Annotated in this window: 205 protein-coding genes, 3 tRNA genes and 1 pseudogene (1 of these 209 running past the window's edge); 124 read left to right on the forward strand and 85 right to left on the reverse strand. The window is 66.0% G+C overall.

The window, feature by feature from the left end:
* On the forward strand, positions 1-96 hold the final stretch of the coding sequence (locus HV786_RS02565) for a DUF4212 domain-containing protein (protein WP_056321343.1). Its footprint begins 183 nt before the window's first position; only the last 96 of its 279 coding nucleotides appear in the window; the start codon falls outside the window, past its left edge; the stop codon is at positions 94-96.
* A complete protein-coding gene (locus tag HV786_RS02570; RefSeq protein ID WP_128827579.1) occupies positions 96-2,186 on the forward strand; it encodes a sodium:solute symporter family protein in 2,091 nt (696 codons plus the stop codon). The genes HV786_RS02565 and HV786_RS02570 overlap by 1 nt, the downstream gene beginning before the upstream one ends.
* Before the next feature lie 34 nt (positions 2,187-2,220).
* On the opposite strand, the gene HV786_RS02575 is transcribed toward HV786_RS02570, so the two are convergent.
* The 3 genes from HV786_RS02575 to trxB are packed head-to-tail and all read right to left on the reverse strand — an operon-like array spanning position 2,221 to position 4,167.
* Positions 2,221-2,550, reverse strand: a complete 330-nt coding sequence (locus tag HV786_RS02575; protein ID WP_056321352.1) for a DMT family transporter — start codon at positions 2,548-2,550, stop codon at positions 2,221-2,223.
* A complete protein-coding gene (locus HV786_RS02580) occupies positions 2,547-3,221 on the reverse strand; it encodes a Smr/MutS family protein (protein WP_175209922.1) in 675 nt (224 codons plus the stop codon). Before HV786_RS02580 ends, HV786_RS02575 begins: the two co-directional genes overlap by 4 nt.
* Entirely contained in the window at positions 3,208-4,167 is a 960-nt protein-coding gene (gene trxB, locus HV786_RS02585; protein WP_128827580.1) for a thioredoxin-disulfide reductase, read from the reverse strand. The genes HV786_RS02580 and trxB overlap by 14 nt, the downstream gene beginning before the upstream one ends.
* A gap of 42 nt (positions 4,168-4,209) precedes the next feature.
* On the opposite strand from trxB, the gene HV786_RS02590 reads away from it, so the two are divergent.
* On the forward strand, positions 4,210-6,591 hold the full coding sequence (locus tag HV786_RS02590; protein WP_128827581.1) for a DNA translocase FtsK: 2,382 nt from the start codon (positions 4,210-4,212) through the stop codon (positions 6,589-6,591).
* Entirely contained in the window at positions 6,591-7,226 is a 636-nt protein-coding gene (gene lolA / locus HV786_RS02595) for an outer membrane lipoprotein chaperone LolA (protein ID WP_175209998.1), read from the forward strand. Before HV786_RS02590 ends, lolA begins: the two co-directional genes overlap by 1 nt.
* Before the next feature lie 219 nt (positions 7,227-7,445).
* Here lolA and HV786_RS02600 read toward each other — a convergent pair whose 3' ends face one another.
* From HV786_RS02600 to HV786_RS02640, 9 genes are all read right to left on the reverse strand, one after another.
* A complete protein-coding gene (locus HV786_RS02600) occupies positions 7,446-7,883 on the reverse strand; it encodes a RidA family protein (protein WP_175209924.1) in 438 nt (145 codons plus the stop codon).
* Between the two features lie 35 nt (positions 7,884-7,918).
* A complete protein-coding gene (locus tag HV786_RS02605) occupies positions 7,919-9,391 on the reverse strand; it encodes an N-acyl-D-amino-acid deacylase family protein (protein WP_175209926.1) in 1,473 nt (490 codons plus the stop codon).
* A gap of 13 nt (positions 9,392-9,404) precedes the next feature.
* Positions 9,405-10,277, reverse strand: a complete 873-nt coding sequence (locus HV786_RS02610; RefSeq protein WP_056321370.1) for a MurR/RpiR family transcriptional regulator — start codon at positions 10,275-10,277, stop codon at positions 9,405-9,407.
* Between the two features lie 29 nt (positions 10,278-10,306).
* On the reverse strand, positions 10,307-11,305 hold the full coding sequence (locus tag HV786_RS02615) for an ABC transporter ATP-binding protein (protein WP_128827584.1): 999 nt from the start codon (positions 11,303-11,305) through the stop codon (positions 10,307-10,309).
* Positions 11,302-12,309 carry an ABC transporter ATP-binding protein gene (locus tag HV786_RS02620; RefSeq protein WP_063954866.1) on the reverse strand — a complete coding sequence of 336 codons (1,008 nt, stop codon included), beginning with the start codon at positions 12,307-12,309 and terminating at the stop codon, positions 11,302-11,304. The genes HV786_RS02615 and HV786_RS02620 overlap by 4 nt, the downstream gene beginning before the upstream one ends.
* 2 nt (positions 12,310-12,311) lie before the next feature.
* On the reverse strand, positions 12,312-13,181 hold the full coding sequence (locus HV786_RS02625; RefSeq protein ID WP_128827585.1) for an ABC transporter permease: 870 nt from the start codon (positions 13,179-13,181) through the stop codon (positions 12,312-12,314).
* A gap of 9 nt (positions 13,182-13,190) precedes the next feature.
* The gene (locus tag HV786_RS02630; protein WP_056321384.1) at positions 13,191-14,132 is read right to left on the reverse strand and encodes an ABC transporter permease; all 942 of its coding nucleotides are present in this window, start codon (positions 14,130-14,132) and stop codon (positions 13,191-13,193) included.
* A 93-nt stretch (positions 14,133-14,225) separates the two neighbouring features.
* The gene (locus HV786_RS02635; protein ID WP_128827586.1) at positions 14,226-15,785 is read right to left on the reverse strand and encodes an ABC transporter substrate-binding protein; all 1,560 of its coding nucleotides are present in this window, start codon (positions 15,783-15,785) and stop codon (positions 14,226-14,228) included.
* Positions 15,786-15,896: 111 nt separating this feature from the next.
* On the reverse strand, positions 15,897-17,165 hold the full coding sequence (locus HV786_RS02640) for an amino acid deaminase (RefSeq protein ID WP_175209928.1): 1,269 nt from the start codon (positions 17,163-17,165) through the stop codon (positions 15,897-15,899).
* Between the two features lie 177 nt (positions 17,166-17,342).
* On the opposite strand from HV786_RS02640, the gene HV786_RS02645 reads away from it, so the two are divergent.
* The 5 genes from HV786_RS02645 (at position 17,343) to HV786_RS02665 (ending at position 21,598) form a co-directional block, all read left to right on the forward strand.
* Positions 17,343-18,134, forward strand: a complete 792-nt coding sequence (locus HV786_RS02645) for a deaminated glutathione amidase (protein ID WP_062840408.1) — start codon at positions 17,343-17,345, stop codon at positions 18,132-18,134.
* A 103-nt stretch (positions 18,135-18,237) separates the two neighbouring features.
* On the forward strand, positions 18,238-19,578 hold the full coding sequence (locus tag HV786_RS02650; protein ID WP_128827589.1) for a replication-associated recombination protein A: 1,341 nt from the start codon (positions 18,238-18,240) through the stop codon (positions 19,576-19,578).
* A 45-nt stretch (positions 19,579-19,623) separates the two neighbouring features.
* A complete protein-coding gene (gene serS, locus HV786_RS02655; RefSeq protein WP_056321392.1) occupies positions 19,624-20,970 on the forward strand; it encodes a serine--tRNA ligase in 1,347 nt (448 codons plus the stop codon).
* A 234-nt stretch (positions 20,971-21,204) separates the two neighbouring features.
* The gene (locus tag HV786_RS02660; protein ID WP_128827590.1) at positions 21,205-21,453 is read left to right on the forward strand and encodes a hypothetical protein; all 249 of its coding nucleotides are present in this window, start codon (positions 21,205-21,207) and stop codon (positions 21,451-21,453) included.
* Positions 21,440-21,598: a hypothetical protein gene (locus HV786_RS02665; protein ID WP_155721871.1), complete on the forward strand. Its 159-nt coding sequence runs from the start codon at positions 21,440-21,442 to the stop codon at positions 21,596-21,598. The genes HV786_RS02660 and HV786_RS02665 overlap by 14 nt, the downstream gene beginning before the upstream one ends.
* An 85-nt stretch (positions 21,599-21,683) precedes the next feature.
* Here the strand turns inward: HV786_RS02665 and HV786_RS02670 are convergent, their stop codons facing one another.
* Together HV786_RS02670 and HV786_RS02675 are read right to left on the reverse strand one after the other, a co-directional pair.
* Positions 21,684-22,010 carry a virulence factor gene (locus HV786_RS02670; RefSeq protein WP_056321394.1) on the reverse strand — a complete coding sequence of 109 codons (327 nt, stop codon included), beginning with the start codon at positions 22,008-22,010 and terminating at the stop codon, positions 21,684-21,686.
* Positions 22,011-22,305: 295 nt separating this feature from the next.
* Positions 22,306-22,818, reverse strand: coding sequence for an ASCH domain-containing protein (locus tag HV786_RS02675; protein WP_128827591.1), 513 nt, complete (start codon positions 22,816-22,818; stop codon positions 22,306-22,308).
* Positions 22,819-23,014: 196 nt separating this feature from the next.
* On the opposite strand from HV786_RS02675, the gene HV786_RS02680 reads away from it, so the two are divergent.
* A complete protein-coding gene (locus HV786_RS02680; RefSeq protein WP_056568607.1) occupies positions 23,015-23,212 on the forward strand; it encodes a hypothetical protein in 198 nt (65 codons plus the stop codon).
* 1 nt (position 23,213) lies between these two features.
* Entirely contained in the window at positions 23,214-24,404 is a 1,191-nt protein-coding gene (locus HV786_RS02685; protein ID WP_175209930.1) for an amidohydrolase family protein, read from the forward strand.
* On the opposite strand, the gene HV786_RS02690 is transcribed toward HV786_RS02685, so the two are convergent.
* The gene (locus HV786_RS02690; protein ID WP_175209932.1) at positions 24,401-25,303 is read right to left on the reverse strand and encodes a LysR family transcriptional regulator; all 903 of its coding nucleotides are present in this window, start codon (positions 25,301-25,303) and stop codon (positions 24,401-24,403) included. The two genes, HV786_RS02685 and HV786_RS02690, sit on opposite strands and share 4 nt — an antisense overlap.
* 160 nt (positions 25,304-25,463) lie before the next feature.
* Between HV786_RS02690 and HV786_RS02695 the strand changes: the two genes are divergently transcribed.
* Both HV786_RS02695 and HV786_RS02700 read left to right on the forward strand, forming a co-directional pair.
* Entirely contained in the window at positions 25,464-26,591 is a 1,128-nt protein-coding gene (locus HV786_RS02695; protein WP_063954856.1) for a mandelate racemase/muconate lactonizing enzyme family protein, read from the forward strand.
* 183 nt (positions 26,592-26,774) lie between these two features.
* Entirely contained in the window at positions 26,775-27,755 is a 981-nt protein-coding gene (locus tag HV786_RS02700) for a Bug family tripartite tricarboxylate transporter substrate binding protein (protein ID WP_128827593.1), read from the forward strand.
* Positions 27,756-27,921: 166 nt separating this feature from the next.
* Here HV786_RS02700 and HV786_RS02705 read toward each other — a convergent pair whose 3' ends face one another.
* Positions 27,922-28,776: an IclR family transcriptional regulator gene (locus tag HV786_RS02705; RefSeq protein WP_175209934.1), complete on the reverse strand. Its 855-nt coding sequence runs from the start codon at positions 28,774-28,776 to the stop codon at positions 27,922-27,924.
* Between the two features lie 161 nt (positions 28,777-28,937).
* Between HV786_RS02705 and HV786_RS02710 the strand changes: the two genes are divergently transcribed.
* The 4 genes from HV786_RS02710 (at position 28,938) to HV786_RS02725 (ending at position 34,182) form a co-directional block, all read left to right on the forward strand.
* Positions 28,938-30,590: an MFS transporter gene (locus tag HV786_RS02710; protein ID WP_128827594.1), complete on the forward strand. Its 1,653-nt coding sequence runs from the start codon at positions 28,938-28,940 to the stop codon at positions 30,588-30,590.
* A gap of 30 nt (positions 30,591-30,620) precedes the next feature.
* Positions 30,621-31,583, forward strand: a complete 963-nt coding sequence (locus HV786_RS02715) for a carbon-nitrogen hydrolase family protein (protein ID WP_128827595.1) — start codon at positions 30,621-30,623, stop codon at positions 31,581-31,583.
* Positions 31,584-31,586: 3 nt separating this feature from the next.
* Complete coding sequence (locus tag HV786_RS02720) at positions 31,587-32,204, forward strand: flavin reductase family protein (protein WP_056321417.1); 618 nt, start codon at positions 31,587-31,589, stop codon at positions 32,202-32,204.
* A gap of 361 nt (positions 32,205-32,565) precedes the next feature.
* On the forward strand, positions 32,566-34,182 hold the full coding sequence (locus HV786_RS02725; RefSeq protein ID WP_276529697.1) for a methyl-accepting chemotaxis protein: 1,617 nt from the start codon (positions 32,566-32,568) through the stop codon (positions 34,180-34,182).
* Between the two features lie 78 nt (positions 34,183-34,260).
* Here the strand turns inward: HV786_RS02725 and HV786_RS02730 are convergent.
* Positions 34,261-34,351 (reverse strand) — tRNA-Ser (locus HV786_RS02730).
* A 234-nt stretch (positions 34,352-34,585) separates the two neighbouring features.
* Between HV786_RS02730 and HV786_RS02735 the strand changes: the two genes are divergently transcribed.
* From HV786_RS02735 to yaaA, 3 genes are all read left to right on the forward strand, one after another.
* Positions 34,586-35,803: a cation:proton antiporter domain-containing protein gene (locus tag HV786_RS02735; protein ID WP_175209936.1), complete on the forward strand. Its 1,218-nt coding sequence runs from the start codon at positions 34,586-34,588 to the stop codon at positions 35,801-35,803.
* Between the two features lie 121 nt (positions 35,804-35,924).
* On the forward strand, positions 35,925-36,707 hold the full coding sequence (locus HV786_RS02740) for a 3-hydroxybutyrate dehydrogenase (protein ID WP_062840421.1): 783 nt from the start codon (positions 35,925-35,927) through the stop codon (positions 36,705-36,707).
* 16 nt (positions 36,708-36,723) lie between these two features.
* On the forward strand, positions 36,724-37,497 hold the full coding sequence (gene yaaA, locus HV786_RS02745; RefSeq protein WP_128827598.1) for a peroxide stress protein YaaA: 774 nt from the start codon (positions 36,724-36,726) through the stop codon (positions 37,495-37,497).
* Positions 37,498-37,673: 176 nt separating this feature from the next.
* Here the strand turns inward: yaaA and HV786_RS02750 are convergent, their stop codons facing one another.
* A complete protein-coding gene (locus HV786_RS02750; RefSeq protein ID WP_128827599.1) occupies positions 37,674-39,899 on the reverse strand; it encodes an FUSC family protein in 2,226 nt (741 codons plus the stop codon).
* 417 nt (positions 39,900-40,316) lie between these two features.
* On the opposite strand from HV786_RS02750, the gene HV786_RS02755 reads away from it, so the two are divergent.
* The 4 genes from HV786_RS02755 (at position 40,317) to pssA (ending at position 44,654) form a co-directional block, all read left to right on the forward strand.
* Positions 40,317-42,086: an acetolactate synthase 3 catalytic subunit gene (locus HV786_RS02755; RefSeq protein ID WP_223576600.1), complete on the forward strand. Its 1,770-nt coding sequence runs from the start codon at positions 40,317-40,319 to the stop codon at positions 42,084-42,086.
* A 12-nt stretch (positions 42,087-42,098) separates the two neighbouring features.
* Entirely contained in the window at positions 42,099-42,590 is a 492-nt protein-coding gene (gene ilvN / locus HV786_RS02760) for an acetolactate synthase small subunit (RefSeq protein WP_006223608.1), read from the forward strand.
* A gap of 73 nt (positions 42,591-42,663) precedes the next feature.
* Positions 42,664-43,680 (forward strand): ketol-acid reductoisomerase, encoded by a 1,017-nt coding sequence (ilvC, locus tag HV786_RS02765; protein ID WP_062840423.1) that lies wholly within the window; start codon positions 42,664-42,666, stop codon positions 43,678-43,680.
* A 200-nt stretch (positions 43,681-43,880) separates the two neighbouring features.
* Positions 43,881-44,654, forward strand: a complete 774-nt coding sequence (gene pssA, locus HV786_RS02770) for a CDP-diacylglycerol--serine O-phosphatidyltransferase (protein WP_056321436.1) — start codon at positions 43,881-43,883, stop codon at positions 44,652-44,654.
* 96 nt (positions 44,655-44,750) lie between these two features.
* Here pssA and HV786_RS02775 read toward each other — a convergent pair whose 3' ends face one another.
* Positions 44,751-45,269, reverse strand: a complete 519-nt coding sequence (locus HV786_RS02775; protein ID WP_128827600.1) for a hypothetical protein — start codon at positions 45,267-45,269, stop codon at positions 44,751-44,753.
* Between the two features lie 315 nt (positions 45,270-45,584).
* Here HV786_RS02775 and rpsO point away from each other — a divergent pair, with 315 nt between their 5' ends.
* The 6 genes from rpsO to HV786_RS02805 all read left to right on the forward strand — a co-directional run bounded on the left by rpsO (position 45,585) and on the right by HV786_RS02805 (position 52,750).
* Complete coding sequence (gene rpsO / locus HV786_RS02780; RefSeq protein WP_006223612.1) at positions 45,585-45,854, forward strand: 30S ribosomal protein S15; 270 nt, start codon at positions 45,585-45,587, stop codon at positions 45,852-45,854.
* A gap of 90 nt (positions 45,855-45,944) precedes the next feature.
* Positions 45,945-48,107, forward strand: a complete 2,163-nt coding sequence (pnp, locus tag HV786_RS02785; RefSeq protein ID WP_062840426.1) for a polyribonucleotide nucleotidyltransferase — start codon at positions 45,945-45,947, stop codon at positions 48,105-48,107.
* A 190-nt stretch (positions 48,108-48,297) separates the two neighbouring features.
* On the forward strand, positions 48,298-49,023 hold the full coding sequence (locus HV786_RS02790; RefSeq protein ID WP_128827601.1) for a hypothetical protein: 726 nt from the start codon (positions 48,298-48,300) through the stop codon (positions 49,021-49,023).
* A 13-nt stretch (positions 49,024-49,036) separates the two neighbouring features.
* Positions 49,037-50,254 carry a threonine ammonia-lyase gene (locus tag HV786_RS02795; protein WP_175209938.1) on the forward strand — a complete coding sequence of 406 codons (1,218 nt, stop codon included), beginning with the start codon at positions 49,037-49,039 and terminating at the stop codon, positions 50,252-50,254.
* A 557-nt stretch (positions 50,255-50,811) separates the two neighbouring features.
* Positions 50,812-51,234 (forward strand): tripartite tricarboxylate transporter TctB family protein, encoded by a 423-nt coding sequence (locus HV786_RS02800; RefSeq protein WP_056321452.1) that lies wholly within the window; start codon positions 50,812-50,814, stop codon positions 51,232-51,234.
* A 10-nt stretch (positions 51,235-51,244) separates the two neighbouring features.
* Positions 51,245-52,750: a tripartite tricarboxylate transporter permease gene (locus HV786_RS02805; protein WP_056568544.1), complete on the forward strand. Its 1,506-nt coding sequence runs from the start codon at positions 51,245-51,247 to the stop codon at positions 52,748-52,750.
* 60 nt (positions 52,751-52,810) lie between these two features.
* On the opposite strand, the gene HV786_RS02810 is transcribed toward HV786_RS02805, so the two are convergent.
* The gene (locus HV786_RS02810; protein WP_252870132.1) at positions 52,811-53,353 is read right to left on the reverse strand and encodes a PIN domain-containing protein; all 543 of its coding nucleotides are present in this window, start codon (positions 53,351-53,353) and stop codon (positions 52,811-52,813) included.
* A 191-nt stretch (positions 53,354-53,544) separates the two neighbouring features.
* On the reverse strand, positions 53,545-54,210 hold the full coding sequence (locus HV786_RS02815; protein WP_128827603.1) for an SOS response-associated peptidase: 666 nt from the start codon (positions 54,208-54,210) through the stop codon (positions 53,545-53,547).
* Between the two features lie 563 nt (positions 54,211-54,773).
* On the opposite strand from HV786_RS02815, the gene HV786_RS02820 reads away from it, so the two are divergent.
* From HV786_RS02820 to HV786_RS02835, 4 genes are all read left to right on the forward strand, one after another.
* Complete coding sequence (locus tag HV786_RS02820) at positions 54,774-55,688, forward strand: LysR family transcriptional regulator (protein WP_128827604.1); 915 nt, start codon at positions 54,774-54,776, stop codon at positions 55,686-55,688.
* A gap of 173 nt (positions 55,689-55,861) precedes the next feature.
* A complete protein-coding gene (locus HV786_RS02825) occupies positions 55,862-57,070 on the forward strand; it encodes a CaiB/BaiF CoA transferase family protein (protein WP_128827605.1) in 1,209 nt (402 codons plus the stop codon).
* A 75-nt stretch (positions 57,071-57,145) separates the two neighbouring features.
* A complete protein-coding gene (locus HV786_RS02830) occupies positions 57,146-58,105 on the forward strand; it encodes a Bug family tripartite tricarboxylate transporter substrate binding protein (RefSeq protein ID WP_062840444.1) in 960 nt (319 codons plus the stop codon).
* A 16-nt stretch (positions 58,106-58,121) separates the two neighbouring features.
* On the forward strand, positions 58,122-59,039 hold the full coding sequence (locus HV786_RS02835; protein ID WP_128827606.1) for a hydroxymethylglutaryl-CoA lyase: 918 nt from the start codon (positions 58,122-58,124) through the stop codon (positions 59,037-59,039).
* A 1-nt stretch (position 59,040) separates the two neighbouring features.
* Here the strand turns inward: HV786_RS02835 and HV786_RS02840 are convergent, their stop codons facing one another.
* Both HV786_RS02840 and HV786_RS02845 read right to left on the reverse strand, forming a co-directional pair.
* Positions 59,041-59,478, reverse strand: a complete 438-nt coding sequence (locus tag HV786_RS02840) for a universal stress protein (RefSeq protein ID WP_128827607.1) — start codon at positions 59,476-59,478, stop codon at positions 59,041-59,043.
* A gap of 63 nt (positions 59,479-59,541) precedes the next feature.
* Positions 59,542-59,629 (reverse strand) — tRNA-Ser (locus HV786_RS02845).
* A gap of 123 nt (positions 59,630-59,752) precedes the next feature.
* On the opposite strand from HV786_RS02845, the gene HV786_RS02850 reads away from it, so the two are divergent.
* From HV786_RS02850 to HV786_RS02915, 14 genes are all read left to right on the forward strand, one after another.
* Entirely contained in the window at positions 59,753-60,730 is a 978-nt protein-coding gene (locus tag HV786_RS02850; protein WP_128827608.1) for an NAD(P)H-quinone oxidoreductase, read from the forward strand.
* 152 nt (positions 60,731-60,882) lie between these two features.
* Complete coding sequence (gene tpiA, locus HV786_RS02855; protein WP_056321524.1) at positions 60,883-61,629, forward strand: triose-phosphate isomerase; 747 nt, start codon at positions 60,883-60,885, stop codon at positions 61,627-61,629.
* 21 nt (positions 61,630-61,650) lie between these two features.
* Positions 61,651-62,133: a preprotein translocase subunit SecG gene (gene secG, locus HV786_RS02860; RefSeq protein WP_108006533.1), complete on the forward strand. Its 483-nt coding sequence runs from the start codon at positions 61,651-61,653 to the stop codon at positions 62,131-62,133.
* Between the two features lie 77 nt (positions 62,134-62,210).
* On the forward strand, positions 62,211-63,152 hold the full coding sequence (locus HV786_RS02865) for a LysR substrate-binding domain-containing protein (protein ID WP_128829225.1): 942 nt from the start codon (positions 62,211-62,213) through the stop codon (positions 63,150-63,152).
* A gap of 82 nt (positions 63,153-63,234) precedes the next feature.
* Positions 63,235-64,620 carry a 2-oxoadipate dioxygenase/decarboxylase HglS gene (hglS, locus tag HV786_RS02870; RefSeq protein WP_128829224.1) on the forward strand — a complete coding sequence of 462 codons (1,386 nt, stop codon included), beginning with the start codon at positions 63,235-63,237 and terminating at the stop codon, positions 64,618-64,620.
* Positions 64,621-64,676: 56 nt separating this feature from the next.
* Positions 64,677-65,810 carry an alpha-hydroxy acid oxidase gene (locus HV786_RS02875; protein ID WP_254599434.1) on the forward strand — a complete coding sequence of 378 codons (1,134 nt, stop codon included), beginning with the start codon at positions 64,677-64,679 and terminating at the stop codon, positions 65,808-65,810.
* Positions 65,811-65,894: 84 nt separating this feature from the next.
* Positions 65,895-66,884 carry a Bug family tripartite tricarboxylate transporter substrate binding protein gene (locus HV786_RS02880; RefSeq protein WP_128829223.1) on the forward strand — a complete coding sequence of 330 codons (990 nt, stop codon included), beginning with the start codon at positions 65,895-65,897 and terminating at the stop codon, positions 66,882-66,884.
* Positions 66,885-67,023: 139 nt separating this feature from the next.
* Positions 67,024-67,108: transfer RNA gene (locus HV786_RS02885), tRNA-Leu, on the forward strand.
* 407 nt (positions 67,109-67,515) lie between these two features.
* On the forward strand, positions 67,516-69,006 hold the full coding sequence (locus tag HV786_RS02890) for a COG3014 family protein (protein WP_128829222.1): 1,491 nt from the start codon (positions 67,516-67,518) through the stop codon (positions 69,004-69,006).
* Position 69,007: 1 nt separating this feature from the next.
* Positions 69,008-69,451 carry a putative periplasmic lipoprotein gene (locus HV786_RS02895; RefSeq protein WP_158216718.1) on the forward strand — a complete coding sequence of 148 codons (444 nt, stop codon included), beginning with the start codon at positions 69,008-69,010 and terminating at the stop codon, positions 69,449-69,451.
* Positions 69,452-69,464: 13 nt separating this feature from the next.
* The gene (locus HV786_RS02900) at positions 69,465-70,085 is read left to right on the forward strand and encodes a penicillin-binding protein activator LpoB (protein WP_056321546.1); all 621 of its coding nucleotides are present in this window, start codon (positions 69,465-69,467) and stop codon (positions 70,083-70,085) included.
* 11 nt (positions 70,086-70,096) lie between these two features.
* Positions 70,097-71,572, forward strand: a complete 1,476-nt coding sequence (locus HV786_RS02905; protein ID WP_128829220.1) for a DUF6844 domain-containing protein — start codon at positions 70,097-70,099, stop codon at positions 71,570-71,572.
* 31 nt (positions 71,573-71,603) lie between these two features.
* Positions 71,604-72,863, forward strand: a complete 1,260-nt coding sequence (locus tag HV786_RS02910; protein WP_128829219.1) for a hypothetical protein — start codon at positions 71,604-71,606, stop codon at positions 72,861-72,863.
* A gap of 293 nt (positions 72,864-73,156) precedes the next feature.
* Positions 73,157-73,900 carry a YrbL family protein gene (locus HV786_RS02915; protein ID WP_252870285.1) on the forward strand — a complete coding sequence of 248 codons (744 nt, stop codon included), beginning with the start codon at positions 73,157-73,159 and terminating at the stop codon, positions 73,898-73,900.
* Positions 73,901-73,920: 20 nt separating this feature from the next.
* Here HV786_RS02915 and HV786_RS02920 read toward each other — a convergent pair whose 3' ends face one another.
* The 12 genes from HV786_RS02920 to HV786_RS02975 all read right to left on the reverse strand — a co-directional run bounded on the left by HV786_RS02920 (position 73,921) and on the right by HV786_RS02975 (position 86,399).
* Complete coding sequence (locus HV786_RS02920) at positions 73,921-74,550, reverse strand: helix-turn-helix domain-containing protein (RefSeq protein ID WP_056321556.1); 630 nt, start codon at positions 74,548-74,550, stop codon at positions 73,921-73,923.
* A gap of 86 nt (positions 74,551-74,636) precedes the next feature.
* Entirely contained in the window at positions 74,637-75,563 is a 927-nt protein-coding gene (locus tag HV786_RS02925) for an N-carbamoyl-D-amino-acid hydrolase (RefSeq protein ID WP_128829218.1), read from the reverse strand.
* Positions 75,560-77,032, reverse strand: coding sequence for an N-acyl-D-amino-acid deacylase family protein (locus HV786_RS02930; RefSeq protein ID WP_175209943.1), 1,473 nt, complete (start codon positions 77,030-77,032; stop codon positions 75,560-75,562). Before HV786_RS02930 ends, HV786_RS02925 begins: the two co-directional genes overlap by 4 nt.
* A 37-nt stretch (positions 77,033-77,069) precedes the next feature.
* Positions 77,070-78,068, reverse strand: a complete 999-nt coding sequence (locus HV786_RS02935) for an ABC transporter ATP-binding protein (protein WP_128829217.1) — start codon at positions 78,066-78,068, stop codon at positions 77,070-77,072.
* A gap of 17 nt (positions 78,069-78,085) precedes the next feature.
* Entirely contained in the window at positions 78,086-79,093 is a 1,008-nt protein-coding gene (locus HV786_RS02940; RefSeq protein ID WP_152383625.1) for an ABC transporter ATP-binding protein, read from the reverse strand.
* 8 nt (positions 79,094-79,101) lie between these two features.
* Positions 79,102-79,977 carry an ABC transporter permease gene (locus HV786_RS02945; RefSeq protein WP_142050488.1) on the reverse strand — a complete coding sequence of 292 codons (876 nt, stop codon included), beginning with the start codon at positions 79,975-79,977 and terminating at the stop codon, positions 79,102-79,104.
* Positions 79,978-79,990: 13 nt separating this feature from the next.
* Positions 79,991-80,926 (reverse strand): ABC transporter permease, encoded by a 936-nt coding sequence (locus tag HV786_RS02950; protein ID WP_128829214.1) that lies wholly within the window; start codon positions 80,924-80,926, stop codon positions 79,991-79,993.
* 52 nt (positions 80,927-80,978) lie between these two features.
* The gene (locus HV786_RS02955; RefSeq protein WP_128829213.1) at positions 80,979-82,550 is read right to left on the reverse strand and encodes an ABC transporter substrate-binding protein; all 1,572 of its coding nucleotides are present in this window, start codon (positions 82,548-82,550) and stop codon (positions 80,979-80,981) included.
* Positions 82,551-82,620: 70 nt separating this feature from the next.
* On the reverse strand, positions 82,621-84,066 hold the full coding sequence (locus HV786_RS02960; protein WP_128829212.1) for a M81 family metallopeptidase: 1,446 nt from the start codon (positions 84,064-84,066) through the stop codon (positions 82,621-82,623).
* Positions 84,067-84,184: 118 nt separating this feature from the next.
* Positions 84,185-84,580, reverse strand: coding sequence for a RidA family protein (locus HV786_RS02965; protein ID WP_128829211.1), 396 nt, complete (start codon positions 84,578-84,580; stop codon positions 84,185-84,187).
* Between the two features lie 31 nt (positions 84,581-84,611).
* Positions 84,612-85,748: an NAD(P)/FAD-dependent oxidoreductase gene (locus HV786_RS02970; protein WP_175209945.1), complete on the reverse strand. Its 1,137-nt coding sequence runs from the start codon at positions 85,746-85,748 to the stop codon at positions 84,612-84,614.
* A gap of 159 nt (positions 85,749-85,907) precedes the next feature.
* Positions 85,908-86,399: a MarR family winged helix-turn-helix transcriptional regulator gene (locus HV786_RS02975; protein WP_056321583.1), complete on the reverse strand. Its 492-nt coding sequence runs from the start codon at positions 86,397-86,399 to the stop codon at positions 85,908-85,910.
* A 135-nt stretch (positions 86,400-86,534) separates the two neighbouring features.
* Between HV786_RS02975 and HV786_RS02980 the strand changes: the two genes are divergently transcribed.
* The 9 genes from HV786_RS02980 to HV786_RS03020 all read left to right on the forward strand — a co-directional run bounded on the left by HV786_RS02980 (position 86,535) and on the right by HV786_RS03020 (position 93,806).
* Complete coding sequence (locus HV786_RS02980) at positions 86,535-87,800, forward strand: flavin-dependent oxidoreductase (protein ID WP_128829210.1); 1,266 nt, start codon at positions 86,535-86,537, stop codon at positions 87,798-87,800.
* On the forward strand, positions 87,797-88,282 hold the full coding sequence (locus HV786_RS02985; RefSeq protein WP_128829209.1) for a DUF3237 domain-containing protein: 486 nt from the start codon (positions 87,797-87,799) through the stop codon (positions 88,280-88,282). The genes HV786_RS02980 and HV786_RS02985 overlap by 4 nt, the downstream gene beginning before the upstream one ends.
* A gap of 44 nt (positions 88,283-88,326) precedes the next feature.
* The gene (locus HV786_RS02990; RefSeq protein ID WP_062840466.1) at positions 88,327-89,292 is read left to right on the forward strand and encodes a Bug family tripartite tricarboxylate transporter substrate binding protein; all 966 of its coding nucleotides are present in this window, start codon (positions 88,327-88,329) and stop codon (positions 89,290-89,292) included.
* A 181-nt stretch (positions 89,293-89,473) separates the two neighbouring features.
* Positions 89,474-90,073, forward strand: coding sequence for a nitroreductase family protein (locus tag HV786_RS02995; protein ID WP_128827301.1), 600 nt, complete (start codon positions 89,474-89,476; stop codon positions 90,071-90,073).
* 142 nt (positions 90,074-90,215) lie between these two features.
* Entirely contained in the window at positions 90,216-90,644 is a 429-nt protein-coding gene (locus HV786_RS03000) for a VOC family protein (protein ID WP_128827300.1), read from the forward strand.
* A 13-nt stretch (positions 90,645-90,657) separates the two neighbouring features.
* On the forward strand, positions 90,658-91,584 hold the full coding sequence (locus tag HV786_RS03005; RefSeq protein WP_128827299.1) for a LysR substrate-binding domain-containing protein: 927 nt from the start codon (positions 90,658-90,660) through the stop codon (positions 91,582-91,584).
* Between the two features lie 144 nt (positions 91,585-91,728).
* Positions 91,729-92,454: a hypothetical protein gene (locus tag HV786_RS03010; protein WP_175209947.1), complete on the forward strand. Its 726-nt coding sequence runs from the start codon at positions 91,729-91,731 to the stop codon at positions 92,452-92,454.
* 8 nt (positions 92,455-92,462) lie between these two features.
* A complete protein-coding gene (locus HV786_RS03015; protein ID WP_175209949.1) occupies positions 92,463-92,837 on the forward strand; it encodes a DUF4387 family protein in 375 nt (124 codons plus the stop codon).
* 129 nt (positions 92,838-92,966) lie between these two features.
* Entirely contained in the window at positions 92,967-93,806 is an 840-nt protein-coding gene (locus HV786_RS03020) for a lysozyme inhibitor LprI family protein (RefSeq protein ID WP_128827609.1), read from the forward strand.
* Between the two features lie 43 nt (positions 93,807-93,849).
* Here HV786_RS03020 and HV786_RS03025 read toward each other — a convergent pair whose 3' ends face one another.
* Positions 93,850-94,071, reverse strand: a complete 222-nt coding sequence (locus HV786_RS03025) for a hypothetical protein (protein WP_175156759.1) — start codon at positions 94,069-94,071, stop codon at positions 93,850-93,852.
* On the opposite strand from HV786_RS03025, the gene HV786_RS03030 reads away from it, so the two are divergent.
* Complete coding sequence (locus HV786_RS03030) at positions 94,070-94,804, forward strand: META and DUF4377 domain-containing protein (protein WP_217284645.1); 735 nt, start codon at positions 94,070-94,072, stop codon at positions 94,802-94,804. The genes HV786_RS03025 and HV786_RS03030 overlap by 2 nt on opposite strands.
* A gap of 14 nt (positions 94,805-94,818) precedes the next feature.
* On the opposite strand, the gene HV786_RS03035 is transcribed toward HV786_RS03030, so the two are convergent.
* From HV786_RS03035 to HV786_RS03060, 6 genes are all read right to left on the reverse strand, one after another.
* Positions 94,819-95,262 carry a CopD family copper resistance protein gene (locus tag HV786_RS03035; protein ID WP_128827611.1) on the reverse strand — a complete coding sequence of 148 codons (444 nt, stop codon included), beginning with the start codon at positions 95,260-95,262 and terminating at the stop codon, positions 94,819-94,821.
* 183 nt (positions 95,263-95,445) lie between these two features.
* Positions 95,446-97,908 (reverse strand): penicillin acylase family protein, encoded by a 2,463-nt coding sequence (locus HV786_RS03040; RefSeq protein WP_128827612.1) that lies wholly within the window; start codon positions 97,906-97,908, stop codon positions 95,446-95,448.
* Between the two features lie 287 nt (positions 97,909-98,195).
* On the reverse strand, positions 98,196-98,525 hold the full coding sequence (locus HV786_RS03045) for a DUF4148 domain-containing protein (RefSeq protein WP_128827613.1): 330 nt from the start codon (positions 98,523-98,525) through the stop codon (positions 98,196-98,198).
* 204 nt (positions 98,526-98,729) lie between these two features.
* Complete coding sequence (locus HV786_RS03050; RefSeq protein ID WP_128827614.1) at positions 98,730-99,815, reverse strand: LuxR C-terminal-related transcriptional regulator; 1,086 nt, start codon at positions 99,813-99,815, stop codon at positions 98,730-98,732.
* Positions 99,816-100,100: 285 nt separating this feature from the next.
* Complete coding sequence (locus HV786_RS03055; protein ID WP_128827615.1) at positions 100,101-101,789, reverse strand: DUF6138 family protein; 1,689 nt, start codon at positions 101,787-101,789, stop codon at positions 100,101-100,103.
* A gap of 62 nt (positions 101,790-101,851) precedes the next feature.
* Positions 101,852-102,811, reverse strand: coding sequence for an AraC family transcriptional regulator (locus tag HV786_RS03060; protein ID WP_175209951.1), 960 nt, complete (start codon positions 102,809-102,811; stop codon positions 101,852-101,854).
* A 176-nt stretch (positions 102,812-102,987) separates the two neighbouring features.
* Here HV786_RS03060 and HV786_RS03065 point away from each other — a divergent pair, with 176 nt between their 5' ends.
* Together HV786_RS03065 and HV786_RS03070 are read left to right on the forward strand one after the other, a co-directional pair.
* On the forward strand, positions 102,988-103,722 hold the full coding sequence (locus tag HV786_RS03065) for an SDR family oxidoreductase (RefSeq protein WP_128830133.1): 735 nt from the start codon (positions 102,988-102,990) through the stop codon (positions 103,720-103,722).
* Positions 103,723-103,744: 22 nt separating this feature from the next.
* On the forward strand, positions 103,745-104,506 hold the full coding sequence (locus tag HV786_RS03070; protein ID WP_128830132.1) for an SDR family NAD(P)-dependent oxidoreductase: 762 nt from the start codon (positions 103,745-103,747) through the stop codon (positions 104,504-104,506).
* 19 nt (positions 104,507-104,525) lie between these two features.
* On the opposite strand, the gene HV786_RS03075 is transcribed toward HV786_RS03070, so the two are convergent.
* From HV786_RS03075 to HV786_RS03085, 3 genes are read right to left on the reverse strand one after another with little or no spacing between them, the layout of a single operon-like run.
* Positions 104,526-105,596 carry an ABC transporter substrate-binding protein gene (locus tag HV786_RS03075; protein WP_175209953.1) on the reverse strand — a complete coding sequence of 357 codons (1,071 nt, stop codon included), beginning with the start codon at positions 105,594-105,596 and terminating at the stop codon, positions 104,526-104,528.
* Positions 105,589-107,010: a sensor histidine kinase gene (locus tag HV786_RS03080; RefSeq protein WP_128827616.1), complete on the reverse strand. Its 1,422-nt coding sequence runs from the start codon at positions 107,008-107,010 to the stop codon at positions 105,589-105,591. The genes HV786_RS03075 and HV786_RS03080 overlap by 8 nt, the downstream gene beginning before the upstream one ends.
* 15 nt (positions 107,011-107,025) lie before the next feature.
* Positions 107,026-107,730 carry a response regulator transcription factor gene (locus tag HV786_RS03085; RefSeq protein ID WP_128827617.1) on the reverse strand — a complete coding sequence of 235 codons (705 nt, stop codon included), beginning with the start codon at positions 107,728-107,730 and terminating at the stop codon, positions 107,026-107,028.
* A 119-nt stretch (positions 107,731-107,849) separates the two neighbouring features.
* Between HV786_RS03085 and HV786_RS03090 the strand changes: the two genes are divergently transcribed.
* Positions 107,850-109,190 (forward strand): CitMHS family transporter, encoded by a 1,341-nt coding sequence (locus HV786_RS03090; protein WP_108005373.1) that lies wholly within the window; start codon positions 107,850-107,852, stop codon positions 109,188-109,190.
* A 41-nt stretch (positions 109,191-109,231) separates the two neighbouring features.
* Positions 109,232-109,972: an SDR family oxidoreductase gene (locus tag HV786_RS03095; RefSeq protein ID WP_056321629.1), complete on the forward strand. Its 741-nt coding sequence runs from the start codon at positions 109,232-109,234 to the stop codon at positions 109,970-109,972.
* Positions 109,973-109,999: 27 nt separating this feature from the next.
* Here HV786_RS03095 and HV786_RS03100 read toward each other — a convergent pair whose 3' ends face one another.
* Complete coding sequence (locus tag HV786_RS03100) at positions 110,000-110,968, reverse strand: tripartite tricarboxylate transporter substrate binding protein (RefSeq protein ID WP_128827618.1); 969 nt, start codon at positions 110,966-110,968, stop codon at positions 110,000-110,002.
* Between the two features lie 41 nt (positions 110,969-111,009).
* The gene (locus HV786_RS03105; protein ID WP_128827619.1) at positions 111,010-112,341 is read right to left on the reverse strand and encodes an arylsulfatase; all 1,332 of its coding nucleotides are present in this window, start codon (positions 112,339-112,341) and stop codon (positions 111,010-111,012) included.
* Positions 112,342-112,442: 101 nt separating this feature from the next.
* Between HV786_RS03105 and HV786_RS03110 the strand changes: the two genes are divergently transcribed.
* A complete protein-coding gene (locus HV786_RS03110; protein WP_128827620.1) occupies positions 112,443-113,345 on the forward strand; it encodes a LysR family transcriptional regulator in 903 nt (300 codons plus the stop codon).
* Between the two features lie 79 nt (positions 113,346-113,424).
* Positions 113,425-113,778 carry a hypothetical protein gene (locus HV786_RS03115; RefSeq protein WP_226848373.1) on the forward strand — a complete coding sequence of 118 codons (354 nt, stop codon included), beginning with the start codon at positions 113,425-113,427 and terminating at the stop codon, positions 113,776-113,778.
* A 76-nt stretch (positions 113,779-113,854) separates the two neighbouring features.
* Here HV786_RS03115 and HV786_RS03120 read toward each other — a convergent pair whose 3' ends face one another.
* On the reverse strand, positions 113,855-114,454 hold the full coding sequence (locus tag HV786_RS03120; protein ID WP_128827621.1) for a LysE family translocator: 600 nt from the start codon (positions 114,452-114,454) through the stop codon (positions 113,855-113,857).
* A gap of 228 nt (positions 114,455-114,682) precedes the next feature.
* On the reverse strand, positions 114,683-115,123 hold the full coding sequence (locus tag HV786_RS03125; RefSeq protein WP_128827622.1) for a hypothetical protein: 441 nt from the start codon (positions 115,121-115,123) through the stop codon (positions 114,683-114,685).
* A 357-nt stretch (positions 115,124-115,480) separates the two neighbouring features.
* On the opposite strand from HV786_RS03125, the gene HV786_RS03130 reads away from it, so the two are divergent.
* Entirely contained in the window at positions 115,481-115,684 is a 204-nt protein-coding gene (locus tag HV786_RS03130; protein WP_006223700.1) for a cold-shock protein, read from the forward strand.
* A 41-nt stretch (positions 115,685-115,725) separates the two neighbouring features.
* A complete protein-coding gene (locus HV786_RS03135; RefSeq protein WP_128827623.1) occupies positions 115,726-115,983 on the forward strand; it encodes a hypothetical protein in 258 nt (85 codons plus the stop codon).
* A 35-nt stretch (positions 115,984-116,018) separates the two neighbouring features.
* On the opposite strand, the gene norR is transcribed toward HV786_RS03135, so the two are convergent.
* Positions 116,019-117,548 carry a nitric oxide reductase transcriptional regulator NorR gene (gene norR, locus HV786_RS03140; protein ID WP_175209955.1) on the reverse strand — a complete coding sequence of 510 codons (1,530 nt, stop codon included), beginning with the start codon at positions 117,546-117,548 and terminating at the stop codon, positions 116,019-116,021.
* Between the two features lie 151 nt (positions 117,549-117,699).
* On the opposite strand from norR, the gene ytfE reads away from it, so the two are divergent.
* From ytfE to HV786_RS03155, 3 genes are all read left to right on the forward strand, one after another.
* Positions 117,700-118,371, forward strand: coding sequence for an iron-sulfur cluster repair protein YtfE (ytfE, locus tag HV786_RS03145; protein WP_128827624.1), 672 nt, complete (start codon positions 117,700-117,702; stop codon positions 118,369-118,371).
* A 61-nt stretch (positions 118,372-118,432) separates the two neighbouring features.
* On the forward strand, positions 118,433-118,843 hold the full coding sequence (locus HV786_RS03150; protein WP_128827625.1) for a hemerythrin domain-containing protein: 411 nt from the start codon (positions 118,433-118,435) through the stop codon (positions 118,841-118,843).
* Positions 118,844-119,002: 159 nt separating this feature from the next.
* Complete coding sequence (locus tag HV786_RS03155) at positions 119,003-119,920, forward strand: DUF808 domain-containing protein (RefSeq protein ID WP_128827626.1); 918 nt, start codon at positions 119,003-119,005, stop codon at positions 119,918-119,920.
* Positions 119,921-119,967: 47 nt separating this feature from the next.
* Here HV786_RS03155 and HV786_RS03160 read toward each other — a convergent pair whose 3' ends face one another.
* From HV786_RS03160 to HV786_RS03170, 3 genes are read right to left on the reverse strand one after another with little or no spacing between them, the layout of a single operon-like run.
* Complete coding sequence (locus tag HV786_RS03160; RefSeq protein ID WP_175209957.1) at positions 119,968-121,428, reverse strand: efflux transporter outer membrane subunit; 1,461 nt, start codon at positions 121,426-121,428, stop codon at positions 119,968-119,970.
* Between the two features lie 2 nt (positions 121,429-121,430).
* Complete coding sequence (locus HV786_RS03165; RefSeq protein ID WP_128827627.1) at positions 121,431-124,616, reverse strand: efflux RND transporter permease subunit; 3,186 nt, start codon at positions 124,614-124,616, stop codon at positions 121,431-121,433.
* Complete coding sequence (locus HV786_RS03170) at positions 124,613-125,704, reverse strand: efflux RND transporter periplasmic adaptor subunit (RefSeq protein ID WP_420809622.1); 1,092 nt, start codon at positions 125,702-125,704, stop codon at positions 124,613-124,615. Before HV786_RS03170 ends, HV786_RS03165 begins: the two co-directional genes overlap by 4 nt.
* A gap of 233 nt (positions 125,705-125,937) precedes the next feature.
* Between HV786_RS03170 and HV786_RS03175 the strand changes: the two genes are divergently transcribed.
* The 12 genes from HV786_RS03175 to HV786_RS03230 all read left to right on the forward strand — a co-directional run bounded on the left by HV786_RS03175 (position 125,938) and on the right by HV786_RS03230 (position 142,571).
* The gene (locus tag HV786_RS03175) at positions 125,938-126,561 is read left to right on the forward strand and encodes a TetR/AcrR family transcriptional regulator (protein ID WP_062840493.1); all 624 of its coding nucleotides are present in this window, start codon (positions 125,938-125,940) and stop codon (positions 126,559-126,561) included.
* Between the two features lie 149 nt (positions 126,562-126,710).
* Positions 126,711-128,684: a BCCT family transporter gene (locus HV786_RS03180; RefSeq protein ID WP_056321672.1), complete on the forward strand. Its 1,974-nt coding sequence runs from the start codon at positions 126,711-126,713 to the stop codon at positions 128,682-128,684.
* Positions 128,685-128,856: 172 nt separating this feature from the next.
* On the forward strand, positions 128,857-129,984 hold the full coding sequence (locus HV786_RS03185) for an efflux RND transporter periplasmic adaptor subunit (protein WP_128827628.1): 1,128 nt from the start codon (positions 128,857-128,859) through the stop codon (positions 129,982-129,984).
* A 15-nt stretch (positions 129,985-129,999) separates the two neighbouring features.
* On the forward strand, positions 130,000-133,101 hold the full coding sequence (locus HV786_RS03190; protein WP_128827629.1) for a MexW/MexI family multidrug efflux RND transporter permease subunit: 3,102 nt from the start codon (positions 130,000-130,002) through the stop codon (positions 133,099-133,101).
* 10 nt (positions 133,102-133,111) lie between these two features.
* On the forward strand, positions 133,112-134,563 hold the full coding sequence (locus HV786_RS03195; RefSeq protein WP_175209959.1) for an efflux transporter outer membrane subunit: 1,452 nt from the start codon (positions 133,112-133,114) through the stop codon (positions 134,561-134,563).
* Positions 134,564-134,593: 30 nt separating this feature from the next.
* Complete coding sequence (locus HV786_RS03200; RefSeq protein WP_128829866.1) at positions 134,594-135,253, forward strand: helix-turn-helix transcriptional regulator; 660 nt, start codon at positions 134,594-134,596, stop codon at positions 135,251-135,253.
* Positions 135,250-136,149 (forward strand): LysR family transcriptional regulator, encoded by a 900-nt coding sequence (locus tag HV786_RS03205; RefSeq protein WP_128829865.1) that lies wholly within the window; start codon positions 135,250-135,252, stop codon positions 136,147-136,149. The genes HV786_RS03200 and HV786_RS03205 overlap by 4 nt, the downstream gene beginning before the upstream one ends.
* A gap of 220 nt (positions 136,150-136,369) precedes the next feature.
* Complete coding sequence (locus HV786_RS03210; protein ID WP_128829864.1) at positions 136,370-137,866, forward strand: ABC transporter substrate-binding protein; 1,497 nt, start codon at positions 136,370-136,372, stop codon at positions 137,864-137,866.
* 238 nt (positions 137,867-138,104) lie between these two features.
* On the forward strand, positions 138,105-139,904 hold the full coding sequence (locus tag HV786_RS03215; RefSeq protein WP_128829863.1) for a gamma-glutamyltransferase family protein: 1,800 nt from the start codon (positions 138,105-138,107) through the stop codon (positions 139,902-139,904).
* A 90-nt stretch (positions 139,905-139,994) separates the two neighbouring features.
* Positions 139,995-140,969: a diacylglycerol/lipid kinase family protein gene (locus HV786_RS03220; RefSeq protein WP_128829862.1), complete on the forward strand. Its 975-nt coding sequence runs from the start codon at positions 139,995-139,997 to the stop codon at positions 140,967-140,969.
* Positions 140,966-141,757, forward strand: coding sequence for a metallophosphoesterase family protein (locus HV786_RS03225; protein WP_128829861.1), 792 nt, complete (start codon positions 140,966-140,968; stop codon positions 141,755-141,757). The genes HV786_RS03220 and HV786_RS03225 overlap by 4 nt, the downstream gene beginning before the upstream one ends.
* A gap of 46 nt (positions 141,758-141,803) precedes the next feature.
* Entirely contained in the window at positions 141,804-142,571 is a 768-nt protein-coding gene (locus tag HV786_RS03230; protein WP_175209961.1) for a phosphatase PAP2 family protein, read from the forward strand.
* Here HV786_RS03230 and HV786_RS03235 read toward each other — a convergent pair.
* The 3 genes from HV786_RS03235 to HV786_RS03245 are packed head-to-tail and all read right to left on the reverse strand — an operon-like array spanning position 142,542 to position 144,027.
* Positions 142,542-142,976, reverse strand: a complete 435-nt coding sequence (locus HV786_RS03235) for an NAD(P)-binding domain-containing protein (RefSeq protein ID WP_128827631.1) — start codon at positions 142,974-142,976, stop codon at positions 142,542-142,544. The genes HV786_RS03230 and HV786_RS03235 overlap by 30 nt on opposite strands.
* Complete coding sequence (locus HV786_RS03240) at positions 142,973-143,416, reverse strand: PaaI family thioesterase (RefSeq protein ID WP_175209963.1); 444 nt, start codon at positions 143,414-143,416, stop codon at positions 142,973-142,975. The genes HV786_RS03235 and HV786_RS03240 overlap by 4 nt, the downstream gene beginning before the upstream one ends.
* The gene (locus tag HV786_RS03245) at positions 143,413-144,027 is read right to left on the reverse strand and encodes a TetR/AcrR family transcriptional regulator (protein ID WP_128827632.1); all 615 of its coding nucleotides are present in this window, start codon (positions 144,025-144,027) and stop codon (positions 143,413-143,415) included. The genes HV786_RS03240 and HV786_RS03245 overlap by 4 nt, the downstream gene beginning before the upstream one ends.
* 456 nt (positions 144,028-144,483) lie before the next feature.
* On the opposite strand from HV786_RS03245, the gene HV786_RS03250 reads away from it, so the two are divergent.
* From HV786_RS03250 to HV786_RS03330, 17 genes are all read left to right on the forward strand, one after another.
* Entirely contained in the window at positions 144,484-145,611 is a 1,128-nt protein-coding gene (locus tag HV786_RS03250; RefSeq protein ID WP_056321709.1) for a porin, read from the forward strand.
* Positions 145,612-145,905: 294 nt separating this feature from the next.
* The gene (locus tag HV786_RS03255) at positions 145,906-146,265 is read left to right on the forward strand and encodes an NADH-quinone oxidoreductase subunit A (protein WP_006217959.1); all 360 of its coding nucleotides are present in this window, start codon (positions 145,906-145,908) and stop codon (positions 146,263-146,265) included.
* Positions 146,266-146,304: 39 nt separating this feature from the next.
* The gene (locus tag HV786_RS03260; protein ID WP_006217960.1) at positions 146,305-146,781 is read left to right on the forward strand and encodes a NuoB/complex I 20 kDa subunit family protein; all 477 of its coding nucleotides are present in this window, start codon (positions 146,305-146,307) and stop codon (positions 146,779-146,781) included.
* Positions 146,782-146,862: 81 nt separating this feature from the next.
* A complete protein-coding gene (locus HV786_RS03265; RefSeq protein WP_128827633.1) occupies positions 146,863-147,489 on the forward strand; it encodes an NADH-quinone oxidoreductase subunit C in 627 nt (208 codons plus the stop codon).
* A 3-nt stretch (positions 147,490-147,492) separates the two neighbouring features.
* Positions 147,493-148,749, forward strand: a complete 1,257-nt coding sequence (locus HV786_RS03270) for an NADH-quinone oxidoreductase subunit D (protein ID WP_128827634.1) — start codon at positions 147,493-147,495, stop codon at positions 148,747-148,749.
* A 51-nt stretch (positions 148,750-148,800) separates the two neighbouring features.
* A complete protein-coding gene (gene nuoE, locus HV786_RS03275) occupies positions 148,801-149,295 on the forward strand; it encodes an NADH-quinone oxidoreductase subunit NuoE (protein ID WP_056321718.1) in 495 nt (164 codons plus the stop codon).
* Positions 149,292-150,659, forward strand: coding sequence for an NADH-quinone oxidoreductase subunit NuoF (nuoF, locus tag HV786_RS03280; protein ID WP_056321720.1), 1,368 nt, complete (start codon positions 149,292-149,294; stop codon positions 150,657-150,659). Before nuoE ends, nuoF begins: the two co-directional genes overlap by 4 nt.
* A 15-nt stretch (positions 150,660-150,674) precedes the next feature.
* Positions 150,675-153,002 carry an NADH-quinone oxidoreductase subunit NuoG gene (nuoG, locus tag HV786_RS03285; RefSeq protein WP_175209965.1) on the forward strand — a complete coding sequence of 776 codons (2,328 nt, stop codon included), beginning with the start codon at positions 150,675-150,677 and terminating at the stop codon, positions 153,000-153,002.
* Complete coding sequence (gene nuoH / locus HV786_RS03290; RefSeq protein WP_056321725.1) at positions 153,002-154,075, forward strand: NADH-quinone oxidoreductase subunit NuoH; 1,074 nt, start codon at positions 153,002-153,004, stop codon at positions 154,073-154,075. The genes nuoG and nuoH overlap by 1 nt, the downstream gene beginning before the upstream one ends.
* A 20-nt stretch (positions 154,076-154,095) precedes the next feature.
* Entirely contained in the window at positions 154,096-154,584 is a 489-nt protein-coding gene (gene nuoI, locus HV786_RS03295; RefSeq protein WP_008161196.1) for an NADH-quinone oxidoreductase subunit NuoI, read from the forward strand.
* A gap of 17 nt (positions 154,585-154,601) precedes the next feature.
* Positions 154,602-155,252, forward strand: coding sequence for an NADH-quinone oxidoreductase subunit J (locus HV786_RS03300; protein WP_062840512.1), 651 nt, complete (start codon positions 154,602-154,604; stop codon positions 155,250-155,252).
* Positions 155,249-155,557 (forward strand): NADH-quinone oxidoreductase subunit NuoK, encoded by a 309-nt coding sequence (nuoK, locus tag HV786_RS03305; protein WP_006217969.1) that lies wholly within the window; start codon positions 155,249-155,251, stop codon positions 155,555-155,557. The genes HV786_RS03300 and nuoK overlap by 4 nt, the downstream gene beginning before the upstream one ends.
* A gap of 17 nt (positions 155,558-155,574) precedes the next feature.
* On the forward strand, positions 155,575-157,614 hold the full coding sequence (gene nuoL, locus HV786_RS03310) for an NADH-quinone oxidoreductase subunit L (protein ID WP_128827638.1): 2,040 nt from the start codon (positions 155,575-155,577) through the stop codon (positions 157,612-157,614).
* Positions 157,611-159,113, forward strand: a complete 1,503-nt coding sequence (locus HV786_RS03315; RefSeq protein ID WP_056321733.1) for an NADH-quinone oxidoreductase subunit M — start codon at positions 157,611-157,613, stop codon at positions 159,111-159,113. Before nuoL ends, HV786_RS03315 begins: the two co-directional genes overlap by 4 nt.
* Before the next feature lie 9 nt (positions 159,114-159,122).
* Entirely contained in the window at positions 159,123-160,607 is a 1,485-nt protein-coding gene (gene nuoN / locus HV786_RS03320) for an NADH-quinone oxidoreductase subunit NuoN (RefSeq protein ID WP_056321736.1), read from the forward strand.
* A 16-nt stretch (positions 160,608-160,623) separates the two neighbouring features.
* Positions 160,624-160,953: a DUF2818 family protein gene (locus tag HV786_RS03325; RefSeq protein WP_056321739.1), complete on the forward strand. Its 330-nt coding sequence runs from the start codon at positions 160,624-160,626 to the stop codon at positions 160,951-160,953.
* Positions 160,954-161,228: 275 nt separating this feature from the next.
* Entirely contained in the window at positions 161,229-163,490 is a 2,262-nt protein-coding gene (locus HV786_RS03330; RefSeq protein WP_175209967.1) for a TonB-dependent receptor, read from the forward strand.
* 128 nt (positions 163,491-163,618) lie between these two features.
* On the opposite strand, the gene serB is transcribed toward HV786_RS03330, so the two are convergent.
* The gene (gene serB, locus HV786_RS03335) at positions 163,619-164,476 is read right to left on the reverse strand and encodes a phosphoserine phosphatase SerB (protein ID WP_128827639.1); all 858 of its coding nucleotides are present in this window, start codon (positions 164,474-164,476) and stop codon (positions 163,619-163,621) included.
* Positions 164,477-164,500: 24 nt separating this feature from the next.
* Complete coding sequence (gene mfd / locus HV786_RS03340) at positions 164,501-167,983, reverse strand: transcription-repair coupling factor (protein WP_175209969.1); 3,483 nt, start codon at positions 167,981-167,983, stop codon at positions 164,501-164,503.
* Positions 167,984-168,012: 29 nt separating this feature from the next.
* Here mfd and ispD point away from each other — a divergent pair, with 29 nt between their 5' ends.
* From ispD to HV786_RS03355, 3 genes are all read left to right on the forward strand, one after another.
* Entirely contained in the window at positions 168,013-168,696 is a 684-nt protein-coding gene (gene ispD, locus HV786_RS03345) for a 2-C-methyl-D-erythritol 4-phosphate cytidylyltransferase (RefSeq protein ID WP_175209971.1), read from the forward strand.
* Complete coding sequence (gene ispF, locus HV786_RS03350; RefSeq protein WP_128827640.1) at positions 168,693-169,184, forward strand: 2-C-methyl-D-erythritol 2,4-cyclodiphosphate synthase; 492 nt, start codon at positions 168,693-168,695, stop codon at positions 169,182-169,184. The genes ispD and ispF overlap by 4 nt, the downstream gene beginning before the upstream one ends.
* A gap of 175 nt (positions 169,185-169,359) precedes the next feature.
* A complete protein-coding gene (locus tag HV786_RS03355; RefSeq protein WP_175209973.1) occupies positions 169,360-171,471 on the forward strand; it encodes a DUF4344 domain-containing metallopeptidase in 2,112 nt (703 codons plus the stop codon).
* A gap of 75 nt (positions 171,472-171,546) precedes the next feature.
* Here HV786_RS03355 and HV786_RS03360 read toward each other — a convergent pair whose 3' ends face one another.
* From HV786_RS03360 to risA, 4 genes are all read right to left on the reverse strand, one after another.
* Entirely contained in the window at positions 171,547-172,065 is a 519-nt protein-coding gene (locus HV786_RS03360; RefSeq protein WP_042796792.1) for a carboxymuconolactone decarboxylase family protein, read from the reverse strand.
* 74 nt (positions 172,066-172,139) lie between these two features.
* Positions 172,140-172,688: a peroxiredoxin gene (locus HV786_RS03365; RefSeq protein ID WP_006217982.1), complete on the reverse strand. Its 549-nt coding sequence runs from the start codon at positions 172,686-172,688 to the stop codon at positions 172,140-172,142.
* A 59-nt stretch (positions 172,689-172,747) separates the two neighbouring features.
* Positions 172,748-174,145, reverse strand: a complete 1,398-nt coding sequence (gene risS, locus HV786_RS03370; RefSeq protein WP_056321757.1) for a sensor histidine kinase RisS — start codon at positions 174,143-174,145, stop codon at positions 172,748-172,750.
* 34 nt (positions 174,146-174,179) lie between these two features.
* Positions 174,180-174,914 (reverse strand): response regulator transcription factor RisA, encoded by a 735-nt coding sequence (gene risA, locus HV786_RS03375; protein ID WP_003813882.1) that lies wholly within the window; start codon positions 174,912-174,914, stop codon positions 174,180-174,182.
* Between the two features lie 131 nt (positions 174,915-175,045).
* Between risA and tsaB the strand changes: the two genes are divergently transcribed.
* Positions 175,046-176,302 carry a tRNA (adenosine(37)-N6)-threonylcarbamoyltransferase complex dimerization subunit type 1 TsaB gene (gene tsaB, locus HV786_RS03380; protein ID WP_175209975.1) on the forward strand — a complete coding sequence of 419 codons (1,257 nt, stop codon included), beginning with the start codon at positions 175,046-175,048 and terminating at the stop codon, positions 176,300-176,302.
* On the forward strand, positions 176,299-177,333 hold the full coding sequence (locus HV786_RS03385; protein ID WP_175209977.1) for a uracil-DNA glycosylase: 1,035 nt from the start codon (positions 176,299-176,301) through the stop codon (positions 177,331-177,333). Before tsaB ends, HV786_RS03385 begins: the two co-directional genes overlap by 4 nt.
* 75 nt (positions 177,334-177,408) lie before the next feature.
* On the opposite strand, the gene lplT is transcribed toward HV786_RS03385, so the two are convergent.
* A complete protein-coding gene (gene lplT / locus HV786_RS03390; RefSeq protein WP_062840523.1) occupies positions 177,409-178,722 on the reverse strand; it encodes a lysophospholipid transporter LplT in 1,314 nt (437 codons plus the stop codon).
* 264 nt (positions 178,723-178,986) lie between these two features.
* Between lplT and smc the strand changes: the two genes are divergently transcribed.
* The 3 genes from smc to ligA are packed head-to-tail and all read left to right on the forward strand — an operon-like array spanning position 178,987 to position 185,733.
* Positions 178,987-182,520 carry a chromosome segregation protein SMC gene (gene smc / locus HV786_RS03395; protein ID WP_056321768.1) on the forward strand — a complete coding sequence of 1,178 codons (3,534 nt, stop codon included), beginning with the start codon at positions 178,987-178,989 and terminating at the stop codon, positions 182,518-182,520.
* A gap of 46 nt (positions 182,521-182,566) precedes the next feature.
* Positions 182,567-183,634 carry a cell division protein ZipA C-terminal FtsZ-binding domain-containing protein gene (locus HV786_RS03400; protein WP_175209979.1) on the forward strand — a complete coding sequence of 356 codons (1,068 nt, stop codon included), beginning with the start codon at positions 182,567-182,569 and terminating at the stop codon, positions 183,632-183,634.
* Complete coding sequence (gene ligA / locus HV786_RS03405; RefSeq protein WP_128827642.1) at positions 183,634-185,733, forward strand: NAD-dependent DNA ligase LigA; 2,100 nt, start codon at positions 183,634-183,636, stop codon at positions 185,731-185,733. The genes HV786_RS03400 and ligA overlap by 1 nt, the downstream gene beginning before the upstream one ends.
* Positions 185,734-185,941: 208 nt before the next feature.
* Here the strand turns inward: ligA and HV786_RS03410 are convergent, their stop codons facing one another.
* Genes HV786_RS03410 through msrB form a run of 4 tightly spaced genes read right to left on the reverse strand, consistent with a single transcriptional unit; the run spans position 185,942 to position 187,995 of the window.
* On the reverse strand, positions 185,942-186,718 hold the full coding sequence (locus HV786_RS03410; RefSeq protein WP_056321777.1) for a peptidylprolyl isomerase: 777 nt from the start codon (positions 186,716-186,718) through the stop codon (positions 185,942-185,944).
* Between the two features lie 17 nt (positions 186,719-186,735).
* Entirely contained in the window at positions 186,736-187,005 is a 270-nt protein-coding gene (locus HV786_RS03415; RefSeq protein WP_056321779.1) for a BolA family protein, read from the reverse strand.
* A gap of 7 nt (positions 187,006-187,012) precedes the next feature.
* Positions 187,013-187,597, reverse strand: a complete 585-nt coding sequence (locus HV786_RS03420) for a septation protein A (RefSeq protein ID WP_056321782.1) — start codon at positions 187,595-187,597, stop codon at positions 187,013-187,015.
* A complete protein-coding gene (gene msrB / locus HV786_RS03425; protein WP_056321785.1) occupies positions 187,597-187,995 on the reverse strand; it encodes a peptide-methionine (R)-S-oxide reductase MsrB in 399 nt (132 codons plus the stop codon). The genes HV786_RS03420 and msrB overlap by 1 nt, the downstream gene beginning before the upstream one ends.
* A 52-nt stretch (positions 187,996-188,047) precedes the next feature.
* Here msrB and HV786_RS03430 point away from each other — a divergent pair, with 52 nt between their 5' ends.
* The 7 genes from HV786_RS03430 (at position 188,048) to HV786_RS03460 (ending at position 195,142) form a co-directional block, all read left to right on the forward strand.
* The gene (locus HV786_RS03430) at positions 188,048-188,725 is read left to right on the forward strand and encodes an energy-coupling factor ABC transporter ATP-binding protein (protein ID WP_128827643.1); all 678 of its coding nucleotides are present in this window, start codon (positions 188,048-188,050) and stop codon (positions 188,723-188,725) included.
* Positions 188,722-189,318 carry an energy-coupling factor transporter transmembrane component T family protein gene (locus tag HV786_RS03435; protein WP_175209981.1) on the forward strand — a complete coding sequence of 199 codons (597 nt, stop codon included), beginning with the start codon at positions 188,722-188,724 and terminating at the stop codon, positions 189,316-189,318. The genes HV786_RS03430 and HV786_RS03435 overlap by 4 nt, the downstream gene beginning before the upstream one ends.
* 37 nt (positions 189,319-189,355) lie before the next feature.
* Complete coding sequence (locus tag HV786_RS03440) at positions 189,356-189,913, forward strand: biotin transporter BioY (protein ID WP_062840531.1); 558 nt, start codon at positions 189,356-189,358, stop codon at positions 189,911-189,913.
* 252 nt (positions 189,914-190,165) lie between these two features.
* On the forward strand, positions 190,166-191,329 hold the full coding sequence (locus HV786_RS03445) for an ABC transporter substrate-binding protein (protein ID WP_128827644.1): 1,164 nt from the start codon (positions 190,166-190,168) through the stop codon (positions 191,327-191,329).
* A 175-nt stretch (positions 191,330-191,504) separates the two neighbouring features.
* Positions 191,505-192,542, forward strand: a complete 1,038-nt coding sequence (locus HV786_RS03450) for a branched-chain amino acid ABC transporter permease (protein ID WP_128827645.1) — start codon at positions 191,505-191,507, stop codon at positions 192,540-192,542.
* A gap of 3 nt (positions 192,543-192,545) precedes the next feature.
* Complete coding sequence (locus HV786_RS03455; RefSeq protein WP_175209983.1) at positions 192,546-194,381, forward strand: branched-chain amino acid ABC transporter ATP-binding protein/permease; 1,836 nt, start codon at positions 192,546-192,548, stop codon at positions 194,379-194,381.
* Complete coding sequence (locus HV786_RS03460; protein ID WP_056321805.1) at positions 194,381-195,142, forward strand: ABC transporter ATP-binding protein; 762 nt, start codon at positions 194,381-194,383, stop codon at positions 195,140-195,142. Before HV786_RS03455 ends, HV786_RS03460 begins: the two co-directional genes overlap by 1 nt.
* Positions 195,143-195,251: 109 nt before the next feature.
* On the opposite strand, the gene HV786_RS03465 is transcribed toward HV786_RS03460, so the two are convergent.
* The 13 genes from HV786_RS03465 to fdxA all read right to left on the reverse strand — a co-directional run bounded on the left by HV786_RS03465 (position 195,252) and on the right by fdxA (position 208,636).
* Positions 195,252-197,393, reverse strand: a complete 2,142-nt coding sequence (locus HV786_RS03465; RefSeq protein WP_175209985.1) for a phosphocholine-specific phospholipase C — start codon at positions 197,391-197,393, stop codon at positions 195,252-195,254.
* Positions 197,394-197,490: 97 nt separating this feature from the next.
* Positions 197,491-198,333: a branched-chain amino acid aminotransferase gene (locus tag HV786_RS03470; protein WP_128827646.1), complete on the reverse strand. Its 843-nt coding sequence runs from the start codon at positions 198,331-198,333 to the stop codon at positions 197,491-197,493.
* Between the two features lie 88 nt (positions 198,334-198,421).
* Positions 198,422-199,444 (reverse strand): ABC transporter substrate-binding protein, encoded by a 1,023-nt coding sequence (locus HV786_RS03475; protein ID WP_128827647.1) that lies wholly within the window; start codon positions 199,442-199,444, stop codon positions 198,422-198,424.
* Between the two features lie 112 nt (positions 199,445-199,556).
* The gene (locus HV786_RS03480) at positions 199,557-200,540 is read right to left on the reverse strand and encodes a branched-chain amino acid ABC transporter permease (protein ID WP_128827648.1); all 984 of its coding nucleotides are present in this window, start codon (positions 200,538-200,540) and stop codon (positions 199,557-199,559) included.
* Positions 200,537-201,424, reverse strand: a complete 888-nt coding sequence (locus tag HV786_RS03485; protein WP_128827649.1) for a branched-chain amino acid ABC transporter permease — start codon at positions 201,422-201,424, stop codon at positions 200,537-200,539. The genes HV786_RS03480 and HV786_RS03485 overlap by 4 nt, the downstream gene beginning before the upstream one ends.
* 99 nt (positions 201,425-201,523) lie before the next feature.
* Positions 201,524-202,738 carry an ABC transporter substrate-binding protein gene (locus tag HV786_RS03490; protein WP_062840537.1) on the reverse strand — a complete coding sequence of 405 codons (1,215 nt, stop codon included), beginning with the start codon at positions 202,736-202,738 and terminating at the stop codon, positions 201,524-201,526.
* 64 nt (positions 202,739-202,802) lie between these two features.
* A complete protein-coding gene (locus HV786_RS03495; protein ID WP_062840538.1) occupies positions 202,803-203,513 on the reverse strand; it encodes an ABC transporter ATP-binding protein in 711 nt (236 codons plus the stop codon).
* Positions 203,510-204,283: an ABC transporter ATP-binding protein gene (locus HV786_RS03500; RefSeq protein WP_056321825.1), complete on the reverse strand. Its 774-nt coding sequence runs from the start codon at positions 204,281-204,283 to the stop codon at positions 203,510-203,512. Before HV786_RS03500 ends, HV786_RS03495 begins: the two co-directional genes overlap by 4 nt.
* A gap of 350 nt (positions 204,284-204,633) precedes the next feature.
* On the reverse strand, positions 204,634-205,269 hold the full coding sequence (nth, locus tag HV786_RS03505) for an endonuclease III (protein WP_128827650.1): 636 nt from the start codon (positions 205,267-205,269) through the stop codon (positions 204,634-204,636).
* Positions 205,266-205,910: an electron transport complex subunit RsxB gene (gene rsxB / locus HV786_RS03510; RefSeq protein ID WP_175209987.1), complete on the reverse strand. Its 645-nt coding sequence runs from the start codon at positions 205,908-205,910 to the stop codon at positions 205,266-205,268. The genes nth and rsxB overlap by 4 nt, the downstream gene beginning before the upstream one ends.
* Positions 205,911-206,021: 111 nt before the next feature.
* Positions 206,022-207,248 carry a polyhydroxyalkanoate depolymerase gene (locus HV786_RS03515; protein WP_128827651.1) on the reverse strand — a complete coding sequence of 409 codons (1,227 nt, stop codon included), beginning with the start codon at positions 207,246-207,248 and terminating at the stop codon, positions 206,022-206,024.
* A gap of 212 nt (positions 207,249-207,460) precedes the next feature.
* Complete coding sequence (locus HV786_RS03520; RefSeq protein WP_128827652.1) at positions 207,461-208,261, reverse strand: ferredoxin--NADP reductase; 801 nt, start codon at positions 208,259-208,261, stop codon at positions 207,461-207,463.
* A 51-nt stretch (positions 208,262-208,312) separates the two neighbouring features.
* Positions 208,313-208,636: a ferredoxin FdxA gene (gene fdxA / locus HV786_RS03525; protein ID WP_006389264.1), complete on the reverse strand. Its 324-nt coding sequence runs from the start codon at positions 208,634-208,636 to the stop codon at positions 208,313-208,315.
* A 157-nt stretch (positions 208,637-208,793) separates the two neighbouring features.
* Here fdxA and pncB point away from each other — a divergent pair, with 157 nt between their 5' ends.
* Together pncB and HV786_RS03535 are read left to right on the forward strand one after the other, a co-directional pair.
* On the forward strand, positions 208,794-209,969 hold the full coding sequence (gene pncB, locus HV786_RS03530; protein WP_128827653.1) for a nicotinate phosphoribosyltransferase: 1,176 nt from the start codon (positions 208,794-208,796) through the stop codon (positions 209,967-209,969).
* A 72-nt stretch (positions 209,970-210,041) separates the two neighbouring features.
* Positions 210,042-210,392, forward strand: coding sequence for a RidA family protein (locus HV786_RS03535; RefSeq protein WP_056321843.1), 351 nt, complete (start codon positions 210,042-210,044; stop codon positions 210,390-210,392).
* A 101-nt stretch (positions 210,393-210,493) separates the two neighbouring features.
* Here the strand turns inward: HV786_RS03535 and HV786_RS03540 are convergent, their stop codons facing one another.
* On the reverse strand, positions 210,494-211,003 hold the full coding sequence (locus tag HV786_RS03540; protein WP_175209990.1) for a flavodoxin family protein: 510 nt from the start codon (positions 211,001-211,003) through the stop codon (positions 210,494-210,496).
* Positions 211,000-211,833 carry a M90 family metallopeptidase gene (locus HV786_RS03545; protein WP_128827654.1) on the reverse strand — a complete coding sequence of 278 codons (834 nt, stop codon included), beginning with the start codon at positions 211,831-211,833 and terminating at the stop codon, positions 211,000-211,002. Before HV786_RS03545 ends, HV786_RS03540 begins: the two co-directional genes overlap by 4 nt.
* Positions 211,834-211,940: 107 nt before the next feature.
* On the opposite strand from HV786_RS03545, the gene HV786_RS03550 reads away from it, so the two are divergent.
* Entirely contained in the window at positions 211,941-214,220 is a 2,280-nt protein-coding gene (locus HV786_RS03550; protein ID WP_175209992.1) for a RelA/SpoT family protein, read from the forward strand.
* 77 nt (positions 214,221-214,297) lie between these two features.
* On the opposite strand, the gene HV786_RS03555 is transcribed toward HV786_RS03550, so the two are convergent.
* Complete coding sequence (locus HV786_RS03555; protein WP_056321854.1) at positions 214,298-215,611, reverse strand: MFS transporter; 1,314 nt, start codon at positions 215,609-215,611, stop codon at positions 214,298-214,300.
* 143 nt (positions 215,612-215,754) lie between these two features.
* Here HV786_RS03555 and argE point away from each other — a divergent pair, with 143 nt between their 5' ends.
* From argE to HV786_RS03590, 7 genes are all read left to right on the forward strand, one after another.
* Entirely contained in the window at positions 215,755-216,906 is a 1,152-nt protein-coding gene (gene argE, locus HV786_RS03560) for an acetylornithine deacetylase (protein ID WP_062840548.1), read from the forward strand.
* 120 nt (positions 216,907-217,026) lie between these two features.
* Positions 217,027-218,226 (forward strand): tryptophan synthase subunit beta, encoded by a 1,200-nt coding sequence (gene trpB / locus HV786_RS03565; protein WP_128827657.1) that lies wholly within the window; start codon positions 217,027-217,029, stop codon positions 218,224-218,226.
* 2 nt (positions 218,227-218,228) lie between these two features.
* Positions 218,229-219,092, forward strand: a complete 864-nt coding sequence (trpA, locus tag HV786_RS03570) for a tryptophan synthase subunit alpha (RefSeq protein ID WP_056321859.1) — start codon at positions 218,229-218,231, stop codon at positions 219,090-219,092.
* Between the two features lie 37 nt (positions 219,093-219,129).
* Positions 219,130-220,005 carry an acetyl-CoA carboxylase, carboxyltransferase subunit beta gene (accD, locus tag HV786_RS03575; protein ID WP_056321862.1) on the forward strand — a complete coding sequence of 292 codons (876 nt, stop codon included), beginning with the start codon at positions 219,130-219,132 and terminating at the stop codon, positions 220,003-220,005.
* A 286-nt stretch (positions 220,006-220,291) separates the two neighbouring features.
* Positions 220,292-220,840: an acyloxyacyl hydrolase gene (locus tag HV786_RS03580; RefSeq protein ID WP_056321866.1), complete on the forward strand. Its 549-nt coding sequence runs from the start codon at positions 220,292-220,294 to the stop codon at positions 220,838-220,840.
* A gap of 302 nt (positions 220,841-221,142) precedes the next feature.
* On the forward strand, positions 221,143-222,150 hold the full coding sequence (locus tag HV786_RS03585; RefSeq protein WP_128827658.1) for a Bug family tripartite tricarboxylate transporter substrate binding protein: 1,008 nt from the start codon (positions 221,143-221,145) through the stop codon (positions 222,148-222,150).
* Positions 222,151-222,237: 87 nt separating this feature from the next.
* Positions 222,238-223,785 carry a UxaA family hydrolase gene (locus HV786_RS03590; RefSeq protein ID WP_128827659.1) on the forward strand — a complete coding sequence of 516 codons (1,548 nt, stop codon included), beginning with the start codon at positions 222,238-222,240 and terminating at the stop codon, positions 223,783-223,785.
* 97 nt (positions 223,786-223,882) lie between these two features.
* Here HV786_RS03590 and HV786_RS03595 read toward each other — a convergent pair whose 3' ends face one another.
* Positions 223,883-224,818, reverse strand: coding sequence for a dihydrodipicolinate synthase family protein (locus tag HV786_RS03595; RefSeq protein ID WP_128827660.1), 936 nt, complete (start codon positions 224,816-224,818; stop codon positions 223,883-223,885).
* Between the two features lie 159 nt (positions 224,819-224,977).
* Here HV786_RS03595 and HV786_RS03600 point away from each other — a divergent pair, with 159 nt between their 5' ends.
* Complete coding sequence (locus tag HV786_RS03600) at positions 224,978-225,874, forward strand: LysR family transcriptional regulator (protein WP_056322728.1); 897 nt, start codon at positions 224,978-224,980, stop codon at positions 225,872-225,874.
* Between the two features lie 98 nt (positions 225,875-225,972).
* Here HV786_RS03600 and HV786_RS03605 read toward each other — a convergent pair.
* Positions 225,973-226,355: pseudogene (locus tag HV786_RS03605) on the reverse strand (ribonuclease E/G); the annotation flags it as partial.

Raw genomic sequence — 226,355 nt, forward strand, 5'->3', positions numbered from 1 at the left:
GGCGCCCCGCTGGCCTACCTGATCATCATCGCCGTCTACGCCCGGGTCATGAATCGCGCCGATGAGCGCGCCGACGAAACCGGGGAGCCGCGCTGATGCCGTTTTTCACGGGAGACACCCCCCAGGAGTTCCGCATCCGCCTGCGGCGCATCTATGTGCTGTACACGGCAGGCTTTGCGCTGATGATCCTGCTGATGGCGCTGGCCGAAATCCTGGGCATGCCGCGCAACTGGATCGGCTATGTGTTCCTGCTGGTCACCGTCAGCCTGTACGCCGGCATCGGCATTGTCTGCCGCACGTCCGATCAGGTGGAGTACTACGTCGCCGGCAGGCGCGTGCCGGCCATCTACAACGGCATGGCGACCGCGGCGGACTGGATGTCGGTGGCGTCCTTCATCGGTGTGGCGGGCACGCTGTATCTGACCGGCTATGGCGGCCTGGCCTACATCATGGGCTGGACGGGCGGGTACGTGCTGGTGGCGATGCTGCTGGCGCCGTACCTGCGCCGCTTCGGCCAGTACACCATTCCCGATTTCATGGGCGCGCGTTATGGCGGCAACCTTCCGCGCCTGGCCGGGGTCTTCTGCGCCGTTCTCTGCTCGTTCACGTATCTGGTCGCCCAGATCTACGGGGTGGGCATCATCACCACGCGGATGACGGGCATTTCATTCGAGCTGGGCATCTTCGTTGCGCTGGGCGGCATGCTGGTGTGTTCGTTTCTGGGGGGCATGCGCGCGGTCACGTGGACGCAGGTCGGGCAATACATCATCCTGGTCATTGCGTACCTCGTGCCGGTGATCTGGCTGTCGGTCAAGCACACCAACATGCCGTTGCCGCAACTGTCGGGCGGGGCCGTGCTGCAGCAGGTGACCGAAAAAGAGGTCTACCTGCAGAACGATCCGTCCGAGATCGAGGTGCGCACGATCTGGCAGCAGCGCGCCGACGAGATGGCGCGCCGCCTGCAGACGCTGCCCGAATCGTGGACGCTGGAAAAGGACAAGCTGCGCAGCCGGCTGGCCCAGTTGAACGCGGGCGACGCGCCCATGGTAGAGATCCGCTCGGCCGAACGCGAACTGGCCGCCTACCCGCCGACTGTCGACGATGCGCGCACCACGTGGTCGCAGGCCAAGGCGACCTTCGAGGCCCGCGCCGCGCCGCCCACGCCGCATGCGGAACCGTTCCCGGCCAAGGACCCCGAGGAACGCAGCAACATGCGCATCAACTTCCTGGCGATGGTGCTGTGCCTGATGCTGGGCACCGCCGGCATGCCGCACATCCTGATGCGCTCATACACCACGCCGTCCGTCATCGAGGCGCGCAAGTCGGTGTGCTGGTCGCTGCTGTTCATCCTGCTGCTGTACTTCATGGCGCCCGCGCTGGCGCTGCTGGTCAAGTTCGAGATCTATACCCAGGTCGTGGGCTCGAACTTCCTCAGCCTGCCCAACTGGGTGCACGCCTGGAGCGCGGTCGACACCAACCTGCTCGACGTCACCGACATCAACCGCGACGGCGTCGTGCAGCTGAGCGAAATCAGCATGGGCGCGGATGTGGTGGTGCTGGCCATGCCCGAAATCGGCGGCTTGCCCTACGTGATCTCCGGGCTGGTCGCGGCCGGCGGGCTGGCGGCCGCGCTGTCCACGGCCGACGGGTTGCTGCTGACGCTGTCCAACTCGCTTTCTCACGACATGTGGTACCGGGTCGTGTCGCCGCGCATGTCGGCCGCGCGCAGGGTGATGGTGTCCAAGATCCTGCTGCTGGTGGTCGCGTTTGGCGCGGCCTGGGTCGCGGCCCGCAAGCCCGCGGACATCCTGTTCATGGTGTCGGCCGCGTTTTCGTTCGCGGCCTCGTCGTTCTTCCCGGCGCTCGTCATGGGGGTGTTCTGGCGGCGCGCCAATAAATGGGGCGCCACGCTGGGGATGGCCGCTGGCCTTGCCGTGACGTTTGCCTACATGACGCACACGCACCCGTGGCTGCGGGAATCGGTGCTCGGCATCGCGCGCACGCAGCCGGTGGACCTGTGGTGGGGCATCCAGCCCATCGCGGCGGGCGTATTCGGTGCGCCGGTGGCGTTCCTGACGATCGTGGTGGTGTCGCTGCTGACCCCGCCGCCCGACCGGGCCACGCTGGCGCTGGTCGATTACCTGCGCAATCCGGATGCGCGGCATCCGCAGCCGGACAACAGTTAGGTGCGCGACGGGCCGCCCGGCGGAGCGAGCGTCGTCAATGCGAGACGGATTTGGAGAAGACGTTCATCACCACCACGCCGGCGATGATGAGGCCAATGCCGATAAGCGCGGGTGTGTCCAGGTGCTGCTTGAACAGCACCGCGCCCACGATGGAGATCAGCACGATGCCGACGCCGGACCAGATCGCGTAGGCGATGCCCACAGGAATCTCGCGCAGCGTCAGCGACAGGAAGTAGAACGAAATCAGGTAGCCGAAGACGGTGATGACCGACGGCACGAGCCGCGTGAAACCTTCGGAGCCTTTGAGGGCGCTGGTGGCGAAGATCTCTGCGACGATCGCCACCGCCAGATAAAGCCACTTCATTTGCGCGGCCCCTCGGACTGGCGCAGCAGCACCAACAGGGCGCCCGCGCCTCCTTCGCGCTCGGGCGCCTCGGAAAACGCCATGACTTCGGCCTTCTGCACCAGCCACGTCCGGGCCTTGTCTTTCAGCACCGGCTCCAGGCCTTCCGAGTTGTAGCCCTTGCCGTGCACGATGCGCACGCAGCGGATGCCGTGTTCCTGGCACTCGTCCAGGAACGACAGCAGGGCATGGCGCGCCTGCTCGACGCGCAGCCCGTGCAGATCGAGTTCCGCGCCGGCGCGCCATTGGCCGCGGCGCAGGTTGCGCGCGGTGTCGGGCGCCACGTCGCCGCGCACGAAGGCGGTGCCGCCTTCGGACAGCAGGTGAGTGATCTCGCCGCCGTCCGAGACGCCGGCGTCGGCACGGTTGGGCGTTTCGCCCAGCGCGTTGGCGCGGCGCAGGGCCGGCGCGGGTTCGGGGGCGGGCTTGTGCTCGACGCGTTGCGCGTGCCGGATCGGCGTGACGGACTTCATCGAGCGCTTGAACGCCGCCAGGTCGTCCTCGGGGGGCGACGCGGGGCGCGCGGCCGCCGCCGCCGCCCGTTGCGGGGCAAGGGCGGCGCGCTCGCGTTCTTCCTGCAGGTCCTTCTTCAGGCGTTTCAGGTCGGCCAGGCCGACCTTACTGCCCCGCATTCTCCAGCCACCGTTGGGCGTCCAGGGCGGCCATGCAGCCCGTGCCGGCGCTGGTGATGGCCTGGCGGTAGACGTGGTCCTGCACGTCGCCGGCGGCGAACACGCCGGGCACCGACGTCATGGTGGCCATGCCGGACAGGCCGCTCTTGGTGACGATGTAGCCGTCCTTCATCTCGAGCTGGCCCTGGAAGATTTCCGTGTTGGGCTGGTGACCGATGGCGATGAAGGCGCCCGTGACGGCCATGTCTTCGGTGGCGCCGGTGTCCACGTGGCGAACACGCACGCCGGTCACGCCGCTGTCGTCGCCCAGGACTTCGTCCAGCGTGTGGAACAGCTTGAGTTCCATGTTGCCGTTTTCGACCTTGCTCATCAGCTTGTCGACCAGGATCGGCTCGGCGCGGAACTTGTCGCGACGGTGGATCAGCGTGACCTTGCGGCAGATGTTGGACAGGTACAGGGCTTCCTCGACAGCGGTATTGCCGCCGCCGACCACCACCACGTCCTGGTTGCGATAGAAGAAACCGTCGCAGGTGGCGCAGCCGGACACGCCGCGGCCCATGAAGGACTGCTCGGACGGCAGTCCCAGGTACTTGGCCGAGGCGCCCGTGGCGATGATGAGCGCGTCGCAGGTGTAGACCTTGCCGGTGTCGCCGGTCAGGGTGAAGGGGCGCTTGGAGAGGTCGACCTTGGCGATGTGGTCGAACAGCATTTCCGTGTTGAAGCGTTCGGCGTGCTTCTGGAAGCGCTGCATCAGGTCCGGACCCTGCACGCCATCCGCGTCGGCCGGCCAATTGTCGACGTCCGTGGTGGTCATGAGCTGGCCGCCTTGGGCCAAACCTGTAACAAGAACAGGGTTAAGATTGGCGCGTGCCGCATAGACGGCCGCCGTGTAACCGGCGGGGCCGGAACCGAGTATCAAAACTTTAGCGTGCGTAGGCGTGGACATGGGCAGGTATCTTTAGGGTAACGCCCAATTATAATGAGCCGCATGCCGCGTATCTCGACTGCTTCTCCGCGCGCCTCGCGCAACACCCGCAACGGACCCTCGCCGCTGCAAACGCGCATTTCCGCGTTGCTGCGTGAAGCCCGCTGGATCCTCTTTGCCGCCCTGGCGGCCTGGCTTACCCTGGTGCTCGCCACCTGGAGCGCGTCCGACCCTGGCTGGTCGCACTCGGTTCCGGGCGATGTCGTGCGCAACCAGGGCGGACGCCTGGGCGCCTACCTGGCGGACATCCTCCTCTATCTCTTTGGTTTCTCCGCCTGGTGGTGGGTCGTCCTGCTGCTGCATCGCGTGCGGGCTGGCTACCGGCGCCTGGCCGCGCAGTTGCGCGTGGCCAACAGCAAGCAACCCGAAGTGCTGCCGCGCGTCCACTGGGAAGAGGGCATTGGCTTTTTTCTGCTGATGATGGGCTCGCTGGGCATGGAAGCCCTGCGCCTGGCCAGCCGCGGCACGCATCTGCCCGGCGCGTCGGAAACGGCAAGCGGCGCGGGCGGCGTCATCGGCCAGATGCTGGCGGACCTCATCGGCAGCAGCATCGGCTTTACCGGCGCCACGCTGGCTTTCCTGGTCATGCTGGCCATCGGACTCAGTCTGTTCTTCTCGTTTTCGTGGCTGGCGGTCGCCGAGCGCGTCGGTTCCTGGCTGGAGGGCCTGGTCCGCAAGATGCGCAATTCCTACACCGCGCGCCAGGACCGCAAGGTCGGCGAAGTCGCCAAGGCCGTGCGCACCGAACAGGTGGTGGCCAAGCAGGAAAAACTGGTGCACGAGCAGCCGGTCCGCATCGAACCGGCCATCACCGTGGTGCCCAAGTCCGAGCGCGTCGAAAAGGAAAAGCAGCAATCGCTGTTCTTCCCGCCCACCGGCGGCGCCGAAGGCGATCTGCCCACCCTTGGCCTGCTTGACCCGCCCCTGAACAACCAGGAAACCGTGTCGGCCGAGACCATCGAATTCACCTCGCGCCTGATCGAAAAGAAGCTGGCCGACTTTGGCGTGTCGGTCACCGTGGTCGCGGCGCAGGCCGGCCCCGTCATCACCCGCTACGAAATCGAGCCGGCCACCGGCGTGAAGGGCAGCCAGATCGTCAACCTGGCCAAGGACCTGGCGCGCGCGCTCAGCCTGGTCAGCATCCGGGTGGTCGAAACCATTCCGGGCAAGAACCTGATGGGGCTGGAGCTGCCCAACCCGCGCCGCCAGATGGTGCGCCTGTCCGAAATCCTGGGTTCGCAGACCTACCACGCCAGCCATTCGGTCGTGACCATGGCGCTGGGCAAGGACATCGCCGGCAACCCGGTGGTGGCCGACCTGGCCAAGATGCCCCACCTGCTGGTGGCGGGCACCACCGGTTCGGGCAAGTCGGTCGGGATCAACGCCATGATCCTGTCGCTGCTCTACAAGGCCGACGCCTCGCACACCCGCCTGATCCTGATCGACCCCAAGATGCTCGAGATGAGCGTCTATGAAGGCATCCCGCATCTGCTGGCGCCGGTGGTCACCGACATGCGCCAGGCGTCCAACGCGCTGAACTGGTGCGTGGGCGAAATGGAAAAGCGCTATCGCCTCATGAGCAAGATGGGCGTGCGCAACCTGGCTGGCTACAACACCAAGATCCGCGACGCGATCAAGCGCGAGGAACCGATCCCCAATCCGTTCTCGCTCACGCCGGACCAGCCCGAGCCGCTGTCGCCGCTGCCCACCATCGTGGTTGTCATCGACGAGCTGGCCGACCTGATGATGGTCGTGGGCAAGAAGATCGAAGAACTCATCGCCCGGCTGGCGCAGAAGGCGCGGGCGGCGGGCATCCACCTCATCCTGGCCACGCAGCGCCCCAGCGTGGACGTGATTACCGGCCTCATCAAGGCCAACATCCCGACGCGCATCGCGTTCCAGGTGTCGTCCAAGATCGACTCGCGCACCATTCTTGACCAGATGGGCGCGGAAACGCTGCTCGGTCAGGGCGACATGCTCTACATGCCGCCCGGCACTGGCCTGCCGGTGCGCGTGCACGGGGCGTTCTGCAGCGACGACGAAGTCCATCGCGTGGTCGAAAGCCTGAAGTCGCAGGGCGAACCCAATTACGTCGAGGGCCTCCTGGAAGGCGGCCTGGACGGCGACGGCGCCGAGGGCGCCAGTAGCGTCACGGGCATCGGCGGGGACGCGGAATCCGACCCGATGTACGACCAGGCTTGCGAAGTCGTGCTCAAGCACCGCCGCGCGTCCATTTCGCTGGTGCAGCGTCATCTGCGGATTGGTTACAACCGTGCGGCCCGGTTACTCGAGCAGATGGAGCAATCGGGTATGGTGTCGGCGATGCAATCCAACGGGAACCGCGAGATCCTGGTTCCCGCAGCCGCCGCACGAGAGGAAGCATGATGAAGACGTTTCAACGCCTGGCCGCCGTTGCGGTTCTGGGCCTGACTTCGGCCCTGGTCCCCGCCCTGGCGTTGGCCGCCAGCGCGCAAGAGCAATTGCGCGCCTTCGTGGCCTCGGTCACGTCGGCCACCGGGTCTTTTTCGCAGTACACCGTCAACGACCAGGGCCGCACCCAGCCCGCGCAGACCGGCGTGTTCTCGTTCCAGCGCCCCGGCAAATTCAAGTGGGCCGTGCAAAAGCCCTACGAGCAGCTGGTCATTTCCGACGGCCGCCAGGTCTTCCAGTTCGACCCCGATCTGGCTCAGGTCACCGAGCGCAAGGTCGACGCCGCCATCGGCACGTCGCCCGCGGCCATTCTTTTCGGCTCGGGCTCGCTGGAACAGTCCTTCGACGTCAGCGCGCTGCCGGCCAAGGATGGCGTCGACTGGCTGCGCGCCAAGCCGCGCACGGCCGACGCCGGTTTCTCGCGCGTGGACATCGGCATGAAGAACAACCTGCCGGTGCGCGTGGAATTGCTGGACTCGTTCGGCCAGACCACCCGCGTCGACCTGTCGGCCATCCAGCCCAACCCGCAACTGCCCGCCAAGGAATTCCAGTTCACCGCGCCCAAGGGCGTGGATGTGGTGAAGATGTAGCGGCGGAGTTGGCCCAATGCAGAATGCCCGGGAAACCGGGCATTTTTTATTTTGCATGCCGGTCTGGCGGTAGCCGCGCATTGAACCCGGTGTCTGACACCCGTGTGAGACGGTCGTCAGCTTGAGCCGGCGCCGCAAGGGTGTCAGACACCTTCCGCGGCGTGGGGGCCGCCCCGCCGCCGGGCCGCCCCAAGGCGGGGCAGCCCCCTCGGGGGGCAGCTAGCCCGCGTTAGCGGGCGCGGCGTGGGGGCGCTTATACGCCACGCAATCGACTTCCACTTTTGCATCCACCACCAAACTCGACTGCACGCAGGCACGCGCCGGCGGATTTGCGCCGAAGTACTCCTTGAACACCTTGTTGAACGACGCAAAGTCACGCGCGTCATCCAGCCAGACGCCGCACCGCACGACGTGCTCGGGGCCGTAGCCGGCTTCCTGCAGGATGGCCAGCACCTGCTGGATGGCCTTGTGGCTTTGCGTCACGATGCCGCCTTCGATGACCTCGCCGTTTTCCATCGGCACCTGGCCGGAAACATACAGCCAGCCATCGGCGGCGACCGCGCGGGCGAAGGGCATGTGCGAGCCGCCCTGGCCGGTGCCGCCGGCCACGCCGTAGCGGGTGATGCCGTTGTTGTCGGCAGTGGGGGTAGCGTTCATGAAGGATTCTCCTTGAAGTGGTCCGGGGGCGGCCGCTACGACGCAGCCGGAATGGCGGGATAGGACGCGCGCAGGTCGCCGCTGCGCGGCAGCCAGCGGCCGGCGCGCTCGCCGGTGGCCTGGCCCTTGCGGTACGACAGGACGCCATTGACCCAAACGGCCTCGATGCCCGCTGCGGTCTGCACGGGTGCGGCAAAGGTCGCGCGGTCAATGACGGTATCGGGGTTGAACAGCACCAGATCCGCGTGGTGGCCCTCGCGCACGAAACCGCGCTCGGCCAGGCCGAAGCGCGCGGCGGACAGCCCCGTCATCTTGTGCACGGCTTGCGCCAGCGGAAGCAGGCCCACGTCCCGGCTGTAATGGCCCAGCACGCGCGGAAAGGCGCCCCACAGCCGCGGATGCGGCATGGGATCGTTGGGCAGTCCGTCCGACCCCACCATCGTGAGCCGGTGCGACAGCACGCGGCGCACGTCGTCCTCGTGCATGTTGTGATACACCGCGCCGGCTGGTTGCAGCCGTTTGGCGGCCTCCAGCAGCGTGACGCCCCAGTCCGCCGCGATGGCGGCCAGCTTGCGGCGCGCCTGTTCCGGATGCGGCTCGGACCAGGTGATGTCGATATCGAATTCGTCCGTGACCTGCTTCAGATCCAGCGTCGACGAACTGGCGGAATACGGATAGCAGTCGCAGCCCACATGCTGCATGCGTCCCGCGTTTTCCAGCGCGAACAGCACCTCTTTCGTGCGGCCCCAGTTGCCGGCGCCTGCGCACTTCAGGTGCGACACCACCACCGGCACGCGCGCGTGCAGGCCGATGTCGAAGGCCTCCTGCATGGCTTCCAGGATGGCGGCGAATTCCGAACGCAGGTGAGTCGTGTACAGCCCGCCGAATTCGTCCAGCGCCTCGGCCAGCAGTTTGACCTCGGCCGTGTCCGCTTCGAACGCCGAGGCATAGGCCAGGCCGGTGCTCAGGCCGATCGCGCCGTGCGCCAGGGCGTCGCGCAGTTGGGCGCGCATTGCCAGCACCTCGTCGCGTGTCGCGGCGCGGTCCAGCCGGTCCATGTGGTTGCTGCGCAAGGCCGTATGCCCCACCAGGGCGGCGACGTTCACGGCAGGCCGCGCGGCTTCGATTGCGCGGGTGTAGTCGGCAAAGGTGGCGTAGCGGAAGTCCTCGCGCTTGCCCAGCAGGTTCATCGGATCGGGCGGCTCGCCGCGCAGTGTGACCGGCGAGGCGCTGATGCCGCAATTGCCCACCACGACGGTCGTCACGCCCTGCGACAGCTTGGGCAGCATGTCCGGCGTGCGGATGACGTTGGTGTCGTCGTGGGTGTGGACGTCGATGAAGCCGGGGGCCAGCGCGAGATCGGTGCCGTCGATGAGCTGGCGCGCCGGCGCGCCGGGCAGCTCGCCGATCGCGGCAATGCGGCCGCCGTCCAGCGCCACGCTGGCGCGGTATTCGGGGCCGCCGGAGCCGTCCAGGATCCGGACGTTGCCAATAAGGGTGTCGTACATCGTGGTTTCCCGATCAATCGCCCAGCGGCAGGCGGTTCGGCCCGCCGCGGTGTTCGTCCAGCGCCAGCTTGATGCGGCGCAGGCGTTCGCGGTTTTCTTCCTGGTTCAGCATGGCCAGTTCGGTCGACAGCAGGTCGATGGCCAGCATCATCGCGTAGCGCGAGGCCGAAGGCTTGTAGATGAAGTCGGTCTCGTCGGTGCGGATGGGCAGCACCACGTCGGCCAGCTTCGCCAGTTCAGACGACGCGTCGGTGATGGCGACGATGCGCGCGCGGTATTGCTTCACGATGCGCGCGGCGCCGACGATTTCGGGCGTCAGGCCCGATGCCGACAGCACCAGCACGGCGTCGCGCTCGTCAAGCGTGGCCGCCACCATGCGCAGCAGCACGGCGTCGCTGTAGACCGCGATGGGATAGCCCAGCCGCACCAGGCGCGACTGTACTTCCTGCGCCAGCACCGCCGACGCGCCGCCCATGCCGAAGACGTAGATCATGCGCGCGCCGTCCACGATGGACGCGGCGGCTTCGAACAGCGGCTCGGTGAACGTCGGCAGATGCGCGCGCAGGGTGCTCTCGATGTCGGCGTAGATGCGCGCGTAGAACGTGCTTTCCTCGGCCGGGGCGCTGGGGTCCAGGAAGCGGCTGCCCACTGTGCTGGCCTGCGCCAGCTTCATCTTCAGGTCGCGCGTGTCGTCGCAGCCGACGGTGCGCGCAAACCGCGAGATGGTGGCGATGCTGACGCCGGCCTTGGCGGCAAGCTGGTCCACCGTGGCGCTGGCGCTCCAGATGATGTCGTCCAGGATGGCGTCGGCAACCTTGCGTTCTGTCACGCTCAATGCGTCCCGCCGACTGCGTATCTGGAAGACGATGTCGCGGATGATGTTCATGTGTGGTTCCTGGATCAATTCGGGCGGACTCATGCCGAGAGCGCGGGATCGTCGAGGCGGATGCAGGACACGTAGTGGTCCGCGCTCACGCCGACGGCCGGCGGCACCGCCGCCGCACAGGCGTCGATGGCATGGGGGCAGCGCGTGCGGAACACGCAGCCGGAAGGCGGGTTGACCGGGCTCGGGATGTCGCCCTTCAGGAGGATACGCGAACGCGGGGCACGCGGATCCGGCACGGGGGCGGCGGACAGCAGCGCGCGGGTGTAGGGATGGCGGGGGCGCGCATAGACCTCGCTGGTCGGCCCGCGCTCCATGACGCGGCCCAGGTACATCACCACGACGTCGTCGCACAGGTAATCCACCACCGCCAGGTCGTGGGCGACGAAGAGCATGGTCAGGCCCAGGTCGCGCTGCAGGTCCTGCAGCAGGTTCAGCACCTGCGCCTGCACCGAGACGTCCAGCGCGGATACGGGCTCGTCGGCCACGATGAAATCCGGCTCCACCGCCAGCGCGCGCGCAATGCCGATGCGCTGACGTTGCCCGCCGGAGAACTCATGCGGATAGCGGCGGCTGTGGTCCGCGTTCAGGCCGACGCGTTCGAGCAATTCGCCGATCCGCTCGGCGCGGCGGTGCTGCGCCAGCTTGTGGGTGTCCAGGGCTTCGCCCAGGATCTCGGCCACCGTCATGCGCGGGTTGAGACTGGCGTACGGGTCCTGGAACACGATCTGCATGCGGCGGCGCCACGGCAGCATCTGATTTTCATTGAGCGTCGTGATGTCCTGCCCGTCGAACACGATGCGTCCGGCGGTGGGCGCGAACAGGCGCAGCAGGGCGCGGCCGGTCGTGGTCTTGCCCGAACCGGATTCGCCGACCAGGCCCACGATGGTGTTGCGCGGCACGTCGAAGCTCACGCCGTCCACGGCGCGCACGACAGGGGCGTTGCGCGCCTGCGAGGTCGGAAAATGGACCTTCAGGTCGTCGATGCGCACCAGCGGCGCGGCGGCGCGGGGAGTGGATGGGATCGTCATAGCGGATTTACCTTGATGCAGCGCGCACGGTGTTCGGCCTGCACCGTCACCAGATCGGGGACGCCGGCGCGGCAGTCGTCCGCCGCCAGCGGACAGCGCGGCGCGAACGTGCAGCCGGGCGGCAGCGCCAGCACGCTGGGCACGTTGCCGGGAATGGCGCGAAGGCGCTCGCCGGACGCGAGCAGCGCAGCGGTCGGCAGGCAGGACAGCAGACCGCGCGTGTAAGGATGCGTGGGCTTTTCGAACAGGTCGTACACGCCGGCGTCCTCGACCACGCGGCCGGCATACATGACGGCCACGCGATGCGCGATCTCGGCGACCACGCCCAGGTTGTGCGTGATGAACAGGATGCTCATGTTCATCTCGGCCTGCAGGCGGCGCAGCAGGTCCAGGATCTGCGCCTGCACGGTCACGTCCAGCGCCGTGGTGGGCTCGTCGGCGATCAGCACGGCGGGATTGCAGGCCAGGGCCAGCGCGATCATCACGCGCTGGCGCATGCCGCCCGACATCTGGTGCGGATACTCGTTCACGCGCCGGTCGGCGGCCGGGATCTCCACGCGCTCCAGCATCTCGCGGGCGCGCTTGAGCGCCGCGGCGCGCGAGCCGCCCTCATGCTGCAGCACCGCCTCGGCGATCTGATCGCCCACGGTGTACAGCGGATTCAGGCTGGTCATGGGCTCCTGGAAGATCATCGCGATCTCGGCGCCGCGGATGCGTTGCAGCGTGGCGGGCGTGGCGTGCGCCAGGTCGTGCTGCACGCCCTGGCGGTCGCGGAACAGGATCTTGCCGGCCTCGATGCGGCCCGCCGGCTTGGGCAACAGGCCCATGATGGACAGGCTGGTCACGGATTTGCCGGAGCCGGATTCACCGACGATGGCCAGCGTCTCGCCGCGGGCAAGGTCGAAGGTGACGCCGTCCACCGACTTGGCGATGCCGTCGCGGCTGTGGAACCAGGTCTTCAGGCCTTGCACCGACAGCACGATGTCTCGGGTGCTTGCGGTCATGTTTACAGCTCCTTGCGCAGGCGCGGATCGAGGACGTCGCGCAGGCCGTCGCCCACCAGTTGCAGCGACAGCACGGACAGCACGATGGCGATGCCGGGAAAGATCATGATCCAGTCCGCCGACCCCATGTACTGCTGGCCGGCGTTGATCATGGTGCCCCAGGTCGGGATGTCGGGCGACACGCCCACGCCCAGGAACGACAGGCCCGCCTCGGCCAGGATGGCGTACGCGAAGATGAACGTGCCCTGCACCAGGATGGGCGACACCAGGTTGCGCAGCACATGCACGGTGACGATGCGCCAGGTGGGCACGCCCAGCGCGCGGGCGGCTTCCACGAAGGGCAGTTCGCGGATCACCAGCGTCGAGGCCCGCACGATGCGGGCAAGGCGCGGCGTGTACACGATGCCCAGCGCGATCACCACGTTGACCAGCGACGGGCCCAGCGCGGCCACCAGCGAAATGGCCAGCAGGATGTCGGGGAACGCCATCATCGCGTCGATCAGCCGCGACACGAACTTGTCGGCCGTGCGGAAGAACCCCGCGACCAGCCCCAGCGCAATGCCCAGCACGCTGGACAGGATGACCACGGAAAAGCCGACCATCAGCGACAGCCGTCCGCCGTGGATGACGCGGCTGAAAACGTCGCGGCCGAAGTCGTCGGTGCCGAACCAGTGCGCGGCGCCCGGCGCCTTCAGGCGGTTCATGATGGACAGCTTGAAGGGGTCGTAGGGGCTGATCCACGGCGCCAGCAGCGCGGCGGCCGCCAGCACCACGATCACGATGAGGCTGATCAGCACTGTCTTGCGCGCCACCAGCAGGCGCAGGACCTGCCAGCGGTCCGCGCCGGGATTCATGGAAGTTGCAGTCGTCATGTCGATGGCTCAGTAACGCACGCGGGGGTCGACCACGAGGTACAGCAGGTCGATCAGCAGATTGATCAGCACGTAGATCGCCGCGATGATCAGCAGCGCGCCCTGGATGACCGGATAGTCGCGGCGCAGCACCGCCGACACCACCAGGCTGCCGACACCAGGCAGGCCGAACACGGTCTCGGTCACGACGGCGCCGCTGATGAGCAACGCCGTGGTCAAGCCCAGCACCGTCAAAATCGGGATCAACGCGTTGCGCACCGCGTGCTTCAGGATGACCTTGCGTTCCGGCAGGCCCTTGGCCCGCGCCGTGCGGACATAGTCGTCGCGCAGCACGTCCAGCATGCTGGCGCGGATGAAGCGGGTAATCAGGGCCGAATTCACCAGGCCCAGCACGACCGCAGGCAGGATCAAGTGCGACAGCCGCGTGGCCAGCGAAGCGTCCGGGCCGCCATAACCGGCCACCGGCAGCCAGCCCAGCTTCACGGAGAACACCTGCATCAGCAGCAGCCCCAGCCAAAAGCTCGGCACACTGGACGTGAACATCGAGAACGACAGCACCGATTGGTCCAGCGTGGTGCCGCGCTTGACCGCGGAAAGAATGCCGACCGGCAGCGCGATGGCGCTGGCGATCAAGAGCGACATCAGCGTCAGGAGGATCGTCGGCTCGGCGCGGTCGGCCAGCGCCGCCAGAACCGGCTTGTTCATGAAGATGGACTGGCCCAGGTCGCCCTGCAGCAGCTTGCCCAGCCACGACACGTACTGCACCGCCACGGGCTGGTCCAGCCCGAGCTGCGCGCGCAGGGCGGCGATGTCCTGCTGGCTGGCCTGCGGTCCGAGCATCACGGCGGCCGGGTCGCCGGGCGTCAGGCGAATGATCACGAACACGATCGTCGCGACGATGAACATCACGGCCACCAGCCCGACCAGCCGATTCAAGAGATAACGCAACACGGTGAAATCCTAGAGGTCATTGCGCGGGCGCGAACGGGTCGCGCGCGGGTGCCTGCGGCGTCGGGCGGCAGCGGCCGCCCGACGGACGTGCGCTTACTTGGACGCCTTCCAGGCGTTCCAGAAGTAAGGCCACGGCACGGCCTGCGTGCCTTGCAGCGCGGGCGAGCGCGCCGCCTGCGCGTTGAAGTCGCCGACCTTGATGAACGGCACTTCGTCGTACACGGCCTGCTGCACGTCGGCCCAGCGCTTGACGCGCTCTTCCTGCGAGCCGGCCTGGTTGAAGGCGTCCAGCACCTGGTTGCGGCGCGGCGTGTCCCACCAGCCCGGCGCGTCCTTGGACGGGAAGTCGATCAGCGCCGGTTCAGGCAGGAAGGGGCTGTGCGTGATGAAGATGTCCCACACGGCCGGATCCTGGCGGCGTTGCGTCAGCGTGGCCCAGTCGACCACCTGCATGTCCACCGTGAAGCCCGCGGCCTTCAGGTATTCGGCGGCCACCAGCGCCATCTTGTAATGGAACTCATACTGCTGGCTGGTCAGGATGCGGATCTTGCGGTCCTGCACGTTGGCCCCGTCCACCAGCTTCTTGGCCGCCGCGGCGTCGCCCTTGTTGTAGACCTTGCCGCCCAGCGACGTGGCCCACGGATAGCCTTCCGGATACAGGTCGCCATTGAGCTTGTAGAAGTTCTTGTCGCCGAACGCTGCGAACAGCATGTCTTCTTCGTTTAGGGCAAGCTGCACCGCCTGGCGCACGGCCTGGTTCGACATGATGCCCTGCTTGGTGTTGAGCACCAGGCGCGGCCAGCCGAAGGGCTTGAGCATGACCGGGTCGGAGCGGCCGTTCTTCAGCTTGGGCAGCGATTCCACGGGCAGCGAGTCCACGTAGTCGAACTGGCCGGCCACGGCGCTTTCGACGCGGGTGTTGGCATTGCTGACCGGCACGAAGCGGATTTCGTCCAGGTACTGCTTGCGGGCGCCGCCATAGCCGTTGGGTTCGCCCTCGCGCTGCTTGTAGCCGTCGAATCGGACGAGCTGCACGTACTGGTCCGGCACGCGGGCCTTCAACTGATACGGGCCGGTGCCGACGAATTCGGTCAGGGACGGCGCAATCTTGCCCTTGGGCATGATGACCGCGGCGCTGTTGTTCATGGCCAGCAGCGCGGTCAGCGGCGCATACGGCTGCTTGAGCGTGATGCGGATGGTGTTGGCGTCCGGCGCTTCCATGCCGGTGATGATCTTGGCCGCCATCTTGCCGCGCGTGGCGGTTTCGGTCCAACGCTTCAGGGACGCCAGCACGTCCGACGAATCCATCTTCGAGCCGTCATGGAACGTGATGCCCTGGCGCAGCGCGATCGTGTAGACCAGCCCGTCCGCCGACACTTCCGGCATCTTGTCGGCCAGGAGCGGCGTCAGGTTCCACTTCGCGTCGAAGGTGTACAGCGTCTCGAAGAAGTGCTGGGTCAGGATGCCCACCAGGTCGGCGGTGCTGGTCATCGGGTCCAGCGTCGGCGGCTCGCCGATGGTGGCGACGGAGATCGTGCCTCCCTTGACCGGCGTGGCACAGAGGGCGGGGGTCGACAAAGCGGTCAAGCCAATTGCGCCGGCCGCGAGCAGGCTCTTCAGCCCACCGCCTCGCCGGGAGGTACGGAAGTTCATGATTCTCTCTCCAGAGGGTCAGAAACAGGTTGTCGCGTGATATCGGATGAGCGCCGGGTGCCCGGATGCTGCGGTCCCCTGTGGGCCTGGCGCGGTGCCGCGGGCGGGGGACTAGAAAAAGGTTTCGGCCACGCCGGTGACGCCGTAGTGCTCGTTCACCAGCAGCACCTGACGCCATTTGTCGAACGTCAGGCAGGGATGCGAAATGTCGAAGGCGATCATGTCGCCCACCTGGATGTCGTCACCGTCGCCCACCTGCATGAAGGCGTGCTGGTCCATCATGGCCGACAGCTTCCAGTGGGACGGCGCGGCGCCGGGCTGCACGGAGCCGGGCCGGTACAGCAGGGCGGGGGTGGGCAGGCCCGCGTCGAAGGCCGCGTCGCGCTTGCCCATCGCGATGATGGCGCGGCCGGGTTCGGGCAGCGACTGCACGTAGGCCCAGACCTGCAGGGCAGGTTGCAGGCCGGGCTCCATCTGGCGGGCCACGGGATTCTGGGCGTTGATGCGCTCGGCCGCGCTGCGGTAGATGCCCACGTCGTGCGACAGGTAGCAACCCGGGCGCAACACCACTTCCAGCGGGCTGCCGATGTCCAGTTGCGAAAATTCCTCGGCCACGACGTCGAACCAGGCCGATCCGGCGCCGGAGATGAGGGCGGGCCCGCTCTTGCGCAGCCGGCCCGCGGCGGCCAGGCCGCGCAAGGCGTCGGTGGCGCGGCGCAGGAACGCGCGGATGGCGCCTTCTTCCTGCAGCACGCCTTCATAGACTTCGATGCCGGCCAGCGCCAGGCCGGGCCAGCGGGCGATCTCGTCGGCCACGGCCTGCAACTGCGCGTCGTCGCGCACGCCGGTGCGCCCGCCCGCCGGACCCAGTTCAATCAGCACGGGCAGCACCTTGCCCTCGTCGCCGAAGAACTTGCCCAGCTGCGCGGCGTTGGCCGCCGAATCCACGATGCAGAAGAAGGTGAACGCCGGATCCTCCAGCAGACGGGCGATGATGGCCATGTTGGCGCGGCCCACGAGCTGATTGGCCATCAGCACCCGGCGCACGCCGTGCTGGTACGCCGCCAGGACCTGCGGTGCGGTGGCCAGGGTGATGCCCCACGCCCCGTTGTCGATCTGGCGCTTGAACAGGGCCGGGCTCATCGTCGTCTTGCCGTGCGGCGCCAGCTTGACGTGGTAGGCCTCCATGAACTGCTGCATCCACTGCAGGTTGTGGCGCATGCGGGCTTCGTACAGCACGGCCACCGGCAGGCTCACGTCCTCGTTCAGCAGGTTCCAGTTCAGCGCCGCCACGTCGGCGGTGGTACAGGATTCGGGAAACGCGCCCAGGCCCTTGCCGTTCACGTCCAGGGGAGCTGCGGGAGAGGAGGAGTTGGTCATGGTGGCGGTCCGATATGGAAAATATTTACGTCAAATCCAGTTTTTTTAATTATCGTGAAAGAAATTTACAAGCGGGAGCTAGGAGTTTCCCGTAGGCCACGCCGACCGGACGATGGGAAAATAGGTCCATGCCGCGCGCCCCTTGAGGCGCGCCTGTGCTTTGACAAAGGAAATGCCATGCTGAAAGTCGCCCTGGGCCAGTTCGCCGTCAGCCGCGTCTGGGAAGAAAACGCGCAGGTCTGCATCGATCTGATGGAACGCGCCCGCGCCGGCGGGGCAGGCCTCCTGGTCCTGCCCGAAGGCATCCTGGCCCGTGACATCACCGACCCGCAGATCGTGCTCAAGGCCGCGCAGCCGCTGGACGGTCCGTTCATCACGCGCCTGCTCGATGCCAGCCGCGGGTCGGACCTGGCCACCATGATGTGCGTGCACGTGCCGACGGGCGAGGGCCGGGTGTGGAACACGTTGGTCACGATCCGCGACGGCCAGATCCTGTCGCAGTACCGCAAGCTGCATCTGTACGACGCCTTCACCATGAAGGAATCGACCAATGTCACTCCGGGCACGGACATCCCTCCGCTGCTGGACATCGCCGGCCTGCGCGTGGGTCTCATGACCTGCTACGACGTGCGCTTTCCCGAACTGGCGCGCCGGCTGGCGCTGGACGGCGCCGACCTGCTGGTGCTGCCGGCCGCCTGGGTGCGCGGCCCGCTCAAGGAAATGCACTGGGAAGTCCTGGTCACGGCCAGGGCGCTGGAGAACACCTGCTACGTCGCGGCCACCGGCGAATGCGGCGAGCGCAACATCGGTTGCAGCATGGTGGTCGATCCGTTGGGCGTCGTCACGGCGCGCGCCGGCGAAGCGCCCGCGCTGGTCTTTGCCGACATCGACCCGGAGCGCCTTGCCCACGCGCGCAAGGTGCTGCCCGTGCTGGCCAACCGCCGCTTCGCTCCGCCCGAACTGGCGTAGGGCGGCCACGCCGCCGGCTGGTGCAACGGCCGGCGGGCGCCAGGGCGCGGGCATGGTGTAATGCAGGCTTGAAATCCTTGCTGCATCCCTTCATCTGCTGCCAATGAGCAACGATCTCTTCGCGGCCGATCCCGCGCATCGGCCCTATGTTCCCCTGGCCGAACGCCTGCGTCCCCGCACCCTGTCCGACGTGGTTGGCCAGTCGCATCTGCTGGGCCCCGACAAGCCCCTGCGCGTCGCCTTCGAATCCGGCCGTCCGCACTCCATGATCTTCTGGGGGCCGCCCGGCGTGGGCAAGACCACGCTGGCGCGCCTGATGGCCGACGGCTTCGACGCGCAGTTCATCGCCATCTCGGCCGTGCTGGGCGGCGTGAAGGACATCCGCGACGCCGTGACGGTGGCGCAGGTCGCGCAAGGCCAGGGCCGGCGCACCATCCTCTTCGTCGACGAAGTCCACCGCTTCAACAAGGCGCAGCAGGACGCCTTCCTGCCGTACGTCGAAAGCGGGCTGTTCACGTTCATCGGCGCCACCACCGAGAACCCTTCGTTCGAGGTCAACTCGGCCTTGCTGTCGCGGGCGCGCGTGTATGTGCTGCAATCGTTGACGGCAGAAGAACTGCAGCAGCTCGTTGACCGTGCGGTCGCGGCGCTCAATGAAGGACAGGAACCGGGCGACACCATCCGCATCGAGCCCGACGCGCGCGAGCAGCTGGCCGCGTGGGCCGACGGCGACGCGCGCCGCCTGATCAGCGCGGTGGAAGTCGTGGCTGAGTCTGCGCAGTCCGCCGGACGCGACACGGTGGACGCCGCCTGGCTGGAGATTTCGCTGTCGCAGAACCTGCGGCGCTTCGACAAGGGCGGCGACGCCTTCTACGACCAGATCAGCGCGCTGCACAAGTCGGTGCGCGGCTCGAACCCGGACGCGGCGCTGTACTGGTTCTGCCGCATGATCGACGGCGGCGCCGATCCCAAGTACCTGTCGCGCCGCCTGGTGCGCATGGCGGTGGAAGACATCGGCCTGGCCGACCCCCGCGCAACGGACCTGGCCGTGAACGGCGCCGACATCTACGAGCGCCTCGGTTCCCCCGAGGGCGAGCTCGCGCTGGCGCAGGCGGTGGTGTACATGGCGTGCGCCGCCAAGTCCAACGCCGTCTACAACGCCTACAACCAGGCGCGCAAGTTCGCGGCGGAACACGGCAGCGCGCCGGTGCCCATCCACTTGCGCAATGCGCCGACCAAGCTGATGAAACAGCTGGGTCATGGCAAGGCCTACCGCTACGCGCACGACGAGCCTCACGGCTACGCCGCGGGCGAGCAATATTTCCCTGACGGACTCAAGCCTTCCTTCTACCGGCCGACCGATCGCGGCCTGGAGGCTAAAATCCAGCAGAAGCTGGCATTCCTGCGCGAGCTGGACGCACAGGAACGCGCCAAGAACCGGTGACGGGCAATCCCCCGCCGCCTTTTTTGCAACCTCACCGACCTCACCATGCTAGACCCGATACTGCTGCGCAAAGACCTGCAAACCGTCGTAGACCGCCTGAAGACCCGTGGCGTCGCCTTCGACACGGAACGGTTCAACGACCTGGAGTCTCGCCGCAAGGCCGTCCAGACCGAAACCGAGTCCCTGCAAGCCCGCCGCAATGCGCTGGCCAAGCAGATCGGCCAATTGAAGGCCAAGGGCGAGGACGCCAGCGCCGTCATGGCGGAATCGCAGGCCGTGCCCGTGCGCCTGAAGCAGCTCGAGGAAGAGCTGGCCGCCCTGCAGCAGCCGCTCAATGACCTGCTCATGTCGGTGCCGAACCTGCCGCACGCCAGCGTGCCGCTGGGCGAGTCCGCCGACGACAACGTCGAAGTGCGCCGCTGGCTGCCCGGCCAGGCCGGCGCCGACGGCAACCCGCCCGCGCTGGGCTTTGAGCCGCGCGATCACGTCGCGCTGGGCGAACCGCTGGGCCTGGACTTCGACATGGCCGCCAAGCTGTCGGGCGCGCGCTTTTCGTTCATGCGCGGCCCCATCGCCCGCCTGCACCGTGCGCTGGCCCAGTTCATGCTCGACCTGCAGACCGGCACGCACGGCTATACCGAGTGCTACACCCCGTACATCGTCAACGCCTCGACGCTGTACGGCACCGGCCAGCTGCCCAAGTTCAAGGACGACATGTTTGCGGTCTCCAAGGGCGGCGGCGACGACGATCCCAAGGTCGACGACCAGGGCAAGCCGTATGTGCGCGAAGACCAGTACCTGATCTCCACCTCGGAAATCACGCTGACCAGCGTGGCCAGCGGCACGATCCAGGCCGCCGCCGACCTGCCGCTCAAGCTCACCGCCCACACGCCGTGCTTCCGCTCAGAAGCTGGCAGCGGCGGCCGCGACACCCGCGGCATGATCCGCCAGCACCAGTTCGACAAGGTCGAAATGGTGCAGATCACGCAGCCGGACCAGTCGTACGAGGCCCTGGAAGAAATGGTCGGTCACGCCGAGCGCGTGCTGCAATTGCTGAATCTGCCGTACCGCGTCGTGCTGCTTTGCACTGGCGACATGGGTTTCGGGTCGTCCAAGACGTATGACCTGGAAGTCTGGCTGCCGGCGCAAAATACCTGGCGCGAGATTTCGTCGGTGTCCAACTGCGAAACCTTCCAGGCCCGGCGCATGCAGGCGCGTTTCCGCAATGCCCAGGGCAAGCCGGAATATGTCCACACCCTGAACGGCTCCGGCCTGGCGGTGGGCCGCGCGCTGGTCGCCGTGCTGGAAAACCACCAGCAAGAAGACGGCAGCGTGTTGATTCCGGAAGCGCTGCAGCCCTACATGGGCGGTATTACGGTACTAAAACCCTGATATTCGCGCGGCGTCCATCGGCCATTTGGCTGATAAAAAGACGGAGCCTCCGGGCTCCGTTTTTTTTTATCATTGCCGACATATTGCTGTCTTTTTGGAACGCTATCGTGCTCACGTGAGTGCTTGATTTTTGATGTGAGCAATTGTGTATTTGGCATAAAAGGGCCGGATAGTTACGGCACAATACACCGGCGTTCTACACGCTTCATTCACTTATATAACAAGGAGTTGTCCATGACTTCAAGAATGATTGGAGATTTTCGTGTGAGATGCTCTGTGGCAAAGGAAGACGAGCAGGGTTATCGGGTGCAAATATGGACTCGCCGAATTGGCGGAACCGCGCCCGAAAAATGCTGGACGGTGCCGGGTCAGGCGCCGTTCACTGATTTGCACGAAGCAGAACAGGAAAGCCGTCAGCTGTTCCAGGGCATAAATGGTGTGCGTTTTAACGGTGAACCGGAGTTTGCTCATGCGTCCGCATAATGGTTGGTGGCGGGCGTCCAGTGCGCCGCGCCGCTGGATCGATCTGGTCCAGGAATCGCCGCGTTGGGCCGATGACAAGGCCAAACCGGTTGCGCAACAACCGGCCTCGGTGGTTGCAAAGCCTGTGCAGGCGCCCGCCGCCTGACAGGTTGTCACGGGGCACCGGACATTGCCTCGACAAAAGAAAGGCCACTCGCAGGAGTGGCCTTTGCTTTTGGCGCGAGCGATTATCAATCGCGGTCGTGGCCGCGGCCCCGGTAATACCCGTGACCGTGTTTCGGACCGTGGTAGTGGCCGCGATCGTAGTAGCGCCCGCCACGGTAATACACCGGCGCCGGGTATACCACCGGCGGCGGGGGCGCGACGTACACCGGAGCCGGGCGGTAATACACCGGCGGCGGCGGCGCCACATAGACCGGCTGCGGAGCCACGTAGACCGGTGCCGGGTAGACGATTCCAGGAACGCCGATCGAGATGCCGACGTCCACGCGTGCCAAAGCGACACTGGAGATCATCAGCCCCGCGGCGCCAACACCTGCAATAAGCCATTTTTTCATCTTGCACCTGCCCGCTGCGAGACGCAGCAAAGTTGAGTATCCGTTGGCGCTATTTTCGGCGGTTTGCGCCAGCTATACGTAAGCATCCCGGCCGCAATCGCGACAATCCGCAACCGCCCCCGTTTTCCATGGGCGAGGGGTGCTGCACTGCGGCAGGGCGGGTCCGCTCTGGCGAAATGGCGATTGAAGTCGATTGAAATGGGATGGAATTAACTGAAGCCGAGGGGTGGTGTTACACCTTGACACCAACTCCGGGCGGCCGGCGCGAGCGGTGTTGCGCCCGCGCGCCAGCGCCTCAGTAATCCGACTTGTCGAAGGGCGTGGTCTGGCGATATTCGACCACCCACACCCAGGGATTGGCCGCCCACGCATGCGCGCCATAGCGTTCGCACCACATCAGCGCGAACGCCGTTTGCAGGGGCACACCGGGCAGTAGCGCGGAGCTTTGATAAAGCGCGAGCGTGCCCTCCGCACGCGCATCGGCCTCGGTCAGGTTCTGCAGCCGCTGGATACGTACGCCCACGACGACGGCGCTGGCAAACGGCGCGCCGGCTTCGTCGGCCAGGATGATGGTCTCGCCCGATTTTCCGTAGGGGCACCTGACCCAGCTTGAAGTCTTGCGCATCTCGGACGGGTTATCGGGCGACGGCCCCATGGCCACCCATCTGCCCGAATCGGCGGCGTCCGCATACCAGACCGTGGTGAACTTGGACGGTTGCGGCTTGAGGATGCGCCGGCTCTGCACCTTTGCCCCATCCAGAATGGCCTGCTTGAGCGGTTCGCTGAACTGGAGTAACTGCCGTTTCATGTGCTAGCTGTATCCCTCGCGATGAACGCTTGCGCGCTTATTGCTGTTATGGCTGGGGCCCGCACGTGCCACCTGCTTGAGACGGACTCAATCTCTGCTTCGGGGAGTATGACGTGTCACGACTTACCTGTCAGGTGGGCGCTGCACATGTGTTGTCTTTTTGAAAATGCCGAGGCGTTGTTTGTATACTCAGCGCATGACTACCGACCTCCATAATCTCAAGCCCGGTTACTACTGGTACACCATGGCCAACGACCCGCTGGCCGTCATTCATATCCATGAAGACGGCGGGGCCACGCTGATGGGCACCGACTATCGCATCGGCGCCGAAGGCGTTGCCGACATGGTCCGCCAGGGCGAGCGCTTTTTCTGGATCGAACCGCCTCAAGTCTGACATGGCGGATCTGCTCCTCACGAACGTCCGTACGCCGCAAGGCGAGGGCGTGGATGTGCTGGTGCGCGGCGGCCGCATCCTGCAAATCGGCCCCCGCCTTGAGGCCGATTCCGCCGTGAACGTCGAAGAGGGCGGCGGCGCCTTGCTGCTGCCCGCCTTCGTCGAAGGCCACACCCATCTGGACAAGACGACCTGGGGTTCCGCCTGGTATGTGAACAAGGTCGGCCCGTCCCTGACCGATCGCATCGACAACGAACGCAACTGGCGCGCCGCCACCGGGCACGACGCCGCCAGCCATTCGCATGCGCTGGCTCTGGCGTTCCTGCGGGCGGGCACGACCCGCATCCGCACCCACGTCGATATCGACACCGACGCCGGACTGAAACACCTGGAAGGCGTGCATGCCACGCGGCACGCGCTGGCCGGGCGCGTCGAGATCCAGACGGTGGCGTTTCCGCAGTCCGGCCTCCTGGCGCGCGCCGGCACGGCCGAACTGCTGGACCAGGCGCTTGCCGATGGCGCCGACGTGCTCGGCGGGCTGGACCCGTCCGCCATCGACCGTGATCCCGTGAAATCCCTGGATGTGCTGTTTGGCCTGGCCGACAAGCACGGCAAGCCGGTGGATATCCATCTGCATGAGCCCGGCGAACTGGGCGCCTTTACGCTGGAGCTGATCCTGGACCGCGTCCAGGCGCTGGACATGAAGGGCAAGGTCGTCATCAGCCACGCCTTCTGCCTGGGCGCGCTCGACGCCCGCCGTCTGGAGGGCTTGCTGCGGCGGTTGGCGCTGCTGGACGTCGCCCTGCTGACCACCGCGCCGGCGTCTCGGCCGGTGCCCTCGCCACGCGCCTGCCGCGAGGCGGCCGTGACGCTTTTTGGCGGCAATGACGGCATCCGGGACACCTGGACGCCCTACGGCAGCCCCGACATGCTGGAGCGCGCGGCGCTGATCGGGCTGCGCAACGATCTGCGCCGCGACGACGAGATCGAGTGGGCATTCGACTGCGTGACCCGCGCCGCCGCCCGCGCCTGCGGATTTGCGGACTACGGCCTGGCGCCCGGCGCGCGTGCCGATCTGGTGCTGGCCGATGCGGGCTGTATCGCCCAGGCCGTTGTGCAGCGTTCGCCGCGGCGTCTGGTGGTGTCCAGCGGCGTGGTCGTGGCGCGCAACGGCGAAGACGCCATCGCCTAGCGGGCGCGCTGGGCGGCCGTGGCGCCCAGGCCCAGCTGCGATTCGGCCACTTCCACGAAGGCTCGCATCAGTTCCGATCGCACGCCTGACCGCAGCCAGATGGCGCCCACCGTTCGTACCGGACAGGGCTCGGGCAACGGCCAGCGTTTGACGTGCGCCAGCGGCGCGCCCGTGCTGGCCCAGTCAGGCAGCAGCGCCACGCCCAGCCCCTCGGAAACCAGCTTGGCAATCGATTCGATCCCATCCAGTTCAAAACGGACCCGGGGGCGCAGGCTGCGCGCCCGCAGGTAGTCGTCCGCCATCTTGCCGCCCACCACGCTGCGGTCATAGCAGATGTACGGTTCCCGGGCGATGACGGCCAGTGGGTCGTCGACCTTCATCTGCGCAGGCGTGACCAGCACCAGCGGTTCGCGGCGCAGGTCGCGCCACGCGCAGGTCTTAGGAATGGGAAACAGGGGATGCACCAGTAGCGCGCCGTCCAATTCGCCCGACAGCACCTTGCTGTAGAGCAGCGTGGTCGGCGCCGGCTCGATATAGATCTCGATGCCCGGATGCCGCGCCACCCAGGTGCGCAGCACGGGCGGCATGATGCCGGTCAGGGCGGTGGGCGTGGCGCCCAGCCGCAAGGGTCCTGCAGGCAGATCCGTGTCCGACGCGGCCGAGCGCAGGTCGCGCACGTCGCGCAGGATGGCGCGCGCCCGCTCCAGGATGCGCACGCCGGCAGGCGTGGGTTTGACCGTACGGCCCGAGCGCGCGATCAACGCGCTGCCCACGTCGGCTTCCAGCGCGCGCAGCCGTTGCTGCACCGTCGCTGGCGTCAGCCCCTGGTGGCGGGCGGCCTGGGCGATGGAACCCAGTTCCACCACATGCACATACGTCTGCAAAAAGCGTGAATCCACAACGGCCTGCCTATCCGGAAGATGGTTTTTCCGTATTCTAAAGATGCGTGAAGATAATTGTTGTTTTCTTTGGACGGGGGAAGAATACGTCCAGGCGATCAGGCAGCGCGCGGCGCGTCGGTCGGTCCAGCCGATTTCACTGTCATCAAGGAGTTTCCCCGTGCCCATCATTGAATCCATAGACGTATGCGCCGCGGCGGTGCCTCTGGATAAAGTCACCTCGTTCTCCAACCGCACCGTGTCCACCCGCCACTATGGCCTGGTCAAGGTGCGCTCTGCCGATGGCGTCGAAGGCATTGGCTTTTGCTACGTGGGCAGCGCCGGCGGCGCCATTTTCGAGGCCGCCGTCCAGAGCCTGCTGGGACCCGTGCTGCTGGGCAAGGATTCGCATGCGGTCGAAGGCCTGTGGCAGGCGATGTATCAGGAAGCCCTGTTGCAGGGCCGGCAGGGCACGGTGATGCGCGCATTGAGCGCGCTGGACATCGCGTTGTGGGACTTGAATGCCAAGACCGCGGGCTTGCCGCTGCACAAATTCCTGGGCGCGATGGAATTGGAATCGGTGCCGGCGTATGCCAGCGGCGGTTATTACCTGGATGGCAAGACCCCGCAGCACCTGGGCGAGGAGATGGCCAGCTATGTGGCCAAGGGCTTTGGCGCCGTCAAGATGAAGACCGGCCGCCTCTCGCCCCGCGAGGAAGAAGCGCGCCTGAAGGCCGCGCGCGAAGCCGTGGGGCCGGATGTCGAGTTGATGATGGACTGCAATAACGCCTGGCAGGACGTGACGCAGGCCATGCAGTACATCCGCCGTTTTGAGCAATACGAACCGTACTTCATCGAGGAACCGTTCGGCCCGGACGACATCGACAGCCATGCCAAGCTGGCGCGGCTGACGCATCTGCCGATCGCCACGGCCGAAATCGGCTACGGCCGTTGGTATCACAAGGAACTGCTGGACAAGGGCGCTGCCGGCATCCTGCAGACGGACGCGGCGGTCTGCGGCGGCATCACCGAATGGAAGCGCATCGCGGCCACGGCGGCCAGCTACGGCGTGGTGGTGTGCCCGCACTGGTTCCATGACGTGCATGCGCCGCTGGTCGCGGCCACGCCCAACGCGCGCTATGTCGAATTCTTCTGGGACGACCAGGTGCTGAACTTCCGCAAGCTGGTCGACCGCCAACTGACCCACAAGCAGGGCCGCGTGATCCTGCATCAGGAGCCGGGGCTGGGATTCGGCTTTGACGAGCGCATGGTCGAACGCTTCGGCAAGTGGACGCGCGTCGGCCGCTAGGCCATTCGCGAGGCGCCGCGCAAAACGTCACATGCGGTGCGCATGCGGCAGCGGCGCCGGTTCACGCGGGTGTCGTACCGAAGGTCCGCATCCAGGCCGCGCCAGATGGCCGGACGCCACAGAGGCAGGCAGTGTCCACATAACCAGTTGCCGGCCTTTGGACCGGCGCGCGAGGAGACAACAATGCAACGTAGGCAATTCATCACCGGCGCCGCGGCGCTGGGAGCGGCGCTGGTGCTGCCCGCGGTGGCGCGGGCGCAGGAGATGCCGTCCGGGCCGGTGAAGATCGTGGTCGGGTTTCCAGCGGGCGGCGGCACGGATGTGCTGGCCCGCCTGCTGGGACAGAAGCTGGGCGTGCTGTGGAACATGCCCGTCATCATCGAGAACCGCGCGGGCGCGGCCGGCATCATCGCGGCCGAACAGGTCGCGCGCCAGCCGGGCGATGGCAACACGCTTTTGATGGCGCACGTGAACAGCCACGGCATCGCGCCGGGCCTGCAGCCCAAGCTTGCGTATTCGGTGGACAAGGACTTCACGCCGATCGCCCTGGTCGGCAAGACGCCCACCATCCTGATCGGCGGCGCCGGGCAACCGGCCAAGACGCTGCCCGACCTCGTCGCGCTGTGCCGCGCGCAACCGGGCAAGATCGTGTTCGGCTCAGCGGGCAGCGGATCGGCCCAGCATCTGGCGCTGGAAATCTTCAAGGCACGCGCCGGCATTGACGTGCTGCACGTGCCGTACAAGGGATCGGCGCCGCTGATGAACGATCTGCTGGGCGGGCATGTGCAATATTGCTTCGAAGGCATGACGACGGCCACGCCGTTGATCCAGTCCGGCAAGGTCATCGCGCTGGCGCAGACGCTGCAAAAGCGCTCCAAGAGCCAGCCCGATGTGCCGACGGTTGCGGAACAGGGCTACCCGGGCTTCGAGGCCAGCATCTGGTTCGGCATGGTCGGGCCGGGCGGCATGCCCGCCGCCATGGTCCAGCGCATGAGCCGCGACATCGACCAGGTGCTGGCGATGCCCGACGTGCAGGAAAAGCTGGCGCAGGTGGGCGCGGAAGACGGCGGCGGGGGCGTGCAGCGCTTTGCCGAATTCATGAAGAGCGAGCAGCAGAAATACGCGAAGACGATCCAGGACGCGAAGATCGTGGCGGAGGGATAAAGCCATATACGGGCGGTGTCTGACACCCCCGGCGCACATCTGGCATATGAAGATGGTCTTAGTTGGGTGTCAGACACCGCGATTCCGATACGGGCGGTGTCTGACACCCAAGGCGCACATCCGGCATATGAAGATGGTCTCAATGGGGTGTCAGACACCGCGTGACTCAGATGGCTGCCGCCTCCGGATCCACCCAGCCCGCCGTCGCCGAGATCGAGCGGGCTTTTTCGCTGAGCAGGCGCGCGGTGGCCGATTCCAGGTCGTCATCCACGGCGCCCACCGGCCCCATCAGCGTGATGGCCGCCTTCATTTCGCCCAGCATGTCGAAGATGGGCGCCGACAGCGACGTGAAGTGCGGCAGCAGCGCGTGGCGGCAACGGCTGATGTGGTGTTTTTGGACCTCGTCGCGAATGGCCTGCACGTCCGCCATCGTGTAGGCGTTGCCGGCGGTGCCGCCGTGGCTTTCCGGCACGGACGAGGCCATCTCCTGTTCCAGCAGCTCGCGGGTCAGCGCATCCGGCAGGTGCGCCAGGAAATTGCGGCCCAGCGCGGATGACAGCAGCGGCATCACCGTGCCGACACGCAATTCCAGGAGGGGCCGGCTGCGGCTGCCCTCGACGCGGTACACGATCGTGGGCCCCTTGTTGCCCCACACCCCCAGGAACACGGTATGGCCAGTGGCCGCGGCCACCTCGGCCATGATGGGCCGCGCCGTGGTGAACACGTCGAACTGCTCCAGGGCGGCAAGCCCCAGCCGAAGCGCGTACGGACCGAGCCCGTAATGGCCGGTGTCGGCGTGCTGCTGCACCACGCCCACCTTCTGGAAGCTCACCAGGTAGTAGTGGACATTGGGAACGGTCAGCGCACAGGCGTCCGCGATTTCCTTGAGCGGCATCGGGCGGCCGGTCTTGCGGATGACGTCCAGGATCCGGAACCCCACCTCGATCGACTGGATGCCCCTGCGCGCCGTGGCAGGCGCCTGTTCCGAATTCTTCTCAGCCTTGCCGGCGGGCCTTGCCATTGCTGCCTCCACTGTGTGCGTGGCGGCAGTGTAGCAGCGGCCTTTTTTGCCCCGTGGACCGCCGCGCCGGGTTTCCCCTAGCTTTTGCCGGTGACGCCTTAGCTTTGATAATAGTTAATGCATACAGCAGTATCAATCTAAAACATCAGGGGAAAGCAAGCATGGAAGCGAATGTCGCAATGCCCGGGATCGACGCCGGGCCGACGCTGAGCCGCAAGGAAGAACGCCAGGTCGTGGTGGCCTCCACACTGGGAACGTTGTTCGAGTGGTACGACTTTTTCATCTACGGGACGCTGGCCGTCTTCATGAGCCAGGTCCTCTTCCCGCAGGACAACCCGACCGTCGCGCTGCTGGCCGCCCTGGGCGCGCTGGCCGTGGGCTTCATCATCCGGCCGCTGGGCGCGGTGATGTTCGGCTACCTGGGGGACAAGCTGGGCCGCAAGTACACCTTCCTGATCACCGTCGTCATGATGGGCGGCGCCACCGTGCTGATCGGCTGCCTGCCCACCTACGAAACGGCGGGCCACCTGTCCTGGATCCTGCTGCTGACGCTGCGGGTGGTGCAGGGCCTGGCCGTCGGCGGGGAATACGGCGGCGCGGTGATCTACGTCGCGGAACATTGCGAGCCGCGGCGCCGGGGCCTCTTGACCGGCTGGATCCAGATCACCTCGTCGGCGGGGCTGATCCTGTCGCTGGTCGTGATCCTGTGCGTCCAGGCCTCGATGAGCGCCGAGGACTTCCGCCAGTGGGGATGGCGCCTGCCGTTCATCCTGTCGATCGTGATGCTGGCCATCTCGATCTACGTCCGCGCCAAGCTGCACGAATCGCCGGTCTTCACGCGCATGAAGCAGCAGAACCGACTGTCCAAGAACCCGGTCAAGGAAACGTTCGGCCAATGGCCCAGCCTGCGGCTTGTGCTGCTGGCGCTGATCGGCGTCACGGCGGGGCAGGGCGCAACGTACTTCACCGGCCAGTTCTACGTCATGATCTTCCTGCAGCAGGCCGTGCAGCTTGACCAGACCACCGTCTACACGCTGATCCTGATCGGCTTCATCATCGGCGCGCCGACCTTCGTGCTGTTCGGCTGGCTGTCGGACAAGGTGGGGCGCAAGTGGATCATGATGGCGGGCCTGTTCATCGGTGCGGTGGGCTACCACGCCATGTTCGACGTCCTGCTCAATGCCGGCAATCCGGCGCTGGCGCAGGCGATGCAGACGACGCCCGTCCGCGTGCATGCCGACACCACTGGCGGCGCCTGCGATTTCGGGCTGCAGGCCGCCATGATCGGCAGCCACGCCGACCACAAGAAGGTGTGCGTGCAGGCCAAGAAATTCCTGGTCGGCAAGGGCATCAACTTTGAATATGCCGCGCCGATTCCGGGGCAGGAGATCGCGATGAGCGTGGGCGGCGCCACCGTCAACGGCTTTGACCGCGCGGCGTACGCCAAGGCGCTGACCGCGGCCGGCTATCCGGAAAAGGCCGATCCGGCGCGGATCGACCGCGCCACCATCATCCTGATCCTGGTGCTCATGACCGCCGTCGTTGCCATGGTCTATGGTCCGGTCGCGTCCTATCTGGTGGAATTGTTCCCCGCGCGCATCCGGTATACGGCGCTGTCCTTTCCGTATCACATCGGCGCCGGCATATTTGGCGGTATCGTGCCCTTTACCGCCACCTACCTGGCGCAGGCCAGCGGCAATATCTTCGGCGGCCTGATGTACCCGGTGACGGTGATGGTGATCGTGGGCGTGATCGGCAGCTTGCTGCTGCCCAACACGCGCGCGCAGGCCATCGACGAAGACCCGGTCCACTAACAACAACGCGACAAGGAAGCGAGCAGAGACATGTCCGTGCAAACAACGTTCAAGGCCGCCGTCATTCAGGCGGCGTCCATTCCCACCGACAGCGTGGCCTGCGCCCAGAAGGCGGCCGGGCTCATCCGCCAGGCGGCCGAGCAGGGCGCCCGCGTGCAGGTGTTTCCCGAGGCCTTCCTGGGCGGATATCCCAAGGGCAACTCCTTCGGCGCGCCCATCGGCATGCGCAAACCCGAGGGCCGCGACGCGTTCGCCCAGTACCATCGGCAGGCCATCCGCCTGGACGGCGAAGAAGTCGCGCTGGTCGCGCAGGCCGCGGCCGATACCAACAGCTTCGTGGTCATGGGCTGCATCGAGGCCGACGGCGGCACGCTGTATTGCACCGTGCTGTACTTCAATGGCCAGGCCGGCCTGGCGGGCAAGCACCGAAAACTGATGCCCACCGCGGGCGAGCGGCTGATCTGGGGCTTTGGCGACGGGTCCACCATGCCCGTCATCGACACGCCCTACGGCAAGATCGGTGCGGTGATCTGCTGGGAGAACTACATGCCCATGCTGCGCATGTACATGTACAGCCAGGGTGTGGCGCTGTACTGCGCGCCCACCGCGGACGACCGCGACACCTGGGTGCCCAGCATGCGCCACATTGCGCTGGAAGGCCGCTGCTACGTGCTGACGGCGTGCCAGCACCTGCGCCGCAGCGCGTACCCCGAAGACTTCGAATGCGCCTTGGGCGATGCGCCGGACACGGTGCTGATGCGCGGCGGCAGCGCCATCATCGGCCCGCTCGGCGAGGTGCTGGCCGGCCCGGATTTCTCGGAAGAGACCATCCTGTACGCCGACATCGAGCCCAATCAGATCCTGCGCGGCAAGTACGACTTCGACGTGTCCGGACACTACGCCCGCCCCGACGTCTTCCAGCTGCAGGTGGACACTCGCGAGAAGCGCGCGGTGTCGGCGACCGGCCCCGCCGCCGCGCCGCAGGAGGCTTGATCGATGGAGTTCGATTTCAGCGCCTTGCCGGCGCAGACGGTCTACAACATCCTCACCTCGACCGTCACGCCGCGTCCGATCGCCTGGGTCACCACCGTGTCGGGCAAAGGCGTGGTCAACGCGGCGCCCTTCAGTTTCTTCAACGTGATGGGGCATCAGCCGCCGACGGTCGCGATCGGCCTGATGCGCCATCCCGATGGCGATTTCAAGGACACGGGCGCCAACATCATCGAGAACGGCGAGTTCGTGGTGAACCTGGTGCCGGAGTCGCTGGTCCGCGAAATGAACCAGACCTGCGCCGATTACCCAGCCGACGTGGACGAGATGGCCGCGGCCGGCCTGACGGCGCTCGCGTCCACGCATGTCCGGCCGCCGCGCATCCAGGGCAGCCCGGTGGCGCTGGAATGCGTCAGCCAGGCAACGGTCGTGACCGGTCCGCGCCAGATCGTCGTCATCGGCCGCGTCCTGGGCGCGCACGTCGAGGACGCCTATGTACGCGACGCCGAACGCGGCCACGTGGACACGCCGGCGCTTGGGCTGATTGCCCGCATGCACGGCGGCGGCTGGTACGCGCGCAGTACTGACACCTTCCAGCTTGCGCGGCCGACGACGCCGGATTGATCTGACAACGGCCTTCGGGCCGTTTTTTGCCTGTGCGTTGCGGCCGGAAAGCGGCTTTTTTACAACGCCGCCGGCGCGTTTGACGCAATGCGTCGAGGTTGCGTCAATAACGCCTTCATTTCCCCCGATGACCCCCAAATCCGGACTGCTAGCATCCGTTCGACCGTCGCGAGAACCCTCGACAACTCGACCTCTCCGCCGGCAATTCTCAGACACAACGGACACCATTATTGGGGGCGGATAACCAGGGGCTTGCGAGCATCTGGCCTGTTTTGGAGGCGGCGCAATTCCGCCGCCGAGGCATCCGCCCGAGCCCGCATTCACACTTGCCCTGGAAGCCGCCGGAGGCAGTATGAAAAACATGAAGCTTGGAACCCGCCTGGCGGGTGGTTTCGCCATCTTGCTGGCCATGATCATGGTCATGTGCGTCGTCGGGCTGGTCAGCCTGGCCAACATCAACGATTCGGTCGACACGCTGACGCAACGTTCACTGACCAAGGAGCGGCTGATCAACGACTGGGCGCGCAACATCCAGACCGGGGTCACCCGGACCACCGCGATCGCCAAGAGCGCCGACGCCAGCCTGGCGGGCTTTTTCACCGAGGAAGCGGCGGCCTCTACCCGCAACTCGTCGGCCTTGCAGCAGAAGATCGAGCCGCTGATCGAGACCGACGAGGAAAAGGCGCTGTGGCAGGGAATCAGCAAGGCGCGGGCGGACTACCTGCGCACGCGCGACGGCATCTTCAAGGCCAAGCAGGAAGGCAACGTCGAGGCCGCCAACAAGATCTTCACGCAGGAGTTCCTGCCCGCCACGCGCCAGTTCATCGACAACATCAATCGCCTGTCCGCGCTGCAACGCGCCGACATCGATGCGCGGGCCGCGGAGATCGAAGCGTCCTACGGCAACGCGAACCTGTGGATGATCGTGATCGGCTCCATCGCAGTGGTGTGTGGTCTCTTGATGTCCGTGCTGCTCACGCGCAGCATCACCCGTCCGCTGTCCGACGCCGTGCGCGTGGCGCGCACTGTCGCCGCCAACGACCTGACCAGCACGATCGTCGTGCGGTCCCGTGACGAGATCGGCCAGTTGATGATGGCGCTGGAATCCATGAACGCAAACCTGGCCGCCACGGTCGCCCGCATCCGGACCGGTGTGGACAGCATCGCGTCCGCGTCTGGCGAAATCGCGGCAGGCAATACCGATCTGTCGTCCCGCACCGAACAGCAGGCCGCTTCGCTGGAAGAAACGGCCGCTTCGATGGAACAGCTGTCCTCCACGGTCAAGCAGAACGCCGATAGCGCCAAGCAGGCCAACCAGCTTGCCGCGGCGGCTTCGGAAACCGCATCGCGCGGCGGCGCCACCGTGTCCGAAGTCGTCAGCACCATGAACGCGATCTCCGCCAGCTCGGTGAAGATCTCGGACATCGTGTCGGTGATCGACGGCATTGCATTCCAGACCAACATCCTGGCCCTGAACGCCGCCGTGGAAGCCGCGCGGGCTGGCGAGCAGGGCAAGGGCTTCGCGGTCGTGGCCGCCGAGGTGCGGACGCTGGCGCAGCGCAGCGCCCAGGCCGCCAAGGAGATCAAGGTGCTGATCGAAGACACCGTGCAGAAGATCGGCCAGGGCTCGGGCAGCGCCGAACGCGCCGGTGCCACCATGCAGGAGATTGTCAGTTCCGTGCAGCGCGTGACCGACATCATGGGCGAAATCGCCGCGGCCTCGGCCGAACAGGCCGACGGCATCGAACAGGTCAACCGCGCCGTGTCGCAGATGGACGAGGTGACCCAGCAGAACGCCGCGCTGGTCGAGGAGGCCGCCGCGGCGGCGGGATCGATGCAGGATCAGTCGGCCGATCTGACGCGGGCGGTGAGCGCGTTCAGGTTGCCGGGCGGCGCAGAGCGGGTGTTGGCGGTTGAGGCGGTGTCGTCCGTCCACGCTGCCGAAACGCCGGCGTCGCGGCGGCTGGCTGCTTATTGATCAGCCCACGCAAAGCCGCGCAAAGAACGCACAAAGAAAAAAGCCCCTGATTTCTCAGGGGCTTCATTCTTTAATACTTGGCGGAGAGGGTGGGATTCGAACCCACGGTACGGGGATACCGTACGCCTGATTTCGAGTCAGGTACATTCGACCACTCTGCCACCTCTCCGTGGCTGGGTTCCGTAACGGTGAACGCTTGGATTAACAAGCCTTCACTAAAGATCCCTGGTCGGAAGGATCTTCGTTGTCGGAGCAGCGAAGCCCGCAATTCTACAGGATTTTTTTCTTTTGTGTAAAGGGGCGGATAAAAGGAAGGGTAAAAGGACCACAACGGGTTTCATCCGGCTTTCAGCCGGGGCAATCTTTGGCCAGAATTCTTCCCATTCCGCCCTCTGCCCATCCCATGGACCTCATCCTCATCCTGCTGCTCGCCGCGGTGCTGTGTGTGCCCGTCACACAAATGCTGGGTCTGGGCGCCATTCCCGGCTATCTGATCGCAGGCATCCTGGTCGGCCCATCGTGCTTCAAGCTGGTCACCAATGTGGACACGATGATCGGCGTCTCGCAGTGGGGCGTCGTGATGATGCTGTTCATCATCGGACTGGAGCTGTCGCCCAAGCGCCTGTGGGCGATGCGAAACGAAGTCTTTGTCCTGGGGTCGCTGCAGATGCTGGTGTGCGGCCTGCTGCTGGGCGTGGTGTTTGGCGCGGCCCTGCGGCATCTGGCCGGCATGGAATGGCAGGCGGCTGTGCTGTGCGGCCTGTCGCTGGCGCTGTCGTCCACTGCGGTGGCGCTGCGCCTGCTCGACGAGCGCCAGTTGACCCGCGCGCCGCTGGGGCGCTCGGCGCTGGGGGTGCTGCTGTTTCAGGACATGGCCGCGATTCCGATGCTGGTGGCAGCCGGCCTCCTGGGTTCGGATGGCACGTCGGCCCCGTCCTTCAAGGAAGCGCTGGTCGCCGTGGCGGTGGTGGCGCTGGCCTACCGGCTGCGCCTCCTGGGGTGGGCGGCCAAGGCGGAATTGAACGAACTGTTTACCGCCGCCGCGCTGCTGATGGTGGTGGGCGCCGCCCAGTTGTTCGACTATGCGGGCCTGTCGGCCGGCCTGGGCGGCTTCCTGGTAGGCGTGCTGATGGCCGAATCGCGCTACCGGCACGAGCTCGAAAAGGCGATCGACCCGTTCAAGGGGTTGCTGCTGGGCCTGTTCTTCGTGGCCATCGGCATGTCCATCAACTTGAAGGTGGTGGCCCATCACTGGATGTTCATCTGCGCTGGCGTGCTTGCCCTGCTGGCGGTCAAGGCCGTCATCCTTTACGGCTTTGCCCGCTTTCTGGGGTTGCCCCGTTACCACCGCCTGCTGTTTGCGCTGGTGCTGGCGCAGGGCGGCGAGTTCAGCTTCGCCATCTTCAACGAAGCGTGGGACAACCATCTGGTCAACCTGGAGCAGCGCGACGTGTTGTCGGTGATCGTCGCCGTGTCGATGGGCGTGGTGCCGGTGCTGATCAAGGTGCTAGAGAGCGTGCCCGAAAAGTACGGCGGCATGGCCGGCCTGCCGGTGGCGGACGCCGCGCCGCCCGCCGACGCCGCGTCATCGTCCCCGGCGGACAAGCCGCCCGCCGCTTGACCCTGCGGCGGGTGATGGCATGGCATGATGGGCGCCTTGCCGGGCAGCTACACTTGTAGCCCTGTTCGTTTGCCCCCTTTTCGTTTTCCTCACTTATGCGCCCGCTCACAGGAGAAAGCTCATGCTCAAAGGAAAAGTAGCGCTTGTCACCGGTTCCACCAGCGGCATCGGCCTGGGTATCGCCACGGCCTTCGCCCAGCAGGGTGCGGACATCGTGCTGAACGGTTTCGGCGACGCGGCCGACATTGAAAAGCTGCGTTCGGAACTGGCCAGCAAGCATGGCGTGAAGGTCATCTACGACGGCGCGGACCTGTCCAAGGGAGCGGCCGTGCGCGAGCTGGTCGAGAACACCGTGCGCCAGTTGGGCCGCATCGACATCCTGGTCAATAACGCCGGCATCCAGCACACGGCGCTGATCGAAGATTTCCCGGCCGAAAAGTGGGACGCCATCCTGGCGCTGAATCTGTCCGCCGTCTTTCACGGCACCGCCGCCGCCCTGCCGCACATGAAGAAGCAAGGCTCGGGCCGCATCATCAATATCGCGTCGGCGCACGGTCTGGTGGCCTCGGCCAGCAAGTCGGCCTATGTGGCGGCCAAGCACGGCGTGGTGGGATTCACCAAGGTCACGGCGCTGGAAACGGCCGGGCAGGGCATCACCGCCAACGCCATCTGCCCGGGCTGGGTGCGCACCCCGCTCGTCGAAAAGCAGATCACCGCGCTGGCCGAAAAGAATGGCGTGGACCAGGAAGCCGCTGCCCGAGAACTGCTCAGCGAAAAGCAGCCGTCCCTGCAATTCGTGACGCCGGAACAACTGGGCGGCACGGCCGTATTCCTGGCTTCGGATGCCGCTGCGCAAATCACCGGCACGACCGTCTCCGTCGATGGCGGCTGGACGGCGCGCTAAATCAAGGAAATCCTGAATGCTGTTGTTGCTTTCCCCCGCCAAGAAGCTGGACTACGACTCGCCGCTGCACATCGAGACGCACACCCAGCCGATGTTCGTGGATCAGGCCGCAGGCCTGATCAAGGTCCTGAAGACCAAGACCGCCGAGGACATCTCGGCACTCATGAGCCTGAGCCCGGCCCTGTCCGAGCTGAACGTCCAGCGCTACGCGCACTGGAAGCGCAGCTTCACGCAGGCCAACTCGCGCCAGGCCGTGCTGGCCTTCAATGGCGACGTCTACGAAGGCCTGGACGCCGCTACCCTGTCGGCCAAGCAGCTCGACTGGGCCCAGGAGCATGTCGCCATCCTGAGCGGTCTGTACGGCGTGCTGCGCCCGCTCGACCTGATGCAGCCCTACCGGCTGGAAATGGGCACGCGGCTGGAGAACCCCAAGGGCAAGAACCTGTATGAATACTGGGGCAGCACCATCGCGGACTACCTGAACGAGCGCCAGGCGGGCCAGAAGGCGCCGGTCATCATCAACCTGGCCTCCGAGGAGTATTTCAAGTCGGTGGACCAGAAGGTGTTGAAGGCGCGGGTGGTGCAGTGCGTGTTCCAGGACTGGAAGAACGGCGCCTGGAAGGTCATCAGCTTTCATGCCAAGCGCGCGCGCGGCCTGATGGCGCGCTACGCGATCCAGCACAAGATCGCCAAGCCGGAAGGGCTGCAGGGGTTTGATCTGGAAGGCTACGCGTACGACGCATCGGCGTCGTCGGCGGACAAGCTGGTGTTCCGCCGCAAGCTGGACTGACGGAGTCGCCGGGCGGGATAGGTGTCAGACACCCCGGAAGCGGTGCGGTCGCTTGAGGACTGTCTCGTTGGGGTGTCAGAAACCTGGTTCAGACTTCGCCTTTTCACAAAAAATGCCGGCCTGGCATCTGCGCCAGGCCGGCATTTTTTTCGCCCGCGGAACCGGCGGACCCCGGCTTAGGAGGCTGCCGCCGCCACCGGCGGCGCATGCAGCGGGTCGGCCAGCGCCTGCAGTTCCTGGCGGATCATGTGGGTGGCCTTGAGCATCTGCTTGACGGGATAAACCAGCGCGGCCTGATCGCCGGCGGTGTCGAACTGCGTGGGCAGGTCCAGCGGCACGCGCGGGCTGTTTTCGTCCAGCAGGACGGTCATGCCGTCCAAGGCCTGCCTGATGGGCTCGGGCGTGGCGGGCAGCGCCGCCAGGATGGGAATCGCGGCGGTGATCTGCGAGGCCAGCACGTGGTTCTGGATCAGCAGGTTGTTCAGTTCCGGCACGTCCACCTGATGCGACTTGGGTTCGCTCATCATCCGGTAGAACGCCTCGGCGAAATTGCTGAAGGCGATGTGCACGTTCTTGCGCGCCAATCGCCAGGCCAGGTCGGCGTCGGTGACAGCCGGCGTCTCGGCGGCGGCTTCGCCCACCGGCGCGCCGTGCGCCTGCATGGCTTCGACGTAGCGCAGGCCGGCCAGCAGGTACTCGCGGTTGGCGCGGGTCGCGGCCGAGGCCAGCGGCTTCAGGTAACGCGCCTCCCACCATGGCAGGATGTAGCTGCAGACCAGCGCCAGCGCGCAGCCCAGCAGCGTGTCGATGGCGCGTTCGCCGATCACCGACATGGACACGGTGCCCGGCGACACGAAGTGGAACACCAGCACCACGAACAAGGTGTTGAAGATCGCGCTGGCCATGTAGTTCAGCTGCACCAGGCTGTTGCCCATGATGCACGCGCCCAGCAGCACGGCGAACAGGATGCTGGGCTCGTCGGTCACGTTAAAGAGCAGCAGCGCGGCGATGCAGCCGATCAGGGTGCCCATCAGGCGCCAGCCATTGCGCTGGCGCGTCAGCGCGAAGCCCGGCTTCATGATGATCACGATGGTCAGCATGATCCAGTAGTTGTGCGCCGAGAACTCGGGCGACAGCCAGCGGCTGGCCAGCGTCATCGCGATCGCCGCGGCGGCCGTCACGCGCAGCGCGTAGCGGAAATGCGGAGAATCCAGCCGCAGGTTGCTGGTCAAGAGGCCGAACCGGAATTCCTGGCGCGAAATGAACCGCGTCAGCGACTTGTTGATGCGCAGCACATCGGTCGGCTTGGCGTCGGGCGAGGCCGCGGTGTGATCGGCCAGCCGGTCCACGATGCGCGCCGAATTGCGCAGGCGCCGCAGCACCTGGACGATGAGCGCCAGCATCTCCGGATCGCGCTCGCCCAACCCCTGCTGCTTCAACTGTTCGATCTCGTATTCGATGGCGCGCAGTTCGGCCTTGGCGCTGCTGCGGTACTGCACCTTGCGCCCGCGCGAGACGTCCAGCGCGATGCGGTTCAGCTCCAGCGACATCTTCACCAGCGCGTCGCGCATGAAGATCAGGCAATCGTTGCCGGCCAGCGTGCGGCGCAGCGCGGCGTAGTCGGTGTGCGTGGCGACCAGCGTGTCCAGCAGTTGCAGCATGTCCACGAACATGTTCCAGATCATCACGCGCTGGCGATCGCCCAGTCCCTTGCCGCGGGGCAGGGCGCGCAACACCATGTCGCGCGCGGCCTGGTGTTTCTCTGTCATGACCGATTGGCGCTGGATCAGGTTGCGGTAGGCCTCGTCCAGATCCGAGGTCTCGTCGTAGAAGTTGGCGCGCGCGGCCACGTAGTCGGCGGTGGCAAACAGCGCCACCGACATGGCCTGCTGCTCTTCGCGCAGCCAGAACAGCCGCGAAAACCCCAAACTGAACACCACATAGAACAGCGCGCCGCCCAGCGTGGCGGCGGCATGGGACAGGACTTCGTGCGGCGCCAGCGGCGAATGCATGGTCAGCGTCATCAGCAAGAGGCCCGCAAAGCCGATCAGGCCGCCGCGCTTGCCGAACACGGTGAACATGGAATAGACGAAGCACTGCGCGATGACCACCAGCCAGATCAGCACCGGATGCGTGGATGCCAGCCCCGTGATGATGACGGTGATCGTGCCCAGCGCCGCGCCGCCCAGCATTTCGTTGGTGCGATGCCGCTGCGGACCGCCCGGCTGGTCGATGATGGCCAGGCATTGGGCGCCGAAGGTCGCCACCAGGCCGGTCGTGTAATTGCCGAAGATGCCGCCCAGCACCAGCACGGGCAACAGCATGCCAACCCCCTGGCGCACCCCTCCGAAGAAGTAATGGCTATAGAGAAAGCGGCGGATGCTGGCAATGCGTAAATCCATGGGCGGCGGCTCGGTTCTGGACGACGCAACAAGTATAGAGAGGCCATCGCGGGTTTTGGGGCCGGATAGTTACCGAACCCTCCGTGCAACGGTCGGCAAAAGCCGATTTGCCACCTTTGACGCAACGCGGTAAATTGCCACACTTGCTTCGGTCTGCCTATCCGAAACCGGAGCGTTGATGCGAACGGCCAGGGTCACATCCCAGCCGTCCTGCAGCAAGTCACACCTGCCGTTGGCCGCGCCACAAGCGTGTGTTGCCAAGGCTTCCATTTCGACCTCCAGCGTCCCCAAGGGGCGTTTGCACTGCGTTCTGTCGAGCGTGTGCCGGGTCGGCAAGGTGTCCGGGTGGCGTGGCTCCGTGAGCCGCTAAGCGCCGGATCATGTTGTCGTAACCGGTATGGGTTCAGTTGCCGCCGTATCCGGGCGCGCAGCAGTCAGGGTTGCAGGGCCGGTACTGAAAGGAACTACAACATGGAAATGAATGGCGCCGACATCGTCGTGCGCTGCCTGGCCGATGAAGGCGTGGAACACGTTTTCGGCTACCCTGGCGGCGCGGTGCTCTATATCTACGACGCAATCTTCAAGCAAGACAAATTCCAGCATATCCTGGTTCGTCACGAGCAAGCTGCCGTGCACGCGGCCGATGCCTATTCGCGCTCGTCGCAAAAGGTCGGCGTCTGCATCGTGACCAGCGGTCCGGGCGTGACCAATGCCGTCACCGGCATTGCCACCGCCTACATGGACTCCATCCCGATGGTCATCATCAGCGGGCAGGTGCCCACTGCGGCTATTGGCGAAGACGCCTTCCAGGAATGCGACACCGTCGGCATCACGCGTCCCTGCGTCAAGCACAACTTCCTGGTGCGTGACGTCAAGGACCTGGCCGAAACCATGCGCCGCGCGTTCTACATTGCGCGCACGGGCCGTCCGGGCCCGGTGCTGGTGGATATCCCCAAGGACATCACCGTCGCGCAGTGCAAGTACGTGCCGCCCAAGGGCGAGATCTCGATGCGTTCCTACGCGCCCGTCAACAAGGGCCACCAGGGACAGATCAAGAAGGCCGTGCAGATGCTGCTGGCCGCCGAACGCCCCATGATCTACACGGGCGGCGGCGTCATCCTCTCGAATGCCGCGCCCGAGCTCAACAAGCTCGTGACGCAGCTGGGCGCGCCCTGCACCAGCACCCTCATGGGTCTGGGCGGCTTCCCGGCCAGCAGCGGCCAGTTCGTGGGCATGCCCGGCATGCACGGCACGTACGAGGCCAACATGGCCATGCAGCACTGCGACGTGCTGCTTGCCATCGGCGCCCGCTTCGATGACCGCGTGATCGGCAATCCCAAGCACTTCGCGCAGAACGCCCGCAAGATCATCCATATCGACATCGATCCCTCGTCGATCTCCAAGCGCGTGCGCGTGGATGTCCCGATCGTGGGCAACGTCAAGGACGTTCTGGCCGACCTCAGCGCGCAGTTCGAGATCGCCGCCGCCGAGCACAAGCCGGCCTCGCTCGCCAAGTGGTGGGACCAGGTCGAGACGTGGCGCGGCAAGGAATGCCTGAAGTTCGCCAACTCGACCGAAGTCATCAAGCCGCAGTACGTGGTGGAAAAGCTCTGGGAAGTGACGGGCGGCGACGCTTTCGTCACCTCGGACGTCGGCCAGCACCAGATGTGGGCCGCGCAGTACTACAAGTTCGACAAGCCGCGCCGCTGGATCAACTCCGGCGGCCTGGGCACCATGGGTGTGGGCCTGCCGTACGCCATGGGCGTGCAGATGGCCAATCCGGGCAAGGACGTCGCCGTCATCACCGGCGAAGCCTCGATCCAGATGAACATCCAGGAACTGTCGACCTGCCACCAGTACCGCCTGACGCCCAAGATCGTCTGCCTGAACAATCGTTTTCTGGGCATGGTGCGCCAGTGGCAGCAGATCGACTACGGCTCGCGCTATTCCGAGTCGTACATGGATTCGCTGCCCGATTTCGTCAAGGTTGCCGAGGCCTATGGCCACGTGGGCCTGCGCATCGAACGCCCGGCCGACGTCGAACCGGCCCTGCGCGAGGCGTTTGGCAAGCACAAGGAGCGCCTGGTCTTCCTGGACTTCATCACCGACCGCACCGAAAACGTGTGGCCGATGGTCAAGGCCGGCCGCGGGCTGACCGAAATGCTGCTCGGCTCTGAAGACCTGTAAGGAGGCCCCGCAATGAAGCACGTGATTTCCGTCCTCCTCGAAAACGAACCCGGCGCGCTGTCGCGCGTGGTGGGCCTGTTTTCCGCGCGGGGCTACAACATCGAAACCCTGACCGTGGCGCCCACCGAGGATTCCACGCTGTCGCGCATGACCATCGTCACGACCGGTTCGGACGAGGTCATCGAACAGATCACCAAGCATTTGAACCGCCTGGTCGATGTCGTGAAGGTGGTGGACCTGACCGAAGGCGCCCACATCGAGCGCGAGCTGATGCTCGTGAAGGTGCGCGCCGTCGGCAAGGAACGCGAGGAAATGAAGCGCATGGCGGACATCTTCCGCGGCCGCATCATCGACGTCACCGATAAGTCCTACACCATCGAACTGACCGGGGTGCAGGAAAAAGTACAGGCCTTCCTCGAGGCCCTGGACCGCAGTGCCATCCTTGAAACCGTGCGCACCGGCGTGTCCGGCATCGGACGCGGTGAACGGATTTTGAAGATTTGACCGGCCTTCCAGGCCTGCCTCACCCTACATCTGAATCAAACGAATATCCAAATACTGGAATCTGGAGCACAACATGAAAGTTTTCTACGACAAAGACTGCGATCTGTCCCTCATCAAAGGCAAGACCGTCGCCATCATCGGTTACGGCTCGCAAGGCCACGCGCACGCGCTGAACCTGCATGAGTCGGGCGTGAAGGTCATCGTCGGCCTGCGCAAGGGCGGCGCCTCGTGGAACAAGGCCGCCAACGCCGGCCTGGAAGTCAAGGAAGTCGCGGACGCCGTCAAGTCGGCCGACATCGTCATGATGCTGCTGCCCGACGAGAACATCGCTTCGGTCTACAACAACGAAGTCCACGCCAACATCAAGGCGGGCGCCGCCCTGGCGTTTGCCCACGGTTTCAACGTGCACTACGGCCAGGTCGTGCCGCGCGAAGACATCGACGTCATCATGATCGCCCCGAAGGCCCCCGGCCACACGGTGCGCAACACGTACAAGCAAGGTGGCGGCGTGCCCCACCTGGTGGCCGTGTACCAGGACAAGTCGGGCGCCGCGCGTGACGTGGCCCTGTCGTACGCCAGCGCCAACGGCGGCGGCCGTGCCGGCATCATCGAAACCAACTTCCGCGAAGAAACCGAAACCGACCTGTTCGGCGAACAGGCCGTGCTGTGCGGCGGTACCGTCGAACTGATCAAGGCCGGTTTCGACACGCTGGTGGAAGCCGGCTACGCGCCCGAAATGGCCTACTTCGAGTGCCTGCACGAGCTCAAGCTGATCGTCGACCTGATCTATGAAGGCGGTATCGCCAACATGAACTACTCGATTTCGAACAACGCCGAATTCGGCGAATACGAAACGGGTCCGAAGATCGTCACGGACGAAACTCGCAAGGCCATGCGCCAGTGCCTGACGGACATCCAGACCGGCGAATACGCCAAGAAGTTCATCCTGGAAAACGCCGCCGGCGCCCCGACGCTGACTTCGCGCCGCCGCATCAACGCGGAATCGCAGATCGAGCAAGTGGGCGGCAAGCTGCGCGCCATGATGCCCTGGATCGCCGCCAACAAGCTGGTGGACAAGTCCAAGAACTGATCCCCGGGCAGGCGGGGCTTTCAGGCCCCGCCGGTCAGGATCGAAGCGGCATGCCTCGCAAGGGCATGCCGCTTTTTTTGGCCTTTTTCTGCTTATTTACGGCCCCTGGCGCCAATTGGGCCGGGCACGATCCTTGCTGTAGCCCGCAAGCAGGGCCAGATAGGTTAACCTTTCAAAGTCCGTCGTAAGTTATTGAGACCATGCCCAATTTTTCCATGCGCGATTCCGAGAACCGCCACCGGAGCATTTACCTGCTCCCCAACGCGTTCACCACCGCCGCTTTGTTTGCCGGGTTCTATGCCGTTGTGCAGGCCATGAACGACCGCTTCGAAGTCGCCGCCATCGCCATTTTTGTCGCCATGGTGCTGGACGGCATGGACGGCCGGGTGGCCCGTCTGACCAACACCCAGTCCGCATTCGGCGAGCAATACGACTCGCTGTCCGACATGACGTCGTTTGGCGTGGCGCCGGCGCTGGTCATGTACGAATGGATCCTGAACGACCTTGGACGATGGGGCTGGCTGGCAGCCTTTGTGTATGTGTCGGGCGCGGCGCTGCGTCTGGCGCGCTTCAACACCAACATCGCCGTGGTCGACAAACGCTTCTTCCAGGGCCTGCCCAGTCCGGCCGCGGCCGCACTGGTGGCCGGTTTCGTGTGGCTGGCCGTGGACAACAAGCTGCCCATCCATGACAGCCTGATGGCCTGGGTGGCGTTCACGCTGACCATGTACGCCGGCATCACCATGGTGTCGAACGCGCCGTTCTTCAGCGGCAAGAGCTTCGCCCTGGGCCGCAGCGTGCCATTCTGGGGCATCCTGCTCGTCGTCGCGGTGTTCGTGTTCGTGTCCAGCGATCCTCCGGTGGTGCTGTTTGGCCTGTTCGTGCTGTACGGCCTGTCGGGCTGGGTCACCTGGGTCTGGCGCTGGAACAAGGTGCGCCGCCTGCAACAGGAGCGCCGGGGCCATTCCTCCTGAGGGCGCCCAAAAAGAAACCCGCCGATTCGAACTCGGCGGGTTTTTTCATTCTGGCGGGCCTTCAGGTCCGGGGCGCGGGAAGCCCGGGCGGGCCATCTACCACCAGTTGAACCGGTCGTCGTCGTACATGGGGTCCGGCCCGGGATGAAAGTGCGTCACCTTGCTGCCGTCGCGGCTCATGTAGACGTACATCAGCGAATTCCACACGCCGTTTTCCTTGTAGCGGTACGACCAGACGACTTCGCGCTTTTCGCCCAGCCCGGCCTGGTCGATGCGGGCGGGAGGTCCGAATTCGCAGCGCACGCGATCCGGCCCCCAATCTCCCGTCTCCAGCACCTTGAAATGCGCGTCGGTCAACAGCGGCATCACCCGGTCGACCCGTTCATCGGGACCGACGTTGGCGCCCCACGCATACTGGCCCATCGGCTGCTGCGTCCAGATCACGCGCCGGCCGCCGTTGGCCTGGGGACATTCGAAGTTGGGCGCGCCAAATTGCGCCTGGACTTGCGACAGCGGGGTGCCGGGCGGCACCTCGGTCATGTTGGCGCAGGCGGCCAGACCGGCCAGCGCGATCGATGCGGCGGTCAAGCGGACCATTCGGTATGGGCTGATCATGTCCTTCTCCTGTGGGGTGGGCGTTGCCGCCTCGACCGGCCATTGGCCGGGTCCAGTCTCCTTGCTGGGGTAATTCTAGCGAATCAGCTATAATCGCCGAGCTTTATCAAATGTATTGATTCTGCAAGATCCTTTGCGCCAGCCGCTGGTGGCTTGTCGCAGTGCCCGCAACACGGCGTCACGCCTTATTTGCCGGTCCTGCCCGATCCCGCCAATGGCAGCAGTGAGAAAGCGAATTCAAGCCTGGCTCGCGCAAATTTTTTCCAAACCACGTCAGGGCGCCTCGGCCCTGTCGCATGTCCGAAGAGGTCATCAATGTCTGTAGCTGACATCAAGAAATCCGATATCGTTGCGCAATTCCAACGCGCTCAGGGCGATACCGGCTCCCCCGAAGTTCAGGTGGCTCTGCTCACCGCCCGTATCAACGAGCTGACCGGTCACTTCAAAGAACACATGAAGGATCATCACTCGCGCCGCGGTCTGCTGCGTATGGTCAGCCGTCGCCGCAAGCTGCTCGACTATCTCAAGGGCCGCAATCCCGATTCGTACCGCGCACTGATCGAAAAACTCGGTCTGCGCAAGTGATCGACGGGGCTGGCTCCCCATGACGCAACCGTGGTCGGTGCGACGCATGTCGCAGCGGCCACGGTTTTTCATTTGTAAGGAATAATCGTCATGTTCAACAAAGTGACTAAATCGTTCCAGTACGGCCAGCACACGGTCGTCCTGGAAACTGGCGAGATCGCTCGCCAGGCCTCCGGCGCCGTTGTGGTGTCGATCGAGGACACCGTCGTCCTGGCCACCGTCGTGGCTGCCAAGAAGGCCAAGCCGGGTCAGACGTTCTTCCCGCTGACCGTCGACTACATCGAAAAGACCTACGCCGCCGGCCGCATCCCGGGCGGGTTCTTCAAGCGCGAAGGCAAGCCCTCCGAAAAGGAAACGCTGACGTCGCGCCTGATCGACCGTCCGCTGCGTCCGCTGTTCCCCGAAGACTTCTACAACGAAGTCCAGGTGGTCCTGCACACGCTGTCGGTCAATCCTGAAATCGATCCCGACATCGCCGCCATGATCGGCGCCTCGGCCGCGCTGGCCATCTCGGGCATCCCGTTCAATGGCCCGATCGGCGCCGCGCGCGTGGGTTACATCGATGGTCAATACACCATCAATCCGACCGCATCGGAACTGAAGTCCTCCAAGCTGAACCTGGTTGTCGCCGGCACGGAAAACGCCGTGCTGATGGTCGAATCGGAAGCTGACCAGCTTTCCGAAGAAATCATGTTGGGCGGCGTGGTCTATGGCCACCAGCAAATGCAGACCGTCATCAACGCCATTCACGACCTCGTGAAGGACGCCGGCAAGCCCGATTGGGATTGGCAGGCTCCCGCCAAGGACGAGGCCCTGATCGCCGCGGTTACCGCCGCCGCCCAGGAAGGCCTTAACGCCGCCTACCAGATCCGCGAAAAGCAGGCCCGCACGGCCAAGCTGCGTGAAGTGTCGGCCGAAGTGTCGGCCAAGCTGGCCGCCGCCGCCGCCGAAAAGGGCGAATCGGCTCCCGACGCCGTTACGGTCGACAACATCATGTTCTCGCTGGAATCGGCCATCGTCCGCGGCCAGATCCTGAACGGCGAACCGCGTATCGACGGCCGCGACACCCGCACCGTGCGTCCGATCAGCGTGCGTCTGGGCGTGCTGCCCCGCGCGCACGGCAGCGCGCTGTTCACCCGTGGCGAAACCCAGGCGCTGGTCGTGGCCACGCTGGGCACCAAGCAAGACGAGCAGATCATCGACGCGCTCATGGGCGAGTACCGTGACCGCTTCATGATGCACTACAACATGCCTCCGTTCGCCACCGGCGAAACCGGCCGCATCGGTGTGCCCAAGCGCCGCGAAATCGGCCACGGCCGCCTCGCCAAGCGTTCGCTGGTTCCGGTGCTGCCCGCCCCCGAAGACTTCCAGTACACGATCCGCCTCGTGTCGGAAATCACCGAATCCAACGGCTCCTCGTCGATGGCCTCGGTCTGCGGCGGCTCGCTCGCCATGATGGACGCTGGCGTGCCCATCAAGGATCACGTGGCCGGCGTGGCCATGGGCCTGATCCTGGACGGCGGCAAGTTCGCCGTGCTGACGGACATCCTGGGCGACGAAGATCACCTGGGCGACATGGACTTCAAGGTTGCGGGCACCGAAAACGGCGTCACCGCACTGCAGATGGACATCAAGATCCAGGGCATCACCAAGGAAATCATGCAGGTTGCGCTGGACCAGGCCCGCGAAGGCCGTCTGCACATCCTCGGCAAGATGAAGGAAGCCCTGGACGGTTCGCGCGGCGAGCTGTCGGCTTTCGCGCCGCGCATGCTGACCATCAAGATCAACCCCGAGAAGATCCGTGACGTGATCGGCAAGGGCGGCGCCACCATCCGCGCGCTGACCGAAGAAACCGGCACGCAGATCGACATCTCCGACGACGGCACGATCGTGATCGCCAGCGTCGACGAAGCGCAGGCCAAGGAAGCCCAGCGCCGCATCGTCGAGCTGACCGCCGACGTCGAAGTGGGCCAGATCTACGAAGGCTCGGTTCTGCGTCTGCTGGACTTCGGCGCCATCGTGCAAGTGCTGCCGGGCCGCGACGGCCTGCTGCACATCTCCGAAATCGCCAACTACCGCATCGCGAACATCAACGATGTGCTGAAGGTCGGCCAGCAAGTCCGCGTCAAGGTCATCGAGGCCGACGACAAGGGCCGTCTGCGCCTGTCCATCAAGGCGATCGGCGGCATCGAGCAGCAGCAAGCCGCTGCCGCTCCCGAAGCCGCTCCCCAATCGGAACCGCAAGCTGAATAAGCCTGCAGCCTCCTGATTGAAAGACGGCGCCGCAGGCGCCGTTTTTTTTGCCTGCGTCGTGGCAGCCATGCGGGGCGGCCCGCGGCTCCCCAGTTCGCCCGCCTTCCTGTAAAGTCTTGCGCGAGAGACGCGCCGCCCCGATGCGGCGCGCTTCACGCTTGATCTAAGGGGGCAGACGGATGAGCAAGGCATGACGGCGTGGCCGATAACCGCAGTCACCACGGCGCTGCTGGCTGCGCTGTTGACGGGCTGCATGACTCCCCCCGGGCCGGGTCAGCGCGGCCCCAAGGGCGAGGACATGACGGCCGACCAGTTCGCGCAGACGGACTTCAACCGCACCGTCACGCTGGAGGTGCGAGACAACCTGACCAGCCTGTATTCGCTGCTCGACAAGCTGTATCGCCGCAATCCCCGAGAGTGGCGCAAAACCGGCGTGCCGGACCTGGCCACGGCGGTCAACCGCGTCAAGCATTCCATCGAAGTGCGCGTGCCCCCTTCCGACCTGGCCGGTCTGCGCGACATCCAGATCCTGGCGGTTGCGCTGGATCCCAACTATCCGGGCGACCGGGTCGGCGCCTTCATCTACGGCCTGGCCGACACCATCATCGCCGCGCACAACGGCAAGACGCGCCTGTACGCCACCGACGCCCTGGATGGCCAGCGGGTCTACAATGCCGCTCGGAACGTCGAGGCCGCGGCCTGGCTGCTGGCCACGCGCCGCAACAACCAGGGCGAACTGCTGCTGTTGGCCAATGAGATTTCCCCGAACGCCACGAATCTCAGCTTCGAGCGCGAGTTCGGCGCCATCATCGGCCGGCTGGACCTGATCGCCAACCTGCTCGGCGAAAACTCCCGGCGCATCGGCATCAACTACGCTCAGGGCCTGTTGCTCTTCAACTTCCTGCCTGTGCGTTAACAGGATTTCCATCGTGATCGATATCGCATCCATCCAGGCCGCCCGCGAGAACCTGCGCGGGCAGGTGCTCAAGACCCCGTTCACCCTGTCCCGCACGCTGTCCGACATCTTCGGCGCCGAGATCTGGCTGAAGTTCGAGAATCTGCAGTTCACCGCGTCGTTCAAGGAGCGCGGCGCGCTGAACCGCATGCTCACGCTTTCAGACGCCGAGCGCGCCAAGGGCGTGATCGCGGTCTCGGCGGGCAATCACGCTCAGGGCGTGGCCTACCATGCGCAGCGCATGGGTGTGCCGGCGGTGATCGTGATGCCGCGGTTCACCCCGACTGTGAAGGTCGCCAATACGCGGCGCTTCGGCGCCGAAGTCGTCCTGGCGGGCGACACCTTCGATGACGCCAAGGCGCGCGGCTACGAACTTGCCCAGGAGCGCGGCCTGATAATGATCCACCCCTATGACGACGAAGCCGTCATGGCCGGGCAGGGCACCGTCGCGCTGGAAATGCTGGAAGACCAGCCCCAGCTCGATACCCTGGTCATCGCCATCGGCGGCGGCGGGCTGATCTCCGGGATTTCCACGGCCGCCAAGGCCGTGAACCCCGCCATCGAGATCGTGGGCGTGCAGACCGAGCGCTTTCCGGCCATGTACGCGGCCGTCCAGGGCGCCACCATGCCGCCGGGGCAGTACACCATTGCCGAGGGCATCGCCGTCAAATCGCCCGGCGATCTGACGCTGCCCGTCGTGCGCCGGCTGGTCGACCGGATCGAACTGGTCAGCGAGGCGGACATCGAGCATGCCATCGTCGTGCTGCTGGAAATTGAAAAGACCGTCGTCGAAGGCGCCGGCGCCGCCGGCCTGGCCGCCTTGCTGCGCGCGCAGGAAGAGGGCAGCGACCGCTACAAGGGCAAACGCATCGGGCTGGTGCTCACCGGCGGCAATATCGATCCGCTGATGCTGGGCGAATTGATCGAGCGCGGCATGGTCCGCGCCGGACGCCTGGCGCGCATCCGCGTCGACCTGCGCGACCTGCCGGGCGCGCTGGCCCACGCCACCAAGCTCATTGCCGACGCGCAAGCCAACATCACGGAAGTGCATCACCAGCGCGCGTTCACGTCGCTGCCGGTGCGCAATGTCGAGGTGGATTTTGTCCTCCAGACGCGTGGTCCCGAGCATATCCAGGAAGTGATCGACGTCCTGAACGCGGCGGGATTCGCCGCCAGCAACCACGACCACTGATCCGCCGCGCGGCGTCGTCACGCCGCCATTGCTTTCAAGTTCCTGTCAGAAAGCTGTCGCTCCCGCCGAGTTTTTGGCGGGAGCGATTTTTCATGGGCGAGGCTAACGGATCGACCGGCCGAACGGCCCGATCGTTTGCGGCCCCGGCATGACTGAATTGGCCCACTTGCACGCCTCTGACCCCAAAAAAATGCATCCGCATATTTCACGATGGCGGGCGTTGAATTTTTCATGGAACTTTTTGGCGTCAAGCTAACTTCCGCGAAAAACAGTCTTTTCAGGTGATATTCCGGGATTGCATCGCCATTTTCTTGCTGGCCCTCGACCGCCCGGCGTCCATTCCATGTTCTAGGGATATCCCCCAGAAAGTCATGGTTGATACCGATATGGATTGTGTCGTTCCACGATTTACCATCCCGCGTTCATGTCGTTGCCGCCTTCTGAAGCGGCTTCGTCGAAAGAGAAACGTTCGCATTTGAGGCTGTCTTTTGCTGGCTGCGACGAATTAGGGAGAAAGCAGATTGATAAGAAACAGACAGGATTTCTGGTCTGGCGTGATGTTTATCGTGGTGGGAGGAGGCTTCGCCTTGCAGGCGACCACGTATTCCATGGGAACCGCGGCGCGCATGGGCCCCGGCTACTTTCCGTTCTGGCTCGGCATCGTGCTGGCGCTGATGGGCGCGACGGTGCTGATGAGCGCCTTGTCCCCCCGCGCCGAAACCACGACCATCGGCCGCTATGACTTTCGCATCCTCTTTCTCGTCGTCGGGTCCGTGTTCCTGTACGGCTTTTCCCTGCGCTATCTCGGGCTGTATCTCTCGGTATTCCTGCTCGTCCTGATCAGCAGCGTTGCCAGCCACGAATTCAACTGGAAGGTCGCCGTCGCCAACGGCCTGTTCCTCGTGGCGTTCTCCTACCTCGCGTTCATTCGCGGGCTGGGTCTCATCTTTCCGCTGTGGCCCAGCGTGCTGACCAACTGAGGGACCGGACATGGAACTGCTTCAAAACCTGATGCTGGGCTTTTCGGTGGCATTCACCCCCGAAAACCTGACCTACGCATTCATCGGCTGCCTGCTGGGCACGCTGGTGGGGGTGCTGCCGGGACTCGGACCCGTGCCGACCATCGCCATGCTGCTGCCCATCACCTACGTGCTGCCGCCCACCGCGGGCCTCATCATGCTGGCCGGCATCTACTACGGCACGCAGTATGGCGGCTCGACCACGGCCATTCTGGTGAACTTGCCCGGCGAGACCTCGGCGGTGGTGACCGTGCTGGACGGGCACCAGATGGCCCGAAACGGGCGGGCTGGGGCCGCGCTATCGCTGGCGGCCATCGGCTCGTTCTTTGCGGGCAGCGTCGCCACCGTGCTGATCGCCGCCTTTGCGCCGCCGCTGGCCGAAGTGGCCTTTGCGTTCGGGCCAGCCGAGTACTTCTCGCTGATGGCCCTGGGCCTGATCGGCGCCGTGGTGTTGGCGTCGGGCTCGCTGCCAAAGGCCATCTGCATGATCCTGCTCGGGTTGCTGCTGGGCATGGTCGGCACCGACGTGAACTCGGGCGTTGCGCGCTACGACTTCAGCATCCCTGAACTGCAGGACGGCATCGACTTCGCGATCGTGGCCATGGGCGTGTTCGGCCTGTCGGAAATCATGAGCAACCTGGAACTGAAGGAAAACCGGGTCGAGATCACCGACAAGGTGGGATCGCTGTATCCCAGCCGCCAGGAATTCCGCGAGGCCGCGCCGGCAATCGTGCGCGGCACGGCGCTGGGCTCGGCCCTGGGCATCCTGCCGGGCGGCGGTTCGGTGCTGTCGGCGTTCGCGTCCTACACGCTGGAAAAGAAGCTCTCGAAAGAGCCGCAGCGCTTCGGCAAGGGCCACCCGGCCGGTCTGGCCGGTCCCGAATCGGCCAACAACGCCGGCGCGCAGACCTCGTTCATCCCGCTGCTGACCCTGGGCATCCCGGGCAACGCGGTGATGGCGCTGATGGTCGGCGCGATGACCATCCACAACATCCAGCCCGGTCCGCAGGTCATGTCCAGTCACCCGGAGCTGTTCTGGGGGCTGATCGCCTCGATGTGGATCGGCAACCTGATGCTCGTGGTGCTGAACCTGCCGCTGATCGGCATCTGGGTCAAGCTGCTGCGCGTGCCGTATCGCATGCTGTTCCCCGCGATCCTGGTCTTCTGCACGATCGGGGTGTATTCACTGAACTACAACGCCTTCGACATCTTCATGTTCGCCATCTTCGGCATCATCGGCTACGTCTGGAGCAAGCTGGGGTGTGAAGGCGCGCCGCTGCTGCTTGGCCTGGTGCTGGGGCCCATGATGGAAGAAAACTTCCGCCGGGCGCTGCTCCTGTCGCGCGGCGAGTTCTCCACCTTTGTCACGCGCCCGCTGTCGGCCACGCTGCTCGCGCTTGCCGCGATCCTGCTGGTGCTGGTGGCATTGCCCGCGCTGCGCAAGAAGCGCGAAGAAGCCTTCGTCGAGGTCGACTGACTTTTTTGGATCCGGTTGGCTCCGGGTCTGGTTCGGCGCAAGCCGGCCAGACCCTTTTTTTTATTGCCTGGCCACCAGGTTCTTCAGGCCGTAAAGGCGTTCCCGATGCAGGGTTGCCGTCAACGGCTCCGGGTCACGGCCCAGCGCGACATAGTCCGCCGGAATCTGCGCGATCGCATCCTGCATGTTTTCGGACCCCGCATGCCACCACTGCACCAGCATCCGGTCCGGGTTGTAGACGTCCAGGCCCTGGCGGCGCAGCTCGGAACGGTTGAAGTCCTTCAGATTCCACGTCAGCACCTGGACGGTCGGCGTCTGCGGCAGCCCGCAGCGCGCGCGCCGCGCCAGCCCGGCCGCGATCACATGGAAATCCTTGGGGTCGCTATAGCGCAGCGACGCCTCATAGACCTGCGTGTCGGATTCCAGGGCCGCCGGAAACCGCGCGTTCATGTCCGCCCAGAAATCGGCCATCACCTCGGGCGGAATCTCCCAGATCCGGCAGGCGTTGCGGCGCCATTCCTCGCCAATGCGCTCGGTCCACACGGGCTGAAACACACCGGCCTCGGCCAGCCGCAGCAACAGCCGGCGCAGGATGCCAGACATGAGGACGCAGGCGTCCAGAACGATAAACGGGGGAGAAGGAGGGGGCAGGCTCAAGATCGATTCGGCCGCGGGTCCGGAAAACGCGCACACGCTGCGCGCCGCGGACGCCCGGGCGGGCGGAAAAATGGAAGGCGAGGCAGAAGGATAGTGTTTTTTTGGACGCGTTGCCGGGCGGGGCAATACATACGCGCTCAACCCAGCGGCGTGGCCGTCAGCTGTTCCGCCGGAAACGGGACCAGCATTTCGCGGCTTCGCTCCGTTGCGGCGGTCAGCCAGTCGCCGTATGCGCCTTCGGGCAAGATCACCACCATGCGCTTTTCCGTGCCGGGCTGGTGGTAGCGGCTGAACAGGGGATCGAGGTCGGCGTTGATGGTGAGCATGGTGTAGCTCTCGTGCCATTGTCCCGCCGCATCGCGATACCGGTCCCACAGTCCTGCGATGCCCATGGGCTTGCCGTCGGCGCGGGTGAAGCGGGTAGCCACGGCCTTGCCGGAGGTCCAGTCGGGTTCCAAGATGGCGTCGGCGGGAATGATGCAGCGTTGCGCGCGGCGCCAGGCGTTGCCGAAGGTGTAGGACGCGGCGGCCGTCTCGGCGCGGGCGTTGAAGGTGGACAGCTTGCTGGCGCGGTCCAGGCCGCCCGTGCGGGTCATGGCGCTGATCAAGCCCCAGCGGCCGGTGACGGCCTCGCGTTCCGGGACGGCATCGTCGCCCGCGTCGTGCTCGGGCGGGCGGCGCACGAACAGCCCTTCGTAACGAGGCCACATGTCGTACTTGCCGATGGCGGCGGGTTTGCGGCGCACGCCGAACTTCTGCAGTAGCAGTTCGGCGTCTTTCAGCGTCTGATAGTGCGAACACATGGACGGCTCCCGGTCTATCGGGCGGCGCGCTGGGAGCGCGTCTCGATGTCCAAGCTTGCCGCGCCGGTGCGCGGTTTGTCCAGTGCGGGGGTGATGCGAGGGGGTGGTGCCCGAGACCGGAATCGAACCGGTACGGCCGCGAGGCCGAGGGATTTTCTTACCACTTCGGCTTTCGCCGCCAGCACAGGCTTGCTGTTCGTGGTCTGGAGCACGCCTTCACCATAGCCTTGTTGGCCTTAGGTGCCCGCCGTCTGCTCTCTACACCTTCCCCGGTTGACCACCGGGGCTTGGCTCGGCATTAGCGCGGACGGGGTCCAGGGCCTTCACCGAGTTTGACGGGCTACACCTTTGGAGTTTCCTCCAAAGGGCTCAAATTTGTTCAAGTCCCTTGTGTCTACCAATTTCACCACTCGGGCGATGCGCGGTCCGCGTGGGGCCGGCAGCGGGCGAGACTATACCATCTAGACCGCATGGCCGCGCGCGCGGCGGCGAATTGTTGCCGCGGCCGCGCGCGGGTAAACCCCGATCCCTGCGGGCCCGGACTCCGGACGACACTTTGCGCCATGAAACCCAGCCCGCCCGCCCCGCCATCCCGCGATATCGACCCCGTTTCCCTGCGCCTGTTCCTGGCGGCCTTGGAAGAGGGCAGCCTGGCGCGCGCCGCCGCCCGTGAAAACATCGTGCCGTCCGCAGTCAGCAAGCGCATGTCGGAGATGGAGGACGCGTTTGGCGTGCCGCTGCTTGAGCGCGGCGTAAAGGGCGTGCAGCCGACGCCGGCGGGCGATGCGCTGGCCGCGCACGTGCGCCGCGTGCTGGAGGATATGGACCGCATGCACCGCGACATGGCGGGATTCGCGACCGGGGTGCGCGGGCATATCCGGCTGGCGGTCAGTTTCGCGGCCCTGTCGGGTGACCTGCCGGCGCAGATCCAGTCTTTTCGCCGCGCGAACCCGCAGATCGACATCTCGTTGGAAGAGGACACCACGCAGACGGCCTTTCGTGCGGTGCTGGAAGGGCAGGCAGACGTGGCCGCGGGATCGGACTTCGGCCACGACGGTCTGCAGGTATTTCCCTTTGGTCATTGCGAACTGGCGGCGGTAGTGCCCGGCCGGCACCTGCTGGCCGACCGCGAGACGCTGGGGTATGCGCAATTGCTTCCGTTCGAATTGATCGAGCTGAACCGGGACAACGGCATCAGCAGCGTGTTCGACCAGGCCGCGCGCGAAGCGGGCATGACGCGCCGCATCAGCGCGCGGGTCAGTTCGCACGAGACCATCTGCCTGCTCGTGGCGCGCGGCATGGGCGTGGCCGTGGTGCCGCATTACCTTAAGGCGCGGCTGGCGCACCTGGACATCCGCTTCATTCCGCTGGAGGGGCCCTGGTCCAGCACGCCGCTATGCATTGCGGTGCGGGATCCGGATGCCTTGTCGCCGGCCGCCCGCGCGCTGCTGGCGCATCTGGGCGTGCTGGGCAGCTGACGGGCGTCTCAGGGGTAACCCGGACGTTCCCAAACGAGAATGCCCCCGTGCTGAAAGACCGCTACCCGCCCTGGGCGCCCGCCCGCGATCATGCACGCAGGCGGGCGGCGGCGGGCGAGTGTCCCTGGCTGCCGCCGCGCTTCCATCGAACAGGCTGGCAAGAGGATCCCGAGATGACAGCAGCACCGGCTTCACCCTTCATGGACAGCACCGAACTGCCCCTGCGCGGCATCAAGGTCCTGGAACTGTCCCACATGATCATGGGGCCGGCCGCCGGCCTGTCGCTGGCGGACCTGGGCGCCGATGTCATCAAGGTGGAACCCATCGATGGCGACCGCACGCGTCGTCTGAAGGGATCCGGCAGCGGCTACTTTCCCGTCTTCAACCGCAACAAGCAGAGCCTGGCGATCGACCTGAAGTCGCCCGAGGGGCAGGAGGTCGTGCGCAAGCTGGCGCTTCAGACCGACATGATCGTGGAGAACTTCCGCGACGGCAGCCTGGCGCAGTACGGCCTGGATTATGAATCGCTGTCGGCCGAGAACCCGGGGCTGATCTATGTGTCGCTCAAGGGCTTTCTGTCCGGTCCCTACAAGCACCGCACGGCGCTGGACGAGGTGGTGCAGATGATGGGCGGGCTGGCCTACATCAACGGCGGCGCGGACACGCCGCAACGGGTGGCGGCGTCGGTCAACGACATCCTGGGCGGCACGTTCGGGGTGGTGGGCGCGCTTGCCGCGCTGCACGACCGCCACGCAACGGGCCGCGGACGCCATGTCCGGTCCGGGCTTTTCGAAAACAATCTTCTACTCGTTGCGCAGTTCATCGCGCAGTTTCAGCTGACGGGCACGGCGCCCAAACCCATGGGCGCGGAGCGCAAGCCGCCATGGGGCGTGTACGACGTCTTCGAGACGGCGGATGGCCGCGTGTTCGTCGCGGTGGTGGGCGATGCGCAATGGCGCAACTTCGCGCAGAAATTCCTGCCCCCAGAATGGGCCGCGGACCCGCGCCTGGCCACCGCCGTCGATCGCGAGGCGGCGCGTTCGTGGCTGGTGCCGGGCGTCGGTGAAATCCTGAAGACCTGGAAGACCGACGACCTGTGCGCCGCGCTGGAAGAGGCCAACCTGTCGTATGGCCCGATCCGCCAGCCGCACGACCTGCTCGACGATGCGCACTTGAACGCTGGCGGCGCGCTGCTGAAAACGCGGCTGCCGGACGGCGGCGAAATCTCGGCTGCCGCGCTGCCCATCGAGTTCGACGGCCGCAAGGCGGGCAAGCGGTTCGATCCGCCCACGCAGGGCGCGCAGACTCACGCGATTCTGCAGGGCCTGGGGCTGGATGCGGCCCGCATCGACGCGTTGCGCGCTTCGGGAGTGATTGCATGAACGACGGGCAGTAGCGCCCGATCCCTGTCGAGGCGGCGCCAGACCGCCAAGACATCCATCAAAGAGGAGACAACCATGATCCGCAAACTCGTTGCGCTGGCCGCATTGGCCGTGGCATGTGCTGCAAACGCGCAGGACTATCCCAGCAAGCCCATCCGCATCATCATCCCGTCCACCCCAGGCGGCGGCACCGACTACATCGGCCGCCTGATGAGCACCAAGCTGCACGAGCTGAACGGCTGGGCGGTGGTGCCCGAGAACAAGCCCGGCGCTGGCACCGCGCTGGGCCTGGCGGAGGCCGCGCGGTCGCCCGCGCAGGGCTATGACCTGGTGATCGGCCAGTCCGACAACGTCACGCTGATTCCGCTGCTGATGAAAGTGGCCTACGACCCGGTCAAGGACCTGACGCCCGTGGCGCTGGTGGCCACCACGCCGATGGTGCTGCTGGTGGCCGAGGGATCGCCCTACAAGACGCTGCCCGAGGTGATCGAGGCGGCCAGGAAGGAACCCAACAAGATCTCGTATGGCACGTCGGGCACGGGTGGCGGCGTGCACATCGCCATGGAGATGCTGCAGCACGCAGCCGGCTTCAAGATGCAGCACGTGCCCTACAAAGGGTCCGCCCCGGCGTTGGCCGACCTGATGGGCGGCCATTTGCAGTTCGCGGGTTCGTCGATTTCCTCGGCGGCCACGCTGATCAAGTCCGGCAAGGTGCGCGCGCTGGCGGTGACTTCGCCCAAGCGCAATCCCGCCTTGCCCGACGTGCCGACCGTGGCGGAGCTGGGCTACAAGGATTTCAGCGTGGTGACCTACTACGGCGTGCTTGCCCCGGCCAAGACGCCCGACGCCATCGTGGCTCGCTTGAACACCGACTTCAACAAGCTGCTTGCCCGGCAGGACGTGAAGGACGCGCTGGCGGCGCAGGGATTGGAGACCGATCCGGTGTCCAGCGCGCAGTTTGCGGCGCTGATCCAGTCGGACATCGGCAAGGCGCGGCAAACCATCAAGAGCGCCGGCATCGTCATTCAGCAATAGGATCACGGGAATGCATATGAACCAGGAAGTCAGGCTTTGCGAGGTGGGGCCGCGCGACGGACTGCAGATGGCCAACGGCATGATGGCGGGCGCCGACAAGCTGCGGTGGATCCGGCAGTTGGCCGATGCCGGCCTGCGGGAAATCGAGGTGGGCAGCTTCGTGTCGCCGCGGCTCGTGCCGCAGATGGCGGACACCGGCGACATCTTGCCCGAGGTCCTGAAGATCGAGGGGCTGACGGTGTGCGCGCTGGCCTGCAACCTGAAGGGCGCGATCGCGGCGTATGAGGCGGGCGCGCATGTGCTGGCGTTTCCGGTATCGGTCAGCGACACGCATAGCCGCGCCAACGTCGGCAAGGGCACCGACGCGCAGGTCGACATGCTGGCTGCCATCGTCGACTGGGTCCGTGCACAGGCGCGGCCCATGCGCGTCGACGCGGCCGTTGCCACGGCGTTCGGTTGTTCGATGGAAGGAGAGGTGCCGGTGCGGCGCGTGGCCGACGTGGCGCAAGCCGTGGCGCGGGCCGGCGCCGACGAAATCGCCCTGGCCGATACCGTGGGCTATGCCCACCCCGGGCGGGTGCGCGAGGCGGTGCGGGCCGCGCAGGACGCGGTGGGAGCACGGCTGACCAAGCTGCATCTGCACGACACGATGGGGCTGGGTCTGGCCAACGCGCTGGCGGGGCTGGACGAAGGCATCCGCGCCTTCGATTCCTGCCTGGGCGGCCTGGGGGGATGCCCGTTCGCGCCGGGGGCGTCGGGCAACATCGTCACGGAAGATCTGGTGTTCATGCTGGAAAGCATGGGCTTTCGAACCGGCGTCGACCTGTCCCACCTGCTGGCGGCACGGCCGCTCCTGGCCGATTCACTGCCGCAGGAAAGATTGCGCAGCGGCGTGGCCGCCGCCGGCATTCCCAAGACCTACGCGGCCGCGTAGCTCAGCGATACACCAGAACCGGAAGCGTGCTGTGCGCCAGCACCTTCTGGGTCTGGCTGCCCAGCAGCAGCGCGGCCACGCCGCCGCGGCCGTGCGAGGACATGGCGATCAGGTCGCAATTGCGCGTCATGGCCACGTCTACAATTACCTGGTACGGCGACTCGCTTTCGCGCATTTCCGTGACGCAGGCCACCCCCGCGGTGCTGGCCTTGCCGGCGGCTTCGGACAAATAGGAGCTGGCGAGTTCGCGCGCCTGGTTTTCGTAGACGCCGCGCATGCCTTCGAGCTGCACGGTTTCCATGGAAGGCATCTGGAAAGGGCTGTACACGGTCAGGACTGTGACGCTGGCGCCCAACTCGCGGGCAAGCGCAAGCGCCTGCTCCAGACCGGAATTGGCCAGGCTGGATCCGTCGATGGGGATGAGTATGTGCTTGTACATGGCAACCTCCAGGGGGAATCTCCCGCCCATGGTACGCCCGAAGGGGACGGTTGCCGTTGATTCTGGCGGAAGCGGTGAGATTCGAACTCACGAACGGTTGCCCGTTGCCGGTTTTCAAGACCGGTGCAATCGACCACTCTGCCACGCTTCCGGGGGGCTTGCCTGGGAGGTCATCCAGGTATCGCGGCCGCCAGGCAAACATTCTGCCCGATCAAAGCCACGATATGCCGCAAAGGGCGCAATAATAATCCATTTGCTGCAAAGGAGGCACGCGATGCACGCTGTTGAAATCACCCGCCCCGGCGGCCCCGAGGTTCTCGTCCCCGTGGAACGCCCCACGCCCGAGGCCGGCGCCGGCGAAGTTCTCATCAAAGTGACCGCTGCGGGCATCAACCGCCCCGACGTGTTCCAGCGCAAGGGCAACTATGCCCCGCCGCGTGGCGCATCCGATCTGCCGGGCCTGGAAGTGGCCGGCGAGATCGTCGGCGGCGACGTGGCTGGCAGCGGTTTTGCCTTGGGCGACAAGGTCTGCGCCCTGGTGGCCGGCGGCGGCTATGCCGAATACTGCGTTGCGCCCGTGGCGCAGTGCCTGCCGATTCCCAAGGGTTTGTCTGACATCGAGGCCGCGGGCCTGCCCGAGACGTATTTCACGGTGTGGAGCAACGTGTTCGACCGCGGCCGCCTGTCCGAGGGCGAGGCGCTGCTGGTTCACGGCGGCGCCAGCGGCATCGGCACCACGGCCATCCAGCTGGCGCGTGCGATGGGGCATAAGGTGTACGCGACCGTCGGCAGCGACGATCGCGCACGCGCCGTCGAGGCGTTGGGCGCCGACAAGGGCATCAACTACAAGACGCAGGATTTCGTGAAGGAAGTCCTGGACGCCACCGGCGGACGCGGCGTGGACGTGATCCTGGACATGGTGGCCGGCGACTACATCGCCCGCGACATGCAGTGCCTGGCCGATGACGGCCGCATCGTCATCATTGCGCAGTTGGGCGGCTCACACGCCAATGTGGATACCGCCCAGGTCATGCGCCGCCGTCTGACCATCACCGGCTCGACCTTGCGTCCCCGTCCGGTGGCCTTCAAGGGCGCCATCGCGCGTGCCCTGCGCGAGCACGCCTGGCCGTTGTTGGAAAAAGGGGCCATCAAGCCCATCGTCCATGCCACCTTCCCGCTGGCCGAGGCCTCCAAGGCGCACGCCATGATGGAAGGCGGGGAAAACATCGGCAAAATCATCCTGACCATGTAAGAAACGCGCGGCGTTCGGCGTATCGCCGCGCAACAGGATACAATCTCGGGTTTCGCCTGGAATTTTTTCCAGGCAGGCCCGTGGGCGGTTGCTGCACAAAGCCCCTGTAACAGGTCCTCCCACCTCAGACCCAATCGTCAGACAAATTCGCCATGACTTCAGTCGAAAATCGCGCCCGCCTCGTGCTGGGCAACTGGAAGATGCACGGCAATCTCGCCGAGAACGCCGCGTTGCTGACCGAGCTTCGTGCCGCGGATGCGGCGGGCCACTGCGAAATCGGCATCTGCGTTCCGTTTCCCTACCTGGCGCAGGCCGCGTCGGCCCTGACCGGCAGCAGCGTGTCCTGGGGCGCGCAAGACGTCAGCGCGCACGACAAGGGGGCGTATACGGGTGAAGTCTCCGGTTCGATGCTGAAAGAGTTCGGCTGCCGCTGGGCGCTGGCCGGCCATTCTGAGCGCCGCGTCCTGCACGGCGAAACCGACGAGATCGTGGCCGCCAAGGCGCAGGCCGCGCTGGCCGCCGGCCTGACGCCCGTGGTCTGCGTGGGCGAATCCCTGGCTGACCGCGAAGCCGGCAACACGCTGGCCGTGATCGAACGGCAGCTCAAGCCCGTGCTGGCGCTGGGCGCCGACGCCGTCTCGCGCATGGTTCTCGCTTACGAACCCGTCTGGGCCATCGGCACCGGCCGCACGGCCTCGCCGGAGCAGGCCCAGGAAGTCCATGGCGCCATCCGCGCCGCCCTGCGCGCGCTCGGCGCTGCGCAGGTTCAGGTGTTGTACGGCGGCAGCGTCAAGGCCGCCAACGCCTCCAGTTTGTTCGCCATGACTGATATCGACGGAGCCCTGGTCGGCGGCGCGTCGCTCGTGGCCGAAGAGTTTTTGCGAATTGCCGCCATCTAAGTTTCCGTTCCGGAGTCTGTAATGCCCCTGATGCTCAAAATTCTGCTGGCCGTCCAAGTGATCTCGGCGCTGGCTATCATCGTCCTGGTCCTGCTTCAGCAGGGCAAAGGCGCCGACATGGGCTCCGCTTTCGGTAGCGGCTCGTCGGGCAGCCTGTTCGGCGCCACCGGCGCGGCGAACTTCCTGTCGCGCGCCACCAAGTGGTCCGCGGTCGTGTTCTTTGCCTCCACCGCTGGCCTGGCTTACTTCAGCCACAAGGGCACCAGCGGTCCCGCCGTGGATTCCGGCGTGATGCAGAGCTTCCCGGCCGACCGTTCGGTCCCGCAGGCCCCGGGCTCCTCGGTGCCCGCCACGCCGGGCGCATCGTCCGTGCCGGGCGCGTCGTCGGTGCCCGCCACCCCGGCTCCCGCCACGCCTGACGCCTCCGTGCCCGCGGCCCCGGCCACGCCGGCTGCGCCTGCCGCTGAAAAGCCGGCGCAAGCGCCCGCCGCTCCGGCAAAGTAAGGGACTGCATCAGAAAGGCCGGCGCAAGCCGGCTTTTTTTATGCTTGCGATATTGAAGCGATCCGCGTGGGGAAACCATGGAAAAGCGATTGATGCCGTCGATGATGGCGCTCCAGTGTTTCGAGGCGGTGGCGCGGCACATGAGCGTCACGCGTGCCGCCGAAGAGCTGCACATGACGCAAAGCGCGATCAGCAAACAGATTGCGCAGCTTGAGGCGTTGCTGCGCAATCCGCTGTTCCTGCGCGTGCGCCGCCGGCTGCAACTGACGCCCGCCGGCGCGCTGTACCAATCCGAGGTCAGGACGATCCTGAACCAGGTGGACATGTCCTCGCGGTACATCCTGACCTACGGCAGCGAAACGCAGGTGCTGACGATCGGCACCCAGCCCACCTTCGGCTCGCGCTGGCTCATCCCGCGGCTGCAGCGTTTCATGGCCGCGCACCCGGACATCCAGGTCAAGGTGCGCAGCGAAACCCGCCCGTTCGACCTGATGCAGGCCAAGATCGACATCTCGTTCTTCTTTGGCCACGGCACGCTGCCCGGCGCGCAGTGCCTGGAACTCTTCGAGGCCGACGTCGTGCCGGTGTGCGCGCCCGGGTTCCTGCGCGGCGGCCGGATCGCCAGCCTGGACGAACTGAGCCAGCAGACGCTGATCCAGTGCGCGTCGCGTCCCGAAGCGTGGCATGACTACTTTTCGCATCAGCAGTTTCAGTCCGACAGTAGCTATCACGGTCCGCGGTTCGATACCTTCTACATGTGCGTGCGGGCGGCCGAGGGCGGCTGTGGCATCGCGCTCACGCCGCGTCTGCTGGCCGAGGAAGAGCTGCAAGCCGGCAAGCTGGTCATTCCTTGGGGTTACGTGCAGCCCAGCGACGGCGCGTACTTCGTGGCGTATTCCGAACACTCTGCCGAGGTGCCCAAAATCAAGCAGTTCGTCGCATGGGTGCGCGACGAGGCGTGCCAGCAGGAGGCGCGTGGCGGCACGCGCGGGCAGTCCATGAAAAAACGGACTGATTAAGCCGATTTTTTTCATTTGATCGAGCGCCGGCGGGCGTGATCTCATGCGGGCCATCCTTGTTTACCGATGTGCCGAGCCCGCCATGAGTCAGAACTTCGTCAATCCCGATCAGATCCGCGCCTGGTTTTCGCGCGCCATGTCCGACATGTACAAGCAGGAAGTCCCGCTGTACGACACCCTGCTGGACCTCGTGGCGCAGGTCAATGCGCGGACGATGTCCGAGCAGCCGGAACTGGCCGCGCAACTGGCGCGCACCGGCGAGATCGAGCGCCTGGACATCGAACGCCACGGTGCGATCCGCGTCGGCACGCCTGAGGAACTGGCGAACATGCGCCGTGTGTTTGCCGTGATGGGCATGCAGCCGGTCGGCTACTACGATCTGTCGCCTGCGGGCGTGCCCGTGCATTCGACGGCCTTTCGCGCCACGCACGAGGCGGCGCTGCAGGCTAGTCCGTTCCGCGTCTTCACGTCGCTGCTGCGCCTGGAGCTGATCGATGACGTGGCGCTGCGAGAGAAGGCCGCCCGCATCCTGGCGGCGCGCCAGATCTTCACGGACCGCGCGCTGGCGCTGACTGCCCGCTTCGAGGCGGAAGGCGGCCTCACCGAGGCCGACGCGCGCGAGTTTGTCGCCGAGGCGCTGCATACCTTCCGCTGGCACAGCGAGTCCACGGTCAGCCTGGACGACTACCGCGAGCTGCACGGCCAGCATCGCCTGATCGCCGACGTGGTGGCGTTCAAGGGTCCGCACATCAACCACCTGACTCCGCGCACGCTGGACATCGACGAAGCGCAGGCCGAGATGCCGCGGCGCGGCGTGTCGGCCAAGGCCGTCATCGAAGGCCCGCCGCCGCGCAAGTGCCCGATCCTGCTGCGTCAGACGAGCTTCAAGGCACTGGAAGAGCCCGTGCGTTTTGCGGGCGCCGACGGCGCCAGTGCGGTGGGCAGCCACACGGCTCGCTTTGGCGAGATCGAGCAGCGTGGCGTGGCGCTGACCCGCAAGGGCCGCGCGCTGTACGACCAGCTGCTGGATCTGGCCCGCAGCCGCATCAGCGGCGCGCCCAACGAAGGCAATGCGGCGGCCTACATGCAGAACCTGCAGGATTGCTTTGCGGCATTTCCCGACAACTACGCGGCGTTGCATGACCAGGGGCTGGCGTACTTCCGCTACTTCCTGACGGGCAAGGCCGGCACGCCGCAGAGCTCCGAGCTGTCTGCCTTGATCGACGCGGGTTACATCCAATACGAACCCCTGGTGTATGAAGACTTCCTGCCGGTCAGCGCGGCCGGCATCTTCCAGTCGAACCTGGGCGACAAGGCGCAGGCCGAGTACGCGCAGAACGCCAGCCAGACGGCATTTGAAGCCGCGCTGGGCGCCCGCGTGCTGGACGAGCTGGCCCTTTACGACGACACGCAGGCGCGCTCGCTCGACGCCTGCCTGCAGGCGCTCGCCGCGCCCGTGGCCGCATGAGCCGGCTGGATCGATGCCTGTCTGTGGGTGACTTCGAACGCGAGGCGCGGCGCATCATGCCGCGCTGCGTAGAAGGCTACATCTGCGGCGGCACGGAAGACGGCGCGTCGCTGTCCGAGAGCGTGCGCGCCCCCCGCGACATCGGCTTTCGGCCGCGCGGGCTGCGCGTGGTGGACCAGCGTAGCAGCCAGGTCAGCCTGTTTGGCCAGGATTACGCCATGCCGGTGGGGTTCGCGCCGACCGGCTTCTCGGCCATCGTCATGCATGAATGCGATCTGGCGTTGGCGCGCGTCGCCCAGGAGACGCGGATTCCGTTCATCATCAGCGGCGCCTCAAGCGTGCCGCTCGAACGCCTGCAGGAGGCGACCGGCAACCGGTGCTGGTACCAGGCCTATCTGCCCGGCAACATCGATCGCATCGGCAAGCTGCTGGCGCGGCTGCGCGCGGCCAGCATTCCCGTGCTGGTTGTCACCATCGACACCTGCGTGGGCGCCAACCGCGAGAACCTGCAACGGCTGGCCTTCACCGTCCCGTTCAAGATGAGCGGCCGCGTCGTGCTGGACGGCATGCTGCATCCGCGCTGGACGCTGAACGTCTTCATGCGCACGCTGCTGGGCAGCGGGGTGCCCCGGTTTTCGAACCTGTACGAAGAGATCGGCCCGCCCATCACGCAGGACCCGCCCAACGGCTTTCGTGGCGAGCGCGACAAGCTGTCGTGGGAACACATCCGCTGGATCCGCGACAACTGGCCGGGCAAGCTGGTGCTCAAGGGCGTCATGCACCCCGACGATGCGCGGATGGCGCATGCGGCGGGCGCGGACGGCGTGATCGTGTCGAACCACGGCGGCCGCCAGCTCGACGGCTGCATTTCGCCGCTGCAGGCATTGCACGATGTCGTCGCCGCGGTGCCCGAAGGCTATCCCGTGATGGTCGACGGGGGCTTCAGGCGCGGCGCCGACGTGCTCAAGGCCGTGGCCCTGGGCGCGCGAATGGTCTTCACCGGCCGCCCGCAGCTTTTCGGCGCGGCGGTGGCGGGCGCCGCTGGCATCCGCAAGGTCGCGCGGATCTTTCACAGCGAGATCTCCACCAACATGGCGCTGCTGGGCTGCGGCACGCTTGCCGACGTCACGCCGGACCTGATCGCTCCGGTGCAACCAGCCGGACCCTGGAGTTCCCAGTCGGCCGTCTGATTCCCACCGGGCCGCACGGCCCGGACAACAACAAGAAATGGCGCGGCGTAACGTCGCGTCCCACCGCTTTCAACAGGAGGAAACATGAAAAACATCTATTCCAAGCTGGCTGGCGTTGCCGCGGCGCTCGCGTGTGTCGTGGGCGGCCCCGTCCAGGCCCAGGCAAACGGCTATCCCACCAAGCCCGTGCGGCTGGTCGTGGGCTACGCGCCGGGAGGCACGACCGACATCAGCGCCCGTATGATCGCGGACGTGCTGGGCAAGGAATTTGGCCAGACCTTCGTGGTCGAGAACAAGCCGGGCGCCAACAGCAACATCGGCGCCGAGACCGTCGCCCGCGCGCAGCCGGACGGCTACACGTTCTTCGTGGGGTCCATCTCCACGGCGATCAACCAGTCGCTGTACTCCAAGATGTCCTATGACGCGCTCAAGGACCTGGACGCGGTCGCGCTGCTGAACGTGGTGCCCAACATCCTCGCGGTCAACGCGAACGTGCCGGTCAAGACCGTGCAGGAATACATCGAGTACGCCAAGAAGAATCCCGGCAAGCTGACCTGCGCCTCGCCCGGCAACGGTTCGTCCGCCCACCTGGGCTGCGAACTCTTCAAGATGAAGACCGGCATCGACATCCTGCACGTTCCGTATCGCGGCAGCGGTCCGGCCGTGGCCGACCTGCTGGGCGGCCAGGTGGACTCCATCTTCGACAACCTGCCGCCGCTCCTGCCGCACGTGCGCGCCGGCAAACTGACGGGCCTGGCCGTCACCACCGGCAGCCGCGTGCCGTTCGCGCCCGAAATCCCGACCATCGCCGAATCCGGCGTGCCGGGCTTTGACGTGGCGGCCTGGTTTGGCCTGTTCGCGCCCGCCGGCACTCCGCCGGAGATCGTGCAGAAGGTCAACGCTGCCATCAACAAGGCCCTGACCTCCGACTCGGCGCTGGCCGCCAGCTACCAGACCAACGGCTTTTTGCTGCCCCCGCCGCCGAACACCCCGCAGGCGTTCAAGGCGTTCATGGAAAGCGAAACCCGCAAATGGGGCGACGTGGTCAAGGCGACAAACCTGCAGATCAACTGATCGGCGGGCAGGGCGCGAGGGCAGCGATGACCCTCGCGCCAGGCGCTTTGCGGATAAAGCGGGACGGCTTTCCCGCTTTCAAAATTACGTGATAGAATGCTCGACTTTCCAGCAAGGTTCGCCTTGTTGGAGTGGTCAAGCCGACGTGGTGAAATTGGTAGACACGCTATCTTGAGGGGGTAGTGGCGAAAGCTGTGCGAGTTCGAGTCTCGCCGTCGGCACCAAGAAATTCCTCGCAATGAACCCGCATCTCTCTTTGAGGATGCGGGTTTTTTGTTGTTCAGACGGCGCCGGGCTCGGCATCAGGCTCGGCGCCGGACTCGGCACCCCATCGGCCGGCTCTGCCTGGCTCGGTTGCATCTCCGCCGTCGCCCTCTTCGACCACCCCGGCGACGTCTCCCTCGATCTGCTATCCGCCTGATCGTCGTGACGGCGCGATCCGTTGTCACTCCACGTCCGTTTCCCGATCTCCGCAAACCGCTCACGCCCTAGGCGTGCGCGATGAAGAGCCGCGCGGTGTGTCACAAGGCGGATACAAATAACGCTTGAAATGTGGTTAAAAATAACCATGTGTTACCATCGCACCCGATCTATGTAACCAAGTATTTGAATTAACTACAAGGAGAGCAGGATGCGCCGCATGGGGTGGGTGGGAAAGGGGGTGCTGGTTGCGGCTGTTGCCGTGCTGTCAGGTTGCGCGGGGACGCGGACCGTAAGCGAGAAAGACGCTTCCATCCACCTCGCCGCGTCGGATTACCAGGCTTATGCCGCGCGCTACCTGGACGCGAAGGGCCAACCGACGTATGACCCGGCCAGCCTGCTGGACGCGCTGGAAGCGGGCAAGGCATTCAACGACGCCGGCATGTGGGCGCTGAGCCGCGACGCATTCAACGCCGCGGCCACCCAGCTCAACTGGAAGGAAGACACGGTCGAAACGCCGGCCGAAGTCGCCAATCTGATCGGCACGACCCTGACCAGCAGCGCGTTCGGCGCCTATCAGGGCAAGATCTACCAGGGCTCCCTCGTCGACTACTACCAGGCCATCAATCATCTGATGCTGGGCGACGAGAGCAATGCTCGGGTGGACTTCAACCGCTTGCAGGTCCGGCAGGGCAACGCCCAGACCCAGCTCAAGGCCTATTCCGACACCGTCAACGCGTCGGTGAAGACCGGTTTGGCCGACGAGAAGAGCGAGGGCGCCAAGAAAAGCCTGGGCGAGGTGGGCCCCAAGATCGCCGACGGCGTGAAAGATCTGCCTAGTGGATTGAAGTCGTCGAAGATCCGCCTGTCGGCCGGTGACGCAATGAGCGCCGTCTTCCGTGCGACGTCCTCGTCCACGTCCGACAAGCGCTCGAACGTGTCCCGGGACATGTTGAAAAGCGCCGACGCCGCCAGCGCCACGCGCGGCGGCAATGCGGTCCTTGCCTACCTGAGCCGGGAGCTGCAGCAGGGCAAAGGCGTGTTGAAGAACAAGGTCATCGTGCTGTACGAAGACGGCGTCGGACCCGGGTTCAAGGAGTTTCGCATTGACCTGCCCCTGTTCATCGTCAGCGACAAGGTCACCTATAGCGGCATCGCGCTGCCCCAGTTTGTCCGCGGACAGGCCGCCTACGGCAGCCTGAAGGTGGGTTCGGGCAAGACGCAACAGGAAACCGCTGTCCTGACCGACCTGAACGAAGTGGCCGGGCTGGAGTTCGATGCCGGCTACAAGGGCGTGGTGGCCAAAGCCGTGATTTCCACGGTCTTGAAGACCACCGCCCAGGCCGCTGTGAACAACCAGATCGACAAGCAGAAGGCGGATCCGCTGGTGGCCGGACTGTTGAAGCTGGGAACCGGCGCCGTGCAGTACGCCTTGACCAAGGCGGACGTTCGCGCCTGGGCCAATCTGCCCGACACGCTGCAAATGGTGGTGGTCGACCGCCCGAAAGACGGTCGGCTGACGCTAGCCGCCGCCCAGGGCGAATCCATTGCACAGATCCCGCTGCAGGAAGACGTCAATACGCTGGTGCTGGTGAAAGCGTCCGGCACGGCGGGCAAGCCGGCTGTATACGTGCAGCCGCTGCCGGCCCAGGCGCCGGTCACCCAAGCTGCCGCGCCGGTCAAAGTTGCCGGTGGTCTCTGACATGCGGGCGCTTGTTCGAGGATTGGCCATCGTCCTGTTGACGGGGATTGCTGGCGGGGTGCAGGGGGAAACACGCGTGCCGCTCGCGGCGCCCCGGGTCATCACCTGCGACATGACACTGGCCCCCGAAACGGCCCTTCAGGTCGTGGATGAGGCCAGCCCACAAGGGGCGGCGGTCGAGGGCGCGGCGTTGATCGACCTGCGCAACGGCATGAAGGCGGTGCAGTTCTCTGTCCGCAACGCGCGCGACCCCCAGCCCTTCGGCGTGATTCTGCGCGTCCGATACGCGGTCCAGTGGTTTGACGATTGCGGGCGCCGCGTCGTCAACGGCGCCCAGGTCGTCGATGGCCTGGCGTTGGACCCTCGGCGTCAGGAAATCATCCAGTCCACGGCCATGGATCCCCTGGCCACGCGCGCCATCGTGCGCATATACGTTGAAAACTGAGCATCAAACATCCATGAAAAAAGCATCTCTCATCGCCCTCCTGGCGCTGTCGCTGGCGGGCTGCCAGAACATGGCAGTGGTTTCCAGCAACCCGAATGGCGATCTCAGCCGCACCGGCCAGCCGGGCATGGTGTCCTTCGGTCTGCAGAACACGGATTTTGAGTACGCGTCGAAGAAGGCCGTGCAAGAGTTCCTGGAATCTCCCTACGCCAAGAAGCCGGGCGGCGGCCGCTGGGTCGTGCAGATGGGCGAAGTGGTCAACGACACGACGTTCCGCATCGACACCGCCAGCATGACCTCGCGCATGAAGATCGCGCTGACGAAGACCGGCCAATTCATCTTTACCGGCGCGACGGGCGCCGAACGCACGGACTTCGTGAAGGACTCGCGTCAACTCAGCAAGTCCAAGATGTTCAACCAGAAGACGGTCGCCCGTAACGGCACCGTGGTCGCGTCCGACCTGGAAATGGGAGGCGCGATCCGTCAGCGCACGGTTGTCGACGGCGCGCAGAAGCAGCAGCAGCTGGAGTACGAATTTGATTTCCGCGTGGTTGAGCGTGATACCGGCCTGGAAATTTTCCAATCCCTGATCCCCATCGAGAAGCTGGGGCCGAATCAGAATTTCGCATGGTAAGAGGCCGCGTCATGTCCAAATTAACCCCGATCGTCCTGGCGTTGTCCCTGCTTGCCGCAGCCGGCACGCCGATGCAAACCGCGCTGGCGCAAACCCCGGCACAGCCCGCAGCACAACCCGCAGCGGGCGTGCACGCCGTGACCCCTGTTCCCGGCCAGGCGCCGGAGGCGCTGCTTGACAAGGCCACCGGCGCCAATGCCATGGGCGATGAGCCCGTCCAGAGCTATGAAGACTGGGTGGCCGAATTCGAAGAGCAGTTCGGCCAGGCGATGGGCAAGGCCCAGGATGGGCGAGTCTTCTACGCCGGCTTTGCGCCGCTGTCGGTCGACAGTGCGGCCAATCCGCATTACGGCACGCAGTTGGCTCTGGCCTACGAGCGCGCCGTGTTCGACATGCAGGCCGATTACATCCTGTCGACCTATGGCCGCCTGACCACCCAGACGATCCTGACGCGTTTTGAGGACCAGTCCAGCAACAAGGACGTCTTCGATCCGGTGGAGCTTGAAGCCGCGCTGAAAGCCGGTGGCGGACGCTTGGAAGCCTTGATCGACAAGGCGCTGACGCTGCTCGACAAGAAACTCGATAACGCGTTGGTCGAGGAAGGCGTCCCGGCGGAGGACGTCAAGAAGATGACCGTGGAACAGAAGAAAACGCTGTTCAAGGACAATCTGAGCAAGAGCGTGACCAAGTCGGCATACCAGAACATGCAAGGCCTGGTGCCGGTGCAGACGCGCATCTTCTCGCAGACGGCAAATGGCAAGAAGGCCATGCTGGTGGCGGTGATCGCGGTTCAGTCTGAAAAGACCAGGCAATTTGCGCAGGACATCGCGCGCAAGCGGCCGACGCTGGTCAAGGGCGACCCCAAGTCGCTCAAGGACCTGCTGCCTGCCAATGAAAAGGGGTATCTGAACGAGGTTGGCCTGCGATTCACCTACGACGAGGCCGGCCGTCCCATGCTGCTGTCCTATGGCCGCGCATCGGTGCCGATGGACCCGAGCTGGAGCGCGTCGCGCGCGATTCGTGCCAAGCAGACGGCTCAGGATATCGCGCAGGCGATGGCCGAGGCCAACATCGTTGCCTTCATGAACAACAACATCCGGATCTCCGAGAACACGGAGATGGGCGACGTCAACGAAGACCTGGCCCGCCAGGTTACCGAGATCGAGAACGGCAAGGTTGGCCAGAGCCAACAGATCAAGGAACAGATCGCCGAAACGATCCAGAAACGGTCGCGCACCGGCACGGCGTCGGCAAGCGGCGAGTTGCGTGGCACCAGCATCGTCAAGCGCTGGTCGACGCAGGACGGCAACGGCGTCGAACACGTGGGAACCGTGGTGGGGTGGACGTACGGGCAATTGGAGAACGCCAACGCCATCGACGCGCAGATGCGCGGTCGCGGCAACGGCGCGCAGCCGAACGGCGCGGCCGCCACGGCCACCGACCAGAACCGCTCGTCGAAGTCCATCAACAGCAAGCATGACTTTTAACGGCGGTTGACCGCCCCTACAGGATCACTGCATGAAAGCCGTTCTTTCGACCCTGCTGGTTTCGTTGGCAATTTGTCTTGGCCTGATGCCGAGCGCCCAGGCGCAAGTCACTGAAGCTTCCGTGACGGCCGATGGCCAGGGCATGAGCCGTGAAGAGGCCATTCAGGCCGCGCTGGTCAGCGCGGCCGGGCAGGCGTTTGGCGTGCGCTTGTCGGCGCAGTTCGTGACGCAGAACGTGTCTGTCGATGCGTCCGTGGACAATCAGGATCATTCCACGGTCGTCAGCGCCATGAACAAGAACATTCGCCAGACGCTCAATACGCCGCAGAATGCGCCGATACTCGGTTATGACGTCAACAACGTGGCTGAGTTTCCGGGCCGCGGCTGGGAAGCCACCGTCACGTTGCGCTACGCCAAGTACGAACGCCTGGGCGCGGACAGCAACCGCCGCAGCGTGGTCGTGGTCAGCAACAGCAGGCAGTTCCGTCCTCAGTTGATCCAGACCGTCGGCGAATCGCTGGTGGGCACGCGGCGCTTCGATGTGCTGAATCGGGAAAACGACAGGCTCTTCCAGGATGAGAAGGAGTTCATCCTGGGCGACGCGGCGGCCAATCCCGAGGTCGCCCGCCTGTCGCAGGCCAGTGGCGCCGATTATCTCGTGGTGGCACAGTTGCAGAGTCTTGGCGTCAGCAACAACCAGCGCGAAACCATTGCCATGACGGGCGAAGTCCTGGTCAACAGCAGCGCCAGCGGCACGCTGCAATTGCAAGTGATCGAGTTCTCTTCCCGCAAGATCAAATGGTCGGGGTCGCAGAAGTTCGGCGGCAACTATGCGGGCGCCACCAGTGTGGGCGCCGATACCCTGAACAAGCTGATCGGCGGCGCCGCCGACAAGCTGGTTGCCCGCATGGTGGATGCGATCTATCCGATGCAGGTCATCAAGGTGATGGGCGATACGGCCATCATCAATCGCGGAGAGGGCGGCATCGCAGCGGGCGACACCTATGCGGTCTTCCTGGTGGGCGAAGAACTGCGTGATCCGCAGAGCGGAGAATCCCTGGGTGCGATGGAATCCGAAGTCGGGCTGGGGCGGGTCACGGAGGTCAAGCCCAAGTTCTCTTTCCTGAAGATGGCGTCGGGCACCCTGAGCGAAGGCGGCAGTTACATCGTGCGCAAGACCGACAAGAAGGTCCAGGCGCCGGCGGCCGCCAGGCCCGCCCCGAAGCGCGCATCGGCCGCTGCCGAGAAGTCCCAGGCCCCGGATCGCGCAAACGTGTTTCTCAATAATTGAGGCGTATCGGCCAGCCAATCCGGAAAATGTTTCCGGATTGGCCTGGAAAACAGATTTCCATGTTGGGAAACAATCGACCGCCGCCCGGGATCGTCTAGGTAACCGGGCCCATTCCGGCGAAATCCCCGGTTCGGCCGTGCCATCGCCCGCTTGTGCGCGGGCAGATGCCCGCATACCATATGGCCACCACGCGCCTGCGCCATCCTGCATCCGTTCGTTTGGATAGAACGGTTCGCCGCGCTACCCCGCAAGTTTTCAACGACACAGTGCAGCAGTCGTCTCCAGAGATTGCCATGCTAAATGCGTCCGTCCGGCGCGATATTGCCGAACTGGCCCCGCTATCGAATGATCTGAGCGTCCTGCCGCGGATGACGTTTCATGCCGCGTGGGCGGCCAGTCCCTTCGACGTCCTGGACTTGAGACCGCTCTCGATCGCCGCGGCGGGCAGCGAACGGGACGTGTATCTGCACCCGGCCGACAGCTCGCTGCTCATCAAGATCATCAATGGCGCGCGCCGCAGCCAGCCGGACCGCAAGCGGGCCTGGTACAAGCGCTTTCAGCGGGATGACGCGCACCGGGTGTTCATCATGGAGACCGTCGAGTACATCGCCACGTCCGCGCGGCAAGGGGCGCATGTGGGCAACGTGCTCATGGCGCGCATCTTTGGCCTGGTGCTGACCTCGAAGGGGTTGGGGCTGGTGGTCGAGCGCATCGTCGACGCCCACGGGAACCTGGCGCCCACCCTGAAAGAGGTGGTGGCGCGGCACGGGTTTTCCCCAGAACTGCGGCATCGCGTGCATGACTTCATCATGGCGCTGATCGATGCGCACGTCATCTTCAACGACGTCAGCGCCAGCAATATCGTCGTGGGCTTCAATGCCGAAGGGCGGGAAGGCCTTTATCTGGTGGACGGCTACGGCTCCAAGCAGCTGATTCCCGTGTATTCGTGGAGCAAGGCGCTCAATGGCCGGCGCATCTTGCGCCGCTACGACACGATGACGAAAAAGCTGCTGGCCGCGAGCGCGCGCCGCCTTTAGGCACTTAGGCGCTTAGGCGCTCAGCCCTTCAATCTGTCCGGCACGTCGTCCATGTCGCTGCACACCGCCAGCACCTCGGCCGGCTTTCTGCTCAGCGACAGATACACATGCCCGATACTGCTGTCGAAATACGCCGATTCCAGGCGGTTCAGCACGACGCTGTCGCCGTTTTCGAACTGGATGCGGACCTTGCCCGACAGGACCACGACGAACTCCTGCCCGGGATGGCGGATGTAGTCTTCAAACTCCACCACCTTGCGCGAGTCGATCATGGCGACCATCGGCAGCATCTTCTTGCCGGGGTATTCGCCCATCAGCAGGCGGTAGTGATAGTTCTCGGTGATGTAATCGCGGGCGTCGCTGAGCCGGTTCTTGACGAAGGTGGGAGCGACCGCGGCCTGCGCGGCGTCGCGCAGCATGAACATGCGGGTCATGTCGATGTCGAGCGCGCGGGCCAGGGCGGCGAATTTCTCGTAGCTGAGGGCGATCTGGCCGAGTTCAGCCTTCGATAGGGTCGATACCGCGATGCCGCTGGCCTTGGACAGCGCCTGCAAGGTCATTTTCCTGGCCTTGCGCTCGGCGCGCAGGCGGGCGCCCATTTCTTCCTTGCCCACGATCTCGGGCGGGGATGTGTTGCCGGTTGGGGCCATGTAGCGGTCTGGCTGATAGGGTTGAAGGCAGGGGCAGGGCCCGCAAGCCCCGCCGCGTGTAGCCGGATTGTAAGGGGTGGGCCGGTTCAGGCGGGCGGTTGGGCGCCGGTGCGTTCGACGATCATCCGGTAATGCTCGGGCCGGCGGTGGGCGGCGAAATTGAAGATGTTGGCGCGATAGTGATCCGACACCGACAGGTCGCAGACGAAATTGATGACCTCGTCGTCCTCGGAAAAGGTGCGCACCATGATTTCGCCGGTGGGCGCGACGATGCAGGATCCGCCGATCATCGGGTTGCCTTCCTCGACGCCGGCCTTGGCCGCCGCCGCCACCCAGCAGGCGTTCTGGTAGGCGCCTGCCTGCAGCGACAGCAGGTGATGGTGCATGCGCAGGTGGATCGGCTCGTTCCATTGCACGTAGCCCGACGGCGTGTTGTAGCCGGCCATGACGACCTCCACGCCCTGCAGGCCCATGACGCGAAAGGTCTCGGGCCAGCGCCGGTCGTTGCAGATGCACATGCCGATGGCGGCGTCCGGCGTCTGCCACACGGGAAATCCCAGGTCGCCGACGGCGAAGTACTTCTTTTCCAGGTGCTGCAAGGGGGCGCCGTCGACGGCCTGCGCGTCGCCGGGGATGTGGATCTTGCGGTACTTGCCCACGATCTGCCCGTCGCGGCCCACCAGGATGCTGGTGTTGTACTGCGCGCCGTCAGCGAGCTCGGCGTAACCCAGGTAAAAGCCGATGCCTTTGTCGCGCGCCGCGTCGAAGAGGGGGCGGGTCAGCGGGCCCGGCATCTCGGTCTCGAAGAATTCCTGCACTTCGCGGGGATCGTCCAGGGACCAGCGCGGAAAGAAGGTGGTCAGGGCCAGTTCCGGGAACGTTACCCAGGCGGCGCCGCGGCTGTGCGCGTCGTCAAGCAGGTCGATCAGGCGGCGCACGACCTGCACGCGGGTGTCGCTGCGCTGGACGGGGCCTAGCTGCGCGACGGCAAGGTGGAGCTTGCGGGCGCTCATGCGCCGCTCCCGGCGGCGGTCCGGGCCAGGACGCGGCCGGCGTGCTGGCCGGTGAAGGCCTGGTCTTGCCAGACGGGCGCGCCGTTGACGTAGACCGAGTGGATGCCCGCCGCGCGTTCGGTGGGGCGTTCGAAGGTGGCGGCGTCCGCCACGGTGGCCGGGTCGAAGACCACGAGGTCGGCAAAGTAGCCGGGCTGCACCTGCCCGCGCTCGGCCAGGCCGAACTTGGCGGCGGTCAGGCCCGTCATCTTCCAGACGGCGGTTTCCAGCGGGAACAGGCCGAGGTCTCGCGAATAATGGCCCAGCACGCGCGGGAAGGTGCCCCACAGCCGGGGATGCGGGCGCTCGTCGTGGGGCAGGCCGTCCGATCCGATCATGGTGGGGCCGAACTTCAGGATGCGCTGGACGTCGGGCTCGTCCATCATGAAGTAGATGGCGCCTGCCGGTTGCAGGTCCGGGACCACGTCGTACTTGGACTTGCCGCGCTCGGCGGCCACTTCGTCCAGGTCGCGGCCGCTCAGCTCCGGGTACGGCTTGCACCAGGTGATGATGGTTCGGCCGGCCAGCAGCACGCGGTCCTGCTTGAGCATGGTGGAGCCGGCCACGTAGGGGTAGGCGTCCAGCGAGACGTCCTGCTTGGCCATCGCGGCCTCGATCAGCGGCAGCGTCTCTGCCGACCGCCCGAAGTTGGGCTGGCCCATGACCTTGTGATGCGAGATCACGACGGGCACGTCCAGTTCGCGGCCGATGCGGAAGGTTTCTTCCAGCGCTTGCACGATGTGTTCGCCTTCGTCGCGCATGTGCGTGGCGTAGATGCCGCCGTGCGTGTTCAGCGGACGGCAGACCTCGATGATCTCCTCGGTGGTGGCCTGGGCCGCCGGCGGATAGAACGTGCCGGTGGAGATGCCGATGGCGCCGCTGGCCAGCGCATCGTCGGCCAGCGATTGCATGGCCTGCACTTCGTCCGGGGTGGCGGCGCGCTGCAGGTCGGACATGACGGCCGCGCGCAGCGTCGAATGGCCGACCATGCAAGCGGCATTGACGGCGGCGGGCGTGGCGCGCAGCGCGTCCAGGTAGTCGGAGAAGCGTTCGAAGCGGTAGGAGCCGCCTTCGTCCAGCAGGTCCAGCGGCGCGGGCGGGCTGGCGTGGGCGTGGGCCAGCGGCGCCAGGCTGATGCCGCAGTTGCCCGTGACGACGGTGGTGACGCCCTGCGAGATCTTGGGCGTCATGTCCCGGCGCTTGAGCAGGTAGTTGTCGTCGTGCGTGTGCGAGTCGATGAAGCCGGGGGCCACCACCTTGCCCGATACGTCGATGCGGCGGCGCGCGGCGCTGCCACTGAGGTCGCCCACGGCGGCGATGCGGTCGCCGCGCACGCCCACGTCGGCGCGCTGCCCGGGGGCGTTGGTGCCGTCGATGACGGTGCCGCCGGCGAGGATGTAGTCAAACGGGGTGGCGTCGGGCTGGGACATGCGGTTCTCCGGCAAAGTGGGATCGGGCAATGGAGGATCAGGCGAAGTGGCAGGCGACCCGCTGTTCGGCGGCGACCTGGCGGGGCTGGGGCGTTTCTTCGGCGCAGCGTGGCTGCGCCATGGGGCAGCGGGTACGGAACGCGCATCCGGACGGGGGCGACAGCGGGCTGGGGATTTCGCCCTTCAGCACCTCGACGGGGTTGCGCTCCCCGTGGCGCGCGGACGGCACGGCTGCCAGCAGCGCCCGGGTGTAGGGGTGGGCCGGACGGTCGAAGATCGCATCGCGCGTGCCGATCTCCACGATCTTGCCCAAATACATCACGGCCACGCGGTGGCTGATGTGGCGCACGACGCTCAGGTCGTGCGAGATGAATACGTAGGTCAGCCCCAGGTCGCGCTGCAGGTCCATCAGCAGGTTGATGACCTGCGCCTGCACCGACACGTCCAGCGCCGAGACGGGCTCGTCACAGACGATGAGGCCCGGGTCCAATGCCAGGGCGCGCGCGATCACGATGCGCTGGCGCTGGCCGCCCGAGAACTCATGCGGATATTTGTCCGCGGCATCGGGCCGCAGGCTGACGCGCGCCAGCAGCTGCGACACGCGCGCACGGATGGCCTCGCGGTCGTGGCCGAAGTTGCGCAGGGGCTCGCCGATGATGTCGCGCACGCGCATGCGCGGGTTCATGGACGAAAACGGGTCCTGGAAGATGAACTGCATGCGGCGGCGCATGGCGCGCAGCTGGCTGCTATTCATCTTGGCGAGGTCTTCGCCCTCCAGCAGGATGCGGCCCTCGGTGGGATCGGTCAGGCGGATCAGGCACTTGCCGGTGGTGGACTTGCCGCAGCCGGACTCGCCGACCAGGCTGAGCGTCTGGCCGCGGGGCACCGACAGCGAGATGCCGTCGACTGCGCGCAGCACCTTGGCGCCGCGCCCGCTGTCCACGGGAAAGTGCTTCTTCAGGCCGATGACTTCCAGCATGGGCACCGCGGTGGCGGCAGGCACGGAAGACGCGAGGGGAATGTCGTGCAGGTTCATGGCAGGTCTCATGCGTCTCAGGCGGTCAGGGCGGCAGGAGCCGGTGCGTCCTGGCGGGCCCAGCACCAGACGCGGTGGCGGGCGCCCGCGTCGGTGGCGCCGGGCGCTTCTTCGGTGCAGCGCGGCAGGGCCTCGGGGCAGCGCGCGGCAAAGGCGCAGCCGCGCGAGGCGGGTGTGCGCACCGGGACGATGCCGGGCAATTCGGCAAGCCGCGCGGTGTGGTCCTGCCCGTCGACGAAGTCGGGCAGCGAACGGATCAGCGCCTGCGTGTACGGGTGCTGAGGGCGGTCCAGCACGTCGTCCACGCTGCCTTCCTCGACCTTGCGGCCGGCGTACATGACGATCACGCGCTGGCACATCTGCGCGACCACGCCCAGGTCGTGCGTGATCAGCACGATGGCCGTGCCCAGGCGCGCCTGGATATCGCGCAACAGATGCAGGATCTGCGCCTGGATGGTGACGTCCAGCGCCGTGGTGGGCTCGTCGGCGATCAGGACCTTGGGCTGACAGGCCAGCGCCATGGCGATCATGGCGCGCTGGCGCATGCCGCCCGAGAGTTGATAGGGGTACTCGCGCACGCGGCGCGCCGGGTCGGAGATCTGCACCAGGTCCAGCAGCGCCTCGGCCTGCGTCAGCGCCTCGCGCCGCGACAGGCCCTGGTGCAGCATGAGCGATTCGCTGATCTGCTTGCCCACCGTGATCACGGGGTTCAAGGAGGTCATGGGCTCCTGGAAGATCATCGAGATCTTGTTGCCGCGAATGGCGCGCATCGATTTCTCGGGCAGGGCCAGGAGATCGCTGCCGTCGAATTCGATGCTGCCGCTGGCGACGCGGCCGGGGGCGCGCAGCAGCCGCATGATGGACAGCGACGTGACGCTCTTGCCGCAGCCCGATTCGCCCACCAGGCCCAGGGTTTCGCCGGGCAGGAGGTCGAACGAGAGCTTGTCGACGGCCAGCACGGTCGTGTCGTCGCCGTCGAAACAGGTGGTGAGGTCTTGCACGCGCAGGACAGGATGGGGTTGCATGTGCGCTCCTACAGCTTCTTGGCCAGGCGGGGATCGAGCATGTCGCGCAGCCCGTCGCCGACCAGGTTGACGGCCAGGACGGCCACGCCCAGAAAGAGGCCCGGATACAGGATGATGTGAAACGCCACGGCCACGAAGTTGCGGCCTTCGGCCATGATGTTGCCCCAGCTCGGGATGTGCGGCGGAATGCCCACGCCCAGGAAGCTCAGCACGGCTTCGGTCAGGATGGCGGAGGCCGCGATGAACGTGGCCTGCACCATCAGCGGCGCAAACAGGTTGGGCAGGATGTGGCGCATCAGGATCGACGGCACCCGCGTGCCGACCGAGACGGCGGCCTCGATGTAGGGCTGCTCGCGGATGGTCAGGACCAGCGCGCGCACCAGCCGCACGACGCGCGGCACTTCGGGAATGACGATGGCGATGATGACGGTGCCCAGCCCGCCCTTCAGCGTGGCCATCAGCGCAATCGCCAGCAGCACGCCGGGGATGGCCATCAGGCCGTCCATGATGCGCATGATGACGGCGTCGATGCGGCGGAAGTAGCCTGCCATCATGCCCAGCACCACGCCAGCGGCGGTGGAGACGACCGCGACCACGATGCCGACCAGCAGCGAGATGCGGGCGCCCCAGACAGTGCGCGAATAGACGTCGCGGCCCAGCGCGTCGGTGCCGAACAGGTGTTCGGCCGAGGGCGGCTTCATGCGCGCCAGCGGATTGATCTCCTGCGGGTCGACGGTGGCCAGCCACGGCGCGGCCAGCGCGATGGCCGCGAGGATGATGAGGATCGCGCCGCCGGCGTACAGCATGGGATGGCGGCGCACCGATCGGAACGCGCGCCGCAGGCGCGGCCGCGCGGCGGGAAGGGGTAGGGTGGTCGTGTTCATGCGTGGGCTCTTCTCAGTAGCGGATGCGGGGATCGAAGAGCCGGTAGCTCAGGTCGACCAGCAGGTTGATCAGCACGTAGATGCCCGAGGCCACCAGCAGCACGCCCTGGATGACCGGATAGTCGTGGCGCAGCACGGCGTCGATGGTCAGGCGGCCCAGGCCGGGGATCGCAAACACGGTCTCGGTCACGACGACGCCGCCGATCAGCAGCGCCACGCCCACGCCGATGGTCGTGACGATCGGATTGGCGGCGTTCTTGAGCGCGTGCCAGACGATGGGACCGGATGACAGGCCCTTGGCGCGCGCGGTGCGGATGTAGTCTTCGGACAGGGCCTCCAGCATGGTGGCGCGCGTCATGCGCGTCAGCAGCGCCATGTACACCAGGCCCAGCGACAGACAGGGCAGCACCAGGTGGCGCAAGTAAGGCACGAGGCCATCGGCCAGGGGTTTATAGCCCTGCACCGGCAGCCAGCCGAGCTTGATGGAAAAGCCGTACACCAGGCTGTAGCCGATCAGGAACACGGGCACCGAGAACGCGCACACCGCGCCCACCATCACCAGCCTGTCCAGCCACTTGCCGGCGTTCCATGCCGCCAGCACGCCCAGGGGAATTGCCGCCAGCACGGCGAACAGCATCGTGAAGAGCGCGATCGAGATCGTCGGGCCCATGCGCTGGGCGATGAGCTGCGAGACGGGCATCTGGGTGGACATCGACGTGCCCAGGTCGCCCGTGGCGATGTGGCTGATCCAGATGCCGAACTGCTGCAACAGCGGCTTGTCCAGGCCCAGGTTCTGGCGGATTTTCTCGACGTCGTCGGCGGTGGCGTTGTCGCCCGCGATCACCGCCGCGGGATCGCCCGGCGACAGGTGTATCAGCAGGAACACCACAACCGCCACGACGGCCATGACGGGTATGACGGCCGCGATGCGGCGCAGGATGAATTTCACGCTGGATTCCCCCCGGCTTGCGGCCGGGCGCGCGCGGCGCCCGGCGTCGGCCTTACGGTTTTTCGATGTTCCACATCACCGGGATGCCGGACTTGACCAGCTCGGTGTGCTTGAGGCCGCGCACGGCAAAGACGGGCTTGAACTCGCCCCACATCACGTAGGGCACCGTCTGGTAGGCGCGCGCCTGGATCTGCGCGGCGATGTCCTTGCGCTTGGCGGCGTCCGTTTCGCGGATCCAGCTGGTGCGCAGGGTGTCCAGTTCCTTGTCGCAAGGCCAGCCCGGCAGGCTGTTGCCGCAGGCGGCGGACAGCCACGGGTTGGTCACCGGCGTGCTGGCGTCGAAGTAACCGCCCCAGGTCAGGAAGATGTTCCAGCCGCCTTGCGCGGGCGGATCCTTCTTCAGGCGGCGTCCGGCAAGCGAGGCCCAGTCCATGGACTGCAGGTCCACGTTCACGCCGGCCTTCTTCATGTTCTGTGCCAGCACCATGACGGCGGGAGCGCTCAGGTGATCGGTGGGGTACAGCAGCACGACCTTCTCGCCCTTGTAGCCCGATTCCTGCAGCAGTTGCTTGGCGCGGGCCACGTCCGGCTTGGCGTAGGGCGCGGCGCCCGCGTCCGTGGCCAGGGGCGAACCGCAGATGTACATGGTGGGGCAGTAGTCGACGCGGTACTTGTCCGGGTAGCCCATCGCGGTCAGCATTTCCTTCTGGCTGACCAGGTGATACAGCGCCTGGCGCGCCAGCGGGTTGTTGAACGGCGGATGCAGGGAGTTGAGGATCACCATGCCTTGCGATGCAACCGACGTGCTCAGCGTGATGTCGGGATTGGTTTCGAGCACCGGCAGGAAGTCAGGCGTGACCTGTTCGATCATGTCGACCTCGCCGTTCATCAGCGCGGCTGTCGACGTGTTGCCGTCAGGGATGTAGACCCACTCCACGCGGTCCACCTTCACGTTCTTGCCGCCCGCCAGGCCGTCCGGCGCTTCGGACCGCGGCACGTAGGCCGGGTTCTTCACGTAGACCACCTTGTTGCCGGGCACCCATTCATCCCGCTTGAAAAGGAACGGACCCGACCCGACCATCTCGGTCACCTGGGTGTTCGGATCGGTGGCGGCCAGCCGCTTGGGCATGATGAAGGGCGGCATGCCGGAGGGTTTGGACAGCGCATCCAGCACCAGGCCGAAGGGCTCTTTCAGGGTCAGCGTGAACGTGTTCTCGCTCGTGGCCGCCAGTTCCGCGCCCGCCGCCATCATGGCCTGGCCAAGCGTGTCTTTCTTTGCCCAGCGCTGGATCGAGGCAATGCAGTCCTCGGCCGTCACCGGCGTGCCGTCGCTGAACTTCAGGCCGGGGCGCAGCGTGAAGGTCCAGGTCTTGCCGTCCTCGGACTTGGTCCAGGTGTCCACCATCTGCGGCTTGACCTGGCCTTGGCTGTCCTGGGCGAACAGGGTGTCGAACACCATGTAGCCGTGGTTGCGCGTGATGTAGGCGGTGTTAAAGAGCGGGTCCAGCGTCTTTAAGTCCGCGTGCGGCACGAGGCGCAGGGTTTTGGTCTGGGCGAGCGCGCCGGTTGCGGCGCTCATGGCCAGGAGCGCGGCGGCTCCCAGCAGGCTGAAACGTCTGATCATGGATTTCCCCTTGTTGATTCTGTTCTGCCCGTCGCGGGCGGCTTGGGTGGTTGGTCCTGGGCCTCGGGTCTCACTGCTTGAACGGCCACTTGGGCAACTTGCGCTTGACGAACGGCAGCGTGTTGAGGTCATTCGTGATGGCGCCGGGCGTCTCGACGTAGATGACGTGGCGGCCCACCTTGGAGTACGACGCGTAGAAATGCTGCGAGGACTTCACGATGATGAGTTTCATCGCGGCCAGGTCCACGCCGAATTGGGTAAAGAGGTCCGTGCCCATCGCCTGAGTGCGCGAGGTGGTCATCACAAGCGTCACGCCGCGGGTGCGCACGACGGCAACGTCGCCCAGCAGCGCGGGCGTGCCGGCCAGGCCGGTCATGACGGCGTCGCGCTTGAGCGCCACGATCTCGCAGTCCAGGTCGAGCGGCTGGCCGGACACCGGCGCCACCTTGCCGCCCACGCGCAGCTTGATCTGGGCGCCTTCACCAGCCTCGAAGCACAGCTGCACGGCAACCGGGTCCCAGAACGGGCCGGTGGCGACATCAGTGATGCCGCGCGCCAGCACGCGATCCAGAATGAACGTGGCATCGCTGGGCGCGCCGCCGCCCGCGTTGTCGGCCGAATCGGCCAGCACCACGGGAAATTCGGTGTGCGCCAGCGCCTGGTCCAGCGCTTCGTCGGCGCCGGGGTAGGGCGGCGCAAGCTGGTCGCGAAAGCCGATGATCTCTTCGCCCAGCGTGCGCGCCAGCGCCTCGGCCTGCGCGGGGTTGCCGTCGGTATAGACCAGCACCTTCGAGCCCATGTCCGGCGTGTCGCCCCACGGAAAGCCGTGCGCGATGGACACGGACAGCACGCCTTCCTTGCCCTCCATGGCGAGCAGGCGGTCCACGAAGCTGCGCATCGGCTCGCGGCTGGTGTGCATGATGGAAATCATCTCGCAGTCGAAGACCGCACGCGCGGGCTTGATGCGGCCCTCGGCGCGCGCCACGCACAGGTCGACCAGGTCGAAGGCGCGCTCCAGGATGTCGGTATGGGGGTATTCCTTGAAACAGACCAGGAAGTCGGCGCTCTGGACCATCGCATCCGTCAGGTGGCAGTGCGGGTCGAGCTCTGCGCCGATCACGGTATCGGGGCCCACGATCTCGCGCGCGCGGCGCAGCAGGTCGCCTTCGCAGTCGTCGTAGCCGTCGGCGACCATCGCGCCGTGCAGGCCAAAGAGGGCGATGTCGACCTTGCCCGCGCGGCGCAGGTCGTCCAGCAGCTCGTCGCGCAGCGTCTCGTAGGCGTGGCGGGTCGTGATGCCGGCCGGCGTCGCACCTGCCGTCAGCCCTTCGATGAGGGTCCAATCCTTGCCCGCGGCGCGCTGGCGCGCCGCCCACAGGGGGCCCGAGAACATCTGCATGCGGTCCGGATGCTGGCCGGCCGGAAAGTAGCCGCGCGCCCGGTAGGAGGCCAGGCCGGTCGGGATGGGAGAAAAGGTGTTCGTCTCGGTCGCCAGCGACCCGGAAAAGATCTTCATGAATGACGCTCCGCGCAAAAGAGGGGGCTTTAGGGCGCGGGCATCGGGGCGCGCGCTTGGGGTGTCGCCCCGCCAGGCGCTGCGCCTGGCGGTGTCATGCAATCGAACGGGACAGCTTTCAGGCGGCAGGCGCCTTGGATTGGGCATCGCCCAGCCACGCCTGCACTTCGATCTCGACGTCCAAGTCCATGGCCAGCTTGGCCTCGACGGTGGAGCGCGAGGGGAAATCGGAAGAGAAATGGCTGCGATAGGCCTCGTTGAACTGGGCGAAATGCGCCAGGTCGGTCAGCCACACGGTCACGCGCACCACGTCTTTCAGGCTTGCGCCGGCCAGGGCCAGGGTTTCCTTGATGCGCTCGATGGCGGCATGCGTCTGGGTGGCGACGTCGCCGCGCACCACCTGGCCGGCGGCATCCATCGGGATCTGGCCGGACAGGAACAGGAAACCGCCCGCCTGGGTGGCGCGCGAGAAAGGCAGGGGCAGGGTGCTGGGGTAGCGGGTAATGGCGGTCATCTGGGGAATCTCGGTGTGGTGGGCAACAGGGTCAGCGCAGGCGCTCGGGCCGCACGGCGTCGGCATTGACGCCGTGCGCCTGCAGGTGGTCGGGAATGGGCTGGCGCGTCAGCAATGCGGCCGCCAGCTCGGACGTGGCCGCCGCGGTCTGGATGCCGTAGCCGCCTTGCGCCGCCAGCCAGAAGAACGACGGCGTGGCCGCGTCCCAGCCCACCACGAAGTCACCGTCGCGCACGAACGAGCGCAGGCCGGCCCAGGTGTGCTTCGGGCGTCGGATGGTCAGCGACGTGGCGGTTTCGATGCGGTAGATGCCAGTGGCGACATCCAGTTCCTCGGGCACCACGTCGTGCGCATCGACCGGGTCGGCATTGGCGGGCGAGCCTAGCAGCTGCCCCGCGTCGGGCTTGAAGTAGTAGCTTTCGTCCACGCCCACCACGGCGGGCCAGTGCGAGAAATCCATGTCCTGCGGGCCACTGAAGGTGAACGCGGTGCGGCGGCACGGCTGCAGGCCGACGGGGGCGGCGCCGCACAAGCCGGCCGTGTGGTCGGCCCAGGCGCCCGCGGCGTTGACGACGGCCCGCGCGCGGATCTGCCGGCCATCGGCCAGGGTCAGCGTCCAGACATCGTTCTCGAAAGCGGCGCCCACCAGTTCGGCGTTGTTGTGCAGCACGGCGCCCTGGCGGCTCATGCCGCGCAGAAAACCCTGGTGCAGCGCATGCACGTCGATATCGCGCGCATCGGGTTCCTCGATCGCGCCGCACAGCTGGTCTTCGCGCAGGCAGGGCACGCGCTTGACGGCCTGGCTGGCGTCGATCAGGGTCACGTTTGGCGACTGGCGGTGGAAGTCTTCGAAGGCGTCCTGCAGCAGATCCTTCTGATCGGGCGTCCCGATGTACAACACGCCGCGGGGGCTGAGCAGCGGATGCTCGCAGAAGCCTTCCGGCGGATGCTCGTAGAACGCGCGGCTGGCGCGCGTAAGCGCCTTGATCTGCGTGGTGCCGTAGGTCTCCATGAACATGGCCGCCGAACGGCCGGTGGAGTGATAACCGGGTTGGGACTCTCGTTCCAGCACCGCCACGGACGCCGAGGCGCTCAGGCGGTAGGCCACGGAGGCGCCGGCGATGCCCGCGCCGATCACGGCAAAATCGTATAGGGTTTCAGCAATCATTTTGTCGGAAGCGAGAATTCTCTTATTTGATAATTCTCGAATACGATAGTTTTTTGGCGCGGCGGGGGTAATAGGGGAATGCCCGCATCGGGGCAGAAAGTACGCAATCGGGCGCGCGGGCGCGCGAATCGGGGACGCGGCGCGATGCCGGCGGACGCGTCAGCCCAGCTTGCCCAGCAACCCGATCAGCTTGCGCCGCTCTGCCGCGCCCAGCTTGGCGCTGATGCGGGCATCGTGCGCCTGCACGGCTTCGGTGATGGCCGCCAGCGCATCGTGGCCGGTCTGCGTCATGGCCAGCGCGTACGCGCGCCGGTCGTGCTCGGCCTCCTGGCGTTCCACGTAGCCCAGGTCCTGCAGCTGGTTCACGATCTGCACCGCGCCGGACCGCGCAATGCCCAGGATGCGGGCCAGGTCGGTGAGCTTGAGGTTTTCGTTCGCGGCGATCAGCGTCAGCGCCGAGTACCGCTGCGGCGTGATGTCCCACGGCGCCAGCGCGGCCAGGAAGTCCTCGTAGATCAGGATCTGCGCGCGCCGGATCGCGTAGCCGACCAGGTCGTCCAGTGCGCCGTACTGAACGCCGGGCACGTGCGGATCGAAGTGTTCGCCACGGGCCGCGGGGCGGCGAGGGCGTTGGACGGATGCTCTGGACATGGGGGGGCGGATCGCGGACGGGGCCTCAACACTAATGCAGGCATTGTCGCCGCGCCACCGGATTGCGGGAAATCCCTCGTGCGGAACGCCAGGCGATTTTGTTATGTTGCATAACAAATAAGACCAGGAGTAGACATGCAAATCGTCATTGCCGGCGCGGGTATCGGCGGGCTGACTCTCGCGCTGATGCTGCACCGCCGCGGCATCGGCTGCCGCATTTATGAAAGCGCGCAGGAACTGCGCCCGCTCGGCGTCGGCATCAACCTGCTGCCCCACGCCGTCAGCGAGATCGAACAGCTGGGCCTGATGCCCGCGCTGGCCGAACGCGCCATCGAGACCTCGCAGCTTCACTACTACAACAAGCTGGGCCAGCCGATCTGGCGCGAGCCGCGCGGCCGCGAGGCCGGCTATCCGCTGCCGCAGTTCTCGGTGCATCGCGGCGAGTTCCAGATGCTCCTTGCGCAGGCCGTGCGCGAGCGTCTGGGTCCGGATGCCATCGTCCCCGGCATGGTGCTGGAGTCCGCCACCCAGGACGCGGACGGCGTGCAGGCCCGGTTCCGCAGCCGCGCGGACAACACGCTGCACACCGTGCAGGGCGACATCCTGGTGGGCGCCGACGGCATTCACTCCGCGCTGCGGCGCCAGCTCCATCCCGTGGGAGACGAACCCCGATTCTCCGGCCGCATGCTGTGGCGCGCGGTGACCGAGGCGCCGCCGTATCTGGACGGGCGCAGCATGTTCATGGCGGGGCACCAGGATCAGAAGTTCGTCTGCTATCCGATTTCGGAACCGCTGCGCCGGCAAGGCCGCTCGCTCATCAACTGGATCGCCGAGCTGTCCATTCCGGGCGCGGAACTGCCCGCCACCGACTGGAACCGCAAGGTCGACAAGTCCGTCTTCGCGGACCGCTTTGCCGACTGGCGCTGGGACTGGATCGACATCCCGGCCATCATCGACGGCGCCGAGGCGATCTACGAATTTCCGCTGGTCGATCGCGACCCCTTGCCGCGCTGGACGCGCGGGCGCTTCACGCTGCTGGGCGACGCCGCGCACCCGATGTACCCCATCGGCTCCAACGGATCGGCCCAGGCCATCCTGGACGCGCGCTGCCTGGCCGACTGGCTGGATCAGGCCGTGCGCGGCAAGGCGCGCTCGGCCGAGATCGCGCTGCTGGAGTACGAAGCCGAACGCCTGCCGCGTACCGCGGGCATCGTGCTGCGCAACCGCCTGAACGGTCCCGAGCAGGTGATGCAGATGGCTGAAGAACGCGCGCCCGCGGGGTTCGCGAACATCAACGACGTGATTTCGGGTGAGGAGCTGGCGGCGGTGTCGCTGCGCTACAAGCAGCTTGCGGGCTTTGACCCGGCGGTGCTGCGCCTTGCCCGCGGAGAGAAACCATGAGCGGCGCCGATGCCATGAACGACACGCAGGCCCCACGGCTTGAACACGTGGCCACCGTCGTGGTCGACGTGGGCGCGCCGCAGGAAGTGGGCGATACGCCGCAGGGGCGCCGCCGCGTGATCCCCATCACCGGCGGCACGGTCCAGGGACCGCGCCTGTCGGGCAAGGTGCTGCCCGGCGGCGCGGACTTCCAGATCATCCGGTCGGCCACCTTCACGGACATCCACGCGCGCTACGTCATCGAGACGCCCGCGGGCGAGCGCGTGTATGTCGAAAACACCGGCATCCGCACAGGCAGCGCCGAGGACATTGCGCGGCTGGCGCGCGGCGAAGCCGTCGATCCGGCACGCATCTACTTTCGCAGCTATCCCCGTTTCGAGACGTCCTCGCCCACGCTGGGCTGGATGAACGAAAGCCTTTTCATCGGCACCGGCGCGCGCTATCCCGATCGCGTCGAGCTGCGCTTCTATCGCATTTGCTGACCCCGCGGCAGCCGCCGCGGCATTAAAAAAACCAGGAGACAACCATGCAAACGATGCTGCGCCGCCTGCTGGGCGGCTTCCTGCTGTGCGTGCCGCTTGCGGCGGCCGCGCAATTTCCCAATGGGCCGGTGCGCCTGAACGTGGGTTTTCCGCCCGGCACCGGGCCCGATATCGTGGCGCGCACCCTGTCCCAGCACATGGGGCCGCTGCTGGGCGAAAGCGTGGTGGTGGAAAACAAGGTGGGCGCGGGCGGGCAGATCGCCGCGCAGACCGTGGCCCGCAGTCCGGCTGACGGCCAGACCCTGCTGCTGGGCGAGGTCGGGTCGATCAGCATTTCGCCCGCCACGTACCGCAACCTGAATTACGATCCGCCGCGCGATTTCGCGCCGATCTCCGAGGTGGTGCGCGCCGACTTCGTGCTGGTCGTGCCGGCCACGTCGCCCTACAAGGATCTGGCGGCATTCATCGACGCCGCGAAAAAGGCCCCGGACCGCCTGAACTTCGCCACCTTCGGCGCGGGCACGCCGGGCCATTTCGGCGCCGAGCTCTTTGCGCGCGAGGCCGGCCTGAAGATCGAAGCCATCCACTACCGCTCGACCGGCGATGCTGTCTCCGGGCTGGTGTCCGGCGGCGTGCAAGCGGCGTTCGTGACGACCGCGCTGGCCGCGCCCCAGGTGCAGGGCGGCAAGCTGCGCGCGCTGGCCACCACGGGCGCGCAACGCACCCAGGCCCTGGCCGATGTGCCCACCTTTGCCGAGCGCGGCTTGCCGGCGGTCAACTTTGGCGCCTGGTTCGCGCTGTTCGCTCCGGCCGGCACGCCCGACGCCGTGCTGACCCGCCTTCAGGCCGACAGCGCGGCCGCGCTGCGCCAGCCCGCCGCCGTGAAGACGCTGGGCGAGGCCGGCTTCGTGGTCGTGGGTTCGGACCGGCAGGCCCTGCAGGCGCTGCTGACCGCCGAATCCAAGCGCTGGACCGAGGTGGTGAAGGCGACGGGGTTCCGCGCCGACTGAGGATCCGAGGGGCGCAACGTCCGTGGATTTGCTGCCCCGACGCACCGATTTCACCCGTTTGATCTCACCGGTGGAACAGTTTGTTCCAGCCGAAGTGCGGTTGAACGGGTATTCGCGTCATGGTCCAGCCGGTAGAATGCCTCCCATCGTCATCTCTATCTACTGGTCGAAAGGTCAAAACATGAGCAACGCATATCTCGAAGCGCTCAAGCAGCGCCGCACGCAGTATTCGCTGGGCCGCAACCTGTCGGCCTCCAAGGAAGAACTGACCACGCTGATCCAGGAAGCGATCAAGCACAGCCCGTCGTCCTTCAACTCGCAAAGCTCGCGCGCCGTCATCCTGTTTGGCGCCGAAAGCGAAAAGCTCTGGAACCTGGCCACGGAAGAAGTGCGCAAGGTTGCGCCGGCCGAAGGTTTCGACAAGACCGAAGCCAAGCTCAAGAGCTTTGCCGCCGGCGTGGGCACGATTCTGTTCTTCGAAGACCAGGACGTGGTGCGCAGCCTGCAGGAAAAGTTTGCGCTGTACGCTGACAACTTCCCCGTGTGGTCCGAGCAGTCGGGCGGCATGGCCCAGCTTTCCGTCTGGACCGCGCTGGCCAACGCCGGTGTGGGCGCCAGCCTGCAGCACTACAACCCGCTGATCGACGCCGCCGTGGCGCGTGAGTGGAACGTCCCCGCCTACTGGAAGCTGCGCGCGCAGATGCCGTTTGGCTCGAACGAAGCGGGTTTCGGCGACAAGCCGTTCATGGACGACGCCGAACGCTTCCGCGTGTTTGGCTGATCGCCTCGGGCGCGCCGCGCGCGCCCGGCATGACCGCGGTCTTCAGGCCCGCATTGCTCGACAGAGCCATGCGGGCTTTGTCATTTTCGGGCGGCGGATGGCGCTATAGTCGACTGAGCCTGTCAACCCGAAAGGAGACGTCATGCAGACCAATGAGATCCATCGCGGCCGCCTGATCGATCACATCCAGCTTGTCGTGCGGGACCTGCCCGCCAGCCAGCGCTTTTACCAGGCAGTGTTCGACGCCCTGGAGGTGCCCATGGGCGGTACGGCGGACGACTACTTCTGGGCCGACGAACTGTTTGTGTCGACGGCCGACAGCCAGGCCGCGCTGGGCCAGTTGACGGGTCGCCACCATCTTGCGTTCCAGGCGCGCGATCAGGCGATGGTCGACGCGTTCTACAAGGCGGCGCTGGCCCACGGCGGCAAGGACAACGGCGCGCCGGGATTTCGCGATTACCACCCCGGCTACTACGGCGCATTCGTGCTGGATCCGGACGGCAACAACATCGAAGCCGTGTTCCACGGCGAAGCCCGGCGCAGCGCGCCGTCGGTCACGGTGACGTTCTGAACGGAGCGTTTCCGTGCAACTGCGCCATCTCCGGTATTTCGTGAAGATCGTCGAGGCGGGCAGTTTCTCCCGCGCGGCGGCACTCATTCCGGTGGCGCAGCCGGCGCTCAGCCAGCAGATCGCGGCGCTCGAAGAAGAGCTGGGCGTGACGCTGCTGCACCGCAGTGCGCGGGGCGCGCGTCCCACTGCCGCCGGCGCCGCGTTGTACACGGAAGCCGCGTCCATCCTGAGCCGCATGGAGCGCATCCCGCAGATCGTGCGCTCGCTGGGCGGCGACATCCAGGGCGTCGTGCGGATCGGCATGTCGTCCACGCTGGCGTCGTTCCTGGCGGGCGAACTGATGGAGAAATGCCGGGCATCGCTGCCCAAGATCAGCCTGCGCTTCAGCAGCGACGCAAGCGGCCAGTTGGGCGCCCGCATCCGCGACAGCTCGCTCGACCTGGCGCTGGTGTTCGAGGACGAGCCGACCACCGGGTTCGCGCGCCAGCCGCTCTTCCGGCAACGGCTGTTCGTGGTCAGCCCGCGCAAGCCGGGGCGCCGGCCTTGCGCCATGCGCTTTGAGCAGCTGGCCGGCATGCCGCTCATCCTGCCCGCCCATCCCAACATGACGCGCAACCTGCTGGACCGGCTGTTTTCCGAAGCCGGCATCGTGCCGCAGGTGGTCGCGGAAACCGAGGTCTTTTCGGGCATGCTGTCGGCAGTGCAGGCGGGCATCGGCCACACCATCCTGCCGCTGGGCGACTTCTCGCGCGCGCCCGGGCATGCCCAGGTGTCGGCGGCGATGATCGAGCCGCCGGTCTATCTGACCGCGGCGGTCATCGCCTCCAGCGACGTGCCGCTGGCGCCGCCGGCCGAGGCGGTGCGTACGCTGCTCAGCGAATTCGTCATGCGCCACGTCGCGGAAAGCGGACTGGCCGGCGCGGAACCGCTGGCGTCCTGACGCGCCGCCAACAGGCCAGACAGCCATATCGGCGGCCGATACCCGCATATCGACATAGTATTTTTCCTACCACCGACGCCGGCGCAAAGTGCACTCCCAGGCAGCAACCGCAATGTCCGCGGCCTGCAATACAGGAAAGTGATGATGGCAAAGCTGGTTTATCGCGTGGTGTCCGCGTGCGGCGCGCTGGGATATGGATTTTCCCGTGAATCGCTGCAAAAGGCGCTGGAAGGGCGTATCGACGCCGTGATCTCGGATGCGGGGTCGATGGACGCCGGTCCGTATTACCTGGGCACGGGCACCGAATACTTCGAACGCGAGGCCGTGAAGGCGGACTTTCGCCACATGGTCGAGGCGGGCGAGCGCATCGACGGACCGGTCATTCTGGGCAGTTGCGGCATGGCCGGGGGCAACCGCAACCTGGACTGGATGATCGACGTCGCCAAGGAAGTCTTTGACGAGCTAGGCGTGAAGGACCGCACCGTGGCGGTCATCCGGTCCGAGCTGGACCCGGCCAGCGTGATCCGGGAGTTCCGGGCGGGCGCGCTGCGGTCGACGGGCGCGGACCCCGAGCTGGACGCCGCGGCACTGGAAGAGAGCACCATCGTGGGACAGATGGGCGTGCATCCCCTCATCACGGCATTGGAAGGCGGCGCGAAGTATGTGCTGGCCGGCCGGTGGCGCTGGTTCGCACCATCGACCGCGAGCCCGCGCAGAACGAGGACCTCATCAAGAACCGCATGTTCCCGATCACGTATTTCCGCGTCAACGGCGCGGCGTGGACGGAAAGCGGATCCGCCCGGCCGCGGTATGCGGACATCGGCATCACGGGCTACGAGGGCAACCTGGACGATCGCACGCTGTCCCTGATCGCCGACGTGCCGCCAGCAGGAACGCCGCAGCGCGAACAGCCGCTGCTGGACATGGCCGTGGTGGTGCGCAGCAAGGACGCCGGCATCAACCGGCTGACGTTCGACATCGTGTTCAATTCCGCCGCCGACTACGAGGCCGCGCTGCGCTCGAACGTGTTCTGCGCGGCCAACGTGGCGCGTGTGCTGGGCGTGGCGCCCGAGCGCGTGGTGGGCACGTTCTTCGTGGACAGTTGCAATGCCATCAAGCTGAGGATCGACCGCCCGAACATTTCGGCCTCGCCCGACGAGCGCGACGTTTTCGGGGCGCAGCAGCAGGCCGTCATCGAGCGCCTGTCGATACCGCACTACGCGGAGCGGCTGGCGATGGCCTCGGCGTTGTAGCGGGCATCGCGCGGCCCGCCGCTCGTCCAAGGCCAGGGCGGGCGGCGGGTTTGCCGTTTTCAGGGCGTCCCCGGTTTCATGCCAGAATGGCACGCTGTTCAACCGCCATCGAACCCCGAGAAGAATCAGATGAGACCTGGAATTCCCGCACTACGGTTGCTGTCCCTGGCTGGCTTGTTCGCGTTGTCCGCGCCTGCGCTGGCCATCGATTGCAAGAAGGCCGCCACCGGCGTCGAGAAGCTGATCTGCGCCGACCGCGGCGCGGTATCCGCCGACGCGGAATTGAACCGCAGCTACAGCGCACTATTGAAAGCCGCGCCCGATGCCGAGATCCGCACGATGCTGGTCGAGGGCCAGAAGCGTTGGCTGGCGGCGCGCGACAACGCACTGGAAAGATTGATCGACTCGCCCGACCTGCTGCCCGACGGCAAAACCCCCGCACAGGCGGCGCGCAGCCTGATTCTTGCGCGTAGCGCCCAGCTCAAGGAAAAGGCCAAGGGGTCCGACAAGGGGGCCGACACCCCGGTCCTGATCGCGCGGGCGCTGGAACAGCGCAAGTTCCGGGCGCAGTTCACCGGCGGCCCGTTTGCCGGCTTCGCGTCGTCGTGCGACGTGCTGCCGCCCGACTACAACAACTACTCCTGCTTTGCCACCCGCCATTACCAGAACAAGGATCGCGTCTGCACGATCGACGAGTACTGGGCGTCCGGCGGCGTCTACACGAAGCGGTACGTCGCCAACGTCGAGAATGGCAAGCCCAAGGTCATCGCGTCGTGCTCGTTCAGCAGCGCCGACGAGGCGTGCAGCGACGGCAATGGCAAGACCCATTGGAACCGGTCGCCGGCAAAGCCCGATTTCGGATATGCCGACAAGCCGCTGCCGAAGATCGACGGCGAGATCTTCGATACCGACGACTACGAATGGGCGCAGGCTTGCCTGGCCAGTCCGGCATATCCCGACGGAAAGTAGCGCGCGCAGACGCCCGCGGCAGCGCGGACGGCAGACGAAAGTGTCAGACTGTAATTCGCGCGCCGCGCTCGCAAGATTTGGAAACGGTATGGCCGGCGCGCTGGCCATTTCGTCCACACCACGGACGTAGAATGCCGCTTTTCTTTCCGGCCAGCGGCTGACAGGAACCAATCATGAAAAAAACCCTCCTTCTTGCATCCGTTTGCGCCGCGCTGCTGTCTGCCTGCGCGCCCGCGACCTCTCCCCGTGAAGGATCGTCCGCCATGCCTGATTCCGCCGCCACGTCAGCCGCCACCCAAGCCGGCCTCACCGCCTACCACTGGCGCCTGACCGCTGCCACCGACCCCGCGGGCAAGGCCATCGCCGCGCTGCAAAAGGGTGTTGAACATCAGGTGCGGCTGACCTTCAAGGACGACGGCGTCAATGTCCGCGGCGGCTGCAACGCGCAGTTCGGCGGGTACACGTACAAGAATGGCGTGCTGACCATCGCTAACCTGGCCTCCACGATGAAGGCGTGCGAACAAAGCCTGATGCAGCTCGATGCGGAAATCGCCCAGCGCCTCAAAGGGCAATTGCGCGTGACGCTGTCGGGCGACAAGGCCGAGCCCGCCCTGGAGCTGACCGCGCAGGACGGCAGCGTTCTGACGTTCATCGGCGAACCGACGCCCGAAACCTTGTATGGCAGCACGGGCCAGATCATGTTCCTGGAAGTTGCGGCCAAGCGTGCCGAGTGCAGCCATCCGATGATTCCGCACTACCAGTGCCTGATGGTGCGCGAACGCAAATTCAACGAGGCGGGCATCGCGTTGCCCGCGCCGGACAAATGGCAGCCGCTGTATCAGTCGATCGAGGGATTCGAACATCAGGACGGCGTGCGCACCGTGCTGCGCGTCAAGCGCTACGACTGGAAGAACCCGCCCGCCGATGCGCCGTCCAAGGTCTACGTGCTGGACATGGTGGTCGAGCAGGACGCCTCGGGCAAGGCAGCGAAGCGATAGCCGTCAGCGCGTCGTCACCAGGTGATGTAGAACATCGCCTTGGCCAGCACGACGATGGCGACCATGTGACAGAACACGCTTGTGTGCAGGCGGCTTTGCAGCGCGCCGGTGAGCTTGCGCCGGCGCGCCAGCACCAACGCCGTCACGACATGAGCCAGCACGCTGACGGCCAGCAGGATCTTCACCGTCAGCAACAGCCCAAACGATGAGGTCAGCGGCGCGGCAAGCGCGCCGCGATGCTGCCAGGCCAGCCCCAATCCCGCCAGGTACAGCACCAGCACCGACCAGGGCACCACCGAACGCACCCGGGGCCCAAGCTGGCTGCCCAGCGCCTTGCGCACGTCCGGCGGCAGGCGCCGGTGCACCGGTTCCAGGAACAGCACCTCGAAAGCGACGGTGCCGACGAACAGGAAGGCGGCAAGCAGGTGCAGGATGAGCAGCACGGGATAGAGGGTCATGGCGGTATTCTCCGCCGCCGGATGGCGGCGGGAAATGACGAACATCAAGGGGGCGGGCCCCGTTTGAGTCCGGCGGATCATCGATCCAGGTGTCAGACACCCATTGAGACGTCGCCGCAAGCTGACGACCATCTCAGACGGGTGTCAGACACCGTACCAGGATCAAAAAGCCGGGATCTCAGCTCAATTGCCCGAAGGCTGCAGCGTCAACGTATCCGAACGCTGGCTGTCCACCTTGGCGCGGCTGAACGCCATGGGGAAATACTCGCCCGTCGCCCAGCCCTTGAGCAGATCCTGGTAGTGCGGGCTGCGCGGATCCGCCGATTGCCCCGGCACGTTCTGCACGCGCGAGGTGTCCCAGTCGGCCACGTCGATCACCTGACGGTACGACGCACCGCTGGTCACGCGGTAGTCGCTCTTGCGGAACGTCGCGCGGTGAACCGTGTCGTTGTCGCCGCCGACCGGATAGCGCGGCGTGCCCCAGGCCTTGGCGGTGTCGGGCGGCAAGAGGCTTGCCAGGCTGTGATCGAACTGGATGTGGTGCAGCTTGCCCCACTGCCACTGTGTCGAATCCGGCCCCATCTTGGCGGTGAGCTTCGTCAGGCCGTCGGCCAGTGCCTGCAACAGCAGGGCGTCGCGGCCCTGTTCAGGCCGGGGGCCGAAAGCGGTGTCGGGCGTGGCCAGCTTTTCCAGGGTCCGGCGGGTGGAAAGGTCGCCGAACGCCGCGCGTCCGTTCGCCGGCACGTACAGCTCGGTCACGCGCTTGACGACTTCGGGCAGCCAGAACGCGTAAACGGTCGCCGCCCGAGAGTCGGTCTCCATGCGGTAATCCCAGTCTTTCAAGAGGCTCAGCGCCGCGCCGACGTTCGGGTCCGCCGAGTTCAACGACTTGGCGTAACCGCCCAGCGTGCGGGCCGGGATCGACAGGTTGTCGAACTGCAGGTCCTGCGACTGCTGCACGGTCAGGCCGCGGCCGTCGGCCACCACCTCCCGGATGCGCTGCACGCGGAAGGGTTCGGCCCAGGTGCGTGCCGACATGTCCTTGTACGGGTAGTTGGCGGGCAGGTTGTACTCGTTGGCCGTGGCGACATAGCCTTCGGGCGGGTTGAAGACGCGCGGCAGGGAACTGCCGGGCAGCACGCCCCGCCATTCGAAGTCGCCATTGCCGGGCACGGGCAGCATGCCGGACCAGTCATTGCGCGGACGGATCGGCGCGATGCTGCCGCCGAACCAGCCGATGTTGCCGTCCACGTCGGCGTACACCATGTTTTCGCTGGGCGTGTAGTGCTTTTCCATGCCCGCCACGAACTCGTTCCAGTTCTGCGCCTGGTTCAGGCGAAGGCTGGCCAGGTAGGCCGCCGTCCCCGGAAATTCCAGATAGGCGGCGCGCAGGGCGTAGGCCTTGCGCCGCACCGGGTCTTCATGGATGACCGGCCCGTGGCGCGTGAACTTCAGGCTGCGCGTTGCAGGCGAGGCGCCGCGCACGGCAATGGTCTCGTCGATCTGGCGCATTTTTTCCCAGCCGCCCTGGTAGCGGTATTCGCTGGGGTTGGCGGGGTTGGTGTCGTAGACATAGAGGTCTTCCTCGTCGCCGAAGGCGAAGATGGTCAGGCCGAACGCGATGCGGTCGTTGTGTCCCATCGAGACGCCGGGCAATGCCGGTTCGCCCGCGCCGATCACGTTCCAGCCCGGCGCATTCAGGTGAACCATGTAGCGCAGCGACGGCATGGTGATGGACCGGTGCGGGTCGCCCGCCAGAATGGGCTTGCCGGTCGCGGTGCGTTCGCCGCTCAGCGTCCAGTTGTTGCTTTCATAGCGCGGCGCCAGCGGGTCGACGGCCGGATCCAGCGAGGCAAGCCTGCCCTCGGACAAGGCGCTGGCCAGCTTGGCGCGATCGTCGGCGGCGAGCGGGCTGCGCGGGAAGTCGCCCGCCTCGAACTTCTGACCGTCGCGCGCCAGCCGGTAGGTGGCGAGCACGGACTTGTTGATCTGGCGCACGTCCAGGCCGGCGGGCACCTGCAACGCCAGGGGCGGCTCGAAGGTGGTCAGGCCCTGCACGGTATTCAGCCCCAGTGCGGCGATCTGCTCGGACATCCGCACTTCCTCGCTGACGTTGCGCGTCAGCCCGTAGATGCGGATCAGCGAGGTCTCCGGGCTCCAGTAGCCGGGCTCGGTGCCGGTCAGCTTGAACTCTGGCGGCATCTGGTCGGGATTGGCCTTGACCCAGTTCACGTAGGCGTTGATGCCATTGGCGAACGCCGTGAGGATGGCCTGGCCGTCAGGGTGGTAGCTGGCGAATTCCGCCTGCATGTCGCCCCGGTAGCGGAAAAGGCGCGCCGCGCGGTCCTGCTCGATGAAGCGCGGGCCGAACTGTTCGGCCATCTTGCCTTCGCCCTGGCGGCGCCACAGGTCCAGCTGCCACAGGCGGTCGCGCGCCGCGGAAAAGCCCTGGGCAAAGAACAGGTCGGCCTGGTTCTTGGCGTAGATGTGGGACACGCCGTGCTTGTCCCTGACGATTTCCACGGGCTGCGACAGCCCCGCCATGGCGATCGTGTCCTTCTTGCCGCCTGGCGAGGCGCAGCCCGCCAACACTGCGATCAGGCCGCTTGCCAGCAATGCGGCGGCCCTGCGCTTGAACGTACGCATAGACTTCTCCTCCGGGTTATTGATCTTTTCTATGCCGGCAGTACGCAAGACGCAGGCAGCCGCGCCAAACGCAACACCATGCAACGGCTAGAACTAAAGCAGAAGCGCGGGGAGAAGTGTTTTATTTGATTAATTCTGGCAGGACTTGTAACGCCTTTGCGCAAGCCGTTTGCCGGGGACGCGCAGCCAGTCGGGTGGCCCGTCTGGACGTGCGCGGCGTGATGACATCTTTCGTCACGACATTGCGGGGTGGCCCAACCAATGGGCAGGGCCACGCTCCGCGGCAATTACCAGCGGCGTTGCGATCCCGGCTGGCTGGCGGGCGGTTGAGCCATGTCGCCGGTGCGCACTGTGCTGACGTACTTCTGGTAGTCGGAGATATAGGTCGGGCTGTTGATGTTGGGGGTTTCCTCGCCGGCCCATTGGGCCTCGACGCCTGATTCCTTCCACGCCGCCAGATCGCGTTCGACCTCGGCGCGGGTGGGGGTGTAGTTGGAGGGCGGCGCGGCGGTGGCGGGCGCGGAGGCCGCAGGTTGCGCACCGGCAGGGCCGGACAGCAGGGCAAAAGCCGCCAGCGCGGCCGGAACGAGGGCGCGTAAGGGGAGTAGGGGCTTCATGTGGGAACTCCAGGTGACGGACAGGGACGCCGGATCGGGGCTCAGGCACTCTGGTGCAAAGGCCCTTGGATGAGACCGGCGCAGGCCGGGGGAAGGCATCCGGCGGACACGTGGCCGCTCGGTGCTCATGCCTTCGTGCTCATCGTAGGGCCGCATGGGTGCAGACCACATACTCAAGATTGAGTACGCCGCGCAGTCCTTGCGCTACAGCAGCGAGGCCAGCCGGACCAGTTCCGATTGCCGGCTGCACTCCATCTTGGTGAGCAGCGACGCCACCTGTTTGCGCACCGTCAGGACGGAGGCATGACGCAGAGTGGCCACCTCCTCGACACTATGGCCCGCCGCCAATCCCGCCAGCACCGCGGCCTCGGCATGCGTGATGGAGAACACCGATTGCAGTTTGGTGACGTCCGGCATTGCAAAGGCGCTCTTCTTGCGCATGCGCATCAGCAGCATCCGGCCGCCGATGAGGCTGAGCGCGGGCGGCGCCGCGCTGATATCGACCCAGAAGAGTTCCCCCCACCCCGACGCTGTGGCCATCGACCGCATCTGGCCGTCGCGCGCCACCGCGGCGCAATGCGCGTCGAACAGCCGCTGCACCTTGGCGTCGGCATGGCGCAGCCTGCGGCCATGCAGGGTCCAGCCGTTGACGTCATCCAGGAATCCCACCGCCAACGGCGACAGCTTGTCGACGATGCAATCCACGCTGATGAGCAGCACCGCTTCGTGGACTTCGGAAAACGCGCTTTCCAGCGACTTCCAGCCGATGGCGCGATTGCGCTCGCGCTGCGACAGCTGATGGCGCAGCACGCGAAAATACCGGCCAAAGTCTCCGGATTGCAGCCTGTCGCAGGCCTTTGCATCCACGGACGAACGCTGAAAGCCGATCGCGGCGTGCAGGACGGTGTTCGATTCGATGATGAGCGACAGCAGTTGCGCCATGCGATGCCGGACCATGAAGTCCGCGTAGAACTCGGTACGGTGCAACTGCGCGGCGTCGTACATCCGCGCGGTGTCCAGCCATGTACCGGCCGGGGCATGGCGCCCGTCCTGCTCAAGGATGTCGCAGCTGTAGAAATGCTCTTGGTAGTCCGATGCGCACGCGTCGGAAAAACCGATGGCGGACAGCGTCAACAGCTTGTTCCTGGCGTCGAACACGATGAGCGTTCCACTGTCGGCCCCGACCAGATCGCGGGCCGTGCCCAGGATGTCGCGCCACGGCGGCTCGGGATCGGTCAGATGGTCCACGGCCTCGACGGCGCGGCGCAAGGCGATTCGATGATCGGGCATGGCGTGCCTCCAACTCTGGTTCAGACGTAAACGCTGCTACGTGTCACAGATGGTTGTAGGTGGCGCCGGCTGGCAAGGGGGCGGCGCACCGCTGCTGCGGATCAAAGCGGAGGGCACGCCGCGCATATCAGGTTGGCAATGGCGGCGGGCCCAGCGCCGATTATCGTCGCAAACTTGCGCGCAAGGCGCATTTCGCCGCGCATTTTCACGCGGCAAATGCCGCGTTGATGCGGCGATACCGGGCTAATTCAACCGCCTTGCGCACACGCGCCTATGCCGTGCCGTCTAGCATTCCAGCAGCCGCAGCAGCCGCGCCTTGTGCGGGCCGTCGGCCTTGCGCGCCAACGCGGCAAGTTTCTTGTCCGACCCGAAGAGCCGTTCGCGCACAGGGGCCCTGTCGTGCTCGGGCAGCTCGGCAAGCGCGGCGGCCAGCAGGTCCAGCGTCTCTGCGTCATCCAGCGCAAATTTCGCGGGCAGCTTGAAGGCATCGGTGCAGACGCGCAGGCAGGCGATGGCGGTGGTCAGGGTATCCGGCGTCAGGCCATGCTGCTCGAGAAACACGGCGGTGTAGCGGTCCTGCACGGACTGGTGTTCGTCATCCACCAGGTCCATGTAGTGACGCAGCAGCGCAAAATGGCGGCGGCCGGCGAGGCCCAGGGCAAAGGCGGCATACGTGCCGGACAGACACGCCTTTTCGGCCTCCGCGTCGGCGTACCACTCGTAGGGTTGGATGGCGGCGCGCGCATAGGCCGCCAACGCGTCATGCGCCGCGGGGTGCTGCGCGGCGTTGGCAAAGAAGCGATGCGTGTCGGACTTGGCCAGGCCCTTGACGGGCAGGTAGTGACGCGCGTGGCTCTTTAACACGACACGGTAGCCGGCCGGGAAACCCGCGCGCAGCAGGGCCGCCAGGAAGTCCAGCGCCTGCACATAGGCGGCCGGTGATTCCTGCCGGATGGCGATGGTCACCGTGGCCAGCACGTCGTTGGCGGCGCAGTCCGCAAGGTCGGTCGACAGGCGCGTGAGTTCGGGCGCCAATGCGCCGCTGCCGCTGGCCAGCATCGCGCCGGCGCGCGCGCTGCCCAGGCCGCGGGCAAGTTCCATAAACGTCAGGCCGGTAGGGCGCGCATAGCCGGGCTCGTGACGCAGGATCAGCGTGGCGGCGTAGAGCAGCAGGTCGATACCGCGGTCGTCGGGATCCAGCGCGGCGCCGGGTTTGGGCGAGTAGGTGTTCTGGCGGAAGACGTCTTGAGAAACGTCGAAGTAGCGCGGCAGATATTGCGCCTCGGCCCAGCCGCGAAGCGCGTGAATGATCGAGCCGCGTTGTTCGGCCAGCGATTCCTGGCCTGCGTTCAGCGCCAGCAAGCGCGTGAAGACGGAGATCAGCCAGGGGTGGTCCGGGTGCGGGAATAGGCGTTCGTCCAGCAGGTGGCGGCACAGCAGAGTGACGTGCAGGCGGTCGGTGGGATGGCTGCCGTTCAGCACCGCCTGGTCCACGTAGTGCGTCACGCGATCGCGCAGCGTCTGCTGCTTGACCGCGTCGGTGTGATCCACCAGCGTCAGGCGCAGCCGGCCCTCGCTGGTCGGAAACTGCGCGCGAAAGCGGAAGTGGTGGTCAAGATGGGGCGTGCCGGCCAGCCGGTCGATGCGTTCGCGCACGGCCTTGCCCAGCACGGGCGCCAGCGACGTGTGCACCGCGTCCGGGGTGAGCGGCCCGTTGCGCCCTTCGGCGAGCAGGCCGTCCTGGTCGTCAGGCTCCCAACTGGGCATGACGTCGAACACGATGCGCGAGGGCTCGTATTCCAGCAGGATCTCGCTGTGGATGCCGACTTGCAGCGGCGTGCGGGCCACGATGGCATCGATGTCGTCGCGCGCTTGCTGCGTGTCGAACCAGCGGTGGATGGCGGCCAGCGTTTCGTCCTGGATCTCTTGGGCGGTCTTGTGATGCAGGCCAATGGGGCGGGATACGTCGGACATCCTGAGGCGTGAAGGTTGCGGCAATTGCGCCGAATGCTACACGATGCGGCGCCGCGCCCGTCTCAATGCCGGGACGCGAAATCTCCGATGGCGGCCGCGGGCGACAGCGCGAACGAGGCCTTCATGTCGCGCACTTCCTCGATGGGCGTGCGGCCGAAAAAGCGCTTGAATTCGCGGCTGAACTGCGAGGCGCTCTCGTAACCCACGCGCGCCGAGGCCGACGCCGCCGTCAGGCCGTCGCGGATCATCATGAGCCGCGCGTGATGCAGGCGCGTGGACTTGATGTACTGGATCGGCGAGGTCTGCGTGACCGCCTTGAAATTGACATGGAAGGCCGGCACGCTCATGCCGGCTTCCTGCGCCAGGTGCGTCACGTCCAGCGGCTGGGAGAAGTCCGTATGGATGCGCCGCAGCGCCCGGGCGACGCGGCCGAAGCGGCCCGGGTGCGCCAGCGCGGCGCGCAAGGCGCCGCCTTGTTCTCCGGTGAGGACGCGAAAGCAGATCTCGCGCACGAGCGCCGGGCCCAGGATCTCGGCATCGAGCGGGTTGCACAGCGCGCGCAGCAGGCGCACGGTGGCGTCCGCCAGTTCCATCGACAACGGGGTGGAAGCGATGCCCAGCGGCGCGTCGCCGGACTGGGCATCTTCGGCGCGCGCGCCGGCAAGCGCGTCGATGGCCACCACCAGATCGGCCAAGGTGGTCAGGTCCAGCCGGATGGAGACGGCCAGCAAGGGTTCTTCGCGGCTGGCCTGCGTTTCGGTGGAAAAGGGCAGGGGAACGGACAGCACCAGATAGTGCTGCGCGTCGTACACGTAGACCTCATCGCCCAGGAAGCCGAGCTTGCGGCCCTGGCAGACGATGACGATGCCGGGTTCGTAAAGGACCGGCGTGCGGCCGAGCGGGCGGTCTGATCGCATGAAGCGCACCCCGTCCAGCGCGGACAGGCTGTAGCCCTCGTTGGGCGCCAGGCGTTCGATGAGGGCAATCATTTCGCGCGACTGCGGACTGGACGGCAGCGTCATGGGGGCATCCCGTGTTTCGGTTCCGGTGCGGCACATTCTACCGGCGTCGTCCCGGCGGGAACATGGCGGGCGATAGAAATAGGCAAGGGTGCGATAGACGCGGGTATTCGCGCTGGGCGGCCGGGTCCGTAGCATTTCAGTCACGGAAAACAACCTGGAGAACGACCATGACTTCGATGCAAGAACGGCAATCCAAAGTAGTGTTGATCACCGGCGCCAGCAGCGGAATCGGCGAGGCGGCGGCGCGGTTGCTGGCCGCCCAAGGCCACCGCGTGTATGTGGGCGCGCGGCGCACGGACCGGCTGGAAACGCTGGTGCAAGATATTCGGGCAAAGGGCGGCACGGCGGCGTTTCGCGCGCTGGACGTCACATCCGCAGAAGACATGCAGGCCTTCGTGCGCGGTGCAGAGGCAGCTTTCGGTCAAGTGGACGTGATCGTCAACAACGCTGGCGTCATGCCGCTGTCGCCCTTGTCCTCGCTGAAGGTGGACGAGTGGGACCGCATGATCGACGTGAACATCCGCGGCGTGCTGCATGGCATCGCCGCGGTGCTGCCGGGCATGGAACGCCAGGGGCACGGCCAGGTGATCAACGTGTCTTCCATCGGCGGCCTGAGCGTGTCGCCGACGGCCGCTGTGTACTGCGCGACCAAATTCGCGGTGCGCGCGATTTCGGATGGCCTGCGCCAGGAGACCAGCAAGATCCGCGTGACGGTGGTCTGCCCCGGCGTCGTCGAGTCGGAACTGGCCGACACCATCACCGACGACACCGCGCGCGTGGCGATGCAGTCGTTCCGCCGCGTCGCCCTGCACCCGGACGCCATCGCCCGCGCCATTGCATACGCCATCGAACAACCGGATGACGTGGACGTCAGCGAAGTGGTGGTGCGCCCGACGGCCAGCCCGCATTGAACCAACCATAAGGAATCCCATCATGACGACAACGATTTCCGCAGCGCAACCCTTTGCCGGCCAGACGGCCATCGTGACCGGAGCCGCCAGCGGCATCGGCCTGGCCACCCTAGAACTCCTGCATGCGCAGGGCGCGCGCGTCGTGGCGGTGGACCGGGACGAGGCCGTGCGCGCGCTGGCCCGGCCCGGCGTCGAACCGCTGATGGCCGACATCGCGAAGGAAGACAGCGCCGTGCAGGCCGTGGCGGCCGCCATCGACCGCTTTGGCCGGCTGGACATTCTGGTGAACAACGCCGGCATCATCATCAACAAGCCGGTGATCGACATGACGCTGGACGACTGGAACGGCATCCTGGCCGTGAACGCCACGGGCGCCTTCCTGTTTTCCCGCGAGGCCATGCGCGTGATGGCGCCGGCCGGACGCGGCGCCATCGTCAACGTCGGATCTTACGCGTGCTATCAGGCGTTTCCGACGATCGCGGCCTACGCAGCGTCCAAGGGGGCGCTTGCGCAGTTGACCCGCGCGCTGTCGCTGGAAGCCATCGACCATGGCATCCGCGTGAACGCCGTGGGATCGGGCGACGTGGTCACCAACATCACCAACCATATCCACGCCGACGGGCCGAAGTTCCTGGCCGAGCATGGCCGCAACGCGCCAATCCGGCGCGCCGCTGAGCCGCGCGAGATCGCGGAGGTGATTGCATTCCTGGCCTCGGAGAAGGCGAGCTACATCGTGGGCGCGGTGGTGATGGCCGACGGCGGCATGAGCGTCGCCCTGCGCTAGACCAGCTGCCGGCCCGGCGTCAGCGCGGCGGAATGATCGCCGCGCGCCACAGGTCCAGGAAGTGGCGTTTCTTGAGCGGGTCCAGGTACACCAGCAGGCCGACGCCCAAAGCCACCGGCCGCACGCCGGCCGCGGGCACGACCGACGCGCTGACCGGGCGCATGCCGGATTCCCGGGCCAGCGCGTCCTGGCCGCGCGCCGACAGCAGGTAGTCCAGGAACAGCGCGCCCAGGTCGCCGCGCGGCGCCTGTCGCGGAATGATGGCCGAGCGCGACAGCATCAGCGTGTAGTCCTGCGGGTAGATGATCGCAAGTGGCGCGCCGTTGTCGATGCGGTGCCGCGTATAGGATTCCAGCAGGTTGTAGGCCAGGGTGACCTCGCCGCTTTCCAGCTTGTCCAGCGCATGTTCGGTGGACTCGTGGATGGACACGCCATTGCGGCCAAAGGCGGCGAGCAGGGCGCCGGCCATGCTGTCGAGCCGCGTGTCCTGCGTGGCCGCCAGATAGCCGATGCCGCTGCCCTGCACGTCGTAGGTGGAGATGCGGCCGGCCAGCGGCTGGTCGGGCGCCTGCAGCAGCGACAGCAGTTCGCGGCGGGTGTGCGGCACGCGCGCGGCGTCAAGCTTTTGCGTGTTGTAGACCATGACGATGGGGTCGGTCCCAATGCTGAAGACCTCGTCGCGCCAGTTGGCCCACCCGGGCAGGGCGCGCGTCTGCGGCGATATGTGCACGCGCGCGTAGCCGTCGTTGACCAGCTTGGTCTGCAAGTCCATGGCGCTGCTGATGACGATGTCGGGGCCCGCCGGGACGCCCGGCGCCCGGGCGGCGCGGGCCACGGTGTCGCGGTAGAGTTCCTGCGTCGACAGCTCGGTGTATTCCAGCCGCACGGACGGATTCAGCCGGCTGAAGTCCTCCAGCACGCCGCGAAACACCTGCACGCTGTTGGACGCATGCACGACCAGCACGTTGCTGCTGTCGGCGGGGCCCAGGGTCAGGCCGCTGCTGCTGACTTCGGCGGCGTGGCCGATCGCGGCCAGCGTCAGCGCGGCGCTTGCGGCCAGGCCGCGCAGGAAGGTCAGGGCGTCACGCATGACCGGTGCCTCCAGGCAACGTGATGACGGCGTCGAGCCCGCCGCCCACGCGGTTGCTCAGGCTGAGCGTGCCGCCGTGGATGTCGACGACGCGCTTGATGATCGACAGGCCCAGGCCCGCGCCGGGCGCGCGCGGATTGGGACCGCGCGCAAAGCGTTCGAAGGCGGTGTTGGCCAGCGCCGGCGGGATGCCGGGCCCCTGGTCGGACACCGTGATGCGCCAGCCGCCGTCACGCCCTTCCAGGCGAACGTCGATGTGGCCGTCCTCGTTGGCGCCGTGTCGCAAGGCGTTGTCGATCAGATTCTTGAATGCTTCGCGCAGCATCAGGCTGTCGCCCTGCACGCGGGGCGTTTCGTCGCCAGGGGACGGCAGGTGCAGCCGGACGTCGGGCTGGGGATCGGCCTGCGGAACCGTGTCGTAGACGGCCTGGCTCAGCAGCTCGGCCACGTCGACGGGCTGGAACTGCCTGACGTTGCTGCGATGGATGACGCTGGCGTCGCTGAGCAGCTGGTTGACCAGCCGCGACAGCTTTTCGGCATTGCGCAGCACGGCCGCGAGGCTGCGCCGCTGCTCCATCGGGTCGTCCTCGTCCAGCGCGACTTCCATCTGTGCATGCAGCGCGGCCAGCGGCGTGCGCAGCTGGTGCGCGGCCTCGGCAATGAACAGGCGCAGCGTGTCCAGGTTTTCGGACAGCCGCGCCATGAAGCCGTCCAGCGACTGGACCAGCATGTCCAGCTCTTCGGGCACCGGCGCGGCGATGGGATGCAGGTCCGACGCCGAGCGGGCGGCCAGCTCACGCTCGACCCGCCGGATCGGCGAGAGCGACCGCTGCAGTCCCCAATAGGCCAGCGCCAGCGCGGCGGCGGTAAAGCCGATCAGCGCCAGCGTGCCTTGCCACAGGATGCGTTCGGCCAGGGCATTGCGCGCTTCGCGGGTCTGGGCGACCTGGATGACTGCCGTCTCGGTCTCGTGCGGGCCGGCCACCTTGCGTTCCATCCAGGCGACGCGCACCGGTTCGCCCTGGTAATTGGTGGTGTACAGCTGCGGCGTGCTGGCGTCGGTGTTGCCGCGCGCGGACGGCGCGGGCAGGTCGCCGTAGCCCGAGATGAGTGCGCCGCGCGCGGCGGCGACGCGGTAGAACACGCGGTCGCGCGGGGCTTGCTCCAGAAGCGCCAGGGCCGCGTAAGGCATGTCCATCTGCCACTCGCCCTGCACGAGCTGCAGGCTGTCGGACATGGACAGCACGGAGGCGCGCAGCAATTGATCGTAGGTGGTGTCGGCGGTCTGGTGCGCATAGCCGCGCAGCAGCAGGTAGATCACAGCCAGTCCGGCCGCGAACAGCGTTCCCAGCACGGTCAGCAGCCGGCGGCGGACGGAAATGCGGTGAGGCTGCTCGGGGCGCGGCCGGATCATGGTGGCGCGGGACCGCTAGGGAGACGGCGGGGTAGAAGGCTCGTCCTGCGCGCCGCCAGCGGCCGTCAGCAGGTAGCCGGTGCCGCGCTGCGTTTCGATGCGCAATGGCGAGCCTTCCAGCTTGCGGCGCAGCCGCGCGATGTAGACCTCGATGGCGTTGGGCGCGGCGTCGTCGTCGAAGGCGAACAGCTTGTTCGCGATTTCCGATTTGCTGACGGCGCGGTTCATGCCGGCCAGCAGGATCTCCAGCAGGCTGAATTCGCGCTTGGGCAGCTCGATGCGCCGGCCCGCCAGCGTCACCTGCCGCGCGGCGCTGTCGATGACCAGGTCGCCGAATCGCAGGACGCCCGTGGCCTGCGGACTGGGACGGCGCAGCAGCGCGCGGCAGCGGGCTTCCAGTTCGCGGAAATCGAAGGGCTTGGCAAGGTAGTCGTCCGCGCCGGTATCCAGCGCGTGAACCCGGTCCTCGATGTCGATGCGCGCGGTCAGCGCAAGGACGGGCGTCTTGCTGCCGCGGTCGCGCAGCCGGTGCAGGATGTCAAAGCCCGACATGCGGGGCAGGCCGATGTCCAGGATGACAAGATCGAAGGTCTCGTACTGCAGGACGCCATCGGCGCTCAGGCCGTCATTCTGGCTGTCGACCGCGTGGCCAAGACGGCGCAGCCGGCGCACGAGTGCGTCGGAAAGATCCTCGTCGTCTTCGATTACCAGAATGCGCATGGCGCGATTGTCGCATAGCAAAAAACGACAGGTTCCAGACAGCTTTTCTTCCTAGTCTTGCGATCCTGCTTCCCCAGCCGGAGGCAGCACATAACAACGACTAGCTGGAGATAACCCTCATGCTTCTGACCCTGCTTGGCTTCGGCATGGTGATCACGTTCATGACGCTGATCATGACCAAGCGCCTTTCGCCGCTGGTCGCCCTCATCCTCGTCCCCATTATCTTTGCCCTGCTGGGCGGCTTTGGCGGCGGCATCGACAAGATGATGCTGGACGGCATCCGCAAGATCGCGCCGACCGGCGTGATGCTGATGTTCGCCATCCTGTATTTCGGCGTGATGATCGACGCGGGCCTGTTCGACCCCATCGTCGGCCGCATCCTGCGCGCGGTGAAGGGCGATCCGCTCAAGATCGTGGTCGGCACGACCGTGCTGGCGCTGGTGATCTCCCTGGACGGAGACGGGTCGACCACCTACATGATCGTGGTGGCGTCGATGCTGCCGCTGTACCGGCGCCTGAAGATGAACGCGCTGTCCATGACCTGCCTGGCGATGCTGGCAAGCGGCGTCATGAACCTGACGCCGTGGGGCGGCCCGACGGCGCGGGCGGCCAGCGCCCTGCATGTGGACGCGGGCGACATCTTCGTGCCGCTGGTGCCGGTGATGGGCGTGGCGATCGTGGCAATCCTGATCCTGGCGTTTTTCCTGGGACTGCGCGAGCGTCGCCGCCTTGGCGTGCTGTCGCTGCCCGCTGGCGCGTCCCTGCATGCCGGTTACGACGAGGACGGCCCCAAGAACCTGCCCGAGATCGAAGTGGATCACGACCTGCGCCGTCCCAAGCTGCTGTGGGTGAACGCGGGCCTGACGCTGGCGCTGATGGTGAGCCTGGTGCTGGGCGTGCTGCCGCTGCCCGTGCTGTTCATGATTGCGTTCGCGGTTGCGCTCATCATCAATTACCCGAACCTGGCCGAGCAGCGCCGCCGCGTGGCGCAGCATGCCGGCAACGTGCTGTCGGTCGTGTCGCTGATCTTCGCGGCGGGCATCTTCACCGGCATCCTGTCGGGCACCGGCATGGTCGAAGCCATGTCGCGGAGCCTGCTCGCCGTGATTCCCGACGCGCTGGGACCATACCTGGCGGGCATTACCGCACTGGTCAGCCTGCCGTTCACGTTCTTCATGTCCAACGACGCCTTCTACTTCGGCGTGCTGCCCATCCTGAGCGAAGCGGCGCAGGGCTACGGCATCTCGCCGGTAGAAATGGCACGCGCCTCCCTGATCGGCCAGCCCGTCCACCTGCTCAGCCCGCTCGTGCCGTCGACCTACCTGCTCGTCGGGCTGGCCGGGGTGGAATTCGGCGACCACCAGCGCTATTCGCTCAAGTGGGCCACGATGGTCTGCCTGGTGATGTTGGCGGCCGCCCTCGCGTTCGGCCTGTTCCCGCTGGTCGGCGCCGCCGCCTGATTCCCGCGGCGCCTGCCGCACGACACTGAAAAGGAAGCACCATGGCTTTGCGCATTGCGTACGTCACCAGCGGCATGGGCCATACCGGCACCGCGATCTGCCAGGCGCTGCACCGCGCCGGCCATCGCGTGGTGGCCGGCTGCGGTCCGCGCTCATCCCGCAAGGACCACTGGCTGAAGGAACAGAAGTCGCTGGGTTACGACTTCATCGCCTCGGAAGGCGACGCCACCGACTGGGCCTCGACCGAGGCAGCGTTCGCCAAGGTCCGCCGAGAGGTCGGCGAGATCGACGTGCTGGTCAACAACGCCGGGTCCATGCTGGACATGCGCTTTCGGCAAATGGGCCACGCCGACTGGTCGGCCGTCCTGCGCAGCAATCTGGACACGCTCTTCAATAGCACCAAGCAGGTCGTCGACAGCATGGCGGACCGCGGCTGGGGGCGCATCATCAACATCGGATCGGTGGCGGCCGAGAAAGGCCAGATCGGCCAGATCAACTACGCGACCGCCAAGGGCGCCGTCATCGGTTTCACCCGTTCGCTCGCGCAGGAAGTCGCGGCGCGCGGCGTGACGGTGAACCTGGTGTCGCCGGGTTTCATCGCCGACGACACCGTCCGCGCCTTCCCGCCCGCGCTGCTGGACCGCATCGTCGAAAGCGTGCCGGTCGGCAGGCTGGGCACCGCGCAGGATCTGGCCGGGCTGTGCGCGTGGCTGGCCTCGGACGAGGCGGCGTTCGTCACCGGCGCCAACTACGCCATCAATGGCGGCGTGTACATGAGCTGATGCCCAGCCCCGCAGTTCGCCAGCCCCTCAGTTCGCCAGTTTCACCGCGCCGCTGTCGATCAGGGCCTTCCACTTGGCGTTGTCCGCCTGGATGAACTTCAGCAGGTCTTCCCGCGAGCCGCCGCCGGCAAGCATGCCGGCGTTGTCGACCGCCGCCTTGAACGCGGGCGTGGCGACCGCGGCGCGCAGCGCGGCGTTGATGGGTTCAAGCTGTTCGCCCGTGATGGCATTGCTGGCCGCCACCGAAAACCATTGCGTCGCGGCGTAGCCCTTGAAGCCCGATTCCTCCACCGTGGGCACGTCGGGCAGGCTGTCCAGGCGATAGGGCGTCGTCACGGCGTAAGCCTTCAGTGCGCCGGACTTGATCTGCGGCATGACCGGCGCGGATCCCAGGATGGCCAGCGGGATCTGTCCGCCGGCAACGTCCGCCACCGCCTGGCCGCCGCCCTTGTACGGCACATGCACGATGCGGGTGCCGGCGTATTGATTCAGCAACTCGCCCGCCAGATTCTGCGAGGTGCCGTTGCCCGAGCTGCCATAGCTCCAGGCTTCGGGCTGGCGGCGGGCGTCGGCCAGCACGTCCTGCAGGCTGTTCTTGGCGTTGCGGGCTGGGCCGACGATGACCATGGGGCCTTGCGCCATCAGCATCACGGGGGCCAGCTCGCGGCCGATGTCGGGTTGCGGCGTCGGGTAGATGAGCGGGCCCGGCACGGTGATCAGATACCCGTCGGCGGCCTTGCTGCGCGCAACCAGCTGAAGCGCGATCGCCCCCGAGGCGCCGGGACGGTTCTCCACGATGACATTCAGGCCGGTCTGGCGCGCCAGTTCCTGCGCCGCGATCCGGGTCAGCACGTCCGCCGTGCCGCCGGGCACGAAGCCCACCACCCACGTGATCTGTTTGGCCGGCCATTGAGAATTGCTGTCGGCCGCCGTGGCGGCCGCGGCGGGCAGGGCGATGCTCAGAAGCATCGCGCAGCATTGGATAGCGAATTTCATGTTTTCCCCTTGATTTCTGCTATCGGTGATTTGTCTTGCGCTCAGCCGGGATCCCGCTTGCCGGGCGGCGTGTTCGGATGTTCGGCGCACGACTGATTGAACGCCTGCACCATTTTCAGGATGGGGCCGAGCACCCACGTATTGAAGATGAGAATGTCGCTTTCCTCCTTCGGGTCCTGTATCAGATTGAACAGATACGGGGATTCCAGTTTGCCCTTGCCCTCGTTGACCTCGGGCTCCCAGTAGAAGTGCAGCTTCCAGTCGCGCCATTTCACGGCGCGCAGGTCGCCCTTGATGTAGAACAGGAATCCCTCGCGCAGCGATTTCGGGCTGGCCCCGGTAAAGAAATCGGTCTGGTCGATGCCGTCGATGGGCCGGTCCCGCGGAATGTCGGCGCCGCCGATGCGGGACAGCGTCGTGTACAGATCGGTCACGTGGACCATTTCGTTGGACACCTGGCCCGGCTGCACGCGGCCGGGCCAGCGGATGATGAAGGGCACGCGCAGGCTGCCTTCCATGGCGGTATGGTAGGTGCCGCTCCAGGGGCCCGCCGTGCCGCGGTACGGCTTGCGGTATTCAGGGCCGTTGTCGCTGCAGAAGATGAACACGGTGTCCTCGCGCAGGTTCAGCGCGTCCACGGCCTGCACGATCTGGCCGACGCGGTGGTCCATTTCGACCATCGAGTCCGCAAAGTCGCCCGCGCCCGTGCGCCCGGCAAAGTCGGGGTGCGGCAGAGTGGGAAAGTGCAGATGCACCAGCGGCAGATACAGGAAGAAAGGGCGCGCCGCCTCGGCGTGCTTGCGCATGAAACCGATGGACCGGTCCACCAGTTCGGCGTCGATGCCGCGCCGCGTATCCAGATCGTAGACCTTGACGTTCTCCGACGGCCCGCCGGCTTCGCCTTGCATGATGTGCGGAATGTCCGCCACCGAGGGATCGAAGCCGATCGACGACGTGAACTGGCTTTCGTCGGTGGTGCGCGGAATGCCGTACCACTCGTCAAAGCCGCGGTCGCTGGGATAGCGGCCGGGGATGTCGCCCAGATGCCATTTGCCGAAATGCGCGGTGGCGTAGCCCTGGCCCGACAGTTGTTGCGCCAGCGTGATCTCGTCGCGCGTAAGCCCTTGCGGCAGGCCGGGTGGCACGGATTGCAGGCAGCCCGTGCGGATGGGGTGACGGCCGCTCATCAGCGCCGAGCGCGTGGGCACGCAGTCGCTTTCCACGTTGAAGTTCTGCAGCAGCAGGCCCTCGGCGGCCAGCCGGTCGATGTTGGGCGTGGGCGCACCGCGCAGGGCGCCGCCGCCGTAGCAGCCAAGTTCGCCCCATCCCAGATTGTCGGCCACGATCAAGACGATGTTCGGCTTGTGTTCCATTGTGTTCTCGCCTCGGTGAATGCTCGGGTTGATCCCAGGATTCTAGGAGGGCAGGGTGGCCGTTATATTCCCAAAAGTACGTAAATGAATGAACTTCGGTTATGAATCTGTCGCTGCGGGATATCGAGTACTTCCTGGCCGCCGTCGAGTACGGCAACCTGGAACGCGCCGCGGCGTCGTTTGGCGTCAGCCAGCCGGCGCTGTCGAAGTCGCTGCAGCGGCTGGAAGCCGATACGGGTCTTGCGCTGCTGGACCGCAGCGGCCGGGGGCTGCGCCTGACGTCGGCCGGACTGGTGTTTCTGGAACATGCCAAGCGGCTCTGGGCCGAATACCTGGACGCCATGCGTCATGCGGCGGAATTGCGCGTGGGGCAGGCGGGATTGCTGCGCGTCGGGGTGACGGGCGCCACCGTCGACAGCGTGGCGATGCCCGCGATGCGGCACCTGCTGCCGCGCCGACCGGCGCTGCGGGTGCAATTGACGCAGGGGTTATCGGATGACCTGAACGAGCAGGTCGCCAGCGGAAAGCTGGACTTGGCCGTGACGCCCATTTATGCGGACGTGCCTTCGACCCTGCACCATGAACCGATCATGGAAGACCGCCTTTGCGTGGCGGCTAGCCGCCACCATCCGCTAGCCGCGCGCCGCAAGCTGGCGTTGCGCGATCTGGCGGACCTGCGATGGATTCTTCCCAAGCCTTCCTCGATTGCCCGCAAGACCCTGGACTCGCGGTACGCGGAAAGCAACCTGCCGTTGCCCGCCGCGGCGCTGGAAGTCGAGCACTTTTCCAAGGGCACGCTGGAGTTGCTGGCGCAGACGGACCTGCTGGCGCTGCTGCCGCAAAGCGCGCTGGGTATCGGGGCGGATGTCGTTGCATTGCCGGTGGCGCTGGGCCGGCCGCTGCCGCGCGCCATTGCGCTGATTTCGCGGCAGGGGACCGCCTGGTCGCCGTTGATGCACGAGTTTCGGCGCGCCATCCTGGATTGCGCAGCGGGCATGGGCTAAGCGCGGCGACCGGGGCGCAATGGCGGTTTTCGGCTGTGCCACAATGAGCCGCTTTCATTTCCACACAGGAGCGGGGTTCATGGCTGGAACGTCATTGCGGGTTGCGGCGGGCGTGGGGCTGATGTCGTTGGCGGCGCTTGCCGCGTGCGGCAAGAAAGAGGCCTATCCGCCCGAGGTCCAGCGCGAGACCTATAGCTCGTGCGTCGCGGGTTTCAAGTCCCGGGTCCAGGCCTCGCCGGAAGTGGACGCGAAGGCCGCCAGTTATTGCAATTGCATGGTCGACGGTTTGCAGAAATCCGTGCCGTACGAAGAATTCAAGCAGCTGGACCAGCTGCTGGCGACCAAAAGCGCCACGCCGGACAGCGAAAGGCTGAGCAAGAGCGTGACCGAGGTGGTCAATGCCTGCTTGAAGCGCGAGATGCCCAAGGGCTGACGTCCGCTGCCGCGGACGGGCTCGGTCCGCCGCGCCCGAGGGATCCTATGGGTTTTCAGGCCGATGCGACATGTGCTCAGCGAAACACCGACCAGGCCAGTGTCGCGGAAAACACGCCCAGCACGATCGACGCGCCGCGCTGCATTTTCGCCGGATCGATCCACTTCATCCGTTCGCCGCCCAGCATCGCGCCAAACAGCACCCAGGCCAGGCCGATGGGCACCAGCAACAGCGCAAAGACGCCCATCGCCGTCAGATACGCCGCCAAGTGCTGGAAGGCCAGCGCGGGGAAGATGGCGCTGGCGAACAGAATGCCCTTCGGGTTGAGCAACGTGGCAACGAACAGGGTGCGCATGCCGATCACTTGCTGGGCCGCGCAAGGCACGGCGCTGGCCGCGCGCCACATGCGCCACGCGAGCCAGGCGATGTACAGGCTGCTGGTGGCCCGGACCACGCCCGGCAACCAGGGCAGCACCTGCGCTGCTTCACCGAGAAAGCGGCCCCACACCGTGATTGAAATCAGATAGCCCGCAAGCTCGGCCAGCGTCAGCGGCGCGGACCGGCGAAAGCCCTGGCGCAGGCCGGCGGCGGCAAGCAGCGTATTGGTCGGGCCTGGCATGGCGAGAATGACGGCGACGCCCGCGACAAATAGGCTGGCGGTCGAGGCTGTGAACATGATTCGGGTGGGGGATGACGGGGAAGGGCCGTCTTGTAGCACGGCCCTGTTACCGCATGCAATTGCCGATCAAGCGTCAGGTGCACTGCCAGAGGTGGCCGCTTACGCGGCAGGCGGCGCACCATTCAGGCGGCCTTTCGATTCGCCTTAGTCCTGCCAGCGCCAGCGCGAGGGCGCGTCGAACCCCGTCACGTCGGCCTGCATCAGCGGACTGGCGAGCATGTCCGGCTAGCGCGCGAATTTCATCGACACATCCGTGTGCGTGCCCCGGTCCAGATCTGCGCCCAGCGGCCTGTCCCATGCGGGCAGGACCTGCAGTTCCTGGCTGACTTCCCCGGCCTCGATGCGCCGCGCAATGTCGTCAAGCAACTGCGTGCGGGTGGCGAATCCCCTGCCTTGCAGATCCCGGGCGAAGAGTCGGTACCGGAGATTGGGTTCGGCGCCTTTCATCACACCCAGATTCAGGATTTGGCCTTGTTCGTTGCGCAACAGCAGATGGCCAGGGCGGGCGTAGATGCGGTAGATCCGCCACGGCGATGAGATCGCGGCGTGGCGCGGATGCGGATCGCGTCCCGATTCGGCAGGGCCACGGGACGGGGCGGGCGCTGGGGGAAGGCGCTTCACGCACGCATTGGCGAATCGGGCGATGGACCTGCTGATCAGGCTCACGTGGCGTCAGCCGTCAACGCGGTGAATGGGACTGGGCGGGGGATGGGCGGGACGTTCTGGCGATGGTTGATCACGGCTTGCTCCTCATGGCGATACGGCGAGGCAACGCGCGTTTCAAGCACCACGCAGCCAGCATACGCGCTTTTCGCGCCGTCCCGTGGATTGAGTTGATTGGTTACGCAATAAGCACAAAGCGCGTTGACTTCCCCCGGCCGGGCACCCATAGTGGTTCCGAAGCTTTTCGAGCATCGTGATTTTCGTCCGGTCTTGCACCCTTTGCGGGGCGCCTCATTGTTCGCGATCCTTTCCTTGACAGGCCTCGCTACGCGGCCTGTCCGCATTTAAAGGAAAGCGACAATGGAAACCGGAATTGTGAAGTGGTTCAACGATGCCAAGGGATTTGGCTTCATCATGCCCGAGAACGGCGGCAAGGATTTGTTTGCGCACTTCTCGGAGATCGTCAGCGACGGACACAAAGTGCTCCTGGAAAACCAGCGGGTCAGCTACGTGACCGCGCAAGGCGCCAAGGGCCCTCACGCGACGCAGATCCGCGCGTTGTGAGTGGCGGGCCGCAAGGCCCGCCGCCAAACATTGGAGGTCCCATGTATCAGAACAATATGGTCTACAAGGGCTATAGGCTTAGCGCCAGCGTCTCCCGAGTTTCCATCGGGAGCGCGCATCGGCCAGCCTTCACCGCCACCGTGGCAGTGGAACTGGCCGGCGATCAGGACCGGCTTGGCGAGCCTCATGCCGTGCCGCTTTTCGTTGCCGGCGGTTTCGTCGCCACGCCCGGAATGGCGGTCGACGCCGCGATCACCCATGGTCGTCTGGTGGTCGATTCGCACGCCCGGATTGCGTGATTGCGCCCAATGCGGCAATAACGCGGCGCCACGCTTCAGCCCTTTAACCCGAGCCGCCGCGCCAGCTTATGCAGGTTGCTGGGGTCAACATCCAGCGCGCGCGCGGCGACGGCCCAATTGCCGTCGTGCGCGTCCAGCGCCCGGCGGATGACCTGCCGCTGACAGGCGTCCACCGCGTCGCGCAGCGACTGCGCCGGCGCTTGGCGGGCGGGCGCGTCATCCGCATCGTCTTCCAGCGCGCCAGGCATGTCGCCGTCGGACAGGTCCAGCAGCTTGGCGCCCAGTGTGACGATTTCGTTGCGGCTGGCGCCGTGGCTGACTGCCTTGATGGCGGCCCGGCTGATGACGTGTTCAAGTTCGCGCACGTTGCCGGGCCAGCGGTAGCGGCGCATCATTTCCTCGGCCTCCGGCGATAGCCGCAGGCTGCGCAGCCCGAGGCGCGCGCGGTTCAGTTCCAGGTAGCGGCCGGCCAGCAACAGGATGTCGTTGCCGCGATCGCGCAGGGGCGGTATGGGAATCGGATACACCGACAGACGGTGGTAGAGGTCGGCGCGGAAATCGCCCGCGCGCACCAAGTCGCGCAGGCTGCGGTTGGTGGCCGCCACGATGCGCACGTCCACCGTGCGAGGACGGTCATCGCCCAGGCGCTGGATCTCGCCGTTCTGCAGGGTGCGCAGCAGCTTGGCCTGCACCAGCAGCGGCAGTTCGCCGACTTCATCCAGGAACAGCGTGCCGCCGTTGGCGGCTTCAAAGCGGCCGGGGCGGTCGGCCACCGCGCCGGAAAACGCGCCCTTTGCGTGGCCGAACAATTCGCTCTCGGCCAGGGACTCGGGCAGCGCGGCGCAGTTCACGTGCACCAGCGGCCGGTCGCGGCGGCGCGACAGCCCGTGCACCCGGCGCGCAAACAATTCCTTGCCCACGCCCGTCTCACCCAGCAGCAGAATCGGCAATTCCGAATCGGCCACGACCTCGATCTCGTGCAGCAGGCGGGCGATGGACTCGCTCTGGCCCAGGATCTCGCTGGCGGCGGGTGCGGCGCTGTCAGCCGGCGCCTGCCCGCGCGCCACGCGCAGGGCGCGGATCTCGGCCTCCAGGCGGGTGGTGCGCAGCGCGGCTTCGAGCAGCACGATGTAGTCTCGCAGATCGGCCTGCGCCTCCATGTCGAACGTGCCGACCTCCAGCGCGTCCAGCGTCAGCACACCCCAGGTCTTGCCCTCGATGTGCAGGCTGGTGCCCATGCAGTCGTGCACGGGCAGCGGTTCACCGGCCATGCCGTTGATGAGTCCGTCGTAGGGGTCGGGCAGGGTGCTGTCGTGGTGAAAGCAGGTGACGCCGCGCCGCGCCAGGATGGCCGCCAGCCTCGGATGCTGCTGCACGGCGAAGCGGCGGCCCAGTGCGTCCTGCGTCAGGCCGTCCACCGCGATCGGGCGCAGGTGATCTTCTTCGAGCTGCAGCAGCGCGACGGCGCCGCAGCGGAAATGCGTTCGAAGACTGGAGACCAGACGCTGTAGACGAATGGCGGGCGGCAGGTCGGCGACCAGGTCGGCAAGCAGAAGATTTTGCATGGGTGAATTCTACCGTTGCAAGGTGAATAAAACCCTACCGCTGAAGGGTGATATCTACCCTTTAAAACGCAGGTGATTGATAAATCGCAAGTTTTTCCTGGCACGGTTTTCGCAAGTAGAGAGGCACCGTCATGATCTATGGAGAGACGCGATGAGCATGGTTGAGCAATCCCTGGGCCAGTTGGCCCGCAGCATTCCCGGCGCCACGCAGGTGTTTCACGAATTCGAACTGGACTTCTGCTGTGGCGGCAAGAAAAGCCTGGCCGAGGCGGCAGCCCAGCGTTCGCTGGATCCCGCGCAGATCGAGGCCCGCCTGGTCGCCCTGGCGCAGGACCCCTCGCAGGAAACGGACTGGGGGCTCGCTTCGCCGGCCGAGCTGGTCGATCACATCCTGGCGCGCTACCACGAGGTCCACCGTCAGCAACTGCCGGAACTCATCCGCCTGGCCTTGAAGGTGGAACAGGTCCACGCCGACAGCCCGGATTGCCCGGCGGGCCTGGCCGATCACCTGCGCGCCATGCAGCAGGAACTGGAAAGCCACATGCAGAAAGAGGAACAGGTGCTGTTCCCGATGCTGGCGCGCGGCCACGGCGCCATGGCCACCATGCCGATCATGGTCATGCGCACGGAACACGACGACCACGGCGTGGCGCTCGAACGCCTGATGGCGCTGACCAACAACGTGACCCTGCCGCGTGCGGCCTGCAATACCTGGCGCGCGCTTTACCTGGGCATTCGCCAGTTCAAGGAAGACCTGATGGCGCACATCCACCTGGAAAACAACATCCTCTTCGAGAACGCAGGAGCGCGTGCGCCGGCCTGACGGCGCGCGGCAAGGAAGGGCGGGGCCTGCCGGCCCCGCGGCATCAGCAGGGAAGGTCCGTATGAACATCGACAAATTCAAGCAGCAGCACGTGGATATCCTGGAAGGCATCGCGTCGCTGCGCAAGCTGGCCCTTGCCGGCGTGGCGCGCAACGCGGCCGAGATCGCCCAGGGCATCGTCGCCATGAGCGCCACCATCAAACTGCATCTGGCGGTCGAGGACCGCGCGCTGTATCCCGCGGTGGCGCGCAGCGCGGACGCCGACCTGGCGCGAAAGGGGCGCGAATTCCAGGAAGAGATGGACGCCATCGCCGCCGCCTACGAAGGCTTCGCCAAGCGCTGGAACAATGCCCGCAGCCTGGAACTGGACGAGCGGGGCTTTCGCGACGACGCCAATACCGTGCTGCGCCGTGTGCACGAGCGCATGCAGCGCGAAAACCGCGATCTCTATCCCCGCATCGAGGCGATGTAGCGCCAGATCCGCCAGACGCTTCAGACGCGGCGGTGCGCACGGCGCACAACCCGCCCCGATCCGGACACAAACGGAATGAAAACCGACAGCTCGGTTGCATGAATCCGCCGGTCGCCGCCTGTACACTCGGAGCACCTTATTGGGCGCCTGGGGATCTTGATGGCCGGAAGCAGCTTTTTCGCGTTGTTCGACGATATCGCCACCATCCTGGATGACGTTTCCGTCATGACGAAGGTGGCCGCCAAGAAGACGGCGGGCGTGCTGGGCGACGACCTGGCGCTCAACGCCCAGCAGGTCAGCGGCGTGCCCGTCAACCGCGAGCTTCCCGTCGTCTGGGCGGTGGCCAAGGGTTCCTTCATCAACAAGCTGATCCTGGTGCCCGCGGCGCTGCTCATCAGCGCCTTCGCACCCTGGGCGATCACGCCGCTCCTGATGTTGGGCGGCGCCTTTCTTTGCTACGAAGGCGTCGAGAAGCTGGCGCACAAGTACCTGTCGCATGGCGAATCCCCGGAAGGGCATCACGCCGCGCTCTCCGAGGCGCTGCAGAACCGGTCGGTCGACATGGTCGCGTTCGAGAAGACCAAGATCAAAGGCGCGGTGCGTACCGACTTCATCCTGTCGGCGGAAATCATCGTCATCAGCCTGGGCGCGGTGGCGGGCGCCGACTTCACACGGCAGGTCGCGGTGCTGTCCATCATTGCCATTGCGATGACGGTGGGCGTCTACGGCCTGGTCGCGGGCATCGTCAAGCTCGATGACCTGGGCTTGCACCTGAGCCAGAAATCGTCGCGCGCGGTGGCCTGGCTGGGCGAGCGGATCGTGGGCGCGGCGCCTTACCTGATGAAGACGCTGTCCGTGGTTGGCACGGCCGCCATGTTCATGGTCGGCGGCGCCATCCTGACCCACGGCATTCCCCCCGTGCATGCGGCCATCGAACACGCCGCCGCCGCGGTGGGCGGGGGCGGCGTCGTGCACGCGCTGGTGTCCACGTTGCTCAACGCCCTGTTCGGCATCGTCGCCGGCGCGGTCGTGCTGGGCGCGGTGAGTCTGGTCAAGCGCCTTTTCAAGAAAGGCTGATGCGCCAGCCGGTCCCGGCGCGCCACGAAGACCGGCGCGTGGGATCGCTACCTTTGCGGTGCGGCGGCGACCGGCGACCCCATTGCCTGGAACAGCGCCGCCGTTTCCGTCATGCGGCTGTTGGCGTATTCCAGTTCGCGCAGGCGCGCAGCGACGTAATGCTGCTCGGCGGCGTATTGGGTGTAAGGCGCCAACGCGCCCAACTTGACCCGGCTGGCCGTGTTCCGATAGGACTGTTCGGCCGCGCGCCGCGAGGCTTCCGCCGACGCCAGCGCCTGTCCGCCCGCATCCAGGCGCGAGAGCGTGTCGGCCACATCGCGAAACGCTGTCAGCACGGTCTGCTTGTATTGCAGGACGGCGGCCTCGTAGCGTTCTTTCGCGGCGCTGCGTTCGGCCAGCAATTGCCCGCCATGGAAGATCGGCTGCGTCAGCGACGCGCCAATGGCCCAGATAGAGCCGCCACCTGACAGGGCGTCGCCCCAAGAGAACCCGCCCTTGCCCATGGACGCCGACAGCGACAGGCTGGGAAACATCTGCGCGGTGGCCAGGCCCACGTCGGCCGCGGCGGCCTCAAGCGCCGCCTCGGCGACCCGGATGTCCGGCCGCGAGGCCAGCAGTTCCGATGGCACCACCACGGGCACCGCCTCGGGCACGGCCAGCGTGTCGAAGGCCAGGTCGGGGGGCGCCTGGTCCGGACTGCGGCCCAGCAGCACGGCCAGCGCGTGACGCGTGGCATGCCACTGCGCGCGCAGACCGGGCAAGGATGCCTCCAGCGTGGCGGCGTCCTGGTCGGCGGCCAGCGCATCGTTCTGCGAGGCAGAGCCGTATTCATAGCGGCGTTGCGTGTCATGCGCCACCTGCCGCAGCAGCACCGCCTGCTTTTCCGTCAGCGCCACGCGTTCGGCCAGCGCGGCCGAGGTGATCGCACCGGTGACGATGTTGGCCGCGAGCGAGCGCCGGGCCGCTTCAAGCTGATAGGCCTGCTGCGCGACCTGCGCCGCCAGCGACGTGTTGGCAAAGCGCGCCGCGCCAAAGAGGTCCAGGTTGTAGCTGGCCTGCACCTGGCCCGTGAAGACGTTAAAGAGCGCCGTGGGTTCGGGCAGTTCGGGCATCGTCAGCGCGCGGTTGCGCGTGGCGCTGGCGCCCGCGTCCACCGAAGGCAGCAGCGAGGAATTGACCTGCCCGCGCAATTGCTCGCGCGCGCCTGCCAGGTTGCGTTCGGCGGCGGCCAGGTCCGGGCTGTTGGCCAGGCCTTCCTCGACGAGTGCGTTCAGCGCCTCGGAGCCGTAGCGCTTCCACCACTGCGGCACGGGGTGCGCGCCGCGCTCGAAGCGTTGCGCCACGCCCTGCGCGGTGGCACCCGCGGGGGGCGCGGCCTCGACGCCATATTGCGCGGGTTGCGCCATGCTGGGCGGCTTGCTGTCCGGCGCGAAGGCGCAGCCGCCCAGTGCCAGCATCAGCGGCAGCGCCGCAAACCGAACGCGTTGGAAAGTGAAGGGGATGCGCATGGTCAGGCTCCTCGTTCCACCGTGTCGCCCGCGTTGGCGCCGGGCGGCACGCCTTCCGGCTCGTCGCGTTCGTCGTGCTTCACCCGGAACCACGCCGCATACAGGGCGGGCAGGAAGAACAGCGTCAGCACCGTGGCGATGGTGATGCCGCCCATCAGGGCTGTCGCCATCGGGCCGAAGAAGTTGCTGCGCAGCAGCGGGATCAGCGCCAGCACGGCGGCGGCAGCGGTCAGCGTAATCGGCCGGAAACGCCGCACCGTGGCGCCGACAATGGCGTCCACGCGCTTGTGGCCCGCGCGGATGTCCTGCTCGATCTGGTCCACCAGGATGACCGAGTTGCGCATGATGATGCCGAACATGGCGATCACGCCCAGCATCGCGACAAAGCCGAAAGGCTTGCCAAACAGAAGCAGGGCGGCCACGACGCCGATCAGCCCCAGCGGCGCGGTCAGCACCACCATCAGCACCCGGGAAAAGCTCTGCAACTGCACCATCAGCAGCGTCAGCACGGCCACCGCCATCAGGGGCATCTGCGCGTTGATGGACGTCTGGCCCTTGGCGCTTTCCTCCACGGGTCCGCCGACTTCGATGCGAAAGCCCCCGGGCAGCTCGGCGCGCACGGCGTCCAGCTTCTTGTCGATGGCGTGCGTGACGTCAATGCCTTGCGCATCGCCCGTCACGTCGGCCTGGACAGTGATGGTGGGCTGGCGGTCGCGCTCCCAGATGACGCCATACTCGAGGTCGTAGCGGACCTGGCCGATACTGCCCAGCGGGACGGGGCCGTTCGCCGTGGGCATGGACAGCGTGGCAAGGCGGGCCGGGTCGACCCGTTCTTCGCGCGGGGCGCGCAGGGTGACGTTGATGAGCTTGTCACGCTCGCGGTACTGCGTCACGGTGTAGCCCGAGAGCGTCATCGCCAGGAAGCTGGAGATGTCGCTGGAAGTGATGCCCAGTTCACGCGCCTTCTGCTGGTTGACCTCGAAGCGCACCGATCTTTCCGAAGGCTCGTCCCAGTCGAACTGCACGTTGGCCGAGCGATTGTCGGCACGCACCTCGGCCGCCACCTTTTCGGCCACCGCCCGCACCTCGGGGATCTTGTCGCCACTGACGCGGAACTGCACCTGATAGCCGACCGGCGGCCCGTTTTCAAGGCGCGACAGGCGACTGCGGATCGCGGGGAAGTCGCTGCGCAGCATCGGCGCCATCCACTGCGCGAGCTTTTCGCGGTCTTCCACCGAATGCGTGGTGATGACGAGCTGGGCGAAGTTGGGCGTGGCAAGCTGCTGGTCCAGCGGCAGGTAGAAGCGCGGCGCGCCGGTACCCACGAAGCTGACCGAGTGCGCGATCTCCGGCCGGCCCTCCAGCGCCTTTTCCAGACGCTCGACCTGGCGCAGCGTCGCGGCAAAGGACGCGCCTTCCTGCAGGCGCACGTCCACCAGCAGTTCGCTGCGGTCGGAACTGGGAAAGAACTGCTGCGGCACGAACCTGAAGCCCGCCATCGCCACCACAAACACCAGCACGGTGCCGGCCAGCACCAGATAGCGCCGGTCCACGCACCACGCCACCCAGCCGCGCAGGCGCTGGTAGAAGCGGGTGTTGTAGATGTCGTGCTCGTGGTCGTGCGGCAGATGCGCCTCGCGCTTGCGCTCGGGCAGGAGGCGGTAGCCCAGCAGCGGAATCAGCACCACGGCCGCGAACCACGAGGTGATGAGCGCAATGGCCGACACCTGGAAGATCGAGCGCGTGTATTCGCCGGTGCTGGACTTGGCCAGCGCGATGGGCAGAAATCCCGCCACGGTGACCAGGGTGCCGGTCAGCATGGGAAAGGCCGTGCTGGTGTAGGCGAACGCGGCGGCGCGTGTCCGGTTCCAGCCCTGTTCCAGCTTCACCGCCATCATCTCGACCGCGATGATGGCGTCGTCCACCAGGAGGCCCAGCGCCAGCACCAGCGTGCCCAGCGATACCTTGTGCAGGCCGATGCCGAACATCTCCATGAACAGCGCCGTGATGGCCAGCACCACGGGGATGGAGATCACCACCACCATGCCCGTGCGCAACCCCAGGGACACCAGGCTAACCGCCAGCACGATCGCCACGGCTTCGGCCACGGAGCGCAGGAATTCGTCGACCGACTCCGACACCGCCGTCGGCATGCTGGACACTTCCGTCAGCGCGAGACCCGCGGGCAGCTCGGCCTGCAGTTCCTTGAACGTGGCGTCCAGCGATTTGCCCAGGCGCACCACGTCGTGGCCCGGCTGCATGGTGATCCCGATGCCCAGCACGGTTGCGCCCTGGAACCGCACCTGCTGCGCCGGGGGATCGTCGTAGCCGCGGTGCAGGGTGGCGATGTCGCCTAGCCGGACGGATTTGCCGTTCACGCGGATCAGCGTGTCCGCCAGGGCGCGGCTGTTCGGGAACTGGCCCGTGGGCCGCACGAAGATGCGGTCGTCCGCCGTGGTCAGGGTGCCCGCGCCCTGTACGGCGTTCTGGCTGTTGATCGCCTCGGCGATCTCCTGCGGCGATACGCCCAGCCGGGTGAGCTGCGTGTTCGGGATCTCTAGGTAGATGTGTTCGGGCTGATCCCCGAAATAGTCCACCTTGGCCACGCCAGGCACGCGCAGGAGCACGGTGCGCAGCTTGTCGGCATAGTCGCGCAACTGCGCGGGCGAAAAGCCGTCGCCTTGCAGCGTGTAGATGTTGGTGTAGACGTCGCCGAACTCGTCATTGAAGAACGGACCCTGCACGCCTTGCGGCAGCGTGGCCCGCATGTCGCCCACCTTCTTGCGCACCTGATACCACTGGTCGGCCACGGTGCTGGCAGGCGCCGAATCCTTCATCGTGTAGAAGATCAGGGATTCGCCAGGCCGCGAGTAGCTGCGCAGGAAGTCCGTGTTGGCGGTCTCCTGGAGTTTCTTGGCGATGCGGTCGGTGACCTGCTCCTGGACCTGCTGCGCCGTGGCGCCCGGCCACAGGGTCTGGATGACCATGACGCGGAAAGTGAAGGGCGGGTCTTCGGACTGCGCCAGCCGCGAATACGACAGCACGCCGAACAGCGTGACGAGCGTGATGATGAAGATCACCAGCGGCTGATGCCGCAGCGCCCAGGCCGACAGGTTGAACCGGCCTTCCTCGTGGCGATGGGCGTCTTGGTCAGCCTGCTGGCCGGGTTCCTGGCCGGGGGCGCTCATGACGCGAAATCCTCGGGATGCAGCGGCGGCACCGGGCGCACCTTCTCGCCGGACGAGACGGTGTGCACGCCTTGCCACACCACGCGCTCGCCCGCCGCCAGCCCTTGCGACAGCGTGACGGTGCGCGCGTCGTAGCGCAGCACCTGCACGCGGCGCAGTTCCAGCGTGTCGGTCTCGGGCTTGACGATCCACACCGCGGGCTCGCGGCCGTCATGGAACAGGGCCGTGGCCGGCACGGTATAAGTGGTCCGTCCGTTGGCCTGGCGGTTATCGAAACTGATGTTGGCCGTCATGCCCAGCCGGACTTCGGGCGAGGGCGATTCCAGCGTGAGCTTGGCGCGGTAGGTGCGGCTTTGCGGATCGGCGGCCGGCGCGATCTCGCGCAGCACGGCCGTGAACGTCTGGCCGGGCAAGGGCCCCAGCGTGACGGAGGCGCGCTGGCCGATTTCCAGGCCCGCCAGCACGCTTTCGGGCACGTCGCACAGCGCGTCGATGTCGCCTGCCCAGGCCAACTGATAGACGGGGGTGCCGGCGGCGACGTTCTGTCCCGTGTCGGCCTGTTCGGCGGTGATGACGCCCGCGTGATCGGCGTGCAGCGTCGTGTAGTTGAGCTGGTCGGCCGCCAGCGCCGCCTCCTGTGCGGCCTGGTCCCGCTGCGCAAGGGCCGAGGCATAGGCATTACGGGTCTGCTCGAGCTGCGTGGCGGCGATCAGGTTCTCGCGCGCCTGGGCGCGATCGCGATCCAGTTGCTTGCGGGCGTAGTCCAGCTGGTGCTGGGCCGCCGACAGCGCCGCACGCGCGGCGGCGGCGTTCTTGGTGGCGTCGGCCGGATCCAGCTTGGCCAGGACCTGGCCGGGGGACACGGTGTCGCCCAGCCGCACCTTGCGTTCCACGATCTTGCCGCCCACGCGGAATGACAGCGGCGTGCTGTAGCGCGCCTGCACTTCACCGGGAAGCGTCCAGGCCGGCAGGGCTTCGTCCGCCTGCGCGGGCATGGCGACGACGGGCCGCGGCGCCGGGGCGGGCGCCTCGTCACGGCCGCAGCCGGCCACGGCGGCGGCCATTGCGATGACGGCGGACAGGGCCAACAGGCGCGTCCGGCGGCGGGGCGAAACGGCGGGAACGATCCGTGCTGCAGCAGCAACGGCATGGCGCGCGATGAGATGCGCGCCCGGGCCAAAACAATTCACGAAACACCTCGCTGCGCGGAAATGGGGCAGGAAAGGGACGAGTCAGACTCGATACGGACTGAATTCTAATACAGTCTTGTATCTGAATACAAAGTTGAATCTGAAATGCGCGCCGGTGCTAAACTCGCGCCATGTCCAAAGTCCGCCTGACCCGAGAGCAAAGCCGAGATCAGACGCGCCAGCGCCTGCTTGACGCCGCGCAGTCGATTTTTCTGTCGAAGGGTTTTGTGGCAGCCAGCGTCGAAGACATTGCCGAGCAGGCGGGCTACACGCGCGGCGCGTTCTATTCCAATTTCAGCAGCAAGTCCGAGCTGTTCCTGCAACTGCTCAAGCGCGACCACGAAAACGTCATGGCCGACATGCGCGCCATTTTCGAAGGCGGCGAGAGCCGGTCGCAGATGGAAGCGCGCGTGCTCGACTACTACAGCGCGCACTTTCGCGAAAACGACTGCTTCCTGCTGTGGATGGAAGGCAAGCTGCAGGCGGCGCGCGATCCGGACTTCCGCGTGGGCTTTGTCGCCTGTCTGCGCGAGCTGCGCGCAGCCACCACCGAATACATCCGCCAGTTCTCGGCGCAGGTCGGCACGCCGCTGCCGCTGCCGGCCGAGCAGCTTGCGGTGGGCCTCCTGGCCCTGTCCGACGGCATGCAGTTCAGCGTTGCCTTCGACCCCCAGGCAGTCACGCCCGAGATGACCGAGGCCGTGCTGGCCGGGTTCTTTCGCCGCGTGGTGTTCGGTGACGCCAAGCCGGACTGAGGCGGCGGGACCGTCCCTGAACGGTCCGATTTCAAACTCAGGTGATTGTCAGCTTGGGTGCGCCCGTGATAGTAATACCGGCGGCGCACCGGTCGTGCTGAGGGGGCCAACGCCACGTTCCATCACCCTCGGGCACAAGGAGTGCATCCATGACTTCGGAACCCCGACCAAGCACGACCATCCATCGGCCCGTCTTCTATTCCGCGGCCGTCTTTACGTTGCTGCTGGTGGCCTTCGCCATCATTGCGCCCAAGGCCGCGCAGACCCTCTTCGAATCGATGCAGGCCTGGATCATCGGCAATGCAAGCTGGTTCTACATCCTGGTCGTCGCCATCATCCTGATTTCGGTCGCGTTCCTGGCGATCAGCCGGTATGGCGACATCAAGCTTGGCCCGGATCATAGCGAGCCCGATTACCGCAATTTCACCTGGTTCGCCATGCTGTTTTCTGCCGGCATGGGCATCGGGCTGATGTTTTTCGGCGTGGCCGAACCCGTCATGCACTTCGTGTCGCCGCCTGTGGGCGAGGGCGGCACCGTCGAGGCCGCGCGCGAGTCCATGAAGATCACCTTCTTTCATTGGGGACTGCACGCTTGGGCGATCTACGCGGCGGTGGCGCTCACGCTGGCGTTCTTCAGCTTCCGCCACGGCCTGCCGCTGACCCTGCGCTCGGCGCTGTATCCGCTGATCGGCAATCGCATCCATGGTCCGATCGGCCATGCGGTCGACATCTTCGCTATCATCGGCACCGTGCTGGGGGTGGCCACGTCGCTGGGCCTGGGCGTGGCGCAGATGAACAGCGGCCTGAACCATCTGTTCGGCATTCCGGTTGGTGTCGTGCCCCAGATCGTGCTGATCGTCATCACCTGCGGACTGGCCACGCTGTCGGTCGCCAGCGGGCTGGACAAGGGCATCCGCTTCCTGTCGGAAGCCAACATGGTGCTGGCGGTGGTCCTGCTGTTGTTCGTGCTGACCGTTGGCCCCACCGTGTTCCTTTTCCAGACGTTCGTGCAGAACACCGGCGCCTATCTGTCCGACATCGTCAACAAGACCTTCAACCTGTACGCCTACGAGCCGACCGACTGGCTGGGCGGCTGGACGTTGTTCTACTGGGGTTGGTGGATCGCCTGGTCGCCTTTCGTGGGCTTGTTCATTGCCCGCATTTCGCGGGGCCGCACCATTCGTGAATTCGTCTGCGGCGTGCTGCTGGTGCCCGCCGGGTTCACGCTGTTCTGGATGACGGTGTTCGGCGACACGGCCATCTATTACATCCTGGTTGGCGGCGACCAGGGGTTGGCGAAGGCCGTGGATGCGGACAGTTCGCTCGCCCTGTTCGCATTCCTTGAGTTATTGCCCTGGAGCAGCGTGATCTCGGTGTTCGCCATTGCGATGGTGGCCGTGTTCTTTGTCACCTCCGCCGACTCGGGGGCGCTGGTGGTGGATCTGCTGGCCTCGGGCGGCGCGGATCGCACGCCGGTATGGCAGCGGATCTTCTGGTCGCTGTCCATGGGCGCGGTCGCCATCGCGTTGCTGCTGGCCGATGGCCTGACAGCGTTGCAGACGGCCACCATCGCCAGCGCGCTCCCGTTCTCGATCATCCTGCTGCTGTCGCTCTGGGGCCTGTTCAAGGCGCTCAAGCTGGACGCCACCAAGCGCGGCATCCGCTATCAGTCCCTGACGCTGTCACGGCCGGCGCGCGGCGGCCAATCCTGGGAGCGGCGTCTGCGCAACATGGTCATGATGCCGCGCCGCGCCCATGTGCTGCGCTTCATCGCGGACGTGGTGCGGCCCGCGCTGGAAGACGTGGCCGACGAATTGCGCAAGCAAGGCTACGCCGTGCAGGTGCGCGAAGACGAGAACGAGGGCGGCGCAATCCTCGAGGTCTCGCATGGCGAACACCTGGATTTTTCCTACGCCGTGCAGCCCCAGGCCTTCGTGCGTCCCAGCCTGACGCCCGACGAGGCCGCCGACGAAGACGAGCGCAAGTACTTCCGCGCCGAAGTGCACTTGCGCGAGGGCGGGCAGGACTACGACATCATGGGCTGGAGCCGCGACGCCGTCATCGGCGACATCCTCGACCAATACGAGCGGCACCGCCACTACCTGCACATGGTGCGCGGTTAGGTGGCGCGCCGGCAGGCGCCTGCTCCTATTCCCAAGCCACGCTGTCCGCGTGGCTTTTTTTTGGCCCATAGGCCGCCGCTATCCCCTTCATTGCTTTCGCTGCTTTGACGAAATCCCGCGATTCGTGGATTATCCAAGCAAATTCTTGTTTAAATAAAAAAGCGAGCGAATCATGAAGGCGAAAAGCAGGGCATGGGCGGTCGTCGTCCTGGCCACGGCGGCGGCGTTGGCCGGCGGGGCGATGTACTGGAAATCGAAGGCGGCCGCGCCAGGCGGCGGGTGGTCGATGCCGCCGGCCAAGGTCGCGGTGGCGCCCGCCGTGCAGGCGAATTTTCCGGTGGCGCTGGCCGGTATCGGGTCGCTGGAAGCCACCCGCCAGGTGATGGTGGCGGCGGAAGCCGATGGGCGCGTGGCGCAGATCCTGTTCACCCCGGGCGAGGCGGTCAAGGCGGGGCAGTTGCTGGTGCAGTTGAACGACGCGCCCGAGCAGGGCGAGCTGGCGCGGCTGCAAGCCCAGGCGCGTAATGCGCGTGCCCTGCTGGATCGCACGCGCCGGCTTTTGCCGCTGCAGGCCGCCACGCGTGAACAGCTCGACCAGGCCGTGGCCGACCATGAACAGGCGGCCGCCGACGTGCGGCGCGTGAAGGCGCTGATCGACCAGAAGCGCATCAAGGCGCCGTTCGACGGGGTGCTCGGCGTGCGCCGCGTGAACCTGGGCCAATTTGCCCGCGCGGGCGATCCGCTGGTGTCGCTGACGGATGCGTCCTCGTTGTACGCCAACCTGACGCTGCCCGAGCAGGCGCTGGGTGTGCTGCGGGTGGGCCAGCCGGTGGCAGTGACGGTGGACGCGCACGCGGGCCGCGTATTCCCGGGCAAGGTCACCACCGTGGAGCCGCAGGTCGACCCGGGCACCCGCACGGTCCGCGTGCAGGCCTTGTTGACCAATCCCGACGGCGCGTTGTCGGCGGGGATGTACGCGCAGGGCCGGATCGGACTGCCCGACCGCCCGGATGTCATCACCGTGCCGGAGACGGCCGTCAGCTACAGCGCCTACGGCGATTCGGTCTACGTCGTCACGCCGCCTGAAGCAGGAGCCGCGGCGCCGACTGTCAGGCAGGCCTATGTGAAAACCGGCGAGCGCCTGCGCGGCCGCGTGGTGGTGACCGAGGGGCTGAAGGCGGGCGACCAGGTCGTGACGTCGGGCCAGTTGCGCCTGCATAACGGCGCTGCCGTCGAGATCCTGCCGGACGACACCGTGGCGCTGGCCGCGCCGGGACACGCCGTGGCGCAGGCCCGGTAAGGTGCGGAGGCCGACATGAAGTTCACCGATCTGTTTGTGCGCCGTCCCGTGCTGGCGCTGGTGGTCAGCACCCTCATCCTGCTGCTGGGCATCAAGGCCCTGAGCGGATTGCCCGTCAGGCAATATCCGCTGACCGAAAGCACCACCATCACCATCACGACGCAGTATCCGGGCGCATCGCCCGATCTGATGCAGGGTTTCGTCACGCAGCCCATCGCGCAGTCCGTGGCCACCGTCGAGGGCATTGACTACCTGTCGTCGTCGTCGACACAGGGCCGCAGCGTGATCACCGTGCGGATGAAGCTGAACGCCGATTCCAACAAGGCCATGACCGAGGTGATGGCCAAGGTCAACGAGGTCAAGTACCGCCTGCCGCAGGACGTCTACGACCCCGTTCTGGTCAAGTCCGCGGGCGAAGCGACGGCCGTCGCCTATGTGGGCTTTTCCAGCACGAACCTGTCGCTGGCCGCGCTGACCGACTACCTGTCGCGGGTGGTGCAGCCGCAGCTCTCGTCCATCGATGGCGTGGCAAGCGTCGAGCTGTACGGCGGGCAGAAGCTGGCAATGCGGGTATGGCTGGACCCGGACCGCATGGCGGCGCGCGGCATCTCCGCCGGCGAGCTGGCCGACGCGCTGCGCCAGAACAACGTGCAGGCCGCGCCCGGCCAGGCCAAGGGGCTGTACGTGGTGTCCAACATCCAGGTCAACACCGACCTCGTCAACGTGGCCGAATTCCGCGATCTGGTTATCAAGCACGAGGGCGGCGCCGTCGTCCGGCTGGGCGACGTGGCGACCGTGGAACTGGGCGCGGCGTCCACCGATTCGAGCGGCCTGATGGACGGCGAGCCGGCCGTGTACTTCGGCCTGAACGCCACGCCGGTCGGCAATCCGCTGGTCATCGTCAAGCGCCTGAACGAGCTGCTGCCCAACATCAAGCAGAACCTGCCGCCGGGCACCAGCGTGCAGGTGCCGTTCGAACTGGCCCGCTTCATCAGCGCCTCGATCGACGGCGTGACGCAGACGCTGCTCGAAGCCATCGTCATCGTGGTGGCGGTGATCTTCCTGTGCCTGGGCTCGCTGCGGGCGGTGCTGATTCCGGTCGTCACCATTCCGCTGTCCATGCTGGGCGGCGCGGCCATCATGGCCCTCTTCGGCTTCAGCGTGAACCTGCTGACCTTGCTGGCGATGGTGCTGGCCATCGGCCTGGTGGTGGACGACGCCATCGTCGTGGTCGAGAACGTGCACCGCCACATCGAGGAGGGCAAGTCGCCCGTGCGGGCGGCGCTGATCGGCGCGCGGGAGGTCGCCGGTCCGGTGATCGCCATGACCATCACGCTCGCGGCCGTCTATGCGCCGATCGGGCTGATGGGCGGCCTGACCGGCTCGCTCTTCAAGGAATTCGCCTTCACGCTGGCCGGGGCGGTGGTGGTGTCCGGCGTGATCGCGCTGACGCTGTCGCCGGTGATGAGTTCGTTTCTCTTGAATGGCCGGGTCGCCGACGGCTGGATGGCCCGCAAGGCCGAGCACTTCTTCGGCCGCCTGGGCGAGGCCTACGGCCGCGTGCTCGACGTGTCGCTGCATCACCGCTGGGTCACCGGCGTGCTGGCGGTGGCCGTGTTGGCCAGCCTGCCTTTCCTGTACAACGCCGCGCAGCAGGAGCTGGCCCCCGTCGAGGACCAGTCCACGGTGCTCACCGCCATCAAGTCGCCGCAGCAGGCCAACATCGACTACGTCGAAAAGTTCGGCAAGAAGTGGGACGACGTCATGAAGACGCTGCCCGAGCAGAAGGGGCGCTGGCTGATAAACGGGTCCGACGGCGTCTCCAACAGCATCGGGGGCGTGGACTTCGTGGACTGGCAGGACCGCACGCGCTCGGCCGACGAGATCCAGGCCGACATGCAGTCGATGGCGAACCAGGTCGAGGGCAGCAACATCTTCGCCTTCCAGCTGCCGTCGCTGCCCGGCTCCACGGGCGGGCTGCCGGTGCAGATGGTGCTGATGAGCGCGTCGGACTATGCCGTGGTCTTTGACGCCATGGAAAGCCTGAAGAAGGCGGCGCGGGAAAGCGGCCTGTTCATGGTGGTGGACAGCGACCTGGACTACAACAACCCCGTGGTGCAGCTGAAAGTGGATCGCAGCAAGGCCAACAGCCTGGGCGTCACCATGAAGGCCATCGGCGACACGCTGGCGGTGCTGGTGGGCGAGAACTACGTGAATCGCTTCGGCATGGACGGGCGTTCCTATGACGTCATTCCGCAAAGCCTGCGCGAGCAGCGCATCTCGCCGCAGGCGCTGGCGCAATACCACGTCAAGAGCGCCTCGGGGGCGCAGGTGCCGCTGTCCAACCTGGTGTCGGTGTCGATGGGCGTGGAGCCCAACAAGCTCACCCAGTTCAACCAGCTGAACGCCGCCACGTTCCAGGCGATTCCCATGCCGGGCGTCACGATGGGCGATGCGGTGCAGTTCCTCACGCGCGAGGCGCAGTCGCTGCCGGCGGGCTTCAGCTACGACTGGCAGTCCGATGCGCGGCAGTTCACGCAGGAAGGCTCGGCGCTGATGATCACCTTCATCTTCGCCATCATCGTCATCTACCTGGTGCTGGCCGCCCAGTACGAAAGCCTGCGTGATCCCTTCATCATCCTGGTGAGCGTGCCCATGTCTATCTGCGGCGCCCTGATTCCGCTGGCGCTGGGCATGGCCACGGTCAACATCTATACGCAGATCGGCCTGGTGACGCTGATCGGGCTCATCAGCAAGCACGGGATCCTCATGGTGGAGTTCGCCAACGAGATGCAGGTCAGCCACGGGCTGGACCGGCGCGCGGCGATGGAAGCGGCCGCACGCATCCGCCTGCGTCCCATCCTGATGACCACGGCGGCGATGGTCATGGGGCTGATTCCGCTGCTGTTCGCCACCGGCGCCGGCGCGCACAGCCGCTACAGCCTGGGACTGGTCATCGTGGTCGGGCTGCTGGTCGGCACGCTCTTCACGCTGTTCGTGCTGCCCACCGTCTACACCGTGTTTGCCCGGGACCACCGCGCCGCCCACGATACGCCGCGCGCCCGGGAACTGGCGCAGGCCGACGCCGAGGACGCGCGCACCGCCGTCCAGCACTAAGGAATCGATCATGGATAAACCGCATTTCTTTCCCCGCCTTTTTCGCGGCGCCGCCGTGCTGCTGGCCGCTTTGGCCGCGGCGGGCTGCGCCGTCGGACCCGACTACCGCCGGCCCAGCCCGGCGCCCGTGGTGCTGACCAGCCCCGAGCAGGCGTTGTTTTCCACTGATCAGGTCCAGCGCGACTGGTGGAAGCAACTGCAGGACCCGCAACTGGACCGACTGATCGACATGGCGCTCGCCCGCAACCTGGACATCCGCATCGCCCAGGCCCGCCTTGCCGAATCGCGCGCGGTGCTTGACGAAAAGGAACTGGACAAACTGCCGGCCATAACGCTGGGCGGCGGCTACGAGCGCAGCCTGTCGCAGGCCAATCCCGGCGTCGCAGGCCAGCGCAATCTGGCCGAAAGCTACCGGGCGGGCTTTGACGCGGCCTGGGAATTGGATCTTTTTGGCAGGCTGCGCCGCGCGGCCGAGGGCGCCGCGGCCCGTAGCGAGGCACAGGCTGCCGATCTGGCCCAGGCGCGCATCGTGGTCGCTGCCGAAGTGGCGCGCAATTATTTCGAACTGCGCGGCGCGGAGCAGCGGCTGGCCGTGGCGCGGGCCAACCTGGCCAGCCAGGAGGACAGCCTGCGCGTGACCCAGGCGTTGGTCTCGGCCGGTCGTGGCGACGAAGGCGATCTCGCCAGCGCGCGGGCCGAACTCGACACCGTACGGGCCAGCGTTCCGGTCCAGGAGACCGCGCGCCGGCTGGCGCGCTACCGGATCGCGGTGCTGGCGGCACTGCGTCCGGCGGAGCTGGGTGCGCTGGACGCTGCCCAGCCGCTTGCGCCGCTGACGGCGCGCCTGCCCATCGGCGACGTGGGCGCGTTGCTGTCGCGGCGCCCGGACGTGCTGGCTGCCGAGCGCAACCTGGCTGCCGCCAACGCAGACGTAGGCGTGGCCACGGCCGAGCTGTACCCGCGCATCGATCTGGGCGGCTTCCTGGGATTCGTCGCGCTGCGCGGCGCGGATTTCGGCTCGGCCGCCAGCCGCGGGTTCGGCGTCGCGGCGAGCGCCAATTGGCCCGCGTTTCATCTGCCGTCGGCCCTCGCCCGCAAGCGCGGGGCCGAGGCGCGCCTGGATGGCGAAGCGGCGCGCTACGAGCAGGCGGTCCTGCGCGCGGTCGAGGAACTGGAGTCGGCGCTGGCCGAATACGGGCAGACGCAGCAGCGCCTGGGCAGCCTGGCGCAGGCAGCGGCCCACAGCGGGCGGGCCGCCGAACTGGCCCGGCTGCGCTACCGCGAGGGCAGCACGCCTTATTTGACCGTGCTGGATGCGCAGCGTACGCTTTTGCGCGCCCAGGACGCCGTGGCCGTGGCGGAAGCCGAGTCCTATACGCGCCTCGTGGCGCTCTATAAGGCGCTGGGCGGCGGCTGGCAGGCTGACGAGGCCGGCCAGACGCGGCTGGCCGTGGCACCATAGGAACCTTCATCCGGAGAATCGGTACCCCTCATGTCTGACAGCCTGTCCCAACCGGCCGCCGCACTTCCGCACCAGCCTGCGGACCGCGTCCTCATGACCCTGAAGACCCGCGGGCCGCAATCCATCGCGGTCATCGCGCGGGCCATGGACGTGACGGCCGAGGCGGTGCGCCAGCAGATGACGCGGCTGCACGCCGACGGTCTGGTCGACGCCGAGAGCCGCAGCGCGGGCCGCGGCCGGCCCACCCAGATCTGGTTCCTGACCGCCGCGGGCCACGGGCGTTTTCCGGACACGCACGCCGAGATGACGGTGCAGATGATCGCGGCGGTGCGCCAGGTGTTTGGCGACGAGGGCATCGACAAGCTGGTGCAGGTGCGCGAGAACGCCATGCTCAACGTCTACCAGCAGGCCATGCAGGACGCGCCGGACCTGAAGGCGCGGCTCGAACGGCTGGTCGACGTGCGCAGCGCAGAGGGCTACATGGCGGAACTGCGCGAGGACGAAGCCGGATTCGTCTTCATTGAGAACCATTGCCCCATCTGTTCGGCCGCCAAGGCCTGTATGGGCTTTTGCCGAAGCGAGCTGGAACTGTTCCGCAAGGTGCTGGGCCAGGGGGTGCAGGTCGACCGCGAAGAACATATCCTGGCCGGCGCGCGGCGCTGCGCCTACCGCGTCAGCGAGCGGCCATGACGCTCAAGCAGCTCGAAGCCTTTTATTGGGCCGCCACCTGCGCCAGTTTCGCCGTGGCGGCCGAGCGGCTTCACCTGTCGGTGTCCTCGCTTTCCAAGCGCATCACGGAACTGGAAGAAGCGCTGGGCCAGCCGCTCTTTGACCGTAGCGGCCACAAGGCCGTGCTGACCGACGCGGGCCAGCGCCTGGTGCCCCAGGCGCGCGGCTTGCTCGCCGCCGCGGACCAGATCCGCGCTTGCATGACCGAGACGCCGGGCCTGCGCGGCCGGTGCCGTTTCGGGGTGGGCGAACTCACCGCGCTGACCTGGCTGCCGCAGCTGATACGCGCCGTGCGCGCGGCCTATCCCGAACTGGTGCTGGAGCCCTACGTCGACATCGGCCAGGTGCTGGAGCAACGCGTCGCGGACGGGGAACTGGATTTTGCCGTGATCGCCGGCCGGTCTTCCCGCGCCGGCATTGCGTCCGTTCCCATCGGCGAGGCGCGCTTTTCCTGGGTCGCCGCGCCCGCGGTGCTGCAGCCCGGCGAAACCGGCATGACCATGGCCCTCTTGGCCCGGCTGCCGCTCGTGACCTTGCCCGAGGGCGCGGGCACCACGCGCATCATCGACGACTGGCTGGGCGGGCGCCAGGCAGCGGGCGAGCGCCTGTGCTGCAACAACTGGGGCGCCATCGTGGGGTTGCTGATCGAAGGCACCGGGGTGGGGCTGCTGCCCAGGCATTGGGCCGAAAAGCTCCAGGCCGAAGGCAGCCTGCGTGTCCTGCACGGCGATCCCGAACTGGCCGCGTTGCCTTACGCGTTCCAATACCGGCGCGACGACGCCCGGCCGCTGGTCGCGCTGCTGCGCGACACGGTCGCCGCCTCGGCCGATTTCTCGGCGCCGTGCCGTCTGCCCTGAGGCATTCGTCCGCAAGGCGGCCGCCACGGGCGTATAGTGGGCGGCGCGCCCCGCGCCGGTCTATACAATCGCCGCGCGCCTGGCGCAGAATCCAGCAACAACGTGCGCACGAGGGGGATGGGCCCGGCGATGCGGCACGACTCGGGGGTCTGTTCCTCCCTGCCAGGCGGTGCGCCCACGCACGAGGCACGGTCCCTCTCGGAATCGACGGAGATCTTTCATGCGTAAACTTTGCCTCGCCATGGCCATGGCGGGAATGCTGGCCACCGGATTGGCGCAAGCCCAGTCCACCTTGCGTATCGGGCTGCAGGACGACCCTGATGTGCTGGATCCGGCACGCGCCCGCACCTTTGTCGGCCGCATCGTGTTCGCCTCGTTGTGCGACCGGCTGGTCGACATCACGCCCGACCTGAAGTTCGTGCCCCAGCTTGCGCAATCGTGGTCCGTCGGCCCCGACAACAAGACGCTGACCTTCAAGCTGCGCACGGATGCCGTCTTCCATGACGGCACCCCCATCAATGCCGCCGCGGTCAAGGCCAACCTCGACCGCGCCCGCACGCTGCCCGACAGCAACCGCAAGAGTGAACTGGCCACGGTGGCCAGCGTGGATGCCCCGGACGACCAGACCGTGGTGCTGAACCTGTCGGAACCGGACGCCTCGCTGCTGTCGCAGCTGTCCGACCGCGCCGGCATGATGATTTCGCCCGCCAGTTTCGACAAGGATCCCGGCGGCAAGCCCGTGTGCTCGGGCCCCTACCAGTTCAAGGAGCGCGTGCAGAACGACCGCATCGTGCTCGAGAAATTCCCCAAGTACTGGGACGCGGCCAACTACCATTTCGACCGCCTCGTCTTCACGCCGATTCCGGACAACACCGTGCGCCTGAACAACCTGCGCGCCGGCGACCTGGACATCATCGAGCGTGTGGCGCCCAGCGACGCCAAGGCCGTCAAGGACGACCCCAGCCTGCGTCTGGCCCCGGTGACCGGCCTGGGCTTCCAGTCGATCTCCGTGAACCTCGCCAACGGCGCGCGCGCCGATCATCCGCTCGCCAAGGACAAGCGCGTGCGCCAGGCGCTGGATCTGGCCATCGACCGCGACGTGCTGAACCAGGTGATCGGCGAAGGCATGTTCCAGCCTGCCCACCAGCCGTTCCCGCCCGCCAGCTTTGCCTACAACAAGTCCTTCGACCGCCCGGGCCGCGATCCCAAGAAGGCGCAGGCCTTGCTTAAGGAAGCCGGCTATGACCGCGTGAAGGTCGAGATCACCTTCGGCAACAACACCACGATGCAGCAGGTCTTCGAACTGGTGCAGGCCATGGGCGCCGAAGCGGGTTTTGACATCACCCTGCGCCCGGTCGAATTCGCCTCGCTGCAATCCTCGCTGGCGCGCGGCGACTTCCAGGTGGGCCAGAGCGGCTGGTCTGGCCGGGTCGATCCCAGCGGCAACATCCACCAGTACCTGAGCTGCAAGGGCAACCTGAACGACGGCAAGTTCTGCGACGCCGCCGTCGACAAACTGCTCAACGACGCCCGCGCCGAGGCCGACACCGCCAAGCGCCGCGCCCTGTACGACCAGGTGCTGGCCGCGATGCAGGACCAGCGTCCCATCGTCTACCTGTTCTACCTGCCGTGGACGTTCGGCGTGCAGGCCAAGGTGCAAGGCTTCGTTCCCTATCCGGACGGCTTGATCCGCCTGAAGGGTGTGGAGAAAAAGTAGGCGCACCTCCTAGGGGTAGGCCCACCCCCTACCCGCTGACGCGGGCCCCCTCAAGGGGGCGACACCAGCGGACCGGAAGGTAAGGCCCACCCCCAGCCCGCTGACGCGGGCCCCCCCTCAAGGGGGCGACACCAGCGGACCGGCGGAGCCGGATCCGCGGTGTCCCGGATGGCGTCAGTTGCTGGCGGCGGGTTTCCCCTCTCAGACGTCAGACACCCCTCCCACACCAGGACCCACCATGTTTACGACTCGCCCGGAAATCCTCGGCACCTTCGGTGTCGTGACGTCCACCCATTGGCTGGCCAGCGCGGCTGGCATGTCGCTGCTGGAGCGCGGCGGCAATGCGTTCGATGCCTGCGTCGCCTCGGCGTTCGTGCTGCAGGTGGTCGAGCCCCATCTGGTCGGCCCGGCCGGCGAAGTGCCCGCCGTGTTCTATTCCGCCCGCACCGGCAAGGTCGAGGTGCTGTGCGGGCAGGGCACCACGCCCGCCGCCGCCACGCTCGAACGCTATCGCGCCGAAGGGCTCAAGCTCATCCCCGGCAACGGCCTGCTCGCGACCGTGATTCCGGGCGCGTTCGACGCCTGGATGCTGCTGCTGCGCGACCACGGCACGATGCGGGTGCGCGACGTGCTTGAGCCCGCCATCTATTACGCCGAGCAAGGCCATGCGCTGATGCCGCGCATCTCCAACACCATCGCCGGCCTGAAAGACTTCTTCGAGACGCACTGGCCGACGACCGCCCAGGTCTACGTGCCGGGCGGGCAGGTGCCGCAGGCCCGCAAGCTGTTTCGCAATCCGGCGCTGGCCCGCACCTGGACCCGCGTCCTCAAAGCCGCCGAAGGCGCCGGCGCCGACCGCGACCGCCAGATCGAGGCCGCGCGCGACGCGTTCTACCGCGGCTTCATCGCTGAAGAGATCGACCGCTTCGCCCGCAACACCGATGTCATGGACGAAAGCGGCACGACCCACCGCGGCGTCATCACGGCGCACGACCTGGCCGGCTGGTCCGCCAGCTATGACAAGCCGCTGACTTACGACTATCACGGCTACACGGTCGCCAAGGCGGGCGCCTGGAGCCAGGGGCCGGTCTTCCTGCAGACCCTCGCCATCCTGAAGGACATGGACCTGGCAGGCGTCGGCCCCACCAGCGCCGAGTTCATCCATCGCGTCACCGAGGCCATGAAGCTCGCCTTTGCCGACCGCGAAGCGTATTACGGCGACCCCGCCTTCATCGACGTGCCGCTGGCTCATCTGCTGTCCGATGCGTACAACGCCGAACGCCGCCAGCTGATCGGGGAGGGCGCGTCGCGCGATCTGCTGCCCGGCCAGGTGCCTGGCTTCGAGGCGCAGGTGGCGCGGGTCATGGACACCCTGGAACGGCTGTCGCCGGTCACCGCGCCCGGCAGCGCCACGAACGAACCGACGCTTGCCGACATGCGCGCCTCGGCCAAGCGCGGCGACACCACGCACGTGGACGTGATCGACCGCTGGGGCAACATGATCTCGGCCACGCCGTCGGGCGGCTGGTTCCAGTCCTCGCCGGTCATCCCTGAACTGGGCTTCGGCCTGAACACCCGCGCCCAGATGTTCTGGCTGGAAGAAGGCCTGCCCGGCACGCTGGCGCCGGGCAAGCGCCCGCGCACCACGCTGACCCCGTCGCTGGCGTTGCGCGACGGCAAGCCCTATCTGGCGTTCGGCACGCCGGGCGGCGACCAGCAGGAGCAATGGCAGCTCCTGTTCTTTCTGCGTCACGTGCATCACGGCCTGAACCTGCAGGAAGCCATCGACCTGCCCATGTCGCACACCATGCACTTTCCCACCTCGTTCTATCCCCGTGACCGCAAGCCGGGCCATCTCGCGCTGGAGGCCAGCTTCGGCGCCGAGGTCATCGAGGCCCTGCGCCAGCGCGGGCACCAGATCGAGGAAGTGCCCGAATGGTCGGTCGGCCGGCTGACCGCGGCCTCGCGCGATCCCGACGGACTGCTGCATGCGGCCGCGACGCCGCGCTTGATGCAGGCCTACGCCATCGGGCGTTGATCGGTCGCACGCACGCTTGCTTACAAAGCGTGCGTGCCAGCGCTTCGCCGCGTCTTGCGGCGCTTTGCCCGCTTAGGGTATGTTTGTCGCATGACGCCATCCGAGCAGAGCCCGGCAACAGCGGCTCGACCCCTCACGGGAACAGAACCCTTATTCATCGTCCTCAATAAAGGATCGGGGCGCGGCGACGCGCAGGTCCTGCAGGACACCATCCGGCACATCCTCGACGAGGCCGGGCGGCGCTACGAACTCATGCCGGTCGACGATCCGTCGCGGCTGACGGACGTGGCGCGCCAGGCGGTCAAGCGCGCGCAGGACGAGCAGGGCGTCGTCATTGCCGCGGGCGGCGACGGCACGCTCAATGCCGTCGCGGGCGCGGTGCTGGGACAAGGCGTGCCCTTCGGCATCCTGCCGCAAGGCACCTTCAACTACTTCGGCCGCACCTACGGCATCTCGCAAGAGACGGACGTGGCGCTTCGTGGCTTCCTGCAAGGCACCATCCGGCCGGTGCAGGTCGGCCTGCTGAACGGCCGCCTGTTCCTCGTGAACGCCAGCCTTGGTTTGTATCCGCAACTGCTGGAAGACCGCGAAGCCTACAAACAGCGCTACGGCCGCCGGCGCTGGGTCGCGCTGTGGTCGGGCCTGGTCACGCTGTGGCGCCAACCGCGCCAGCTCGGCCTGCAGCTCGAATTCGAGGGCAAGTCGCGCAGCTTGACGTCGCCGACGCTGGTGGTGGGCAACAACAAACTGCAGCTTGAACATATCGGCATCGAAAACGACGGGCTCGATCGGAACCAACTGGTCGCCATGGCGGCGCGGCCCGTCGGCACGCTGGCGCTCTATGGCCTGCTGGTGCGGGGCCTTCTAAGCCGGCTGGGCGAGGCCGAGAACGTGATCAATTTCGCGTTCGACAAGCTCACCGTTGGGGTGCGCGGGCGCCGCCGGGTCAAGGTGGCGATGGACGGCGAAATCTCCTGGATGGACACGCCGCTCGAATTCAAGGTGGCGACCGATCGCCTACCCCTCGTGGTGCCGGCGGATCCCGAGTTCCTGGACCGCTCATGACGCGGATCCTGCATCTGTCCGATACCCATTTCGGCACCGAGCGCAAGGCGGTCATTGAAGCTGTACTGGATCTGGCGCGGCAACTGTCGCCCGATCTCGTGGTCCTCAGCGGCGACATCACCCAGCGCGCGCGCCGCAGCCAGTTCGCCGCCGCCCGCCGTTTCATCGAGCGCCTGGCGCTGCCCGTGCTGGCGGTGCCCGGCAATCACGATATCCCGCTGTTCAACGTCTTTCTACGGGCGCTCAATCCGTACGGCAACTACAAGCGCGCGCTCGGACCGATCCTCGAGCCCGTGTTCGAGAACGACGGCGTGCTGGCAATCGGCGTGAACACCACGCGGCCAAAGCGCCACAAGGACGGCGAGATCTCCGACGCCCAGATCACCCGGGTCGCCCAGCGGCTGCGCCAAGCGCGGCCGGGGCAGTTGCGGATCGTCGTGGCGCACCACCCGGTGCGCGCCAAGGTCGAATCCGACCTGTCCAACCTGCTGATCGGCCGCGAGCGCGCGCTCGCGGCGTGGGCGCAGGCGGGCGTCGACCTGGTGCTGGGCGGTCACATACACTTGCCCTACGTGCTGCCGCTGACCGCGCCGACGGGGCCGGCCGGCTGGATCGTCCAGGCCGGAACGACCTGTTCGCACCGCGTCCGGGGCACCGTGCCAAATTCGCTGGGCGTGATCACCCGCACCGAAGAGGACGGCCAGCAGGTCTGCCACGTCGAGCGCTGGGACTATGCGGCCGGCGCGCACGCGTTCGCACCCGTCGACAAGACGCTGGTCTCGCTGTAGTAGTGCGCGCGTTCTTCCGCGCGATTTTCTTTTTGATGGCGCACACATGACCGATGTCTACGCGGCATGGGCCGCGGCCCATGCCTTCTCGTTGTTTATCGCGCTGCCGCTGCTGGCCGGCGGCGCGGCGCTGCTGTTCATGCGGTGCCACGGCCGGTTGTCCCGCAATGGCCGCGCCGCGCTGTTTGCCGGCGTGGCCGGCGTGTCGTTCGTTCTGTTTCTCACGTTGGCCCTGGCCGTCGAAAGCCGTGGCGCCGTGGTGGAGTTCGACAGCGCGCTGGCCGATGCGCTCAGCATGTCCATGTCCACGTCGATGCTGTGGCTGCTGTCCTGGATCACGTACCTGGGCGACCGCAACCTGCTCACCGTCGTCGCCGTGCTGATGACGACTGCGCTGTTATGGCGCGGGCTGTGGCAGCTTGCGCTCTTTTGCGCCATCGCGACCGGCCTGAACGGCGCGCTCAACTGGCTGTTCAAGCACACCTTCGAACGCGTGCGCCCCGATCACGACCACGGCTATGCCATGGCGACCGGCTGGAGTTTTCCCAGCGGCCACGCCTCCGCCGCCATGGCCGTCTACGGCACGGCGTGCTACCTGATGTGGCGGTTTTCCCCGCCCGCGTGGCGCCTGCCCTGCGTGGCGTTCATGGCCGCGCTCATCATGGCCATCGGCCTTAGCCGCATCCTCTTGCAGGTGCATTTCGCGAGCGACGTCGTGGCCGGGTTCGCCGTCAGCCTCGGTTGGCTGGTCCTGTGCGTGGCGGCCGTCGAGCGGCTGCACGTGTCAGGCCGGTGGGTTCAGCGCGTCCAGTAAGCGAGCCTCTACGCCAGCCGAATCGCACGCCTGCAACGGCGCGCAGGCATAACGTCCCCCCGCGCTGGCAATGGCGCGGTCCAGCTGCCGCATCCGGTCGGCCGGCGGCGGATCCAGGTCGATGATCAGCTTCCCGGCGATGGGCGCCGTGACCTGCCCGTCGCTGAAGCGTTCCAGCGTGCGATCGATCTCGCGCTCGCGGGGCAGGGCCAGCACGATGGTGTCGGATTCCGCCAGGGCTTCGCGCGCCGACGTCGCCAGCGTCGCGTTGCCGCGGAAGGCTTCGCATCGGTCCGCCTCGATGTCATAAAGCGTCAGCGCAATGTCGGGATCGGCGGCCAGCAGCCGCCGCGCAGCCAGCGTGCCGATCCTGCCCATGCCGACGATGCTGACGCGCGGACTCATGGCTTGGGCACCGACCACGTGCTCACGATATGGGCGACCGGCTTGTCCGAACCTTCTCCCGTCAGCACGACCTCTCCGGCGCTTAGGCGGCCCACCTTCAGCAGGCGGGCATGAGCATGGATTGCGCCCGCCGGGCTCTTGCGCAGGAAATTGATGGTCAGGCTGGCCGTGACCGCATGCGCCTGGCCGGTGGCGCCCACGACCGCCGCATACATGGCCAGGTCGGCAAGCCCCATCAGCATCGGTCCGGCCACGATGCCGCCCAGCCGCTGGTGCGTGTCCCGGGCGGGCAGCACGGCGTGCGCCGTGCCGTGGCCGATGTGCAGCACGTCGATTCCCAGCAGCATCGAGAACGGGTGCTGGTCGGCCAGCAGCACGTGAAAGTCGGCAAGGCTGATCAGCGGCGCGTGGCCGTCGGCGGCTAGGGCGGTTGCGGTCATCGTTGCTCCAGGGCGAGGCAATAGTTGTCCAGCAGCGCGTCGGCCTGCTGGCCCAGGGATTTGAGACGGCGCGTGTGCAGCAGCAGCAACAGCCCCATCAGGTAGGTGAATACATTCATCTGCTCGGCCTGCACGGTCTCGTCCCGCCATCCTTTCGTGCGCGACAACGCCTGGCCGATGAGATCGATGGATTGCCGCAGTCGGGAATTGAGCTTCTCGTCCATGTCGCGGCCCAATCCGCGCGGCCCAAGTCCCTGGAACAGGTACAGCCCCAGGGAAAAATCCGTGCGCCGCTCGGCGTAGTAACCGAAGAACGCGCGGATCACGCCGCGCGCGGCCGATTGCGGCGCTTCGGCCTGTTCGGCTCGCTCCAGGTGCGCGTGCAGCCGCTGCAGCGATTCGTCCAGCAGTTCGCCATAAAGCGCTTCCTTGCCCGCAAACCACGGATAGATGGCGCCCGTCGTGCAGCCGGCTTCCTTCGCAATCGCCCGGATCGTCGTTTTTTCAAGTCCGTCGCGCTCGAAGACGCGCTGCGCGGCGTCCAGGATGATCTGCCGGCGCAGGGCGCTGAGTCGTTCGTTTCGGTCGGCGCGAGGGGAGGGGGTGGACATGGGGCTGGGCGTCTGTTCGATGCCACCAATCATATCGACGATTTTTATTAATAACAATGTTATCCAGTCGGGACTTGGCTACGATGATCAGTAGGGCCGGCGTCATCGCGGCCGCCTCCGTTTTTCGCCGGATGGCCGCCGGAACCGTGAAGAAAGTTGCGCGACAAATGGGTTTTGGAATTGCCCGGAAAATTGGGGGCAGGGCCGAAAGTCGCATGGTTGCGCGCTCGGGCTTTTCGGTAAGGGAAAGCCCTAGCGTTGCCGGGCAAGCATCAGCGGGATGTTGCAACTTCCCAACAAGCCTGTCGCAAACCTGCACTTTTCTGATGCCGACCATAGCCAGCCCCCCCGATTTTTGATGCAATAGCGTCAACTTCCCTTCGCGGAGTTAGGGGGGCGGCAGGCTGGTTTGCTGGATTGCTGCTCTTGTCACTCAAATCAACGGAGATTTCTTAAATGAAAAAGACTCTGCTCGCTGCCGCCCTGCTCGCCGGTTTCGCCGGTGTCGCCCAGGCAGAAACGTCTGTCACCCTGTACGGCATCATCGACACGGGCCTCGGCTACAACAAGATCAGCGGCGGTACTGATGCCCAAAACGGCAGCCGTTTTGGCATGATCAACGGCGTCCAGAACGGTTCGCGCTGGGGTCTGCGTGGTTCGGAAGATCTGGGTGACGGCCTGCGCGCTGTTTTCCAACTGGAATCGGGCTTCAACTCGGGTAACGGCACCTCCGCTCAAGGTGGTCGTCTGTTCGGCCGTCAAGCCACCGTCGGTCTGGCCAGCGACAGCTGGGGTCAACTGGACTTCGGTCGTCAAACCAACATCGCGTCGAAGTACTTCGGCTCGATCGATCCGTTCGGCGCTGGCTTCGGTCAAGCCAACATCGGCGTTGGCATGAGCGCTGCTAACACGCAACGCTACGACAACATGGTCATGTATCAGACCCCGTCGTTCAGCGGCTTCCAGTTCGGCGTTGGCTACTCGTTCAGCGCTGACGACACCAAGGGTTCGGAAACCGGCTTCAAGACCGCCGACAACACCCGCGCCATCACGACCGGTCTGCGCTACGTCAACGGCCCGCTGAACGTCGCTCTGTCGTACGACCAGCTGAACGCCTCGAACCGTCTGCCGACCGAGTCGACCGATGCCACCCCGCGTATGTACGCCATCGGCGGTTCGTACGACTTTGAAGTCGTGAAGCTGGCTCTGGCCTACGCTCGCACGACCGACGGTTGGTTCGCCGGCCAAGGCACCGCCACCAGCACCATCGGTGGTGGCTCGAGCTCCGTGAACTTCGGCAACAACCTGTTTGCTGACGGCTTCAAGGCTAACTCGTACCTGGTTGGTCTGTCGGCCCCGATCGGCGGCGCTTCGAACATCTTCGGTTCGTGGCAGCGTGTTGATCCGTCGAACGACAAGCTGACGGGTGATGATTCCAACATGAACATCTACTCGCTGGGCTACACCTACGACCTGTCCAAGCGCACCAACCTGTACGCTTACGGTTCGTACGCCACGAACTACGCGTTCCTGAACGACCTGAAGTCGACCGCTGTCGGCGTCGGTGTCCGTCACCGCTTCTAATCCAATGCAGGGCGCAAGCCCTGTCTGGATTTAAAGCAAAGTCGAACGGGCCTCGGCCCGTTCGCATAAACCACCCTTTTGGGGGTGGTTTTTTTTCGTCTGCTGACTGAATTCGTGCATACTACGGCTTCGTGCTCATCAAGCCGTGTATCCTTCGAAGTACGCCGACGAAAGCTGCGATTGTTCCATTTGAGGAATGTAGTCTTTCGCCTGCTATTCAAGCTACAGAGTTCAGCCGGAAGTAACCGCGCGAATGCTACAATCCTAAGGTTTGCGCATTTGACGGACGCCTGAATGAACCTGCAACAGTATTTTCCCGTCCTGCTGTTTATCGTAGTGGCCACCCTTATCGGGTTCGCGCTTCTAACGGCCGGCTCCCTCCTTGGTCCGCGGCGTCCTTACGCTGAGAAGCTCTCGCCTTACGAGTGCGGCTTCGAAGCGTTTGAAGATGCACGCATGAAGTTTGACGTGCGCTACTACCTCGTGGCGATCCTGTTCATTCTTTTCGACCTGGAAATCGCGTTCCTGTTTCCGTGGGCCATCGCCCAGGGCACCGTCGGACTCGTCGGTTTCTGGACGGTCATGGTTTTCCTCGCCGTGTTGACCGTCGGCTTCATCTACGAATGGAAAAAGGGCGCGCTGGATTGGGAGTGACCTCCGGGTTCATTTCACAGCACGCTATCAGAGACGAATATGGCTATAGACGGCATTCTCAAGCAAGGGTTCATCACCACCAGCGCCGACAAGTTCCTGAACTGGGCGAAGACCGGTTCGATGTGGCCCATGACCTTTGGTCTGGCCTGTTGCGCGGTTGAGATGATGCACGCGGGCGCGGCCCGCTACGACCTGGACCAGTTCGGCATCATCTTCCGGCCCAGTCCCCGCCAGTCCGATCTCATGATCGTGGCCGGCACCTTGTGCAACAAGATGGCGCCGGCGCTGCGCAAGGTCTACGACCAGATGCCCGAGCCGCGCTGGGTGGTTTCCATGGGCTCCTGTGCCAATGGCGGCGGCTACTACCACTACTCGTATTCGGTGGTCCGTGGCTGCGATCGCATCGTACCGGTAGACGTCTACGTGCCGGGCTGCCCGCCCACGGCCGAGGCGCTGGTCTACGGCTTGCTGCAAATGCAGAACAAGATCCGTCTGACCAACACGATTGCGCGCTGATGCTTCGTCCGGTTCGGCGGCAGGCCTCAAGCCGCCGCGAACCTTGCGAAACCAGCGTATCGGTTCACCTAAGCGTACAAGATGATGACCAGGCTCGAATCCCTGAAAAACAATTTGCAGACCACCCTCGGCACGGACATCGCGCTGACCGAGGCGCTGGGCGAGCTGACGCTCGAAGTGCCCGCGGAGCAGTGGTTCTCCGTCTGCAACAAGCTGCGCACCGAAGCCGGCCTGCGCTTTGAAACCTGTATCGACCTCTGCGGCGTCGACTACCTGACCTGGGGCAACGGCACGCGCCAGCTGCCCGAGGAAACGAACGCCCGCATCCACCGCTCGCGCTACGCTGTCGTGGCGCACCTGCTCTCCATCGAGAACAACTGGCGGCTGCGTGTGCGCACCTGGGCTGCCGACGACGAGTTCCCCATGGTCGCCTCGCTGATCGAGTGCTGGCCCACGGTCGGCTGGTTCGAGCGCGAAGCCTTCGACCTGTACGGCATTGTCTTCGAAGGCCACCCGGACCTGCGCCGCATCCTGACCGACTACGGCTTCATCGGCCATCCCTTCCGCAAGGACTTCCCGCTGTCGGGCACCGTCGAAATGCGCTACGACCCCGAACAACGGCGCGTCATTTACCAGCCGGTCACGATCGATCCGCGCGAGATCACCCCGCGCGTGGTGCGCGAAGACACCTACGGCATGGGGCGTTGAATCATGGCAGACATCAAGAACTACACCCTGAACTTCGGTCCTCAACACCCGGCCGCGCACGGCGTGCTGCGTCTGGTGCTCGAGCTTGACGGCGAAGTCATCCAGCGCGCCGACCCGCATATCGGCCTGCTGCATCGCGCCACCGAAAAGCTGGCCGAACACAAGACCTACATCCAGGCGCTGCCCTACATGGACCGCCTGGACTACGTGTCCATGATGTGCAACGAGCACGCCTACGTCATGGCCATCGAAAAGCTGCTGGGCGTCGAAGCCCCGCTGCGCGCGCAGTACATCCGCGTGATGTTCGATGAAATCACCCGCCTCTTGAACCACCTGATGTCGCTGGGTTCGCACGCGCTCGACGTGGGCGCCATGGCGGTGTTCCTGTATGCCTTCCGTGAACGCGAAGATCTGATGGACTGCTACGAAGCGGTGTCGGGCGCGCGCATGCACGCGGCCTACTACCGTCCGGGCGGCGTCTACCGTGACCTGCCGGATTCCATGCCGCAGTACGGCGACTCCAGCAAGTACCGCGGCGACAAGGAAATCCGCGCCATGAACGACGCGCGTTCGGGCTCGCTGCTGGATTTCATCGAAGACTTCACCAACCGTTTCCCGGCCTGCGTCGACGAGTACGAAACGCTGCTCACCGACAACCGCATCTGGAAGCAGCGCCTGGTCGGCATCGGCGTGGTCGATCCCGATCGCGCCAAGGCGCTGGGCTTCACCGGCCCGATGCTGCGTGGCTCGGGCGTCGCATGGGACCTGCGCAAGATGCAGCCCTACGAAGTCTACGACCTGCTTGATTTCGACATCCCCGTGGGTGTCAACGGCGATTGCTACGACCGCTACCTGGTCCGCGTCGCCGAGATGCGCCAGAGCAATCGCATCATCCGCCAGTGCGTGGAATGGCTGCGCAACAATCCCGGCCCGGTCATGATCGAGAATCACAAGATCGCCCCGCCGTCGCGCACCGCCATGAAGACCAACATGGAAGAGCTGATCCATCACTTCAAGCTCTTCACCGAAGGTTTCCACGTGCCTCCGGGCGAGGCGTACGCCTCGGTCGAGCATCCGAAGGGCGAATTCGGCATCTATCTGGTGTCCGACGGCGCCAACAAGCCCTACCGCCTGAAGATTCGGGCGCCCGGCTTTGTCCACCTGCAATCGCTGGATGAAATGTCGCGCGGCCACATGATCGCCGACGCCGTCACCATCATTGGCACGCAGGACATCGTTTTCGGCGAGATCGATCGCTGATCATCCGCCCCAGACAGTCACGAGCACGCCCGCATAACCCGGATTCAAACTATGCTGCTTTCCGAACAGGCCTACCAGAAAATCGACCGTGAACTGGCCAAGTTCCCGGCCGACCAGCGGCAGTCCGCCATCATGGCCTCGCTTGCCATCGCGCAAGAAGAGAAGGGCTGGTTGGCTACCGAAGTCATCGAAGACGTGGCCAACTACATTGGCGTTCCGCCCATCGCGGTCCAGGAAGTCGCCACGTTCTACAACATGTTCGACGTCAAGCCCGTCGGCAAGAACAAGATCGCCGTCTGCACGAACCTGCCCTGTGCCTTGCGCGATGGCGACCGTGCCGGCGAATACCTCAAGCGCAAGCTGGGCGTCGACTACCGCCAGACCACCGAAGACGGCCAGTTCACCCTGGTCGAAGGCGAGTGCATGGGCGCCTGCGGCGACTCCCCCGTGCTGATCGTGAACAACAAGCATATGTGCGTGCGCATGACCGACGAGAAGCTGGACGCGCTGGTCGCGGCCCTCAAGCAGCAAGGAGAGTCGGCATGAATGCGCCTGACCTGTACAAGCAGTTCGCGCAGGGGCTGGACCCCAACCCCCTGAACGACCTGTCCAATTCGATGTGCCTGCACGGCCGGCACATGCAGCCGCAGATCATGGCCGACGTCGACGGCGCCAACTGGCGTCTGGCCGACTACGTCAAGCGCGGCGGCTACGAAGCCCTGAAAAAGATCCTCACCACCGGCATGAAGCCGGAAGACGTGATCGCCGAGGTCAAGGCGTCGGGTCTGCGCGGCCGTGGCGGCGCGGGTTTCCCGACCGGCCTGAAGTGGAGCTTCATGCCGCGCGCCTTCCCCGGCCAGAAGTATCTCGTCTGCAACTCCGACGAAGGCGAACCGGGCACGTTCAAGGACCGCGACATCCTGCGCTTCAATCCGCACATCGTGATTGAAGGCATGGCGATCGCGGCCTACGCCATGGGCATCAGCGTCGGCTACAACTACATCCACGGCGAAATCTTCGAAGTCTACGAGCGCTTCGAAGAAGCCCTGGAAGAAGCGCGCGCCGCCGGTTTCCTGGGCGACCGCCTGTTCGGTTCCGACTTCAGCTTCCAGCTGCACGCATTCCACGGTTACGGCGCCTACATCTGCGGCGAAGAAACCGCGCTGCTGGAGTCGCTGGAAGGCAAGAAGGGCCAGCCGCGCTTCAAGCCGCCGTTCCCGGCCAGCTTCGGCCTGTACGGCAAGCCCACCACGATCAACAACACGGAAACGTTCGCGGCGGTGCCGTGGATCATCCGCAACGGCGGCCAGGCCTACCTGGAAGTCGGCAAGCCGAACAACGGCGGCACCAAGCTGTTCTCGATCACCGGCGACGTCGAACGTCCCGGCAACTACGAGATCCCGCTCGGCACCCCGTTCTCGACCCTGCTGGAACTGGCAGGCGGCATGCGCGGCGGCAAGAAGCTGAAGGCGGTCATTCCCGGCGGCTCGAGCGCCCCGGTCCTGCCCGCCGACATCATGATGGAATGCACGATGGACTATGACTCCATCGCCAAGGCCGGCTCGATGCTCGGCTCGGGCGCGGTGATCGTCATGGACGAGACGCGTTGCATGGTCAAGTCGCTGCTGCGTCTGTCGTACTTCTATTTCGAAGAAAGCTGCGGCCAGTGCACGCCGTGCCGCGAAGGCACCGGCTGGCTGTACCGCATGGTGCACCGCATCGAGAACGGTCAAGGCCGTCCGGAAGATCTGGAGCTGCTGGACAACGTGGCCGCCAACATCATGGGCCGCACCATCTGCGCCCTCGGTGACGCCGCCGCCATGCCCGTACGTGGCTTCCTCAAGCATTTTCGCGACGAATTCGCGCACCACATCGAGCACAAGTCTTGTGTGGTCCCGCAATATCTGTAGGTCTCAGGAACAGCAATGGTTGAACTAACCGTCGACGGCAACAAGGTCGAAGTGCCCGAAGGCAGCATGGTCATGCATGCCGCCCAGAAAGTCGGGCTTTACGTGCCGCATTTCTGCTACCACAAGAAACTGTCCATCGCGGCCAACTGCCGGATGTGCCTGGTTGAAGTGGAAAAAGCGCCCAAGGCGCTGCCCGCCTGCGCCACGCCCGTGACCAACGGCATGGTCGTCCACACCTGCTCGGAGAAGGCTCGCGCCGCTCAGAAGTCGGTGATGGAATTCTTGCTCATCAATCACCCCCTCGACTGCCCGATCTGCGATCAGGGCGGCGAATGCCAGCTGCAGGATCTGGCCGTGGGCTACGGCGGTTCTTCCTCGCGTTACCAGGAAGAAAAGCGCGTCGTGTTCCACAAGGACCTGGGCCCGCTGGTGTCGGCCGAGGAAATGTCCCGCTGCATCCACTGCACCCGCTGCGTGCGCTTCGGACAGGAAATCGCCGGCGTCATGGAACTGGGCATGCTGGGCCGTGGCGAACACTCCGAGATCACCACCTTCGTCGGCCGTTCGATCGAGTCCGAACTGTCGGGCAACATGATCGACATCTGTCCGGTGGGCGCGCTGACCTCCAAGCCCTTCCGCTACAGCGCCCGCACCTGGGAACTGGCTCGCCGCCGTTCGGTCAGCCCGCACGACAGCCTGGGCGCCAACCTGGTCGTCCAGGTCAAGGGCGACCGCGTGATGCGCGTGGTGCCGTTCGAGGACGAAGCCGTCAACGAATGCTGGATCAGCGATCGCGACCGCTTCTCGTACGAAGGCCTGAACAGCGAAGACCGCCTGTCCGCCCCGATGATCAAGGGCACCGACGGCAAGTGGCAGGAAGCCTCCTGGGCCGATGCCCTGCAGGCCGTGGCCCAAGGCCTGTCGCGCGTGCGTGACAGCTTCGGCGCCGGCCAGATCGGCGCCCTGGCGTCCGAATACGCCACGACCGAGGAATACGCGCTGCTGGGCCGCCTGGTCCGCGCGCTGGGTTCCGAGAACATCGACTTCCGCCTGCGTCAGACCGACCCGGCCTTCGACGCCGCGCTGACCGGCGCGCCGTGGCTGGGCATGCCCATCGCCGAACTCGACAACCTGGACCGCGTCCTGGTCGTCGGCTCGTTCCTGCGCAAGGACCACCCGCTGATGGCCCAGCGTCTGCGCCAGGCCGCCAAGCGCGGCACGCAGATCCTGATGGTCGACAGCGCCGCCGACGATCCCCTGATGGCCGTCACCGCGCGCATCACCGTGGCTCCGTCGGAACTGGCGCGCGCGCTGGCCGAAGTGGCCGTCGCGCTGGCCCAGGCCAAGGAACAGGCCGTGCCGGCCGAGTTTGCCTCGGTCACGCCGGGCGAAAACGCCAAGCTGATCGCCGCCAGCCTTGCCTCGGGCGCCAACACTGCCGTCCTGATGGGCAACCTGGCCGTCGCCAGCGCTCAGGCCACCGCCCTGGCCGCCAACGGCCGCGCCGTGGCTGACCTGTCGGGCGGCAAGTTCGGCTTCCTGACCTCGGGCGGCAACACCGTCGGCGGCTACCTCGCCGGCGCCATCCCGGGCAAGGGCGGCAAGACCGCCGCAGCCATGCTCGCCGAACCCCTCAAGGCGTACATCGTCCTGCACGCCGAACCGCTGCTCGACGCCGACAATGGCCAGCAAGCCATCGCCGCGCTGCGCGGCGCGCAGTTCGCCGTCGCGCTCACGCCTTACCGTTCGGCCGCTGCCGAATGGGCGGACGTGATGCTGCCGGTGTCGCCGTTCACGGAAACCTCGGGCACGTTTGTCAACGCCCAAGGCCTGGCCCAGAGCTTCAAGGGCACGGTCGCGCCGTTCGGCCAGACCCGTCCGGGCTGGAAGGTGCTGCGCGTGCTGGGCAACGTCCTGCATCTGGCCGGCTTCGACGACGAGACCTCCGAGTCCGTGCGCGACGCCGTGCTGGCCAGCGGCGTCGAAGGCCGCCTGTCCAACGACGTCAAGGCCCCGTTGGGTCTGGGCCAGGCCCTCACCGGCCTGGAACGCGTCGCCGATGTGCCGATCTACCGCACCGACGCCATGGTGCGCCGCTCGGAACCGCTGCAGGCCTCGCCGGCTTCGAAGAAGCCCGCCGCCGCCATGAACGGCCGTACCCTCACCAGCCTCGGCCTGACGGCCGGCGTCAAGGTGCGCGTCTCGGCCGGGCAGGGCGCCGTCGAACTGGAAACCGTGCAGGATGATGCCGTGGCCGATCGTGCCGTGCGCATTTCCGCCGCCTTCGAAACTACCGCTGCCCTGGGTGGCGCATTTGGTCAAATCAGCGTGGAGCGTGCCTGATGGAATGGCTCAATGTTCTTGAAAGCCACGGTCAGGCATTGCTGGGCCCGACGGTCTGGATGGTCCTCTGGACCCTCATCAAGATCGTGGTCATCGCCGTGCCCATCATCCTGTGCGTGGCGTACCTGACGTACTGGGAGCGCAAGATGATCGGCGCCATGCACGTGCGCATGGGTCCGAACCGCGTCGGCTTCAAGGGGCTGCTGCAGCCTTTCGCAGACGTCTTCAAGCTGCTCACCAAGGAAGTCGTCGTTCCCAGCCAGGCCAACAAGGTGCTGTTCGTCGTGGCCCCCGTGGTCACGCTGATGCCCGCGCTGGCTGCCTGGGCGGTCGTGCCCTTCGGTCCCGACGTCGTGCTGGCCAACGTCAATGCCGGCCTGCTGTACATCATGGCCATCACGTCCATCGGCGTGTACGGCGTGATCGTCGCTGGCTGGGCGTCTAACTCCAAGTACGCGTTCCTGGGCGCGCTGCGCGCCTCGGCCCAGATGCTGTCGTATGAACTGGCCATCGGCTTCGTGCTGGTGACGGTGCTGCTGGTGTCCGGCAGCCTGAACATGTCCGAGATCGTCAACGTGCAGAACCGCGGCTGGTTTGCCGACAAGGGCCTGACGTTCATGTCCTGGAACTGGCTGCCGCTGTTGCCGCTGTTCGTGATCTACGTGATCTCGGCCGTCGCAGAAACCAACCGCCACCCGTTCGACGTGGTGGAAGGCGAATCCGAAATCGTGGCCGGCCACATGGTCGAGTACTCGGGCATGGCCTTCGCGCTGTTCTTCCTGGGCGAATACGCCAACATGATCCTGCTGTCCTGCATGGCGTCGATCATGTTCCTGGGCGGCTGGGCTTCCCCGATCGATATCGCGCCGCTGACCTGGATTCCGGGTTGGATCTGGCTGGGTCTCAAGACGTTCGTCGTGGTCTCGTTGTTCGTGTGGTTCCGGGCCTCGTTCCCGCGCTACCGCTACGACCAGATCATGCGTTTGGGTTGGAAAATCTTCATCCCGCTGACCGGCGTCTGGCTGGTCGTGGTGGCGATCTGGATGCAGACGCCCTGGAACATTTGGCGCTAAGCGCCAAGCAGAGGCAGGATATGGAAGCGATCAAGGATTTCTTCGGCAGCCTGATGCTGACCGAGTTGCTCAAGGGCATGCGCCTGACGGGCAAGTATTTCTTCAAACGCAAGGTCACCTTGCGCTACCCCCAGGAAAAGACCCCTGCGTCGCCGCGTTTCCGCGGCCTGCACGCGCTGCGCCGCTACCCCAACGGGGAAGAGCGCTGCATCGCGTGCAAGCTGTGCGAAGCCGTGTGCCCGGCGCTGGCGATCACGATCGAGTCGGATCAGCGCGACGACGGCACCCGCCGCACGACGCGCTACGACATCGACCTGACCAAGTGCATCTTCTGCGGCTTCTGTGAGGAAAGCTGCCCCGTGGACTCCATCGTGGAAACGCACATCCACGAATACCACGGCGAAAAGCGCGGCGACCTGTATTTCACCAAAGACATGCTGCTCGCCGTGGGCGACCGCTACGAAGCCGACATCGCCCGCCGCCGGGCCGAAGACGCGCCTTACCGCTGAAGCCCAGGGTCTGATCCATGACTTTTACCACTGTCCTTTTCTACATACTGGCCGCCGTGCTGGTGATCGCGGCTTTCCGCGTGATCACCGCGCGCAGCGCGGTCACCGCCGTTCTTCACCTGATCCTGGCGTTTGCCAACGCGGCCATGCTCTGGATGCTGCTGGGCGCCGAGTTCCTCGCGCTGCTGCTGGTGCTGGTGTACGTGGGCGCCGTGATGGTGCTCTTCCTCTTTGTCGTGATGATGCTCGACATCCGCATGGACACCCTGCGCCAGGGCATGAAGACCTACCTGCCGCTCGGCCTGGTCATCGGTCTCGTGCTGGTGCTGGAAGTGTCCTTCGTGCTGGGCACCATCTGGTACGGCTCCGGTCCGCAGGCGCAACTGCCCAGCGACTACAACAACGCCCGCGCGCTGGGCGAGGCGATGTACACGCAGTACGTCTACGCCGTTGAAGTGGGCGCCGCGCTGCTGCTGGTCGGCATGGTTGCCGCAATCGCGCTGACCCTGCGCCGCCGCCGCGACGTGAAGTACAACGACCCGGTCGCCGCTGTCCGCGTGCGTGCGAAGGACCGCTTCCGCATGGTGAGCATGCCCGCCCAGAGCGAGCGCGCCCAGGCCAAGCGTGACGCGTCGAACGGTGCCGCGCCCCAAGGAGAAAAACAATGACGCTGACGTTGGCCCACTATCTGATCCTTGGCGCAATCCTGTTCGCCATCGGGATCTTCGGCATCTTCCTGAACCGCCGCAACCTGATCATTCTCCTGATGTCCATCGAGCTCGTGCTCCTGGCCGTCAACATGAACTTCGTGGCGTTCTCCAGCTGGTTCGGCGACACCGCCGGCCAGGTGTTCGTGTTCTTCATCCTGACCGTGGCCGCCGCCGAAGCGGCGATCGGCCTGGCCATCCTGGTGCTGCTGTTCCGCAACCTGAACACGATCAACGTTGACGAACTCGATCGCCTGAAGGGCTGACGGGGTATTGGAAGAAAATGTCTAGCTCACCCAATCTCTACCTGCTCATCGCGCTGGCGCCGCTGGCCGGAGCAATTCTCGCGGGCCTTTTCGGCACCGGGTTCCTTGGCCGCCCCATCGGTCGCCGCGCCTCGCACGTCATCACCATCCTGGGCGTGCTTATCTCCGCCATCGGTTCGGTGGTGGTGCTGGGCGACGTGCTGAACGGCCTGCGCTTTGACGGCGCGGTCTACACCTGGAGCCTGATCGGCCAGACCAAGCTGGAAATCGGCTTCCTGATCGATCCGCTGTCGGCCATGATGATGGTCGTGGTGACTTCCGTGTCGTTGATGGTGCACATCTACACCATCGGCTACATGGCTGACGATCCCGGCTACCAGCGCTTCTTCTCGTACATCTCGCTGTTCACGTTCTCCATGCTGATGCTGGTGATGTCGAACAACATGGTGCAGCTGTTCTTCGGCTGGGAAGCGGTGGGTCTGGTGTCCTACCTGCTGATCGGTTTCTGGTACACGCGCCCCACGGCGATCTTCGCCAACATGAAGGCGTTCCTGATCAACCGCGTCGGCGACTTCGGTTTCGTGCTGGGCATTGGCCTTCTGTTCGCTTACGCCGGCACCATGAACTACGGTGAAGTCTTCGCGCAGGCCGACAAGCTGGCCGGCATGACGCTGCCCGGTTCCGACTGGATGCTGCTGACGGTGGCGTGTATTTGCCTGTTCATCGGTGCCATGGGTAAATCGGCCCAGGTTCCGCTGCACGCCTGGCTGCCTGACTCGATGGAAGGCCCGACCCCGATCTCCGCGCTGATCCACGCCGCCACCATGGTGACGGCCGGCATCTTCATGGTCGCGCGTTTCTCGCCGCTGTTCGAACTGTCGGACACCGCGCTGTCGTTCATCATCGTGATCGGCGCCATCGGCGCGCTGTTCCTGGGCATCCTGGGCATCATCCAGAACGACATCAAGCGCGTGGTCGCGTACTCCACGCTGTCGCAGCTGGGCTACATGACCGTCGCCCTGGGCGCGTCGGCCTACTCGGTCGCGATCTTCCACCTGATGACGCACGCGTTCTTCAAGGCGCTGCTGTTCCTGGGTGCGGGTTCGGTCATCATCGGCATGCACCACGACCAGGACATCCGCAACATGGGCGGCCTGCGCAAGTACATGCCCATCACCTGGATCACCTTCCTGCTGGGCACGCTGGCGCTCGTCGGCACGCCGTTCTTCTCGGGTTTCTACTCGAAGGAAAACATCATCGAAGCCGCCGGCCAGGCCAACGTCTGGGGCGCGAGCTTTGCCTACTATGCCGTGCTGATCGGCGTGTTCGTCACTTCGCTGTACTCGTTCCGCGTGTACTTCCTGGTCTTCCATGGCAAGGAACGCTTCGACACCAGCGACCACGGCCACGGCCATGACGCGCACGGCCACGACGATCACGGCCACGACGACCACGGCCACGGCCACCATGGCGGCAAGCCGCACGAGTCGCCCTGGGTCGTCACGCTGCCGCTGATCCTGCTGGCCATCCCGTCAGTGTTCGTCGGCGCCTGGGCGGTTGACCCGATGGTGTTCGGCAAGTTCTTCGACGGCGTCATCAAGGTGCTGCCGCAGCAGCATCCCGCCATGCACGTGCTGAGCGAGGAATGGCACGGCTGGGTCGCCTACGGCCTGCATGCCTTCCAGACCCTGCCGTTCTGGCTGGTCGTCGCGGGCTTCGTCATCTCGTGGTACTGCTACCTGATCAACCCCAAGGTGCCGGCCGCCATCAAGGCCAACCTGTCGGGCGTGAACAAGATCCTCGAGAACAAGTACTACGTCGACTGGTTCAACGAGCAGGTCATCGCGCGCGGTCTGCGCTGCCTGGGCCGCGGCCTGTGGCAGACCGGTGATCGCGGCATCATCGATGGCATCCTGATCAACGGCAGCGCCCGTGTCGTGGGCTGGGTGGCAGCCATCAGCCGCCACCTGCAGTCCGGCTTCATCTATCACTACGCGTTCGCAATGATCATCGGCGTCATGGCGCTGGTGACTTTCTTTGTGCTGATTCCCCAATGATGGCAAGCGAGATGGCATCCAACACTTTTCCCTGGCTCACGCTTGCGATCTTTGTCCCGATCGTATTCGGCCTGCTGGTGCTGGCGGTGGGCCGTGACGACCGTCCCGGCCTGACGCGCGGCCTGTCGCTCGTCGGCGCGATCGCCGGCTTCCTGGTCACGATTCCGCTCTACACCGGGTTCGATTCCTCCACGGCCGCCATGCAGTTCGTGGAGAAGACCTCCTGGATCGAGGCCTTCAACGTCAATTACCACCTGGGCATCGACGGCATCTCGATGTGGTTCGTGCTCCTGACCGCGTTCATCACCATCATCGTGGTGCTGGCCGGCTGGGAAGTCATCACGAGCCGCGTCGCGCAATACATGGCCGCCTTCCTGATCCTGTCGGGTCTGATGGTGGGCGTGTTCTGCGCGCTGGACGGCATGCTGTTCTACGTGTTTTTCGAAGCCACGCTGATCCCGATGTACATCATCATCGGTGTCTGGGGCGGACCGAACCGCGTGTATGCGGCGTTCAAGTTCTTCCTGTACACCCTGATGGGTTCGTTGCTGACACTGGTCGCGTTCGTCTACCTCTGGAATGTCTCGGGCGGTTCGTTCGACATCCTGACCTGGCAGCAGACCAAGCTGGGTTACACCCCGCAGATCCTGATCTTCGTGGCGCTGCTTGCGGCTTTCGCGGTCAAGGTGCCGATGTGGCCGGTTCACACGTGGTTGCCGGACGCCCACGTGGAAGCGCCCACGGGCGGCTCCATCGTGCTGGCCGCGATCATGCTGAAGCTGGGCGCCTACGGTTTCCTGCGCTTCTCGCTGCCGATCGCGCCTGACGCCTCGCACAGCCTGGCCGGCCTGATGATCACGCTGTCGCTGATTGCCGTGATCTACATCGGCCTGGTCGCGATCGTGCAGGACGACATGAAGAAGCTGGTGGCCTATTCGTCGGTCGCTCACATGGGCTTCGTCACGCTGGGCTTTTTCATCTTCAACACGGCCGGCGTCGAAGGCGCCATCGTGCAGATGATCTCGCACGGCTTCGTGTCGGGCGCCATGTTCATGTGTATTGGCGTGCTCTATGACCGCATGCACTCGCGCCGCATCGCCGACTACGGCGGCGTGGTCAACGTGATGCCGCGCTTTGCCACGTTCTTCATCCTGTTCTCGATGGCCAACAGCGGCCTGCCGGCCACCAGCGGCTTCGTCGGCGAATTCATGGTGATCATGGGCGCGGTCGAGCACAACTTCTGGATCGGCCTGCTGGCAGCCACCGCCCTGATCCTGGGTGCGGCGTATTCGCTGTGGATGGTCAAGCGCGTCGTCCTGGGCGATGTCGCCAACGACCACGTGCGCGAGCTGACCGATATCAACCGCCGCGAATTCGTGATTCTTGGCGTGATGGCGATCGCCGTGTTGTACATGGGGATCTATCCCAAGCCCTTTACCGACGTCATGCACGTGTCGGTCGAGGCCCTGCTGCAACACGTTGCCGTCTCGAAACTGTAAGACAAGACAATGATGCAATCCCAAATCGATTTCGCCTTGGCGACACCGGAAATCCTTCTGCTGATTTTCGGCCTGGCTATCCTGCTCATCGACGCGGTCAGCAATCACCCCGAGCGCAAGCCGACGTTTCTGCTGACCATGCTTGCCCTGGGCGTGCTGACCGTCGTGTCGGCCGTGCAGTGGAAGAACGGCGTGGCTGGCTCGACGTTCAACGGCCTGTACGTCACGGACGAGCTGTCGCACCTGCTGAAGATCGCTTCGTACCTTGCCGTTGGCGTCACGCTGATCTACGGCCGCGTGTATGCGCAGGTTCGCGACATGGTGCGCGGCGGCGAACTCTACGTGCTGACGCTGTTCGCCCTGCTGGGCCAGATGGTCATGATCTCCTCCGGGAACCTGATCTCCATCTACCTGGGCCTGGAGCTGATGTCGCTGGCGCTGTACGCGCTGATCGCCCTGCGCCGCGACAACGTCGTGGCCACCGAAGCCGCCATGAAGTACTTCGTGCTGGGCGCGCTGGCCTCGGGCTTCCTGCTGTACGGCATGTCCATGATCTACGGCGCGACGGGTCACCTTGACCTGACCGAAGTGTCCAACGTCATCGCCGCCGGCAAGGCCGAGAAGATGGCGCTGGTGTTCGGCATCGTGTTCCTGGTGTCGGGCCTTGCGTTCAAGCTGGGCGCCGTGCCGTTCCACATGTGGGTGCCGGACGTCTACCAGGGTTCGCCCACCGCCGTCACGCTGATCCTGGGCGGCGCGCCCAAGCTGGCCGCTTTTGCGATCACGCTGCGTCTGCTGGTCGATGGCCTGCACGGCCTGGCCACCGACTGGCAGCCGATGCTGATGATCCTGGCGGTGCTGTCGCTGGCCATCGGCAACCTGACCGCCATTGCGCAGACCAACTTCAAGCGCATGCTGGCTTACTCGACCATCTCGCACATGGGCTTCGTGCTCCTGGGCCTGATGTCGGGGTCGGTGGCCGGCAAGCCGGAACTGTCGTCGGCCGCGTACGGCGCCTCGCTGTTCTACATGCTGACCTACGTGCTGACCACGCTCGCCAGCTTCGGCATCGTGCTGCTGCTGTCGCGCCAGGGCTTTGAGTGCGAGCACATCGACGACCTGAAGGGCTTGAACCGCCGCAGCCCGTGGCATGCCGCCATCGTGCTGCTCCTGATGTTCTCGCTGGCCGGCATCCCGCCGCTGGTGGGCTTCTATGCCAAGCTGGCCGTGCTGCAGGCGCTGGTTTCCGCCGGCCACGTGACGCTGGCTGTGGTCGCGGTGCTGTTCTCGCTGATCGGTGCGTTCTACTACCTGCGCGTGGTCAAGGTCGTCTACTTCGACGAACCGGCGGCCGACGCCGCCCCGATGGTGGCCACGGCCGGCCAGCGCGGCGTGCTGTCGATCAACGGCGCCTTGATCCTGGTGCTGGGTCTGTTGCCGGGTGGCCTGATGGCCCTGTGCGTGCAGGCCATCCGCTCGTCGCTGAGCCTCTAAGGAACGGATAACAGCCATGAACCAGACGCTGGCGGTGTGGCTGTTGATCGCGCTGGCGCTTGTCAGCGCGAATCTTCCCTTCCTGACCGAGCGCGTCTTCGCCGTGCTGCCCTGGAAGCAGGGTGGGGCGGTGGCGGTCAAGCCGTTCTGGTTGCGGCTGGTCGAGGTGCTGGTGTTCTACGCTATCGTCGGCGCGCTGGGCTTTGCATTCGAGTCCACGCTGGGCAACCGCTTCGCCCAGACGTGGGAGTTCTACGCCATCACGCTCAGCCTGTATCTGGTGCTGGCCTATCCTGGCTTCGTGTACCGGTACCTCTTCAAGCGGCATCCTCGCCTTCGGGTCTGAGTCCTGCCCAGCACAAAATAGCGCCCCGATGTCGGGGCGTTTTTTTTGTCCCGCGCATGCGGGCAGGGGCTTGTGCTCCTTCCGGATCCCAAGGTTGATCTGCCCCCGATTCGAATCTCCGGCCGCTTCGCATTTGCGCCAGATCAACTCTGTTGTTTTTTCATCTTTTAGATCAGCAACAGCCTTTCATTCAGGTTTCATTCAGCGCCTCGGTTCAGAATCGCAAACGACAAAAAAACAAGAATCGTTTCTATTTACATTCTGGAGAAGCTGGATTGAAGCCCCAAGATTCGTATTCGCTGAATACGCTCGCCACGTCGCTGGCTGCTGCGATTGCCGCCCCCGCATTGTTCGTCAGTCCCTATGCCGCAGCGCAGTCCGCGGACAGCGGCGTGACGCAGTTGTCGCCCGTCCGGGTGGAGGGTGAAAGTTCGTCGTACCAGACGTCGACCGCGCAGTCTCCCAAGATGACGGCGCCGTTGCTGGACACGCCGCGCACGGTGCAGGTTGTGCCGCAGCAGGTGATCCAGGATCAGGCGGCATCCACGCTGCAGGACGTGCTGCGCAACTCGCCAGGGATCACCTTCGGCGCGGGTGAGGGTGGCCGTCCGGGCGGCGACCTTCCCATCATTCGCGGCCAGAATTCGGCCGGCAGCATCTTCCTGGACGGCATCCGCGACAGCAGCACGCAGGTGCGCGATACCTTCAATCTGGAGCAGGTCGAGATCATCAAGGGACCGGATTCGGTGTACTCCGGCCGCGGCGGCGCGGGCGGCAGCATCAACATGGTCAGCAAGACGCCAAAGGCTACGGACTTCACCGAAGCCACGGCGCAGATCGGCACGGACAACAACTACCGCGCGACGATCGATAGCAACTGGCGGTTGGGCGAGAAGGCGGCTTTCCGTCTGAACGTGATGGGCAACAAGGGTGACACGCCGGGCCGCGATGACGCGGTGGACTTCGAGCGCTGGGGCGTGGCGCCGTCGCTGATGCTGGGCGTGGGCACGCCGACGCGAATCACGCTGAGCTACTACCACTACCAGGACGACAGCATGCCCGATTACTCCATTCCTTATGACCCGAAGTCGGGTCAGCCGGTGACGGAGACCATGGGCGTGAGCCGCAAGTCGTTCTATGGCCTGACCGGCCGCGATTTCATGAAGACCCGCGATGACGTTGCCACCGTGGACTTCCAGCATGACTTCTCGGACAAGCTGCAACTGCGCAACGTAACGCGCTATGGCCGCGGCACGACGGATTTCGCGGCGACCAATCCCGACGACAGCAAGGGCAACATCCCGAACGGGCTGGTGTATCGCGCGCTCAAGTCCGGCTACTACGTCACCAAGACGTTCGCCAACCAGACGGACCTGACGGGCGAATTCGAGACCGGCAGCCTGAAGCACTCGTTCGACCTGGGCTTCGAGTACAGCAACATCAAGCAGGACAAGGACAGCTACACCCAGACGATCGCGCGGGGCCCGATGAACTGCAAGGTCAGCGCCACGGACCTGTCGAACCCGGCGCTGTGCACCTCGCTGTGGGATCCGAATCCCCACGACGATTACACCGGCAAGCTGACCCGCAACAACAATCCTGCGGTCTACAACACGGACACGCTGGCCCTCTACGGCTTCGACACCATCAAGTTCAACGAGCAGTGGCAGGCCAGCCTGGGCGCACGGTGGGACAACTACCGCACCAGCGGCAGCAACATCGCGCGCGGCCGTAACGACCCGTCCAGCACCCCCGCGTTCTACAGCACGAGCCGTGAGGACAACCTTTTCAACTACCAGGTCGGCCTGGCGTACAAACCCGTGCCCAACGGCACGATCTACGCGACCTACGGCACCTCGTCGACGCCGTCCGCCATTGCTGGCGGAGCGATCAGCGATGCGACCTCGGTGTCGACGTCTTCGCTGGAACCGGAAAAGAGCCGCACGGTGGAGCTGGGCACGAAGTGGCAGGTGTTCGATGACAAGCTGACGCTGTCGGCCGCGGCGTTCCAGGACATCCGCAAGAACACCAGCGTGGCGGTGTCGGCGACCGAAGTGGCGCAAGTGGGCGAAGCCAAGGTGCGCGGCATCGAGCTGGGATTCTCGGGCGCCATTACGCCCAAGTGGAACGTGTTCGGCGGCTACACCTTCATGGACAGCGAAATGACCAAGGGCGCCTACAACAGCGGCGCCGTCGGCCAGGACCTGCCCAACACGCCGCGCAACGCCTTCAGCCTGTGGACGACCTACAAGGTCCTGCCCAAGCTGACGGTCGGCGGCGGCGCTTACTACGTCGACAAGGTGTACGGCAACTCGGACGCCACGAAGAACGCCGACGGCACGCCCAAGGCGCGCTGGGTGCCGTCGTACTGGCGCTTCGACGCGATGGCCGGCTATGAGTTCAACGAGCACTTCTCGGCGCAGTTGAACGTGCTGAACATCTTCGACGAAACGTACTACACCAAGGCCTACGCCGCGCACTACGCGGCGCTGGGCACGGGCCGGGCGGCGCTGCTGTCCCTGCGCGTGCGGTACTGATGGCGGGGCGCCGCGTCAGCGGCGCGCAGCTTGCATGAAAAAAGCCACCTCGTTGCTGAGGTGGCTTTAGCTTTTGGGAGGTGGCTGGCGTCCGTTGCGGCGCGGTGTCAGGCACCGTTGAGGCAGGATCAGCTCTCGAACCAGTTCAGCACGCCGTCCAATCCGGAGACGTTCAGCGCGTAGCGCGTCTGCTGACGCACCAGCGGCTTGGCGTGGTAGGCCACCGGAAAGCCGGCGTTGGCCAGCATCTTCAGGTCGTTGGCGCCGTCGCCCATTGCGATGATCTGATCCGTCGAGGCACCGTGCGTGCGCGCGAAGTCGCGCAGGTGGGCGGCCTTGGCGTCGGCGTCCAGGATGTCGCCCAGCACGCGTCCGGTGAGCACGCCGTCTTCGATTTCCAGCGTGTTGGCGTGAGCGCTGTCCAGGTTCAGGCGGGCGCGCAGGCGTTCCGTGAAGAAGGTGAAACCGCCCGACACCAGCAGCACCTTGATGCCGGCGGCCTGGGCCGTGGAGATCAGGCGTTCGGCGCCCGGGTTCAGGCGCAGCTTTTCCTCGTAGACCTGGTCCAGCGCGCCAGCCGGCGCGCCTTTCAGCAGCGCGACCCGCCGGCGCAGGCTTTCGGCGAAATCCTTGATCTCGCCGCGCATGGCGGCCTCGGTGATCTCCGACACCTTGTCTTTCACGCCGACCACGCCCGCGATGTCGTCGATGCATTCGATGTTGATCAGGGTCGAGTCCATGTCCATGGCCAGGACCTTGCAGTGGGCAAGCTTCAGTCCGGCAGGCACAAAGGCGGCGTCCACGCCGCGCGCCTCGGCGAAGGCGCATACCACCGCGCGCGTCTCGTCGTCGTGCTGCACGTCGAGCAGGCGCGCCGCGGTGTTGCTGATGCGCGCCACGCCCTGGGCCTGGGCCAGCGCGGCAAGCTGCTCCGCATGTTCGATGGCGAGGCCGGGGGATTGAACGACGAGATTGTGGGTAGTCATGGCGGATGGGAAGGAGAGTCGGGTTTACTTGAGCGCGCGCAGGACGGCGCGCACGGCGTCGGCCCTGGCGGGAATGAGGGGGGCCTTGATCTCGGCGCGCAATTTGTCCTGTCCGGCCAGCTTGATGTGACGCTGCCGCTGGACGAGGTCGATGATGCGGGCCGGATCGACCGAGGTCTTGGGGCCGAACTGGATCAGGGCCTGCGCTTCGCTGGCGTCGATCTTGACGATGCCCAGCGGCTGGGCCGCAAGGCGCAGGCGGTGCGTGGCCAGCAGGGTTTGGGCCGCTTCCGGCAGCTTGCCGAATCGGTCGATCAGTTCTTCCTGGATATGGATCAGGTCGTCTTCGTCGGCGGCGTGCGCCAGCCGTTTGTAGATGGCCAGGCGCGCATGCACGTCGGCGCAATAGTCGGACGGCAGCAGTGCCGGGGCGTGCAGGTTGACCTCGCACGCCAGGTTGAAGGGCGCGTCCAGGTCGGGTTCTTCGCCGGCGCGCAGCGCGCGCACGGCCTCGTTGAGCATCTCGTTGTACATCGAGAAGCCCACTTCCTGGATGTTGCCCGACTGCGAGTCGCCCAGCACTTCACCGGTACCCCGGATTTCGAGGTCGTGCATCGCCAGGTAAAAGCCCGAGCCGAGCTCTTCCATGGCCTGGATCGCTTCCAGCCGTTTCTTGGCGTTGCTTGTGATCGCGTCTTCGCCCGGCGTCAGCAGGTAGGCGTAGGCCTGATGGTGCGAGCGCCCGACGCGTCCGCGCAACTGGTGCAGCTGCGCCAGGCCGAAGCGGTCGGCGCGATGGATCACGATGGTGTTCGCGCTGGGTACGTCGATGCCGGTTTCGATGATGGTGGTGCACAGCAGCACGTTGTAGCGCTGCTGGTAGAAGCCCTTCATCACCTGTTCGAGTTCGCGCTCGGGCATCTGGCCGTGCGCGACGGCGATCCGGGCCTCGGGCACCAGTTCTTCCAGGCGCGCCCGGCGGTTGTGGATGGTCTCGACCTCGTTGTGCAGGAAGTAGCACTGGCCGCCGCGCTTGAGTTCGCGCAGCAGGGCCTCGCGCAGCGTGCTGCCGTCTTCGCGCCGCACGAAGGTCTTGATGGCCAGGCGCTTCTGCGGCGCCGTGGCAATGACGGAGAAGTCGCGGATGCCTTCCAGCGACATGCCGAGCGTGCGGGGAATGGGCGTGGCGGTGAGCGTCAGGACGTCGACCTCGGCCCGCAGCGACTTGAGCGCTTCCTTTTGGCGCACGCCGAAACGGTGTTCCTCGTCGATGATGACCAGACCCAGCCGCTTGAACTTCACATCTTTCGACAGAATCTTGTGCGTGCCGATGACGATGTCGACCCGGCCGTCGTTGATGCCTTCGATGGCGGCCGAGACTTCCCTGGCCGAGCGAAAGCGCGACAGTTCCACCACGCGTACGGGCCAGTCGGCGAACCGGTCCGTGAAGGTCTGGGCGTGCTGCTCGGCGAGCAGGGTGGTGGGGCACAAGAGCGCCACCTGCTTGCCATTCGCGACGGCCAGGAAGGCGGCGCGCAGCGCGACTTCCGTCTTGCCGAAACCCACATCGCCGCAGACCAGGCGGTCCATCGGGCGGCCCGAGGTCATGTCGCTGATGACGGCCTGGATCGCGGCGGCCTGGTCGGCCGTTTCTTCGAAGCCGAAGCCCTCGGCGAAGGCCTCGTAGTCGTTCAGCGGCAGGTTGAACGCAAAGCCTTCGCGCGCGGCGCGCTGCGCATACAGCGCCAGCAGTTCCGCGGCGGTGTCGCGCACCTGCTTGGCTGCCTTGCGGCGGGCCTTGTCCCATTGCCCCGAGCCCAGCTGGTGCAGCGGCGCGGCTTCCGGATCCGCGCCGCTGTAGCGGGCGATCACGTGCAGCTGCGACACCGGCACGTACAGCGTGCTGCCGTTGGCGTATTCAAGATGAAGAAACTCCATCTCGCCTTCGCCCATGTCCATGTTGACCAGGCCGTGGTAGCGCCCGATGCCGTGCTGGGCGTGGACGACGGGATCGCCCTCGCGCAGCTCGGACAGGTCGCGCACCATGGCTTCGACGTTGCTGGCGCGCTCCTGGTCGCGCTTGCCGCGGCGTCCCGGCGTTGCCAATCCGGGGTAGAGGTCGTTTTCGGTCAGGAAGGCGAGGTTTGCGTCCGGCAGCTGGAAGCCCACGCCCAGTGGCGAGGCGACGATGCCGAAATGCGCGTCCGACGCCAGGAAGGCTTCGATGGTCTCGGGCTGCGCGTCAGGCGTGACGCCGAACTCGTGCAGCATCTGCACCAGGGTTTCGCGGCGCCCTGCGGAATCGGCGCACAGCAGCACGCGGGTCTGGCCCGCCTGCACCAACGTGCGCAACTTGGCGATCGGATCCTCGGCGCGGCGCGCCACGCTGACATCGGGCGCGGCCCGGAAGTCGGGGTGCGCCTGGCCGGCAGTCAGCGACAGGCGGCGAAAGGCCTTCAGCCGGCCATACAGCGATTCGTTATCCAGGAACAGGGCCGAGGGCGGCAACACGGGACGTTCGCGATCGCTCTTCAAGAAGCTGTAGCGGCTGGCCGTGTCCTGGTTGAAACGCTGGATCGCGTCGTCGATGTCGCCGACCGTGACCATGACCGTGCCTTCGGTCACGTAGTCGAACAGCGTGGCGGTCTCTTCGAAGAACAGCGGCAGGTAGTACTCGACGCCGGCAAAGGGGATGCCGTTGCCGATGTCCTTGTAGGGCAGGGCGCGCGAGGGATCGCCTTCGAAAATTTCCCGAAAGCGCGCGCGGAACCGGTTGCGCGCGTCCTCGTCCATCGGGAATTCTCGGCCTGGCAGCAGTTGGACCTCGCGCACGGGGTACAGGCTGCGCTGGGTGTCCACGTCGAAACTGCGGATGGTCTCGATTTCGTCGTCGAACAGGTCCAGGCGGTACGGCACCACCGAGCCCATCGGGAACAGGTCGATCAGGCCGCCGCGCAGGCAGAATTCGCCGGGCGCGGTCACCTGGGTGACGTGGTTGTAATTGGCCAGCGTCAGCTGCGCGCGCAGCGCCGCTTCGTTCAGCCGGTCTTTCTGCTTGAACGAGAAGGTGTAGGCGGCCAGGAACGAGGGCGGCGCCAGCCGGTACAGCGCCGTGGTGATGGGTACGGTCAGCACGTCCACCGTCTTCATCATCAGCGAATGCAGCGTGTGCAGGCGCTCCGAAATCAGGTCCTGGTGCGGCGAGAACGCGTCGTAGGGCAGCGTTTCCCAGTCGGGCAACTGCCGCACGCGCAGACCGGGCGCGAACAGCTGGATTTCCTCGGCCAGGCGCTGCGCTTCCAGGGGCTCGGCCGTCAGGATGACCAGCGGACCGCCGGCCTGGCGGGCCAGATCCGCCAGCAGCCAGGCGTCGCCGGAACCCGGCGGCCTGGGCTGCGCGTAGCGCGTGCCGGGCTTTAACGCGGACAGGGTGGGAACCGTGGCGGGGACGGGGGGGGCGGCCGTGGCGGAGGAGGAAGGGGCGGGCATCAGGCTGGAAGCGGACATCAAGCGAACGATTATAAAATCTCCGCACCATGTCTGACTCAATCATCGCAATCGTGCCCGCCTCCGGTGTCGGCGCCCGCGCCAGCCGGCCCGGGCACGAGGCCGTTCCGAAGCAATACCGTCCATTGGCCGGACAGCCCATGCTGCGTCATGCGGTCAGCGCGCTGCTGGCCGACGCGCGCGTGTCCGGGGTGCGGGTGGCGGTCAGCCCGGGCGACGGCTGGGTCGATGCCGCGCTTGCTGGCCTGCCGCGCACCGTCTGGCGTGCCTGCGGCGGCGCGACGCGCGCCGATACGGTCGCCGGCGCGCTTGCCGACAGCGAGGTCGCCGACGACACCTGGGTGCTGGTGCACGACGCGGCCCGCCCCGGCTTGCCTGCCCAGGCGCTGGCGCGGCTGATCGATGCCTGCCTGGCCGATCCGGTGGGCGGTTTGCTGGCCCTGCCGGTGGCCGATACGGTCAAGGGCGGGCACCAGCGGGTCGAGCGCACACTGGACCGCAACGGCCTGTGGCTGGCGCAAACCCCGCAGATGTTCCGGGCGGGCGTACTGCGCGATGCGCTGACCGCGGCCTCCGTGAATGGCGTCATCGTCACCGACGAGGCCTCGGCCATCGAGGCCGCCGGCTACGCGCCGTTGCTGGTCACGGGGTCGATGCGCAACTTCAAGGTGACATGGCCGGACGATTTTGAACTGATGGAAAAATGGCTATGAGCATTCCTTTTCGCGTCGGGCAGGGCTTTGACGTGCACGCGCTGGTCGAAGGCCGGCCGCTGATCATCGGCGGGGTCACGATTCCCCATACGCATGGCCTTCTGGGGCATTCCGATGCGGACGTGCTGCTGCACGCGATCACCGATGCGCTGCTGGGCGCGGCGGGGCTGGGCGACATCGGCCGGCACTTTCCCGACACCGATCCGGCCTTCAAGGGCGCCGACAGCCGCGTCCTGCTGCGCGAAGCCATGGCGCGCGTGCGCCGGGCGGGCTGGGCGCCGGTCAATATCGACGCCACGCTGCATGCGCAGGCGCCCAAGATCGGCCCGCACGCGCCGGCCATGGTGAAGAACATTGCCGCCGATACGGGGCTGGCAGAGACCGAGGTCAACATCAAGGCCAAGACCAACGAAGGCCTGGGCTACCTGGGCCGCAAGGAAGGCATCGCGGCGACAGTGGTCGCGCTGCTGGCGCGCGTGGATTCCTGACGCGCCACCCGTTCCGTGGCGCGAACGCCACGCCTGCCCCCAAATCGAAAGCCGTCCGTGCCGCCAGCCCGGGCGGCTTTTACGTTGGAATACATCTTTAACAAATGAATAAGCGGACCGGTTTGATCTGACATACGCTGCGCGACTTGAAATCTGACTAATCAGGGACATTCAGATGCGATTCCGTGGCGCGGGGCTATTTTTCGTGCTGGCCGCTTTTGCTACCACCGCGCACGCGGCGTATGAGAAGCAGCTCGGCCCACTGGCAGGCACCGTCAAACAGCAGCTTTTGCAAGGCTGGCACGTCGGCGAGCAGGACGGCTGGTTCACGTTGCGCAATAGCGATGTGCCCGGCGGCGAGCAGACGTTCTACATCAATCCGGGGCCCGCGCCCGAGACGGGCCGCATCACCGATGTCAACGTGATGGTCAACTCGAAGAGTCCCAAGGCGTCCATCGGCATCGCGCTGAACAACAACGCGCGCAAGAGCCTGTGCCTCCTGGAGATCCGGGCGGACCGCAACACGATGCTGTTCTGTCTGGAGGGCCAGACGCGCCGCGACATCGCTTCCGTGCCCAACGTGGCCAAGCTGGACGGCACCGACCGCATCAGAGTGGTGGAAGTGCCCGGCGCCGCGCGTTTCCTGGTCAATGGCCAGAAGATTGCCGATATCGAGAACGAGCCCGCGCTGGGCAGCGAGATCGGCATCATGGCGTACGACGAAGGCACGTTCGGCATTGCCGACTTCATGATCGTGTCGGACGTGGCTGCCAAGCCCGCCGGGTCCGGCGGCCAAGGCGGCTCGGGGGCGGGTGCGCCGCGCGTGCCGTCGGCGGCGCCGCCTCCCGCGCCCGCCAATAACACGGCAGTCAACAACACGCCCGCCACCCGCACGCCCGCCAACAACACCCCCGGCTTGCCGGGCGAGGGCCCCTATCCGCGCTTTGGCGGCGATACCTTGCGAATCGTCGGGGTGTATGTCGGGATCATGCGCAGCATCTTCCTGCACGAGTTTGGCCACGCGCTGATCGGCGAGCTGGAGTTGCCGGCGACGGGCGCCGAGGAGGATGCGGTCGACATGTACTCGGCGTTGCAGATCGTCGAGCCCACCATGTACCCGACCAAGGACGAGGACCTGAACACCATGGCCCGCGAGGCCGCGACGTATGCCGCGCTGCAGTGGTACTACAGCGGCAAGCTGGCGGAAAAGCGCGGCGCCTCGGCAAGTTCGGCCTGGCAGGACGAGCACACGGGCGACTTGAAGCGCTTTCGCAACATGCTGTGCATCATGTACGGCGGCAATCCCGCGGTGTTCGAACCGGTGGCCAAGCACGTTGGCTTCGAGGATCGGACCAAAGCGCGGTGCACGGACGAATTCAATAAGCAGAACCGCGCGTGGCGCCGGCTGCTGGCGCCGCATACGCGGGTCGGCACCTGGACGCCCGACGGCCTGCAGCCGGCCAACGCGCCCGGCGCGCCGGTCAACGTGGTATTCGAGCCATCCAAGCGCAAGATCGGCAACCTGTTCGCGAACAACCTGTCCGAGGCCATCACCAACAACATCAAGCTGCTCGGCCAGACCTACGTGCTGCCGCGGCCGGTCAACGTGGTGTTCAAGGATTGCGGCCAGTTGAATGCCTGGTACAACCCGCGCGAGGGTTCGATCACGATGTGCTACGACCTGATCGAGAACATCGCGGTGATGGTTTCGGATATTGAAATGGGCACGGTGGGCGGCGAGGTCGTCGCCAAGGATGGCGGCGCGCCGCCGGCGCCGCGGCAACCGCCCGCGGCGGGGCAGGGCATGCCGGCGCTGCCCGCCGGCGCCTTCGACGAGCTGAAGGACTACGGCGTGCCGCCGACGAACCTGCTGTTCTCGTCGCCGTATCGGGGGCCAACGCCCAACAAGCACACGCGCGCCGACATCATCACGACGCCGGAGCTGGTGCGGTTGATCAATAACGATAAGAACATTCTCATCATCGACACCAGCGGGCTACGGGAAACGCTGCCCATCGCCTATCCGCTGTCCGACGCCGGGTCGGACGGCAGCGTCGCGGACCACCTGCAAGGCGCGCTGGACGCCTGGCTGAAGAAGAACACCGGAGACCGGCGCGACACGCCCATCGTGTTCATGGGCGCGGGCATGAACGACCGATCCTCCTACAACGCGGCGCTGCGCGCGGGGACGCTGGGTTGGCGCGCCTACTGGTATCGGGGCGGCATGGAGGCGTGGACCGCCAACGGCCTGCCGACCGCGCCGGTCAAGCCCGCCACCGGCAAATAGCGCGCTACACGGCAACCAAAAGGAAAAGCCCGCCTGCATGATGCAGGCGGGCTTTTTTTGCGAGCGGCGGGTCGCTTACTTGCCTTGGGCGGCCAGCGCCAGCGCGGCGGCGTTGACGACGGCGGCAATCCGGCCGGCGTCGCGCAGCTGTTCGGTCGACAGGCCGTCGTTCTTCAGGTTCTCATAGTGCGAAGCCACGCAGAAATGGCACTTGCCGATGATGGAAGCCACCAGGGCGAAGAGCTCGAAGCGCTTCTTTTCCACGCCGCCGTGGGTGGCGTAGGCGTTCATGCGCAACTGGGCCGGCAGGCTCTTCAACTGGGCGTCGCCGGTCATCTCCACGTAGGGATACCAGGTGTTGTTCATGCCCATGAGGGCGGAGGCGGTCAGCGCGGCATTGGCGTCGCCTTCCGACAGGCCGCTCTTGAAGGCCTCGACCAGCACCGGGCTGCGCGCGGCGTACGCGGCGGACAGGGCGGCGCCCACGGCGTCTTCGGGAGCCAGCGTCGAGCGGGCAATCACGGCGTCCAGATTCAGGCGGATGTCCTTGGCCCAATCCGGCAGCTGTTCCTTAATGGTCGTAAGAAATTCCATAGTTTTTACCTATAATCTAGCGCAATTAATGCCCGGCGCAGGGCCTGCGGACAGGCCCCGGACCGGGCTGGAAATTACAGCGTGGCGCCGCCAACCGTACGGTTGCACGGGCACAGTTCGTCGGTTTGCAGACCGTCGAGCAGACGCAGCACTTCTTCCGGGTTACGGCCGACGTTCAGGTTGTTCACCGAAACGTGCTGGATCGTGTTGTCCGGGTCGACGATGAACGTGGCGCGCAGGGCAACGCCAGCACCCTTTTCACGCACGCCCAGCTGGTCGATCAGGGCGCCGGTGGTGTCGCCGAATTGGTAGTGACCCAGCTTGTTCAGGTCCGGGTGCTCACGGCGCCAGGCCAGCTTGACGAATTCGTTGTCGGTCGAACCGCCCAGCAGGACGGCGTCGCGGTCTTCGAAATCCTTGGCCAGCTTGTTGAAGCCGACGATTTCGGTCGGGCACACAAACGTGAAGTCTTTCGGGTAGAAGTAGATCACCTTCCACTTGCCGGGGAACGAGCTTTCGGTGATGTCTTCGAACGCCGACACGCCGTTTTCTTCGTGCTGGTTGAAGCCGGGCTTGACGCCGGTGACCTTGAAGGGTTCGAGTTTGTCGCCAACAGTTTTCATGTTTACTCCCGTAGTTGTTGGGTGGAGATAAGGCAGCGCCTCAAACCACAAATTTTACGCTATGGATTATCGTTGTCTAATTGATAATTCCTAAACTTGGCTTTGGGCAGCTCTATCCGTGCGGTGAGTCCGCCGCCCTCGCGCGGCAGCATGCGCAGCGACCCGCCGACGTGCTTGAGCAGGCGTTCGACGATGGCCAGACCCAGGCCCGCGCCGCTGACGCCGGTGCGGGCGGCCTCGCCGCGCGAGAACGGGCGAAGCAGGCGGTCCACGTCTTCGGGCGCGATGCCGGGGCCGCGGTCGGACACTTCGATGACGATCATGCTGCCTTCGGCCTGCAGCGTCATGTTCAGGTGCGCCATCCCATCGTCGGGCGAGCGGCCATAGCGACGCGCATTCTCGATCAGGTTGCTGACGATGCGCTTCAAGTCCAGCGCGGTAATGCGGGCGCGCAGGCCAGGTTCGAGCGAGGCTTCCAGTTCGCCGCCGAGCGAGGCGGTATGGCTGCGCTCGCGTTCGTACAGTTCGGCGAGCACGGCGGAAATGTCGGTGGCCAGTTGCGGCAGCGTGCCCGCAGGGCGCGCGTATTCCATCAGCTGGCCGATGCTGTGGTCGATCTGGCCGAGGTCTTCGTCGATGGCCTGCCGGGCGTCCTCGGACACGCCGCTCAGTTCGATTTCCAGCCGCATGCGCGCAAGCGGGGTGCGCAGGTCGTGCGAGATCCCGGCCAGCATGAGTTCGCGATCGGCCTCGGCCTGCCGCAAATCCTTGGCCATGCGATTGAACGACGCATTCAGGTCGCGGATCTCGAGCGGGCCCTGCTCGGGCAGCGGCGCGGGTGTTTCGCCGCGTGACAGCACCTGGGCGGCACGCGCCAGACGGGAGAGCGGCCGGTTGACGAATCCCACACTGACCGCGGCGCCGACAAGGGACAGCAAAAGCGCGGTGGCGCCCCATCCCAGCCATTCGATGCCGCCTGTCAGACCGATCTGCTCACGCTCGAACACCAGCCAGTACAGATCCTTTTCGATCTGGAAGCTGACCCAGAAGCCGGGCACCTGGTTCACGCCCCAGGCAATCTGCGTTTCCGGGCCGAAGCGCGTGCGGATGTGCTGGGCCACGCGCTGCCAGTAGTCGTCGTCGGGGAGGGCTTCGGCGAAGTCCGTGACCTCGCGCGGATAGACCTGGATGCCTTCGTTGGTGGCCAGGTCGAGAAGGAGCTTGCTGCGTTCGCCGTTATGGGAATAGATCAGCGCGGTGCGCGTGATATTGACGGCCGTGATCACCCGCTGCGCCATTTGATTGGCGCGCGGTCCCAGCTCCATGCTGAAAAATACTTGAAGCCACGCGCCCAGGCTGACGAGCATCAGCGCGGCGAGCAAAAGGAACGTGCGGCCGAACAAGCCCAGCCGCAAACGTGATGTCAGGTTCCTGAATGTTCTGCGCAGGCGCGGCACGACGCTGCGCTCCTGCCCGGGGCGGGCCAGCCGATCAGCTACCACCGTCTGGGACGAACACGTATCCTAGACCCCAAACGGTCTGGATGAATACGGGCTTGGACGGGTTTGGCTCGATCAGTTTACGCAGACGCGAGATCTGGACGTCCAGGCTGCGATCGAAGGCTTCGTATTCGCGGCCGCGAGCCAGTTCCATGAGCTTGTCGCGCGACAGGGGAATCTTCGGATGGCGCGCAAAGACCTTGAGCACCGAGAATTCACCCGTGGTGATGGGCACCTGTTCGCCGTTGCGCGTGAGCGTGCGGGTGGACAGATTCAGCACGTAGGGGCCGAAGGCGATGGATTCGTTTTCCTGGCTGGGGGCGCCGGGATGTTCTTCGGTGCCGCGGCGGCGCAGAATCGCATTGATGCGGGCCAGCAGTTCGCGGGGGTTGAAGGGTTTGGACAGGTAGTCGTCCGCGCCCATCTCCAGGCCGACGATGCGGTCAATTTCTTCCGCCTTGGCCGTCAGCATGATGATGGGGGTGTTGTCGTGACCACCGCGCAGCCGGCGACAGATGGACAGGCCATCCTCGCCGGGCAGCATCAGGTCCAGCACGAGCAGGTCGAAATGCTCACGTTGCCAGAGTTTGCCCATCTCTTTGGCGTCTTCGGCGACGAAAACGTTGAATCCCTGTTCGGACAAGTACCGGCGCAGCAGATCGCGCAAGCGCGGATCGTCGTCAACGACGAGGATTTTTCGGGTGGGGGTGGTGTTTTGCGTATTCATGGCCGGAAATGTAACAGTGACAAGAACCGGGGGCTAGAGGGCGTTCACAAGATATTACACATTGCGATCCCTGGTTGAAATCCCCCTTACACCCGGGGGTTACAGCGCCTTATTTCGTACAATCTGCATCTATGGAACTAAACCTGCTGGCACTGGAAACTTCATCGTCACGATGTGGCGTGGCCCTTTTGCGGGCGGTCGACGGCCGCCTGGAGATCAGCGTCCGCGAACACGAAGGTTCCCAGGAACACGCCGAGCGCCTACTGCCTATGGCCGATGCGCTGCTTGCCGAGGCCGGCATTGCCGCATCGGGGCTGCACGCCGTGGCGTTCGGGCAGGGGCCTGGCGGCTTCACCGGCCTGCGCGTCGCCTGCGGCGTCGCCCAGGGAATGGCGCTGGGGCTGGGCATCCCGGTGTTGCCTATTGTTTCGCACCAGGCCGTGGCCGCGGACGTCGATGCCACCCCTGGCGAGGCCGTGGTCGTGGCGCTGGACGCCCGCATGAACGAGGTCTATCTGGCAGTCTACCGCCGTAGCGCCGCGGCGGGTGATGAATCCGTCTGGGAAACCCTGCAGGCGCCGATGCTGATCGCCGCCGCCGAGGTCGTGCCCTGGACGGCACACCATTTGCCGGTCTGGTCGGCGCGGGCCGGCCAGCCGATCGCGCCGCTGCTGGCCGGGGATGCCTGGGACGCTTACGCCGCCGACATGGCGGCGCCCGCCGAATGGCGCCGTGCCATCCATGCCCAGCGGCCGCAGGCAGCCAGCGTGGCGCGCCTTGCCCGTCAGGGCTGGCTGCGGGGCGAGACCCTGGCGCCCGAGCTTGCCGCGCCGCTTTATGTGCGGGACAAGGTGGCGTTCACCACCGCCGAGCGCCTGCGCGGCGAGGGCGGCAATCCCAAGGCCCAGCCATCGCTCGCCACGCCCGTGCCGCAGCTCATGACGCAGGCGGACCTGGAAGAAGTCGTGGCGCTGGAGGCGCAAGTACAGGCGTTCCCCTGGACGCGCGGCAATTTCGCTGACGCCCTGGCGTCGGGCTACGGCGCCTGGACGTTGCGGCGCGAGGGCAAGCTGGCCGGATTCTGCGTGCTGATGTATGCGCCCGACGTGGCGCACCTGCTGGTGATTGCGGTGGCGCGGGACCTGCACCGCCAGGGGCTCGGCGGCGTGCTGCTCGATTGGTGCGAACAGCAGGCGCGCGAACGGGGGCTGGAAGGGCTGTTGCTGGAAGTGCGGCCGTCCAACACCTCCGCCATCAGTTTCTATACGGGCCACGGCTACCTGCAAATCGGCGTGCGCCGTGGCTATTACCCCGCCGAGAAGGGCGGCCGCGAGGATGCCATCGTCATGCAAAAGCGCTTTGACCAAGCCGACGGAGCTCCGGCATGACCCCGGTGGACGCCGCGGCGCGCCCTGCGCCGCCCCGCATCAACCCGTTGCAGCGAATCTGGCTGCGCGAGCTCGGCATGGAGCGGCTGTGGCTGCGTACGCCGCCTGCCGCGCCGGCCATCAAGACGCCCGTCGGGCCCTCTGCCGCCGCACCTTCCGGCGCATCTGCCCCGGCCCCCGTGGCGGCGCCCTCGGCCCTGTCCGGCGGCGCGCCCGCTGCCGCACCCCAATCCGCCATCGTCGCGCCGGCCCCGGCCGAAACGCCCTCTGCGGTTCCAACGACTGCGCAGCCCGCGCAGGCTGCCCAGGTGTCCGCGCCCGCGGCCACGCCGGCGGAGCCGCCATCGGGGCGCGCATCGGCCATTCCGGCCTCGATCCTGAACCGAACCGGCCCGCCGCCGCGGCCGGCGCCGAAGGTCGAAGTCCAGGAGGAAGCGCCACCGCCCATTCCGGTGGCCGAGGCCGTCAAGGACGCCAATCTTGAACAACTGGCCGCGCAGGTCGTGGCGTGTTCGGCCTGCGGCCTGTGCCAGGGCCGCCGCCATGCGGTAGTCGGCCAGGGCGCTCAGCCGACCCGTTGGCTGGTGGTGGGCGAAGCCCCCGGCGAACAGGAAGACCGCCAGGGCCAGCCCTTTGTGGGCCGGTCGGGCCAGTTGCTGGACGCCATGCTGGCGGCGGTGGGCATGAGCCGCGAGCGGGATGTCTTCATCACCAATGTCATCAAGTGCCGTCCCCCGGGCAACCGCAATCCCAAGCCCGAGGAAATCGCCGCCTGCAGCCCGTATCTGATGCGGCAGATCGCGTTGCTCAATCCCGAGCGCATCCTGGTGCTGGGGCGGTTTGCCGCGCAGACGCTGTTGGGCACGGACGCCACCATCGGCAGCCTGCGGGGCCGCGTCCATCACTTGAAGACGGACGAGGGCGCGCAGATTCCGGTCGTCGTGAGCTACCACCCGGCCTATCTGCTGCGCAGCCCGTCAGAAAAGGCGCGTGCCTGGCAGGACTTGAAGCTGGCCGCCCGCGAACTGTAGCGGGACCGGCGGCAAATGAAAAAACCGGGCGAAAGCCCGGTTTTTTGTTGGAAGATCAAACGGTTGGCGCGCGGCCTAGTGGGTGGTATCCAGCGCGCGGCCGTGGCCTTCCTGTCCGATCTGGTCGTGCAGGTCGGGGTTGGCCTGCATGTTGCGCTTGCTCCAGCGCATGAAGACCACCATCAGCACGGCCACGACAGAGCCGAAGATCACGATGATCACGTTGATCGGCAGTTCCAGCCACAGCAGCAGCGTGTACATGGCCACCATGAGCAGGATGTTGAGCTGTTCGTTGAAGTTCTGCACGGCGATCGAATGGCCCGCCGACAGCAGCACGTGGCCGCGGTGCTGGAGCAGGGCGTTCATGGGCACCACGAAGAAACCGGCCAGGCCGCCCGTCAGCAACAGCAGCAGATAGACGCTCCAGGGCTGGTAGACCAGCGGCATCAGCAGCACGACCAGACCCATGGCGGCGCCCACCGGCAGCACGGCGAGCGCGCGGCGCAGCGGGATGCGGCCGGCCAGGATCGACCCGACCACCGTGCCCAGCGCGGCCACGCCCATCAGCATCGAGGCCTTGTCGAGCTGGTAGCCCAGGTGGCTGCGGCCCCATTCGATGACGATGAGCTGCAGCGTGGCGCCGGCGCCCCAGAACAGGGTGGTGACGGCCAGCGAGATCTGCCCCAGCTTGTCCTTCCACAGCACGCAGACATAGCCCCAGAACGTGCGCACGAGGCGCACGGGGTTCTTCTGCTGCGGCGGATAACGCACGTGGGTGCGGGGAATCATCAGGTTGCAAAGCGCCGCCAGCAGGTACACGAAGGCGATGACGAGGATGGCGGCCTCGGCCGGCGTGTGGACCAGCTTGCCGATGAAGGAGTGGCTGAGCAGGGCGGTGGAAACGGACGAGGAAATCAGCAGGCCGCCCAGCACGGTGCCCAGGATGATGGAGAAGACCGTCAGGCCCTCGATCCAGCTGTTGCCCTTGACGAGCATGGTGGGCGGCAGCATTTCCGTCACGATGCCGTACTTGGCGGGGGAATAGGCCGCGGCGCCGATGCCCACCACGCCGTAGGCGGCGCAGACCAGCCAGGTCTGGTATTGGGGGGCGACGCCGATGCTGGCGTACGAGAACATCAGCAGACAGCCGGCCACCTTCAGGGCATTGGTGGAGAACATCACGCGGCCCTTGGGGTAGGAGTCCGCAATGGCGCCCACGAACGCGGCCAGCACGACATAGGCCAGCGCGAACGACCATTTCATCATCGGGGCCAGCCAGTCAGGACCGTGCAGCTCCTGTATCAGCGCGATCGCTGCGATGAACAGCGCATTGTCCGCCAATGACGAGAAGGCCTGCGCCGCCATGACCAGATAGAAACCACGTTTCAAGAATGTCCCCGATCTTTGGCCAGAGCCTGGCCAGTCCGCGTGAAAATTATGTGTCGTGCCAAAAAGTGTCAGGGAGTATAGCCGGACCCTTGCCCCGAGCCATTGCGCGTTTGCCCGCGGGTTGCCCGGCGCCCAGGTCAGGGTGGAGACCGCCTGCGGTATCATACGACCCATATGAGAGCCGGCCCTTCATGGGCCGGTTTGCAATCTGTGCGGCAGGTCCGTTAACGCCTTTCGTTCAACCCACCCCGTCGTCATCGTACTGTGCGCCTTACTCAGCTCAAACTCGCCGGCTTCAAGTCCTTCGTCGACCCCACCGTCATCCCCGTGCCCAGCCAGCTGGTCGGCGTGGTGGGACCCAATGGCTGCGGCAAGTCGAACATCATCGACGCCGTGCGCTGGGTGCTGGGCGAAGCCAAGGCATCGGAACTGCGTGGCGAGTCCATGCAGGACGTCATCTTCAATGGCTCGGGCAACCGCAAGCCCGCCGCCCGGGCTTCGGTCGAAATGGTGTTCGACAACAGCGAGGGGCGCGCTGCCGGCCAATGGAGCAGCTACGCCGAAATCGCGGTACGCCGGGTGCTGACCCGGGACGGCACCAGCAGCTATTTCGTCAACAACCAGCAGGTCCGCCGCCGCGACATCCACGACATCTTCCTGGGCACGGGCCTGGGCGCCCGTGGCTACGCCATCATCGGGCAGGGCATGATCAACCGCCTGATCGAAGCCCGCCCCGAAGAACTGCGGGTCTTCCTGGAAGAAGCGGCCGGCGTGTCGCGCTACAAGGAACGCCGCCGCGAGACCGAAAACCGCCTGTCCGACACGCGCGAGAACCTGACCCGCGTCGAAGACATCCTGCGTGAATTGAACAGCCAGCTCGAAAAGCTGGAAGCCCAGGCCGAAGTGGCCACCCGCTACCGCGAGCTTCAGGCCGACGGCGAAAAGAAACAGCATTCGCTGTGGCTGCTGAAGGAAACCGGGGCGCGCGAGGAACGCGCCAAGAAGGCGCAGGAGATGGCGCAGGCCCAGAACGAACTGGAAGCCGCCATTGCCGGGCTGCGTGCGGGCGAGGCCGCGCTGGAATCCCGGCGCCAGGCCCACTACGCCGCCAGCGACGCCGTCCATACCGCGCAGGGCGCCCTGTACGAGGCCAACGCCCAGGTCAGCCGCCTGGAAGCCGAGATCCGCCACGTCGTCGATTCCCGCAACCGCCTGCAGGCCCGTCGTGATCAGCTTCAGCAGCAGATCGCCGAATGGACCAGCCAGCGCGAGCACTGCACCGAACAGATCGCCCAGGCCGAAGACGACCTGGCCGCGGCCGCCGCCCGCACCGAAGAGGCGCGCGCCACCGCGGAAGACGCGCAGGCGGGCCTGCCCTCGGTCGAGCAGCGCGTGCGCGAAGCCGCCGCCGGCCGCGACGAGATGCGCGCGGCCCTGGCCCGCGTCGAGCAAAACCTTGCGCTGGTCGCGCAGACCCAGCGCGACGCCGACCGCCAGATGCAGACCCTGGACCAGCGGCGCGAGCGCCTGCAACAGGAACTGCGCGAGCTGCACAGCCCCGACCCCGAGCGCCTGGAACAACTGGCTGGCGACCGCGCCGCGGGCGAAGACCAGCTCGAAGCCGCCCAGGAAGAACTGGCCGTCCTGGAGGGCCGCGTGCCCGAGGCCGACGCCGAGCGCAGCCGCGCCCAGGCCGCCGCCCAGACCGAAGCCCAGAACCTGGCCCGCCTGGAAGCCCGCCTGTCCGCGCTGGTCAAGCTGCAGGACGACGTGCAGAAGCAGGGCGCGCTCGAACCCTGGCTGGCCAAGCACGAACTCGCCGGACTGTCGCGCCTGTGGCAGAAGCTGCACGTCGAACCGGGTTGGGAAACCGCCCTGGAATCGGCGCTGCGCGAACGCATGGCTTCCATGGAAGTGCGCAATCTGGATTGGGCGCGCGCCTTTGCCGATGATGCGCCGCCCGCCCGGCTGGCGTTCTATCAACTGCCCGCCGCCGCGCCCACGCCGCCGGCGCCTGCCGGCTTCACGCCGCTGGCCAGCCTGCTGCGCATCACCGATCCCGACCTGCGCACGCTGCTGAACGAATGGCTGGCCGGCGTCTATACGGCCAATGACCTGACCCAGGCCCTGGCCCTGCGCGCGACCTTGCCCGCCGGCGCTGCCTGCGTGGTGAAGGCCGGTCACCTGATCGACGCGCACAGCGTGCGGTTCTACGCGCCCGACTCCGAACAGGCCGGCCTCTTGGCGCGCCAGCAGGAAATCGAAAACCTGCAGCGCGAGATCAAGGCCCAGCAACTGATCGCCGACCAGGCCCGCGCCGCGGTTGCCCGCGCCGAAGCCGCCTGGCAGCAGGTGTCCCAGGCCATCTCGCCGGCGCGCACGCGTGTGGCCGAAGTCACGCGCCGCGTGCACGACATCCAGCTCGAACATTCGCGGCTGCAGCAGCAGGCCGAACAGTCCGGCGAACGCGCCTCGCGCCTGCGTCAGGACCTGGAAGAAATCAAGGCGCACGAAGAAGACCTGCGCGCCACGCGCGAAGAGGCCGAGGCCCGCTTCGAAGCGTTGGACGAAGAACTCGCCGAGCACCAGTCCAAGTTCGCCGATGCCGAGATGGACGGCGAGACGCTGGCGGCGCAAGCCGAGGCGGCCCGCACCCGTCTGCGCGAATTGGAGCGCGCTGCCCAGGAAGCCGAATTCGCCGAACGCGGCATCCAGGTCCGCATCACCGACCTGCAGCGCAACCAGCAACTGGCCGCAGACCAGAGCCAGCGCGGCGCGGTCGAGCTGGAACAGTTGATGGGCGACCTGGCGGAGCTTGACGCGTCCGCGTCGCAGGCCGGCTTGCAGGATGCCCTGGAAATGCGCGCCGAGCGCGAGGAAGCGCTGTCGCGCGCCCGCCAGGAACTCGAAAACCTGGCAGCCCTGCTGCGCGGCGCCGACGAGGACCGCCAGCAACAGGAGCAGACGCTGGAGCCGCGCCGCGCGCGCATCATGGAACTGCAACTGCAGGAGCAGGCCGCGCGCCTGGCTGAAGAACAGTTCACGGAACAGCTCAACGCGCGCGAAGTCGACCGCGAGGAGCTGGCCCAGTTTTTGGCCAACCAACCCGACGAATGGCGCCGCGCCAGCTGGCTGCAACAGGAAGTCGGCCGCATCTCGCGCCAGATCGAAGCGCTGGGCTCGGTCAACCTGGCCGCGCTGGACGAACTGAACACCTCGCGCGAACGCAAGGGCTTCCTGGATTCCCAGCACCAGGACCTGATGACCGCCATCGAGACCCTTGAAGACGCCATCCGCAAGATCGACCGCGAGACGCGCGAACTGCTGCAAGAAACGTTCAACATCGTCAACGGCCACTTCGGCGATCTCTTCCCCAAGCTCTTCGGCGGGGGCGAGGCCAAGCTCAGCATGACCGGCGAAGAAATTCTCGACGCGGGCGTGCAGGTGATGGCGCAGCCGCCGGGCAAGCGCAACAGCACGATCCACCTGCTGTCGGGCGGCGAAAAGGCGCTGACCGCGACGGCCCTGGTGTTCGCATTGTTCAAGCTGAACCCCGCGCCGTTCTGCCTGCTCGACGAGGTGGACGCGCCGCTGGACGACGCCAACACCGAACGCTATGCGAATCTGGTCGCCAACATGAGCGAGCAGACGCAGTTCCTCTTCATCTCGCACAACAAGATCGCGATGCAAATGGCAAAGCAATTGATCGGTGTAACCATGCAAGAGCAAGGGGTTTCGCGTATCGTTGCGGTAGACATAGATTCGGCCGTCCAGATGATGGCCTCCGAAGCGGCATAAACCCCATATTGAGAAAGGCGCCGCCTTCCAGGCGCGGGATTTACACATGAGTGATTTGCAGATCGGGCTGATAGCCCTGGGCGTCTTGCTGATACTGCTGGTGTTGGGATTCAACTGGTGGCAGGACCGGCGCGTGCGCCGCAAGATGCAGAGCCACTTTCCCACTTCCGAACAGGATCCGCTGCTGGGCGCGGGGGCGGCGGGCGCCGCCACGGCCAATGTGGCCCGGCGCGAGCCCGGCATGGGCGGTGAGCCCGCGCGCGCGCAGCCTGGCCAACCGGCCCCGGTCGATCCCGGCAGCGATGCCGACGACGCGGAAGAACCCGATCCCGCGTGCGAAGTGGTCATCGAGATCAACTTTGCCGACGCGGTGCGCGGCGCGGATCTGCTGCCTTACATGCAGAGCCTGCGCAGCGTGGGCCGCAAGCCCATGCGGGTGTTCGCCGAAACAGACCAGCGCCGCCACCGCGCGCGCGTCCATTCCGGCGAATCCTATGCCTCCATGCAGCTGGCCGTGCTGCTGGCCAATCGCAGCGGTCCCTTGACCGCCATCGAATGGTCGCAAGCCTGGGCGCGTGCCCAGGACATGGCCGAGCGCTTTGACGCCACGATCGAAGGCCCCGACCAGCAGGCCGTGCTGGAGCAGGGCGCCCGACTGGACGACACCTGCGCCGCATTGGATACCCAGGTTGGCCTGACGCTGCTGTTGGGCTCGGCCCAACCGGCCGCCGAAGTCCTGGCCGTGGCGCGCGACGTCGGTTTCGTCGCCGACGGCAACCGCCTTGCGTGGCCCAACGAAAACGGCGTGGCCCGCTTCACGCTGGCCCGCGCAGACGGCGCGGCGTTCGACGCGGGCATGGGCGGCATCGAACGCCTGTACCTGCTGCTGGACGTGCCGTGCAGCCCGGCCGACACCCGCGCCTTTGGCCGCATGGTCGACGTGGGCCGCGACCTGGCGTCGCGCCTGCGCGCCGAGCTGGTCGACGATCAGGGCAAGCCCCTGGCCGATGGCTCTGAAGCCGTCATCGACGAGCGCCTGCAGGTTCTCTTCGGCCAACTCGAACAAGCGGGTCTGCCCGCCGGCAGCGAGCGCGCCCAGCGGGTGTTTGCCTGATGGCAAGCAGGTCCGGCGAGAACCCGGCGCAAGCCGCGGCGCGCCTGCGTGCCGAAATCGAACAGCACAACGTCCGCTACTACGTCTACGACGAGCCTTCCGTCTCGGACGCCGAGTACGACGGGCTGATGCGCGAATTGCAGGCCCTGGAGGCCGAGCACCCGGAACTGGTAACGCCGGAATCGCCCACGCAGCGCGTGGGCGCGGCGCCGGTCTCCGCGTTTGGCAGCGTGCGCCACGTGGTGCCGATGCTGTCGCTGAACAATGCGTTTTCCGAGGAAGAGGTCGCCGCCTTCGACCGCCGCGTCACCGAGACGCTGCGCGGCGCCGGCATGCTGGGACCCGCGCAGCAGCCGGACTACTTCTGTGAACTGAAGCTCGACGGCCTGGCGATCAGCCTGCGCTACGAGGACGGCCGCCTGGTGCAGGCCGCCACCCGCGGCGACGGCCAGACCGGCGAGGACGTCACGTCCAACATCCGCACGATCAAGGCAATTCCCCTGCAGTTGAAGGGCGCGGCCCCGAAGGTGCTGGAGGTGCGTGGCGAGGTGCTGATGAACCGCGCCGACTTCGAAAAGCTGAACGCCGCGCAGGCCAAGCGCGACGAAAAGGTCTTCGTCAATCCGCGCAATGCGGCGGCAGGCAGCCTGCGCCAGCTCGATCCGCGCATCACGGCCAAGCGTCCGCTGCGTTTCTTCGCCTACGGCTGGGGCGAGGTCCAGGGCTTGCCCGGCTCGCAGAGCGGCCTGTTCGACGAAGCCTCCGCGGGCGCGGCGCAGGCGTCGCAACTGCCCGAGAAATCCCACGGCGCCATGCTGGAGTGGCTGTCCTCGCTGGGGCTGCCGGTCAATGTGGTGCACAACCACCGCGCAAGCGGCGCGCAAGGCTTGATGGACTTCTACGCCAAGGTGGGCGCCTTGCGCGCCACTCTGCCGTACGACATCGACGGCGTGGTCTACAAGGTTGATTCGCTGCCCGCGCAGAAGGTGCTGGGCTTCGTGGCGCGCGCGCCGCGCTTTGCGCTGGCGCACAAGTTCGCGGCCGAAGAAGCCACCACGACGCTGGTGGACATCGAGGTGCAGGTGGGCCGCACGGGCGCCATCACCCCGGTCGCGCGGCTCAAGCCCGTGTTCGTGGGCGGCGTCACCGTCACCAACGCCACGCTGCACAACGAAGACGAGATCCGCCGGAAAGACGTGCGCATTGGCGACACCGTCATCGTGCGGCGCGCGGGCGACGTGATTCCCGAAGTGCTGGGCCCGGTGCTGGAAAAGCGGCCCGATGATGCGCGGGAATTCGTCATGCCCACGCAATGCCCGGTCTGCGAGTCGGCCATCGAGCGCCTGGAAGGCGAGACCATCGCGCGCTGCACCGGGGGCCTTTTCTGTGGCGCCCAGCGCAAGCAGACACTGTGGCACGCGGCCAGCCGCAAGGCGTTGGACATCGAAGGCCTGGGCGAAAAGCTGGTGGACCAGTTGGTGGACAGCGGCCGCGTCAAGACACTGGCAGACCTGTACAGCCTGCGTCCGCTGGAACTCGTGGGCCTGGACCGCATGGGCCAGAAGTCCGCGGACAATCTGGTGGCCGCCATCGAGAAGGCGCGCTCTCCCAACCTGTCCCGGCTGCTCTTCGCGCTGGGCATCCGCCACGTGGGCGAAACCACGGCGCGGGACGTCGCGCGGCATTTCGGCAGCATCGACGCCATCATGGACGCGGACGAAGACGCCTTGTCGTCGGTGCCGGACGTGGGGCCCGTGGTGGCCGCGTCGATCCGGCATTTCTTTGCCGAGCAGCACAACCGCGACGTCATCGAGCAACTGAAGTCGCAGGGCGTGAACCCGGTGGCCGAAGCCGCGCCGCAAGACACCACGCTGGCCGGCAAGACCTTCGTGCTGACCGGCACGCTGCCCAACTGGACGCGCGAAGAGGCCTCGATGCACATCCAGGCCGCGGGCGGCAAGGTCAGCGGCTCGGTGTCCAAGAAGACGGCCTATCTGGTCGCGGGCGAAGATTCCGGCAGCAAGCTGACCAAGGCCCAGGAACTGGGCGTGCCGGTGCTGGATGAAGATGGACTGAAGGCGCTGCTGGGCGTTTCCTAGCCTGGACGCTTCCGCGCGCTAACGAAGAAGGGCTGCACGCCACCGGCGTGCAGCCCTTTTTATTGCTTGCTGGGGGGGGCGGTGTCAGACACCCCGCAGAGAGGTTCTTCTGCTTGGGGGAGGGCGCCTCAAGGGGTGTCTGACACCTGAGTCGAGCGCAAAAAAAACTGCCCGCGATCGGCGGGCAGTTATTTGAGCAGCGCAGACCTTACTGGATCTTGGCCTTTTCGCGCAGTTGCTTCTGGTAGTCGGCCAGGGTTTGCTGGCGCAGCATTTCTTCCAGCTGCGGGCGGACCTGATCCATCGGCGGGAATTCGACCGGACGGGTGTCGTCAACCATGATGATGTGCCAGCCGAACTGGGTCTGGACCGGCTTGTCGACCAGTTGGCCCTTCTTGAGCTGCGTCACGGCTTGCGCGAACGGCTGCACGTAGTTGGTCGGGGGCGCCCAACCCAGATCGCCACCCTTTTCGGCGCTGCCCGGGTCCTTCGAGTTCTTCTTGGCCAGGTCGTCGAACTTGCCCTTGTTTTTCTGCAACTGGGCCAGCAGGTCGTTCGCCTTCTTCTCGTCTTCGACGAGGATGTGGCGGACCTTGTATTCCATCTTGCCGGCCTGTTCCTTCTTGATCTTCTCGTATTCGGCGGTGACCTGGGCGTCGGTGACGGGGTGCTTGGCCAGGTAGTCGGCCATCAGCGCGCGGACCAGGATGCCTTGGCGAGCCAGTTCGATTTCGGTCTGGACGTCGGCCTGCTTGGCGATGCCGCTGGATTCGGCGGCTTGCACGAAGATCTGGCGGTTGATCATTTCCTGCTTGACCTGTTCGCGCAGTTGGGGCGAATCGGTGGCGCCTTGGCCGACCAGGAGCTTGACGAATTGATCCAGGCTCTTTTGCGGGATGGCCTTGCCGTTGACGGTTGCCACGTTTTGCGCAAAAGCCGGCACGGCGATGACGCAGGCCGCAGCCAGCATGACGATGCGTTTCATGAATATCCTTTTACTTTCTATTTGGGAGCCTGGGCGTCAAGCGCAAGCGCATGAATCGGATAGGGGATCAAATCTTGCAAATGATGATACACCAGCCGGTGCCGCGCAACGGCGGAGAGCCCCGTAAAGCAAGGCGCTACGATGATGACGCGGTAATGGCCGGCGCCGTTTTTACTGCCTTCGTGGCCGGCATGCAAATGGGAGTCGTCCAGGATGTCCAGGCTGACGGGTTCCAGGACGGCAAGGCGCTCCCGGATCAGGGCGATACGGTCGGTAGTTTCTGGCATGGGAAGCTCAGGGCTTGCCGGGCGGCGTGGCGCCCGGGTTGGCCGGCGTGTTTTCCTCGGTCTGGATGTGCTTGCCCAGCCACAGGGACTGGCCAATCACGAAGACGATCATCAGTCCCATGAGGCCGAAGGCCTTGAAACTGACCCATTGGGATTCGGTGAAGTGACCCGAGAACGCGACATACAGATTGAGCGCGCCGGCAATCAAGAAGAAGGCGGCCCAGATCATGTTCAGCTTGTCCCACGCGGCGTCCGGCAACTGGATCTGCTTTTCCATCAGGCGGCGGATCAGGTTGCGCTTGAACAACAGGCGGGCAAAGACCAGCGCGCCGCCGAACATCCAGTACAGCACCGTGGGCTTCCATTTGATGAAGACGTCGCTGTGCAGCCAGATGGTGGCGCCGCCGAACACCAGGATGACCGTCAGGTTGATCCAGTGCATGGCTTCGGTGGGGCGCCCGGTGGCCTTGAGCCAGACGATCTGCGCCACCGCGGCCGCCATGGCGACGCCCGTGGCGGTGAAGATGTCCGTATACCTGTAGGCGATGAAGAACAGGAGCAGCGGAAAGAGGTCGAACAGGAACTTCTTCATCAGTCTTCTAGGGGCTCGAACGTCATCGACAGGGAATTGATGCAGTAGCGCAGGCCGGTGGGTTCGGGGCCGTCGGGAAAGACGTGGCCGAGGTGGGCGTCGCAGACGTTGCACAGCACTTCGGTGCGAACCATGCCGTGGCTGATGTCGCGTTCTTCGCGCACCAGTTCGGGGTCCAGCGCCTGAAAGTAGCTGGGCCAGCCGCAGCCGGCGTCGAATTTGGTGTCGGATGCGAACAGCGCGGTGCCACAGCCGACGCAGCGGTAGATGCCAGGGGTGAAAGTATCCCAGTAGCGCCCGGTGAACGCGCGTTCGGTACCCTTTTGGCGGGTGACCACGTATTCTTCGGGGGAAAGCTGGGCGCGCCATTCGGCGTCGGTTTTGCGTACTTTTTCCATATGAGCTCTTGGAGTCGCGATGCCCGAAATGGTTCGGGCATAATCCCGCCCCATGTTAATCGAGTTTGACCAGGCGGTAGTGTCGACGCCCCAGGCGGAAGTGTTGCGCGGGGTGAGTCTCACCCTGGCCGAACGCCGCGTCGGCATCGTCGGTCCCAACGGCGCCGGCAAGAGCACGCTGGCGCGCCTGGTCAATGGCCTGGTGGCGCCCACGTCGGGCAGCGTGCGCGTTGACGGGCTGGATACGCGGCGGGAGCTGAAGGCCGTGCGCGCCCGCGTTGGCTTTGTCTTCCAGAACCCGGAAAACCAGATCGTCTTTCCCATCGTGCGCGAAGACCTGGCGTTCGGCCTGAAGCGTCTGGCGCCTGACCGCCACGAGCGCGAGGCTCGCATCGACAGCCAATTGAACCGGCTGGGCGTGGGCCATCTGGCCGACCGCAGCAGCCACACGCTGTCCGGCGGCGAGCGCCAATTGGTGGCGCTGGCCGCCGTATTGGTCATGGAGCCCGCGCTCATCGTCTTTGACGAGCCCACCACGCAGCTCGACCTGCGCAACCGCAACCGGGTGCGCGCCGCCATCGACGGGCTGCCCCACGACGCCATCGTCGTGACCCATGACCTGGAACTGCTTGAGGATTTCGATCGCGTGCTGGTCGTGCGTGACGGCGTGATCGCGGCCGACGACACGCCAGCCCCCGCGCTGCGCTGGTACCGGGAGCACTGCTCATGATGGAGCCGCTGTACGTCACGGGCGACACGCCGCTGCACCGGCTGCCGGCATGGGTAAAGCTGCTGGCGCTGGTGGCGGCGGGCGCGGGTCTGTTCCTGCTGCGCGATCCGCTCTGGCTGGCGTTTGCCTTTGGCGTCTCGGTGGCGATGGTCTGGTCCACGGGCGTCGCGGCGGCGGCCGTGTGGCGCCAGGTGCGCGGGCTGCTCTGGGTGCTGCTGGCCGTGGCGCTGTTCACCGGCTGGTTCCAGGGGCCGATCGAGGCCCTGGCCGTCGTGCTGCGTGTGGCGGCGATGGTCGGCCTGGCCCTTGCCGTGACTCTGTCCACGCGCACGTCCGACCTGATCGCCGTCTGCGAGCGGACCTTGCGGCCGCTGGAGTGCACGGGGCTGGTCGATGCCGAGAAGGTGGCGCTGGCCCTCGCGCTGGCGCTGCGCTTCGTGCCGGAGATCTGGCGCAATTTCCAGGAGATCCGCGAGGCGCAGGCCGCGCGCGGTCTGGGCGCAAACCCGGTCGCGCTGATCGTGCCGCTGATCGTGCTGACCTTGAAACGGGCCCAGGAAGTGTCCGAAGCGATCGACGCGCGCAGCTTCTGACGGCACGCGCCCAATATTCATACCCGAGGGGAACCCCATGAAATCGAACAATACGGTGCTGGTAGCGTTGTTTGCGGCGCTGATCGTCGTCCTGAGCCTGATGCCGCCCATTCCCATGCCCGGCATTCCCGTGCCCATCACCTTGCAGACGCTTGGCGCGATGCTGGCCGGCGCCATGCTCGGCCCCGTGCGTGGCGCGCTGGCGTGCCTGCTGTATCTGGCGCTTGCGGCGGTCGGCCTGCCCGTGTTGCCGGGCGGCCGCGGCGGACTGGGCGCGTTCTTCGGTCCGACGGGCGGGTTCCTGGTCGGCATGGTGGCCGGCGCATTCGTGACGGGCTGGCTGGCGCGCCGCCTGGCCGCGCGCGCATCGGGCACGTGGATGGGGCTGGCGGGCTACGTGGCCGCCTGCGTCGTCGGCGGCATTGCGGTGGTGTACGCGTTTGGCGTGCCGTGGCTGGCGGCGGTGGCGAAGATGGACATGGCCAAGGCCGCCGGTGCGGTCGCGGTGTTCCTGCCCGGCGATCTGGTCAAGGCCGTGGTGGCCGCCTGGGTTGCGTCGCGCGTCGAACGGGTGTGGCCGATGCTGGGCCGCTGAGCCCCCTTGAAAACCCCAGTCGCCCCAAGGGAATCCCCCAACATGACGCCTGCGACCCTTTCAAGTACAAGTTCGCCATTAACAAATGCGTTTGCCAGATCACGATTTCCGTAGCACATCAGGGAATTACCGTAGTTGCGCTACGTCATCTGATACTGTTTTAACCATATAATATTTTTTTCTGTATAACTTTAAACAGGCTCGCTTCGCCTCGTTCGAGGCACACAAGAGCCAACCACAGGAGACAAAAACATGCGCAAGCACTTCGGCTTGTCCGCGGCCGCGGCCGCTGTAGCCCTGACTCTGCCGCTTCTGGCGAGCGCACAGGTCAAGGTTGGCGTCACGGTGGCCAGCACTGGCCCCGCCGCCTCGCTGGGGATTCCCGAGCGCAACACCGTGGCCCTGCTGCCCAAGGAAGTCGCCGGCCAGAAGATCGAATGGATCGTGCTGGACGATGCCACCGACACCACGCAGGCCGTTAAGAACTCGCGCAAGCTGGCCTCCGACGACAAGGTCGACGTGCTGATCGGCACGTCCATCACCCCGGGCTCGCTCGCGATGGTCGATGTGGCCGCCGAAGCCAAGGTGCCGATGATCAGCGTGGCCGCCAGCGCCAAGATCGTCGAACCCGTGGACGACAAGCGCCGCTGGGTCTTCAAGACCCCGCAGAACGACGCGCTGATGGCCGGCGCCCTGGCTGACGCCATGGCCAAGTCCAAGGTCAAGACGCTGGGCTTCATCGGCTTTGCCGACGCCTACGGCGACGGCTGGCTGGACGTGATGCAGAAGGCCGCCAAGGCCAAGGGCATCGAGATCGTCGCCATCGAAAAATACGGCCGCACCGACACCAGCGTGACGGGCCAGGTGCTCAAGCTGGTCGGCGCCAAGCCCGACGCCATCCTGATCGCCGGCGCCGGCACCCCGTCGGCGCTGCCGCAAAAGGAATTGAAGGCCCGCAACTACGGCGGCATCATCTACCAAACCCACGGCGCCGCCAACAACGACGTGCTGCGCGTCTGCGGCAAGGACTGCGACGGCATGTACCTGCCGGCCGGCCCGCTGCTGGTCGCCGCGCAACTGCCTGACAGCAACCCGGTCAAGAAGTCGGCACTGGCCTACGTGGAAACCTACGAAAAGGCCAACGGCGCCGGTTCGACCAACACGTTCGGCGGCCACATGTGGGATGCCGGCCAGCTGGTCGTCGCCGCGCTGCCCGTGGCGCTCAAGACGGGCGCCAAGCCCGGCACGCCCGAATTCCGTGCCGCGATGCGCGACGCGCTGGAAGGCGTGAAGGACCTGGCCGTGTCGCAAGGCGTGTTCAACATGTCGCCCACGGACCACGCCGGCTTTGACGAGCGCTCGCGCGTCATGGTCAAGGTGGAAAACGGCAAGTGGGTCTACCAGCCCGGCCTGTAATGCCCCAGGATCGCCCGAGCGCGGGCTGCCCATAGCGGGCGCCCGAGGCGCGGGGGCGGGACACCGCCCGCCGCGCCGCGCCCGGCAGGACTTCGCACCGGCCTTTCCGGCCGGTGTGTCGTATCAGTGTTCCGGGTGGGGTCGGAACACCAAGAAACCACAAGGTAGTTGTTAGATGGATTCATCAATTGCGCTGATCCTGCTGCAAGACGGTGTCGTCAACGGCGCCATCTATGCCCTCCTGGGCATGGCTCTGGTACTGGTTTTCGCCGTCACGCGCGTCATTTTCATTCCCCAGGGCGAGTTCGTGGCGTTTGGCGCCCTGACCCTGGCCATGCTGGTGGACGGCAAGGTGCCGGGCACTGCCTACCTGCTGCCGTTGCTGGGCCTGGTGTGCCTGGCGCTCGAGCTGATGCGCGCCGTGCGCACCCGCAGCGCCGCCGGCCTGCCCAAGACCATTGCGACCTGCGTCGTGCTGCCGCTGGCGCTGTTCTGGCTGACCCGTAGTTATACCGGTCCGGATAACTCGCTGTGGCTGAACATGCTGCTGACGCTGTTGCTGGTGATTCCGATGGGCCCGATGGTCTACCGCATCGTCTACCAGCCGCTCGCCGAAGCCACCGTGCTGGTGCTGCTGATCGTTTCCGTTGCCGTTCACTTCGCGCTGATGGGCCTGGCGCTCGTGTTCTTTGGCGCCGAAGGCTGGCGCACGCCGGCATTCGTGAGCGGGCAGGTCGATCTGGGCTTCATGACGTGGTCCGCGCAAAGCCTGTTCGTGGTCGCCACGTGCGCGCTGCTCATCCTGGCCTTGTGGATCTTCTTCGGCAAGACGCTGTACGGCCGCGCGCTGCGCGCCACCGCCGTCAACCGCCGCGGCGCGCGCCTGGTCGGCATCAGCACCAACATGTCGGGTTCGCTGACGTTCACGCTGGCCGTGGGCATCGGCGCCATGTCCGGCATGCTGATCGCGCCCATCACCACGGTCTATTACGACACGGGCTTTTTGATCGGCCTGAAGGGCTTCGTCGGCGCCATCATCGGCGGTCTGGCCAGCTATCCCATCGCGGCGGCTGGCTCGCTGCTCGTCGGCGTGCTCGAATCCTTCTCGTCGTTCTGGGCCAGCGCATACAAGGAAGTGATCGTCTTCACCCTGATCATCCCGGTTCTGGTCTGGCGTTCGTTCAGCACCCATCACGCGGACGAAGAGGAATAAGCCATGAACCGCATTCTGCTTGCCGTTTTTCTCGTCGTCCTGGCGGGCCTGCCGATGGTGTCGGCCACGCCCGAATTCTGGGTGACGCAACTGAACTACATCGGTCTGGCCAGCCTGGTCGTGCTGGGCCTGGTGCTGCTGACCGGCGTCGGCGGCCTGACGTCCTTCGGGCAGGCCGCGTTCGTGGGGCTGGGCGCCTACACGACTGCGTACCTGACGACGCAATACGACGTGTCGCCCTGGCTGGCGCTGCCCGCGGGCCTCATCCTGACCGCCGTCGTGGCTTACCTGCTGGGCGCGATCACGTTGCGCCTGTCGGGTCACTACCTGCCGCTGGGCACCATCGCCTGGGGCCTGTCGCTGTATTACCTGTTCGGCAACATCGACTGGCTGGGCAAGCATGACGGCATTGCCGGCATCGAGCCCATCAGCATCTTCGGCATGTCGCTGGCCAGCGGCCGCCACATCTACTACCTGATCTGGGTCTGCGTCCTCTTGGCGCTGTGGGCCACGCGCAACCTGCTCAACTCGCGTCCGGGCCGCGCCATCCGCGCGTTGAAGAGCGGGGCGGGCATGGCCGAGTCCATGGGTGTGAACACCGCGGCGTACAAGATCGTGATCTTCGTCTGGGCGGCGCTCCTGGCCTGCCTGTCGGGCTGGCTCTATGCGCACATGCAGCGCGCGGTCAGCCCCAGCCCCTTCGGCCTGAACTACGGCATCGAATACCTGTTCATGGCGGTGGTCGGCGGCGCGGGCTACGTCTGGGGCGCCCTCTTGGGTTCAAGCGTCATCCTGGTGCTGAAGGACCAGTTGCAGAACCTTCTGCCCAAGCTGCTGGACACCAACGCCAACTTCGAGATGATCGTCTTCGGCGTGCTGTTGATCCTGATGCTGCAGTACGCGCGCAACGGGCTGTGGCCGATCCTGTCGGGCTGGTGGGGCAGCATCACCGGCGCCGATGGTTCGCGCCGCAACCTGGCGCCGCCCGCGGCGGCCCCGGCCCTGCCGACGCGCGAGCGCCCGCAGCCCGGCCAGGTCGTGCTGGAAGTCGACGCCATCCGCAAGGAATTTGGCGGTCTGGTGGCCGTGAACGACATCACCTTCAAGGTGCGTTCTGGCGAGATCATGGGTCTCATCGGTCCGAACGGCGCCGGCAAAAGCACCACCTTCAACCTCATCAGCGGCGTGTTGCCGGTGACGCGCGGCCAGGTCACGTTCATGGGCCAGCGCATCGACAGCCGTTCGGCGCGCGAGATCGCCAAGATGGGCGTGGGCCGCACGTTCCAGCACGTGCAGCTGCTGCCGGGCATGACCGTGCTGGAAAACGTGGCGCTGGGCGCGCACCTGCGTTCGGACGTGGGCGTGCTGTCGGGCGCGCTGCATTCGGACCGTGCGCGTGAAGCGCAGCTGCTGCACGAGGCGGCCGAGCAGCTCAAGCGCGTGGGCCTGGGTGAATATCTGTACGAACAGGCCGGAAACCTGGCCCTGGGCCAGCAGCGCATCCTGGAAATTGCCCGTGCGCTGGCCTGCGACCCCTTGCTGCTGCTGCTCGATGAGCCGGCCGCCGGCCTGCGCTACAAGGAAAAGCAGGACCTGGCGCGCGTGCTGGAACAGCTGCGCGCGGAAGGCATGAGCATTCTGCTCGTCGAACATGACATGGATTTTGTGATGCGCCTGACCAACCACCTCGTGGTGATGGATTTCGGCACGAAGCTGGCCGAAGGCGTGCCGGCCGACGTGCAAAAGAACCCGGCGGTGCTGGAGGCCTACCTGGGCGGCATCGACGACGACCTGCCCGAAGCCGACCAGGCCAAGGCCGTGCCCGCGGGAGGCGTGTGATGAGCGCAACCAATTCCCCCGTCCTGGAAGTCAGCAACCTGTCGGCCCGCTACGGCAAGGTCGGCGCGCTGGCAGGCGCCTCGCTCAGCGTGCCGGCCGGCAGCATCGTCACCGTGATCGGCGCCAACGGCGCCGGCAAGTCCACGATGCTCAACGCCATCATGGGCTCGCTGCCGCAGACCGGCCACGCCGCCGGCGCCGTGCATTACGCCGGCGCGGACGTGTCGGGCTGGATGGTCGAGCGCCGCGTGGCGGCAGGCATGTCGCTGGTGCCCGAGCGCCGCGAACTCTTCGGCACCATGTCCGTGGAAGACAACCTGCTGCTCGGCGGCTTTCGCCGGTACCGCGCCCGCGAAAGCGGCTGGCGCGACACGCTGAACGAAGTATTCGACCTGTTTCCGCGGTTGCGCGAGCGCCGCGCCCAGCAGGCCGGCACCTTGTCGGGCGGCGAACGCCAGATGCTGGCAGTGGGCCGCGCGCTCATGGCCAAGCCCACACTCCTGATGCTGGACGAACCCAGCCTGGGCCTTGCGCCGCGCATCGTGCGCGAGATTTTCCACATCATTGCGCGCCTGCGCGAGACCGGCGTGGCGATCCTGCTGGTCGAACAGAACGCCCGCGCGGCGCTGCAGGTGGCCGACTACGGCTACGTGCTGGAAACCGGCGAGGTCATCCTGCATGGCCCGGCGCGCGAGCTGGCTGGTGACCCCAAGGTCATCGAAAGCTACCTGGGGCTGGGCAAGGGCGCCGAAGCGGCCTGACGCCACGCGCCAGACCAGAACGCCGGCCGCCGCGAGGGGCCGGCGTTTTCTTTTACGGCGCGGCTTGCCGACGAATGGCGCGGCGGCGCCGTTTTTTCAGAGGGCGGCGTCAAGGCACGGGCGTCCATCGCACTATCAATTCCTCTCCCATCGCGGGATCCGATGTCGAGTCGGCGCCGGTTTCGATGCGCCCCGCAAAGCGGCGCAGAAAGGACGGATCCTGCGTGTCGCGCACGCTGATGTCGTACCAGCCGCCGCTGCGTGACATTTCCCAGGCAAGCTCGCGGGATTCGCCGGCAGCCAGCTCGGCTTCGGTGTCGCCGGGGTATCCATAGGCATTGGCGTCAATGCGGTAGACGCGCGGCCGGGTGCCCGGATTATGCAATGACACGCGCAGCCGCGCGCCCGCGCCGTCGCAAGCCGCCACGACCGCCAGCGACGGCTGCCCGATACGCCCGGCGCAGTGCCGGTGAAAGCCGTTGGGGCCCAGCACCCACAGGTCATAGCGCCCGTCTGGTGCGGCGGGCCACGTGCCGTCGAGCGTCTTGCCGGCCTCCACGGTGTACCGGCGCGGCCCGCGCTCCAGGTCCAGCCGGTCGTAGACGTGAAACACCGCGCCCGCCGTGCCCACGTTTTCGAACCGCAAGGTGACGCCATCGTCCTGGACGCGGGCGTGAGCCTGCAGCGCATAGGGAAGCGTGCGCGACGGGCGTGTGCCGGCGTGTTGGCGGGCGGGCGCGGGGTCAAGCGGGGCTGGCGGTTTGACGGTGCCCGACAGCGCGGCCGCGCGGGCCGCGCGTTCGGCCGTGGCGGGCAGGCCCCGCAGCTGGTTGCCGTCGTCGGGCGCCGCGAAATCGAACACGCTGGTCAGATCGCCGCAGACCGCCAGCCGCCACGGCGAGATGTTCGGCTCGGCCACGCCGAAGCGCCGCTCAATGAAGCGCAACACCGACGTGTGATCGAAAACCTGCGAATTGACCCAGCCGCCCTTGGTCCACGGCGACAACACATACATGGGCACGCGCGGCCCCAGCCCGTAGGCGCCATGCAGATGCGCCGGCGTGTCGTCCTTTTCAACGCCGGATAGATGTTCGTGATATTCGCCCGCGGTGTCGGCCGTGGAGGCGCCGGCCAGCTCGCCGGAGGGAAGACGCGATGGCGGCGCCGGAGGCGGCATGTGGTCGAAGAAGCCGTCGTTCTCGTCGAACATCAGCAGCAGCACCGTCTTGCTCCACACGGCGGGATTCGCGGTCAGCGCGTCGAGCACACGCGCCGTGTAGTCGGCGCCCTGCGCGGGGCTGGACGGGCTGGGATGTTCCGAGCCCGCCTTGGTGGCGCAAATCCAGGACACCTGGGGCAGCGTGCCGTCCAGCACATCCTGGCGCAGCAGGTCCAGGTCGCGCGTGGCCAGCGCCTTGTGCTTGAGCGCCGCCAGCGCGCCCGGCAGATCCTGGTACGCATCGCGATAGGCCTTGAAGCCCGCCGTGGGATTGAGGGAATAGTTGTCCGCCATGTTCTGGTAGATGCGCCAGCTCACGCCGGCCCGTTCCAGCCGTTCGGGATACGTCGTCCAGGTGTAGGCCCCAGCCGGGTCGCCGCCGGTGAGCTTGTTGTAGACATTGCCCATCGCCGGGCCATTGCCGCGCGCCAGGCCGTCATTGGTGCCGGTCCACAGGAACAGGCGGTTGGTGTTGGTGCCGCCGGTGAACGAGCAATGGTAGGCGTCGCAGACGGTGAAGGCGCGGGCCATGGCGTACTGAAAGGGCAGGTCGCCTTCCGTGTAGTAGGCCATCGAATGATTCTTCTTGGCAGCGGGCCAGTTGCCCATGCGGCCGGCGTCCCAGGCGTCCTGCGCGTTGGACCAGGTGTGCGGCGTGCTCGCCACGCGCATGGCCTCGTAGGCTTCGCGCGTATCCAGACGGTACGGCAGGACGGTGCGCGGCGCGCCTTCATCCGGCTTGTCGTTGTACTGGGCCCAGACGGTGCGATGCCGGGCATCGGGGCTGTCCGGCACCGGGATGGGAAAGCGGTCGCCAAAGCCGCGCACGCCCGCCAGACCGCCGAAATAGTGATCGAACGAACGGTTTTCCTGCATGAAGATCACGATGTGCTCGACATCGCGGATCGTGCCGGTGCGGCGGTCGGCCGGAATGGCCAGCGCGCGGCGGATCGCGGGGGGAAACAGCGACAGGGCGGCGGCGGCGCCGGTCAGGGTGGCGCCGTGGCGCAGGAATTCGCGTCTGCTTTGCATGATCGGGCCTCACGGTCGGAAGCCCACAGCGTACGCCGCCTTGCTGTTATTTGCCTGACGGCCCGCGCGGGGTGCGAGCGGGCTTGCGGCTGCGTTGTCAGCGGCGCGTGCTTTCCGCGTACTCCATGTACAGCTGATGCGCACGGCGCGCGATCGGGCCGTATTCCAGCGGACGGTCCTCGACGCGGTTTACATGCACCACCTTGCCGTAGTTGCCCGACGAAAACACTTCGTCGGCTGCTTCGACGTCGGCGCGCGTCAGGCTGCGTTCCTGGACCTGGATGCCATCGGCCTTCAGCAGCGCCAGCACGCGGCGGCGCGTGATGCCGTTCAGGAACGTGCCGTTGTCCACGGGGGTGGATACGACGCCGTCCTTGGCCAGCCACAGGTTGCTGGTGGCGAACTCGGCCAGGTTGCCCGCGCCGTCCAGCATGATGGCGTTGTCGAACCCCTTTTCGGCGGCTTCGCGGATGGCGCGCTGGCCGTTGGGGTACAGGCACGAGGCCTTGGCGTCGGTCGGCGCCATGTTGGGCCACGAGCGCGCGAAGCTGGAGAAGCAGGCGGAAAAGCCCTGGTCGCCCGGCATCGGCACCTTGAACACATGCAGCACGAATTGGGTCTTGTCGGCGTCCGGCAGCAGGAAGCCGTCGGCGCAGAAGAACATGGGCTTGATGTAGAGCTCGGAGCCTTCGGGGAAACGCGCCACGGCCTGCAGGCACAGGTCCTGGATTTCTTCCCAGGCCAGTTGCGGCTTCATCAGCATCTTTTCCGCCGAGCGCACGACACGCTGGCAGTGCAGGTCCAGGTCGGGCGTCAGGCCGCGGAAGGCGCGCGCGCCGTCAAAGACCATGCTGGCCATCCAGAAGGCGTGGTCGGCCGGGCCGAGCAGTTTGGGGTTTTCAGTGGTCCAGTGACCGTTGTGCCAGAACAAGGCATCCATGATTGTCATCCTTAGCTTGAATCGGGTTGGCGATCGGGCGCGAAGCGGGTCCAAAACGCCGAATCGCCAGAATACATGAGCCGGACTGCTATTCCTTGGCCAGCGCCGCCTGCACGCGATCGGCAACGTCCGCGGGCATCCATTGCCGCCAGACGGGCGCGTACTGCTTGAGGAAGTAGCGCGCAGCGTCCTCCGGCTCCTTGCCCTCGTTTTCCAGCCATCCCAGCGTCGCGTCGATGGCTTCGTCGGGCACGGTCAGCTTGGACAGGAACTCGGTCACGCGCGGCGCCTGCTTGGCAAAATCGGCGTTCACGCCGGTGACGACCGGATTGGGCTTGAACTGCGTGGGCACGGGGTTCGCGCACTTGGGATCGGTCATGCAGGTGTAGGCCGCCTGGTCGAACGCGGGCAGTTCCAGCTTGACCAGGTCCAGCGCGCCAACCAGCGACGTGGGCGTCCAGTAGTAGAAGACGATGTCGCGTTTGCGTTTGTAGGCCGACACGATGGCGGCCTTCTGCGCGGCGCCGGAGCCGGGCGCGAACAGTGAATAATCCTTGTCCAGTTCCAGCGCGCGCAGCAGGTTGTCGTTCAGCGTGCCGCAGGCCCAGCCGGCCGGGCATCCGTAGATGCGGCCGCGGCCCGGGTCTTCGGGGTCCGCGAAAACCTCCTTGAAGCGCGCCAGGTCGGCAGCGGACTTGAGCTCCGGGTGCCGCTCGACGGTGTAGCGCGGCACGTACCAGCCTTCGCCGGCGTCATAGACGTGGCCCACGCCCAGCACCTTGCCGCTGGCCAGCGCCTTCTTCCAGGCGCCTTCGATCTGGCCGGGCCAGACCTCGGGCGTGACATCGACGTCGCCGCGTTGCAGTGCGGCCAGCATGGGCAGGGTTTCGCCGATTTCAACAGACGTCTTGCAGCCGTAGCCGTGTTCCAGCACGAAGCGCTCGATGCCGGCCAGGACAAGATTGGATTCCCAGTTCAGTCCGCTGAAACGGACGGGCCGGTCGACTTCGCAAACGGGGGCGGCGGGCGCGGCCTGGGCCGCGGCGGGGGACAGCAGGGCGGCGGCCAGCGCGAGCGCGCCGAGGCCGGGAACGAGATGCGTGATGCGCATGGTCGGCACCTGTGTAGTGAGGTGCCTGCCATTGTACGGGGCGCTGCCGCACGCCCCAATGCAACGGGGCCGCTGTGCGCGGCCCCGGGGGTCAATCAACCGATCAGTCGGATCACGCGCGGGCGGCGCGCCGGCGGTTGAAGAGCGCGCCCAGTTCGCCCACGATGCCGCGCCGGAACGCCAGCACGCAGACCACGAAGATCAGGCCGCTCACGATGGTGACGGACTCGCCCAGGCGCAGGAACCATTCGACGCCGGTCAGGTTGGCCATCATCTGGCCGAAGTCGCCCACCTTGTTCTCCAGCAGCACCACGATGAACGCGCCCAGCACCGGACCGGTCAACGTGCCCAGGCCGCCGATCAGCGTCATCAGGATCACCAGCCCGGACATCTGCCAGGTGGCGTCCGACAGCGTGGCCGATACGAATACCAGCGTCTTGGTGGCGCCTGCGAGGCCCGCCAGGGCGGCCGACAGCACGAAGGCCACGAGCTTGAAGCGGTCCACGTCGTAACCCAGCGAGATGGCGCGCGGCTCGTTTTCACGCAGCGCCTGCAGCACCTGCCCGAAGGGCGAGTTCACCGTGCGCCAGATGATGAAGTAGCCGATGATGAAGATGGCCATCACCAGGTAGTACAGGTTGATGTCCTTGGACAGGTCGATCAGCCCGAACAGCGTGCCGCGCGGCACACTCTGCAGGCCGTCCTCGCCACCCGTGAACTTGGCCTGCAGGAAGAAGAAGAACACCATCTGCGACAGCGCCAGCGTGATCATGGCGAAGTAGATGCCGCTGCGGCGGATGGCCAGCGCGCCCATGGCCAGGCCCAGCAGCGCCGCCACGGCCACGCCGAACAGCAGGCCCAGCTCGGTGGGCAGGCCCCAGACCTTCATGCTGTGCCCGGCCGCATAGGCCGCGCTGCCCAAAAAGGCGGCGTGGCCGAAGGACAAGAGCCCGGTGAAGCCCAGCAGCAGGTTGAAGGCGCACGCGAAGAGGGCGTAGCACATGACCTTCATGGCGAAGATCGGATACACGCCTGCGAAGGGAAGCAAGGCCACCACGATGGCCAAGACCGCATAGCCCAGGAATTGACGATTCATTTTTCTTTTCCGAACAGCCCGGCCGGGCGGATCAACAGAACAATGGCCATGATGATGAAGACGACCGTGCTGGACGCTTCGGGCCAGAACACCTTGGTCAGGCCTTCGATCACGCCCAGGCCCAATCCGGTGACGATGGCGCCAAGAATGGACCCCATGCCCCCGATCACGACCACCGCGAACACGACGATGATGAGGTTCGATCCCATCAGCGGCGAGATCTGCAGCACCGGCGCGGCCAGCACCCCGGCAAAGCCCGCCAGCGCCACGCCGAACCCATAGGTCAGCGTGATCATGCGCGGCACGTTCACGCCGAAGGATTCCACGAGGCGCGGGTTCTCGGTGCCGGCGCGCAGCAGGGCGCCCAGGCGGGTGCGTTCAATGACGTACCACGTGGCAAAGCAGACGATGATCGACGCCGCCACGACCCAGCCGCGGTAGTTCGGCAGGATCATGAAGCCCAGGTTGGTCGCGCCGCGCAGGGCCTCGGGCGTGGGATACGGCTGGCCCGACACGCCGTAGAAGCTGCGGAACAGCCCCTCGATCAGCAGCGTCAGCCCGAAGGTAAGCAGCAGCCCGTACAGGTGGTCGAGCTTGTAAAGGTGTTTGAGCAGCAGCTTTTCGATGATGATGCCGAACAGGCCCACGATCAGCGGCGCCAGGATCAGCATGATCCAGTAATTCAGGCCAAAGTACGACAGCCCCATCCATGCGATAAAGGCGCCCAGCATGTAGAGAGCGCCGTGGGCGAAGTTGATGACGTTGAGCAGCCCGAAGATGACGGCGAGTCCGAGCGACAGCATTGCATAGAAGGAACCGTTGACCAGGCCCAGTAACAGCTGGCCGAACAAGGCCTGTATGGGGATGCCGAAAATGTCAGTCATCGTGTGAAAGTCCTGCGCGGTACGGAAGGAAGCGAGCTAGTCAGGAGGGATGCGGCCGGGCTGTCGGCCCGGACCGCATCCGGGATCACATGCGCCGGTTTATTTCTTGACCAGCTTGCAGGTGGACTCGGACAACTTGGTGTAGACCTCGTCGCCAGGCAGCGTCGCCACCACCTTGTAGTAGTCCCACGGGCCCTTGGATTCGGCCGGGGTCTTCACTTGCATCAGGTACATGTCGTGGACCATGCGGCCGTCCTCGCGCACGACGCCGCCCTGGGCGAAGAAGTCGTTCACCTTGTTCGACTTCATCCACTTCATCACGTCGTCGCCGTTATCCGAGCCGGTGGCCTTGACGGCGTTCAGGTAGAACATCGCCGACGAGTAATCGCCCGCCTGCAGCATGGAAGGCTTGCGGCCGACCTTGGACTCGAACTTCTTGGACCAGGCGCGCGAGGCGTCGGATTGATCCCAGTACCAGCCGTCGGTCAAGTACATGCCCTTGGTGGCGTCCAGGCCGAGGGAGTGCACGTCGTTGATGAACACCAGCAGGCCGGCCAGTTTCATGCTCTTGGTGACGCCGAATTCGTTGGCGGCCTTGACCGTGTTGATGGTGTCGCCGCCGGCGTTGGCCATGCCCAGGATCTGCGCCTTGGAGGCTTGCGCCTGCAGCAGGAACGACGAGAAGTCCGAGGCGCCCAGCGGTGCGCGCACCTGGCCCTTCACTTCGCCGCCCGCGGCCTTGACGACTGCCATCGTGTCACGCTCCAGCGCGTGGCCGAACGCGTAGTCCGCAGTCAGGAAGAACCAGCTCTTGCCGCCGTCCTTCACCACTGCCGAGCCGGTGCCACGGGCCAGCGCCACGGTGTCGTAGGCGTAGTGCACGGTGTAAGGCGAACATTGGGCGTTGGTCAGGTCGGACGAACCGGCGCCCACTGCGATGAAGGGCTTCTTCTTTTCAGCGGCCACCGCCGCCATGGCCAGGCTGGTAGCCGAGTTGGTGCCGGCGATGATGACGTCGACCTTCTGCTGGTCGAACCATTCGCGGGCACGGGCCGAAGCGACGTCGGCCTTGTTCTGGTGGTCGGCGGAGACGATTTCGATCTTCTTGCCGTTGACCGTGCCGCCGAAGTCCTCGACCGCCATGCGCACGGCTTCCAGGCCCGCCTTGCCGTCGATGTCGGAGTAAACGCCCGACATGTCGGTGATGAATCCGATGCGGATGACATCGTCGGAGATACCTTGAGCGTGGGCGGTTGCCCCCGCGAATCCCAGGCCCGCCATGGCCAGTGCAGCAGTGATGGTGTGCAGCTTCATGGGATGACTCCTCTTCCCTACGGTGTGGTGTTTGCCGGGGTTCCGGCGGATGACACAGGTTGCTTTAGACGCCCAACAGTTCGTTGAGCGTGTCCTGTTTTTCTGAAAGTTCGGCAGCTTCGAAGTGCTCGACGATCTGGCCGTGCTCCATGACATAGAAGCGGTCGGCCAGCGGCGCGGCGAAGCGGAAATTCTGTTCCACCATGACGATGGTGTAGCCCCGCTGCTTGAGCGCCGTGATCATGCGGGCCAGCGCCTGCACGATGACGGGCGCGAGGCCTTCGGAGATTTCGTCGAGCAGCAGCAGGTTTGCGCCGGTGCGCAGGATGCGCGCAACGGCCAGCATCTGCTGTTCGCCACCCGACAGGCGCGTGCCCGGGGAATTGCGGCGTTCCTGCAGATTGGGGAACATGTCGTAGATCTCGGCCAGCGACATGCCGCCGCCAAGCGAGCCCACGACTGGCGGAAGCAGCAGGTTCTCCTCGCAAGACAGGCTGGCGAAGATGCCGCGTTCCTCGGGGCAATAGCCCACGCCCAAATGGGCAATCTTGTAAGTGGGCAGGTCGATGGCCTCGGTGCCATGGATGCGGACCGAGCCCTTGCGCGAACCGGTCAGGCCCAGGATGGCGCGCAGCGTCGTGGTGCGGCCGGCGCCATTGCGGCCCAGCAGCGTGACGACCTCGCCTTGTCCAACGCGCATGTCCACGCCGTGCAGGATATGCGATTCCCCGTACCAGGCGTTCAAGCCCGAGATTTCGAGTGCGGGGGTGCTCATGCGTGCGCTCCTTGAAGTTCGCCGTCGGTCGTGCCCATGTAAGCCTGCATCACGGCCGGATGGCGGGAGACTTCGGCGTAGGAACCTTCGGCCAGCACTGATCCGCGCGCCAGCACGGTGATGGTGTTGGCGATGGAGGACACGACGTTCATGTTGTGTTCCACCATGAGGATGGTGCGCCCGGCGCTCACGCGCTTGATCAATTGCGTGACGCGGTCCACGTCTTCGTGGCCCATGCCCTGGGTGGGTTCGTCCAGCAGCATCAGCTCGGGCTCCATCGCCAGCGTGGTGGCGATCTCGAGCGCGCGCTTGCGGCCGTACGGCAGGTTGACTGTGGTCTCGTCGGCAAAACCGCCCAGGTCCACCTGTTCAAGCAGCGCGCGCGCCGGCTCGTTCAAGGAGGCGAGCCGCTTGTCGCTTTGCCAGAAGTGATAGGACAGGCCGGTCTTGCGCTGCAGGCCGATCCGCACGTTCTCGAGCACGGTCAGGTGCGGGAACACCGCCGAGATCTGGAACGACCGGATGATGCCGCGCCGTGCGATCTGCGCGGGCCGCTCGCCGGTGATGTCGATGCCATTGAACCTGATGCTGCCCGACGTGGGAGCGAGGAATTTGGTCAGCAGGTTGAAGCATGTGGTCTTGCCCGCGCCGTTAGGCCCGATCAAGGCATGAATCTCGCCCCGCTTGATACGCAAATCGACCCCGTTGACCGCGACGAAGCCGCGGAACTCCTTGGTGAGGCCTTTTGTCTCCAGGATTGTGTCATCCATGTTCGCTGCACCAGCGTTGTATTTATATGGTCTCCGCCCGGCGTCATTGCGTCAGGCCCCCGCAGGGTTGGAAAACTGTTTGCGTGCTCAGTTTTCTTATGAGTTGCCGGCGAGTATGCGGACGTCGCAATCAAAATTCCATGAGGGTTTGTCATAGGTTTTGCACTGCGGAAAGGCCAATTGTCGGCATGCCGACAATGCAGTGTGCTTATGGGGAGAATGGGCTCCCGATATGCAAATGCATTGCAGCAATTACGCGTTGATCGTCATCAAGATGTCACGCGGCAAAAGGCGAGGGAAAACCCGGTTTTCCGCTCGCATAATCGCGGGTGAATACCAGCGCGCAGATGTCAGGCAGGCGTTTTCTGCTTGAATTCGCAAAGGTCGGAAATGCCGCATTGCGGGCACTTCGGCTTGCGCGCCACGCAAACGTAGCGGCCGTGCAGGATAAGCCAGTGATGCGCGTCCAGCAGATATTCGCTGGGCACGAACTTCATGAGTTTTTGCTCGACTTCCAGCACGTTTTTTCCGGGCGCGATGCCGGTGCGATTTGATACGCGGAATATATGCGTGTCCACCGCCATGGCTGCTTGTCCGAACGCGGTGTTGAGCACCACGTTGGCGGTCTTGCGGCCGACGCCGGGCAAGGCCTCCAGGGCCTCGCGCGTTTGCGGCACCTGGCCGCCGTGCTGCTCGATCAGGATCTTGCTGGTGGCGATCGCGTTCTTGGCCTTGGTGCGAAACAGGCCAATGGTCTTGATGTAGTCGGCAAGCCCTTCCTCGCCCAGCGCCAAGAGCGCCTCGGGCGTGCCGTACTGCGGGAAGAACTTGCGCGTGGCGATGTTGACCGACTTGTCTGTCGCCTGTGCCGACAGCAGCACGGCAATCAGCAGCTGGAACGGCGTGGCGTATTCCAGTTCGGTGGTGGGGGTGGGGTTGGCCGCCTGCAGGCGGGCGAAGATCTCTCGACGTTTAGCGGCGTTCATGACTGCGTGGGATTGCGGCGGGCCCGGGCGCGGGCCAGCGCGGATTCGATGGCGGAGCGCTTGCGGTCTTCCTTTTGCGCATCCTCGGCGGCGGGCGCCACGGGCGCGGGCGCTTCGGGCATCTCCGGCGCCATCAGGCGCGCGTTGTCGGCAGCCAGGCGCTCGGCGCGCACCTGATGACGGCGATGACGCTCGCGGCTGACGGCGGCGTCCTCGCTGGTCCATGCGCGCCCGGCCGGCACCATCTCGATGCAGTCGACGGGACAGGGCGCCACGCACAGGTCGCAGCCGGTGCACCAGTCGTCCAGCACGGTGTGCATGTGTTTGTTGGCCCCGACGATGGCGTCGACCGGACAGGCCTGGATGCACAGCGTACAGCCGATGCAATGCGATTCGTCGATGCGCGCGACGAGCAGCGGGCCGGGTTCCCCGCGTGACAGATCGAGCGGCAGCAGGGGCGTGCCGAGCAGCGCGGACAAGGCGGCGACGCCGTCCTCGCCGCCGGGCGGACAGCGGTTGATCGGGGCGGCGCCCTGGGCGATGGCCTCGGCATAGGGCCGGCAGCCGTCGTAACCGCATTTGGTGCATTGCGTCTGAGGCAGCAAGGCATCAACGCGGTCGGCTAATGAGCGACAGGACATGTAAAGCCAGTAATGAAAAGGGGCCGCTTGGGCCCCGGGGATACGGATCAGGCTGCTGGCGGCGCCGGGCTTACGCCCGTGCCCCGCCGGATGGACGGCGCGGCGCCGTCCTCAAGCCGATTGCCGGATGAACTCGGCAATTTTAGGACAGATCATTTCGCGCCACCGGCGGCCCGAGAAAATGCCGTAGTGGCCGCAGTTCGGCGCGGTGTAGTGCGCCTTGCGGTCGGCCGGAATGTTCTTGCACAGCGTGATGGCCGCGCGCGTCTGGCCCTGGCCGGAAATGTCGTCCAGTTCGCCTTCGATGGTGAACAGGGCCACGTCCTTGATGTCGGCCGGTCGCACCAGCTTGCCGTCCACTTCCCAGGTGCCGCCGGGCAGCGCGAACTCCTGGAACACCATGCGGATCGTGTCCAGGTAGAACTCGGCCGGCATGTCCAGCACCGCGTTGTATTCGTCGTAGAAACGGCGATGCGCTTCGGCATCGCTGTCGTCGCCGCGCAGCAGGTCCAGGTAGAAGTCGTAATGCGACTTCATGTGGCGGTCCGGATTCATGGCCATGAATCCCGCATGCTGCAGGAAGCCCGGATAGACCCGGCGGCCGGCCCCCGGATAGCGGGGCGGAACGGGGTGGATCACCTGGTTCTCGAACCAGGCGTAGGGCTTGGTCGTGGCCAGCCGGTTGACCTGCGTGGGCGACTGGCGCGGGTCGATGGGACCGCCCATCATCACCATGCTGCGCGGCTGGCAGGGATCGTTGGCGGACGCCATCAGGGATACGGCGGCCAGCACCGGCACCGTGGGCTGGCACACGGAAATGACGTGCACGTCCGGGCCCAGGTGGCGGATGAAGTCCTGCACGTAGCGCACGTAGTCGTTCAGATGGAACGGCCCGGCCGACAGCGGCACCATGCGCGCGTCGACCCAGTCGGTCACATAGAGGTCGTGGTTGGGCAGCAGGGCGCGCACGGTGTCGCGCAGCAGGGTGGCGTGGTGTCCGGAAAGCGGGGCCACCAGCAGCACCTTCGGATCGTTCTTGCCGGCCAGGCGCACGTCGCGCTGGAAGTGCACCAGGCGGCAGAACGGCTTGTCCATGGCCACGGCTTCGATCACGCGGACGGACTTGCCGCCGATCTGAGTGGTGGGAAGACTCCAGGCGGGCTTCTGGTATTCCTTGCCGATACGGGTCATCAACTCATACCCAGCGGCCATCTGGCGCGAAATCGGGGTATAGGCGAGCGGGCTGTAGGGGCTGGAGAACAGCTGAGAACCGGCGTCCGTGAATGCAGCGAACGGAGTCAGGAAGGCGCGCTGCATTTCGTGCAATTGGTACAGCATTTCGGGGAAGTCCTTCTGGGTCGAGCGTGTGCCCCGATTATTGCTCCGAGGCGTAACGATATTTCCAATCAGACCGAAGAATGTCAGGCAAAGTGCCTGATTTTGTTGCTAAAAAGCGACCCGTCATGTGTTTCGCACCAGTTTAGGGCCGCGTTCATGCCTTGTGGTGATGCCAAAAGGTGGATTTATGCACTACGCCATGCAGTGCGGGATCACCAGTAGTTTTCTACTGCCAGGTTGCCAGGAATGCCGCGGCGTCCCGGCTTGAATCCCCGATCACCCAGCAATTTTCGTGCCTCCGCCAGCATGGCGGGGTTGCCGCAGAGCATGACCTTGGCGGTCTCGGGATCCAGCGGCTGGCCGGCCAGCTGCTCCAGCCGCCCGTCGGCGAGCAGCGTGGTGATGCGCGCTTGCGGCATGCCGGGCACGGCTTCGCGCGTGGCGATGGGCAGGTAGACGAGCTTGCCGGGGTCGGCGGCAAACATCTCGGCCAGGGCCGGATCGCGGCGCCAGGAGTTGATTTCGTCGCGATAGGCCAGTTCGGCCGCGGTGCGCACGCCGTGCACCAGGACGATGCGGCGGTAAGCGCGCCAGACGGCCGGGTCGCGCAGGATGGACAGGTAGGCCGACAGACCGGTGCCCGAGGCCAGCAGCCACAGGTCGCCGCCGGGCGCAAAGCGCTCCAGCGTCAGAAAGCCGTAGGGGGCCTTTTCGACGTAAAGCGCATCGCCGGGCTGCAGACGCGCCATGCGCGGACTGAAGAGACCGTCCGGGACAACGATGGAATAGAACTCCAGCCAGGGCTCATGCGGGGCAGAGACCATGGAGTAGGCGCGCCAGATCGTGGGCGCGCCGTCCGGGTCTTCAGCGCCGGGCAGACCTACCCGGGCGAACTGGCCTGGCACGAACGTGAAGGCCTCGTCCCGCGTCACGCGCACGGAGAACAGTTTGTCCGGCACCCAGGTGTGGACGCTGGTGATGGTCTGGCGCGTGTATTTGGAGTCGTCGGTCATCGGGACATCGCACGGAAAGCGCCGGTCCGGGGTGCGGCCGGCGTCCGTGGATTACTTTTCCAGGTATTGCAGCTTGTCCTGCTTGCCGTTCCATTCGTCGGCGTCGGGCAGGGGCTTCTTGGCGCGGCTGATGCTGGCGAATTCCGGGGAGAGTTCGGCGTTCAGCGCGATGAAATTGAGTTGGTCCTGCGGCACGTCTTCTTCGGCGTAGATCGCGTTGGCCGGGCATTCGGGGATGCAGACCGCGCAATCGATGCATTCGTCGGGGTCGATCACGAGGAAGTTCGGACCCTCACGAAAACAGTCCACCGGGCACACGTCGACGCAATCGGTGTACTTGCACTTGATACAGTTTTCGGTGACTACGTGGGTCATTCAGGAACTCCGGGGATCAGCGGCAGATGTGTCTTAATGGGCGGATTTTACCCAATGCCGCGCCGATGTGCCGGCAATACCCGTATTGACAGCGTGGCCCAGCGTGTCGAAGGCCCGCTGCTTCATGCTATGGTGTCGCGAAACGAAACGCGCAATCATGATTATTACTTCGCTGCTCGACACCGACCTGTATAAATTCAGCATGATGCAAGTCGTGCTGCATCACTTCCCGGCTGCCCAGGTCGAGTACCGGTACAAATGCCGGACGCAAGGCGTGGATTTGCGCCCCTATCTGGACGAAATCCGCCACGAAGTGCATCAGCTATGCCAGTTGCGCTTCACGGAAGACGAGCTTAAATATCTCGGCAGCTTGCGCTTTATCAAAAGCGACTTCGTTGATTTCCTTGGTCTGTTCCACATGCCGGAGCGCTGCATTCACATCAGCGAAGGCGAAGGCCCCGGCGAAATCAGCATCGAGGTCAAAGGGCCGTGGCTACACACGATCCTGTTCGAGATCCCCGTGCTGGCCATCGTCAACGAGGTCTATTTCCGAAACACCCGTAAGCATCCGGACTGGGAAGAGGGCCGCAAGCGCCTGCAGTCCAAGATGCACCTCGTGCTGGACGATCCCGCGCTGGCGGATTTCCGCGTGGCCGAATACGGCACGCGGCGCCGCTTCTCCAAGGCCTGGCACGAAGAAATCGTCTCCACCATGAAAGCCGAGATGGGCCCGCATTTCGCGGGAACCAGCAATGTGCTGCTTGCCAAGGAACACGACGTGCTGCCGCTGGGCACCATGGGCCACGAGTATCTGCAGGCCTGCCAGGCCCTCGGTCCGCGGCTGCGCGATTCGCAGGTTTTCGCGCTGGAAGTCTGGGCCAAGGAATACCGCGGCGACCTCGGCATCGCGCTGTCGGACGTCTACGGCATGGATGCGTTCCTGCGCGACTTCGACATGTATTTCTGCAAGCTCTTTGACGGCGCGCGCCACGATTCCGGCGATCCCTTCATCTGGGGCGAGCGCCTGCTTGAGCACTACCGCAAGAACCGCGTCGATCCGCGCGCCAAGACGCTGGTGTTCTCGGATGCGCTGACCTTCCCGCGCGCCATCGAGCTGGCGCGCCAGTTCTCGGGCCGCTGCAAGGTTTCGTTCGGCATCGGCACCAATCTCACCAACGACCTGGGCCACGAGCCGCTGCAGATCGTCATGAAGATGGTCCGCTGCAATGGCCAGCCGGTGGCCAAGGTGTCGGATGCGCCCGAAAAGACGATGTGCGACGATCCTGCCTACCTGGCCTATCTGCGCCAGGTTTTCCAGTTGCCGCCTGCCTGACGACGCCCGGGCGTCGCGCGCGGGCAGCGTTACCCAGTTCCAACCAAACCACTCGACTCTAGGGGAATTCTCATGAGCAGCATCAAGCGCTTTCACGTGACCAAGCGCCTGTCGGACATGGCCGTGTACAACGGCGTTGCCTACCTGGCGGGCCAGGTGCCGGACGATGCCACGCTGGACATCACGGGCCAGACCGAGCAAGTGCTCGCCACGATCGACCGTCTGCTGGCCGAAGCCGGCACCGACAAGACCAAGATCCTGATGGCCCAGATCTACGTGGCCAACATGAAGGAATTCGACGGCATGAACAAGGCCTGGGACGCATGGGTTGCCGACGGCAACTCGCCCCCCCGCGCCACCGTCGAGGCCCGCCTCGCCAACCCCGACTACAAGGTCGAGATCGTGGTGACGGCCGCCCTGTGATGCACGCAGGCTGAATGCCGGCCTCGTCCGGCACCCAGAAAAGCCCTCTGGCCAACGCCGAGGGCTTTTTCTTTGCGTGGATGTCAGACACCCCCGCCGCGTTACGCGCCCATCAGCATGATTCCCGCCAGCAAACCGCCCAGTTCCTCGCAACGCGCCAGATCCGCTGCCGGAACGGTCTTGGGCGCCAGGATCTGCGCGGCTGTCTGTGCGCCCAGATTCACGATGACGGCGGGCGCGACCGGGGTCAGCCGCCAGCCGGTGCAGATGCGTTCGACCTGCCGGGCGGCGCCCGCGCCGTCGCTGCCCGCGCTGATCATGGCGGCGTAGGGCAGTCCCTGCAGGCTGTCCAGCACCGCGTAGTAGTTGCGATCAAAGAACTCCTTCATCTCGCCGCTCAGGCTGGCGAGATTCTCGGGGGCGCAGAAGATGAACCCCTGGCTGGACAGCATTGCGTCTGCGCCAACTTCCTGCGCGCGCAACAGCGTAACGCGCAGATCGTCCGGCTGCTCCAGCGCGGCCGCCGCTTTGGTGGCTCCGCGCGCGGCGGCGCGCGCCATCTGCTGCGCCGCGCCCGTGCGCGAATGCCAGACGATCAGCAATTCCTTCATGCGTAACGCTCCGCCGGGTCCTGCCGGTAGTAAGCCCGCAGCATCGCATACCACTCGGGCAGGGCCTGCTGCATGGGGTGGGGATCCACGAAGAAGTGCTCCGAACTGACGGCAAAGAATTCGCCTTCGTCCGTGGCCGCGTAGGGATCCATCGGCAGTTGCCCGTACCAGGCGTCTGCTTCCTCGCTCTCGGGGTCCACGTCGTGCGGGATCGCTGCCTCCACGGCGTCGACCGCCGTAATGAAGCGGTCCAGGCTGTCGTCCAGCACCTGGCGCCACGCGCGCGGCTGGATCTCGGGATGCGCCGACAGCGACGGCATGCCGTCCGCAAAGCCCGAGCGAAGGTCCAGCTTGTGGGCAAATTCGTGGATGACGACGTTAAAGCCGCCTTCGGACAACTGCGTGTCCTCCCAGGACAGGACCAGCGGCCCGCCTTCCCAGGCTTCGCCCGCGGCGTCCTCGATGTACTCGTGGACCACGCCATCCTCGTCCTGACGCGAGCGCGGAATGCGGAAGCTGGCGGGATACACGATGATCTCGTCCCAGCCTTCGTACAGCTCGGGCGTGAGATTCAGGATGGGCAGGCAGGCCTGCGCGGCGATGGACAGCCGCATGAAGTCCGAGACCTCTAGCCCCTGCGCGCCGTTTATGGTCTTGCTGGCGAGCAGCCACGCGGCGCGCGCCTGCAGCTGGGCGGCTTCGCCCGGCGTCAGCACGGTCAGAAATGGGTAGGTGTCCAGCACCTGCCGCCAGAGTTCGGGCGGGATGCGGGCCTGCATCTCGGCGACCTCGGACGGGCGGGCGCCGCGCCCCTTCAGCCAGCGCAACATAAGCTTTGGTTCCTTACATATGCCGGGATGCGGCAGGGTGTTCAGGGTGATTGAACCCTAGTGTAGAGTGTTGGGATATTCAACCAGATACCTGTGCTACGCCCGTCATGTCCGCCCCGCCTGTTCCCGATGCGCCTTCGCCATTCGACGCTTCCTGGCGGCAGGAAGCCGGGTCGGGCCTGGATGCCGATGGCCTGACGTTGCTGGACCGGGCCGTCGCCTGGGCCGAGCCGCGTTTCCACGGCCAGAATGCCCTCACGGGCGAACCTCTTGCCGGTCACGGCGCCGGCGTGGTCCGTATCCTGGCCGCCATGCACACCGACGCGGCCACGCGCACCGCCGCGCTCCTGGCCGCGCTGCCCACCGACCTGATGGCCCCCGCGCCGTCCTTGCGAAACGACCCCATCGCCGCTGCCTTCGGCACGGAGGTCGCGCGGCTGGTGCAGGGCGCCTACGCCCTGCTGCGCCTGGGCGTGGTCGCCCGCCAGGCCAGCGATGCCGCCGCCGTAAGCGGCTCGCAAAAGGAAATGCAGCGCAAGATGCTGCTGGCCATGGCCGCCGACCTGCGCATCGTGCTGATGCGGCTGGCCTCGCGGCTGCGCACGCTGCGCTGGCACGCCGAAACCAAGGCCCCGTGCTCGCCCGACTTTGCCCGCGAGACCCTGGACCTGTACGCGCCGCTGGCCAACCGGCTGGGCATCTGGCAGATCAAGTGGGAAATGGAAGACCTGTCCTTCCGCTTTCTTGAGCCTGAAAAGTACAAGCACATCGCCCGCCTGCTGGAAGAAAAGCGGGTCGAGCGCGAGGCCTTCATCGCCGGCGCCATCGCGCGTCTGCAACAGGCTCTTGCCAAAAGCGGCATCCAAGCCGAGGTCAGCGGCCGGCCCAAGCACATCTACAGCATCTGGAACAAGATGCGCGTCAAGCGTCTGGACTTCTCGCAGATGTACGACCTGCGGGCGCTGCGCGTCATCGTCGACGACGTGCGCGCGTGCTACACGGCCCTTGGCATGGTGCACGAGATGTGGACGCCGCTGTCCGAGGAATTCGACGACTACATCTCGCGGCCCAAGCCCAACGGCTACCGGTCCCTGCACACGGTGGTCACCGATGACGATGGCCGCCCCTTCGAAGTGCAGATACGCACGCGCGAGATGCATCAGTTCGCCGAATACGGGATGGCCGCGCACTGGCGCTACAAGGAAGCGGGCGCCAAGGGCGGCCAGGTGGCTGCCTCCAGCGAATACGACCGGCAGCTTGCCTGGATGCGCCAGCTGCTGGCCTGGAACAGCGAAGTCGAGGGCGGCGCGGACACGCCGCCCGAACCGGGCAAGCCCGCCTCGGGCAGGGCCGCCGCGGGCAAGAGCCGCGGCGCGGTGGCGGCGCCCGCGCACACCGACGAGCGCATCTATGTGCTGACGCCCCAGGCGCGCGTGATCGAGTTGCCCGCCGGCGCCACGCCGGTGGATTTTGCCTACCACCTGCATACCGACCTGGGTCATCGCTGCCGGGGCGCGCGCGTCGATGGGCAGATGGTGCCGCTGCAGACGCATCTGTCCACCGGGCAGACCGTGGAGATCATCTCCGCCAAGTCCGGCGGCCCGTCGCGCGACTGGCTCAATCCGCAGTTGGGCTTTCTGGCCAGCCCCCGCGCACGCGCCAAGGTGCGCATGTGGTTCAACGCCATTGAACTGCAGCAGCGCATCACGCAGGGCCAGGCGCTCGTCGAAAAGGAATTGCAGCGCCTGGGCAAGACGGCCATCAACCTGGAACAGCTGGCCCAGAACCTGGGCTTTGCCCGCGCCGACGACCTGTACGTTGCCGCGGCCAAGGAAGAATTCAGCCTGCGCCAGATCGATGCGGTGTTCCAGCAGCCGGCGCCCGCGGCCGAGCCCACGCCGGCCGCGCTGCGCCACGCCAGCGCGGGCAGCGCCGAGAAAAGCGGCAAGAGCGGCGTGCTGGTGGTCGGGGTGGGGTCGCTGTTGACGCAGCTTGCCCGCTGCTGCCGCCCCGCGCCGCCGGATGCGATCTCCGGGTTCGTGACGCGCGGCCGCGGCGTTTCCATCCACCGCCGCGACTGCCACAGCTACCTGGCACTGGCCGCGCGTGAGCCCGAACGCGTCATCGAGGTGGCGTGGGGCGAAACCGCCGATACCTTCTATCCGGTAGACATCAGCGTGCGCGCGCACGACCGGTCCGGCCTCCTGCGCGACCTGTCCGAAGTGTTCGCGCGCCTGCGCCTGAACGTGGTGGGCGTGAACACCCAGAGCAAGCAGTCGCTGGCTCACATGGTGTTCACGGTGGAAGTGCGCGGCGGCGAATCGCTGTCGCGCGCGCTCGATGCGCTGGCCGAAGTGCCAGGCGTGTCGTCGGCGACGCGCCGCTAGAGGGGTGTCCGGCAGCGGCGCCGCTGCCGGAGATTGTCCCGCGCGGTGACCCACGCGGGGCGGAGGCGGTTCAGGCCTCAGTGCTCCAGGTCTTCATGCGCGCGATCACGCATGTAGAACGCGGCAACCAGGCCCAGGGCCACGCCAAACATCACGTAGTAGGCGGGCGCCATGGGCGAGCCGGTGGTCTTGATGAGCCAGGTCACGATGAACTGCGCGAACCCGCCAAAGATCATCACGGCCACGTTATAGGCCAGCGACAGGCCCACCGAACGCACGCGCGCCGGGAACAGCTCGGCCATCACCGTGCTGAACACGCCAAAGAATGCCGACACGAAAATGCAGACCACGACCTGCACGGTCAGCAGGCGGCCGATCGACGGCGCGTCCGACAGCCAGAAGTACAGCGGGTACAGCACGATCAGGTAGCCGATCAGCGAGCCGATCACGAGCGGACGGCGGCCGATGCGGTCGGACCAGGCGCCCATGAACGGGGTCAGCACCACCATCAGCGCCGCGCCCGCCATCTGCACCAGGAAGGTCTGGTTCAGCGGCAGCATCAGCACCTTGGTCGAATAGGTGACCAGATACGTGAAGGTGATGTAGATGGACACCGTGGCCGTCACCACCAGGCCCACGCCGATCAGCGTCTCGCGCGTGTGGGTGCGCAGCATCTGACCCAGCGACAGGCGCTTGACCTCGCCGCGCTCGGCGGCCTGGCGGTCGGCTTCCTTCATCTGCTTGAAGGCGTCCGTTTCGTCGACATTGCGGCGGATATAGATGGCGATCGGCACGATCACCAGGCCGAAGGCGAACGGCAGGCGCCACGCCCAGTCGGCGATCTGCTGCTCGGTGAAGAACTCGGTGATCAGCGTGCCGCAGGCCGCGCCAATCAGCAGCGCCAGCATCTGGCCCGCCATCTGCCACGAGCCGTAGAAGCCGCGCTTGCCGTTGGGCGCCATTTCGATCAGCAGCGCCGTCGACGTGCCGAACTCGCCGCCGGCCGAGAAGCCTTGCAGCAGGCGAGCGATGAGGATGAAGATCGGCGCCAGGATGCCGGCCGCGTGGTAGGTGGGCGCCACCGTGATCAGCGCGATGGACACGGCCATCAGCGAGGTCACCAGCACCATGGCGGCCTTGCGGCCCTTGCGGTCGCCGTACAGGCCCAGGATGATGCCGCCCACCGGGCGCATGAAGAACCCGACGCCGAAGATGGCGGTGGTCATGAGGATGGCGTTCAGTTCGCTGCCGGGGACGCTGGGGTCCGTGGGAAAGAACAATTTGGCGATGATCGGCGTCATGAACGCGAACACCAGGAAGTCATACCATTCGAGGGCGTTGCCTATTACCGCTGCCACGATGTTGCGTGTGGGGACTGCTTTGTGCTGCACGGGATCTCCTTGGGGGCTTTTTAAAATCCGGCCGACATTCTAGGCGGTGCCGCCCCGGCCGTCCTGGCAATCGTCCGCAAGGGGCCCGAGACGCGGCCGCTGCCTGGCTTTACACTGCGTCTTTTCCCCACGAGAGTAGTGACATGAACGCGCGCACCTGGCTGGAAACGCTGGTTGGCTTTGACACCACCAGCCGCAATTCCAATCTTGCCCTGATCGAAACCGTCCGTGACTGGCTCAAGGGTCAGGGCGTCGAGGCATGGCTGGCGCACAACCCCGAGCGCACCAAGGCCAACCTCTTTGCCACGCTGCCGGCGCAAGACGGCAACCAGCAGGGCGGCATCGTCCTGTCGGGCCACACCGACGTGGTGCCCGTGGACGGTCAGGACTGGAGCACGGACCCGTTCAAACTCGTCGAAAAAGACGGTCTGCTCTATGGCCGCGGCAGCTGCGACATGAAGGGCTTCATTGCCGGATCCCTGGCCCTGGTGCCGGAATTCATGGCCATGCCGCGCAAGAAGCCCATCCATCTGGCGTTCTCCTACGACGAGGAAGTCGGCTGCGCCGGCGCGCCGTACATGCTGGCCGACCTGCACGAACGCGGCATCCGTCCCGAGGGCTGCGTCGTGGGCGAACCCACCGGCATGCAGGTCGTGGTGGCCCACAAGGGCATCAATCTCTTCCGCTGCAAGGTCCACGGCAAGGCGGCGCATTCCTCGCTCACGCCCCGCGGCTGCAACGCCATCGAATATGCCGCCCGCCTGATCTGCCGCATCCGCGACCTCGCGGACAGCTTCAAGGCCAACGGCCCCTACGATCAGTTCTACGACGTGCCGTTCTCCACGATGACCACCAACCAGATCCGGGGCGGCATCGCGGTCAACACCATTCCCGAACTGTGCGAATTCACCTACGAATTCCGCAATCTGCCGGGCATGCGTCCCGACGACATCCAGGCCGAAGTCGAAAAATACGTGCGCGAAGAGCTGCTGCCGAAGATGAAGGCCGAATTCGACGGCGCCAGCATCGAAATCGAGACCGGCGCCGCCGCGCCCGCCCTGGAAGCCTCGGAAGAAGCCGCCATCACCCAGCTCGTGCGCGCCCTGACCGAAGACCGCGCCACGCGCAAGGTGGCCTACGGCACCGAGGCGGGGCTTTTCCAGGGGATCGGCATTCCCACGGTGGTCTGCGGTCCCGGCCACATCGAACAGGCCCACAAGCCCAACGAATACGTGGCGCTGGACCAGCTTGCCGCCTGCGAAACCTTCTTGCGCCGCATGGGGCAGTCGCTCTGACGAGCGGAGCCCCAGGGGGCGGGCGGCACGCCGGTGCCGTCCGCGTCAGGTAAAATGACGGGTTGCAAACCGGATTTGCGGCCGGCAGTGGCCTGCCGCGATGCCGGGGGAGATGCTTTGGTGAAACCTTACGACTTTCCGGATGCCAAGGGCCATTTCGGGCCTTATGGCGGTGTTTTCGTGGCGGAAACGCTGATGCACGCGCTCGATGAACTGCGCGCGTCCTATGACCGTTATCGGGTCGATCCCGCCTTCCTGGAAGAGTTCAACTACGAACTCAAGCATTTCGTGGGCCGGCCCAGCCCCGTCTACCACGCCCGGCGCTGGTCCGAGCTGGTCGGCGGCGCCCAGATCTGGTTCAAGCGCGAAGACCTGAACCACACCGGCGCGCACAAGATCAACAACTGCATCGGCCAGGCCCTGCTGGCCAAGCGCATGGGCAAGCCGCGCGTCATCGCCGAAACCGGCGCGGGCCAGCACGGCGTGGCCACCGCCACCGTCGCGGCCCGCTACGGCATGGAATGCGTGGTCTACATGGGTAGCGAAGACGTGCGCCGCCAGGCCTCCAACGTCTACCGCATGAAGCTCTTGGGCGCGACCGTGGTGCCCGTGACTTCCGGTTCGCGCACCCTGAAGGACGCGCTGAACGAAGCCATGCGCGACTGGGTCACCAACATCGAAAACACGTTCTACATCATCGGCACGGTGGCGGGTCCCGACCCCTATCCCCGCATGGTGCGCGATTTCCAGACCGTCATCGGCAACGAATGCCTGACGCAGATGCCCGAGGCCATCGGCCGCCAGCCCGACTACGTCGTGGCGTCGGTGGGCGGCGGCTCCAACGCCATGGGCATCTTCCATCCCTACATCCCCCACGAAGAAGTGCGCCTGATCGGCGTTGAAGCGGCGGGCGAGGGCATGGACAGCGGCAAGCACGCCGCATCGCTGGCCGCGGGCCAGGTGGGCGTGCTGCACGGCAACCGTACCTACGTCATGCAGAACGAGGACGGCCAGGTCCAGGAAACGCATTCCGTCTCCGCCGGCCTGGACTACCCGGGCGTCGGCCCGGAACACGCGTGGCTCAAGGATTCGGGCCGCGCCGAATACGTCGGCATCACCGACGAGGAAGCCCTGAAGGCTTTTCACGATTGCTGCCGCATCGAAGGCATCATGCCCGCGCTGGAGTCCTCGCACGCTATCGCGCAGGCCGTCAAGATGGCCGCCACGCTGCCGCGCGACGCCGTGATCCTGGTCAATCTGTCGGGCCGCGGCGACAAGGACATGCACACCGTCGCCGAACGCGCCGGCATCGAGCTCTGAACATGACAACCCGCACTGATCGCATTGCCGCGGCTTTCGCGCGCACCGCAGAGTCCGGCCGCGCCGCGGCCCTGATTCCCTACATCGCCGCCGGCGATCCTTCCCCCGGGGCCACCGTGCCGCTGATGCACGCGCTGGTGGATGCCGGCGCCGACGTCATCGAACTGGGCGTGCCGTTCTCGGATCCCATGGCCGATGGCCCCGTCATCCAACGCGCCGCCGACCGCGCCATCGCGCAAGGCGTGGGCCTGGCCCGCGTGCTCGAGCTGGTGGCGGATTTCCGCCAGCGCGACACCGCGACGCCCGTGGTCCTGATGGGCTACGCCAATCCCATCGAACGCATGGGGCAGGCGGAATTCGCCAGCCGCGCCGCGCAGGCCGGCGTGGACGGCGTGCTGGTCGTGGACTATCCGCCCGAGGAAGTCATCGAGTTCGCCGCCACCCTGGGCGAACACGGCATTGCGCCCATCTTCCTTTTGGCGCCCACGTCCACCGAAGAACGCATCAAGGCCGTCGCCACGGTGGCGCGCGGCTACGTGTATTACGTGTCGCTCAAGGGCGTGACGGGCGCGGGTTCGCTGAACACCGACGACGTGGCCGACCGCGTGGCCCTGATTCGCCGCCACGTGCGCGACATTCCGGTCGGCGTGGGATTCGGCATCCGCGATGCCGAAAGCGCCCAGCGCGTGGCCCGATCGGCCGATGCCGTGGTCATTGGCAGCAAACTGATTGAAACCATGGAGCAGGCGGTCGCCAACGCACCGGCTGCCCAGCAAACCGACGCCGCAGTCGCCGCCGCCAGCGGCTGGCTGCGCACCATCCGGCAGGCGCTGGATCAAGTAAAACGAGAGAACGCGTCGGCCTGAGCGGCCGGGTCGCGATCTCAAACGGGATGAATACTCAATGAGCTGGATCGATAAACTCCTGCCGCCTCGCATCAACAAAACCAGCGACAGCGGCGCCCGCCGCGTTCCCGAAGGCCTTTGGGTGAAATGCCCGTCGTGCGAATCGGTGCTGTATAGCGAAGACCTGGCAGCCAACCTTCACGTCTGCCCCAAGTGCGACCACCACATGCGGATCGGGGCTCGTGCCCGGATCGATTCACTGCTCGACATGGAAGGCCGCGTTGAAATCGGCCAGACCACGCGTTCGGTCGACACCCTGAAGTTCAAGGACACGCGCAAGTATCCCGAGCGCCTGCAAGAGGCCGTCAAGGCCACGGGCGAATCCGACGCGTTGGTGGTCATGAGCGGCTCGATCCGCGGCGTGCCCGCCACGCTGGCCTGCTTTGAATTCGAATTCATGGGCGGCTCGATGGGCTCGGTGGTGGGCGAGCGCTTTGCGCGCGGCGCGCAGGCGGCCCTGGACAACAAGACGCCGTTCATCTGCGTGGCCGCTTCGGGCGGCGCGCGCATGCAGGAAAGCCTGCTGTCGCTCATGCAGATGGCCAAGACGAACGCCATGCTGACCCGCCTGTCGGCCGCCGGCCTGCCGTTCATCAGCGTCCTGACCGATCCCACGATGGGCGGTGTGTCGGCCAGCTTTGCGTTCATGGGTGACGTCGTCATTGCCGAACCCAAGGCCCTGATCGGCTTTGCCGGCCCGCGCGTGATCGAACAGACCGTGCGGGAAAAGCTGCCCGAAGGCTTCCAGCGCGCGGAATTCCTGCTGCAAAAGGGCGCCATCGACATGGTCGTGGATCGCCGCCAGCTTCGCGAAGAAATTGCCCGCCTGCTGGCGCTGCTGACCAATCAGCCGGCCGACGTGGTGACTGCCTGACAATGCTGCCGGCGCCGGGCTGCCGCATGACGGTAGCGCCGGCTTCGGAAAATGCCGCCAGCAGCTTCGTGCTTCGGGCGGCATTTTTGTTTTTGCGCTCAGCGTCAAAGCTCGGGCACGCCACTTGCTAAGGCGGCCTAGCGCAAAATCGCAAGCTTGAATTACGCGTGGTCCGGAACAGTCTTTTTCATGTCCGTTTGTTGCCATATTGCGACATGCGTAAGGCGGGTTGGTCCGGATTTTGCTAATGTTCCCCGTTAGTCCAGAAATAGATGGAGTTAATCCCATGCAGTCGACGAAGAAGAAAATGCTGACGCGCCTTGCCGGCCTTGCCCTGGCAGGCGTTGCCACCTTTGCCAGCGCCCAGTCGTCCGAGGGCACGCAGGGCGGCGTCAGCCTGCACTACGGCATCGGCGATCACTACAAGCGCCTGACCCTGAACTACGAAACTGCCTCGCTCTGGACCTATCAATTCGGCGGCAACTGGGGCCGGCTGGACCTGACGCCGGAATTCGGCGCCTCGTACTGGCAGGCCGACGGTTCGCGTTCGCCCGGCCATGTGTGGCAGTTCAGCGCCATCCCGATGTTCCGCTGGTGGACCGGCGAACGCTTCTACATCGAAGCGGGTATCGGCGCCACGCTGTTCTCCAGCACGCGCTTCGCCGACGAAAACATCAGCACGGCCTTCCAGTTCGGCGACCACGTCGGCGTTGGCTTCCTGCTCACGCCGAACAACCGCATCGGCGTGCGCTACTCGCACTTCTCGAATGCCAGCATCAAGCGCCCGAACCCGGGCCTGGACGTGGTGCAACTCACCTACACGTACCAGTTCTGATCGCATCGTGACGTCCTGAGCGTTCCCGCCTGCCGGACGTCCCCGGCGCAGATCTTGAAAACCACCCGTTCACGGGTGGTTTTTTTTGTGCGTCGCCTGGGTCATGGTCATCCCGGGGGCACCGCTAAAACCAAAAAAAAATTATCGTTTGACTGCGTGTCCACGTACTTGTTGGTGTTGAGTGCAATGGCCAGAATGCCCTGGCAACACCCAAAACCACAACGAGCCGTCGTGGGACGCTTCGATCCGCCGCTGCAGGCGTGATCGCGGCCAGGCCCGGCAGGCGGCACACGGAGACGCAGATGAAATACCCCTGTATGAAGGCGCGCCGCTTGGCGCGCATCGCCGGCGCCGCCGGTCTCGTCCTTTCGCTGGCGTCCGCCCCGGGCGCCGTGCTGGCCGACGAATTTCCCGCCAAGCCCCTGCGCATGGTCGTCGGCTTCGCGCCGGGCGGCGGCGCGGATATCGTGGCGCGGCTGGTGGGCGCCAAGATGGCCGACAGCCTGGGGCAGCAGGTGGTGGTGGAAAACCGCGCCGGCGCCACGGGCACGATCGCGGCCGACAACGTGGCCCGCTCGCCCGCCGATGGCTACTCGCTGTTCCTGGGATCGCAATCCACCATGGTCGTGGCGCCGTCCCTGTTCCCCACGCTGCCGTTCAAACCCGAGACTGATTTCGAGCCGGTATCGCAGATCGTGACGATGCCCCTCATCCTCGTGGTCAACCCCGCGATGATCGATGTGAAAAGCGTCGGCGAGCTGACCGAGCACATCCGCAAGGCGGGCAACGGCGCGCTCAGTTATGCGTCCTCCGGCCAGGGCGGCCCGCAACACATCGCTGGCGAGTTGTACGCGCACCGGGTCGGCACCAAGGTCACGCACGTGCCCTACAAGGGCGAATCGGCGGCGATCGCCGACGTGCTGGGCGGACACGTGCCCTACATGTTTGCGAACCTGCCGGTGGCGCTGCCGCACATCGCCTCGGGCAAAGTGCGTCCGCTGGCGATCACCAGCCTGAAGCGCGATCCGAAGGCGCCGCAGATTCCCACGTTGGCCGAATCGGGCTTCAAGGACTTCGAGGTGTCGACCTGGTACGGCGTGTTTGCGCCGGCCAAGACGCCCAAGCCGGTGATCGAGAAGCTGTCCAATTCCATCCGCACCGCGCTGGCGCAACAGGACATGCAGGCCAAGCTGAGCGAGCAGGGGTTCACGGTGGTGGGCAGCGATTCGGCGGCCTTCAGCCAATTCGTGGGGGCCGAACTGCCGCGCTGGTCGGTGCTGATCCGCGACATCGGCATCAAGCCGGAATAAGGCGGTCACCACGCGTTGGCGCCCCTGGGCGGGCGTCAGCGGGAGCCGTTCACCGGCGGCTCCCATTCATTTACCCGAGACAATGACATGATCGACTTCACCGAAAAACGCGCCGCCGGCCCCGTCATCCGGCTGCATTCCGCAGACAACGTCGTGGTGGCGCGCGTGCCCATCGGCATCGGCGCTGCCGTGCCCTCCGAAAACCTTGTCAGCCGCAGCCAGGTGCCCGCCGGCCACAAGATCGCGGCGCGCGATCTGCGCGCGGGCGAGCCCATCCTGAAATACAACGTCTGCATCGGCTTTGCCGCCACCGACATCCCGGCGGGCACCTACGTGCATTCGCACAACATGGATTTCCAGGAATTCGACCGCGACTATGCGCACGCGCGGGACTACGCCCCGACGCAAATCCTGCCCGAATCGGAGCAGGCGCGATTCCAGGGCATCGTGCGCGCCAACGGGCAGGTGGGCACGCGCAACTACATCGGCATTCTTGCCACGGTGAACTGTTCGGCCACGGTGGTGCATCGGATTGCGGCCGCTTTCACCCAGGATGTCATGGACGCCTATCCCAATGTGGACGGCGTGGTGGCGCTGAGTCACGGCATGGGCTGCGGCATGGAGATGTCTGGCGAGCCGATGGATCTCTTGCGGCGCACGATGGGCGGATACGCCTGTCATGCAAATTTTGCGGGCGTGCTGATCGTGGGCCTGGGGTGCGAACGCAATCAGCTCGATGCGCTGCTCAAGGACCAGGGCCTGGAGGCGGGCTCGCGGCTGCAGACCTTCATCATGCAGGAGACGGGCGGCACCCGCAAAACGATCGAGGCCGGCGTCGCTGCGGTAAAGGCGATGCTGCCGGTCGCAAACGACGTGCGGCGCGAGCCGGTGCCGGCGCGGCACCTGAAGATCGGCCTGCAATGCGGCGGATCGGATGGCTTTTCGTCGATCACCGCCAATCCGGCGCTGGGCGCGGCCATGGATATCCTGGTGCGGCATGGCGGCACCGCCATTCTGTCGGAGACGCCGGAGATCTATGGCGTCGAGCATACGCTGACGTCACGGGCACGCAACCGCGAAGTCGGCGAGAAGCTGGTCCAGCGCATCCGCTGGTGGAAGGAAGAGTATTCGCCGGGGCGCGACGTGCAGATCAATGGCAAGGTCAGCCCGGGCAATCAGATGGGGGGCCTGGCCAACATCTTTGAAAAATCGTTGGGCTCGTCGATGAAGGGCGGCACCACGGCGCTGATGGAGGTCTATCGTTACGCGGAACCCGTCCGGCAGCCGGGCATGGTGTTCATGGACACGCCGGGGTTCGATCCCGTGTCGGCAACGGGGCAGATCGCGGGCGGCGCCAACATCATCTGCTTTACGACCGGCCGCGGCTCGATGTTCGGCGCCAAGCCGGTGCCCTCGATCAAGCTGGCCACCAATACGCCGATGTTTGATCGGCTGACCGAAGACATGGACGTCAACTGCGGCGACATCCTGGACGGAACGGCAACGCTGCAAGAGGTGGCGCAGCGGATCTTCGAGGAAATCCTGCGGGTGGCCTCCGGCGACCGCAGCAAGAGCGAGTTGCTGGGACTGGGGGACCACGAATTCGTGCCCTGGAATATCGGCGTGGTGAGCTGACCGCCTCGAAAGACTGCAGCGTCGCGGACGGTCAGCGTATTGACCGTCCGCGTTTGGGTCCGTCCGCGTGTGGACCGTCCACGTGGTGCAGAAGCGCTCAGGCGTCGGACAACTCGGCGGCGCCCGGCATCTCAAACCCGTTCGCCTCCAACGCGGCCTTCAACCCATCAGTCTGCGAGGCATTCAGTTCCACCAGCGGCGGCCTTACCGTGGCCCACGCCGCGTCGCCGGACTTCCAGGCGATGGCCGCCTTCATGGCGGGAATCATCGGAAACTGCTGGAACACATTGCGCGTGGCGTTCAGGCCCGCCTGGCGCTCGTCGGCATCAGCCTCTTGCCAGCGCTGCTGGAGCGCCACGATCGGACCAGGATTGACGTTGCCCGTGGCCGTGATGCAGCCCACGCCGCCCGCGCGCAGGGTCTGCAGCAGGAATGCCTCGCTGCCCGCGTAGACCTGGAATCCGCGAGACGAAAAGCGCTCGATCATGGCGGCGGTGTTGGCCCAATCGCCGCCGCTGTCCTTCACGCCGGCGACGATGCCGGGATAACGATCGAGCAGACGCTCGATGAGGGCCAGGCTCAGGGGCACCTGGCTCACGGGCGGGATGTGATAGAGATACATGCGCAGCTTGTCGTCGCCCACGCCCTCGATCAGCTCGGCGTAGTAGCGGAAAAGACCTTCGTCGCTGACCCCTTTGTAATAAAAGGGCGGCAGGACCAGCACACCCATGCTGCCGCTGCGCACGGCATGCTGCGTCAGCGAAATGGCATCGGGCAGCGCGCAGGCGCCCGTGCCCGGCATCAGCGCCGACGGTTCCACCCCCGCTTCGAGCAGCGCGTCCAGCAGCGTGTGCTTTTCTTCCAGCGATAGCGAATTGGCCTCGGAGTTGGTGCCGAAGATGGCCAGTCCGACGGACTGTTCGCGCAGCCAGCGGCAGTGCTTCACGTAGCGCCCCAGTGCCGGGCGGTAGCGCTCGTCGAACGGCGTCAGGACAGGAGAAAAAACGCCGGGAATGCGGGCAGGGGTCGTCATGTCTCTACTCGTTATTGGAAGGATGGAAAAAGCGCGCCGCGGTCGCGCGGCTGCGATTTCCGATTCTGGCATTGATCTGTGCTTCGAACATCTGCTGTTTAATGGCTTCAATCCATAAAATTGTTGTGGTTTGCCACACGTCAAGAAAAGGGGGAGACCGTGGATACGCGCTATGTGCAGAGCTTTGTGTCGGTCATCGAGAGCGGCTCGCTTGCCGAGGCCGCGCGGCGGCTGGACCTGACCCCCGCCGCCATCGCGGCGCGCGTGCGCACGCTGGAAGAAGAGCTGGGCGCCACGTTGATCAAGCGCGTGGGCCGCAGCGTCAAGGCGACCGAAGCCGGCCTGAAGGTGCTCGAGCGCGCCCGCAGCGTGCTGCGCGAGGTGCGCGACCTGCGGGCCAGCGCCGCGGACGACGCGCCGCTGGGCGAGCTGCGCCTGGGCGTCTCAGCGTCGGCCTTGACCGGCATCATGCCCATCGTGCTGGCCCGGCTGTACCGGCGCATGCCCAAGCTGGCGGTCTTCATGGAACCCGGCACTTCCAACCATCTGTACCACCGCGTCATCAATGCAGACCTGGATGCGGCGTTCATCGTAAAGCCGCAATTCAACCTGTCCAAGGGCTACGCCTGGAAGCAGGTGACCGAGGAGCCGTTGGTCGTGCTCGCCCCGCCCGACACGCCGGGCAACGACGCGCACGAGTTGATGCGCACGCAACCCTTCATTCGCTACGACCGCAATGTCTGGGGCGGGCGGCTGGCCGACCAGTACCTGCGCCAGCATGGCATTGCGCCCCGCGAGCGGCTGGAGGTCGACGGCCTGATGGGCATTGCCTGCATGGTCTCGGAAGGGCTGGGCGTGTCGCTGGTGCCGGATTGGGCGCCGGATTGGCTCGACAGCCGCCGCGTAAAGCGTGTGCTGCTGCCCGGCCGAGCGCCGCTGCGCCGGATGGGCATCCTGTGGGCGCGTCACATGCCGCATTCGGCCCTGGCGGAAGCCTTTGTGGAGGAAGCGGGCCGCGCCCTTGATCCGCAGGCGCGCCATTCGGCAAGCGACTGACGCCGCCCGAGGCAAAAAAACACCCCGCAGACCGTTTCCGGTGTGCGGGGTGTTGTGCTTCTCAGGGCCAGGCCCTGGGGGCCTGGCGGTCTAGCGGCTTAGTGGCGCGTTTCGACCTGAACCAGCGGCTCGTTCGAGACGGGCGTCACGGGCTTGCGCTCGCGGCCCAGGCGAACCGGCGCATACGAGGCAGCAATGCGTTGCTGCGTCTGTGCGTGGCGTTCCGGATCGGTTTCCACCCACTTCAGGCCAGCGGCGTTGACCACGTCGTGCAAGGCCTGCGCCTTGGCGGCGGGGGCAGCGGCGGGCACCACGATGGGCTGCTGCGCGCTGGCCGGAGCCACCGGCGCGGGGGCCGGAGCGACGGGCGCGGGGATCGCCGGATTCAGGTCCGCCAGCTTGGTCAGCGTGCCGGCCACCGCGTCATAGATGTAGCGCGAGCCGGGCGTGCGGTCGTTGTAGGCGGCGACGATGAACTTGT

This window comes from Achromobacter mucicolens, from assembly GCF_902859725.1.
In the GTDB taxonomy this organism is placed as follows: Bacteria; Pseudomonadota; Gammaproteobacteria; order Burkholderiales; family Burkholderiaceae_B; genus Achromobacter; species Achromobacter mucicolens.

What these genes read in the sequence shown, in the direction of transcription:
- rsxB (WP_175209987.1), bottom strand. Translation starts at nt 205,910, where the DNA reads ATGTCCTGTCGCTCATTAGCCGACCGCGTTGATGCCTTGCTGCCTCAG.
- HV786_RS03155 (WP_128827626.1), top strand. Translation starts at nt 119,003, where the DNA reads ATGGCCGGAAGCAGCTTTTTCGCGTTGTTCGACGATATCGCCACCATC.
- HV786_RS03415 (WP_056321779.1), bottom strand. Translation starts at nt 187,005, where the DNA reads ATGCCAGAAACTACCGACCGTATCGCCCTGATCCGGGAGCGCCTTGCC.
- serS (WP_056321392.1), top strand. Translation starts at nt 19,624, where the DNA reads ATGCTAGACCCGATACTGCTGCGCAAAGACCTGCAAACCGTCGTAGAC.
- HV786_RS03150 (WP_128827625.1), top strand. Translation starts at nt 118,433, where the DNA reads ATGAACATCGACAAATTCAAGCAGCAGCACGTGGATATCCTGGAAGGC.
- HV786_RS03445 (WP_128827644.1), top strand. Translation starts at nt 190,166, where the DNA reads ATGCGCAAGCACTTCGGCTTGTCCGCGGCCGCGGCCGCTGTAGCCCTG.
- nuoL (WP_128827638.1), top strand. Translation starts at nt 155,575, where the DNA reads ATGTCTAGCTCACCCAATCTCTACCTGCTCATCGCGCTGGCGCCGCTG.
- rpsO (WP_006223612.1), top strand. Translation starts at nt 45,585, where the DNA reads ATGTCTGTAGCTGACATCAAGAAATCCGATATCGTTGCGCAATTCCAA.
- HV786_RS02900 (WP_056321546.1), top strand. Translation starts at nt 69,465, where the DNA reads ATGAAAAAAGCATCTCTCATCGCCCTCCTGGCGCTGTCGCTGGCGGGC.
- HV786_RS02650 (WP_128827589.1), top strand. Translation starts at nt 18,238, where the DNA reads ATGAGCAACGATCTCTTCGCGGCCGATCCCGCGCATCGGCCCTATGTT.
- HV786_RS03190 (WP_128827629.1), top strand. Translation starts at nt 130,000, where the DNA reads ATGAAGTTCACCGATCTGTTTGTGCGCCGTCCCGTGCTGGCGCTGGTG.
- HV786_RS03470 (WP_128827646.1), bottom strand. Translation starts at nt 198,333, where the DNA reads ATGGATGCCTTGTTCTGGCACAACGGTCACTGGACCACTGAAAACCCC.
- HV786_RS03200 (WP_128829866.1), top strand. Translation starts at nt 134,594, where the DNA reads ATGTCTGACAGCCTGTCCCAACCGGCCGCCGCACTTCCGCACCAGCCT.
- HV786_RS03450 (WP_128827645.1), top strand. Translation starts at nt 191,505, where the DNA reads ATGGATTCATCAATTGCGCTGATCCTGCTGCAAGACGGTGTCGTCAAC.
- HV786_RS03490 (WP_062840537.1), bottom strand. Translation starts at nt 202,738, where the DNA reads ATGAAGCTGCACACCATCACTGCTGCACTGGCCATGGCGGGCCTGGGA.
- HV786_RS03495 (WP_062840538.1), bottom strand. Translation starts at nt 203,513, where the DNA reads ATGAGCACCCCCGCACTCGAAATCTCGGGCTTGAACGCCTGGTACGGG.
- HV786_RS03010 (WP_175209947.1), top strand. Translation starts at nt 91,729, where the DNA reads ATGGCAAAGCTGGTTTATCGCGTGGTGTCCGCGTGCGGCGCGCTGGGA.
- HV786_RS02985 (WP_128829209.1), top strand. Translation starts at nt 87,797, where the DNA reads ATGAGCGGCGCCGATGCCATGAACGACACGCAGGCCCCACGGCTTGAA.
- HV786_RS03180 (WP_056321672.1), top strand. Translation starts at nt 126,711, where the DNA reads ATGACTTCGGAACCCCGACCAAGCACGACCATCCATCGGCCCGTCTTC.
- HV786_RS03185 (WP_128827628.1), top strand. Translation starts at nt 128,857, where the DNA reads ATGAAGGCGAAAAGCAGGGCATGGGCGGTCGTCGTCCTGGCCACGGCG.
- HV786_RS02930 (WP_175209943.1), bottom strand. Translation starts at nt 77,032, where the DNA reads ATGTCCCAGCCCGACGCCACCCCGTTTGACTACATCCTCGCCGGCGGC.
- HV786_RS03130 (WP_006223700.1), top strand. Translation starts at nt 115,481, where the DNA reads ATGGAAACCGGAATTGTGAAGTGGTTCAACGATGCCAAGGGATTTGGC.
- msrB (WP_056321785.1), bottom strand. Translation starts at nt 187,995, where the DNA reads ATGGAAAAAGTACGCAAAACCGACGCCGAATGGCGCGCCCAGCTTTCC.
- HV786_RS02570 (WP_128827579.1), top strand. Translation starts at nt 96, where the DNA reads ATGCCGTTTTTCACGGGAGACACCCCCCAGGAGTTCCGCATCCGCCTG.
- nuoF (WP_056321720.1), top strand. Translation starts at nt 149,292, where the DNA reads ATGAATGCGCCTGACCTGTACAAGCAGTTCGCGCAGGGGCTGGACCCC.
- pncB (WP_128827653.1), top strand. Translation starts at nt 208,794, where the DNA reads ATGATTATTACTTCGCTGCTCGACACCGACCTGTATAAATTCAGCATG.
- HV786_RS03230 (WP_175209961.1), top strand. Translation starts at nt 141,804, where the DNA reads ATGACCGATGTCTACGCGGCATGGGCCGCGGCCCATGCCTTCTCGTTG.
- HV786_RS02975 (WP_056321583.1), bottom strand. Translation starts at nt 86,399, where the DNA reads ATGTCCAGAGCATCCGTCCAACGCCCTCGCCGCCCCGCGGCCCGTGGC.
- HV786_RS02750 (WP_128827599.1), bottom strand. Translation starts at nt 39,899, where the DNA reads ATGGATTTACGCATTGCCAGCATCCGCCGCTTTCTCTATAGCCATTAC.
- HV786_RS03035 (WP_128827611.1), bottom strand. Translation starts at nt 95,262, where the DNA reads ATGACCCTCTATCCCGTGCTGCTCATCCTGCACCTGCTTGCCGCCTTC.
- HV786_RS02875 (WP_254599434.1), top strand. Translation starts at nt 64,677, where the DNA reads ATGCCGCGCTGCGTAGAAGGCTACATCTGCGGCGGCACGGAAGACGGC.
- HV786_RS03595 (WP_128827660.1), bottom strand. Translation starts at nt 224,818, where the DNA reads ATGACGACCCCTGCCCGCATTCCCGGCGTTTTTTCTCCTGTCCTGACG.
- HV786_RS02915 (WP_252870285.1), top strand. Translation starts at nt 73,157, where the DNA reads ATGCTAAATGCGTCCGTCCGGCGCGATATTGCCGAACTGGCCCCGCTA.
- HV786_RS03065 (WP_128830133.1), top strand. Translation starts at nt 102,988, where the DNA reads ATGCAAGAACGGCAATCCAAAGTAGTGTTGATCACCGGCGCCAGCAGC.
- HV786_RS02775 (WP_128827600.1), bottom strand. Translation starts at nt 45,269, where the DNA reads ATGATCAGCCCATACCGAATGGTCCGCTTGACCGCCGCATCGATCGCG.
- HV786_RS03590 (WP_128827659.1), top strand. Translation starts at nt 222,238, where the DNA reads ATGATCGACTTCACCGAAAAACGCGCCGCCGGCCCCGTCATCCGGCTG.
- pssA (WP_056321436.1), top strand. Translation starts at nt 43,881, where the DNA reads ATGCCCAATTTTTCCATGCGCGATTCCGAGAACCGCCACCGGAGCATT.
- HV786_RS03115 (WP_226848373.1), top strand. Translation starts at nt 113,425, where the DNA reads ATGGCTGGAACGTCATTGCGGGTTGCGGCGGGCGTGGGGCTGATGTCG.
- HV786_RS03135 (WP_128827623.1), top strand. Translation starts at nt 115,726, where the DNA reads ATGTATCAGAACAATATGGTCTACAAGGGCTATAGGCTTAGCGCCAGC.
- HV786_RS02575 (WP_056321352.1), bottom strand. Translation starts at nt 2,550, where the DNA reads ATGAAGTGGCTTTATCTGGCGGTGGCGATCGTCGCAGAGATCTTCGCC.
- HV786_RS02880 (WP_128829223.1), top strand. Translation starts at nt 65,895, where the DNA reads ATGAAAAACATCTATTCCAAGCTGGCTGGCGTTGCCGCGGCGCTCGCG.
- HV786_RS03210 (WP_128829864.1), top strand. Translation starts at nt 136,370, where the DNA reads ATGCGTAAACTTTGCCTCGCCATGGCCATGGCGGGAATGCTGGCCACC.
- HV786_RS03100 (WP_128827618.1), bottom strand. Translation starts at nt 110,968, where the DNA reads ATGAAATTCGCTATCCAATGCTGCGCGATGCTTCTGAGCATCGCCCTG.
- HV786_RS03585 (WP_128827658.1), top strand. Translation starts at nt 221,143, where the DNA reads ATGAAATACCCCTGTATGAAGGCGCGCCGCTTGGCGCGCATCGCCGGC.
- tpiA (WP_056321524.1), top strand. Translation starts at nt 60,883, where the DNA reads ATGACTTCAGTCGAAAATCGCGCCCGCCTCGTGCTGGGCAACTGGAAG.
- nuoK (WP_006217969.1), top strand. Translation starts at nt 155,249, where the DNA reads ATGACGCTGACGTTGGCCCACTATCTGATCCTTGGCGCAATCCTGTTC.
- HV786_RS02715 (WP_128827595.1), top strand. Translation starts at nt 30,621, where the DNA reads ATGTCCGTGCAAACAACGTTCAAGGCCGCCGTCATTCAGGCGGCGTCC.
- HV786_RS02605 (WP_175209926.1), bottom strand. Translation starts at nt 9,391, where the DNA reads ATGTACGACACCCTTATTGGCAACGTCCGGATCCTGGACGGCTCCGGC.
- HV786_RS03420 (WP_056321782.1), bottom strand. Translation starts at nt 187,597, where the DNA reads ATGAAGAAGTTCCTGTTCGACCTCTTTCCGCTGCTCCTGTTCTTCATC.
- ilvC (WP_062840423.1), top strand. Translation starts at nt 42,664, where the DNA reads ATGAAAGTTTTCTACGACAAAGACTGCGATCTGTCCCTCATCAAAGGC.
- HV786_RS02920 (WP_056321556.1), bottom strand. Translation starts at nt 74,550, where the DNA reads ATGGCCCCAACCGGCAACACATCCCCGCCCGAGATCGTGGGCAAGGAA.
- HV786_RS02935 (WP_128829217.1), bottom strand. Translation starts at nt 78,068, where the DNA reads ATGAACCTGCACGACATTCCCCTCGCGTCTTCCGTGCCTGCCGCCACC.
- HV786_RS02890 (WP_128829222.1), top strand. Translation starts at nt 67,516, where the DNA reads ATGCGCCGCATGGGGTGGGTGGGAAAGGGGGTGCTGGTTGCGGCTGTT.
- HV786_RS02895 (WP_158216718.1), top strand. Translation starts at nt 69,008, where the DNA reads ATGCGGGCGCTTGTTCGAGGATTGGCCATCGTCCTGTTGACGGGGATT.
- HV786_RS03435 (WP_175209981.1), top strand. Translation starts at nt 188,722, where the DNA reads ATGATGGAGCCGCTGTACGTCACGGGCGACACGCCGCTGCACCGGCTG.
- nth (WP_128827650.1), bottom strand. Translation starts at nt 205,269, where the DNA reads ATGAACGCCGCTAAACGTCGAGAGATCTTCGCCCGCCTGCAGGCGGCC.
- HV786_RS02955 (WP_128829213.1), bottom strand. Translation starts at nt 82,550, where the DNA reads ATGATCAGACGTTTCAGCCTGCTGGGAGCCGCCGCGCTCCTGGCCATG.
- HV786_RS03165 (WP_128827627.1), bottom strand. Translation starts at nt 124,616, where the DNA reads ATGAGCGCCCCCGGCCAGGAACCCGGCCAGCAGGCTGACCAAGACGCC.
- HV786_RS02810 (WP_252870132.1), bottom strand. Translation starts at nt 53,353, where the DNA reads ATGTCTGGCATCCTGCGCCGGCTGTTGCTGCGGCTGGCCGAGGCCGGT.
- HV786_RS03240 (WP_175209963.1), bottom strand. Translation starts at nt 143,416, where the DNA reads ATGACCGCAACCGCCCTAGCCGCCGACGGCCACGCGCCGCTGATCAGC.
- HV786_RS02965 (WP_128829211.1), bottom strand. Translation starts at nt 84,580, where the DNA reads ATGACCGCCATTACCCGCTACCCCAGCACCCTGCCCCTGCCTTTCTCG.
- HV786_RS03030 (WP_217284645.1), top strand. Translation starts at nt 94,070, where the DNA reads ATGCCTGATTCCGCCGCCACGTCAGCCGCCACCCAAGCCGGCCTCACC.
- HV786_RS03385 (WP_175209977.1), top strand. Translation starts at nt 176,299, where the DNA reads ATGACCCCGGTGGACGCCGCGGCGCGCCCTGCGCCGCCCCGCATCAAC.
- HV786_RS03195 (WP_175209959.1), top strand. Translation starts at nt 133,112, where the DNA reads ATGGATAAACCGCATTTCTTTCCCCGCCTTTTTCGCGGCGCCGCCGTG.
- HV786_RS03040 (WP_128827612.1), bottom strand. Translation starts at nt 97,908, where the DNA reads ATGCGTACGTTCAAGCGCAGGGCCGCCGCATTGCTGGCAAGCGGCCTG.
- HV786_RS03050 (WP_128827614.1), bottom strand. Translation starts at nt 99,815, where the DNA reads ATGCCCGATCATCGAATCGCCTTGCGCCGCGCCGTCGAGGCCGTGGAC.
- HV786_RS02705 (WP_175209934.1), bottom strand. Translation starts at nt 28,776, where the DNA reads ATGGCAAGGCCCGCCGGCAAGGCTGAGAAGAATTCGGAACAGGCGCCT.
- HV786_RS03070 (WP_128830132.1), top strand. Translation starts at nt 103,745, where the DNA reads ATGACGACAACGATTTCCGCAGCGCAACCCTTTGCCGGCCAGACGGCC.
- argE (WP_062840548.1), top strand. Translation starts at nt 215,755, where the DNA reads ATGAACGCGCGCACCTGGCTGGAAACGCTGGTTGGCTTTGACACCACC.
- nuoN (WP_056321736.1), top strand. Translation starts at nt 159,123, where the DNA reads ATGATGCAATCCCAAATCGATTTCGCCTTGGCGACACCGGAAATCCTT.
- HV786_RS02590 (WP_128827581.1), top strand. Translation starts at nt 4,210, where the DNA reads ATGCCGCGTATCTCGACTGCTTCTCCGCGCGCCTCGCGCAACACCCGC.
- HV786_RS02670 (WP_056321394.1), bottom strand. Translation starts at nt 22,010, where the DNA reads ATGAAAAAATGGCTTATTGCAGGTGTTGGCGCCGCGGGGCTGATGATC.
- HV786_RS02625 (WP_128827585.1), bottom strand. Translation starts at nt 13,181, where the DNA reads ATGACGACTGCAACTTCCATGAATCCCGGCGCGGACCGCTGGCAGGTC.
- HV786_RS02640 (WP_175209928.1), bottom strand. Translation starts at nt 17,165, where the DNA reads ATGACCAACTCCTCCTCTCCCGCAGCTCCCCTGGACGTGAACGGCAAG.
- HV786_RS03110 (WP_128827620.1), top strand. Translation starts at nt 112,443, where the DNA reads ATGAATCTGTCGCTGCGGGATATCGAGTACTTCCTGGCCGCCGTCGAG.
- HV786_RS02620 (WP_063954866.1), bottom strand. Translation starts at nt 12,309, where the DNA reads ATGACCGCAAGCACCCGAGACATCGTGCTGTCGGTGCAAGGCCTGAAG.
- HV786_RS03400 (WP_175209979.1), top strand. Translation starts at nt 182,567, where the DNA reads ATGAGTGATTTGCAGATCGGGCTGATAGCCCTGGGCGTCTTGCTGATA.
- HV786_RS03120 (WP_128827621.1), bottom strand. Translation starts at nt 114,454, where the DNA reads ATGTTCACAGCCTCGACCGCCAGCCTATTTGTCGCGGGCGTCGCCGTC.
- HV786_RS03480 (WP_128827648.1), bottom strand. Translation starts at nt 200,540, where the DNA reads ATGAATCGTCAATTCCTGGGCTATGCGGTCTTGGCCATCGTGGTGGCC.
- HV786_RS03460 (WP_056321805.1), top strand. Translation starts at nt 194,381, where the DNA reads ATGAGCGCAACCAATTCCCCCGTCCTGGAAGTCAGCAACCTGTCGGCC.
- HV786_RS02725 (WP_276529697.1), top strand. Translation starts at nt 32,566, where the DNA reads ATGAAGCTTGGAACCCGCCTGGCGGGTGGTTTCGCCATCTTGCTGGCC.
- HV786_RS02835 (WP_128827606.1), top strand. Translation starts at nt 58,122, where the DNA reads ATGAACCAGGAAGTCAGGCTTTGCGAGGTGGGGCCGCGCGACGGACTG.
- HV786_RS02675 (WP_128827591.1), bottom strand. Translation starts at nt 22,818, where the DNA reads ATGAAACGGCAGTTACTCCAGTTCAGCGAACCGCTCAAGCAGGCCATT.
- HV786_RS02960 (WP_128829212.1), bottom strand. Translation starts at nt 84,066, where the DNA reads ATGAAGATCTTTTCCGGGTCGCTGGCGACCGAGACGAACACCTTTTCT.
- HV786_RS02910 (WP_128829219.1), top strand. Translation starts at nt 71,604, where the DNA reads ATGAAAGCCGTTCTTTCGACCCTGCTGGTTTCGTTGGCAATTTGTCTT.
- HV786_RS02710 (WP_128827594.1), top strand. Translation starts at nt 28,938, where the DNA reads ATGGAAGCGAATGTCGCAATGCCCGGGATCGACGCCGGGCCGACGCTG.
- HV786_RS03300 (WP_062840512.1), top strand. Translation starts at nt 154,602, where the DNA reads ATGACTTTTACCACTGTCCTTTTCTACATACTGGCCGCCGTGCTGGTG.
- HV786_RS03580 (WP_056321866.1), top strand. Translation starts at nt 220,292, where the DNA reads ATGCAGTCGACGAAGAAGAAAATGCTGACGCGCCTTGCCGGCCTTGCC.
- mfd (WP_175209969.1), bottom strand. Translation starts at nt 167,983, where the DNA reads ATGTCCGCTTCCAGCCTGATGCCCGCCCCTTCCTCCTCCGCCACGGCC.
- trxB (WP_128827580.1), bottom strand. Translation starts at nt 4,167, where the DNA reads ATGTCCACGCCTACGCACGCTAAAGTTTTGATACTCGGTTCCGGCCCC.
- HV786_RS02820 (WP_128827604.1), top strand. Translation starts at nt 54,774, where the DNA reads ATGAAACCCAGCCCGCCCGCCCCGCCATCCCGCGATATCGACCCCGTT.
- HV786_RS03025 (WP_175156759.1), bottom strand. Translation starts at nt 94,071, where the DNA reads ATGGCGGACGATCCTTCACGGGGAGAGGTCGCGGGCGCGCAGGCAGAC.
- HV786_RS03410 (WP_056321777.1), bottom strand. Translation starts at nt 186,718, where the DNA reads ATGAAACGCATCGTCATGCTGGCTGCGGCCTGCGTCATCGCCGTGCCG.
- HV786_RS02580 (WP_175209922.1), bottom strand. Translation starts at nt 3,221, where the DNA reads ATGCGGGGCAGTAAGGTCGGCCTGGCCGACCTGAAACGCCTGAAGAAG.
- HV786_RS02645 (WP_062840408.1), top strand. Translation starts at nt 17,343, where the DNA reads ATGCTGAAAGTCGCCCTGGGCCAGTTCGCCGTCAGCCGCGTCTGGGAA.
- HV786_RS03245 (WP_128827632.1), bottom strand. Translation starts at nt 144,027, where the DNA reads ATGTCCACCCCCTCCCCTCGCGCCGACCGAAACGAACGACTCAGCGCC.
- HV786_RS03225 (WP_128829861.1), top strand. Translation starts at nt 140,966, where the DNA reads ATGACGCGGATCCTGCATCTGTCCGATACCCATTTCGGCACCGAGCGC.
- HV786_RS03515 (WP_128827651.1), bottom strand. Translation starts at nt 207,248, where the DNA reads ATGCTGTACCAATTGCACGAAATGCAGCGCGCCTTCCTGACTCCGTTC.
- HV786_RS02865 (WP_128829225.1), top strand. Translation starts at nt 62,211, where the DNA reads ATGGAAAAGCGATTGATGCCGTCGATGATGGCGCTCCAGTGTTTCGAG.
- HV786_RS03075 (WP_175209953.1), bottom strand. Translation starts at nt 105,596, where the DNA reads ATGCGTGACGCCCTGACCTTCCTGCGCGGCCTGGCCGCAAGCGCCGCG.
- ligA (WP_128827642.1), top strand. Translation starts at nt 183,634, where the DNA reads ATGGCAAGCAGGTCCGGCGAGAACCCGGCGCAAGCCGCGGCGCGCCTG.
- HV786_RS03360 (WP_042796792.1), bottom strand. Translation starts at nt 172,065, where the DNA reads ATGGAATTTCTTACGACCATTAAGGAACAGCTGCCGGATTGGGCCAAG.
- HV786_RS03260 (WP_006217960.1), top strand. Translation starts at nt 146,305, where the DNA reads ATGGCTATAGACGGCATTCTCAAGCAAGGGTTCATCACCACCAGCGCC.
- HV786_RS02735 (WP_175209936.1), top strand. Translation starts at nt 34,586, where the DNA reads ATGGACCTCATCCTCATCCTGCTGCTCGCCGCGGTGCTGTGTGTGCCC.
- HV786_RS03255 (WP_006217959.1), top strand. Translation starts at nt 145,906, where the DNA reads ATGAACCTGCAACAGTATTTTCCCGTCCTGCTGTTTATCGTAGTGGCC.
- HV786_RS03220 (WP_128829862.1), top strand. Translation starts at nt 139,995, where the DNA reads ATGACGCCATCCGAGCAGAGCCCGGCAACAGCGGCTCGACCCCTCACG.
- ispD (WP_175209971.1), top strand. Translation starts at nt 168,013, where the DNA reads ATGTCTGACTCAATCATCGCAATCGTGCCCGCCTCCGGTGTCGGCGCC.
- HV786_RS02600 (WP_175209924.1), bottom strand. Translation starts at nt 7,883, where the DNA reads ATGAACGCTACCCCCACTGCCGACAACAACGGCATCACCCGCTACGGC.
- HV786_RS03265 (WP_128827633.1), top strand. Translation starts at nt 146,863, where the DNA reads ATGATGACCAGGCTCGAATCCCTGAAAAACAATTTGCAGACCACCCTC.
- HV786_RS03095 (WP_056321629.1), top strand. Translation starts at nt 109,232, where the DNA reads ATGGCTTTGCGCATTGCGTACGTCACCAGCGGCATGGGCCATACCGGC.
- HV786_RS02700 (WP_128827593.1), top strand. Translation starts at nt 26,775, where the DNA reads ATGCAACGTAGGCAATTCATCACCGGCGCCGCGGCGCTGGGAGCGGCG.
- HV786_RS02925 (WP_128829218.1), bottom strand. Translation starts at nt 75,563, where the DNA reads ATGAGCGCCCGCAAGCTCCACCTTGCCGTCGCGCAGCTAGGCCCCGTC.
- HV786_RS03250 (WP_056321709.1), top strand. Translation starts at nt 144,484, where the DNA reads ATGAAAAAGACTCTGCTCGCTGCCGCCCTGCTCGCCGGTTTCGCCGGT.
- HV786_RS03315 (WP_056321733.1), top strand. Translation starts at nt 157,611, where the DNA reads ATGATGGCAAGCGAGATGGCATCCAACACTTTTCCCTGGCTCACGCTT.
- nuoH (WP_056321725.1), top strand. Translation starts at nt 153,002, where the DNA reads ATGGAATGGCTCAATGTTCTTGAAAGCCACGGTCAGGCATTGCTGGGC.
- HV786_RS02665 (WP_155721871.1), top strand. Translation starts at nt 21,440, where the DNA reads ATGCGTCCGCATAATGGTTGGTGGCGGGCGTCCAGTGCGCCGCGCCGC.
- HV786_RS03205 (WP_128829865.1), top strand. Translation starts at nt 135,250, where the DNA reads ATGACGCTCAAGCAGCTCGAAGCCTTTTATTGGGCCGCCACCTGCGCC.
- HV786_RS02720 (WP_056321417.1), top strand. Translation starts at nt 31,587, where the DNA reads ATGGAGTTCGATTTCAGCGCCTTGCCGGCGCAGACGGTCTACAACATC.
- HV786_RS03545 (WP_128827654.1), bottom strand. Translation starts at nt 211,833, where the DNA reads ATGTTGCGCTGGCTGAAGGGGCGCGGCGCCCGCCCGTCCGAGGTCGCC.
- HV786_RS03175 (WP_062840493.1), top strand. Translation starts at nt 125,938, where the DNA reads ATGTCCAAAGTCCGCCTGACCCGAGAGCAAAGCCGAGATCAGACGCGC.
- tsaB (WP_175209975.1), top strand. Translation starts at nt 175,046, where the DNA reads ATGGAACTAAACCTGCTGGCACTGGAAACTTCATCGTCACGATGTGGC.
- HV786_RS02995 (WP_128827301.1), top strand. Translation starts at nt 89,474, where the DNA reads ATGAGCAACGCATATCTCGAAGCGCTCAAGCAGCGCCGCACGCAGTAT.
- HV786_RS02905 (WP_128829220.1), top strand. Translation starts at nt 70,097, where the DNA reads ATGTCCAAATTAACCCCGATCGTCCTGGCGTTGTCCCTGCTTGCCGCA.
- serB (WP_128827639.1), bottom strand. Translation starts at nt 164,476, where the DNA reads ATGACTACCCACAATCTCGTCGTTCAATCCCCCGGCCTCGCCATCGAA.
- HV786_RS03520 (WP_128827652.1), bottom strand. Translation starts at nt 208,261, where the DNA reads ATGACCGACGACTCCAAATACACGCGCCAGACCATCACCAGCGTCCAC.
- risA (WP_003813882.1), bottom strand. Translation starts at nt 174,914, where the DNA reads ATGAATACGCAAAACACCACCCCCACCCGAAAAATCCTCGTCGTTGAC.
- HV786_RS03485 (WP_128827649.1), bottom strand. Translation starts at nt 201,424, where the DNA reads ATGACTGACATTTTCGGCATCCCCATACAGGCCTTGTTCGGCCAGCTG.
- HV786_RS03060 (WP_175209951.1), bottom strand. Translation starts at nt 102,811, where the DNA reads ATGACGCTGCCGTCCAGTCCGCAGTCGCGCGAAATGATTGCCCTCATC.
- accD (WP_056321862.1), top strand. Translation starts at nt 219,130, where the DNA reads ATGAGCTGGATCGATAAACTCCTGCCGCCTCGCATCAACAAAACCAGC.
- fdxA (WP_006389264.1), bottom strand. Translation starts at nt 208,636, where the DNA reads ATGACCCACGTAGTCACCGAAAACTGTATCAAGTGCAAGTACACCGAT.
- HV786_RS02660 (WP_128827590.1), top strand. Translation starts at nt 21,205, where the DNA reads ATGACTTCAAGAATGATTGGAGATTTTCGTGTGAGATGCTCTGTGGCA.
- nuoG (WP_175209965.1), top strand. Translation starts at nt 150,675, where the DNA reads ATGGTTGAACTAACCGTCGACGGCAACAAGGTCGAAGTGCCCGAAGGC.
- HV786_RS02790 (WP_128827601.1), top strand. Translation starts at nt 48,298, where the DNA reads ATGACGGCGTGGCCGATAACCGCAGTCACCACGGCGCTGCTGGCTGCG.
- lolA (WP_175209998.1), top strand. Translation starts at nt 6,591, where the DNA reads ATGAAGACGTTTCAACGCCTGGCCGCCGTTGCGGTTCTGGGCCTGACT.
- HV786_RS02945 (WP_142050488.1), bottom strand. Translation starts at nt 79,977, where the DNA reads ATGAACACGACCACCCTACCCCTTCCCGCCGCGCGGCCGCGCCTGCGG.
- HV786_RS02800 (WP_056321452.1), top strand. Translation starts at nt 50,812, where the DNA reads ATGTTTATCGTGGTGGGAGGAGGCTTCGCCTTGCAGGCGACCACGTAT.
- nuoE (WP_056321718.1), top strand. Translation starts at nt 148,801, where the DNA reads ATGCTGCTTTCCGAACAGGCCTACCAGAAAATCGACCGTGAACTGGCC.
- HV786_RS03235 (WP_128827631.1), bottom strand. Translation starts at nt 142,976, where the DNA reads ATGAGTCCGCGCGTCAGCATCGTCGGCATGGGCAGGATCGGCACGCTG.
- HV786_RS02815 (WP_128827603.1), bottom strand. Translation starts at nt 54,210, where the DNA reads ATGTGTTCGCACTATCAGACGCTGAAAGACGCCGAACTGCTACTGCAG.
- trpA (WP_056321859.1), top strand. Translation starts at nt 218,229, where the DNA reads ATGACAACCCGCACTGATCGCATTGCCGCGGCTTTCGCGCGCACCGCA.
- HV786_RS03475 (WP_128827647.1), bottom strand. Translation starts at nt 199,444, where the DNA reads ATGCGCATCACGCATCTCGTTCCCGGCCTCGGCGCGCTCGCGCTGGCC.
- yaaA (WP_128827598.1), top strand. Translation starts at nt 36,724, where the DNA reads ATGCTGTTGTTGCTTTCCCCCGCCAAGAAGCTGGACTACGACTCGCCG.
- pnp (WP_062840426.1), top strand. Translation starts at nt 45,945, where the DNA reads ATGTTCAACAAAGTGACTAAATCGTTCCAGTACGGCCAGCACACGGTC.
- HV786_RS03440 (WP_062840531.1), top strand. Translation starts at nt 189,356, where the DNA reads ATGAAATCGAACAATACGGTGCTGGTAGCGTTGTTTGCGGCGCTGATC.
- HV786_RS03465 (WP_175209985.1), bottom strand. Translation starts at nt 197,393, where the DNA reads ATGCAAAGCAGACGCGAATTCCTGCGCCACGGCGCCACCCTGACCGGC.
- HV786_RS03055 (WP_128827615.1), bottom strand. Translation starts at nt 101,789, where the DNA reads ATGTCCGACGTATCCCGCCCCATTGGCCTGCATCACAAGACCGCCCAA.
- HV786_RS02850 (WP_128827608.1), top strand. Translation starts at nt 59,753, where the DNA reads ATGCACGCTGTTGAAATCACCCGCCCCGGCGGCCCCGAGGTTCTCGTC.
- HV786_RS02740 (WP_062840421.1), top strand. Translation starts at nt 35,925, where the DNA reads ATGCTCAAAGGAAAAGTAGCGCTTGTCACCGGTTCCACCAGCGGCATC.
- norR (WP_175209955.1), bottom strand. Translation starts at nt 117,548, where the DNA reads ATGCAAAATCTTCTGCTTGCCGACCTGGTCGCCGACCTGCCGCCCGCC.
- HV786_RS03455 (WP_175209983.1), top strand. Translation starts at nt 192,546, where the DNA reads ATGAACCGCATTCTGCTTGCCGTTTTTCTCGTCGTCCTGGCGGGCCTG.
- HV786_RS02840 (WP_128827607.1), bottom strand. Translation starts at nt 59,478, where the DNA reads ATGTACAAGCACATACTCATCCCCATCGACGGATCCAGCCTGGCCAAT.
- HV786_RS03160 (WP_175209957.1), bottom strand. Translation starts at nt 121,428, where the DNA reads ATGCGCATCCCCTTCACTTTCCAACGCGTTCGGTTTGCGGCGCTGCCG.
- HV786_RS02830 (WP_062840444.1), top strand. Translation starts at nt 57,146, where the DNA reads ATGATCCGCAAACTCGTTGCGCTGGCCGCATTGGCCGTGGCATGTGCT.
- secG (WP_108006533.1), top strand. Translation starts at nt 61,651, where the DNA reads ATGCCCCTGATGCTCAAAATTCTGCTGGCCGTCCAAGTGATCTCGGCG.
- HV786_RS02940 (WP_152383625.1), bottom strand. Translation starts at nt 79,093, where the DNA reads ATGCAACCCCATCCTGTCCTGCGCGTGCAAGACCTCACCACCTGTTTC.
- HV786_RS02680 (WP_056568607.1), top strand. Translation starts at nt 23,015, where the DNA reads ATGACTACCGACCTCCATAATCTCAAGCCCGGTTACTACTGGTACACC.
- HV786_RS03500 (WP_056321825.1), bottom strand. Translation starts at nt 204,283, where the DNA reads ATGGATGACACAATCCTGGAGACAAAAGGCCTCACCAAGGAGTTCCGC.
- HV786_RS02980 (WP_128829210.1), top strand. Translation starts at nt 86,535, where the DNA reads ATGCAAATCGTCATTGCCGGCGCGGGTATCGGCGGGCTGACTCTCGCG.
- HV786_RS02805 (WP_056568544.1), top strand. Translation starts at nt 51,245, where the DNA reads ATGGAACTGCTTCAAAACCTGATGCTGGGCTTTTCGGTGGCATTCACC.
- HV786_RS03080 (WP_128827616.1), bottom strand. Translation starts at nt 107,010, where the DNA reads ATGATCCGGCCGCGCCCCGAGCAGCCTCACCGCATTTCCGTCCGCCGC.
- ilvN (WP_006223608.1), top strand. Translation starts at nt 42,099, where the DNA reads ATGAAGCACGTGATTTCCGTCCTCCTCGAAAACGAACCCGGCGCGCTG.
- HV786_RS03270 (WP_128827634.1), top strand. Translation starts at nt 147,493, where the DNA reads ATGGCAGACATCAAGAACTACACCCTGAACTTCGGTCCTCAACACCCG.
- HV786_RS02685 (WP_175209930.1), top strand. Translation starts at nt 23,214, where the DNA reads ATGGCGGATCTGCTCCTCACGAACGTCCGTACGCCGCAAGGCGAGGGC.
- nuoI (WP_008161196.1), top strand. Translation starts at nt 154,096, where the DNA reads ATGGAAGCGATCAAGGATTTCTTCGGCAGCCTGATGCTGACCGAGTTG.
- HV786_RS03085 (WP_128827617.1), bottom strand. Translation starts at nt 107,730, where the DNA reads ATGCGCATTCTGGTAATCGAAGACGACGAGGATCTTTCCGACGCACTC.
- HV786_RS03325 (WP_056321739.1), top strand. Translation starts at nt 160,624, where the DNA reads ATGAACCAGACGCTGGCGGTGTGGCTGTTGATCGCGCTGGCGCTTGTC.
- ispF (WP_128827640.1), top strand. Translation starts at nt 168,693, where the DNA reads ATGAGCATTCCTTTTCGCGTCGGGCAGGGCTTTGACGTGCACGCGCTG.
- HV786_RS02615 (WP_128827584.1), bottom strand. Translation starts at nt 11,305, where the DNA reads ATGACGATCCCATCCACTCCCCGCGCCGCCGCGCCGCTGGTGCGCATC.
- HV786_RS02825 (WP_128827605.1), top strand. Translation starts at nt 55,862, where the DNA reads ATGACAGCAGCACCGGCTTCACCCTTCATGGACAGCACCGAACTGCCC.
- HV786_RS03540 (WP_175209990.1), bottom strand. Translation starts at nt 211,003, where the DNA reads ATGAAGGAATTGCTGATCGTCTGGCATTCGCGCACGGGCGCGGCGCAG.
- HV786_RS02990 (WP_062840466.1), top strand. Translation starts at nt 88,327, where the DNA reads ATGCAAACGATGCTGCGCCGCCTGCTGGGCGGCTTCCTGCTGTGCGTG.
- hglS (WP_128829224.1), top strand. Translation starts at nt 63,235, where the DNA reads ATGAGTCAGAACTTCGTCAATCCCGATCAGATCCGCGCCTGGTTTTCG.
- ytfE (WP_128827624.1), top strand. Translation starts at nt 117,700, where the DNA reads ATGAGCATGGTTGAGCAATCCCTGGGCCAGTTGGCCCGCAGCATTCCC.
- HV786_RS03355 (WP_175209973.1), top strand. Translation starts at nt 169,360, where the DNA reads ATGCGATTCCGTGGCGCGGGGCTATTTTTCGTGCTGGCCGCTTTTGCT.
- HV786_RS03090 (WP_108005373.1), top strand. Translation starts at nt 107,850, where the DNA reads ATGCTTCTGACCCTGCTTGGCTTCGGCATGGTGATCACGTTCATGACG.
- HV786_RS02635 (WP_128827586.1), bottom strand. Translation starts at nt 15,785, where the DNA reads ATGAACTTCCGTACCTCCCGGCGAGGCGGTGGGCTGAAGAGCCTGCTC.
- HV786_RS03045 (WP_128827613.1), bottom strand. Translation starts at nt 98,525, where the DNA reads ATGAAGCCCCTACTCCCCTTACGCGCCCTCGTTCCGGCCGCGCTGGCG.
- HV786_RS03430 (WP_128827643.1), top strand. Translation starts at nt 188,048, where the DNA reads ATGTTAATCGAGTTTGACCAGGCGGTAGTGTCGACGCCCCAGGCGGAA.
- HV786_RS03020 (WP_128827609.1), top strand. Translation starts at nt 92,967, where the DNA reads ATGAGACCTGGAATTCCCGCACTACGGTTGCTGTCCCTGGCTGGCTTG.
- HV786_RS03000 (WP_128827300.1), top strand. Translation starts at nt 90,216, where the DNA reads ATGCAGACCAATGAGATCCATCGCGGCCGCCTGATCGATCACATCCAG.
- HV786_RS02970 (WP_175209945.1), bottom strand. Translation starts at nt 85,748, where the DNA reads ATGATTGCTGAAACCCTATACGATTTTGCCGTGATCGGCGCGGGCATC.
- HV786_RS02610 (WP_056321370.1), bottom strand. Translation starts at nt 10,277, where the DNA reads ATGAACATCATCCGCGACATCGTCTTCCAGATACGCAGTCGGCGGGAC.
- HV786_RS03550 (WP_175209992.1), top strand. Translation starts at nt 211,941, where the DNA reads ATGTCCGCCCCGCCTGTTCCCGATGCGCCTTCGCCATTCGACGCTTCC.
- HV786_RS03535 (WP_056321843.1), top strand. Translation starts at nt 210,042, where the DNA reads ATGAGCAGCATCAAGCGCTTTCACGTGACCAAGCGCCTGTCGGACATG.
- HV786_RS03105 (WP_128827619.1), bottom strand. Translation starts at nt 112,341, where the DNA reads ATGGAACACAAGCCGAACATCGTCTTGATCGTGGCCGACAATCTGGGA.
- HV786_RS03365 (WP_006217982.1), bottom strand. Translation starts at nt 172,688, where the DNA reads ATGAAAACTGTTGGCGACAAACTCGAACCCTTCAAGGTCACCGGCGTC.
- HV786_RS03215 (WP_128829863.1), top strand. Translation starts at nt 138,105, where the DNA reads ATGTTTACGACTCGCCCGGAAATCCTCGGCACCTTCGGTGTCGTGACG.